The sequence below is a fragment of the Photobacterium rosenbergii genome, assembly GCF_003026455.1.
In the GTDB taxonomy this organism is placed as follows: domain Bacteria; phylum Pseudomonadota; class Gammaproteobacteria; order Enterobacterales; family Vibrionaceae; genus Photobacterium; species Photobacterium rosenbergii.
This window is the reverse complement of the sequence record NZ_PYMB01000001.1, coordinates 402,603-633,288: the sequence shown is the minus strand read 5'-3', so window position 1 is coordinate 633,288 and position 230,686 is coordinate 402,603. Positions and strand designations below refer to the sequence as shown.

At 43.4% G+C, this 230,686-nt stretch carries 220 protein-coding genes, 2 pseudogenes and 1 riboswitch (2 of these 223 only partly in view); of the genes and pseudogenes, 93 read left to right on the top strand and 129 right to left on the bottom strand.

What is annotated here, in order from left to right; genetic code table 11:
* Together C9J01_RS03090 and C9J01_RS03085 are read left to right on the top strand one after the other, a co-directional pair.
* Positions 1 to 76 carry the 3' end of an MATE family efflux transporter gene (locus tag C9J01_RS03090; protein ID WP_237156852.1) on the top strand. The gene continues 1,280 nt to the left of window position 1, outside the view, so only the last 76 of its 1,356 coding nucleotides appear in the window; its start codon lies off the left edge, out of view; it ends in the stop codon at positions 74 to 76.
* A gap of 42 nt (positions 77 to 118) precedes the next feature.
* Positions 119 to 928: an alpha/beta fold hydrolase gene (locus tag C9J01_RS03085; protein ID WP_107296630.1), complete on the top strand. Its 810-nt coding sequence runs from the start codon at positions 119 to 121 to the stop codon at positions 926 to 928.
* Positions 929 to 1,021: 93 nt separating this feature from the next.
* Here C9J01_RS03085 and C9J01_RS03080 read toward each other — a convergent pair whose 3' ends face one another.
* From C9J01_RS03080 to C9J01_RS03070, 3 genes are all read right to left on the bottom strand, one after another.
* Positions 1,022 to 1,522: a hypothetical protein gene (locus C9J01_RS03080; RefSeq protein ID WP_107296629.1), complete on the bottom strand. Its 501-nt coding sequence runs from the start codon at positions 1,520 to 1,522 to the stop codon at positions 1,022 to 1,024.
* Between the two features lie 90 nt (positions 1,523 to 1,612).
* The gene (locus C9J01_RS03075) at positions 1,613 to 2,341 is read right to left on the bottom strand and encodes a nitroreductase family protein (RefSeq protein ID WP_107296628.1); all 729 of its coding nucleotides are present in this window, start codon (positions 2,339 to 2,341) and stop codon (positions 1,613 to 1,615) included.
* Positions 2,342 to 2,418: 77 nt separating this feature from the next.
* Positions 2,419 to 3,267, bottom strand: coding sequence for a lipase family protein (locus C9J01_RS03070; RefSeq protein WP_107296627.1), 849 nt, complete (start codon positions 3,265 to 3,267; stop codon positions 2,419 to 2,421).
* Between the two features lie 267 nt (positions 3,268 to 3,534).
* On the opposite strand from C9J01_RS03070, the gene C9J01_RS03065 reads away from it, so the two are divergent.
* The 5 genes from C9J01_RS03065 (at position 3,535) to C9J01_RS03045 (ending at position 8,058) form a co-directional block, all read left to right on the top strand.
* Positions 3,535 to 4,212 carry a hypothetical protein gene (locus C9J01_RS03065; RefSeq protein WP_237156851.1) on the top strand — a complete coding sequence of 226 codons (678 nt, stop codon included), beginning with the start codon at positions 3,535 to 3,537 and terminating at the stop codon, positions 4,210 to 4,212.
* Positions 4,213 to 4,392: 180 nt separating this feature from the next.
* The gene (locus C9J01_RS03060) at positions 4,393 to 4,878 is read left to right on the top strand and encodes an acyl-CoA thioesterase (RefSeq protein WP_107296625.1); all 486 of its coding nucleotides are present in this window, start codon (positions 4,393 to 4,395) and stop codon (positions 4,876 to 4,878) included.
* Between the two features lie 125 nt (positions 4,879 to 5,003).
* Complete coding sequence (locus C9J01_RS03055; protein WP_107296624.1) at positions 5,004 to 5,648, top strand: SDR family oxidoreductase; 645 nt, start codon at positions 5,004 to 5,006, stop codon at positions 5,646 to 5,648.
* Positions 5,649 to 5,773: 125 nt separating this feature from the next.
* Complete coding sequence (locus C9J01_RS03050; protein WP_201797780.1) at positions 5,774 to 6,925, top strand: acyl-CoA desaturase; 1,152 nt, start codon at positions 5,774 to 5,776, stop codon at positions 6,923 to 6,925.
* A 230-nt stretch (positions 6,926 to 7,155) separates the two neighbouring features.
* Entirely contained in the window at positions 7,156 to 8,058 is a 903-nt protein-coding gene (locus C9J01_RS03045) for a L,D-transpeptidase family protein (RefSeq protein WP_107296622.1), read from the top strand.
* Positions 8,059 to 8,138: 80 nt separating this feature from the next.
* Here C9J01_RS03045 and C9J01_RS03040 read toward each other — a convergent pair whose 3' ends face one another.
* Positions 8,139 to 8,732 carry a hypothetical protein gene (locus C9J01_RS03040; RefSeq protein WP_237156850.1) on the bottom strand — a complete coding sequence of 198 codons (594 nt, stop codon included), beginning with the start codon at positions 8,730 to 8,732 and terminating at the stop codon, positions 8,139 to 8,141.
* A 363-nt stretch (positions 8,733 to 9,095) separates the two neighbouring features.
* Here C9J01_RS03040 and C9J01_RS03035 point away from each other — a divergent pair, with 363 nt between their 5' ends.
* Positions 9,096 to 10,205, top strand: a complete 1,110-nt coding sequence (locus tag C9J01_RS03035; protein ID WP_107296620.1) for a 1-acyl-sn-glycerol-3-phosphate acyltransferase — start codon at positions 9,096 to 9,098, stop codon at positions 10,203 to 10,205.
* Between the two features lie 62 nt (positions 10,206 to 10,267).
* On the opposite strand, the gene C9J01_RS03030 is transcribed toward C9J01_RS03035, so the two are convergent.
* Both C9J01_RS03030 and C9J01_RS03025 read right to left on the bottom strand, forming a co-directional pair.
* Positions 10,268 to 10,825: an OmpA family protein gene (locus tag C9J01_RS03030; protein ID WP_158264482.1), complete on the bottom strand. Its 558-nt coding sequence runs from the start codon at positions 10,823 to 10,825 to the stop codon at positions 10,268 to 10,270.
* Positions 10,826 to 10,914: 89 nt separating this feature from the next.
* Entirely contained in the window at positions 10,915 to 11,841 is a 927-nt protein-coding gene (locus C9J01_RS03025; protein WP_107296618.1) for a LysR family transcriptional regulator, read from the bottom strand.
* Positions 11,842 to 12,244: 403 nt separating this feature from the next.
* Between C9J01_RS03025 and chrA the strand changes: the two genes are divergently transcribed.
* A complete protein-coding gene (chrA, locus tag C9J01_RS03020; protein ID WP_107296617.1) occupies positions 12,245 to 13,390 on the top strand; it encodes a chromate efflux transporter in 1,146 nt (381 codons plus the stop codon).
* Between the two features lie 206 nt (positions 13,391 to 13,596).
* Positions 13,597 to 13,893 carry a hypothetical protein gene (locus tag C9J01_RS03015; RefSeq protein WP_107296616.1) on the top strand — a complete coding sequence of 99 codons (297 nt, stop codon included), beginning with the start codon at positions 13,597 to 13,599 and terminating at the stop codon, positions 13,891 to 13,893.
* Positions 13,894 to 13,926: 33 nt separating this feature from the next.
* Here the strand turns inward: C9J01_RS03015 and C9J01_RS03010 are convergent, their stop codons facing one another.
* Positions 13,927 to 14,463 (bottom strand): YceB family lipoprotein, encoded by a 537-nt coding sequence (locus C9J01_RS03010; RefSeq protein ID WP_107296615.1) that lies wholly within the window; start codon positions 14,461 to 14,463, stop codon positions 13,927 to 13,929.
* Between the two features lie 490 nt (positions 14,464 to 14,953).
* Positions 14,954 to 15,832: an RNA polymerase sigma factor RpoS gene (gene rpoS, locus C9J01_RS03000; RefSeq protein ID WP_107296613.1), complete on the bottom strand. Its 879-nt coding sequence runs from the start codon at positions 15,830 to 15,832 to the stop codon at positions 14,954 to 14,956.
* A 347-nt stretch (positions 15,833 to 16,179) separates the two neighbouring features.
* On the opposite strand from rpoS, the gene C9J01_RS02995 reads away from it, so the two are divergent.
* On the top strand, positions 16,180 to 16,626 hold the full coding sequence (locus tag C9J01_RS02995) for an NUDIX hydrolase (RefSeq protein ID WP_107296612.1): 447 nt from the start codon (positions 16,180 to 16,182) through the stop codon (positions 16,624 to 16,626).
* A gap of 58 nt (positions 16,627 to 16,684) precedes the next feature.
* On the opposite strand, the gene C9J01_RS02990 is transcribed toward C9J01_RS02995, so the two are convergent.
* From C9J01_RS02990 to C9J01_RS02985, 3 genes are all read right to left on the bottom strand, one after another.
* Positions 16,685 to 17,041 carry a TraR/DksA family transcriptional regulator gene (locus C9J01_RS02990; RefSeq protein ID WP_107296611.1) on the bottom strand — a complete coding sequence of 119 codons (357 nt, stop codon included), beginning with the start codon at positions 17,039 to 17,041 and terminating at the stop codon, positions 16,685 to 16,687.
* A gap of 129 nt (positions 17,042 to 17,170) precedes the next feature.
* Positions 17,171 to 17,323: a hypothetical protein gene (locus C9J01_RS29750; protein WP_170114874.1), complete on the bottom strand. Its 153-nt coding sequence runs from the start codon at positions 17,321 to 17,323 to the stop codon at positions 17,171 to 17,173.
* A 131-nt stretch (positions 17,324 to 17,454) separates the two neighbouring features.
* Positions 17,455 to 17,892 carry a hypothetical protein gene (locus C9J01_RS02985; RefSeq protein WP_107296610.1) on the bottom strand — a complete coding sequence of 146 codons (438 nt, stop codon included), beginning with the start codon at positions 17,890 to 17,892 and terminating at the stop codon, positions 17,455 to 17,457.
* A gap of 497 nt (positions 17,893 to 18,389) precedes the next feature.
* On the opposite strand from C9J01_RS02985, the gene C9J01_RS29575 reads away from it, so the two are divergent.
* Positions 18,390 to 18,554 (top strand): hypothetical protein, encoded by a 165-nt coding sequence (locus tag C9J01_RS29575; protein ID WP_158264481.1) that lies wholly within the window; start codon positions 18,390 to 18,392, stop codon positions 18,552 to 18,554.
* Positions 18,555 to 18,781: 227 nt separating this feature from the next.
* Positions 18,782 to 19,738: a trypsin-like peptidase domain-containing protein gene (locus C9J01_RS02980; protein WP_158264480.1), complete on the top strand. Its 957-nt coding sequence runs from the start codon at positions 18,782 to 18,784 to the stop codon at positions 19,736 to 19,738.
* An 83-nt stretch (positions 19,739 to 19,821) separates the two neighbouring features.
* Here C9J01_RS02980 and C9J01_RS02975 read toward each other — a convergent pair.
* Positions 19,822 to 20,625, bottom strand: a pseudogene (locus tag C9J01_RS02975) (ISNCY family transposase); the annotation flags it as partial.
* A gap of 423 nt (positions 20,626 to 21,048) precedes the next feature.
* The gene (gene yciH, locus C9J01_RS02970; protein ID WP_107296608.1) at positions 21,049 to 21,372 is read right to left on the bottom strand and encodes a stress response translation initiation inhibitor YciH; all 324 of its coding nucleotides are present in this window, start codon (positions 21,370 to 21,372) and stop codon (positions 21,049 to 21,051) included.
* Positions 21,373 to 21,489: 117 nt separating this feature from the next.
* Here yciH and C9J01_RS02965 point away from each other — a divergent pair, with 117 nt between their 5' ends.
* Both C9J01_RS02965 and C9J01_RS02960 read left to right on the top strand, forming a co-directional pair.
* Positions 21,490 to 22,095 (top strand): HAD family hydrolase, encoded by a 606-nt coding sequence (locus C9J01_RS02965; protein WP_107296607.1) that lies wholly within the window; start codon positions 21,490 to 21,492, stop codon positions 22,093 to 22,095.
* A gap of 114 nt (positions 22,096 to 22,209) precedes the next feature.
* A complete protein-coding gene (locus C9J01_RS02960; protein ID WP_222939882.1) occupies positions 22,210 to 22,701 on the top strand; it encodes an ATP-dependent zinc protease family protein in 492 nt (163 codons plus the stop codon).
* 45 nt (positions 22,702 to 22,746) lie between these two features.
* Here C9J01_RS02960 and C9J01_RS02955 read toward each other — a convergent pair whose 3' ends face one another.
* Positions 22,747 to 23,136: a DUF3319 domain-containing protein gene (locus C9J01_RS02955; protein WP_237156849.1), complete on the bottom strand. Its 390-nt coding sequence runs from the start codon at positions 23,134 to 23,136 to the stop codon at positions 22,747 to 22,749.
* Positions 23,137 to 23,304: 168 nt separating this feature from the next.
* Here C9J01_RS02955 and C9J01_RS02950 point away from each other — a divergent pair, with 168 nt between their 5' ends.
* A complete protein-coding gene (locus C9J01_RS02950; protein WP_107296605.1) occupies positions 23,305 to 24,276 on the top strand; it encodes a tyrosine-type recombinase/integrase in 972 nt (323 codons plus the stop codon).
* 75 nt (positions 24,277 to 24,351) lie between these two features.
* On the opposite strand, the gene C9J01_RS02945 is transcribed toward C9J01_RS02950, so the two are convergent.
* From C9J01_RS02945 to C9J01_RS02930, 4 genes are all read right to left on the bottom strand, one after another.
* Positions 24,352 to 24,990: a putative adenosine monophosphate-protein transferase Fic gene (locus tag C9J01_RS02945; protein ID WP_107296604.1), complete on the bottom strand. Its 639-nt coding sequence runs from the start codon at positions 24,988 to 24,990 to the stop codon at positions 24,352 to 24,354.
* Positions 24,980 to 25,153: a YhfG family protein gene (locus C9J01_RS02940; RefSeq protein ID WP_107296603.1), complete on the bottom strand. Its 174-nt coding sequence runs from the start codon at positions 25,151 to 25,153 to the stop codon at positions 24,980 to 24,982. The genes C9J01_RS02945 and C9J01_RS02940 overlap by 11 nt, the downstream gene beginning before the upstream one ends.
* A gap of 102 nt (positions 25,154 to 25,255) precedes the next feature.
* Positions 25,256 to 26,248, bottom strand: coding sequence for a D-alanine--D-alanine ligase (locus tag C9J01_RS02935; protein ID WP_107296602.1), 993 nt, complete (start codon positions 26,246 to 26,248; stop codon positions 25,256 to 25,258).
* Between the two features lie 223 nt (positions 26,249 to 26,471).
* Complete coding sequence (locus C9J01_RS02930; RefSeq protein WP_107296601.1) at positions 26,472 to 26,996, bottom strand: SPOR domain-containing protein; 525 nt, start codon at positions 26,994 to 26,996, stop codon at positions 26,472 to 26,474.
* A 154-nt stretch (positions 26,997 to 27,150) separates the two neighbouring features.
* Between C9J01_RS02930 and C9J01_RS02925 the strand changes: the two genes are divergently transcribed.
* Positions 27,151 to 27,660 (top strand): DUF2301 domain-containing membrane protein, encoded by a 510-nt coding sequence (locus C9J01_RS02925; protein ID WP_107296600.1) that lies wholly within the window; start codon positions 27,151 to 27,153, stop codon positions 27,658 to 27,660.
* 189 nt (positions 27,661 to 27,849) lie between these two features.
* Positions 27,850 to 30,552 (top strand): bifunctional acetate--CoA ligase family protein/GNAT family N-acetyltransferase, encoded by a 2,703-nt coding sequence (locus C9J01_RS02920; RefSeq protein ID WP_107296599.1) that lies wholly within the window; start codon positions 27,850 to 27,852, stop codon positions 30,550 to 30,552.
* A gap of 261 nt (positions 30,553 to 30,813) precedes the next feature.
* Here C9J01_RS02920 and C9J01_RS02915 read toward each other — a convergent pair whose 3' ends face one another.
* A complete protein-coding gene (locus C9J01_RS02915; protein ID WP_107296598.1) occupies positions 30,814 to 31,710 on the bottom strand; it encodes a LysR family transcriptional regulator in 897 nt (298 codons plus the stop codon).
* A gap of 179 nt (positions 31,711 to 31,889) precedes the next feature.
* Here C9J01_RS02915 and C9J01_RS02910 point away from each other — a divergent pair, with 179 nt between their 5' ends.
* Both C9J01_RS02910 and C9J01_RS02905 read left to right on the top strand, forming a co-directional pair.
* Entirely contained in the window at positions 31,890 to 32,729 is an 840-nt protein-coding gene (locus C9J01_RS02910) for a DUF4344 domain-containing metallopeptidase (protein ID WP_107296597.1), read from the top strand.
* Between the two features lie 331 nt (positions 32,730 to 33,060).
* Positions 33,061 to 33,417, top strand: coding sequence for a hypothetical protein (locus tag C9J01_RS02905; RefSeq protein WP_107296596.1), 357 nt, complete (start codon positions 33,061 to 33,063; stop codon positions 33,415 to 33,417).
* 112 nt (positions 33,418 to 33,529) lie between these two features.
* Here the strand turns inward: C9J01_RS02905 and C9J01_RS02900 are convergent, their stop codons facing one another.
* Positions 33,530 to 34,759 carry an NRAMP family divalent metal transporter gene (locus tag C9J01_RS02900; RefSeq protein ID WP_107296595.1) on the bottom strand — a complete coding sequence of 410 codons (1,230 nt, stop codon included), beginning with the start codon at positions 34,757 to 34,759 and terminating at the stop codon, positions 33,530 to 33,532.
* Positions 34,760 to 35,265: 506 nt separating this feature from the next.
* Between C9J01_RS02900 and C9J01_RS02895 the strand changes: the two genes are divergently transcribed.
* The 4 genes from C9J01_RS02895 to C9J01_RS02880 all read left to right on the top strand — a co-directional run bounded on the left by C9J01_RS02895 (position 35,266) and on the right by C9J01_RS02880 (position 40,261).
* The gene (locus C9J01_RS02895) at positions 35,266 to 38,511 is read left to right on the top strand and encodes an intermembrane phospholipid transport protein YdbH family protein (protein ID WP_158264479.1); all 3,246 of its coding nucleotides are present in this window, start codon (positions 35,266 to 35,268) and stop codon (positions 38,509 to 38,511) included.
* Positions 38,512 to 38,614: 103 nt separating this feature from the next.
* Entirely contained in the window at positions 38,615 to 38,830 is a 216-nt protein-coding gene (locus C9J01_RS02890; protein WP_107296593.1) for a YnbE family lipoprotein, read from the top strand.
* Between the two features lie 18 nt (positions 38,831 to 38,848).
* On the top strand, positions 38,849 to 39,172 hold the full coding sequence (locus tag C9J01_RS02885; protein ID WP_107296592.1) for a YdbL family probable chaperone protein: 324 nt from the start codon (positions 38,849 to 38,851) through the stop codon (positions 39,170 to 39,172).
* A gap of 138 nt (positions 39,173 to 39,310) precedes the next feature.
* Positions 39,311 to 40,261, top strand: coding sequence for a YeiH family protein (locus C9J01_RS02880; RefSeq protein WP_107296591.1), 951 nt, complete (start codon positions 39,311 to 39,313; stop codon positions 40,259 to 40,261).
* Between the two features lie 74 nt (positions 40,262 to 40,335).
* Here the strand turns inward: C9J01_RS02880 and C9J01_RS02875 are convergent, their stop codons facing one another.
* The 3 genes from C9J01_RS02875 to C9J01_RS02865 form a co-directional block, all read right to left on the bottom strand.
* A complete protein-coding gene (locus tag C9J01_RS02875; RefSeq protein ID WP_107296590.1) occupies positions 40,336 to 40,578 on the bottom strand; it encodes a hypothetical protein in 243 nt (80 codons plus the stop codon).
* A gap of 105 nt (positions 40,579 to 40,683) precedes the next feature.
* Positions 40,684 to 41,985 carry a Y-family DNA polymerase gene (locus C9J01_RS02870; RefSeq protein ID WP_107296589.1) on the bottom strand — a complete coding sequence of 434 codons (1,302 nt, stop codon included), beginning with the start codon at positions 41,983 to 41,985 and terminating at the stop codon, positions 40,684 to 40,686.
* Between the two features lie 3 nt (positions 41,986 to 41,988).
* Positions 41,989 to 42,372 (bottom strand): LexA family protein, encoded by a 384-nt coding sequence (locus tag C9J01_RS02865; protein WP_107296588.1) that lies wholly within the window; start codon positions 42,370 to 42,372, stop codon positions 41,989 to 41,991.
* A gap of 311 nt (positions 42,373 to 42,683) precedes the next feature.
* Between C9J01_RS02865 and C9J01_RS02860 the strand changes: the two genes are divergently transcribed.
* The gene (locus C9J01_RS02860) at positions 42,684 to 43,100 is read left to right on the top strand and encodes an SPOR domain-containing protein (RefSeq protein ID WP_107296587.1); all 417 of its coding nucleotides are present in this window, start codon (positions 42,684 to 42,686) and stop codon (positions 43,098 to 43,100) included.
* 58 nt (positions 43,101 to 43,158) lie between these two features.
* On the opposite strand, the gene C9J01_RS02855 is transcribed toward C9J01_RS02860, so the two are convergent.
* From C9J01_RS02855 to C9J01_RS02845, 3 genes are all read right to left on the bottom strand, one after another.
* A complete protein-coding gene (locus C9J01_RS02855) occupies positions 43,159 to 43,695 on the bottom strand; it encodes a GNAT family N-acetyltransferase (RefSeq protein WP_107296586.1) in 537 nt (178 codons plus the stop codon).
* On the bottom strand, positions 43,696 to 43,965 hold the full coding sequence (locus tag C9J01_RS02850; RefSeq protein ID WP_107296585.1) for a type II toxin-antitoxin system TacA family antitoxin: 270 nt from the start codon (positions 43,963 to 43,965) through the stop codon (positions 43,696 to 43,698). It lies immediately after the preceding gene.
* A 105-nt stretch (positions 43,966 to 44,070) separates the two neighbouring features.
* Complete coding sequence (locus C9J01_RS02845) at positions 44,071 to 45,447, bottom strand: MATE family efflux transporter (protein WP_107296584.1); 1,377 nt, start codon at positions 45,445 to 45,447, stop codon at positions 44,071 to 44,073.
* Between the two features lie 252 nt (positions 45,448 to 45,699).
* On the opposite strand from C9J01_RS02845, the gene C9J01_RS02840 reads away from it, so the two are divergent.
* Positions 45,700 to 46,662 carry a LysR family transcriptional regulator gene (locus C9J01_RS02840; protein ID WP_107296583.1) on the top strand — a complete coding sequence of 321 codons (963 nt, stop codon included), beginning with the start codon at positions 45,700 to 45,702 and terminating at the stop codon, positions 46,660 to 46,662.
* An 18-nt stretch (positions 46,663 to 46,680) separates the two neighbouring features.
* Here C9J01_RS02840 and C9J01_RS02835 read toward each other — a convergent pair whose 3' ends face one another.
* Both C9J01_RS02835 and C9J01_RS02830 read right to left on the bottom strand, forming a co-directional pair.
* On the bottom strand, positions 46,681 to 47,625 hold the full coding sequence (locus C9J01_RS02835) for an electron transfer flavoprotein subunit alpha/FixB family protein (protein WP_419686433.1): 945 nt from the start codon (positions 47,623 to 47,625) through the stop codon (positions 46,681 to 46,683).
* Positions 47,607 to 48,383: an electron transfer flavoprotein subunit beta/FixA family protein gene (locus tag C9J01_RS02830; protein WP_107296581.1), complete on the bottom strand. Its 777-nt coding sequence runs from the start codon at positions 48,381 to 48,383 to the stop codon at positions 47,607 to 47,609. Before C9J01_RS02830 ends, C9J01_RS02835 begins: the two co-directional genes overlap by 19 nt.
* A 155-nt stretch (positions 48,384 to 48,538) precedes the next feature.
* Between C9J01_RS02830 and C9J01_RS02825 the strand changes: the two genes are divergently transcribed.
* Positions 48,539 to 50,170, top strand: a complete 1,632-nt coding sequence (locus C9J01_RS02825; protein WP_107296580.1) for an electron transfer flavoprotein-ubiquinone oxidoreductase — start codon at positions 48,539 to 48,541, stop codon at positions 50,168 to 50,170.
* A 63-nt stretch (positions 50,171 to 50,233) separates the two neighbouring features.
* On the opposite strand, the gene rlmF is transcribed toward C9J01_RS02825, so the two are convergent.
* Positions 50,234 to 51,286: a 23S rRNA (adenine(1618)-N(6))-methyltransferase RlmF gene (gene rlmF, locus C9J01_RS02820; RefSeq protein WP_107296579.1), complete on the bottom strand. Its 1,053-nt coding sequence runs from the start codon at positions 51,284 to 51,286 to the stop codon at positions 50,234 to 50,236.
* A 270-nt stretch (positions 51,287 to 51,556) separates the two neighbouring features.
* Here rlmF and C9J01_RS02815 point away from each other — a divergent pair, with 270 nt between their 5' ends.
* Genes C9J01_RS02815 through pelG form a run of 7 tightly spaced genes read left to right on the top strand, consistent with a single transcriptional unit; the run spans position 51,557 to position 63,592 of the window.
* Complete coding sequence (locus C9J01_RS02815; protein ID WP_107296578.1) at positions 51,557 to 54,289, top strand: endo alpha-1,4 polygalactosaminidase; 2,733 nt, start codon at positions 51,557 to 51,559, stop codon at positions 54,287 to 54,289.
* A 24-nt stretch (positions 54,290 to 54,313) separates the two neighbouring features.
* Entirely contained in the window at positions 54,314 to 57,823 is a 3,510-nt protein-coding gene (locus tag C9J01_RS02810; RefSeq protein ID WP_107296577.1) for a tetratricopeptide repeat protein, read from the top strand.
* 29 nt (positions 57,824 to 57,852) lie between these two features.
* Complete coding sequence (locus tag C9J01_RS02805) at positions 57,853 to 58,377, top strand: hypothetical protein (RefSeq protein WP_237156847.1); 525 nt, start codon at positions 57,853 to 57,855, stop codon at positions 58,375 to 58,377.
* 42 nt (positions 58,378 to 58,419) lie between these two features.
* Positions 58,420 to 59,766 (top strand): PelD GGDEF domain-containing protein, encoded by a 1,347-nt coding sequence (locus tag C9J01_RS02800; RefSeq protein ID WP_107296575.1) that lies wholly within the window; start codon positions 58,420 to 58,422, stop codon positions 59,764 to 59,766.
* Positions 59,729 to 60,697, top strand: a complete 969-nt coding sequence (locus C9J01_RS02795) for a HEAT repeat domain-containing protein (RefSeq protein ID WP_107296574.1) — start codon at positions 59,729 to 59,731, stop codon at positions 60,695 to 60,697. The genes C9J01_RS02800 and C9J01_RS02795 overlap by 38 nt, the downstream gene beginning before the upstream one ends.
* Positions 60,694 to 62,238 carry a GT4 family glycosyltransferase PelF gene (pelF, locus tag C9J01_RS02790; protein ID WP_107296573.1) on the top strand — a complete coding sequence of 515 codons (1,545 nt, stop codon included), beginning with the start codon at positions 60,694 to 60,696 and terminating at the stop codon, positions 62,236 to 62,238. Before C9J01_RS02795 ends, pelF begins: the two co-directional genes overlap by 4 nt.
* Positions 62,219 to 63,592 (top strand): exopolysaccharide Pel transporter PelG, encoded by a 1,374-nt coding sequence (gene pelG, locus C9J01_RS02785; RefSeq protein ID WP_107296572.1) that lies wholly within the window; start codon positions 62,219 to 62,221, stop codon positions 63,590 to 63,592. The genes pelF and pelG overlap by 20 nt, the downstream gene beginning before the upstream one ends.
* 67 nt (positions 63,593 to 63,659) lie before the next feature.
* On the opposite strand, the gene C9J01_RS02780 is transcribed toward pelG, so the two are convergent.
* Both C9J01_RS02780 and C9J01_RS02775 read right to left on the bottom strand, forming a co-directional pair.
* Complete coding sequence (locus tag C9J01_RS02780) at positions 63,660 to 64,433, bottom strand: slipin family protein (RefSeq protein ID WP_107296571.1); 774 nt, start codon at positions 64,431 to 64,433, stop codon at positions 63,660 to 63,662.
* A gap of 42 nt (positions 64,434 to 64,475) precedes the next feature.
* The gene (locus C9J01_RS02775; RefSeq protein WP_107296570.1) at positions 64,476 to 65,876 is read right to left on the bottom strand and encodes an NfeD family protein; all 1,401 of its coding nucleotides are present in this window, start codon (positions 65,874 to 65,876) and stop codon (positions 64,476 to 64,478) included.
* 288 nt (positions 65,877 to 66,164) lie between these two features.
* Here C9J01_RS02775 and C9J01_RS02770 point away from each other — a divergent pair, with 288 nt between their 5' ends.
* Entirely contained in the window at positions 66,165 to 67,259 is a 1,095-nt protein-coding gene (locus C9J01_RS02770) for a transporter substrate-binding domain-containing protein (protein WP_107296569.1), read from the top strand.
* A gap of 72 nt (positions 67,260 to 67,331) precedes the next feature.
* Here C9J01_RS02770 and viaA read toward each other — a convergent pair whose 3' ends face one another.
* Positions 67,332 to 68,780 carry an ATPase RavA stimulator ViaA gene (gene viaA, locus C9J01_RS02765; RefSeq protein WP_107296568.1) on the bottom strand — a complete coding sequence of 483 codons (1,449 nt, stop codon included), beginning with the start codon at positions 68,778 to 68,780 and terminating at the stop codon, positions 67,332 to 67,334.
* 14 nt (positions 68,781 to 68,794) lie between these two features.
* Positions 68,795 to 70,450 carry an ATPase RavA domain-containing protein gene (locus C9J01_RS02760; RefSeq protein ID WP_107296567.1) on the bottom strand — a complete coding sequence of 552 codons (1,656 nt, stop codon included), beginning with the start codon at positions 70,448 to 70,450 and terminating at the stop codon, positions 68,795 to 68,797.
* A gap of 547 nt (positions 70,451 to 70,997) precedes the next feature.
* On the opposite strand from C9J01_RS02760, the gene C9J01_RS02755 reads away from it, so the two are divergent.
* Positions 70,998 to 71,816: a phosphate ABC transporter substrate-binding protein gene (locus C9J01_RS02755; RefSeq protein ID WP_107296566.1), complete on the top strand. Its 819-nt coding sequence runs from the start codon at positions 70,998 to 71,000 to the stop codon at positions 71,814 to 71,816.
* 72 nt (positions 71,817 to 71,888) lie between these two features.
* Here C9J01_RS02755 and C9J01_RS02750 read toward each other — a convergent pair whose 3' ends face one another.
* A complete protein-coding gene (locus C9J01_RS02750) occupies positions 71,889 to 72,740 on the bottom strand; it encodes a sulfurtransferase (RefSeq protein ID WP_107296565.1) in 852 nt (283 codons plus the stop codon).
* Between the two features lie 216 nt (positions 72,741 to 72,956).
* Here C9J01_RS02750 and C9J01_RS02745 point away from each other — a divergent pair, with 216 nt between their 5' ends.
* Positions 72,957 to 73,949: a lipid A deacylase LpxR family protein gene (locus C9J01_RS02745; protein WP_107296564.1), complete on the top strand. Its 993-nt coding sequence runs from the start codon at positions 72,957 to 72,959 to the stop codon at positions 73,947 to 73,949.
* A gap of 84 nt (positions 73,950 to 74,033) precedes the next feature.
* Here the strand turns inward: C9J01_RS02745 and C9J01_RS02740 are convergent, their stop codons facing one another.
* Positions 74,034 to 74,858 (bottom strand): DUF5718 family protein, encoded by an 825-nt coding sequence (locus C9J01_RS02740; protein ID WP_107296563.1) that lies wholly within the window; start codon positions 74,856 to 74,858, stop codon positions 74,034 to 74,036.
* A gap of 326 nt (positions 74,859 to 75,184) precedes the next feature.
* On the opposite strand from C9J01_RS02740, the gene C9J01_RS02735 reads away from it, so the two are divergent.
* Positions 75,185 to 76,306 (top strand): S1 family peptidase, encoded by a 1,122-nt coding sequence (locus C9J01_RS02735; RefSeq protein WP_107296562.1) that lies wholly within the window; start codon positions 75,185 to 75,187, stop codon positions 76,304 to 76,306.
* Between the two features lie 314 nt (positions 76,307 to 76,620).
* On the top strand, positions 76,621 to 77,784 hold the full coding sequence (locus tag C9J01_RS02730; protein ID WP_107296561.1) for a S1 family peptidase: 1,164 nt from the start codon (positions 76,621 to 76,623) through the stop codon (positions 77,782 to 77,784).
* 92 nt (positions 77,785 to 77,876) lie between these two features.
* Here the strand turns inward: C9J01_RS02730 and C9J01_RS02725 are convergent, their stop codons facing one another.
* Entirely contained in the window at positions 77,877 to 81,029 is a 3,153-nt protein-coding gene (locus C9J01_RS02725; RefSeq protein ID WP_107296560.1) for an efflux RND transporter permease subunit, read from the bottom strand.
* A gap of 2 nt (positions 81,030 to 81,031) precedes the next feature.
* A complete protein-coding gene (locus C9J01_RS02720; RefSeq protein ID WP_107296559.1) occupies positions 81,032 to 82,153 on the bottom strand; it encodes an efflux RND transporter periplasmic adaptor subunit in 1,122 nt (373 codons plus the stop codon).
* Positions 82,154 to 82,488: 335 nt separating this feature from the next.
* Here C9J01_RS02720 and C9J01_RS02715 point away from each other — a divergent pair, with 335 nt between their 5' ends.
* Complete coding sequence (locus C9J01_RS02715) at positions 82,489 to 83,442, top strand: precorrin-2 dehydrogenase/sirohydrochlorin ferrochelatase family protein (RefSeq protein WP_107296558.1); 954 nt, start codon at positions 82,489 to 82,491, stop codon at positions 83,440 to 83,442.
* 63 nt (positions 83,443 to 83,505) lie between these two features.
* Here C9J01_RS02715 and C9J01_RS02710 read toward each other — a convergent pair whose 3' ends face one another.
* Positions 83,506 to 83,985 (bottom strand): DUF1097 domain-containing protein, encoded by a 480-nt coding sequence (locus C9J01_RS02710; RefSeq protein ID WP_107296557.1) that lies wholly within the window; start codon positions 83,983 to 83,985, stop codon positions 83,506 to 83,508.
* Between the two features lie 408 nt (positions 83,986 to 84,393).
* Between C9J01_RS02710 and nagZ the strand changes: the two genes are divergently transcribed.
* On the top strand, positions 84,394 to 85,398 hold the full coding sequence (gene nagZ / locus C9J01_RS02705) for a beta-N-acetylhexosaminidase (RefSeq protein ID WP_107296556.1): 1,005 nt from the start codon (positions 84,394 to 84,396) through the stop codon (positions 85,396 to 85,398).
* Positions 85,399 to 86,136: 738 nt separating this feature from the next.
* Here the strand turns inward: nagZ and C9J01_RS02700 are convergent.
* From C9J01_RS02700 to C9J01_RS02690, 3 genes are all read right to left on the bottom strand, one after another.
* Positions 86,137 to 87,051 carry a cation diffusion facilitator family transporter gene (locus C9J01_RS02700; RefSeq protein ID WP_107296555.1) on the bottom strand — a complete coding sequence of 305 codons (915 nt, stop codon included), beginning with the start codon at positions 87,049 to 87,051 and terminating at the stop codon, positions 86,137 to 86,139.
* Between the two features lie 153 nt (positions 87,052 to 87,204).
* On the bottom strand, positions 87,205 to 87,639 hold the full coding sequence (locus C9J01_RS02695; protein ID WP_107296554.1) for a DUF6568 family protein: 435 nt from the start codon (positions 87,637 to 87,639) through the stop codon (positions 87,205 to 87,207).
* 136 nt (positions 87,640 to 87,775) lie between these two features.
* Positions 87,776 to 88,192 (bottom strand): hypothetical protein, encoded by a 417-nt coding sequence (locus tag C9J01_RS02690; RefSeq protein WP_237156846.1) that lies wholly within the window; start codon positions 88,190 to 88,192, stop codon positions 87,776 to 87,778.
* 393 nt (positions 88,193 to 88,585) lie between these two features.
* On the opposite strand from C9J01_RS02690, the gene pdhA reads away from it, so the two are divergent.
* From pdhA to C9J01_RS02675, 3 genes are read left to right on the top strand one after another with little or no spacing between them, the layout of a single operon-like run.
* A complete protein-coding gene (pdhA, locus tag C9J01_RS02685) occupies positions 88,586 to 89,674 on the top strand; it encodes a pyruvate dehydrogenase (acetyl-transferring) E1 component subunit alpha (RefSeq protein WP_107296553.1) in 1,089 nt (362 codons plus the stop codon).
* A complete protein-coding gene (locus tag C9J01_RS02680; RefSeq protein WP_107296552.1) occupies positions 89,667 to 90,650 on the top strand; it encodes an alpha-ketoacid dehydrogenase subunit beta in 984 nt (327 codons plus the stop codon). Before pdhA ends, C9J01_RS02680 begins: the two co-directional genes overlap by 8 nt.
* Positions 90,647 to 91,825, top strand: a complete 1,179-nt coding sequence (locus C9J01_RS02675) for a dihydrolipoamide acetyltransferase family protein (RefSeq protein ID WP_107296551.1) — start codon at positions 90,647 to 90,649, stop codon at positions 91,823 to 91,825. The genes C9J01_RS02680 and C9J01_RS02675 overlap by 4 nt, the downstream gene beginning before the upstream one ends.
* 78 nt (positions 91,826 to 91,903) lie before the next feature.
* On the opposite strand, the gene C9J01_RS02670 is transcribed toward C9J01_RS02675, so the two are convergent.
* On the bottom strand, positions 91,904 to 93,244 hold the full coding sequence (locus C9J01_RS02670; RefSeq protein WP_107296550.1) for a DEAD/DEAH box helicase: 1,341 nt from the start codon (positions 93,242 to 93,244) through the stop codon (positions 91,904 to 91,906).
* Positions 93,245 to 93,748: 504 nt separating this feature from the next.
* Between C9J01_RS02670 and C9J01_RS02665 the strand changes: the two genes are divergently transcribed.
* Positions 93,749 to 94,084 carry a hypothetical protein gene (locus C9J01_RS02665; protein ID WP_107296549.1) on the top strand — a complete coding sequence of 112 codons (336 nt, stop codon included), beginning with the start codon at positions 93,749 to 93,751 and terminating at the stop codon, positions 94,082 to 94,084.
* Between the two features lie 74 nt (positions 94,085 to 94,158).
* Positions 94,159 to 94,758: a DUF2238 domain-containing protein gene (locus tag C9J01_RS02660; RefSeq protein WP_107296548.1), complete on the top strand. Its 600-nt coding sequence runs from the start codon at positions 94,159 to 94,161 to the stop codon at positions 94,756 to 94,758.
* A 57-nt stretch (positions 94,759 to 94,815) separates the two neighbouring features.
* Here the strand turns inward: C9J01_RS02660 and C9J01_RS02655 are convergent, their stop codons facing one another.
* The gene (locus tag C9J01_RS02655) at positions 94,816 to 95,700 is read right to left on the bottom strand and encodes an aspartate/glutamate racemase family protein (protein WP_107296547.1); all 885 of its coding nucleotides are present in this window, start codon (positions 95,698 to 95,700) and stop codon (positions 94,816 to 94,818) included.
* A gap of 164 nt (positions 95,701 to 95,864) precedes the next feature.
* Positions 95,865 to 96,881 (bottom strand): UDP-glucose 4-epimerase GalE, encoded by a 1,017-nt coding sequence (galE, locus tag C9J01_RS02650; protein WP_107296546.1) that lies wholly within the window; start codon positions 96,879 to 96,881, stop codon positions 95,865 to 95,867.
* Between the two features lie 194 nt (positions 96,882 to 97,075).
* On the opposite strand from galE, the gene C9J01_RS02645 reads away from it, so the two are divergent.
* From C9J01_RS02645 to C9J01_RS02630, 4 genes are all read left to right on the top strand, one after another.
* Positions 97,076 to 98,008, top strand: a complete 933-nt coding sequence (locus tag C9J01_RS02645) for an alpha/beta fold hydrolase (protein ID WP_107296545.1) — start codon at positions 97,076 to 97,078, stop codon at positions 98,006 to 98,008.
* A gap of 113 nt (positions 98,009 to 98,121) precedes the next feature.
* On the top strand, positions 98,122 to 99,210 hold the full coding sequence (locus C9J01_RS02640) for a GGDEF domain-containing protein (RefSeq protein ID WP_237156845.1): 1,089 nt from the start codon (positions 98,122 to 98,124) through the stop codon (positions 99,208 to 99,210).
* 44 nt (positions 99,211 to 99,254) lie between these two features.
* Entirely contained in the window at positions 99,255 to 99,782 is a 528-nt protein-coding gene (locus C9J01_RS02635; protein WP_107296544.1) for an NUDIX hydrolase, read from the top strand.
* 132 nt (positions 99,783 to 99,914) lie between these two features.
* Positions 99,915 to 100,022 (top strand): 3-ketoacyl-ACP reductase, encoded by a 108-nt coding sequence (locus C9J01_RS02630; RefSeq protein ID WP_107297397.1) that lies wholly within the window; start codon positions 99,915 to 99,917, stop codon positions 100,020 to 100,022.
* A 24-nt stretch (positions 100,023 to 100,046) separates the two neighbouring features.
* Here C9J01_RS02630 and C9J01_RS02625 read toward each other — a convergent pair whose 3' ends face one another.
* Genes C9J01_RS02625 through C9J01_RS02595 form a run of 7 tightly spaced genes read right to left on the bottom strand, consistent with a single transcriptional unit; the run spans position 100,047 to position 107,689 of the window.
* Positions 100,047 to 100,805: an SDR family oxidoreductase gene (locus C9J01_RS02625; protein ID WP_107296543.1), complete on the bottom strand. Its 759-nt coding sequence runs from the start codon at positions 100,803 to 100,805 to the stop codon at positions 100,047 to 100,049.
* A gap of 41 nt (positions 100,806 to 100,846) precedes the next feature.
* On the bottom strand, positions 100,847 to 101,752 hold the full coding sequence (gene mmsB / locus C9J01_RS02620; RefSeq protein WP_107296542.1) for a 3-hydroxyisobutyrate dehydrogenase: 906 nt from the start codon (positions 101,750 to 101,752) through the stop codon (positions 100,847 to 100,849).
* Between the two features lie 8 nt (positions 101,753 to 101,760).
* Positions 101,761 to 102,930 carry an enoyl-CoA hydratase/isomerase family protein gene (locus C9J01_RS02615; protein WP_107296541.1) on the bottom strand — a complete coding sequence of 390 codons (1,170 nt, stop codon included), beginning with the start codon at positions 102,928 to 102,930 and terminating at the stop codon, positions 101,761 to 101,763.
* A 34-nt stretch (positions 102,931 to 102,964) separates the two neighbouring features.
* Positions 102,965 to 103,759, bottom strand: a complete 795-nt coding sequence (locus tag C9J01_RS02610) for an enoyl-CoA hydratase (RefSeq protein ID WP_107296540.1) — start codon at positions 103,757 to 103,759, stop codon at positions 102,965 to 102,967.
* A 24-nt stretch (positions 103,760 to 103,783) separates the two neighbouring features.
* Complete coding sequence (locus C9J01_RS02605; protein ID WP_107296539.1) at positions 103,784 to 104,944, bottom strand: acyl-CoA dehydrogenase family protein; 1,161 nt, start codon at positions 104,942 to 104,944, stop codon at positions 103,784 to 103,786.
* Positions 104,945 to 104,964: 20 nt separating this feature from the next.
* Positions 104,965 to 106,473, bottom strand: coding sequence for a CoA-acylating methylmalonate-semialdehyde dehydrogenase (locus tag C9J01_RS02600; protein WP_107296538.1), 1,509 nt, complete (start codon positions 106,471 to 106,473; stop codon positions 104,965 to 104,967).
* Positions 106,474 to 106,486: 13 nt separating this feature from the next.
* The gene (locus tag C9J01_RS02595; RefSeq protein WP_107296537.1) at positions 106,487 to 107,689 is read right to left on the bottom strand and encodes a thiolase family protein; all 1,203 of its coding nucleotides are present in this window, start codon (positions 107,687 to 107,689) and stop codon (positions 106,487 to 106,489) included.
* A 149-nt stretch (positions 107,690 to 107,838) separates the two neighbouring features.
* On the opposite strand from C9J01_RS02595, the gene C9J01_RS02590 reads away from it, so the two are divergent.
* Genes C9J01_RS02590 through C9J01_RS02570 form a run of 5 tightly spaced genes read left to right on the top strand, consistent with a single transcriptional unit; the run spans position 107,839 to position 112,827 of the window.
* Positions 107,839 to 108,219: a MerR family transcriptional regulator gene (locus C9J01_RS02590; RefSeq protein WP_107296536.1), complete on the top strand. Its 381-nt coding sequence runs from the start codon at positions 107,839 to 107,841 to the stop codon at positions 108,217 to 108,219.
* Between the two features lie 31 nt (positions 108,220 to 108,250).
* Entirely contained in the window at positions 108,251 to 109,420 is a 1,170-nt protein-coding gene (locus C9J01_RS02585) for an isovaleryl-CoA dehydrogenase (RefSeq protein ID WP_107296535.1), read from the top strand.
* A 9-nt stretch (positions 109,421 to 109,429) separates the two neighbouring features.
* On the top strand, positions 109,430 to 111,034 hold the full coding sequence (locus tag C9J01_RS02580) for a carboxyl transferase domain-containing protein (RefSeq protein WP_107296534.1): 1,605 nt from the start codon (positions 109,430 to 109,432) through the stop codon (positions 111,032 to 111,034).
* Positions 111,035 to 111,071: 37 nt separating this feature from the next.
* Complete coding sequence (locus C9J01_RS02575; RefSeq protein ID WP_419686432.1) at positions 111,072 to 111,905, top strand: enoyl-CoA hydratase-related protein; 834 nt, start codon at positions 111,072 to 111,074, stop codon at positions 111,903 to 111,905.
* Positions 111,898 to 112,827 (top strand): hydroxymethylglutaryl-CoA lyase, encoded by a 930-nt coding sequence (locus C9J01_RS02570; RefSeq protein WP_107296532.1) that lies wholly within the window; start codon positions 111,898 to 111,900, stop codon positions 112,825 to 112,827. The genes C9J01_RS02575 and C9J01_RS02570 overlap by 8 nt, the downstream gene beginning before the upstream one ends.
* A 92-nt stretch (positions 112,828 to 112,919) precedes the next feature.
* Here C9J01_RS02570 and C9J01_RS02565 read toward each other — a convergent pair whose 3' ends face one another.
* On the bottom strand, positions 112,920 to 113,201 hold the full coding sequence (locus C9J01_RS02565) for a hypothetical protein (RefSeq protein WP_107296531.1): 282 nt from the start codon (positions 113,199 to 113,201) through the stop codon (positions 112,920 to 112,922).
* Between the two features lie 316 nt (positions 113,202 to 113,517).
* Between C9J01_RS02565 and C9J01_RS02560 the strand changes: the two genes are divergently transcribed.
* Entirely contained in the window at positions 113,518 to 114,603 is a 1,086-nt protein-coding gene (locus C9J01_RS02560) for a hypothetical protein (RefSeq protein WP_107296530.1), read from the top strand.
* A gap of 102 nt (positions 114,604 to 114,705) precedes the next feature.
* Here C9J01_RS02560 and C9J01_RS02555 read toward each other — a convergent pair whose 3' ends face one another.
* The 9 genes from C9J01_RS02555 to C9J01_RS02515 all read right to left on the bottom strand — a co-directional run bounded on the left by C9J01_RS02555 (position 114,706) and on the right by C9J01_RS02515 (position 121,247).
* Positions 114,706 to 115,590: a metal ABC transporter solute-binding protein, Zn/Mn family gene (locus tag C9J01_RS02555; protein ID WP_107296529.1), complete on the bottom strand. Its 885-nt coding sequence runs from the start codon at positions 115,588 to 115,590 to the stop codon at positions 114,706 to 114,708.
* A gap of 19 nt (positions 115,591 to 115,609) precedes the next feature.
* Positions 115,610 to 116,485: a metal ABC transporter permease gene (locus C9J01_RS02550; RefSeq protein ID WP_107297396.1), complete on the bottom strand. Its 876-nt coding sequence runs from the start codon at positions 116,483 to 116,485 to the stop codon at positions 115,610 to 115,612.
* Positions 116,485 to 117,237: a metal ABC transporter ATP-binding protein gene (locus C9J01_RS02545; RefSeq protein ID WP_107296528.1), complete on the bottom strand. Its 753-nt coding sequence runs from the start codon at positions 117,235 to 117,237 to the stop codon at positions 116,485 to 116,487. Before C9J01_RS02545 ends, C9J01_RS02550 begins: the two co-directional genes overlap by 1 nt.
* The gene (locus C9J01_RS02540; protein ID WP_107296527.1) at positions 117,237 to 118,157 is read right to left on the bottom strand and encodes a metal ABC transporter solute-binding protein, Zn/Mn family; all 921 of its coding nucleotides are present in this window, start codon (positions 118,155 to 118,157) and stop codon (positions 117,237 to 117,239) included. Before C9J01_RS02540 ends, C9J01_RS02545 begins: the two co-directional genes overlap by 1 nt.
* A 30-nt stretch (positions 118,158 to 118,187) precedes the next feature.
* The gene (locus C9J01_RS02535; RefSeq protein WP_107296526.1) at positions 118,188 to 118,790 is read right to left on the bottom strand and encodes a DUF6162 family protein; all 603 of its coding nucleotides are present in this window, start codon (positions 118,788 to 118,790) and stop codon (positions 118,188 to 118,190) included.
* Positions 118,787 to 119,116, bottom strand: coding sequence for a hypothetical protein (locus C9J01_RS02530; RefSeq protein WP_107296525.1), 330 nt, complete (start codon positions 119,114 to 119,116; stop codon positions 118,787 to 118,789). The genes C9J01_RS02535 and C9J01_RS02530 overlap by 4 nt, the downstream gene beginning before the upstream one ends.
* An 89-nt stretch (positions 119,117 to 119,205) precedes the next feature.
* Positions 119,206 to 120,042: a DUF4198 domain-containing protein gene (locus C9J01_RS02525; protein ID WP_107296524.1), complete on the bottom strand. Its 837-nt coding sequence runs from the start codon at positions 120,040 to 120,042 to the stop codon at positions 119,206 to 119,208.
* 29 nt (positions 120,043 to 120,071) lie between these two features.
* Complete coding sequence (locus C9J01_RS02520) at positions 120,072 to 120,593, bottom strand: DUF2271 domain-containing protein (protein WP_107296523.1); 522 nt, start codon at positions 120,591 to 120,593, stop codon at positions 120,072 to 120,074.
* A 24-nt stretch (positions 120,594 to 120,617) separates the two neighbouring features.
* Positions 120,618 to 121,247, bottom strand: coding sequence for a PepSY-associated TM helix domain-containing protein (locus tag C9J01_RS02515; RefSeq protein ID WP_107296522.1), 630 nt, complete (start codon positions 121,245 to 121,247; stop codon positions 120,618 to 120,620).
* Between the two features lie 488 nt (positions 121,248 to 121,735).
* Here C9J01_RS02515 and C9J01_RS02505 point away from each other — a divergent pair, with 488 nt between their 5' ends.
* Entirely contained in the window at positions 121,736 to 123,118 is a 1,383-nt protein-coding gene (locus C9J01_RS02505; RefSeq protein WP_107296520.1) for a hypothetical protein, read from the top strand.
* Between the two features lie 203 nt (positions 123,119 to 123,321).
* On the opposite strand, the pseudogene C9J01_RS02500 reads toward C9J01_RS02505, so the two are convergent.
* Positions 123,322 to 123,585: pseudogene (locus C9J01_RS02500) on the bottom strand (cupin domain-containing protein); the annotation flags it as partial.
* A 65-nt stretch (positions 123,586 to 123,650) separates the two neighbouring features.
* Between C9J01_RS02500 and C9J01_RS02495 the strand changes: the two are divergent.
* A complete protein-coding gene (locus C9J01_RS02495) occupies positions 123,651 to 123,842 on the top strand; it encodes a hypothetical protein (RefSeq protein ID WP_107296519.1) in 192 nt (63 codons plus the stop codon).
* 108 nt (positions 123,843 to 123,950) lie between these two features.
* On the opposite strand, the gene C9J01_RS02490 is transcribed toward C9J01_RS02495, so the two are convergent.
* The 10 genes from C9J01_RS02490 to C9J01_RS02445 form a co-directional block, all read right to left on the bottom strand.
* Positions 123,951 to 125,585: an FGGY-family carbohydrate kinase gene (locus tag C9J01_RS02490; RefSeq protein ID WP_107296518.1), complete on the bottom strand. Its 1,635-nt coding sequence runs from the start codon at positions 125,583 to 125,585 to the stop codon at positions 123,951 to 123,953.
* 13 nt (positions 125,586 to 125,598) lie between these two features.
* Positions 125,599 to 126,558 carry an ABC transporter permease gene (locus C9J01_RS02485; RefSeq protein WP_107296517.1) on the bottom strand — a complete coding sequence of 320 codons (960 nt, stop codon included), beginning with the start codon at positions 126,556 to 126,558 and terminating at the stop codon, positions 125,599 to 125,601.
* Entirely contained in the window at positions 126,558 to 127,556 is a 999-nt protein-coding gene (locus tag C9J01_RS02480; RefSeq protein ID WP_107296516.1) for an ABC transporter permease, read from the bottom strand. Before C9J01_RS02480 ends, C9J01_RS02485 begins: the two co-directional genes overlap by 1 nt.
* A complete protein-coding gene (locus C9J01_RS02475) occupies positions 127,549 to 129,042 on the bottom strand; it encodes a sugar ABC transporter ATP-binding protein (protein ID WP_107296515.1) in 1,494 nt (497 codons plus the stop codon). The genes C9J01_RS02480 and C9J01_RS02475 overlap by 8 nt, the downstream gene beginning before the upstream one ends.
* Before the next feature lie 62 nt (positions 129,043 to 129,104).
* Positions 129,105 to 130,079 carry an autoinducer 2 ABC transporter substrate-binding protein gene (locus C9J01_RS02470; RefSeq protein ID WP_107296514.1) on the bottom strand — a complete coding sequence of 325 codons (975 nt, stop codon included), beginning with the start codon at positions 130,077 to 130,079 and terminating at the stop codon, positions 129,105 to 129,107.
* A 523-nt stretch (positions 130,080 to 130,602) separates the two neighbouring features.
* The gene (locus C9J01_RS02465; RefSeq protein ID WP_107296513.1) at positions 130,603 to 133,674 is read right to left on the bottom strand and encodes an efflux RND transporter permease subunit; all 3,072 of its coding nucleotides are present in this window, start codon (positions 133,672 to 133,674) and stop codon (positions 130,603 to 130,605) included.
* A 5-nt stretch (positions 133,675 to 133,679) separates the two neighbouring features.
* Positions 133,680 to 134,759: an efflux RND transporter periplasmic adaptor subunit gene (locus tag C9J01_RS02460; RefSeq protein WP_107296512.1), complete on the bottom strand. Its 1,080-nt coding sequence runs from the start codon at positions 134,757 to 134,759 to the stop codon at positions 133,680 to 133,682.
* A 2-nt stretch (positions 134,760 to 134,761) separates the two neighbouring features.
* A complete protein-coding gene (locus C9J01_RS02455) occupies positions 134,762 to 135,826 on the bottom strand; it encodes an efflux RND transporter periplasmic adaptor subunit (RefSeq protein WP_107296511.1) in 1,065 nt (354 codons plus the stop codon).
* Between the two features lie 147 nt (positions 135,827 to 135,973).
* Positions 135,974 to 136,987: a DUF2860 family protein gene (locus C9J01_RS02450; protein ID WP_107296510.1), complete on the bottom strand. Its 1,014-nt coding sequence runs from the start codon at positions 136,985 to 136,987 to the stop codon at positions 135,974 to 135,976.
* A gap of 246 nt (positions 136,988 to 137,233) precedes the next feature.
* Positions 137,234 to 137,566: an ArsR/SmtB family transcription factor gene (locus C9J01_RS02445; protein WP_158264478.1), complete on the bottom strand. Its 333-nt coding sequence runs from the start codon at positions 137,564 to 137,566 to the stop codon at positions 137,234 to 137,236.
* Between the two features lie 378 nt (positions 137,567 to 137,944).
* On the opposite strand from C9J01_RS02445, the gene C9J01_RS02440 reads away from it, so the two are divergent.
* Positions 137,945 to 138,676 carry a class I SAM-dependent DNA methyltransferase gene (locus C9J01_RS02440; protein ID WP_107296508.1) on the top strand — a complete coding sequence of 244 codons (732 nt, stop codon included), beginning with the start codon at positions 137,945 to 137,947 and terminating at the stop codon, positions 138,674 to 138,676.
* Between the two features lie 60 nt (positions 138,677 to 138,736).
* On the opposite strand, the gene C9J01_RS02435 is transcribed toward C9J01_RS02440, so the two are convergent.
* The 12 genes from C9J01_RS02435 to C9J01_RS02380 all read right to left on the bottom strand — a co-directional run bounded on the left by C9J01_RS02435 (position 138,737) and on the right by C9J01_RS02380 (position 151,280).
* The gene (locus tag C9J01_RS02435) at positions 138,737 to 139,570 is read right to left on the bottom strand and encodes an alpha/beta hydrolase family protein (RefSeq protein WP_107296507.1); all 834 of its coding nucleotides are present in this window, start codon (positions 139,568 to 139,570) and stop codon (positions 138,737 to 138,739) included.
* Positions 139,571 to 139,684: 114 nt separating this feature from the next.
* Positions 139,685 to 140,758 carry a DUF3626 domain-containing protein gene (locus C9J01_RS02430; protein ID WP_107296506.1) on the bottom strand — a complete coding sequence of 358 codons (1,074 nt, stop codon included), beginning with the start codon at positions 140,756 to 140,758 and terminating at the stop codon, positions 139,685 to 139,687.
* 66 nt (positions 140,759 to 140,824) lie between these two features.
* A complete protein-coding gene (locus C9J01_RS02425; protein WP_107296505.1) occupies positions 140,825 to 141,013 on the bottom strand; it encodes a hypothetical protein in 189 nt (62 codons plus the stop codon).
* A 108-nt stretch (positions 141,014 to 141,121) separates the two neighbouring features.
* Complete coding sequence (locus tag C9J01_RS02420; protein ID WP_107297395.1) at positions 141,122 to 141,652, bottom strand: GNAT family N-acetyltransferase; 531 nt, start codon at positions 141,650 to 141,652, stop codon at positions 141,122 to 141,124.
* A gap of 119 nt (positions 141,653 to 141,771) precedes the next feature.
* On the bottom strand, positions 141,772 to 143,796 hold the full coding sequence (gene fusA / locus C9J01_RS02415) for an elongation factor G (RefSeq protein ID WP_107296504.1): 2,025 nt from the start codon (positions 143,794 to 143,796) through the stop codon (positions 141,772 to 141,774).
* Between the two features lie 343 nt (positions 143,797 to 144,139).
* Complete coding sequence (locus C9J01_RS02410) at positions 144,140 to 145,318, bottom strand: tetratricopeptide repeat protein (RefSeq protein WP_107296503.1); 1,179 nt, start codon at positions 145,316 to 145,318, stop codon at positions 144,140 to 144,142.
* Positions 145,315 to 145,932 (bottom strand): energy transducer TonB, encoded by a 618-nt coding sequence (locus C9J01_RS02405; RefSeq protein ID WP_107296502.1) that lies wholly within the window; start codon positions 145,930 to 145,932, stop codon positions 145,315 to 145,317. Before C9J01_RS02405 ends, C9J01_RS02410 begins: the two co-directional genes overlap by 4 nt.
* Complete coding sequence (locus tag C9J01_RS02400; protein ID WP_107296501.1) at positions 145,932 to 146,336, bottom strand: ExbD/TolR family protein; 405 nt, start codon at positions 146,334 to 146,336, stop codon at positions 145,932 to 145,934. Before C9J01_RS02400 ends, C9J01_RS02405 begins: the two co-directional genes overlap by 1 nt.
* Positions 146,336 to 146,896: a MotA/TolQ/ExbB proton channel family protein gene (locus C9J01_RS02395; protein ID WP_107296500.1), complete on the bottom strand. Its 561-nt coding sequence runs from the start codon at positions 146,894 to 146,896 to the stop codon at positions 146,336 to 146,338. Before C9J01_RS02395 ends, C9J01_RS02400 begins: the two co-directional genes overlap by 1 nt.
* Positions 146,896 to 148,227, bottom strand: coding sequence for a MotA/TolQ/ExbB proton channel family protein (locus tag C9J01_RS02390; RefSeq protein ID WP_107296499.1), 1,332 nt, complete (start codon positions 148,225 to 148,227; stop codon positions 146,896 to 146,898). Before C9J01_RS02390 ends, C9J01_RS02395 begins: the two co-directional genes overlap by 1 nt.
* A 1-nt stretch (position 148,228) precedes the next feature.
* A complete protein-coding gene (locus C9J01_RS02385; RefSeq protein WP_107296498.1) occupies positions 148,229 to 148,990 on the bottom strand; it encodes a DUF3450 domain-containing protein in 762 nt (253 codons plus the stop codon).
* A 196-nt stretch (positions 148,991 to 149,186) separates the two neighbouring features.
* Positions 149,187 to 151,280, bottom strand: a complete 2,094-nt coding sequence (locus tag C9J01_RS02380) for a TonB-dependent siderophore receptor (RefSeq protein ID WP_107296497.1) — start codon at positions 151,278 to 151,280, stop codon at positions 149,187 to 149,189.
* 270 nt (positions 151,281 to 151,550) lie between these two features.
* Between C9J01_RS02380 and C9J01_RS02375 the strand changes: the two genes are divergently transcribed.
* Positions 151,551 to 151,994 carry a hypothetical protein gene (locus C9J01_RS02375; RefSeq protein WP_107296496.1) on the top strand — a complete coding sequence of 148 codons (444 nt, stop codon included), beginning with the start codon at positions 151,551 to 151,553 and terminating at the stop codon, positions 151,992 to 151,994.
* Between the two features lie 35 nt (positions 151,995 to 152,029).
* On the opposite strand, the gene C9J01_RS02370 is transcribed toward C9J01_RS02375, so the two are convergent.
* Positions 152,030 to 153,412, bottom strand: a complete 1,383-nt coding sequence (locus C9J01_RS02370) for a HAMP domain-containing sensor histidine kinase (protein WP_107296495.1) — start codon at positions 153,410 to 153,412, stop codon at positions 152,030 to 152,032.
* A 238-nt stretch (positions 153,413 to 153,650) separates the two neighbouring features.
* Between C9J01_RS02370 and C9J01_RS02365 the strand changes: the two genes are divergently transcribed.
* On the top strand, positions 153,651 to 154,280 hold the full coding sequence (locus C9J01_RS02365; protein ID WP_107296494.1) for a hypothetical protein: 630 nt from the start codon (positions 153,651 to 153,653) through the stop codon (positions 154,278 to 154,280).
* 9 nt (positions 154,281 to 154,289) lie between these two features.
* On the opposite strand, the gene C9J01_RS02360 is transcribed toward C9J01_RS02365, so the two are convergent.
* Complete coding sequence (locus C9J01_RS02360; protein ID WP_107296493.1) at positions 154,290 to 154,808, bottom strand: hypothetical protein; 519 nt, start codon at positions 154,806 to 154,808, stop codon at positions 154,290 to 154,292.
* A 48-nt stretch (positions 154,809 to 154,856) separates the two neighbouring features.
* Positions 154,857 to 155,378, bottom strand: a complete 522-nt coding sequence (locus tag C9J01_RS02355) for a nicotinate-nicotinamide nucleotide adenylyltransferase (protein ID WP_107296492.1) — start codon at positions 155,376 to 155,378, stop codon at positions 154,857 to 154,859.
* A 182-nt stretch (positions 155,379 to 155,560) separates the two neighbouring features.
* Here C9J01_RS02355 and nadE point away from each other — a divergent pair, with 182 nt between their 5' ends.
* Entirely contained in the window at positions 155,561 to 156,397 is an 837-nt protein-coding gene (gene nadE, locus C9J01_RS02350; RefSeq protein WP_107296491.1) for an ammonia-dependent NAD(+) synthetase, read from the top strand.
* 63 nt (positions 156,398 to 156,460) lie between these two features.
* Here nadE and C9J01_RS02345 read toward each other — a convergent pair whose 3' ends face one another.
* From C9J01_RS02345 to C9J01_RS02300, 10 genes are all read right to left on the bottom strand, one after another.
* The gene (locus C9J01_RS02345; RefSeq protein WP_107296490.1) at positions 156,461 to 156,976 is read right to left on the bottom strand and encodes an HD domain-containing protein; all 516 of its coding nucleotides are present in this window, start codon (positions 156,974 to 156,976) and stop codon (positions 156,461 to 156,463) included.
* A 200-nt stretch (positions 156,977 to 157,176) separates the two neighbouring features.
* Positions 157,177 to 157,347: a YoaH family protein gene (locus C9J01_RS02340; RefSeq protein ID WP_107296489.1), complete on the bottom strand. Its 171-nt coding sequence runs from the start codon at positions 157,345 to 157,347 to the stop codon at positions 157,177 to 157,179.
* 73 nt (positions 157,348 to 157,420) lie between these two features.
* Entirely contained in the window at positions 157,421 to 158,626 is a 1,206-nt protein-coding gene (locus C9J01_RS02335; protein ID WP_201797778.1) for an NnrS family protein, read from the bottom strand.
* A gap of 155 nt (positions 158,627 to 158,781) precedes the next feature.
* Positions 158,782 to 159,645, bottom strand: coding sequence for a DUF2861 family protein (locus C9J01_RS02330; RefSeq protein ID WP_107296488.1), 864 nt, complete (start codon positions 159,643 to 159,645; stop codon positions 158,782 to 158,784).
* Position 159,646: 1 nt separating this feature from the next.
* Entirely contained in the window at positions 159,647 to 160,309 is a 663-nt protein-coding gene (locus C9J01_RS02325) for a response regulator transcription factor (RefSeq protein ID WP_107296487.1), read from the bottom strand.
* Positions 160,284 to 161,723 carry a sensor histidine kinase VxrA gene (gene vxrA / locus C9J01_RS02320; protein ID WP_107296486.1) on the bottom strand — a complete coding sequence of 480 codons (1,440 nt, stop codon included), beginning with the start codon at positions 161,721 to 161,723 and terminating at the stop codon, positions 160,284 to 160,286. The genes C9J01_RS02325 and vxrA overlap by 26 nt, the downstream gene beginning before the upstream one ends.
* 257 nt (positions 161,724 to 161,980) lie before the next feature.
* Positions 161,981 to 163,357, bottom strand: a complete 1,377-nt coding sequence (gene pntB, locus C9J01_RS02315; RefSeq protein WP_107296485.1) for a Re/Si-specific NAD(P)(+) transhydrogenase subunit beta — start codon at positions 163,355 to 163,357, stop codon at positions 161,981 to 161,983.
* 11 nt (positions 163,358 to 163,368) lie between these two features.
* Complete coding sequence (pntA, locus tag C9J01_RS02310; RefSeq protein WP_107296484.1) at positions 163,369 to 164,925, bottom strand: Re/Si-specific NAD(P)(+) transhydrogenase subunit alpha; 1,557 nt, start codon at positions 164,923 to 164,925, stop codon at positions 163,369 to 163,371.
* 437 nt (positions 164,926 to 165,362) lie between these two features.
* Positions 165,363 to 165,644 carry an HlyU family transcriptional regulator gene (locus C9J01_RS02305; RefSeq protein ID WP_107296483.1) on the bottom strand — a complete coding sequence of 94 codons (282 nt, stop codon included), beginning with the start codon at positions 165,642 to 165,644 and terminating at the stop codon, positions 165,363 to 165,365.
* Positions 165,645 to 165,957: 313 nt separating this feature from the next.
* Positions 165,958 to 166,149: a hypothetical protein gene (locus C9J01_RS02300; protein ID WP_107296482.1), complete on the bottom strand. Its 192-nt coding sequence runs from the start codon at positions 166,147 to 166,149 to the stop codon at positions 165,958 to 165,960.
* A gap of 121 nt (positions 166,150 to 166,270) precedes the next feature.
* Here C9J01_RS02300 and C9J01_RS02295 point away from each other — a divergent pair, with 121 nt between their 5' ends.
* Together C9J01_RS02295 and ribB are read left to right on the top strand one after the other, a co-directional pair.
* Positions 166,271 to 167,362: a hypothetical protein gene (locus C9J01_RS02295; RefSeq protein WP_336596059.1), complete on the top strand. Its 1,092-nt coding sequence runs from the start codon at positions 166,271 to 166,273 to the stop codon at positions 167,360 to 167,362.
* 93 nt (positions 167,363 to 167,455) lie between these two features.
* Positions 167,456 to 167,627, top strand: a riboswitch (FMN riboswitch).
* A gap of 159 nt (positions 167,628 to 167,786) precedes the next feature.
* Positions 167,787 to 168,464: a 3,4-dihydroxy-2-butanone-4-phosphate synthase gene (gene ribB, locus C9J01_RS02290; protein WP_107296480.1), complete on the top strand. Its 678-nt coding sequence runs from the start codon at positions 167,787 to 167,789 to the stop codon at positions 168,462 to 168,464.
* Positions 168,465 to 168,835: 371 nt separating this feature from the next.
* Here ribB and C9J01_RS02285 read toward each other — a convergent pair whose 3' ends face one another.
* Positions 168,836 to 170,596 (bottom strand): bifunctional metallophosphatase/5'-nucleotidase, encoded by a 1,761-nt coding sequence (locus C9J01_RS02285; RefSeq protein WP_107296479.1) that lies wholly within the window; start codon positions 170,594 to 170,596, stop codon positions 168,836 to 168,838.
* Between the two features lie 275 nt (positions 170,597 to 170,871).
* Here C9J01_RS02285 and C9J01_RS02280 point away from each other — a divergent pair, with 275 nt between their 5' ends.
* Complete coding sequence (locus tag C9J01_RS02280) at positions 170,872 to 171,723, top strand: YeeE/YedE thiosulfate transporter family protein (RefSeq protein WP_237156843.1); 852 nt, start codon at positions 170,872 to 170,874, stop codon at positions 171,721 to 171,723.
* 74 nt (positions 171,724 to 171,797) lie between these two features.
* On the opposite strand, the gene C9J01_RS02275 is transcribed toward C9J01_RS02280, so the two are convergent.
* Positions 171,798 to 172,190: a VOC family protein gene (locus C9J01_RS02275; protein WP_107296478.1), complete on the bottom strand. Its 393-nt coding sequence runs from the start codon at positions 172,188 to 172,190 to the stop codon at positions 171,798 to 171,800.
* 254 nt (positions 172,191 to 172,444) lie between these two features.
* Between C9J01_RS02275 and C9J01_RS02270 the strand changes: the two genes are divergently transcribed.
* Positions 172,445 to 174,130 (top strand): ATP-dependent endonuclease, encoded by a 1,686-nt coding sequence (locus tag C9J01_RS02270; RefSeq protein ID WP_107296477.1) that lies wholly within the window; start codon positions 172,445 to 172,447, stop codon positions 174,128 to 174,130.
* Between the two features lie 439 nt (positions 174,131 to 174,569).
* The gene (locus tag C9J01_RS02265) at positions 174,570 to 175,961 is read left to right on the top strand and encodes a sulfatase-like hydrolase/transferase (protein WP_158264477.1); all 1,392 of its coding nucleotides are present in this window, start codon (positions 174,570 to 174,572) and stop codon (positions 175,959 to 175,961) included.
* A gap of 99 nt (positions 175,962 to 176,060) precedes the next feature.
* Here C9J01_RS02265 and C9J01_RS02260 read toward each other — a convergent pair whose 3' ends face one another.
* From C9J01_RS02260 to C9J01_RS02180, 17 genes are all read right to left on the bottom strand, one after another.
* Positions 176,061 to 176,366 (bottom strand): PI-PLC domain-containing protein, encoded by a 306-nt coding sequence (locus C9J01_RS02260; protein ID WP_107296475.1) that lies wholly within the window; start codon positions 176,364 to 176,366, stop codon positions 176,061 to 176,063.
* Positions 176,367 to 176,789: 423 nt separating this feature from the next.
* Positions 176,790 to 177,179: a GtrA family protein gene (locus C9J01_RS02255; protein ID WP_107296474.1), complete on the bottom strand. Its 390-nt coding sequence runs from the start codon at positions 177,177 to 177,179 to the stop codon at positions 176,790 to 176,792.
* Between the two features lie 52 nt (positions 177,180 to 177,231).
* Positions 177,232 to 178,206 (bottom strand): glycosyltransferase family 2 protein, encoded by a 975-nt coding sequence (locus C9J01_RS02250; protein WP_419686090.1) that lies wholly within the window; start codon positions 178,204 to 178,206, stop codon positions 177,232 to 177,234.
* Complete coding sequence (locus C9J01_RS02245) at positions 178,203 to 180,011, bottom strand: hypothetical protein (RefSeq protein WP_107296473.1); 1,809 nt, start codon at positions 180,009 to 180,011, stop codon at positions 178,203 to 178,205. The genes C9J01_RS02250 and C9J01_RS02245 overlap by 4 nt, the downstream gene beginning before the upstream one ends.
* 190 nt (positions 180,012 to 180,201) lie before the next feature.
* Positions 180,202 to 180,702 (bottom strand): DUF3833 domain-containing protein, encoded by a 501-nt coding sequence (locus tag C9J01_RS02240; RefSeq protein ID WP_107297391.1) that lies wholly within the window; start codon positions 180,700 to 180,702, stop codon positions 180,202 to 180,204.
* A gap of 50 nt (positions 180,703 to 180,752) precedes the next feature.
* Positions 180,753 to 181,274, bottom strand: a complete 522-nt coding sequence (locus C9J01_RS02235; RefSeq protein ID WP_237156842.1) for a chalcone isomerase family protein — start codon at positions 181,272 to 181,274, stop codon at positions 180,753 to 180,755.
* Between the two features lie 36 nt (positions 181,275 to 181,310).
* Entirely contained in the window at positions 181,311 to 181,802 is a 492-nt protein-coding gene (locus tag C9J01_RS02230; RefSeq protein WP_158264476.1) for a DUF2878 family protein, read from the bottom strand.
* 74 nt (positions 181,803 to 181,876) lie between these two features.
* Complete coding sequence (locus C9J01_RS02225; RefSeq protein ID WP_107296471.1) at positions 181,877 to 183,115, bottom strand: SAM-dependent methyltransferase; 1,239 nt, start codon at positions 183,113 to 183,115, stop codon at positions 181,877 to 181,879.
* A gap of 7 nt (positions 183,116 to 183,122) precedes the next feature.
* A complete protein-coding gene (locus tag C9J01_RS02220; protein ID WP_107296470.1) occupies positions 183,123 to 183,971 on the bottom strand; it encodes a DUF1365 domain-containing protein in 849 nt (282 codons plus the stop codon).
* Positions 183,968 to 185,305, bottom strand: coding sequence for an NAD(P)/FAD-dependent oxidoreductase (locus C9J01_RS02215; protein ID WP_107296469.1), 1,338 nt, complete (start codon positions 185,303 to 185,305; stop codon positions 183,968 to 183,970). Before C9J01_RS02215 ends, C9J01_RS02220 begins: the two co-directional genes overlap by 4 nt.
* Positions 185,302 to 186,042, bottom strand: coding sequence for an SDR family NAD(P)-dependent oxidoreductase (locus C9J01_RS02210; RefSeq protein ID WP_107296468.1), 741 nt, complete (start codon positions 186,040 to 186,042; stop codon positions 185,302 to 185,304). The genes C9J01_RS02215 and C9J01_RS02210 overlap by 4 nt, the downstream gene beginning before the upstream one ends.
* Positions 186,043 to 186,044: 2 nt before the next feature.
* Positions 186,045 to 186,476 (bottom strand): nuclear transport factor 2 family protein, encoded by a 432-nt coding sequence (locus tag C9J01_RS02205; RefSeq protein ID WP_107296467.1) that lies wholly within the window; start codon positions 186,474 to 186,476, stop codon positions 186,045 to 186,047.
* Between the two features lie 44 nt (positions 186,477 to 186,520).
* Positions 186,521 to 187,930, bottom strand: coding sequence for a deoxyribodipyrimidine photo-lyase (gene phrB / locus C9J01_RS02200; RefSeq protein WP_201797794.1), 1,410 nt, complete (start codon positions 187,928 to 187,930; stop codon positions 186,521 to 186,523).
* 4 nt (positions 187,931 to 187,934) lie between these two features.
* Positions 187,935 to 188,759 carry a MerR family transcriptional regulator gene (locus C9J01_RS02195; protein WP_107296465.1) on the bottom strand — a complete coding sequence of 275 codons (825 nt, stop codon included), beginning with the start codon at positions 188,757 to 188,759 and terminating at the stop codon, positions 187,935 to 187,937.
* Positions 188,749 to 189,696, bottom strand: a complete 948-nt coding sequence (locus C9J01_RS02190; RefSeq protein ID WP_107296464.1) for a YbgA family protein — start codon at positions 189,694 to 189,696, stop codon at positions 188,749 to 188,751. Before C9J01_RS02190 ends, C9J01_RS02195 begins: the two co-directional genes overlap by 11 nt.
* 140 nt (positions 189,697 to 189,836) lie before the next feature.
* A complete protein-coding gene (gene cutA / locus C9J01_RS02185) occupies positions 189,837 to 190,151 on the bottom strand; it encodes a divalent-cation tolerance protein CutA (RefSeq protein WP_107296463.1) in 315 nt (104 codons plus the stop codon).
* A gap of 91 nt (positions 190,152 to 190,242) precedes the next feature.
* On the bottom strand, positions 190,243 to 192,270 hold the full coding sequence (locus C9J01_RS02180) for an alpha-amylase family glycosyl hydrolase (protein ID WP_107296462.1): 2,028 nt from the start codon (positions 192,268 to 192,270) through the stop codon (positions 190,243 to 190,245).
* 438 nt (positions 192,271 to 192,708) lie between these two features.
* On the opposite strand from C9J01_RS02180, the gene C9J01_RS02175 reads away from it, so the two are divergent.
* Positions 192,709 to 193,059 carry a hypothetical protein gene (locus C9J01_RS02175; RefSeq protein ID WP_107296461.1) on the top strand — a complete coding sequence of 117 codons (351 nt, stop codon included), beginning with the start codon at positions 192,709 to 192,711 and terminating at the stop codon, positions 193,057 to 193,059.
* A gap of 93 nt (positions 193,060 to 193,152) precedes the next feature.
* Here C9J01_RS02175 and C9J01_RS02170 read toward each other — a convergent pair whose 3' ends face one another.
* Positions 193,153 to 194,058 carry an AraC family transcriptional regulator gene (locus tag C9J01_RS02170; protein ID WP_107296460.1) on the bottom strand — a complete coding sequence of 302 codons (906 nt, stop codon included), beginning with the start codon at positions 194,056 to 194,058 and terminating at the stop codon, positions 193,153 to 193,155.
* 101 nt (positions 194,059 to 194,159) lie between these two features.
* On the opposite strand from C9J01_RS02170, the gene C9J01_RS02165 reads away from it, so the two are divergent.
* Positions 194,160 to 195,545 (top strand): MATE family efflux transporter, encoded by a 1,386-nt coding sequence (locus C9J01_RS02165; protein WP_107296459.1) that lies wholly within the window; start codon positions 194,160 to 194,162, stop codon positions 195,543 to 195,545.
* Positions 195,546 to 195,679: 134 nt separating this feature from the next.
* Here the strand turns inward: C9J01_RS02165 and C9J01_RS02160 are convergent, their stop codons facing one another.
* Both C9J01_RS02160 and C9J01_RS02155 read right to left on the bottom strand, forming a co-directional pair.
* Positions 195,680 to 196,846 carry a sodium:proton antiporter gene (locus tag C9J01_RS02160; protein ID WP_107296458.1) on the bottom strand — a complete coding sequence of 389 codons (1,167 nt, stop codon included), beginning with the start codon at positions 196,844 to 196,846 and terminating at the stop codon, positions 195,680 to 195,682.
* A gap of 462 nt (positions 196,847 to 197,308) precedes the next feature.
* Positions 197,309 to 197,758 (bottom strand): AraC family transcriptional regulator, encoded by a 450-nt coding sequence (locus tag C9J01_RS02155; RefSeq protein WP_107296457.1) that lies wholly within the window; start codon positions 197,756 to 197,758, stop codon positions 197,309 to 197,311.
* Between the two features lie 75 nt (positions 197,759 to 197,833).
* Here C9J01_RS02155 and C9J01_RS29570 point away from each other — a divergent pair, with 75 nt between their 5' ends.
* The 3 genes from C9J01_RS29570 (at position 197,834) to C9J01_RS02145 (ending at position 199,237) form a co-directional block, all read left to right on the top strand.
* The gene (locus C9J01_RS29570) at positions 197,834 to 198,010 is read left to right on the top strand and encodes a hypothetical protein (protein WP_158264475.1); all 177 of its coding nucleotides are present in this window, start codon (positions 197,834 to 197,836) and stop codon (positions 198,008 to 198,010) included.
* 135 nt (positions 198,011 to 198,145) lie between these two features.
* On the top strand, positions 198,146 to 198,568 hold the full coding sequence (locus C9J01_RS02150) for a DUF3859 domain-containing protein (protein ID WP_107296456.1): 423 nt from the start codon (positions 198,146 to 198,148) through the stop codon (positions 198,566 to 198,568).
* Positions 198,569 to 198,610: 42 nt separating this feature from the next.
* Positions 198,611 to 199,237, top strand: coding sequence for a 3'-5' exonuclease (locus tag C9J01_RS02145; RefSeq protein ID WP_107296455.1), 627 nt, complete (start codon positions 198,611 to 198,613; stop codon positions 199,235 to 199,237).
* A 108-nt stretch (positions 199,238 to 199,345) separates the two neighbouring features.
* Here C9J01_RS02145 and C9J01_RS02140 read toward each other — a convergent pair whose 3' ends face one another.
* Both C9J01_RS02140 and C9J01_RS02135 read right to left on the bottom strand, forming a co-directional pair.
* The gene (locus C9J01_RS02140; RefSeq protein ID WP_107297389.1) at positions 199,346 to 200,002 is read right to left on the bottom strand and encodes an alpha/beta hydrolase; all 657 of its coding nucleotides are present in this window, start codon (positions 200,000 to 200,002) and stop codon (positions 199,346 to 199,348) included.
* A 135-nt stretch (positions 200,003 to 200,137) separates the two neighbouring features.
* Positions 200,138 to 200,611, bottom strand: coding sequence for an outer membrane lipoprotein (locus C9J01_RS02135; RefSeq protein WP_107296454.1), 474 nt, complete (start codon positions 200,609 to 200,611; stop codon positions 200,138 to 200,140).
* 207 nt (positions 200,612 to 200,818) lie between these two features.
* Between C9J01_RS02135 and C9J01_RS02130 the strand changes: the two genes are divergently transcribed.
* Entirely contained in the window at positions 200,819 to 201,271 is a 453-nt protein-coding gene (locus C9J01_RS02130) for a hypothetical protein (protein WP_107296453.1), read from the top strand.
* 94 nt (positions 201,272 to 201,365) lie between these two features.
* Positions 201,366 to 202,448 carry a rod shape-determining protein RodA gene (gene rodA / locus C9J01_RS02125; protein ID WP_107296452.1) on the top strand — a complete coding sequence of 361 codons (1,083 nt, stop codon included), beginning with the start codon at positions 201,366 to 201,368 and terminating at the stop codon, positions 202,446 to 202,448.
* 147 nt (positions 202,449 to 202,595) lie between these two features.
* On the opposite strand, the gene C9J01_RS02120 is transcribed toward rodA, so the two are convergent.
* Positions 202,596 to 204,218 carry a peptide ABC transporter substrate-binding protein gene (locus C9J01_RS02120; protein WP_107296451.1) on the bottom strand — a complete coding sequence of 541 codons (1,623 nt, stop codon included), beginning with the start codon at positions 204,216 to 204,218 and terminating at the stop codon, positions 202,596 to 202,598.
* A 244-nt stretch (positions 204,219 to 204,462) separates the two neighbouring features.
* The gene (locus C9J01_RS02115; protein WP_237156841.1) at positions 204,463 to 206,088 is read right to left on the bottom strand and encodes a peptide ABC transporter substrate-binding protein; all 1,626 of its coding nucleotides are present in this window, start codon (positions 206,086 to 206,088) and stop codon (positions 204,463 to 204,465) included.
* Between the two features lie 298 nt (positions 206,089 to 206,386).
* Between C9J01_RS02115 and C9J01_RS02110 the strand changes: the two genes are divergently transcribed.
* The 4 genes from C9J01_RS02110 to C9J01_RS02095 all read left to right on the top strand — a co-directional run bounded on the left by C9J01_RS02110 (position 206,387) and on the right by C9J01_RS02095 (position 211,891).
* Positions 206,387 to 207,655: an O-acetylhomoserine aminocarboxypropyltransferase/cysteine synthase family protein gene (locus C9J01_RS02110; protein ID WP_107296450.1), complete on the top strand. Its 1,269-nt coding sequence runs from the start codon at positions 206,387 to 206,389 to the stop codon at positions 207,653 to 207,655.
* 105 nt (positions 207,656 to 207,760) lie between these two features.
* Complete coding sequence (locus C9J01_RS02105; protein WP_201797777.1) at positions 207,761 to 208,885, top strand: endonuclease/exonuclease/phosphatase family protein; 1,125 nt, start codon at positions 207,761 to 207,763, stop codon at positions 208,883 to 208,885.
* A gap of 202 nt (positions 208,886 to 209,087) precedes the next feature.
* Positions 209,088 to 210,998, top strand: a complete 1,911-nt coding sequence (locus C9J01_RS02100) for a bifunctional metallophosphatase/5'-nucleotidase (RefSeq protein ID WP_107296449.1) — start codon at positions 209,088 to 209,090, stop codon at positions 210,996 to 210,998.
* Between the two features lie 251 nt (positions 210,999 to 211,249).
* Positions 211,250 to 211,891, top strand: coding sequence for a DJ-1/PfpI family protein (locus C9J01_RS02095; RefSeq protein ID WP_107296448.1), 642 nt, complete (start codon positions 211,250 to 211,252; stop codon positions 211,889 to 211,891).
* A gap of 7 nt (positions 211,892 to 211,898) precedes the next feature.
* On the opposite strand, the gene C9J01_RS02090 is transcribed toward C9J01_RS02095, so the two are convergent.
* The 4 genes from C9J01_RS02090 to C9J01_RS02075 form a co-directional block, all read right to left on the bottom strand.
* Positions 211,899 to 212,237 (bottom strand): DUF1840 domain-containing protein, encoded by a 339-nt coding sequence (locus C9J01_RS02090; protein WP_107296447.1) that lies wholly within the window; start codon positions 212,235 to 212,237, stop codon positions 211,899 to 211,901.
* Positions 212,237 to 212,809 carry a rhomboid family intramembrane serine protease gene (locus C9J01_RS02085; protein WP_237156840.1) on the bottom strand — a complete coding sequence of 191 codons (573 nt, stop codon included), beginning with the start codon at positions 212,807 to 212,809 and terminating at the stop codon, positions 212,237 to 212,239. The genes C9J01_RS02090 and C9J01_RS02085 overlap by 1 nt, the downstream gene beginning before the upstream one ends.
* 55 nt (positions 212,810 to 212,864) lie before the next feature.
* Positions 212,865 to 213,671, bottom strand: a complete 807-nt coding sequence (locus tag C9J01_RS02080) for a crotonase/enoyl-CoA hydratase family protein (RefSeq protein WP_107296445.1) — start codon at positions 213,669 to 213,671, stop codon at positions 212,865 to 212,867.
* Positions 213,672 to 213,749: 78 nt separating this feature from the next.
* Positions 213,750 to 214,241, bottom strand: a complete 492-nt coding sequence (locus C9J01_RS02075; protein ID WP_107296444.1) for a hypothetical protein — start codon at positions 214,239 to 214,241, stop codon at positions 213,750 to 213,752.
* 467 nt (positions 214,242 to 214,708) lie between these two features.
* Here C9J01_RS02075 and C9J01_RS02065 point away from each other — a divergent pair, with 467 nt between their 5' ends.
* From C9J01_RS02065 to C9J01_RS01995, 15 genes are all read left to right on the top strand, one after another.
* Positions 214,709 to 215,230: a DUF4136 domain-containing protein gene (locus C9J01_RS02065; protein WP_107296442.1), complete on the top strand. Its 522-nt coding sequence runs from the start codon at positions 214,709 to 214,711 to the stop codon at positions 215,228 to 215,230.
* 289 nt (positions 215,231 to 215,519) lie between these two features.
* Entirely contained in the window at positions 215,520 to 215,702 is a 183-nt protein-coding gene (locus C9J01_RS02060; protein ID WP_107296441.1) for a Flp family type IVb pilin, read from the top strand.
* A 56-nt stretch (positions 215,703 to 215,758) separates the two neighbouring features.
* The gene (locus C9J01_RS02055; RefSeq protein WP_107296440.1) at positions 215,759 to 216,265 is read left to right on the top strand and encodes an A24 family peptidase; all 507 of its coding nucleotides are present in this window, start codon (positions 215,759 to 215,761) and stop codon (positions 216,263 to 216,265) included.
* Positions 216,266 to 216,288: 23 nt separating this feature from the next.
* Positions 216,289 to 217,605 carry an AAA family ATPase gene (locus C9J01_RS02050; RefSeq protein ID WP_107296439.1) on the top strand — a complete coding sequence of 439 codons (1,317 nt, stop codon included), beginning with the start codon at positions 216,289 to 216,291 and terminating at the stop codon, positions 217,603 to 217,605.
* Positions 217,598 to 218,374 (top strand): Flp pilus assembly protein CpaB, encoded by a 777-nt coding sequence (gene cpaB / locus C9J01_RS02045; RefSeq protein WP_107296438.1) that lies wholly within the window; start codon positions 217,598 to 217,600, stop codon positions 218,372 to 218,374. Before C9J01_RS02050 ends, cpaB begins: the two co-directional genes overlap by 8 nt.
* A gap of 23 nt (positions 218,375 to 218,397) precedes the next feature.
* A complete protein-coding gene (locus C9J01_RS02040) occupies positions 218,398 to 219,867 on the top strand; it encodes a type II and III secretion system protein family protein (RefSeq protein WP_107296437.1) in 1,470 nt (489 codons plus the stop codon).
* A 10-nt stretch (positions 219,868 to 219,877) separates the two neighbouring features.
* Entirely contained in the window at positions 219,878 to 220,132 is a 255-nt protein-coding gene (locus C9J01_RS02035; RefSeq protein WP_107296436.1) for a hypothetical protein, read from the top strand.
* Between the two features lie 31 nt (positions 220,133 to 220,163).
* On the top strand, positions 220,164 to 221,474 hold the full coding sequence (locus tag C9J01_RS02030) for a pilus assembly protein TadG-related protein (protein ID WP_107296435.1): 1,311 nt from the start codon (positions 220,164 to 220,166) through the stop codon (positions 221,472 to 221,474).
* Complete coding sequence (locus tag C9J01_RS02025) at positions 221,471 to 221,917, top strand: TadE/TadG family type IV pilus assembly protein (RefSeq protein ID WP_107296434.1); 447 nt, start codon at positions 221,471 to 221,473, stop codon at positions 221,915 to 221,917. The genes C9J01_RS02030 and C9J01_RS02025 overlap by 4 nt, the downstream gene beginning before the upstream one ends.
* Positions 221,917 to 222,399: a TadE/TadG family type IV pilus assembly protein gene (locus tag C9J01_RS02020; protein WP_107296433.1), complete on the top strand. Its 483-nt coding sequence runs from the start codon at positions 221,917 to 221,919 to the stop codon at positions 222,397 to 222,399. The genes C9J01_RS02025 and C9J01_RS02020 overlap by 1 nt, the downstream gene beginning before the upstream one ends.
* Before the next feature lie 10 nt (positions 222,400 to 222,409).
* The gene (locus tag C9J01_RS02015) at positions 222,410 to 223,645 is read left to right on the top strand and encodes a CpaE/TadZ family protein (protein WP_107296432.1); all 1,236 of its coding nucleotides are present in this window, start codon (positions 222,410 to 222,412) and stop codon (positions 223,643 to 223,645) included.
* A 2-nt stretch (positions 223,646 to 223,647) separates the two neighbouring features.
* Positions 223,648 to 225,051, top strand: coding sequence for a TadA family conjugal transfer-associated ATPase (locus C9J01_RS02010; protein ID WP_170114872.1), 1,404 nt, complete (start codon positions 223,648 to 223,650; stop codon positions 225,049 to 225,051).
* A complete protein-coding gene (locus C9J01_RS02005) occupies positions 225,048 to 226,022 on the top strand; it encodes a type II secretion system F family protein (protein WP_237156839.1) in 975 nt (324 codons plus the stop codon). Before C9J01_RS02010 ends, C9J01_RS02005 begins: the two co-directional genes overlap by 4 nt.
* A 1-nt stretch (position 226,023) precedes the next feature.
* Positions 226,024 to 226,989 (top strand): type II secretion system F family protein, encoded by a 966-nt coding sequence (locus tag C9J01_RS02000; protein WP_107296430.1) that lies wholly within the window; start codon positions 226,024 to 226,026, stop codon positions 226,987 to 226,989.
* Between the two features lie 24 nt (positions 226,990 to 227,013).
* Positions 227,014 to 228,105: a tetratricopeptide repeat protein gene (locus C9J01_RS01995; protein WP_107296429.1), complete on the top strand. Its 1,092-nt coding sequence runs from the start codon at positions 227,014 to 227,016 to the stop codon at positions 228,103 to 228,105.
* Between the two features lie 50 nt (positions 228,106 to 228,155).
* Here the strand turns inward: C9J01_RS01995 and C9J01_RS01990 are convergent, their stop codons facing one another.
* Both C9J01_RS01990 and aroG read right to left on the bottom strand, forming a co-directional pair.
* Positions 228,156 to 229,565 (bottom strand): O-antigen ligase family protein, encoded by a 1,410-nt coding sequence (locus tag C9J01_RS01990; RefSeq protein WP_107296428.1) that lies wholly within the window; start codon positions 229,563 to 229,565, stop codon positions 228,156 to 228,158.
* Between the two features lie 156 nt (positions 229,566 to 229,721).
* A protein-coding gene (gene aroG / locus C9J01_RS01985; RefSeq protein ID WP_107296427.1) for a 3-deoxy-7-phosphoheptulonate synthase AroG crosses the window boundary here: on the bottom strand, positions 229,722 to 230,686 show its 3' portion. 88 nt of this gene lie beyond the right edge of the window; the window shows 965 of its 1,053 coding nt (coding positions 89-1,053); the start codon falls outside the window, past its right edge; it ends in the stop codon at positions 229,722 to 229,724.

Genomic DNA, 230,686 nt, shown 5'->3' with positions numbered 1-230,686 from the left:
TATCGTGGCCTGGAGTTCATATCAACGGGGTATGCGTGCAGTAGAAACTAAGTTTGCTAACAGCACCCCGTATTAACGTAATAGAATATAACGAAAACAAAAAGTTGGAATGGAACGTATGAAAACTTTTACTATCAATGCGCAAACAATGCAATATCAGGATATCGGTGAAGGCCCGGTACTTGTCTTCGGACACAGTTATTTGTGGGATAGCACCATGTGGGCGCCACAGGTTGAAGTTCTCAGTCAGTCCTATCGCTGTATTGTCCCGGACTTTTGGGGGCACGGCCAGTCATCAGCCGCACCCGAATCAACCCGTACATTAAAAGATTATGCCAATGATGTGTTGGCGCTTCTTGAACATTTGGATATTGATACTTTTTCATTAATTGGATTGTCTTCCGGGGGAATGTGGGCAACCGAGCTTGTGATTAATGCACCAGCACGCGTTAAGAGTTTAGTGTTGATGGATACCTTCGTTGGCTTAGAGCCCGAAGTTGTTCACACCAAGTATTTTGCCAAGATGGCTGAAATGGAAGCGCATTCGGCACTCACCACTGACATCGTTGAGTTTTTTGATGACCGGCAGTTTGCAGGTGTAGACAGTAGCGATCCTATTCGTCACACATTCCGTGAAAACCTGTTGGCATCAACAAAAGAGAAAGCGCATGCGCTGGCTAAGGCTGGTCGTATGATTTTTGGGCGTCGAGACATGTTCGAAGATACAGAGATGTTTGCTTTGCCAACCTTGATTATGGTCGGCGCGAAAGATGCAATGCGCCCAGTTCTAGAATCTCAACTGATGCACGACGGGATCACTGGCAGTGAATTTGTTCTGATCCCCAATGCGGGTCATATTAGTAACCTAGAGCAGCCTGAATTTGTCACTGACAAGCTGCGTGCATTCTTATCCCACCACGCTAACTAATACCATTTAGTTAGGGATAGCGGAAACTAAAGAGCCAGTCATTGAAATGACTGGCTCTTTATTTATTAGGCACAAATTACAGGCAGGAAATCATTAGTCCATTTGCTCGCAATAAAGTGGTTGGTCTGCTGCTTTCGCTGCGAGGGAGTGTTGCATCTCACTAATCAATGCTGATTGGTTCGGTACAGGCAAAGCGGCGACATCACAGATTAAAGTACCGTGCTCGGTATCATGGAACAGCATGCCACATGCTGCAGGCTTACCTTTGAAGAATCCAACAAATAGCTGTGCAGGAGAATCTTCTTCAAACATGATTTGGGTAAGGTATTCAATCAAGGCTTCTTTGTCTGATTCATTTTGCCAGCGGTTGGCAAGGACAAGCGAGTATCGAATAGTGAGGGGATGGCAGTCTACTGGGTAGATGGTCAGTGAGTTTGAGCTTTCAGAATCAAGAGCTTGGTGGGGCTCAAAAGTTAATGATTTCTGGGCGGCTTGATATAAGGCAAGTCCTTTTTCACTGAGGGGGGTTGGGAACTCCGCTTCGGTGATATGGCTTGCCATCCACCGGTTTTTTCGTTCGATGAGTTGTTTCATCTGGACTACTGACCGTTCTTTTTGCTTTGATTGCCAACACCATACCGCAAAAGAAACCTTCTGGGTATGGCTTGCGATTTATTTGCTCAATTAATGACTGATTATAACCTCATCGTTGGCAACACGATGTCTCTCGCTGTAAATACCATCTTCGGCACGCTTTCCACAACTTACGATCATAGTGATTTCAGCGTCCTTATGAAGCCCCAGCAGGGCTTTGGCGCGCTTGGAGTCAAAACCTTCCATTGGGCACGTATCATAGCCTTCGGCTCGCATCGCAGTCATAAATGTCATTGCAGCGAGTGAACTGCTTTTGTGCAGGCAGACACGTACATCCGCTTTGCTAACTTCCCTCACCATCGGCTTGTTAAAACCCAGAATGTTACTGAGGATCTTTCTGCCAAGACCGAAGATCCCGAAGCGATCATTGTTGTAAACGAACGGGATTAACTTTTCATAATATTTCAGTGCACGCTTGGCGGTTGCATCTTCACGGCCTTCGAAAGCGCCTCGAATTGTAGCCGCATTCATTTCTGCCCGGCCTTTCCACTTATGTGGCGTCACAACAAAAGCGACCAGTTCGTTCGCTGTTTTTGCAGCGTTTTGTCCCATGCAATGGCGCGCAAGTTGTTCACGCTTATCTTCGCTAACGACACGGTGAAATTCCCATAATTGCATGTTCGAGCTATTAGGGGAGAGTATGGCCAATTCAAGAGAACGGGTGACAGCTTGGTGATCAAAAGGAGCTGATTGGTCATATTTGCGCACTGAGCGTCGTGAGTGGATGATTTCAGTTAATACAGTAATTGATTCAGACATAGTGGTTAATCAAGTAAAAAGCTTGAGCTCACTATACCTGTTTTGCCAACCTCCCCAAAGTTGATGTCGCTATTTACTTAGTGCTTATCAAAGAAGTCTTTGTTTCGGATGTACTTATTCATGTAATGGTAGGTGATAGGCCTCAGCAACCAACTAACGATAGAGCGGTATAGCCTCGCCATGGTCGGCGTATCTTCATAAATTTTACCGTTGTGAAGCCAAAGGACTTTGCCTACATGCCAGAACATAAAGGGAATAGGCGGTAGAAAAGTCACAATGTCCAAATCACAGCAGATACGGTAGGTGCGTTTAGCAAGTGGGTAATGTTGTTTGAAATTCCAGAAACCTGTCGCGGGCTGGCCAAACGTCACGATCCGTTTAATGGCGGTGGGCTGATGCTGATATAACCGGTGGGCGACTAAAATCGCCATTGCTCCTCCTGATGAGTGGCCGGTGAAGGTGACTCTTTTACCTTGTTGTATTAGGGGAAGTAGCACGGACTCTATCTGCTCATATAACGTAAGCGCTGTTTGCTTGAGGTTTTTCTCGCTAGCCTGCATAAATTCGACGTTCATGGCATCACTTAAGTGAGGGTTAGGCTTGATCGTGTTGGCTTTGCTATGTTGCTCAAGCAAAGAGTAATACCCCCAGTGAACATGGCAATCGTGCTCACCGGAGCGGATCTTTTTGGGAAAGAAAGCCAGATTGATTAACCAATCCCAGATGCTTTGAGAACCTTTAAAGACCACGACAACTTCATTTCTCTCTCCCCACAGAATACGAATAATAGTGCGCCCCCAACGGTCTGTGACTTCATGGCGACCATTTTTATCGAATCCATACAGGGTGTGGTTAAAGGTTGTGGGGTAGGCGAGGTTACAAAGAATGGCATAGCGTTCATATTGGTATCGCTTCAAAGGTTTCATTCAATGCTGTTCCTCACCACACAGATGACTAAAACATATAGCTTAAGTATGTGACATTTCTAATAAGCTAATGGCTTGATAATGATCACTGTGTGAAATAAAAACTGTCATGCAAGCCTTGTAAGATGAATAAATCATTGCATATAGATCAAATTTTATGAAATACCTTGCTTAATATTTGTCCAATGACGTTGCAATTTGATATAAGAATAGGTGGCTGGATTTTCATGCTTTTTTAACTATTTAGTAGATACATGGCAGGAACACATGATGGATTATGATGTTAACTCTCACCCCTTTATGAAATTTAGCGAAGCGGCTCAACCTGAGGCGTTCGTAAAACACTTTCAACAGATGATGTTAGCTGGCAAAGCTTTCGAAACTATGACCGTAGATAGCACTAGGCGACTACTTGAGCAGAGCTATCAGCAAAGCTTCAAATTGATTGAAGAGATGGATAAGCAATTTGCCAGTAAAAACTATCAACAACAATCCTTGTGCTTCCCTTTTGATCTTATGGATCAAATGACAAGGAATATGGCCGACCAATGGAGTGCATTAGCGGGTTTGCCAACGAGCGCGAGTGAAGAATTTGCTCAAGAGTTAGAACTGGCTAAGGCAAAAGAAGCTGAGTTACTTACTCAGGTAACGGCTCAAGAAGGCAAAATTGAAGAACTGGCCAAGTCTTTAGCAAAAAGTGATGATGATGTCACTAAAGCCACCAAAGCTAAACAAACGGCACAGCGTAATGCACGCAAAGCAAAAGCCGATCTAGAATCTGCTACGGAAACCAACAAACAGCTTGAAGAGCAAGTTAATTTGCTTGAGGCTGATAAGGTCGCTGCCCAACAAGATAATCAATCACTGAATAAGCAAAATGCTGAATTGAAGCAACAGCTTGCGAATTTACAAAGTCAATTGGAAGCCGTTAGCCAAAGTTCATAATCATTTCCGTTTACTGATACGTATAAAGCGCCTCTGGGCGCTTTTTTCTTTTTAAATCAACCATACTCAATCCGTGAACTATCTATGTGTTTCTTGTTGTCTTTGTGTTAATACTAGTAACGTTAATACGCATTGATTTGAAGCCTTGATATCGCCTTCAGCAAGGAGAAAGGAGTAGCTATGAGTAAAAGACAGCGGGAAGTCACACTACGTTTTTTGGCGGAGCCAGGAGATGTTAATTTTGGTGGTAAAGTGCATGGTGGTGCCGTAATGAAATGGATCGACCTTGCCGCTTATGCATGCTCGGCGGGTTGGAGCGGTAAGTACTGTATAACGGCTTACGCTGGTGGCATTCGTTTTGTAAAACCTATCCATGTAGGTAATCTAGTGGAAGTTACTGCCAAGGTCATTTATACGGGGCGTTCATCAATGCATATTGCGATAGATGTACAGGCGAGTGATCCAAAGGAGTTGAACAATCAACTCACCACTCATTGCATCGTGATTATGGTTGCTGTGGATGAGCAAGGCCAGCCGACCGATGTTCCAGAGTGGGTACCACAAACTGATGAAGATAAAGTGCTCAGGGAGTCGGCAATCAAGTTGATGAATATGCGTAAGGAAATAGGCGAAGAAATGGAAGCGCATGTGAAGTATATAAAATGATTAAAGACATACCGTAATCGGGTGATGAAATTTGGGGTAGATCAACGAATCGACAGGAAATAAAGACAAAACAGTAATGATAGTTATAATCATTACTGTTTGATTTTATGTGATGGAAGTTTGTAATGAATCCTGTTGTTTTGTTTGGTGCAAGCCGTGGCCTTGGTTTTGAAGTTGCTCGCTATTTTCGAGAGCAGGGCGTAGAAGTCTATTCAATGGTACGTAAACCAGAAAGTGCCGCAGCGCTTGAAGATATGGGTGTTAACGTGATTTTGGGTGATGCACTTGATCAAGAGAGCATTAATAGCCTGTTGGACTCAACACCTGATAATGCAGTAGCTGTATCGACAATGGGGAGCTTTCAGGCTGAGATACCTGTCGACTATTTGGGTCACCGCTTAGTCATCGATGAATTGGAACAACGTAATATCCGTCGGTTTGTCATGGTTACCTCACTGGGGTGTGGTGATTCGTGGGCTTATTTATCTGATAAAGCTAAAGCTGTGTTTGGTAAAGCGGTACGTGAGAAGAGCCTTGCAGAATCTTGGTTATCAACAAGCCAGTTGGATTACACCATACTTCGCCCGGGTGGTTTGCAAGATGGGGAAGTGAGTGAGCAAGGTAAACTGTCACAAAATTGCGAAGTGCATGGTTTGATCACTCGAGCAGAAGTGGCACGTCTTATTTATCAGGTTTTGAACGATGAAAAGACGGTCGGGCAAATTTATGCCTGCGTCGATCCTGAATTCACAAGTCGCTTTAAGCGATAAGCAAAGTCTTCGGACAGTTGAATTTTGAAAGCCATCAGAAATGATGGCTTTTTTTTGTTGCTAAATGTTTAACCAATTGACCTAAAAGTTAATGAAGGCTATTCTAGCTTACAGTTGTACGCTCAATGGATAGGATCAAAAGGATGACCTCTACCAAACCTCCTGTATTGTGGTTAAATGTTGCAATATTCACCGTTACATTCCTCATTGCTATTATAGCAACCCCACTTTATGCATATTTCATCGGCTTTGATGCTGCGCAATGGCTTATGCTGCTTTTTGCTTTCTCGTTTTGTGGTATGTCTATAACTGCGGGCTATCACCGCTTATGGTCGCACAAAACGTATGAAGCCAATGCCGTTGTTAGGTTTATCTTTGCGATTGGTGGTGCGTTTGCGTTGCAAAACAGTATCTTGCATTGGTCTTCTGACCATCGTGTTCACCACCGTTATGTTGATAATAACGACAAAGACCCATATTCCGCCAAGATGGGATTCTTCTATAGCCATATCGGCTGGATGTTAAGAGAGTACCAAGCAAGTCGATACAGTGATTACACCAATTGCCGTGACTTGCAGAAAGATAAAATTGTTATGTGGCAGCACAAGTACTACGTGCCATTGGCTTTAGCCACAAACTTCGGTATCCCTCTAGTGTTTGGCTTGATCCATGGTGATGTCTGGGGGGCGTTATTGCTGGTGGGGGTAGTACGTTTAGTATTAAGTCACCACACAACCTTCTTCATTAACTCTCTGGCCCACGTATGGGGCTCTCAGCCATATACAGAAAAGAACACGGCTCGTGATAATGGGTTACTGGCCTTGCTGACATTCGGTGAGGGGTATCATAACTTCCACCATATCTTTGAGAATGATTACCGCAACGGTATTCGCTGGTGGCAGTTTGATCCAACTAAATGGTTGATCAAATCTTTGTCATGGTTTGGTGCAACGAAGAACCTACGGACAAGCCCTGAGGATCGGATTGAAAAAGCTAGAGCTAAAATGCTTCATAAACGCATCCAAGAGAAATTGATGGGCACTGCAGAAAGCCAAAACACCCAAGTCAAACTGGCACGGCTTGATGAGGAATACGAATTGCTGCTGCAGAAAATTGCCGATTATTATTCCGCTAAAAAACGTCTAATAGAGCTAAAGAAGAAGAAATTACTCAAGCACTACGAGAGTTTTGAGTTTTTACAGCAATACAATGAAATGAAGCGTATGCTCGAAGAACAGCGAAAATCATGGCAACAACTCACGGCACAATATGTGTAAAAATAGTTAGATAGCTTGAAAAAGGCGGGGGATTTCCCCGCCTTTTTTTGACTTAATGATTGGTCACAAGTTAAGCTCTTATAAAATGATTGACGTTTTGTTGACGTAGCGATGCAAGGTCACCAGTAGAATTGTCAAAGATTGTCTCATTTTTGCAAAGGCTGTTATTCATAGAATTAAGCAGAATGAGATTTGCCATAATTAGGGGATGTATAGATGGAGGTACTGGTGTGAGACGCTTGTTGTTAATGGTACTCGCTGGTGTAATGTCGTGCTCTGTTCAAGCAGTTGAATATCAAAAACCTGATGCTGATAGTAAGTTAGTCGGTGTTATGGAGTACTACCAAGTCGTTAGAGGTGACAGCCTGCTGGATATCGCCAATAAATACAATATTGGCCTTTTGCAGTTGATGGCTGCAAATCCAGGGGTCGATCCATTTTTGCCAACACCTGGCTCTTTGTTGACGGTTCCAATGCAACTTGTGCTGCCGAACGCGAAACGACAGGGGATAGTGATAAACCTTGCTGAGCTACGTTTGTACTATTTCCCTAAAGATAGCGACAGAATGTATGTATTCCCGATTGGGATTGGCCGTGTTGGACGTGAAACACCAAAGATGACGACCAGCATTAGTCAGATGATTGAGGATCCGACCTGGACCCCAACAGCGAACATTCGCAAAGAGTACCGTGAGAAACATAATATTGAACTGCCTGCGGTAGTTCCGGCTGGTCCGGAAAACCCAATGGGTGAATATGCGATGCGCCTTTCATATGGCAGCGGTCAGTACTTGATCCACGGTACCAACAAAGACTTTGGTATTGGTATGCGAGTGAGTTCTGGCTGTATACGCATGAACCCTTGGGATGTTGAATGGCTGTTTAACCAAGTAGGCCGAGGCACTCGAGTTCAGATAATCAACCAACCTGTTAAACACACGGTTGAGCCTGATGGCAGTGTGTATGTAGAAGTACATGAACCTTTGTCTAGAAACGAGAACCAGATGGGTGAGTTTAAGACTGTTAAAGCGCCTGAGAGCCTCAAAGCTGAAGTGGCGGGAAGTGATGACGCTTACCAGAACCTTGAGTTAGCGCTTTTGAAGCAATCTGGTGTGCCACAGCGACTAAACTAAGGTTTTGAAAGTCTCCGTGTCCATTCTGTTTTAAATGAAAAGAAAGCCACCTGACGGTGGCTTTCTTATTTGTGGATGGCTTATAGCGCTTCACCGAGAACAGGGATGGCAAGAGAGGAAAGCAATTCTGGAGTGGTGTTCAATGACTCTGCAATTTGCGGTATTTTACGGCCAGAACGAGATAGCTTGAGCGCTTCGCGCATGAGTACACAAGACTCGATCTCTTTTACCGAGAAACCTGTGTACTTAGCGATCTCTTCAATTGCCTTGCTATCCGTTACCTTGTCACCTTTAAGCAGCGAAGTCAGGCACAGTTGGTGATGGCCACTCAAAGAAGGGCTAGTCGATTTACTATTTACTTTAAGCTTTGCCACTTGATCGGCCAAAACACGTAGGAGGTTACCGCTTTCTCCTTCTAGTGATACCTCTTTATCCATTTTGAGCCATTTATTAAGCTCTATTGAAACCGCAGAAATCAGCGGTGTCATTCGAAAGAACCCAGCTTCACGACAGATAGGCGTCGTCAGGCGTTGTGAAAATTCAACTTTGTTATAAGTTGAACCAGGCATGATAGTAACAGCATGAAGACAGTCAAAAGGGATAAAAAAACCGTTGCCGGCTGTCACAGTATACTCGGCCTTGCCTAGACGGATGAAAGCGCATCCTGAAGTCATGATAAGCATGTAGGCAGTATGACTTTTTCTTCTAGACCCGACGTCTAAAAAGGAGTGTTGATGCAGTGAATAATCAATAGCCTGTTTCATAGTAAATCTCTAGCAAATTAGCTGACACATGTTGTTCGCTTTTATTGTAAGCGTCAACTGATCGGTTGATTTTAACAGATAAATGATGGTTTTTTGGCTAGAAATGCTAGCAGACAGGCAGACTTTATAGCATTGAAAGGTTAAAGTGCTTGAAATTGATACACTTTAATCTGGTAAGACCTCCAACCATCAGGTTGTTTGGGGTATGTCATTGGGTAAATCTAATAAATCTGCGTAAAATATCGCAGTTTTTTCAACATATGAAGCATTACAGTGCAGTCTAATAACGATATTTACAAAGAAATTCGCCCTTACAATGACGAAGAAGTCAGCGGGGCTATTACGCGTCTGGTAAACGATAAAGAATTCATAAATGCCATCCTTAACTACCGCTTCCCACAATTATCAGGTGTGTTCGGTTGGTTACTGACGCCTCTGATTAAGCGATTCCTTATAAACAAGTGGTCAAACATTAAATCCGTCGATGATGTTCAGCGCCAAATTGCTAAATATATGCATGCGACAATTGACCACTCATGTGACGGTGTCACTTTCAGTGGATTGGACAAACTAGATCCGAATAAATCCTATCTATTTGTGTCGAACCACAGAGATATTGCGATGGATCCGGCCATGGTGAACTGGTGCCTTTACAACAACGGCTTCGATACAGTTCGCATTGCAATTGGTGACAACCTGCTGAAAAAGCCTTGTGCTACAGAGTTAATGCGACTTAACAAGAGTTTCATTGTTAAGCGTTCAGCAAAAGGGCCTCGTGAGATGATGAAAGCATTAGGCCTACTTTCTAGTTATATTTCTCATTCATTAGAGACTGGAAACTCCATTTGGATTGCGCAGAAAGAAGGAAGAGCCAAAGACGGTAATGACAAAACAGATCCTGCTATTCTGAAAATGTTTTATATGGATGGCCGTAAGCAGAAAATCGACTTTTCTGATTACATGTCGCAGTTAAATATCGTCCCGGTTGCCATCTCATATGAAAACGATCCATGTGATGTAGCCAAAGCGAAAGAACTTTACCAGAAAGAGACTGAAGGCAGTTACGAGAAAGGTGAGTTTGAAGATATTGAAAGCATCATCCAGGGCATCGTTGGCCAGAAGCGACGTATTCACGTTAGCTTTGGTGATGCCATTGGCGCTGGCTTTGAAACTCCGGAATCTTTGGCTGATGAAATCGACCGACAGATCACCACGAACTATCATTTATTCCCAGCTAATTACATTGCCGCTGGTATGACAGATAGTTCTGTGAATGAAACTGAGGTTGCCCGGTTCAATGAAAAGTTCGTTGACTTACCTGAGGGTGTAGTCGCTATCTTGAAGCAGATGTATGCAATACCCGCTCAGAAAAAACTACAGTAAATAACGAAAAGCAGCCAATTGGCTGCTTTTTTAATGGGGTATGAAACGGTCATTAACGCGAGCTAAAATCTCGCATCGTTGGTCGGGCTAAGTGTTCGCACTATCGACTTAGGTGATAACACCTCGACACGCCGGTTTCGCTGCCTGTCGACAGGGCGGTCTCCAGTACTCAATGGCTCTGTACTTCCCGCAGAGACGATTTGAATGCGCTCCTCTTCAACGCCAAAGACAGAAGAGATATAAATCGCTACAGTAAAGGCCCGCTCGTATGAAAGGCCAATATTATCGTCTTCATTAGCAAACTCGTCGCCATGCCCAACCACGATGACATAACTGTCAGGGTGCTGCCTTAACCTAACTGCAATAGGGTCGAGTAAAAGCTGCCCATCTGGTGTTAAGTCGAAACTTTCCATATCGAAATACACAGTAGTGCGAAGTTCCGGCAATTCAGTCAGCAGGATTTGAGCATTAGGCACCACATTATCACTACCACTAGATTGAATCGTTGCCGGAGGAGTGACGTTGTCACTGCCATTGCCACAACCCAAAACAAGGGCCGCGGCCATAAAGGGAATGGCGCGGGTAAGAAATTTAGTGATAGAAGCTGATAGTGTATTCAAACCAACTAAACCTAATTCTAAAGTCATATATGTTAGGTTTAGCTGATTTGAAGCGAATCACAACTGCGAAAATAAGATAGCTAGGTTGATCAACGGGCTACAGGATTGGGGGTGCGATAAGGAGGCACTGACATGCGTTCAGCCATGAAGTCAATGAATGAGCGAACCTTTGGCGCAAGGTATTTCCTGCGAGGATAAACAGCATAAATAGGTAGCTCAACATCCGCTTTCCACTCAGGGAGCAGTTGAACCAATTTGCCTGTCTCAATTTCATCAGTGATCAAGTAAGTTGCTAGATACGCAACTCCTAAGCCTGACATGGCAGCATCAAGCACAGCTGGCGCATTGTCTATACGGTAATTACCACGAGCACGAATTGACTGTCTTACGCCATCCCTGGTGAACTCCCAGTTGATATATTTACGTTCGCGGCTTTGATAAGTAATACAGTTGTGCTGGCGCAAATCACCCGGTACTTTTGGCATTCCATGTTCTTTTATGTATTCAGGAGAAGCCACAACCGCGAAATGGCAATCAGCAAGACGGCGGGCAACCATACCTTCTGGAGGATGCTCGTGAATAGCAACCCAACAATCAAAACCTTCTTCAAGTAGGTTAGGGCGGTGATCGAAAAGGCTCACCTCTAATTCTAAGCCGGGATGCTCTTTTTGGAATTCAGCCAATGCAGAAGTAATGTGGGGATTACCAAAAGACTGGGCGATACCAATGCGTAATACGCCTTTAATCTCGTTTCGATAACCTGCAACAAGCGCTTCAGCCTCGTTGACCGTATCAAGCAATTGTTGGCCATACTCAGCATATTGAAGACCTATCTCGGTTAGGGCGACGGTACGAGTACTGCGCTGTACAAGTTGACAACCAAGTCGTTCTTCCAAAAAGCGGATTTGTTTACTGACTTGTGATTTTGAAATCCCGAGGCGTTCTGCGGCCCTTGTAAAGTTTTGCTCATGGCCGACAGTGGCAAGGATCACCATTTGTTGCAGATTTTCTAGCATAGTTCAGACCAACTTCATGTTAACTCAGGAATTATATCATTGAACATGAATAGGGAGAATCACTGTCCAACTTATATGACGACGCCAGATAAGATGTCGGTGAGCGAGTCATGCATCAATAGCGACTCTCTGAAGATGAGACAATTGATTGAAATTAAAAATATAAAGCCAATAGAATCAATGGAATAGCCATTTAAAACAATAACCTTAAGGCTATTGTTTCTCGGTGTAAACAAAGAGTAGCGAGAGTAAACGATCTACGTTATGTCGTATGAGCAAACCGTTGCGTGTAGATCGTTGAAGTAGAAAAGCTAAATTAACAGAATCAATTGAAGCCATTAAATTGAACGATTTCATTAATTAGTTCTTTGGCTATATTATCTGAGCCTCATTAGGAGGTTTTATGTTCAAAGTAATGTGGCAGTTTTTTCTGCTAGGTCTTTATAGCTTCGGTGGCCCTGCCGCTCATATTGGTTATTTCCAACGAGAGTTCGTTCAAAACAAGAAGTGGTTAACCGATCAAGACTTCACACAGGCTGTTGCTCTATGTCAGTTTTTACCTGGGCCGGCAAGTAGCCAGCTTGGAATGTTTATCGGATTTAAAAGAGCAGGTTACTTAGGTGCACTTGCTGCATTTGTCGGTTTCACATTCCCGTCATTCTTATTACTAACCTTTTTGGCTATTGGTAATCAGCAATATAATGATGTTGCCTTCATCGATACGGTGATTCAGGCTGCTAAATTGTTGGCCGTTGTTGTGGTTGCAGATGCTATGTGGGGGATGGTTAAGAAAAACATTACTAGCAAACTTACTGCAGCTGTTGCGATTACGACTGCGATTAGTGTTTTTGTCACATCAGGGTTGCTTGGGCAGATTGTGCCTATTTTGTTCGCGGCATGCTTGGGCTTTGTTATTTCATCTCAGAAGCAACATAATTCCGAGTTATCGAGTCAGCCGATGATTAAACCTCATCTGGGTATCGTCAGTGTCTTTGCGATCTTGCTATTGGGCTTACCGCTAATAGCTGGAAAATCAGAACTGCTTAACCTTATCAATGTTTTCTATCAAGCGGGTAGTTTTGTATTTGGTGGTGGTCATGTCGTTCTTCCTCTTCTTGAGCCATTGATGGAGGGGATGGTAGAACCTGATACGTTCTTGAGTGCCTATGCGTCTGCGCAGTTAGTGCCAGGGCCAATGTTCACAATGGCAAGTTATTTAGGCGCATCGACTATCTCTGAAAGCCCGTTTATTGGTAGTTTGCTCGCTACAATTGCTGTATTCTTGCCAGGCAGTTTATTACTCTTTGCATTCTTGCCAACTTGGAGTGCTTTGTTCAAACATCAACGTCTTCAAGAGTCAATATTGCTGGTTAATGCATGTGTTGTCGGTTTGTTGGGTAGTGCATTTATCAAACCGGTAATCTCAACTTCAATAAGCTCTGTATTTGATGTTATTGCCGTTATTGTTGGGTTCTATCTTCTTAAGTATCGAAACATTCCTGTATGGGGCTTGATAGCATTGTTTGTTGGTTACCAATACATCATGTAAGCATGAAAACGATTTAAAAACGCACAGCCTTCGGGCTGTGTTCTTTTTAAATCTAACGCACTATAACTATTTATTTGAAACTAAAATATACACACATATCCCAAACAAAAAAAGCTCACTACGATGTTTAAAGCTGATTAAGGTAAAGTTAAGAATGGGCTGATAAAGTAACTGCAAATAACTATTACGCATTGGTCACTAACTACATGAAAAATCAAAGAAAAATAAGGCCAAACCTTACCAATTATGATGTTATAGAAATTCTTGAAAAGGAGTTACGCGAAGCGGAAAAGCGCATTTTCAAGAAAACGATCTTAGCTGTTGGCACTGGTGTTGTTTGTTTAATTTTGTTTATAACAATTTTCGTTCAATCAAATAGTTCGATGATTAGGGATTACGCAGCAGAGGCAATGAGAAAATCATTCGAAGCCGAGCGGGCTGTTCACATCATTGATGAAGCTGCCGGTACAAATTTTCTTGAACAGGCAAAAGATAGGCAGTAGTAGAAGAGCACCAATTTTGGTGCTCTTTTTCATTTAAATCTGTATAACCAGTTCGTGATTCTTAATTAATAATTCAGGGCGGGCCGTTTTGAGCATTGACTGTTTGAAGTCCTCATCATTTAATCGGTACACTGGTCTCGTTAGTAGGTATTGTCCAACCATCTCAATGATTGGAGACAGTAATTGTTTGCTGGGAAGGTTCAGTTCATTGGGTTGAATATCGATGTCTTCAACATTTAAGTCATTAAGAAAAATGGCACCTTCTTCTTTGTCGTAGTATGGAATAGCACTAAAGCTGACTTTAATTTGTAAATTCTGCGTGCTTTGTCCTTGGATTGTTATCTGTGCTTTTGAGTCAGCATCAAGATTGACTCTGTCATCTGCAACACGTCCAATACCTACTTTCACATTTTCGAATTTAATATTGGCATGAGCTAACCCTTTAAAGCCTACAGTTCTTTCAAATCCGCTTCTGTCATCAAGGTAATCCTGAATCTCCCTTTCAGTTACACTGTAACTCGCGCACGAGGAAAGTAACAGCGACAGCAATAGGGTATAAATGATTTTCACAATTAGCGCCTCATACCTTTTTATTATCTATAAAAGCGTATCAGAGGCATGTCGTATCAAATGTGCATAACCGAGATTCAGTAAATGAACACCCTGATCAGAAGCACTTTTTAAACTGCTGCTTGTATAATTTATTCAATTGCTCGTTATACTTAGCGCCTTTCTTTGTTGAGTAGCCAGACCGCATTTTTTTCTGGATTGACTCTATCTTATTAGTGATTTTCTTACACTCTTTGCTTTTCTTCGTCGCTGAAAGGGCAAACCCACTATGGCTTAACACCAATATCAAGATAAGGAATACTGCTTTGTAATTCATACTACCAACACCGTCTGTCGTTGAGTTGGTAACAATATACGGACAGCGGAGTTTGTTAACATGTTTAAGCTTCAATGATTAGAGGTTGGATCGTAGAGAAGTGAAATGATATAGCAGGTGATTACAAAAAATTAAGCCCTCGCTAGAGGAGGGCTTTTAAGCTGTTGAAGTCTATTATGCCGTTTCTGCAAATAGAAGCTCTAGGTCATAGTTTTCACGGCTAAGCGTGTTCTTCAATTTTTTCAATGAACTCACTTGTAACTGGCGAATACGTTCACGTGTCAGGCCAACTTCGTCAGCTACTTGCTGAAGTGTTTGTGCTTCATAACCTAGCAGCCCGAAACGGCGGCAAAGGATTTCACGATCCCGCTCATTTAAGCTTTCTAGCATCGCAATGGCAAGTTTGCTGATGTCTTGTTTATCCAGTTCGTTCTCTGGTTTAACGCCTTCATCATCAGCAATAAATGCAGAGATAGTTTGAGAACCTGAATCATCTGAAATTTGCTGGTCAATTGATACGACAGGGGCATCATATGCCAGTACATTTGATATATCTTCTACAGAACGCTCTAGCTTTGCAGCGATCTCTTCTTGGCTTGGTTCCTGATTCGTCGTTTTCATTAGTTGCTTGTGTGTACGAAGAATCGTGTTGATCTCTTTGGACACATGCACCGGTAGACGGATAGTACGAGCCTGGTTGTGGATAGAACGTTCTATGGTTTGCTTAATCCACCATGTCGCGTAGGTAGAGAAGCGGAAACCACGTTCTGGATCGAACTTCTCGACGGCTGTGATTAAACCGATATTTCCTTCATCGATAAGATCACTTAGTGACATGCCGCTATTGCGGTATTTTTTTGCAATGCTAACAACGAGGCGCAGGTTACTCTCAATCATTGTTGCTTTGGCAAATTTATCACCACGCAGAGTTTTTCTGCTGTAAAGAATTTCTTCTTCTTTCGTAAGTAAAGGTTTGTGCGCGATTTCTTGTAGATACAGATGGATTACATCAGCATCGAAACCATTATTTAGTTCTTGTGATTTGATATCCATATCTTACCCCTAACAATGACAACCCAAAATGTTATATGTTTGTTTTAATTTGTTACATCCACACACTAACATGAACAGTATGCATATGCCATTGAGGAATGGTGTGTTTTTATATAAAAGCAAGAATGTGTTGCATTATGCTATTGACAAAGTCTTTTAATTTACTAAGAAAGCTCTACTTGGTTAAAACTTTCACACAGCATGGTGAGGTTGGAACATATGCTGACTATTGCCTAGTTAATCAGTATGTTGTGCACATATAGCTGACGTTGTTATAGCGTTTAATCATAAAATATATCGTAAATATATCTGATTTATGTCTTTCAAAATGTTTCTCGGAGGTGGATATGGAGCTGAAGACAAACCTTGTGTCCAGTGTCGTTTTTAGCAAAAGAAACGGCGAAATTATGATGTTAATGTTAAAAAGAATCGATGATAACTACTGGTGCAATGTCGCGGGTAAAATCGAACTAGGCGAATGTGCTACAGCCGCAGTGATCCGTGAAATTGCAGAGGAAACACAACTGAAGGTAGACAAGTTGTATAGCGCAGACTATCTACAACAGTTTTACCATGCTCAAACTGATCAAATTTTCATGGCGATTGGCTTCGTGGCGTTTTGTGCTGGTGAACAGCCAGTGATTATTAATCATGAGCATACTGAGTACCGTTGGTGCTCATTAGAAGAGGCATTAATGTTGGCGCCTTTTCCCAATCAACACCAATTTTACAAGCATGTATGGAAACACTTTATTAATACGCCGCCTTCGTCTTGGTTGAGAGTATCGGAATAGAAAGACACTTACGTCGAGCATAGCAGGCTAACACTATTAGCCTTGTGTTTTCGGCTTCCTAGTCATCGGCACAAGTTGATGTCCAAGGGATTATTTTAAGCCGTTCAAATGGGATAGGGTTACCTGACTTATCACTGACGCCGTAAGTACCATGCTCCATATGAGATAGGGCTTTTTCTATTAAAGCCAACGTCTCGGTGTACTGTTCGACAAGCCCCATTGCTCTGTCAGCTTCTTCTCTAATGTTGGCGGCCTCAGCAACATCTGTTACTGAACAGTCTTCCTTTTTGGCGATAACCTGGTTTAGTTTGATGATCTCATCTTTAAAGTGAGCTTTTTTTGAGAGCAACTCTTCGTGGAGTTGTGTCAGTTTTACATCATCAAGCTCAGAGTCGGGGTGGAAGGCAATACCCATATGCTAATCCTGTATTCATTAACTAGGTTTACAATGAATGTAGCGTGTTTAGGTAAGTATAGATTTTTAAAACTGAAACGAAAAAAGGTAGCCGAAGCTACCTTTCAGAAATCATTTGAACAGCATTAATTATGCTTTCTTAAGATCTTGTGCAGGGTAAGTCAAAGTCATGCCATCAACTTTAACATGGATGTAGAAGCCGCCACTGCTGATGCCAGTAACAACCATCTCACCTAGCTCAATACCTTTAGTTGCAACTACACGATCTTCTTCTGCAAACATTATAACACCTTGTTTATTAACAATAAGATTGAATTATCTATGGGCGCTATTAAAGCAGAGATATTAGATTACAACTAATCGACTTTTTGCTCGAAACAATAAGAATAATTCATGTAAGGGTAGGTCAGTGACTAGTAATCGCTGACACAAATCATGAAAGACTCGTAAGCGTCATACATCTTATTTTCTAAAGGCTTAGTCACCGCATGAGGAGAAGAAAAGCTTCTGACTTCCCTCCCAATACTATCAATAATTTTGGCGTCATCAATTGTCACGTGGATCTTGTCGTCCTGAATGTGAGTTTTAAAATTAGCTTTAAAAGGTGTGTATCGATCGCCCAACTGTACTTCTGAAACATACGTTAGTTCCCAGGTCTGGTCTGATGCAGACTCACTCGTGAATAACGATTTAGTGTACGGGTTATAGAATAGCTCGTTGGCACAAATTTTCGTTGCTTCATAGGCAGTATAAGAATCACCAACAATAGTCTTAATAATGGGTGAGATCGGTGAGGCTATAACTTGTAAAGATAGAGAACAGACAACAACAGCAGTGATAAACAGTTTCATTCCTTAGCCTTATTAGAACATATCCTTGCTAGTGATTATCGAATCACATGCAAACTTCAAGAAGTGTTTGTAAGTGCATGAATCATAACATTTAAGCTGCATAGTTTGTAATAGCATGAGTAAATGGGATTTCGTACCGTGACATAAACACATACAGACTTTGTCATTTCTCGTTGAAAGTAACGTTCGACAATAACCTGAATATCAAGGAATCGATCCAGATCTCCGGAAAAACTATAACTGGATATTTGGTAGGATTAAAATATTTAACTAGAATGTAAAAGGTAAAGGCTAGGGGAAACGTTCACCGACTTTCAATACCCTAGTATCAAAAGCCCACTTAATCAGAGTGGCAACCCTTTTCGAGAAAGTCGTATAAGTAACCATATACATAGCTCTGCCTACTTTGGCAGAGCTTTTTTATGGCAGTAGTAAGTTAACAGTGGGTTCAACAACAGTCTCTGATAACCGCTGATGTTTAAAGCGATTTAGTCACCGTGACAATCGGTGTATCTGGTGCTCAACTTAGCGGTACAATTCAGGCCATTGCACCAATGTTTATCGGCTTGTTTGACACAGTTCGCAAGAAAAAAGGTAAGGGGACTTGTGTGGTAGAGCTGCTTAAACTGTTCACCGAACTTGGTGAACTCCACCGACATTGATCATCTGTTATCTATTATTCCGGTCTGTTAAGGCACATGTATCCGTACTGGATGAGCTTTTGAAGATGTTAGCGAAGCATGAGAAGCGTATCCTCAAGGTTGAGTGGCTTAAAGAGAAAACCGATGTAAATTGATAATTACCACATTTTTCCGTTATTAAACATTATATTATCGAGTTAAAATGCATAGAGTTTTATAGTAATACTCATATATACATGTGGATAATAATGAACAATAAATCATTCAAATATGGCATTGTAGCAATGTCGGTAGCTTTGTTGGCAGGATGCCAGACCACGGCAAACAGCGCGGATAACCTTTACAACCAGTATAGAGCGAAACCAAATAATAAAGCATTTGCTATCGGAACAAATAACGTAGCAGGTGCAGCTTGGGGCTCACCAACAACATCTGAAGCGATAGCACTCGCTAAGAAAACTTGTGTTGATTCAGGTGGTAACAACTGTAGCGTAACAGAAGTTAATGGGAGCCCAATTACTTCTCAAACACCAACTGCACCAGCGTCTACCAACTCAACAGTCAACAACTACAATATCATATCTCAAGGCACTGTTTATAAAGCTAATACTAATAAAAAAGGGTCTGGATTTTTTGTAAATAATATCAATATTTTAACTACAAGTGACATGATCGGTAGCTGTGCAAAAATCAACTATGAACGCTCAGGTCAACTCTTTGAAACTAGGCTTGTCAGTGTCGATAAAGCAAATAAAATTGCCATACTTAAGGCACTAACTCCAAATGAATCTTATGCAACAATCAGTCTAAATAAACAAACTATACAAGGTGATCGTGCGTACACATACGGTTACGTTCCATCTTCAAATGGTATGAATGCAAAGACACCAACATACCAAGGAAAAATCACTGACGGCATCATTAGCTCCGTGTCTGGAAGCGATAACGATGTCAGGTTTATGGAAACAACCAATGCGGTTGATCAAGGTAACATTGGTGGACCTGTAATTGCTGAAAATGGTGCAGTTATTGGTTTGGTTAAAGATGGTAAAGAGTCAATTAAGTCTTCGATGTTCAGTATTTTCTTGAACGAATCCAATATTGAATACAAGACGACTTCAGATAAGAAGTCGCTACCACCATCGAAGATTGCCGAGAAGAGTAAGCAATTTTCGGTGCCTTTAGTTTGCCTGAATGAAGCCTAAATTATTAAGCCCGCAATCGCGGGCTTTTTTACGCCTGAACAAAGGCTAGGGAGCCGACGGCGCTACGCCTTGCATTGAGTTTCTCCAGAGCTTTTCGGCAGATGCATCTCCTTGACTAAGCGATCCTGTAACGTTTTGTTCGCGCGCTCAACGCGGCCCTTGGCTTGCGAACTGTTGGCACAGATCAATTCGATATTGAGATCATTCAGTACACGACCAAACTGGGTGAGTCGTTCAGTGTGGGCATCACGCTTGCTGACATGGAAAACCGCATGCCGATCACTATAGAATGCAGTGGGTTTACCGTGCTGTTCAAGGTATTCACGGGTAGCCACCATGTAGTCGAAAGCTGATTCAGTTTCACTGAAGCGCAGGTTCATCAAGCGGCCAGTAGCATCATCGATGTATACCAACAGACAGCATTTGGGGCTGCGACCTTCGAACCAGTCATGGTGGGAGCCGTCAATTTGAACCAGTTCACCCAGGCAATCACGCCGGTGGCGAGGTTGGTAAACTCGCGGCTTACGTTTGGCATGGGGAACCCAAAGACCATCGGCGATCATCCATTGGCGTAGCGTCTCCAATGAAATTGAAATATCGTGACGCTCGGTGAGTTTTTCGTGGGCTAGCGTTGGGCCAAAGTCAGGATATTTTTGATTGATCAGACTCAAACAACGGTAACGGACGTTATCGTTGATTTTATTCGAAGACGGTTTGCCTCGGCGCTGATGAACAAGGCCTGCAGCACCGGACTCACGAAAGCGTGTCACTAAACGTTGTACCTGGCGAACACTGAGGGAAAGGATACGTGCTGCATCGGAACGTCGAATACGGTGTTCACACACATCACGGATAGCACTCAGGCGTAAAATCTCTTTATCATTCATGGTTACCAACATCTTCAGTTCATCTCACACAGACCAGACAAGGTCTGATCAACATAGGAAAAACAGGACATTTTCACTTTGTAGAAAAGAGACACTTTAGCTTTGTGGCTACAATCCGAGTGCGCATTATGTATATTATGTTAAATGAGGTATCTATCTTTTATATGTAGTCTTCAATTAGTACCTATACCATTTGCTTGTGTAACCCACTCTCCACCGTCAGGTTGCAGTTCGCTTTTCAATTACACTGTCACTTCGTGGCAATTTAACAGTAATGCCGATTTACCATAAAGTAGATAATTTGCAGATAAGCAAAATGCCTTTCGCAGGATGCGTTTGCCAGTTTGCTATCGTGGAAATTATCTAATAAAAAGCCCCAAGCAATGCTCAGGGCTAGAATTTTAGTCATCCACTAAGATTAAATTAGCCGCCAGCCAATTTTACTGTGTGGCCTTTTTTCTCAAGTGCAGCTTTGATTACATCTCGCTTATCACCTTGGATCTCGATGTTGCCATCTTTCACTGAACCGCCGCAGCCGCAGACTTTTTTCAGTTCGGCAGCCAACAATTTCAATTGAGCATCTTCCAGGTCTAAACCCGTTACGATGCAAACTCCTTTACCTTTACGGCCTTTTGTCTGGCGTTGAATACGGACAACACCGTCACCTTTAGGTCGTTGAGGTGCTGGTTTGTCTTCTTTGATACGGCCAGTTTCTGTGGAAAATACCAAGCGGCTGTTGTCGTTCATGGGAAAATCTCGTTTAATTTCTTGGATCTGTGAACCAGGTACTATCTTGCGATTTCACATTTGAATATCACCTGAACCAGAATACTATCAATAATAGGTACTGTAACGGAAACAGTTATGATTAAAAACGTTATTTTTGACTTTGGTGCTGTGCTGTTCGAATGGGACCCTGCAAAAATCGTCTCGACGTTTACAGACTCTCAGGACGAACAAGCCCTATTACTTGAACATGTTCTACAACACCCAGATTGGCTATCGCTCGATCGTGGCGAGATGTTGATGGCTGAAGCCATACCTCGTTGTGCCGCTCGCGTTAATCTACCTGAATCAAGGATGGAAGATTTTTTCGAGCACATCCAGAGCAATCTCCACTTAATTAATGAAACCTACGATCTAGTCAACCAAGTGTTGAGCCTTAACTTTTCTGCTTACTTTCTCACAAACATGAGCAGTGCCTTTTTTGAAAAGTTAAATGAGCGTCATGGGCTTTACCAACTGTTTGATGGCGGTTTGGTATCCGGAAAAGAACTCGCTATTAAGCCAGAAGCAGAGTTTTTTGAATTGCTTTGCCAACGGTTTGATATTGACCCGAACGAATCTCTTTTCATTGATGATCAACCCAAAAACCTCGATGCAGCTAAAGCCCTTGGGTTTGAAGTTTTTCACTTTAAATCGCCCCAACAAAGCTGCTCAGACATTCGTAATTTGCTAAAAATTAACTAGAATTTTTGTTATTACGATGAAATTCATTTAACGTTCATCTGAAAAATGGCATATTGCCACTTAATTTGTACCTAAGCGTCAGGAGTTTTCGTGAAAAGACTTTTTATCCCAGCAATGTTGTTATTCTCTGTTATGGGTTCCAATCTTGCCATGGCTGAGTCAAAAAGTGACGATTCGAAATCGATTGTAGGTCAAGTCGAGACTATCAAAGTCTATGATTTAGAGATGGATTACCTAGCACGTATTGATACCGGTGCAGCCACTACATCTATCCATGCCAAAGATATTAAAGTTATTGGTGATGAAAGTGACAGCGATAACATGCGAGACCACCTTGGCCATACCGTTGAGTTCACTTCTATCAATGAAAAAGGTGAGGAAGCGACTTATAAAGGCAAGATCGTCAAAGTCAGCAAGATTAGAAATGCTCAAGGTGTTGAAAGACGTTATGCCGTGAAGATGGATCTTGGCTGGAATGGTGAGCATAAGACTGTTGCAGTTAACCTACGAGACAGGAGTAAACTAGAATACAAACTCCTGATCGGACGTAATTGGCTCGAAGGTGACTATTTAGTCGATGTCGAGAAACTCGATGAAAACGATTAATTGAGTTAGCCAAGTAAAAAGAAACGCCCTACTCTGGGCGTTTTTTTATTGCTGTCTGTTTTGTTGAAGTTTAGCTACAACCAAATCTAAGTGTTTTTTTATGGCTAAAGGAGAGCCTTTTAAGAGCTTGCTACCAAGCATGACATACCAACCATTTGGCTCTCCATTATCATTGATCAGTTTAAAGCCTTTGTACTCTTCGATTTTCTGATCGACACGTTCAGTTTTATTAGCTACAAGGAATTTTTCAGGCGGCATAAATGTTTGCATATCATACCACCAATCAATACTTTTCTTTACCAGAGTTAGCTTACTGATAATTGTATTTCCATTAATGATTGTTTTCCAACCATCAGGTGCTCCGGAGGCATTTTCAATATTGTGGCCTCGATGGAACAGTCTTTTTTTCATTTCTGCCTCGTTCTGTTGAGCCATAATGAGCCTTGGTTTTCATAAGTATTTTTAAATATAAGCATCAAAACTTTGGTTTGTCTGCTGTTCAAGCTCATTAGTGTTACATTTGTGCGATTATATATGAACTTTCGAGATATCTATATTAGAATATGATAGTAAATAAATTATAGTGCACTAGGTAGATAAACTATGGCTAAAGAGATTACTCCAATACAAGATGAGATTGAATGTTTGTTGAGTATAAAACGCTTCAATAAACCATTAGACTCCGTGGAAGTCATGAGAACACTCACACATGACAAGTATGCTTCTAATACACTCATTTCATTTAAAAATGATTGGAATAATTTCTTGGCTTTTTGCCAATCTGAACATATCCCTGCACTTCCGGCTAAAGCTGATACGGTCCACCGTTATATCGAGCAAATGGCAAAGGTCAGAAAGTTAGCCAGTCTAAAACGTTACATGGTCACTATATCTCTCGTACACCGCTGCCATAACCTGAGTGACCCATGTGCAAAATCAGAGATTCGTCTCGCGATGAAAAAGCAGCAATTGGAGAAACACGACGATTACCAAAATGCTGCACCTTTTCGAGATGAGCACCTTCAGCAATTGATTGATACCTTCGAGCTCTCTACAAAGCCTAAAGATATCAGAGATTTGGCAATATGGGCAGTGATGTTTGAAGCCATGCTTAAACGTAGCGAACTTGCTGCCCTTTCTGTTGAAAATCTATACATTCACAGCTCGGGGCTTGTTGATTTAGATGTCAACCAAACAACAATTTCACTCAGTAGCATTGCGTCAAAAGCTCTACAACGTTGGCTAGTTATCGGCATGATTGAGAGTGGTTTTGTGTTCAGGCGTATAGACAGACACAGCAATATCGGCGACAAACCATTAGATCATTCTTCGATTTATCGCGTCTTCCGACGAGCCAGTGACGATCTCGGATTAGGGGAAACTTCCCTATTCTCTGGCCAGTCTCCTCGTGTAGGCGCTGCTAAAGATCTCTCTGATGCAGGATTATCTATTATTGAAATTCAAGAACAAGGCCGTTGGAAAAGCCCAGCGATGCCGGCTCAATACGTTGGTAACACTGATAGGCATGACAAAGAAGTAAACAAATTCATCAAACCTAAGCCCTGGGAAAAATAAGTTAAAGTGCCCAAGGATAAATTAGTATTTAGGTGACAAACATAAAATTATAGTGCATTAAAGTGGGAGTATTTGCTACCTTTTAGGCTCATCCGTCCAATGCTCCTCGTAGCCAACCGTTAAATCGATTGGGGCCGTAATTCTTTCGAACAATGCTTTGAGAGGCTCCATTTTACCAAAGTAACCGGCTTGATTTGCATCTACCCATTCATTGAGCCCAATGCCTTCCCAGCACACTTCGTAACCCGCATTGATAGCCAATATCTCAAAGAATATTCTCTGCACCCGGCCGTTTCCCTCCCTAAAGGGATGAATGACATTGAGTTCGCAATAATAAAAAGCCAATTTATCAATGAACTCATCCAGCGCTAATTGACATAAATAATCTTCTTCGGCCAGCTCATTAAGTAACTTATTTGCTTCGCGCTCAATGTTTTCCCAATGGCAAAAGCGCGTTTCACCTTTTGTGATATCAACCGTTCTAGGTATGCCTGCCCAAGGGTATAAGTCTTGAAACAGCGTTCGGTGAATTTGTTTGAGGTAGTCAAAAGAGAGATTATCAAAGGTGGGTTCAAAGTGGCTCGCGCGTACTCGCGTGAAATCCCGCTCAGCCGCCTCAAGTTCATCCTCATCTCGAATGTTGAGTAAGTTAATGAGGACTGTAGTGTCTGGATAACAATCAGGGTCTCTGTCTACCCCATATCTATCTGGCATAGTGTCCTTTTAATTGTCTAATCTGTTCAATTTCACTCAAACCGCTCTCTGAGTTGGTACACTCTTCTTGTTCTAAGTGGATCCCTTCTAATCGCAAACTCGCACGATAGTTTTTCGCTTGCAGTTGCTTAAAGCGCCTCTGCTTTTCATCATCCGTTAACATGTAAACTCTTTCTGCCTCATCATTGTTATTGTCGTTGGCGTGCTTTAAAAGTATAGCCAGTTTGCTTTAAGAAGAAAAAAGCCGGTCTAACCCGGCTCTTCATTACTTCACATTGTTCTTTATTGCCTGCTCCAAAAAGCCTTTGAAGGTATGGCCATGGTGCTCAAGCATTTTAGGGAACATCGAGATTGGTGTCATACCCGGAAAGGTATTAATCTCATTGAGAAGAATCTCTCCGTCTTCACTTAGGAAAAAGTCGATACGTGACAAGTCTTTAAGTTTCATATGAACAAAGGCTTTGCGAGCGTAATGACGAATTTTCTCGATTTGATCCTCAGTCAAGTTAGTCGCTTCTACTGCTGTAGTAGAGTGGCTATCTGCACTGTATTTCTCTTCGTAGGTGTAAAACTGATCATCCGGGCAAGAGACCTCGCCAGGTTTTGTGATGACCAGTTCACCATTGAACTCATAAGATGAGATTTCAAGTTCGCGTGGTTTGATCGCTTTTTCAATCAGCACTTGCTCTGAGTAACCAAATGCATCATTGACTGCCTTGGCAAGTGCTTCCTTTTCAGTGACACGGTAACAGCCTACAGATGAACCTTGGCTTGCTGCTTTTACGAACACTTTGCCCCACTTATCAAAAGCTTCTTCAGCTTGTTGATGAGCTTGTTCGTTGTTTTCACTTAAGAATACATAAGGGGTGTTTGGAATTCCCAATGCATCAAACCATAGCTTTGTCGTGATTTTGTTGAAGCAGTTCGTGCTCGCTTCAGCACCACAGCCTAAGTAAGGCAATTTCGCCATATCAAGAAATGATTGAAGATCACCTGTTTCACCAGGGAATCCGTGAACACATGGAATCACGTAATCAATTTTCTGCGCTTCATCACCCTGGAGCAGTGTGCGATCAAGGTTAAGATGACATAGTTGTCCCTGATGATTGAACCAACCATCAGACTTCATTTCTATCCGGGTATAAGTAATGTCGTCAATCTGCTTGAGCTGCTGTTCAATGTAATTGGCAGATACTAGAGAGACTTCGTGTTCGGCGCTTCCACCGCCACAGAGTAATAAAACGTGGATTGAGCTCATTATCATCCCTTGTGTAAAATTCTTCCTTAATAGTAATAAAAAAAAGGTGACTATTGCACCTCATATCTGTGGTTATGGGGATTTCTTTCGAATTTTTAACAAAAGCCAGCCCAATAAGCTAAAAATTGCTCAGTAATCATAATTATACTTTATCAAATATACAAAACCCACAACATCACTGAGAAAGTTGTGGGCTCTATGATTATGGGGTAGTTTCTCTAAATCAGTTCAAACGAGTCAATTTAGGCGTTGGTGATGCCTTCACCTCATCGAGGTCTCTAATGAAAGGCCCATATGTTTTGACATCATTAGGCAAAGCATCCAAGGCTGCTCGTGCTTGCTCTCTTGTCTCAAACTGACCGTAAAGCAATGTATACCAAGGTACTCCATTGATAGTCTTCACATTCGTCCAGACTGGTTTGTCTGAAGGCAGTTTATTCATATAAGTGGTAAAACCTTTGTTGTGACTCAATGCCAACACTTGAATTGAATAACCTGATTGAGACAACGCAACATCAGATGATGAACTTTCTTCAGCAGCCTTTTTAATAACCTCGGTAGCAGTTTCTTGGTCAGCGCTGCCTGTTTCAGCGATTGATGTTTCATCTAATTTCGCTAGAGTTTCAGATTCTAACTGTTCCTGAATAAACACTTCTTCTGTCGATGAAGTTATGATCTCAGTCTTTCCTGAATCAGATGCGCACCCTGAAATCGCCGTAACTACGGCCAATACGGCTAGTTTTTTCATTATTTCTCTGCCAGACAAAAATTCTCATCACATTTTGCCGCCGGAAATTCCACCATTCAAGCCTAAGTTTAAGATAGATCAACAACTATCTGCCCTGTATCACAGGAAATACAGGTAAAATATTACTGTATTCTTTTCTTTAATGGAGCTCATCATGGCCGATCCTCATATTCAGAGCGAGTTAGATAGTCTGGATAAACTCACTGTACTCTTATATCGAACTGCTCTTACGGCCGCTGCAGGTATTATGTCGATTGTCGCTTGGGAAATCGAAGTGGGTACCACAGCCCTTGTTATAGCCGCCATTTTGGCAACGACGACCGTTCACATCTATGACAAGCGTTTTCGTTGGCTAATTCTTGGGAGTGCTTTGTTCGCGGTGACTTGGTTACTGTCAGGCCTTTGGACCCCGTTGGCTTTAGGAGCGGCTTTGTTTTCCTTTAGCGCTTTGGCTATAAAAGAATACTTTTGCTTTCAGTTGAAACCCTTGTTGCTCACCCCTATTGCTTTGGCGGGATTCTGGTTTTGTCTGGTATTCAATCAAGCACAAATCAGTTTTGCATTTAGCATGACGGGGGCAATCCTGCTGGCTGTTGCGGCATTTTCCAAATGGCGTATGCCGATGCATTACGATATCGGCGACAAGACCAAGTATCAGATTTAATTTCCTATCGTAGCGACACATCGTGGCAAAGGAATTGCCACGCCTCCCTCCAAAAACCGTCCAGTACAAACTACCAATATAGCTAATGCATTGATATTTGGCATTGATCACAGCTCAAGTACTTTAGCCAGAAACTCGTTGAGGGTTTAGTTACACTCAGTGAAAAGCACTGGCAAAAAGAGTTGTGAAATGGACGGATTAGACAAACTCCTAAAACCCAAGTCAATCGCCGTAATCGGTGCCTCCGATAGCCCTAATCGGGCCGGTAACGTGGTGATCCGCAACCTATTGGCTGGGTCGTTCCACGGCCCAATCATGCCTGTCACACCCAAATATGATGCGGTTGCTGGTGTTCTGGCCTACCCAAGTATAGACAGCCTGCCCCGTGTGCCAGATTTAGCTATTGTTTGTACCAATGCACATCGCAATGTCGAAATCATCCGCCAACTTGGTGAGAAAGGTGTAAAAGTTGCCATTGTGCTTGCAGCAGGCATGGCGAATATCATTACCGATAACCAAACTGAAGAACAACGTATGTTTGATGTTGCTCGACAGTTTAATATGCGTTTGGTTGGGCCCAACAGTATGGGGCTCATATTGCCTTGGATAAACCTCAATGCGTCTTTTTCACCGATTGCAGCCAATAAAGGCAATATCGCATTTATTTCTCAATCGGCCGCTGTATGTACCACCATCCTCGATTGGGCGAAAAATAAAAATGTCGGTTTTTCTACCTTCCTTTCCCTTGGTGATGCCTGCGATATTAACTTTGCAGAGCTTCTTGATAATTTATGTCGAGACAGCAAAACCGAAGCGATTCTGCTCTACATAGATTCAGTGAAAGATGCCCGCAGGTTTATGTCTGCTGCACGTGCGGCTGCACGAAACCGCCGAATCCTCGTCGTAAAAAGTGGTAGAACCCCAGCAGGCAGTGCTGCAGCTTTCTTGCATACAGGATCACCTGCCGGGTTAGATGCCGTTTATGATGCTGCGATACGTCGCTCAGGGATGCTACGGGTGAATAACACCCACGAGTTGTTTGCAGCAGTCGAAACCCTTGCTCATTCCGTTCCTCTCCGTGGTGAACGCTTGGCGATTTTAACCAATGGTGGCGGCCCTGCCATCATGGCCGTCGATGCCCTCGCCGACCGAGGTGGTAAACTGGCACAATTAAGTGACGAAACCACCAGCAAGCTGTCTGCTTTATTACCTTCATGCTGGTCGAAGGCCAACCCGATCGACATTATCGGTGATGCGGATATCAACCGTTATGAGCAAGCCGTTAAAATTCTTTTAGACAGTGATGATTTTGATGCGCTGTTAATCATGCACTCACCTTCAGCTATAGCGGCAGGGAACGAGACGGCAAGACGATTGGTGGAAGTACTAAACTCCCACCCTAGAACGCGGAAATTCAATATATTGACCAACTGGGCTGGTGAAGATGAAGCCATCGCCTCCCGTAAAATTTTTACCGAAGCTGGTTACCCCGCTTACCGAACACCAGAAAGCGCCGTGTCGGCTTTCATGCATTTAGTGGAATATCGCAGAAACCAAAAACAGCTAATGGAAACCCCTGTTTCTTTCGGAGAAACCAAAGCCAACCCTAAGCATGTCCATGATGTCGTCAACCACTTGTTAGCACAAGGGATCACCCAGCTTGAAACCCATGATGTGAGGCCGGTTTTAGAGGCATACGGGTTTACTACACTGCCTACATGGATCGCCAGTGATCCTGCTGAGGCTGCGCATATCGCCAACCAAATTGGTTATCCCGTTGCTGTGAAACTACGCTCGCCAGATATCCCACATAAATCAGAAGTTCATGGCGTCTTACTTTATTTGCGGACGGCCGAAGAAGTCGCCAATGGCGCTCAGGCTATTCTTGATCGGGTCTCATTGGAATATCCTAACGCAAGAATTGATGGCCTGTTAGTGCAGCGAATGGCAAAACGAGCCGGCGCTCAGGAGTTGCGCCTCTCGGTTCATCATGACGCCACTTTTGGCCCTGTTATCTTACTAGGTGAAGATGCTGGCGATTGGGACATTCATAAGAATGCCGCCGTGGGGATCCCGCCGTTAAATATGGCCCTTGCACGCTATATGGTGATAAATGCCATTAAGACCGGTAAAATCACTCAGCGTAATCTTCCAGAAAAAATAGATATTCCCGCGCTTTGCCGTTTGTTGGTGAAAACATCGCAGCTCATTATTGATTGCCCGGAGATCGAGTCATTTGATATTCACCCGCTACTGGCTACCGGTGATGAAATGACGGTTATCGATGCTTCAATGACGCTTCATCATTTTAAAGGCAATAGACAAGAAAGATTGGCCATCCGTCCTTATCCAAAAGAGTTGGAAGAAACTGTCGCATTAAAAAATGGTGAGCGTATTCTGCTACGGCCAATTTTACCGGAAGATGAGCCACAACATGCTGAGTTCATCTCGAAAGTCTCTGTAGAAGATCTTTATAAGCGCTTTTTCTCAGATGTTGGCGAGTTTAATCATGAAGCGTTAGCCAACCTTACTCAGATTGACTACGACCGTGAGATGGCTTTTGTTGCTGTGCAGCAATCAACAAATAGCGATGGTGAGCCAGAAGAGACTATTATTGGGGTTACCCGCGCATTATCGGATCCTGAGAACATCGAAGCCGAGTTCGCCATCCTTGTGCGCTCGGATCTTAAAGGGGTCGGCCTTGGCAGTATATTGATGAATAAGATCATTCGTTATTGCCGAGAGGCCGGATTACATCGGATTACAGGCATGACGATGCCTTCTAACCGTGGAATGATCATGCTTGCCCAAAAAGTTGGGTTCGAGATCGATATTCAGATGGAGGATGGTATCGTTGAGATGTTGTTGCCTCTTCTTCCTTCAGGACGATAACTGTCGCTAACAGATTCTGTGCAAAATCAATAGCGACATCCCAGTCCTGTTCGTCGATAGCAAATTGCAGATCGGCCATGAAGGTCTTGAGATATTCACAATGGTCAAAATCATCTAAAAGTTCTGTTGTTTTAAATTTCATGCATCCTCCTAAGTAGAGGTTGCATGATATTCACTACAGAAATCTCGACTTACCTTTTTACGCCAACCCATGACAAAACGTACAAAAAACAGACAGGGCTATGCCGTTTGCATTGTGACTTATTGGTTAGCCTGCTTTTTCCAAAGTGATGTAATGTGCTGAATACACCAAGATTTTGCTTTACCCATTCGACTTCTATTCCAAGCGATCACTAATTCAAGCTCATGCACTGGATCATCTCCAATAACCACCAACTCACCGCTTTCAATCGCGTCTTTGGCATAACTGTATGACATCGTAGCGATCCCTAGCCCCGCTTTTAAAGCAAGCAACTTGTCATGCATTGACGATACCGTCAGTAAGGGTTGATCATCGAGAATATTGTAGGTAATAGGAGGCAAATTCCTTGCCGTATCTGCAACCGCAATTCCCCTGTATTGCTTTCTAATCATTGGATCTAGCGGGTATTTATGCTTGTGAATTGGGTGATCGGGGTGAGCAACCCAGATTGTATCAATGGTGCCAAGTGTTTGAATCTTAGCTTCCGGTGGAGCTACTGTAGGAGCTGGAGCAATTAGGATATCTGCGCGATCTTGAGCCAACGCTTCCCAACATCCTGCTAATATCTCTTCCTGAAAACGGACACGGGTTTTACTTTGTTGAGCAAGCCCTTCCACCAGCGGGAATAGAGCGTCAACTTTTACCAAGCCGTCATAAGCGATGGTAATATCCAGCTCCCAACCATGTGCCAAAGCGCTGGCATCAGCAATCATCTCGTCAGCCGCTGTTAATAACATCCGCCCTCTTTCTAGTAACAGATGACCAGCCTTGGTAAATACAGCTTTATGACCAGAGCGATCAAAAATCACTAAATCTAAATCTTGCTCGAGTTTTTGAACCTGATAACTCAAAGATGAAGGCGCTCTGCCTAATTCTTCCGATGCCGCGGCAAAACTTCCTCTTCGCTCAATAGCGTCTAACACCATCAAAGCTTCAAAAGACAATAGCTTGTTCACCTTTTCTCCTTGTTTTTATAGTCATCAATAAATAGATATTGATGTTTCACCTTATCTGTCCTTTTAAAGCAAATCTATAATTTATTGCTAATTTTTCATGTAATAGCGTTAAGATCACTCTAACTCCTATGCCGATGAACCATACTCATCAGCAATCGTAAAACAGAAAGGAATCGTACATGGACACCTCAACCAATATTCACACTCAAACTAACCACAATGGTCTTTTTCTTTTCATCGTGTTGCTATTTACAGGCCTTGCCTGCCTTCTTCCCAACCGGGCGCTGAGTGATGAACTTCCTTCCATTCGTTTCACTTTTATCCCAAGTGTGAATACTCTCGACCAACAAACGATTCAAGAAATAAGGCAAACCGATGCCCTCGAGACAGTTCAAGCCTTGTCTGATTCTACAATTAATCTTGTTAAGCCAGTCAATATTGTTTTTGGTACGCAAGATGGTCCCTTATACGATCCTGAATCAAATCAAATTGAGATCCCTTATTATTTTTGGCGTGAAATGATTGACCACTTTTCAGCAGATATCAGTGATGCAGATGAACAATCTGAGTTATCCGAATCTGACAACCAGTATGTGTTTGAGGCAACTGAAGGGGCCCTGTTACATACCTTGCTTCATGAGATTGGACACGCCTATATCGCAATTAACCAAATCCCTATTCTTGGCAAAGAGGAAGATGCTGCAGATAGCTTCGCCAATGTGCTGATGCTCAATTACGTTGAAAATGGTGATAGACAAGCGATACATGCAGCCACTTTATTCGCTATTGAAGATCAGCAAATCGAAAGCTTTGATGACTTAGATTTTATTGATGAACACAGTCTGGATATCCAACGATACTTCTATGGATTATGCCTTATATTTGGAAGTGATCCCGATAAGCATGAGACACTGTTCCAAGATCTTGAAGCGGATGTGAAGACTGAACGTGAAGATATCTGTATTGAGGAATTTGATCGTGTCTCTGCGAGTTGGGAAAGCTATCTCAATAACGGTTAAAATATCAAATCATTCCAAACTAGCTTAGCCTCAGGCGTGTTTCCATAACACGCCTTATTCACGCTACAGAATAACCATTCAAAATGTTTTGTATATCCCCGGTATATTTTCATACCAACTTGATAAGTTAGTCATAAAAATGACTAAAGCCATCCAGTTATCCCAGTGAGTTTTCGCGCAAATTGATCTAAGCCAAGTTTTCTTAACGCCCAATGAATTAGATTTCATATAAACCTTAAAAAACAAACCTTTATTATTAATTATTACCCTCAATAACGGACATTCTCATGCAATGCCTACATAGCATGATGAAACATCAAGGAGTTTTCGGATGGATAAACCCTCGCAGTCGCTAACCCAAAGTCTCTCTTACTTGAAATTGTGCACCTCCCAAGTTATCGCCAGTCAATTATCAGCACCTAAGCCAGGTTCAGCAAAACATCTCAATGACCTCATTTCACTTGAGGCTATCGAACTGGATAACGCAAACGAACAGGTGCTTGAGTTACAGAAGACATTATTTAGGGCTTTGCATGCACTTGAGGCGGGTCAAACTGATAATGTGCATGACGCACTTATCGATGGGATTGCACTGATCAACCATGAGTTGACCGTTCCGAACAAGAAAAATATTAGCCAGCCTAAAACAGAAGATGAAGTGTTGAGTGACCCAGCTTTGGCCGGTTAACAACCTCTTTAGTCGCTAATAAACCTTATTTTTATAACTATAACTCACCAACCAATATGGAATCTGCCGGATACCTACGTCCTGTCTGTATCCGGCTCTTTTTTATTTCAGATTACATCAACCATTTCCACCAAATGAATACTGCTAGGAAACCAAACAGGTATGTGAGGCCAACCCAAGACAAGACTTTCATTTGCTTGGACCACTGAAGTGCCTTTGGTAGGTTTGCCTTAGACACTAGTTGGTAGTTCAACAAGGCAAAGACAGGCGTAGTCATAAATGCCAGCACCATGGCGAAATCGAGCATTGGCATCAAAGCCGAACTGAAGAACAAGATGATCCCCATCGCTGAAATCGCAATAAATACCATCCAACCATTATGGAATGCACGTTGCCCTACAGGCTTAGATTGCAGAAGAGATTGTGCTTCTGCCAGTGAACGGGCATAGCCGTCAATAACGGTAATCGTACTGCCGAAAATACAGAAGAAGGCCACGACAGCAATCAAGTAGCGAGACCATTCACCAATGGTTGACGCATACATGCTTACCAGTTGATGGGAAAAGCCAATACCCGATGCTTTTAGCTCCGTACCATTTCCATGTAGTACCAACGCACCGAGAGAAAGAAACACAATTGCCAGTACAGCCGTCCCGATATAGCCAACATTAAAATCAAATAATGCGGAATCCGTCGTGACCTTTTGTTCTTTGCGTTGGCTCTTAAGCCACAATGAAGTCAGGCATGAAATTTCAATCGGTGCCGGCATCCAACCCATCATCACAACGATGAAGCCAATAGACGCAATAGACCATGCTGAAGGCGCTTCAAAGTCTGCAGGAGCGACGCTGCCCTTGCCTGCCGCAATAACTACTGCAGAGAGAGTCGCTATCACCAAGACGGCCATAATGACCTTAGACAAACTATCAAGAGCCTTATAATGTCCAGCCATCAAAATCACCAGACAGGCCACGACAACAATACCTGATAGCACTGGTAGCGACAGGCTAAATGGTAGGAAGTAACCTAATAAACTGGCACTAAACAAAAGCAAGGCTGCAGTATTCACCACTCCAGAGATTAAGCTAAGCCCTGTAAACACCCAAAGGTAGCCACGGCCCATCCCGTCATAGCCCTGTACCAAGCTATTGCCTGTTCCCATCGTGTATTGGACGCCAGCTCGGAAAAATGGGTATTTCAAGAGGTTTACCAGCAAAATCAATGCGGCGAGCTGCCATCCGTAAATTGCACCAGCCTTGGTCGAGGCAACTAAATGGGAGCCACCAACAGCTGCGGTTGCCATCATTACACCGGGACCCAGCGAGCGGATTAGCTTACCCATTGAGATTGGTCCTGAGGGAGATGGCTGTATTGGAGAGGTTTCTGACATAATCACATCCTGATGATTTTCTTTTATTGTCCCCACTTTGTCTCAGTTTTGTCACAAACAATCAACCTACCCAAAACAACCAATCAGGTAATTCAACCAAACATGAGCAAAAATCCAGTGAATAACATCAAATCAGCACCTGCAAACATGAGTGATGTCAGGTAAAGCAAGGTAAAAAAACAATAAAAAAATCACTGCATTTCAGCGACTTCAAAAAATGGCAAAATTTTATACTAGATGAGTAGATATATTCACATGCAGTAGAATCAACCACTGCTTGTTTGTTCTCGAAGTGCTTGATTTATCCAATATTTATAACAACTTTCTCGCTAACGATTATGCTTAGAATTGTCATATAACATTTATGTTGGTCAGATAAATATAGCCGTATGAATAATGCTGTAGGCAACAAGAACAATCCAGCACCCTCCAAGCCCAGCCGCTACCGGTATGTTCGCTTGTTCACCTATGGTTTGTTCTTTGTTGTCTTCGCCATTGTCATGCTTGCTGTTTTCATTCCCCCATGGCTGGCGTCAAAGGGAATTGAAATCAATGCTATTTCTGGAATCCATGTTGGTAAGCGCATTCAAATTGACGAGCTTTCTATTTCCGTTAAGAAAACAGCAATTACCATTAAGAAGCTATCTTTGGAGCACTTTGCTGATGACAAAAGTGCAATTTCAACCTCATCATGGCGATTACTTTCTCCGCACACTGTCGTGCGTTTGGCGCCTGAAATCCAAAATGCCATAAAACCGCATGGGCTTCAGATCAATGACATTATTTTCAATGATATAACCTTTAATCTTACCGACCTTTCCGCCCCATACGTATTTAGTGCTCACAGTGAAAAGGCTTCTGTCGCTATCGAAAATACAGTTGGTACCCAAGTCCCCCAGCAGGTCAATGATTTACAGCTTGTACTGACAACCGATCCCTTTGTCACCCTTACCGGCATTATTGGCTCTTCGGATTTAGAACTATTTCTGCCACAAGATATTGGCCAGAACATCTACCCAATAGGTTTTACCAATGGGCATTTTTCACTCAGTTGGCAACAGGATAAAACACCACTTGCCGTCCATATAGATAAACTCACCCCTCAATGGCAAATAGATCTAGAAGACTTCGAACAACATGGGAATGATATTGCATTAACGGTCGATCTTAACGAACCAACCAAGAGCATGCGCCTGCTAGCGGAACAACTCCGTTTTGCACAGCCAACCGAACTCCCTGAGTTTCTTGAAAAACCAGATGAAACCCATGAGGGCTTGCATCTCGGGCATGCTATTGCCAATTTAGCGCAACTCCCTCTCAAGCATTTAAAAGTGAGCCACTTTACCTATGGCAACCTTATCATGGATGCCAAACTGGTATTGGATACACCGAGGGTTCGTCAAAACAGGCCCGATAAACAAGCCAAATTACATCTAAAAGGCAAAGCGCTTGGACCAAGTGATCCTTACAATATCGATGTCCTGATCAAACACCGCACACTTGAAGAAGCTGATTTTAAAGGCTCTGTGGTTGGCCCCAAAGGCAATAAAGTAGATTGTAAAGCTGATATCAACTTTATCAGCCCACTGCCTAAACTGTTTCACTGCGAAGCAAAGTTCAAACGGACTCAAGATCTTACCGATCGACTTAAGCTTTACGATATCCCCAGCGCGGAACTTACCAAACCCATTATCATCTCCGCCAAGCAAACTTCACTGGCTTTTAAAGATAACAGTGAAAAACAGCAAGGCGATCCCTTCCATTTCCGCGATGTTGAACACGCAAGTTATGCATTGGAAGTTGTTTTACCCGAAAAGGTAAACGTTGAACTCAATCGCTTCACCTTCCAACATCAAGTAATTAGCCAAAACAAGCAGATAAAGCCTGCGATAACCTTGCTTCAGCTCAACACAGATGGCGCATTGACGTTCGACGCTGAATATCGAAATGGCAATATTGCGCTAGGGCTCGACAAGAGCAGCGAGCAGTTACACTTTTACAACGATAAATTTGGCTATGACTTGGCTGTCGATTTTACTCAGTTACAATGTCAAATTCCTTTCTTGAACGATGACCAGTCATTACAGTGTCACGCAAAGAGCTTGATTAGCGCTGTTATCCCCCAGCTATTTCCAAGTCCAACTATCAATATTCAAGACACGCAAGTTCGCTCTGTACTCTCCGGAAAATGGACTGATAACAAAATTGAAATGCAATTACTCGATAGCCAACTCAATATTGGTAGTATGAGTATTCAACACCAAGGAGAATGGATAGAAGCTGACGCTGACAACCTCAACATTACAGCAAACTCAGTCAATCTCAGACAAGCATTTCAGTATGACAAAACGACGAGGCTTTCCATTTTCACCGACAATAAAAATGCTATTGTCGTCAATGCCGATAACCTTTCAGCGCTAAAGCTAATCACGCCTGATGGCACAACTGAGTCTGAAATTGCAGCAATAAGGCGTAATAAAAATACTAGCCAATTACCTGTACAACGCTATAGCGGCCAACTTTCCTCTGTCATTAACAACCTTGATATACAGCTAGATTTCTCTGCAGATGACAAGTCGGCTTATGCTGTTTCCTCAGGGTATCAGGTTCATCTATCGCTAAATCAAAATAACCAGCGCCTACCTGGTGTCATCACTGAAGGTAAACTCAAAGTAACGCCAAACAAAGCCCAATTCAAAGGCAATATCTTAAATAAGCGCAATACCAAATTGTTTGTCTATACCATTGATTATTTGGTAAAGCAGCAACAGACCAATATTGAGTTACACCGTAATGATATTCCTTTCTCCAGTAAGCAATCTCTAAAGAAATACTATCTCCCCAAATTGCCAGTTGATCATGATATTTATGCGGGTTCACTGGGCTTTGATGCAAAAATGACAATAAAAGACAACCAGTGGAAAGGCCAGATTGGCTTATATACCCACAATTTGAGCGGCTATATCCATGATATCCACTATGCCGATCTCAATGTGTCGCTTACTGTCGACATTTCCAATCATGGCATTCGCTCACGTCAACCTATCAGCCTGCATGTCAGTTACTTACATGCAGGCATTTTGTTAGAAAACCTTTACGCCCTACTTGAGTTTGATAGCCAAAAGCCGTTCTACAAACTCCATAGGGCCAAAGCTTACCTTCTTGGTGGTGATATTAGCTTACACAATGTTGTCAGCAATTCATTAGCAGACATACCAATAAGCCCTCTTCGGGTTCATGGGCTGAAGCTAGAGAAGTTGATAGAAGCAATAGAAGCAAAAGATATTGAGATGACAGGCATCGTAGATGGAGTTCTGCCATTAGGGGTTGAGCAAAGCGCCCCTGTGATTAAAGAGGGAAAGCTTCATGCTCGATACCCTGGCGGGCTCCTAAAATACAAAGAAGGATCAGCCATCGATCAGAATGTAGAAGCCGCGGGTGAGAATAGCTTGTTAGTTGTGAGCAAAATTCTCAAAAATTATAACTACCACTCGCTCAAGGTTAATCTAGACTATTCTAAAGAAGGACAACTGAGTGCCAGATCACAGTTTAAGGGCCGTAACCCAGATGTTTTATCCGGGCGTCCGATTAATCTGAACCTCAGCATAGAAGAAAACATTCCAGCATTACTAAAAACGTTGAACATGATAAATGCATCAAAGCTGGAAAATATGTTCTTAAAGCAGATTGGTGTGGATAAGTAGCATTTTTGCGCTTGAATTTTAAAAATCAAATGGCTGGACGCATCTGTCACCCTGCCTTTTAAAGTAGGCAATCAGGTATGAAGTCCACAAAAGGTTGTAACCAATGGATATCCAACTTAAGCTGTTTTATATACCATTTTTTATCGCCATGATTTCGGTACTATCACTGACTACACTATCTGGCTGCACACCAACGGTACAAGTTACCGCTTCTGAAAAGCCGATAGAAGTGAATTTAAACGTCAAAATAGAACACGAAATTCGTATTAAAGTTGATAAGGAAATCGATGAGCTATTTAATGATGATGATGTCTTTTGAGTTGGCAGGGAGTATGCCATGACGCGATTAGTGCCCTTCTTCCTATCTTTCTTTTTTGCTTTTAGTGCATTTGCTCTCGATCTTCAGCAAGCAAAAGACCAAGGCCTTGTTGGTGAAGCCAATACGGGTCTCATTGCCCCTGTCACCGCTCGTCCGTCTCAACAAGTCAGAAGCCTCATTTCTGAAGTCAACAACCGCCGAACTAACACTTTCAAGAAAATAGCGGTCTCCCATGGTTTAACCGTCAAAGAAGTTGGGCATATTGCCCACAAAAAAGCTATCGAGCGAACCTCTCCGGGGAATTACTATCAGGACTCATCCGGCAAATGGATTAAAAAATAAATGTAGTTGTCGACGAGCCGTTCAAGAACACCGAACTAAACGTTAAGTAAAACTTAACCCCGGCATAAAAATATTATAATTATCCTTATCCCTCTTTGCGCATATACTCCTGCAACGATTTACTCACAGTTGAAACCAATGTCTGCTGTTCACTCTTTTTTCAATAAACTTTCTAAGACCGATGGTATCTTCATTGCAGTCGCGCTGCTGTGCCTGCTTCCCGTAGTCAGTTCTCCCATTGCACTTGTTCTGGGCTTCACCTTGGCGACATTCGGCTTGGTGCCATCCCAGTTCAATTTGGCCGCGCTGACGAAAAAGCTCCTTTCTTATTCCATCATTGGCCTTGGATTTGGCATCCAACTCGATCAAGCGATCGAAGCCAGTAAGCAGGGACTAGGCCTAATTGTTGCCTCTATTTTCTGTACGTTACTGCTTGGTTATGTCCTGACTAAGCTATTGCGTATCGAACAAAAGACCGGCCATCTAATCGCTTCAGGTACGGCTATTTGTGGCGGGAGTGCAATTGCTGCAGTTGCTCCTGCAATCAATGCAAAAGATGATCAAACATCGCTGGCATTAGCGACGGTATTTGTGCTTAACGCCATCGCCTTGTTTATCTTCCCGGTAATAGGCCACTATTTGGAAATGAGTCAGCATGCATTCGGTACCTGGGCTGCGATAGCAATCCATGACACGTCATCAGTCGTCGGTGCAGCGGGTGCCTATGGTGATGAGGCCTTGAAGACAGCAACAACATTAAAACTGGCACGCGCCCTATGGATTATTCCAATCGCTTTCCTTAGTGCCCTGATGTTCAAAGGCAACAGTAAAAAAATTGGTGTGCCATTTTTCATCTTGTTTTACTGCTTAGCTATTGGTGTCGCCTACCTACTACCTGATTTCCAGCCGCTATATTCCGCTATTTTCTCAATGTCCAAGCGTGTACTCGTAGTCTGTTTGTTCTTGATCGGTTCAGGTATCACTATCCAAAAACTCAGAGCGGCAGGAATCCAACCTCTACTGCTCGGGGTCTTGCTATGGGTATGTATCGGTGGTGGGTCTTTGGCTTACATCCAACTTAGTAGCTAACAGTCTGTCCATTACTTAATGCCAAAACAGCGAACTCATTAACTCTGGGTTCGCTGTTTTTTTATCTGATAATGTTACGGTGTAATGTCTATCCTGTCGGAGACACTGTTTATCTGCTTCGCTTCTTCACGAAACTCTTTACTATCTTGCTGCTCAATACTGGCTTTTCTTTTGGCTTGATGTTTTGCCTTTAGCCGATTGATCCCTATGGTTAAAATAATAACAAAAGCAAGCAGGTCTAAAAGTGCGCTGGTGAGCCCTGAGGTAAACGATGAGGTGATCAGAATGCTACTGACTATCCCTACCCAAACAATCATTCTCAACCTCTTATCATTAATGATTCTATGGAGGTAATTATTAACTAATTGTCTAAAATCAGAAATTCGCTTTCACTCTATAACATTCAGATTCGTTATATGTCATCAGCACTTGGCAACTTGTAGCTCGTCTAATCTTGTTGTCCATCGATTGGAACGAAAGGCTTGCCTCATATGCCAGTTTGTAGAACCGATCACTGAGGCGGGCTTAACCCCATTCTTGAATCGGGCATTCATCTGATCGGTGATAGCCATCAGATCTCTGCGCTTCATTTCATCCAATGCACTAGTATCAAACATATCGAATTGGAACTGATCATTGTTTGAATCGGTTAATCCATCCAGAATCACGCCGATTTTCTGGTATGCATAACCAGGGCGATAAATTGATTGCAATTGCTCTAGTGCAATATCAAGAAACTTATAACTATCCTGACTCGGGCACATCAACTCCCGAGCACTACTGATATTATGTTGTGGCAAGTCTTTATATCGGTTGGTACGAAGAAAAACCCCCACTACATTGGCTTGGCTATTCTGTCGCCGCAACTTTTCCCCCGCTCGCTGGCAATGAAAGGCAAGGGCTGATTTCAAATCATTCAAGTCACTGATGTCGGTTCCAAAGCTGCGGCTAGATAAGATTTGCTTTCGCTTCTCATCAATATCACCAGGGTCGATACAGGAAACCCCCTGCAGTTCTAACGCTGTCCGGGCTAGCCCTACATTCCACAATCGGCGCATATCAGCCGGATTTTGCTCAGAGAGTTGCAATGCTGTATTGATCCCACTCGTTTGAAGACGGGTTGCCGTCTTGGCGCCAACTCCCCATATATCCTGAACCATGCACCTTTCTAACAACCAATTACGTCGCTGCTCGGTATCAATTTGAATGACACCTCTAACCCTTTGCTCATACTGCTTAGCCGCCTGATTGCCTAACTTGGCCAATGTCGGGCTAGAACCAATACCGACCCTGACAGGCAAACCAAGGTGCGAATAAATGGTGTCACGAATCTCTTTACCATACTGGGTTAAGCCATCAAGTTTGAAACCATCCAACCTAACAAAGGCCTCATCGATGGAGTACTGCTCTACGTGCGGAGAAAAACGATGCAGCTCTTCAATGAACCGACGGCTCATATCTGCATATAAGGTGTAATTTGAACTTCTGACCTCTACACCCATTTTTCTAGCTTCACGCTCAATCTTAAACCAAGGCGCACCCCGTTTAATGCCTAATGCTTTGGCTTCTGCTGACAAAGCGACACAACATCCATCATTGTTAGACAGAACCACTAATGGTTTATTGACTAGCTTAGGGTCAAACAGTTGCTCACAGGCACAGTAAAAGCTTTTCGCATCCACCAATGCCCATACCTGATCTCGGTATCCATCAAGTGCAGCCATCGCTTAACCCAACAAGTTATGCACGTTACGAGTGACAACACCAAAGATCTCAGAATCCTCTGGCATAGGGAAAGGCTTAAATTGCGGGTTTTCAGCAACCAACCACCATGCTTCATCATGGCGCATTAATCGCTTACAGGTAAATTCATCATAAACTCGGGCGATGACAATCCTTCCCGGAACAACAGGCTCTGCCCGGTCCACCACCAACAAGTCACCATCATAAATCCCCGCTCCCATCATTGACTCACCCGATGCCCTAAGGAAAAATGTCGCATTAGGGTTACGAATCATGTAACTCTCTAAATCGAGCTCTTCCTGATGACCATCGGCGGGTGATGGGAAACCACACTTCACACCTTCGATAAAGTAAGGAAATACCTTCATCTCCAACGCTCTTAATTAAACTGTATGTATGTACAGTATAATGATAAATAGCTAGAATAGTCACACCTTAGTTTCAACTTTTGGCATAAGTGAAGTTTGTACAAGCAAGTCAGACACTTTATATACAATTTCAACCACCTAGCATTATTACGCTGAAGGTTTTGACGCTATCGGTGGTAATTGAAGCAACAATTGCTGCCATCTTCGACAAACACACTTTTTTCAACGAGTAATTTCAAACATCCACTCATCAATGTTGATAAGATTGTCGCTTATAAAAATAAAATGCAGGGATTTACCAAGGAGTTTTAATGCAAAAAATTTTTGCAATGTTAGCCGTGCTGCTATTGGCTGGCTGTTCAACAACTGAAAATACACATACACACACTGACAGCCAATGTATTGGCCAGATGACCACCGAAGAAGCCTATGGCCACCTTAACCCAGACCGTTTTACTATTCAGGTTCTGGCTTTAACCGAAGAGCGACAGGGTGATGTTCGCAACTATATTAACCATATCCAAGGCCAACAACCGATTTGGGTTAACTGGAAGAAGAGCCAAAGTGGACGCTGGTACGCCGTGATTTACGGAGATTTCGCGACTAAAGATGAAGCAAAAGCAGTCATTGACCGCCTACCTGAAGCCGTTCGCCAGCAAGGCCCATTCATTAGAAGCTTCGCCGAAGTAAAAAATGACCAGCAAACCGATGTATTCCGTTTGCGTTGATCAAAAAAGCCGGAACTTTGATTCCGGCTTTTTACTGCTATCCATTTAATCCTAACCATCAGCGGCCTTCAAACAACTGACCGACCGTTTTCATTGGAATAAACATCCTCACCCGGCCATTGTGTTCGCACAGCACTTCAAAACCATATTTGGTATAGAAAGACTCCGCTTCAGGGCTCAAACAGTCAACGACTATTGCATAAGCCCTCATATGGGCGTTGACTTGCCATAGGTACTTCAAGGCCTTAACTAAACTGACTTTCCCTAAGCCGTTTCCGTGATATTCATGATGGACAGCCAATTGAGCTAACAAGAATACCGGAATGGGATATTTGGGCAGTTTTTTTGCCATCGCCGCAGGCAAAGTATCACGACAGATAGAGCTTGGGGCAATGCTGTAGAAAGCGCAGATCGGCAGTTTTTGATTAGGAAGAGGAAGTAAGGCAGGTAAAACCATGGTCCGGCTTATACCTGCCTGCATATGCTTTGCCGCCTGAGTCTGAATGAAGTTGTTGAGTTCCGGTTCCCCGCAATCAAACGATGCCCGATCATGCTGTTTTTTATCTAGCTCGATAAACTCTTTGGTCCAACTCACTTATTTAAAGCCCTTCTCTTGCGCAAAATCTACTGCGTCGAGTAACGCTTTATTCGGAGCTTTGGCCTTATCGCAAGCATCAACAAACCGATCAAACACATCACCGTCTACGGTGATACTTTCATGCTGAGCAATCACTTGAGTGGCATCTTCGTCCATAAGACGAACCACATACTCAGTCAAACTCTTTAGCCCAAGCAGCGCTGAGGCTTTTTCGGCTTTGGCTTTAATTTCTTCATCTAAACGCAAGTCAAGTCGCGCTGTTGCCATAATAACCTCCATTAGTACGGAAAGGTTCCGTACATGAAGAGTATATCCTTTGACCGTTAATACAGCAAATCGTACGGAAGGATTCCGTACGATTTTCGCATACTGCTATGATGAAATTATTGCTGTGCTGTGGACTTCATCGCTTTGTGAATAGTCCCCTTCAAGTTTTCGTAGTTCACGTAGCAAAATATATAACAGCATTAGACCGGTAGCAGCCAAACCTGCGGCTAGTCCACCCCAGACGCCTTCTAAACCAAATAGGTTCATCAACACCCATGCGGATGGCAGGCCAATAAGCCAATAGCCAATACCGGTTGTTACCGTCGGTGCTTTAACCACTTTCATGCCGCGAAGAATGCTAATCGCAGCCAACTGCCAGGCATCAACCACAAAACAAGCCGCAACCATAATCATCACGCTTGGCAAAGCTGCAACTAGCTCTTCTGCCAGCGCATCCCCTTCAACATTGAAAACGAAGGTGAGGAACTCTGGTTTTGCTATCAGAAATGCACCAAATAATGCACTGGTAACGGTTACCAGCAACAAGGCTTGCTTGGCATAACGCTTAACCATAGCCGGTTCTTGCTGGCCGACATGCTGACTGACCAAGATTGAGACTGCCTGCGACAAACCAAAGGCCACATTCCAAGACAGGTTCAAGCATTGCATCGCTATCTGATGAATAGCCAGTGACACCGCGCCCAACGTACCGGCTAATAAAGCAACCGTTGAGAACAACGCATGCTCCATTAAGGTTGCGATCATGATAGGCACGCCAATGGCCAATAAAGGGACAAGAATACCCAAGCGGTACTCATGCCAATTGGTAAACGGGTTGTAGTTGCGGTATTTGTTGCAAGAGAATACCCAGTAGCCGTAGCCCAACATAACAATGAACGCTGCCAAAGCTGTGCCGTAGCCAAGACCGGCTAACCCCATCTCTAGCTTGAAAGCCATCAAGTAGCTCAAAGGAACATTTAAAATCACAGTAACGATAGACATCACCATTACCGAGCGGGTATCGCCGAATGCGCTGACCAAACTACGCAGTACCAACAACACTAGAGTTGGCAACATCGCCCACTTAAGTGCATCCAAATATTCAACGGCCAACACAACCGTTTCTGGATCTTGGTTCGCCTTAAGCAACAAACCATCCATCCAAAAGAAGATTGGCAACAAAGTTACCGTCAGAATAACTGACAACAATAGCCCACTTTTTAGAGAGATACTTACCTCGGCATCCCCCTGCTGGGTATTTTTCATTCTTTTGCCATAAGCAATTGCAATTAAGTTAGCCACACAACCTACGGTACTGCCAGCTACAGTAAAGACAATGGAATACACTGCCGCACCAAGACCACCACCCGCTATAGCTAGGATACTCAGCTGAGCCATCATCCAGACATCGGTAAAAACCAACATTTGAGCAACCAGCTGAGAAATTATGAGTGGCACTGCCAGGCTGATTAATTTTTTCATTTTTCACCACGAAACACTAAAGCATTGCTAAATAGACAGGGATCTCAGCGATGATAAAAAGGCGGCCTACTCATAAGAACACAAATGCGAAAAAGTAAGCTAAAAGTGCGATACAGCCATCAAACTGCTGAGATACTACTAATGTAAATTTTCCCAATTTGTGTTTCAAACGACATTTATAGTACCTTAGCATTCATAAAACTCATGCAAGAGACAACTTGAAAGCTGTTTCCTTCACTCTCGAGGCTAACGATGAAAAAAAGACACAATTTGTTGCCATCTTCTTTGAATGGACTAAGGGTGTTTGAAGCATCCGCTCGGCATCTTAGTTTCACACTGGCTGCAGAAGAGCTGAACGTCACACAAAGTGCAGTAAGCCGACAAATCAGGCAGTTAGAAGAGCAACTTGGGTTACCCCTTTTCATTCGCCATCACCGTGCATTGGAGCTTTCATCCCAAGGAAAAGAAATCGCTTTGTTGCTCACCCGCCAATACAGCGAGCTAAACCAAACCATTCGCCAATTGAAAGCCAAAGAAACAGATACTTTACGGGTACAGGTTGCTATGAGCTTTGCTGTGCGGTGGTTAATTCCGCGTTTGCATTCCTTTAAGTCACTTAACCCTGACGTCAATATTGTCTTATCTTCAAGCATGGGGCACAGCAACGAACTGTTGCAGTTGGAAGAAGATGACTGTGATATAGCGATATATAACGTGCCGGAAATCAGCAAAAGCGCCAATATGCCCACTTTTTTCAGAAAAGAGTATCTCGCCCCTGTCTATTCCGAGCTATTGACCAAAACCGACGAGCCAATCTCTGTCGATGAATTGATTGCCAATTACCCGCGCTTGCACCCGACGTCTGACCAATGTGATTGGAGTGAATGGCTCAGCCGAAATGACCGAACAGAGCAAATCAATAAAGATGGATTAACCTTCAATACACTGGATATGGCATTGACATCTTGCTTTGCCGGTCAAGGGGTGACCATCACCGACTTGATGCTGGTTGTCCATGAGCTTCAGCAAGGGTATTTAAAACTGCCTACCGAGGCGACTATTGTTACCAACAGTACCTGGCAGTATTACTATCAAACGGTCACCAAGGGTGACAACGTCACTCGCTTTATTGATTGGATGGTGCAAGAAGAGAAAAAAGATTGGGCCGCGCTAACCCATATGGCTGAGTTGCACGGCTGGAAAATCATTGATTAATTCAACTAGGTAATATGTTTATACAGAGTCGATAAGTTCTGGCAGTATCTCGAACAAATCACCGACTAGGCCATAATCAGCTATTTCAAATATGGGGGCATCTGCATCGCTATTAATAGCGACAATGACTTTGGCATCTTTCATCCCGGCAAGGTGCTGGATCGCACCAGATATCCCCACGGCAATATACAGCTCTGGAGCCACTATCTTACCGGTTTGACCGACTTGATAATCATTGGAGATAAACCCTGCATCGACGGCTGCCCTTGATGCACCAACAGCACCACCGAGTTTATCGGCGAGCTTTTCAATCAACGCAAAGTTGTCTTTACTCCCGAGCGCCCTACCGCCTGATACCACAACCCGAGCAGCGGTTAAATCAGGCCTTTCACTTTCAGAAGCCTGACGCTCTACAAACTCACTCAATGTATTGGCGATTGAGGCATCGAGTAGCTTTTGTTCAGCCTGAGTATCTGCCATTTGAGCAGCCTCAAACGCCGACCCACGGGTAGTCATTAAGATTTTGCTGTCTTTAGAGCGTACCCGCGCTAATGCATTACCTGCATATATCGGCCTAACAACAGTGTCAGCATTCTCAATCGTAACGACATCAGACAGCATTCCGACATCAAGCAAAGCCGCAACTCGCGGCAGCAAGTTTTTACCGAATGTAGTGGCAGGTGCAATAATATGGCTATGATCCGCTGCGATCTCGGTGATCAGCGTGGCACTATTTTCGGCCAATTGATGCTGGTAGACGGAGTTATCCGCCACCAAGACTTGATTGATACCTTCGACATGTGACACTTCTTCAACTACCGCTTGGCACTGATAACCGATTACTAATACATCTATAGGCAGCTTTAATGAAGATGCTGCGCCAACAGCTTTGTGCGTCTCTCCTGAAAGGCGATGATTGTCATGCTCTGCAATTACAAGTACCGTCATCCGATCACCTTTGATGTATTTTTGAGTTTATCAACCAACTCGGAGACGGAGCTCACTTTCACTCCACCAGAACGCTGAGCGGGTGCCATTACCTCAATAATCTCCTGATGGTTTTCGATAGCCACACCCAACTCATCTGGAGTTAGGATATCCAGTGGCTTTTTCTTGGCTTTCATTATATTTGGCAGAGAGGCATATCTCGGTTCATTGAGTCGAAGGTCTGTACTCAAAACCGCAGGTATAGTGAGCTGTAGAGTTTCCAACCCACCATCAACTTCGCGGGTGACTTTAAGTTCTCGCTGACCGCCATCTGTTACACCGTCACCCGCAATATCGATATCTGATGCAAAGGTACCTTGTGAGTAACCAAGCAAGGCGGAAAGCATTTGAGCGACTTGGTTGTTATCAGTATCAATGGATTGCTTACCTAAAATAAGCAATTCTGGTTGGTCTCTTTTTGCTATGGCTGCAAGTAGCTTCGCTACCGACAAAGGTTCAGTGACAGCGTCACACTCAATATGAATCGCTCTATCAGCCCCTAGTGCTAGGGCCGTTCTCAACTGCTCTTGGCAAGTTGCATCTCCTGCAGAGATGACGACAACTTCATCAGCATGGCCGGCCTCACGAAGACGTATCGCTTGTTCTACGGCGATTTCACAGAAAGGATTCATCGACATTTTGACGTTCGCGGTTTCAACGCCAGAGCCGTCATTTTTTACCCTTACCTTTACGTAAGGATCAATGACTCGTTTTATCGCAACATACACTTTCACAGGCACTTCCTTATCAAACCAAGGCTTTTAAACCTCGTAATTGATTTATTCTTTGAGCCTAGTTGAGTTTACGTTTACGTCAACTGGACTATATTTTAACCAAGCGCAGTTCAGTAAGGGATTGAAGCATGAGTTCAGAGCAACAAAGAGAAAGCATGTCGTTTGATGTTGTGATTGTTGGTGCTGGCCCTGCCGGACTGTCAGCTGCCTGCAGGCTGATGCAACTGGCTAATGAAAGCGAAGCGCCCTTATCAGTGTGTGTAGTCGAAAAAGGTGCTGAAGTCGGCAGTCATATCCTGTCGGGGGCTTTGTTTGAGCATAAAGCACTTGATGAACTCTTTCCTGACTGGGAACGGATGGAAGCCCCCCTCCACACAGCTGTGTCTGATGATAAATTTTGCTATCTTACAAATGAATTCAACCACATTACAGTTGCTGAACCTCTAGTTCCCGAAACGCTTCAGAACATTGGCAATTTTGTAATAAGCCTCGGTAACCTCTGCAGGTGGTTGTCAAAGCAAGCTGAAGCACTTGGTGTTGAAATCTTCCCCGGTTTTCCCGCCAAAGAAATTCTGTATAACAGCCAAGGTATGGTCGCAGGTGTTATCACCAAAGACATGGGATTGGATAAGCAAGGGGATCAAAAAGCCACTTTTGAACCCGGTATTGAGCTTCATGCCAAATACACCATTTTTGCTGAAGGCTCGCGCGGTCACTTGGGCAAGCAACTGATTGAGCAGTTTCATCTCGACCACGGTAAGCAGCCCCAGCATTATGCCCTTGGCCTTAAAGAACTATGGGAAATCCCCCCTGAACACCACAAACCCGGCCATGTTATCCATGGGGTTGGGTGGCCACTTAGCCAAACGGGTACTAATGGCGGCAGCTTTTTGTATCATCTGGAAAATAATCAGGTTGCCGTTGGTCTAATCGTTGATCTTAACTATCACAACCCATATCTAAGTCCGTTTGATGAGTTCCAGCAACTCAAACATCACCCCTTATTCAGTCAGCACTTAGCAGGTGGTCAGCGTATTGCCTATGGCGCAAGGGCGATTACCAAAGGCGGGTTTTCATCATTACCAAGACAGCAGTTTCCTGGTGGCGTTTTGGTGGGTTGCGATGCGGGCACATTGAACATGGCCAAAATCAAAGGTAGCCATACCGGCATGAAGTCGGGCATGATAGCGGCTGAAGCTGTCTTTCATGAATTAGAGCAAGGCTTTCATCAAACCACGCCAGGCTATGACAAATTCTTCAATAATTCTTGGCTTTATAAAGAATTACACGAATCGCGTAATTTCGGCGCCGAGATCCACCGTTTCGGCACCCTAATCGGTGGGGCACTTGCCTCTATCGAACAAAAATGGTTTAGCAAGTCCTTCAAGTGGTCACTCAAAGACGATAAACCCGACCATGAGTGCCTAGAACCCATTAGCGACCACCAGCCTATTGAGTATCCAAAACCTGATGGCCAATTGAGCTTTGATAAACCCTCATCTGTTTTTCTCTCTGGTACCCAGCATGAAGAAAATCAGCCCTGTCATTTGCTCCTAACTGATAGTTCAATACCTATCAATTTACACTTAGAGCGCTTTGATGAACCAAGCCAAAGGTATTGTCCAGCAGGCGTTTATGAGGTGATAGAAAAAGAAGGGAAAGCGGCATTTCAAATCAATGCCGCCAACTGCGTCCATTGCAAAACCTGTGATATTAAAGACCCGTCACAGAATATCACTTGGATAACACCAGAAGGTGGAGGCGGACCAAACTACCCAAACATGTAATGAACTACAGCGCTCACATTTACGTTGCAGCGGGTCTGGAGCGCTGTCTATAACTAGATAAAGTTACTTAACCCAGCGAGTCTTTCGCCACAACTCTTGTTGTTCATTAGACAGGAATGTCCAAGCAACAAATCGCGTCAACTTCTGGCCCTGCGCCATATCAATGGTTTTAACATCGACTGCCCCAGCCTTTTTCAGCTGTTTGTATATAGCTGGAAGATTATCTTTTTTCGATACCAAGGTCGTAAACCAGAAGCATTGAGTGGCCTTTTCACTGCTTTGGGTAATCATCCGCTTAATGAAAGCTGCTTCACCGCCTGGGCACCAGAGCTCTGCTTTTTGCCCACCAAAGTTTAACACCGTTTTTTTAGCACCCATGGTGTGAGACAGCACTTCCTGCTTGGAACCTTTGTTGCGAGTATTCTTTAGTCCGGCTTTGTTATGCCCACCTTTCTTTTCCGAATTCGCTTTTAGGTTCTTCACCTTACGCGCGCTACCTGCCATTGCTTCTTCTAACGAGGTATGGAATGGCGGGTTACATAACGTGAAATCAAACAGATCATTATCGTTGATCATTCCTGTGAAAATATGATCTGGATTTTTCTGCAAGCGGCATTGAATCCCGCCTTTCAAAGAAGGATTCGAATCAACAATGAACTTGGCCGATTTGATAGAGATAGGATCAATGTCGGCAGCGACAAGTTGCCAGCCATAGACACGGTGACCAATAATTGGGTAAACGCAATTAGCACCAGTGCCTATATCAAGCCCCTTGATTGTCTTACCTTTTGGAATTTTACCGCCATTTGAGTCAGCTAATAAATCAGCAATATAATGCAAGTAATCAGCCCTACCAGGGATTGGCGGACAAAGGAAACCGGCCGGAATATCCCAATAGGATACCGAGTAGAAGTGGCTAAGCAACGCGCGGTTGAGCATTTTCACGGCAGCCGGATCACTGAAGTTAACCGACAAATCACCGTATGGATTCTTCTCAACAAATGGCGACAATTCCGGACAACTTTGGATCAGTTTGTCAAAATCATAACGCGCTCGATGAGGGTTTCGTGGATGTAGCCCCTTGCTCGGCGCTTTTTGCTTATGTTTTTGTGCCATATTGCTTTCTTTTATCAACGGTTACTCGGCATAGAGCCTAAAAAGGAGTGGTATCCTACTTTAAACTCACTTCGCTTGGAACCACAGATATACCCATCTTGTTTGAATTTTAAACGAATAGGCAGAAACGTATAACGGTATGAGACTTGATTCTTAGAAGTTTTGTGAAAAGCACAGTGAAAACTGTACATTTTCATATTCTTAACTTTACTATTACATATAAAGTATTAAAAATGCTGTTGGGACTAAGCGGCTGAGGAAGAGGTTTACATGGATGTCATCAAGAGGACATGGTGGGTAATATTCATTTTTTTCCTACCTTTAAATTCAGTACAAGCTAGTCAATCCATTGCGTTTTACTACAACAGCATAGACTCGGTCAGAGAACTTGTTAACTATGACCGTGTCGTTGTCACACCCACCCTAATATCCGACAAGCAAATCGACACACTGCACAAAGCAGATACTTTAGTATTCGCCTACCTCAGTATTGGCGAGTATGACGGCAAAATACTACCAGAGAAGCTACAAGGTTTATCCCCACTTATTAACCCTAACTGGGCTAGCCATGTGATGGATCTATCAACAGATGCATGGCAACAATACCTAATTGAACAAGCAACCGCACTGTCAGAGCGTGGTTTTAATGGCATTTTTCTCGATACACTCGACAGCTATACCTTATTTGCCAAATCACCGGATGAAGCCAATAAACAACAGGTAGCTCTGAGTCAGATCCTTGAGCAATTGAATGCCCTACCCAAAAAACCGTTATTGATTTTTAACCGCGGCTTTGAAGTCATGAATCAATTGACCTTCAAGCCTTACGCTTTAGCCGCCGAGTCAATGTACAACAGTTATGATCCAGTAACGGATAGTTATCAGTTTGTACCCCAATCTGACCGCGAATGGCTTAACGGCAAACTCAATGAAGTGAAACAAGCCGGAGTCGAGGCTATTGTCATCGACTATCTTCCAGCCAGTGACCGCGCAGCCCAAAAACGTGCAGCACAACGCCTTCTCGACGAAGGTTATACCCCTTACATCAGTGATGGATTACTCTATGAATTCGGTGTAAGTACGATAGAACCGATAGCAAAACGCGTACTCGGTTTTTACGACGGCCAATTTGGCCGCATGGTGACATCACAGTGTCACCGAATGATGGCTATGCCCATTGAATATTATGGTTATGTCCCTGAGTGCCTTGATATTCGCACTACAAATTTCAACAAGCTTGATATCAGCCGATATGCAGGCGTCTTTTTTTGGTTAGAAGAGGTTAGTTATCAGCAAGTCCCAGGTCTGCAAACCTGGCTTGATAGCCTAATTGGCAAGCGGCCTATTTTATTTCTCAATGCACTGCCTACCAATCAATCGCTGTTGACGAAACTCGGTATTGCCAACAAGGGGGAAATCTCAGGCAATATCACGCAACAGCAAGGCCAAAACTGGACAAGGCAGTATTACCCTGCCTCATTTAGCCAATTTGAACAACACACTATGTGGCAACCCACACAAATTGGCGTCAGTAGTGAAATTTCTTTCGGTAATGAGAATGGTCAATCAACCACTTCTTTGTTCAAGGCCCCTTGGGGAGGCGCAGCTTTATCTCCCTTCCCTGTTATGAGCCTCGCTAACGGTAGTGAAACATGGATCATTGATCCCTTCCGGTTGATCAATGAAATCTTTCCTTTACCTCCTATTCCAGCAGCTGATGCTACAACAGAGTCTGGGTTACGTATTTTGACTAGTCACGTCGATGGTGATGGGTTCCCTTCTAAAGCATGGTTCCCGGGAAAGCCCTATACTGCCGAAGTGCTTAATGACTATGTTTTCAAAAAATACGATATCCCACAAACGATCTCTGTAATTGAAGGTGAAGTCGGCAAACGCGGTCTATATCCGGAACAAAGTAACAAAATGGAGGCCATTGCACGCGACATTTTCAGGTTACCGAATGTCGAGATTGCCTCCCATACCTTTAGCCACCCTTTTTTCTGGGATTTTTCCACCAATATCCAAAACAAACAGTACGGCGATAACCTTCCGATCCCTAATTACACAGTGGATTACTACAACGAGATTTTAGGGTCGATAAACTATATCAACAAAGAGTTAGCGCCTAAAGGTAAAAAGGCTGAGCTAATTTTATGGTCTGGCCGAGCAGATCCAACTGAAGAGATCCTAGCTATTGCTGAACAAGCCAATGTGCTTAATGTAAACGGTGGAAATACCTACGTAGTTCGTGGCAACAATAACTTTACTCAAGTTTCTCCCTCCATCGTCTGGTACCCAAGTGCGGTACAGGTTTATGCGCCGGTCCTGAATGAAAATCTCTATACCAATCTATGGACTGAGCATCATGATGGCTACAGTCGCGCAGTTGAGACATTTGAGATATTAGGCTCTCCCCGCCGCTTAAAAAGTATAAGCATCTACTACCATATGTATTCAGGAGCCTATCCAGCCTCACTTAATGGCCTGAAGAAAGTCTATGACTGGGCCTTAAGCCAAGATGCAACGCCACTTTACTTGAGTGAGTATGCCAAAAGAGCCAGTGCACTCTACGAAACAGGCGTTGCACGAACACTTGATGGGCAATGGCAGATCACCAGCACAGGTATTGCGAGTGTTCGTTTGCCTGAATCATTGGGCTACCCAAATGGAGATCAATTTGCCGGTTGGAATACAGGCCCAGATGGCAAATTTATGATCCTTAAGCAACCCAAAACCCGTTTTAGTACAACAAATACGCAAGACAATGACCTACAACTCAAAAGCACTAACGGCAAATTGGTAACGTGGGATGTCACAAACAATACTATTGACTGGTCTGTATTGTCTCACACGCCGCTAAAGATAGTCGTGAGGGGGGCTAAAAGTTGTCAAAGCCTTAGTGGGGTTAAATTAACGACTAAAAACCGTGGAAAAGGAAATATCGAGCTATCAAGTTCACAAAAAGGCTTACTAAAAGGCACTCTGAAGTGCCAAATGCTTTAGGGAAAAAGGAAAAATCTATAAGCGATGGCAAAAGATAACAAGAAGAAGCCGAGAATAAGACTGATCAACAAGTTCACTCTTGTTGTGCTAACTGCAACCTCATTATGGGCGTTGTGGTTAGTTGCGCCATCTAAGTCCATGCTTATCCAGCTTATCGCCCGTTCGTCTTCTCCTGAAGTATCTCTGGCATTTCTAGAACAACTCTATAATGAAGACCCTAAAAACCGCGCCATAATCAAACAAATTGTTGATAATTATGCCGCCACAGGTCAACTGACAGATGCCACCATTCTGCTTGAAAATATCCTCACAACAACAGAAGGCAAAGATGACTGGGGGGCGATTGGCCGTTACCTTAGCCTACTACTAGAGCAAACTTATCAAGACAACCCTGAGCTGAAACAACAAGCTAATGATGATCTGTTAGCGCTGTTAGAAAAAATTGACTACGTACCTGAGGCAGAGTTGGCAAGAAAATTTGCTGATACAGCTATTTCCCTGTCGATGCCAGGCAAAGGGTTCAGTTATCTCTACCCCCACCAGCAAAGTGGTGAGACTTCATACGACGAGTTGGTTTCACTTGCTTTACAAAGCGAGGACTATGACAACTCGCTAAAAGTAAGGCTTGATGCCTTCCGTGAGTTTGAAGATCTTACTCATGCGCAAAAGTTATTCGACCTTATGCTGATTAGTGGCCAGTCGCAACTCAGCCGTGATTTCCTTATCAGCTACAAAGGCGAACTCTATAACAACCCAGATTTTCTTAAGGCTGGAATTGAACACTCCAAACAAATCGGTAATCTTGATGTCGTCTTATCGCTTTCGCGCCAGTTGCTGACTATCACACCAACGCCTGAGCTATATGAACAAACTGCGCAAGCCGCAATCGCATTGGGTGAACTAGAACAAGCAGAAGAACTATTGTTAACAGCGATCCAGTTATCACCCAGCCCTTACAATTATGTCTTGCTTCATCAGATATATCGCTGGCAAGGGAAAATTTCTAAAGCTCAATCTGTTAGTTTAAAACTGGTTACATTGAGCCCAAGTGCAAACAATATTCGCTTAGGTATTGATGAGTCTCGGGCGCTAGGTGATATCCTCAGCGAAGGGCGTTTGTTTAAACAACTCGCTTCTCATAATCTCATCCACCCTAAAGAATATAGCGCTTGGCTGAACGCTGTTGAAAAAGGTGAAGGAACCTCCTCCGCTTACAAAAGCTTGCTGTCCTTGCTTGCTAAGCGACCTTATGACGCAGATTTACTCAGCCACACTACCCGCTTGTACAGTTATCGAAGTGACCATCAATCAGTTATCCGCTATGGCAATCAGCTTCAACAAAGACGCTCTCTCACCTTTTCTGAAGCGGAGAGAATAGCTAACGCCCATATCATGTTGAACCAACCTAAGCTGGCATTAAATACGCTGGTCAACCCAACTGACTGGCAACAAGCTGATGATGATTATCTTGAAGCTGTCTCCTCACTTGCATGGGAGACCAACAACCGTACTATCTCTATTGCCTCACAAACAGAAATAGCTGCGCGAAACAGCACAAACATTGATACGTACCGTTTTATCAATGTTATGTCACCATTGGATGACGATAAAATCGATCAACTACTTTCTCTCTATGACAAAAACCAAAGCCCAGAGTTGCTCCTTGCTGCGCTAAGGCACGCTGTTGATAGAAAAGATAAGACTCTACTGACCGAACTTATTCAACTTGCTAAGCAAAACCCTAATCTCAATCAGAATGTGGAGTTTCTCACCTATCAAGCAGTCTTGGCAGAATGGCAGGATGATCCACAACAAGCTAAACAACTGTATTTGGCAGTTTTACAGCTAGACCCTGTCAATGTATCAGCTGTCGGTAATTTGATATGGTTTGCTCTCAACGAAGGGGATACAGATACCCTTGAGCGTATTTATCTGCAATATAAGCCCGCTTTGAGTAGTGAACGTGATCTCTGGTTAGCCTTTGCCAGTGCGAGCCAACAACTTGGGTTAAACCACGATGCTGATGCATGGTATCGGCAAATACTGCTCAAGGACTCCTCTTTGGAGCCTTCTGTATTACTGAACTATGCGCTGTTGCTTGAACAACAGGGTAATGGTGAAAAGTCTTACCAATTACGCCGTTACTTACTAGAACAGAAAACTGCTGAACTGCTGTCTTTACCTGATGGCGATATAAGCTACCGCTCTCTTGTGAAGATGTTTATCGGTGAACGCGTTGCATCACAACTTATAGAAGAAAACGCCTTATCTAACCCAACTGACTCCAACGTTGGTGAGTTATTCGGTAACTATCTGGCCTATAGCCATGGCGAGAAAATTCTCTTCTGGCAACAACGAACAGCATTGGGCAAATATAAAATCCCTGAATGGCAGCAACTTTCACTAGCACTGCAGAAAAAGGATCGCGTTGCGGTTGAAGAGATATTGTCACGCTCAGTAAACTTGCCTAAAGCCGATGAAAACGTCGCCTTGCAGTTTATCGGTAAACACCAAGAGGCCTGGCAACAAGGCCAAGCCAATGTTGGCAAGATGGCAGATAAAACTGCTGAAAACCAATTACGTCGAATACATGTGCTGCAGCATCCTTCGAAGACTCACAGTATTCGGGCACAACATACCCAAATCACACACTGGGATGTCGACCGTTCGAGCTTAGATTATTACTCACCACATTATCATGGCAACTGGCGCCTGGGCATTGACCACCAACGTGCGGGTTCACCGGATCAATTAGCCAATACCGACATTGATAATGAGTTCCGTTTGCGCGGTCGGTATCAGCACCAAATGAGCGAAAGTTACTGGGCCTTGGGTGTTGACCTTGCTGATGGCATCGGTGATCAACGACTCGGCTTAAATGGTGAGTACCAATTCGCTGTCGATGATTATTTGCGCCTTGGGTTCCGGTTTGGCCTCAATAGCCACATCGAAGCCAGTCAATTGCTAAATATTGCAGGCCAAGACAACCTGCTTGGCTTTAACCTTGCGTACCAACCAACGGCCAGGGAGTCTATCGCCTTCCAATTTAACCTACACGACCTATCAACGCGTTTTGATGATGATATTGGCCAAGGATGGGACTTAAACTTACGTGTTGCAGAGCAGTTTTTCTTTGCCGACCCGGCATGGCAGGTATATGCCGATGTCACCATGCAGAACGTGAATCTCAGTGATGATCCATTAACCGGTATCAATCGCTGGCACAATGAAAGTACACCACTCACTAGCGGTGATTTTATCGAAGACAAATACCAGCGTATTGGACTCGGCCAACGCGTTTGGCATGGCGAGCCTGGTCAACCCGGAGCAACAGTACCTTCCCCTAGATATTGGTTCGACAGTTCACTGGGTTACAATTTCTCAAGCTCTCAGGTTGATGTCACGTTAAGTGCAGGCTTAGGCTGGCGTATATTCGGCAATGATGAACTTTACTTAACCACTGACTGGCAAAGCCAAGACAGAAATGGCGATGAGTCGTTAAAAATATCACTAGGCTATTACTACGGCTTCTAGCCATATCGAATTTAACAAGGATGATCATGATGAAAAAGATACTAACCCTTGCCAGCCTCTTAACATTGAGTGCTTGTAGCAGTTACCAAGTAACAGACAGCAATCAGTTTCCGGCTGATAGCAGCTGGGCCATAATGCCCATGTCCAATCACTCAAGTACCCCACTAGCGGCTGAGAAAGCAGAGCAAATTTTAAGTAGCCAACTCTTTGCGAAAAGCATTGTGGCAGTAAAATATCCTCCTTCGGCTGTCAGTGACTTGCAAAGTATCCTCGATGATTCAGCCAAGCAAAAACAGGCGCAGGCCTGGCTTGCCACACAACCTGTTGACTATGTGATCACAGGCTCAGTTGAGGAATGGCACTATAAAAGTGGACTTGATGGTGAGCCTGCGGTTGGCATTACGCTAGAAGTGAAATCAGCTAAGAGTGGCAAAACATACTGGCAAGCATCAGGTAGCCGTGGAGGATGGGGACGCGAAAGTGTCAGTGGTACAGGTCACATTGTGATCGAAGAATTACTCAGCGGTCTAAATGTTGCATCAAAAGATAACTAGTCTTTAACTGGTTATTTTGATTACAAATAATGGTTGTTTTTTATGGATAAGAAAACCAACAACAAAGCTATTCTCGGTTTTTCAAGAAGCAGCTATGTGTGGATAGAAACCCTCGTCATAGCGCTTCTCTCCATTTACGTATGGGTAGAGTCAGATTCGTTAGCCCAAACGTCCACCGAGCAAAACTTTTTCTGGCCGCTCTTTGGCCCACTACTCATTGCCTTGCGTTACGGCTTTGCGAAGGGGCTTATTTGTGCCTTGTTCACCACAGCTGGACTTGCAACCATTATGAATGCGTCGGGTATGTTGGATTATTACCCACTATCGCTAGCTATCGGTACAATCATGGTCGCGATGATCGCCGGTGAGTTTCATGATTACTGGCATAACATTAATCAGAAACACATCCTTGATCATCAGTACATGGCCCAAAAGCTTGATAGCTTCACTCAGAATTACCACTTACTCAAAGTATCCCATGACCAGTTGGAGCAACGTACTGCCGGACAAACCGTCAGTTTACGTTCCAGTATCAGTGCGTTACATAAAATAGCAGCCAAACACGCTGAACATCGATTGGAGTACCTAGGCCAGCCCTACCTTCACCTCATGGCTGACATCGGAGGGCTTGAAGTCGCTGGAATTTATAAAGTCACCGATGACAAAATTGATACAAAAGCGGCTGCCACAGTTGGCGATCACCATCGATTAATCGAAAACGATGCCATGTTACAAGATATGTTAGCCACCAAAAAGCTACTCTCTCCTGCCAAACTGGAAGCGAACCAGGTGCACCAGTCTCGTTATCAGATTTGTATCCCTCTACTGGATACAAAAGGTACACTTCAAGCCGCGATCATTGCTGAAAATGCAAAATTCTTCATGCTTACCCCTGCCAACGTAGCGCTACTTTCACTTGTCGCCAACTACGCTGCAGATCTGCTCAGTGATGAAATCATTACGCCTATTTTGCAGCCACACCAAAATGATTTATTTATGAATTACCTCAAGCGTGCCAGTTACAACAAACGTCACTATGGTGCGGACAGTTCGGTTGTAGTCTGTTTTGACAGTGCCGGCAAACACCATCAAGAGCTCGATAACACAATTAGTTATCGCCGGGGGGCCGATGTATATTGGTCATGCCGAACGAAGAAAGGCAATGCTGCTCTTGCTGTGTTACTCCCCCTCACTACTGCTTATGAGGCACAGCAATACATTGTTAGGTTACGAGAATTACTTAAGGATCAACTCGGCGAGGATATTAACGACATCGATATTATTGGCCCGCTTTCAATGTCAACGGATAGACCCGAAATTAGAAAGTTAATGAATGAGCTTGGAGCATACGATGAAGACATGGTTATTTCTTCAGACCATAGCCTTTGAGAGCTCTGGCCTATACATCATCATTACACAACCAATGACATCAGCAATGTGGCTAGCGTTTGTGACCACCCATGCATTGGCCTGCTTGAGTTTCGCTGGACTATGTTGGTTAGTTTTACCGAAAAAATACAAAACGCCAGTGACTGGCTCGTTTACTTTTTTGTTTATCTTCAATTTACTATTACCCGTCGCAGGGATGATTGGCACCAGTTTCTCTTTACTCATTGCCCTCTACTTGCCAAGACAAAAGTCCAATATCACATGGCAAGAATGTGAGAAAAGCGATCTACCCCAAAGTCCGGGGGAAATTCTTGGCACCCAATTTGGTTCTGGGGCTCTGCGAGAAATATTGCTACATAACCAAGACCCTGAACGACGACAATTAGCCGTCAATGCTATCAGGCACTTGCCTCGTCAACATGCCGTACCCCTGCTACAACTGGCATTGAAAGATTTAACTGACGATGTTCGGTTACTTGCATATGCGTCTTTGGAAAATATCGAAACTCAAATCAATGAGTCAATTTCGCTGTCAAAAAAGCAATTTGAGTATAAACCTTCAGCGGCAAAGGCCTTTGATATTGCCCAGCAATACTGGGAGCTTTGCTATCTAGGCATTGCTGAGGGTATTTTACGGAGCCACTATTTAGAGCAAGCAGAAAACTACCTCAATCAATCAATCAGTATCAAAATAACCGCATCAGCCAATTTACTCCTCGGGAGAGTCATGCTGCAACAAAAACGCCCAACTGATGCCCTTCCAGCTCTCAAAGCTGCGCTAGATGGTGGGTTGCTTTTAAAACAGGTGGCACCTTACTTAGCAGAGGCTGCCTACATCGCCGGCGATTATGAAACAGCAAAACAATACATTAGCTATTTCCCCGAGCAGAAAGGAAATAAACTTAGCCAGATTAAGGAGTACTGGGGATGACATGGCTCAAGCGGAGAACCAAGGCTGATAATGATGAAGTCGATATTTGCCTTCTACTAGAGGGCACGTACCCATATGTGCGAGGAGGTGTATCAAGTTGGGTACACCAGATTATCTGTGGATTGCCTGAATACCGCTTCCATTTGATTTTCCTAGGTGGACACCCTGACTTTTATGACCAGCCCGCATATGAGTTCCCTGATAACGTTGTTGGCTTTGAGGTGCATTATTTATTATCCAACAAAGGCCATGTAAAACCTTCAGCCCGCTCAGGGAAAAGTAAGCTATTTAATGTCTGGAACCGTTTTCTCGCCTATTTTGAAAAGAAGGGAGAACCTATTCCCGGAGATCTACTATCTGAAGTTTCAGAGTTTCTCGATACCAATGGCAAACTGACACTCCCTGACTTCCTTTATAGTCGAGCATCATGGGAAGTGCTGACAGAAAGATATTTGGAATATGCACCAAGGCAATCCTTTGTCGATTATTTTTGGACATACCGAAATATATACCAACCGCTTTTTGTCTTATCGAAAGTGTCGCAAAACCTGCCTAAGGCCAAATTGTTTCACAGTGTTTCTACTGGCTATGCGGGTTTTTTAGGAGCAATGAGCCGAGAGAAAACCCAAACTCCATTTATACTGACCGAGCATGGTATTTATACCAAAGAGCGAAAAATCGATTTGTCGCAGGCCACATGGATAAAAGACAATCACAGCGTCATAGACATTTCTATGCATAAAGGAGTAGATACCACTCGTAAAACCTGGATTCAGTTTTTCGAACAGTTAGGCTTATCCGCCTACCATCAAGCCGACCATATCGTGGCACTGTTTGAAGGCAACAGACAACGACAACATCTCGATGGAGCGCCAACGGATAAAACTCGCGTGATTGTAAATGGCATTAATACCCAGCGTTTTGAAGATGCATATCAACGGCGCCCTGATAGCCCTCCTATGGTTGTCGGTTTAGTGGGTCGCGTGGTACCCATTAAAGATATCAAAACCTTTATCCGTACTATACGTGGCGCAATAGAAACCCTTCCCACACTCGAAGGTTGGATCATCGGGCCAACTGAAGAAGATAAAGATTATGTCAGAGAGTGTGAATTATTGATTGAAAGCTTAGGGCTCAAAGATAACGTCAAAATGCTTGGCAGCAAGAATGTCGCTGAGATTATGCCTGAGCTCGGTGTCATGATGCTAACTTCCATCAGTGAAGCGCAACCATTAGTGTTACTTGAAGCCATGGCCGCAGGAATACCCTGCATTGCCACTGAAGTTGGAGCATGTCGAGAAATTATCGATGGCGCAGTCGGGGAAGATGCGGAAATAGGCTCTGCGGGCGAAATTATTCCCATCGCTAGCCCGGCAGAAGGTGCACAAGCCATTATTAAGGTACTCAGCGATAAAGACAAATGGCTAGAAGCTGGTGATAACGGCCGCATCAGGGTCAAACGTTATTATGACGAACCTATGATGTATGGGGCTTACCGTAGTTTATACAAGGAGGCAATCAGTGGCCGGCATCGGATTTGAATTAAGGAAAATTCTAAAGAAAAACTCGCTGCTATCTATGCTTGAAGCCTATGGGTTAGCAGGCTTGATAAGCTCAGGGCCCTGGGTGCTCTCAATTCTCGCCTTGCTGACAATCGGTATCATCAGTGTGGGGGTCGTATTCCCAACCTATGTCATCGTCCAGTTTCTGGTCATAGTCACCTATATGATGGCAGGGTCGCTTATCATCAGTGGACTATTCCAACTACTGCTGACCCGCTTTATCTCTGACTTGCTATTTGCCGAACAAGATCATCGAATCGTCCCTAACTTACTTGGCTCTATGTTGGTCACAAGCATAATCGCAGGTCTTCTCGGAGGTACTATCCTTGCTATCTGCAATACCATCACGCCAGCAGAGAAAATCACAATATTCACTTCTTTTATTTTGCTGTCTAATCAATGGTTAATCATCATCTTCCTTAGTGGTATGAAAGAATACTACCGGATCTTTTTCACCATGATGTTCTGCTATGGCCTGATGGTCATTATGAGCATCTTTTTACCGCCTTTCGGTTTGCTTGGATTATTATTGATTTTCTGTTTCTGTCAGGCCATTTTAACTTTTGCTTTTCTGTACCACGTTATCCGAGATTTTCCTGCTAACCAACTCGTGTCTTTTGAGTTTTTAAACTTCAAGAAAACCTTCATCTCCCTAATTTTATGTGGTTTTCTTTATAACCTTGGGGTTTGGCTCGATAAGTTTGTTTTCTGGTTTCGTGATGAAACCTCACATCAGGTCATTGATGTTTTCAGGGCATCTTATATTTATGATTTACCCATTTTTATCGCATACTTGGCCATTGTACCGGGTATGGCCGTGTTCATGCTGAGAATGGAAACAGACTTTGCTGATGCCTGCCTCAAGTTCTATGAGGCCGTCCGTGAGGGCGCAACACTGGATTCTATTTATCTACTGAAAGATAAAATGGTACTTGCTTGCCAACAAAGTATCTATGAGATATTTAAAGTTCAGGGCCTAACATTGGGGCTTTTGATCTTATGGGCAGAAGATATTCTCAATTTTTTGAGCATTGACCTTGCCTACTTACATTTGCTCTATGTCGATTTGGTTGGCGTCAGCCTACAAGTATTGGTCATGGCTATCCTTAACGTTATGTATTATCTCGACAAGCGCTACTCAGCCCTTTTCTTAACGTTATTGATGGCTGCCGGAAACCTTGTTTTGGCCTATATCAGTATCGACTTAGGCCCAACATTTTACGGCTACGGTTTTGCCGTCACTATGTTGGTTACTACCATCATTGGTCTTATCATGCTTGATAGTCAATTTGAAGATCTTGAATACCAAACATTCATGTTGCAGCGCTCATAACCTCAATCACCCTCACCATTTATTCAATGGTGAGGGTTTTTCGGCTCAAAAACCTACAAGATTTTAGTTACTTTTCATCTTTGGTCTTCACAGATGCCATCACATCGGTAAATTTCTCGACTAAATCGATCGGCATAGGGAACACAATGGTCGTTGTTCTATCGTTGGAAATCTCTGTGAGGGTCTGCATATAACGTAACTGTACGGCATTTGGCGACTGATTTAGCACTTCTGCCGCTTCTCGCAACTTAGCTGAAGCTTCAAGCTCACCTGTAGCATGAATCACTTTGGCCCGACGTGAACGCTCAGCCTCTGCTTGACGGGCAAGTGCGCGAACCATACTGTCATCCAAATCGACATGCTTGATCTCTACGTTGGCGACTTTGATCCCCCAATTGTCAGTATGCTGATCCAAGATCCCTTGTAGATCTCGGTTCAATTCCTCACGGGCTGATAACAATTCATCCAGTTCATGTTGACCTAGTACCGAACGCAACGTTGTTTGAGATAACTGACTGGTGGCTTCAAGGTAGTTTTCTACATTGTTGATTGCCATTTTCGGGTCAACAACCCGGAAGTAAACCACCGCGTTAACTTTGACCGAGACGTTATCTCGAGTGATCAAATCTTGAGTTGGCACATCCAATACAATCGTCCGCAAATCAACACGCACCATTTGCTGGATTATTGGGATAATGATGATCAGGCCAGGCCCTTTTACTTGGTAAAATCGACCGAGTAGAAAGACAACCGCACGCTCGTACTCTCGTAGCACTTTGAACATGCTGACAATAAGCACGAATACCAGAACTATTATCGTTGCTAATGAGTATGTGATCATATGATTGATCCTTATAAAAAGGTTATTCCAAGCACATTTGATTTATTTCGTTCGCTGGTTAACTTCCAAACAGAGGCCATTAATCTCCACTACCGTGACCTTGTCACCCTTACTCAGAGGAACGTCACAGTTGGCTTGCCAAATTTCCCCTTCCACTAGCACTCGTCCACTACCAGGAAAACCACTTACTACAACGGCTTCTTGTCCTAACAAGGCTTCCATACCCGTCGTCACCGGTTTCCGCCGCGCTTTGAGTAACAAGCTAAGAATGACAAAAGTAAATACGGCCGAAACGACGGTCAGGCCCACGATTAGCGGTATGGCAATTTGATAACCCGGTATTTCAGTATCCATCAACATCACCGAGCCTAGTGCGAATGCGACTATCCCACCTAAACCAAGTATTCCGAAGCTTGGGCTGAATGCCTCTGCAACCATCAACGCTATCCCGAGCAGCAACAGTCCCAGACCCGCATAGCTCACAGGTAACATCTGTAGGGAGTACATAGCCAATAATAGGCATATACCCCCCAATACACCGGGCAGGCCAACACCTGGGTTGTAGAACTCCAATAGCAGGCCATAAATGCCAATTAGCATCAGAATATAGGCCACATTAGGGTTGGTTATCACAGACAACAACTTAAACCGCCAATCTTGCTCCCTCTCGATATAAGCGACGTCTGAAAGCTCTATTTTTGCTTCGAGTCCATTGATAACTACAGTTCGCCCATTGGACTGGCTGATAAGACCATCTAAGTCAGAAGCGAGAAAATCAATCACGTTAAGCTCTAGGGCTTTTTCTGCATCAATACTTGCAGCCTCGGTAACGGCAGTTTCTGCCCACTCTTCATTTCGACCATGAAGCTTAGCCAGACCACGTATATACGCACGCGCATCATTGATGACTTTTTTCTCCATCGCCGTTTTAGCCGTTACTTTATTGTCGTCGGAATCATCACTAGCCGAATCATCGCTTTCATCACTGGCGTCTTTAGGCTCTTGCTCTTTTCTAGGAGCAAAGGGGTTCTGGCCACCAGAATCATCATCACTTCCCCCTGGAGCCGATATAGATACTGGTGTTGCAGCCCCTAAATTAGTCCCTGGCGCCATCGCTGCAACATGGCTGGCGAGAAGAATATATGTACCGGCGCTAGCGGCTCTTGCTCCTGCAGGACCGACCCAGGTTGCAACAGGTAATGGTGATGTCGTTATTGCACGTATAATGTCACGCATGGAGGTATCCAATCCTCCGGGAGTATCGACTTTGAGTACGATAAAGCTTGCTTGTTCCTTGTGCGCTTGTTCGATTTCTCGTGACACATAGTCACTGGTTGCTGGCCCTATCCCGCCGGATATTTCAATCACCCAAACATTTTGTGCCAGTACAGGCTGACTGAAAAACCAGATGCTGAGTGCAGCTAAAACAGCCAACACTTTCATACACCCTCCTTGCCATGACTGACCAAACTTAAGGATTCTTATAGTTCCAGCCAACCATTGCTGTCCATTAAGGTATTAACCAATTTGTTAATAAGCATAGTTCATTGACTTCATTGACTAACCAACTTTGCTGAAGTGATAGCTAAAAATGGAAAGCATTATTGACAGTAGACAAAAACTCTCAGGCAGCTTGCTAGTTGTCTTGAATGACAGGCTTGTGAAAATTTCATGATGTTTATACTTAACTGAAGAACAATGACAATGTCCTCAGCCAAGTGAGATCACCCTATGCGAGCAGTGCGTCACTCTATGTTGTGTATATGGCTATTTTTAAGTTCTCTCATATCATTTTCACTCCCCTCTATTGCAGCCAGCAATTCCACGGTTAACGTGGGCACATATCACTGTCCCCCCTTTGTTATCGAGAGTGAATCCCAGCCTCCAGAAGGGTTGAGTATTTATCTTTGGCAGCAGATTGCGCTCGAGCTCGGCGTTGACTACAACTACAGCCACCATGAGCTGGGTGAACTACTAGAGCAAGTCAGTGACAATACACTTAACATAGGCGTGTCTTGTATTTCTATTACACCTGAACGTGAAAAAGTGCTCGATTTCTCCCACTCTTTTTATGAGACCCATCTCGCCATCGCGGTCAAACAGCAGGGCTACCTGTCTTCAATTAAAAATATTTTCACCAATACCAAACTATGGTTTGTGCTAGGGATTGCGTTCATTGCCGCAGGCTTTGTCGGTGGTATTTATTACCTTCTAGAACACAGAGTAAATGACAAACTATATTCTATGCGTTCAAAATTCGCCCAGATGGTTGAAGGGTTTATTCTGGGGCTTCTTTTTATAACAAAAGGCCCTTTCAATTATTATGAATTTAAGACCCTAACAGGGAGAGTGCTGACAGTCCTATTGGCTGTATTCACAACGTTTTTTATTGCAAGTATTACTGCCATTCTTGCCAGTACATTTACCTTAGGCTTGATCAGTAGCGATATCAAAGGCCCTAATGATCTGGCTAATCTATCGGTGGGTGCGAAAGCTAAGTCTACTTCCTCTCTATTCTTAACTAGCCATAGCATTGTTCACCGTAGTTATGAATCAACTAATGACTTACTAGAGGCGTTGAATAATAACGAAGTCGAGGCAATCGTTGCTGATGATGCTGTTTTAAAATACCTCATCAAAAAAGCGAAAGAAGAAGGAAGATATAAAGGCCTATCGGTATTACCGTATCAATTTGAAAAACAAAATTACGGTCTGGTCATCGAGAATAACAGCCCTCACAGGGAAAAATTAAACCGAGCACTACTAAAGATCCGTAATAGCCCAGAATGGCGCCAGACCCTCAACAAATACTTTGCCGACAAATAAAAAAAGGGCGCTCATATGAGCGCCAAAAGCCAAGACAACTAAGAGAGTGTAGTTAATTCTGTCTACAGTGGATTATTTCCACTTAAAAAGCCGGCCAAATTTCGATGGGTGATATGACCAACAGTGATCAAATATCGTCATCAGTTCTGGGTTGCCATATTTTGACAAATTAACTGCGTGAAAACGGTTTTTACTTTCTTTAAGCTTCGCAATGCGCTTCATCATTTCATCAGGCTGTGATGGCGCAATAAAATCAGACAACACGATCAAGTCTGCATTTTTATACTTCTCGCTCAGCATCAGTTGTATAGACTGATCAAGCACCGGGCCTAAATCTGTTCCGCCATGGAATGAATAAGAGAGAAAGTTTAACACCTCACTCAAACCATCTTGCTTAGTGAGTTCATAGGTAATTTGCTGGGTCGAGAACATAATGACATAGCAATCCCTGTCTTCAGCAAGGGCAATTTGCATCAAACCGTAAGCTAACGCCTTTGCGCATTGCTCTGGAAAGCCATTCATCGATCCTGATGCATCGATACATACAATAAACGGCCCTTTCTCCTGTTCAACTTGCTTTGTTTGGCGTTTATAGGCTTTTACCCGGCGCAATTTACGCTGTGCGCCTTGTACCTTGTAGTTAAGCAGGCGCTTATCGACTAAGTGCTTATAAAAGACAACTTCCAATTCGGGATAAGCTAAAAACATGGCTTCATTGGGCAGCAGTTTCGATAAGTCGTCACTTTCGTGGATACCCACTATATCATCCGTAACGTTATCGCTTTGTTCCTCGACCATTTTCAGGTCTTCAGACCTTACCCGCTCCTTGTTAGGATCATCGACTTCATTTGCCATCCGGCCAAGCTTTTCAGCAATTTCTTTCAAGCCACTATTTTTTTTCAAGAAATGCGCCATGCTTTTCAGCGTGCTGACGTCAGTTTTAGTCAGCTTAGCCTTAGCCATATCCCACAGGCGCCCTGCCTTGGTTGGATCGCCAGATCCGGTGACCTCTTCCATGTGCTGCATCGTTTCAATACGCTGGTATAAATCAGCAAGCAACTTTTCTTTGTGCTGCTCAAGCTCAATTTGTTGAGCTTCTGTCAGTGCCAACGTCAGATACTTATGCCATTGGCTACAAAAGTAACTTTGAAACATCGGGTTGTGCTTTTGGTGCTCCCGCTCAAGCAGGGTTTTAGCTTTGAAGTAAAAGGCTGAATGACCTTCTAATTGCTTCACCACCTCATCAATGTGATTCAAAAAATCCTCTGATTCCCACTGGCAAGCCTGTTGGTAAAGCTCTATTTCCTGATGAAAGCGCTCTTCAACGCTAACATTGGTCATTCGTTTTTGAACTTGCCCTCGCCATTTCATTATCTGCTTTTTCATCGCAGACTTAATCCCAGGGTTAGATTCTGCCGCAACAATGATCTGTTGCTGCAACATTAATTCTTGTACAGCATTGTCGATGATGCCGGACTCAGATAGCATCAACGCCAAATTTATACCTTCAGAAACCGGCATAAACTACTCTCCCGCTAAGCAAAATACTCAGTCAGATGACTGATACGGAATACATTTTTATCAACCGTTATTTTCAGGTCATGCACTGAATCCGTTGCTTGCGATAAACTCTGCTCAATCCGCTCGGGTAATTGAGGGTCGATAAAGTTATGTGGTAGTGCGCCATGGAAGCTACTGCGGGACACTTTTAGGTTATGCTCAGCATCTAGCACTTTCACTGATGCTCTTTCCGCCATTGCTACCCAATGGGCTTGTTGCTCCTGAGTAATACCATTTTCACCTGCAATACCCACCAATACAGCTCGATTAGCAATATCTTTGATAACCAAACGTTGCTGGGCATCCACTTCAAACTGAAGTCGGCATAGGTGGGCATTCTTATTTACAAATCCATAAATATCACATTGACCGGTTTTGATCTTTTTCTCAAAATCATCACCGTCTACATAAACCCAGCGGCTATCACCATTTTCCTGCTCAGAGACCGATGGGTTTTGTTGTAACATAACAAGCTTAATCATGCGTGAGTTGTGATTGACGGTATAACGTCTCGCGCCACTCAAATCACATTTGAACCATTCTTTACGCATCATTGATTCGCGGCTTAAATTGACCGCTAATTCACTCGCGACTTCTGCATTCACTTCATCGATGATTGTTTGCGCGTCAGTAGCACTGATCTGCGCAGATTCCTGATTGAATGCTTTTTCAATAGCAAAATCGCTCACAATATCTCGGATCACATTGCGTGACTCTGGGCTGTGCCACATACAGTCTTGTAACAGCAACAAATCAAGAGGATTAATCGCATCACGGCCATTGTAGAATGCACTCGCTTTCAGAAGCCTGACCGATTTTTTCCAACGGCGGTCAGAGATATAGAGTTCACTTTCATGCTCATCAATATGCTCTACACCTTCAGCACGTTGCTCTATCATGGTTTTAAGTTGATAGATTTTCTCGAAAATATCTTCAGATAGTTTGATATCTTCAATGTGAGTCTGCCAATCATCGTATTCTTCATCAGTGATCGCCAAGCCGGGCTCAAGCTCTTGGATACTAGGTCCTTCGCCCATCAGCATGGCTTTAAAATTTTGTTTTTCCTGAATACGGTTAACAAACACCCTTACCAACATCCTGTCGTACAAGGCTTCTAAACCGCTATCTTCTTCAGGCAATTCATTGGATGCCGTCACTAGCAGTCGCATTGGCACAGGCAGCACATCTTGACCGTTTTTGAAGGTACGTTCATTGACCACGGTAAGTAAGGTATTAAGAATTGCCGGCCCCGCTTTCCAAATCTCATCAAGGAAAACAACTTGTGCGGTTGGCAGGTAGCCATCAACTAAACGGACATACTTACCGTTGTCTTTTAATTCCTGAATAGAAAGTGGCCCAAATACCTCTTCAGGAGTAGAGAAACGCGTCATTAAATAATCAAAAAACTGGCTATTATCGAAAGCTTGAATTAAACGTTTAGCAATCAAACTTTTCGCAATACCTGGAGGGCCAAGCAGAAACACACTCTCACCAGCAAGCGCCGCAAGAAGACATAACTTAATTGTTTCTTCTCGCTCATATACGCCATTAGATAACGCTTTAATTAATTTCTGAATCCTTTCAGAAACTAGCGCTTTATTTGGCTGCGCTCTTCTCGCCATTGTCAGCATATTTCCGACCTCTTAAGTTGTCATATCCCTGTACTTTCGTACTTATTATGAGGATAGACACAAACCATCAAATGTTACAATATTGTAAACTGAAATATTTTGTTACAGTCTTTATATATCAAAGAGTTTAACCCGCAACCAGAGCTCAATCTTTGTTTTCATAAATGGGACAGGCTTAACATAATGAGGCGCAGTTATGAGGCAAAAACATGACAAAGCGCATAGAAATGCAATTAGTATGTATTTTAACCAGTTTTATCTACAAATTTGATCGCTATTACACAGCAGCATGAGTATTTATTTTTTCAGCAGCCAAATTGAAATTGGTTAATTTTCCATCAAGTAGAGTTCCCCTACTATTAGAAATAAAACTGGTGCAATGACTACGGAAAGTTGAAACGTTCATCAAGAAAAACATGAGAAACGAGAGACTTACGCATAATAATGTCTTTTAGTCAGGCTATTAACATGCATATTTTTCACATTAGTGTCATAAAGCCGTAATAAGATGAGCGCCAACCTTTTCTGGTGTTGTTTGGAGAATAAAATGCTTACCAGAACCACTCTTTGCGCCCTACTTGCCAGTCTTGCTGTCTCGGTTCATGCGAACGAGACTGTTACAGTTACCGGTTCAACGTCTGCTAGTCATATCGTTGAGGTGCTAGCAGAAACCTATTCCAGTGAAAACAAAGATACCCATATCGAAGTTCAAGGTATTGGTTCATCAGCAGGTATCACTGCTGTGAAACAAAATGTCGCAGACCTAGGTATGAGCTCTCGTTACTTGAAAGCTGAGGAAATTAACCCAGACATTATCACTGTGACGATTGCCCATGACGGTATTGCGCTTGTCGTCCACAAAGATAACCCGGTAGCTAACCTGACTAAAGAGCAAGTTGAAAAAATCTACCACGGCGATATTACCAACTGGAAGGAAGTCGGTGGCCCTGACTTGAAAATCGCAGTGGTTAGCCGTGAGAATGCTTCAGGATCGCGCTTTTCCTTTGAAGACTTCATGGGACTTACTCAGCAAATCAAAGGCCAAACCGTTTCAGACATCAACCCTCAGGTACTCGTAGTTAACACTAATGGTACGGTAAAGAGTTTGGTATCACGCAATAAACATGCTCTAGGTTATGTCTCACTGGGCTCAGTTGATGATTCTATCAAAGCACTCGATTTTGAAGGCGTATCACCAACTCTAGAAAATCTGGAGTCAGGAAAATATCAGATTTCTCGACCTTTCTTGATGCTTTATAAAGAGAAGAAAATCAAAGATAGTGCGAAAGCCTTTGTTGATTATGTCACCTCGACGTCTGGTCAAGGTTTGATTGAACAACGTGGTTACGTATCAGTGCTGAATTAATTTTTCAGCGCGCCAGAGCTTATAATAAAGCTCTAAGATCGGGCACAGCTCATTTGAACTGTGCCCTTTGTTTTATTGGACTACAGGGTATTTAAAGGTAGAGCCCCACTCTGTCCACGAGCCATCATATACCGTCAATTGCTTTCTTCCTGCTAGTTCAGCCGCTAACGCTAAAATACAAGCGGTTACCCCAGAGCCACAGCTAAAAATTAACTGCTGATCAGCATCACTAACTGCATCGAAGCGTTGCTGTAATTGTTCTTTAGGTAGAAAACACCCGTCTTTAAGTAACTGACCAAATGGCAAACTCTTGGCACTTGGCATATGACCGCTTCGTACACCCTGCCGCGGCTCTGGCTGAGTGCCATAAAATCGAGCTGCCGCTCGTGCATCAAGCACCTGAACATCCGATTTGTTGAGCACTTGCACCAGTGCATCGCCTTCAATAACCCATTGCGGTTGGTAATCTGACTTGAATTTTCCTTGCTCATACGGCTTCGGCTCGCCACTTTCTATTGTGTTGCCTGCAAGTTCCCAGGCTGGCAAACCGCCATCTAGAACAGCAACTTGCTCGTGCCCCATAGCTCGGAACATCCACCACACTCTTGGCGCAGAAAAGATACCTTGGCTATCGTACACTACAACCGTCGAGTCCGTTGAGATGCCTAGTGCTTCCACTTCTCGAGCAAAATGTTCAGCCTCAGGTAGCATGTGAGGAAAAGAAGCCTCTGGATGAGCAACTTTTTTGTCGAAATCAAAATAACGTGCGCTAGGTATTCGCTTTTGATGCCACTCATTTTCTCCATTTCTCTCTGAGCCAGGTAGGAACCAAGTCGCATCAAGAACAACCAACTGTGGATTCGACAGGTTTTGTACTAACCATGGGACAGAAACAAGTGGCGATGAAATTTTGAGCACTGACATTATTAATCCTTAACTAGTTACTTATTCACAAAGATTTACGCTTCTTGTTTAAAATCACTAGCGATAAATCTCTTCCTTTCGATATTATGAGTTTATTATTGGGTGAGCGTATATAAAGCGCCTACTGATAAACGACGTTTTATACAACAACTAAATAACAACGTTGTTCGCATCCACTTTGTAGAGTCATCCTGCTGTTGTACCAAAGGATTATCAATGAAACAAATTACTCCTGTTTTTTTCGCTTGCCTTTCTGCACTCGCTCCCAATGCATGGGCATACAACTCAGGCAGCTTTTCCTTTTCCATGGACAATGATGGAATTGTTGGTACCGACCAAAATTACACTAATGGTGTTTTCCTCGAATACAATTCTCCCTACATGTCGGATCTAACAGAATCAGCCCCAACACCTATTCGACAGCTTAGTCGTTACTTACCGCTTGAAGAAGGAGTAAAGCAAGGCTGGAGCTTCACTCTGGGTCAACAAATGTGGACACCAGAAGATATTGAATCAGTTGAACCACCTGAAAATGAACGTCCATATGCTGGCTTGTTATTTTTAGAAACCAGTGCTTATCAATACACCCCTACTTTTGTCGATAAGTTTAGCCTGATGCTGGGTGTTGTTGGGCCCAATTCATTTGCCGAACAAGGGCAAAAATTCATTCATGACATTGTTGGTTCCGATGAACCAATGGGCTGGGATTACCAAATTGAAAATTCGCTAGTTTTTAACTTGGGCTATCAAGGCCATCGTCTACTTACCCGTAAGCAGGCTTATTGGCTTGATGATTATGATTTAAGTGGTGTTGGCAGAATAAACGTAGGTAATTATCAAAGTGAATTAGCAGTGGGTGGTGTAGCCCGTTGGGGTAAAGATTTGGCAGGCAACTTTGGTACTACCGGCTTTTCTCCAGGTAATTTCGTTGATATCGGCGTGCTATCCTCCAGTTCATCAGGGTACTTTCTGTTCACAGGCATTGAAGGCCGATACCGTTTCAATGATATAACCATCGAAGGTGACCGCCCGAGTGAAGTCCCTGATACCAAAGTTGAGCATTGGCAAGCAACAGCTGTCATTGGTGGGATCTATTATCAACCTAAATGGGGTGTTAGCCTAAGCTTTGCAACGAATACTGCAGAATTTAAAGAAGCCAAGCATCGTTCAAACTCCAACGGTTCATTAGAGCTATTCTGGCGACTCTAAACACACTCTCACTTTAACCTTTTGGGTTACCCTGTCACCGGGTGAGCAAAAAGCACTGTTTTCACAGTGCTTTTTCATTTCAAATTACGCGACAGATTGAACTAAGGCAGAGATACCCTGCTCTTCAAATGTCTGCTTTTCAGCCATCGTTGTTATCTCTTCAGGGCTATAAACCGTCCCGTCGTAAACAACGACCATACTGATATCACCCGACTTCAAGAATGTGGTCTCACCAAATTCTGTGTAACGTGTCGCACCAATACTGATAACAGCCTTTGACGGATACTCTGCACCTTCAAGGAAACCAGCAATGTTTTCTGTCGGGCCAACATCTTGCTGGTTATTCATTCGGTCAACAATCCAATCCAGCAACTTTTCATGGAAATAGCTATAACCCACCACTGGACTATCTTCACCATAACGGGAAGTCGTCTCGCCACGTTTGTGGAAACTCGCGATACGGAAATTATCCAGTTTGCCACCCTCACTGAGGTTATCTACCGTGATCACTTGAGATGAAATCCCTTTGGTATTCGGCCCCCAGTTTTTCTTCTCACTGATCTTCTTCGCATTCGGTTTGCGGATTGAGCAGTCATTATAGGCAGCGAAGCCTTGTGGCTTGATCGCAACAACTTTGTTGTCCTGATATTCGATATCACAAATCAGTGCGACTTCAGGTTCAATTTGCAGATTATCAGCATCATTAGGAGGAATAATCGCATCAGAAGACAATGGATAGGTTGATAAAAAACCTGCTTTATCTGATGGGACATAAAACGGGAAAATGGCTTTAGGCTGTACCGCCTCTTTCACTTCAACCGCTAAAAAATCTTTATCTTCACCGGCTTGTTCTAGGTGACCAGCAAAGTTACCTGCTACCCCAAAACCAATAACGTGCTTGTAAGTCATAAACTGCAACTCTTTGTTATTACTCAATATCAGACAGCAGTATAACGTGCTACACCAACAATCACGAACAGTAGATGACAAGGGTTTGCATTAGATCAAAATTCTCCTTTTTTAGCCTTAATTAATTGACCAGAGACATGAATGCAATGACCAATATCACACGAAGCAATTTTTTGATTGGAATAATAAAAGAAAGTCATTAACATACCCTTTATAAAAACAATGTACATTAATGTACAGGAAGTATGTTGAGTAATAATTCACCACGAATCATCACTTGATGGTAAATCATTGACTACGCATAAAAAGAACAATAAAAGGATCTTATGAAGAATCAAATCACCCCAGTTGCGCTAGCTCTGGCAGTTGCATTCACAGCACCCACTTTTGCCGAAGAACCACAGATCAGCACCAAAATACTTAATGGTGAAGAAGCGAGTAAACTCTCTTCTGATCTATTAATTCCGTGGCAGGCAGCCTTGTTAAGTAAACCGGACATATTCGGTAAATCCAACTCTTCATGTGGAGCGGTTGTCATTAGTGAATATTGGGCTGTTACTGCAGCACATTGTATCTTAGATGAAAATGGCTTAGAGCATTATTGGCTTGGAGATTCATTAGTTGCAGGCACAACGGCAATTGATAACAGGAATTCTAATGCCGATAGCATCGATGAAATGTATAAGTTTGAAATTGAGAAATTCATCACTCATGAACATTACTCAACAGACTCTTCTTTTAAATTCAAAGCCGATAACGACATTGCATTAATTAAAGTCAAAGAGTCACTTTATAGTGTTGCTAAACCTATCAAGATCGCAACGCCGGACGAGCAAAGTGACGCAAAAACGCAATTCGACCAAACATGGAACCCAGCAGGTTATTCCAAGGCAAACCTAATTGCTTCTGGCTGGGGGTATACTGAGCCTGACTTTGAACAGCCAGATGAGTTACGAGTCGTAAAACTTGGTGGAATTCCTATGGAGCACTGTCAGGCAGATTTCTACGACTTTTCTGATGAGTCACACTTTGTTTGTGCCGACAGCAATAGCCCAGCCATCAAAAAAGACGTGTGTGGCGGTGACTCTGGCGGACCACTTATTTGGCAAGATCCTTTAAAAATCAATGAAAGCGATTTTGGTCTGCGAGTTATTGGCGTCACAAGTAATGGTCCAAGCTGCAAAGAAAAAGAAGCAGGTAACCCTAATGCCCAGTTAAACGGGCTTTATACCGAGCTTGCCTCATATTACGAATGGATTGAATCGAGAACAGGCTTAGACCTCGCTTCACAAACCACCCCAACCTTCATCGTTGACCCATTTGTAAAAGTAAGCGACCCACAAAATAAAACAGGCTCTAGCTCTGGCGGGTCAGGCGGTGGTAGCTTACCCGTGTCCGGGTTATTAGGTTTATTCGTGCTTGGTTTGTGTAGAAGAACCAAAAAATAGTTCTGACAATAACCAGTATTTTCATAAAATCAGAATTGCATAAGGCCCCACTTCCAGTAGTAGTGGGGCCTTATTTTATTTGGCATTATAACCACCCAATAGAATTTAAATTCAACAATACTTCATAATTTCACTTCAAGGCAGAACAAAACTTATCATGCAAAGCAATTTTTTGATTGGAGCCATCAGAGAAATCGATTAGTATCATCGCCATTAAAAACACTGTTTAATTATTTTGATAAATAACCGAAATATAAAACAGGTGGTTATATTTCTGATTCACCATAAGTAGAAAACAACGATTCTAGGATTTTATGAACAAAACATTAGCCCCAATTGCATTGTTACTGGCAAGTACAGCTAGCTTTTCTTCGCTTGCAGACACTGCGCAAGTGCAGACACGAGTTTTGAATGGTCAAGATGCCACGACCCTATCCGAAAACTTAATCGCTCCTTGGCAAGCTTCGATGCTTGCAGAATCTGATAGCAGTGATTATTCGGCAGCAATGTCAGCTTGTGGTGCTGTTATCATCAGTGAATTCTGGGCAGTAACAGCAGCTCACTGCGTAGTTAAACATGATCTTACTCCTGTTGCTTTTATTGGTAACACCTTGATTGCTGGTACCAATATAATAAAAAACACAACTCAGGACGCAAAGAATATTGACCCTAGATTCAAGTTCACCATTGTAGAAAAGATCTATCATAAGGGCTACGTAGGTGCTGAAGAGCCAATCTTTAAAGCAGACAATGATATCGCCTTGCTTAGGGTTAATCGTTCATTCCTAGAAAACGGATTAGCTAAACCGATTAAAATAGCGACTCCTGAAGAACAAACCGCCATTAACCAGGAATTCCAAAACACATGGAATACAGGTGCTTATTCAAAAGCTAACCTCATTGCCTCTGGTTGGGGTAGCTCAGAACCTGAATACAAGACACCTAACAACCTGAGGATTGTAAAGCTTGGTGGTATTCCTATTAGCCAGTGCAATACCGGTTATCAGTTCGATCCGCAACAATCCCATTTTGTTTGCGCTGATAGTAACAGCCCTGCGATAAAAAAAGACGTATGTGGTGGTGACTCAGGTGGGCCATTGGTATGGCAGAACCCTAATAATTTGAGTGACTCAGACTTAGGTCTTCGAGTGATTGGTGTCACCAGTAATGGACCAACCTGTAAATTAAAGCAAGAAGGCCTAGCTGGAGCACAACAAAACGGTTTATACACAGAGTTATCTAGCTATTACAAGTGGATAGAAGCTAATACTGATTTAAATTTAAGTGAAGTCCAAACTTCAACTTTCACTGTGGATCCATTTAAGGTAGTTAAAGAAGACAAACCTGACAGTAAAGGTAACGAAGGCACCAGCACCCAAAGCGGTTCTAACAAAGGCGGGTCAGGCGGCGGTAGCCTACCGCTATCTGGCCTAGTCAGCTTGGCTGCCCTTGCCTTGCTTCGCCGCAACTATAAATAATCAATGAAGTAATTAGAGCTTCATTGGCACATAAAAAAAGCTCCCATCTGGGAGCTTTTTCTTTACCTGATACTTAGCATTACGCTACAGCGTTACTCATCATCAAGCGGAATCAACTTAGTTGAACCACCATGGAATTTCTCACGGCGACGCTGTACCAGTGCGAAGAAGCCAGGGATTAAGAAGGTACCTGCCAACAACACACATAGCAGTCCACCGGTTAGGGAAATACCCAACGAGTTCTGGCTGATGTGACCTGCACCATTAGCAAAGATCAGAGGTAGAATACCGAGGATAAACGACCAAGACGTCATGTTTACCGCACGGAAACGAAGCTTACCACCACGTACTGCAGCTTGCTCGATATCCAACTCTTTCTCTTCACGCTCAATCTTAGCGAACTCAACAATCAGGATGGCGTTCTTAGCTGCAAGTGCAATCAAGAGAACCAAACCGATCTGCGCATACAAGTTCAACGGCGTGCCGGTCAATGCTAGCGCCAAGAATGAACCCAAGGTCGCCACCGGTACTACCAAGATGATTGCCAGAGGAATACTCCAACTCTCGTACTGGGCCACCATGAACAGGTAAATAAACACAAGTGCTAGTGCGAAAGCATAGATTGCTTGGTTACCCGCTTTAACTTCCTGGTAAGCCATACCGGTCCATTCGTACTGGTAGCCCTGAGGAAGAACTTCTGCTGCTACACGCTCCATGGCTGCGATTGCGTCACCACTTGAGTAACCCGGCGCTGGACTACCCTGAATAACCGCAGAACGGTACATGTTGTAACGCCATGCAACGTCTGGTTCAAATACCTGCTCAACCGTCGTAATGGTACTTAGCGGGATCATCTCACCAGATGCTGAACGTACGTGGAAGCGCTGCAAAGCATCTAGACCATCACGGTAGTCACTGTCAGCCTGAACGGTTACACGGAAGTTCTTACCGTATAGAGTAAAGTCATTCACATACATTGAGCCAAGGTTACCCTGTAGCGTCTGGAAGATTTCCGTTAGTGGAATACCCAGTTGCTTGGCTTTAACACGGTCAACATCAATGTAGTAGTGAGGTACGTTTGCACGGAATGTACTAAAGGTAAATTGGATCTCAGGTTGCTGGTTAGCCGCCTGAATCATTTCACCCATGACATTTGCAAGATCTGTTCGGCTTCGGCCCAAGGTATCTTCAAGCACAAACTCGAAACCATCAGCCGCACCCATACCCGGAACCGCTGGAGCACCCATTGCAAAGACAATCGCTTCAGGAAGCTCCATTGCCGCACGACCATTTACACGGTTCGAAATAGCAAAAGATGAGTGATCCCCTTCCATTGCATTTCGCTCATCCCACTCTTTCAACTTAATGAACAGGGAAGCACCGTTTGAGGCAGCGGCACCTGTCATGAATGCATAACCGTTTGCAACGGTAATACCTTCAATACCCGGTTCGTCGGCAAGGATCTCCTGAAGTTTTTCAGTTGTTTCTTCAGTACGAGATAGAGAAGCCGAGTCAGGTAGCTGAACGTTTACCAGCAAGATACCCTTATCTTCCGTCGGTACAAACGCCGTAGACGTTGTTTTCGACAGGAAGGTTACCGCACCTACAGCAAGTACGAAGAAGGTCACAAGCAAAGCAACTTTACGTACCATGAAGCCAGCAATAGCGCCGTACTTCATCGTTACCTTATCAAGACCACGGTTAAAGACTTCAAACCAACGAGCTGTGTTGTCACCACCTTGCTTCAGCACCAAAGAACAGAGTGCCGGAGAAAGTGTCAATGCGTTGATAGAAGAAATGATTACCGAGATACAAATCGTTAGTGCGAATTGGCGATACATGATGCCGGTGATGCCTGGCAGCATGGCTACAGGTACGAATACCGCTAGAAGTACCAATGTTGAGGTCACAATCGGACCTGTTACTTCCTTCATCGCAATAAGCGTAGCTTTCGCAGGCGTCAGGCTTGGGTCGCGTTTCATATTGGTATCGACCTGTTCGATAACCAGAATCGCATCATCCACCACGATGCCGATGGCCAGTATCAAACCGAACAAGGTAACGGTGTTAATGGTAAACCCAGCAGCCAGCATAATCGCGAAAGTACCAATAAGCGATACTGGAATCGCAACAACCGGGATCAAGGTCGAGCGTACGCTACCTAGGAACATGTAGGTTACAGCGATTACCAGCAAGATTGCCTGGATCAAGGTAACCACAACACCTTTGATAGATTCGGCAACGAAAAGGGTTGTATCGTAACTGGTCTCGTACTCCATGCCCTCAGGGAAGTCGACACTCAAACGCTCAAGTAAGTCCATGACCGCTTGGCCACTTTCCAGTGCGTTGGCATCAGACTGAAGGTTTAGTGCAACGATAGAAGCATCCTGGCCACGGAACATACCGTTACCGCTGTAGAACTTCTTACCTAGTTCAACACGCGCGACATCCTTAAGGTAAACCATAGAACCGTCGTTGTTAGCACGCAGAACCACGTTCTCGAATTCTTCAACAGTCTCTAGTCGACCTTTAGTTACCAGGTTGAACTGCACTTCCTGAGGATTGTTGTAAGGTGCGGCACCGACCTGACCAGCAGCTACCTGAACGTTCTGCTCAGCGAGTGCAGCATTAACATCAGACGTCGTTAGGTTAAGGTTGGCCATTTTCTCAGGGTTTAGCCAAACACGCATTGCGTATTCGCCACCACCGATAACATTAACCTCACTGATACCCGTAACACGCGCCAACTGATCTTTAACATTCAAGTTAATGTAGTTGATCAGGAACTGGTCATCATACCTACCATCAGGCGAGTAGAAGTTAAGTACCATCAACAAGTCAGGCGAACGTTTCTTAACCGTCACACCAACCATACGTACTTCAGCAGGCAGCTTGGACTCGATTTGAGAAACACGGTTCTGAACGTTAACCTGTGCCATATCGGGGTCTGTACCGATATCAAAAGTCACGTTCAAGTTATATGAACCATCGTTGGCACTCTTAGAAGACATGTAAATCATGTTTTCTACACCATTGACCGATGCTTCAATTGGGTCGGCTATCGCCTCTTCAACGGTTTCAGCACTTGCACCAGAGTAGAAGGCTGTTACACCAACGGATGGCGGACTGATTTTGGGATATTCAGCCACAGGCAGGTTAAGTACGGCTATCGCACCCGCCAGTGTTAGAATAATCGAAATGACCAGCGCGAACTTGGGACGCTGGATAAAAAAGCGACTCAGCATGATTACTCTTGCGCCCCTGTTTCTTCAACTCTTACTGTCACACCGTTACGGACACGCTGAAGACCTTTGGTCATTACAACGTCATCATCGTTGATACCTTCCGCGATGATGATACCGTGCTCGGTCTGAGGACCAAGAACAACATTGCGGCGCTCAGCCACATTACCTTCAGCTAGAACCATGACAAAATCGCCTTCTAGGTCACTCTGAACAGCACGGCGTGGGATCACGATACGTTTGACAGGCTCTTTCTCACGTAGGAATACTTGAACATGCTGACCTGGAAGCAGAGACTGCTCTGGGTTGGCAAAGCTAGCGCGCATTGCAATAGTACCGGTCTGAAGATCGATACGGTTACCAATAAAGTCAACCTTACCCAATTCGCTATATTCTTTGCCATTAGTTAGCGTCAATACAACTTCAACATCGCCCTGCCCTTCGCCTGCACCGTCTAAGCTGTCGATGCCAAGATTCAGACGTTCACGTTCACTCACGTTAAAAGAGGCTTGCATTGGGTCAAGGCTAACCAAAGTGGTCAATACACCTGAGCTTGGCGAAACAAGATCACCAATACTGGCCTTGCTATCACTGATACGGCCTGTAAATGGAGCGGTGATCTTAGTAAATGACAAATCAACTTCTGCAGACTTCAACTGCGCATTGGCTGATTTAACCTGCGCTTCAGCACTTAGCTTTTCTGCGGTTAGGCGGTCAAATTCAGATTGGCTAATACTGCCCCGAGGCAAAAGGTTCTGACCACGTTTCCAGTCTAGATTCGCGCGCTCCAATGTTGCTTCAGCTTGGGCAATAGCAGCCACAGCACTTGCTACACGAGCCTCATAGGCGGCAGGTTCAATTTCAAATAGCACTTGCCCTTTTTCAACTGTTTCACCCTCATTAAACGAACGTGATTTAAGGTAGCCTGAAACTTGAGCTGTGATGGCCACATCTTCTAAAGCTTCAGTCCTACCAACAAATTGCTTGCCCTGTTGGTAATCGATCACAGTAACAGGCTGAACTGCAACTAGCGGAACCATTCCCCCTGCTGGACCAGACGACTTATCGCCACAACCAACAAGCAGACTAGCGCTTATCAGTGTCGCTAACATAAGTTTTTTATTCATATTGCCGACCATCTTAAATTTATGTAAAAACTACGCTTAAAATTTGTTATATTCAGTTACTCAGGCTATCGCTAAATGGCTAATCATTCTAGTGAAATCAGAGTAAGTTGAGATTATTTAAGGTTTCAAAAAAAACTAACATTATAGTTCGCATAAACTAGCATTATGCCTTTAATCCAAGCTGAACAGTTATGTGTATTGAAACATTTTCACCAAGCAAGTGTTTCAAATTATTTCAAACCTTATAATTTTGTGTTTTCATAGTAGCTAGAAAAAGATATCACTACAAGTCAGTGACTTAGAGATAGCATATATACCTAGAAAGAATATCTAATATGGACTATTTCCCGATTTTCCTCTCTGTTAATCAGAGAAAAGTAACAGTTATAGGCGGAGGCGAAGTTGCTTGCCGAAAAGTAGACTTACTTCGTAAAGCTGACGCATCCATTACTGTTGTTTCACCCAAGCTTCACAACCATCTAGCCGCATTAGTAAACAATGGTCATATTGATTGGAAAAATAAGTCCTACGAAAAAGGTGATCTAGAAGGTGCATATCAAGTTTGGGCTACAACAGATATTCCTGCTCTGAATCATCAAGTCCATAAGGATGCAACAGACCTAGGCATCTGGATAAATGTAGTCGATGATAAAGAGTATTGTGACTTCATTACCCCTTCCATGATCGATAGAAGCCCAATTCAAGTTGCGGTATCGAGTGGAGGCGCCTCTCCCGTTCTTGTTCGTTACCTTCGAGAAAAACTAGAAACACAACTGCCGCACAACCTTTCACTTCTTGCAGGTTATGCTGGCGAGCAAAGAGAGCGTATAAAAGAGACCTATTCGACCGTTGACGAGCGACGTAAGTTCTGGGAACTGTTTTTCCGTCACCCAGCAGTAGAACAAGCCAAAACAAAGGAAGAGCTTGAGTGTGTCTTTGTAGAACTACTTCAGTCCAAACATGCCCCTCAGGCAGCTTTGTATTTGATAGAAACAGGCACAGACACTGAAATGCTGACATTGAAAGCATTACGCTTAATGCAGCAAGCCGAGTTTGTTCTCTACCCCGGTAAAGTGGGTTCGTTGGAAGGCGCTGATGATGCTTTTGTTGATTTGTGCCGACGAGATGCCGATCGAGAGCCGTATAGTGAAGAGTCATTAAAGACCCAAGTGCAACAATTACTTGATGAAGGACTGAGGGTGTGTGTTCTCGCCCCCAAGCCAGAGGCCGCAAACTCATTGCAACCACTTATCAAAGCGTTCAACGGTCTTTACGTCCCTAGCTTGTAATCTTGCGACATTCACATGCGAAAAAAGCCGCTGATGCGGCTTTTTTCAAAATTAGTCTGGCGTTTATTCTGCTGTCGCAAGGCTTCCCTCTGGTTTAGCCAACTTCTGCTGCAACCACAAACCTGATGCTTTCATTGTATAACCAAAGACAATACCCAGTACTAGCGAAGGCACGACCAACTGCCAATCTCCGGCAGCCGCAAATGTTGCACAAGAACCGATAAAGGTACCAGGGATAAAGCTCAGCCAAGCTTGTTTTGCCTGAACACACATAAAGAAAGCGACAACAGCAGTAATGACATAGCCGATGATCTCAATCCCAACGGAGGTTGAGAGATGGATAATGACCATAGCCCAAAACACACCACTCATAGTGGTCGCTAGACTCAGCAACAGTCCCTTAGGCCCATCTTTTGGAGATGCAAAATATGCCGTACAGCCTAGAAAACCTGCCCAACTAAGCAAACCAAGTGATACTGCAACCCATCCCCATATCCCTGAGAGAATTCCAGTTGTAATAGCAATAGCGACCAAGGTAGACATCATTCATTTCCTTAATTGGACTGTTAAGGAAACAGTTTAAGGAACAAATGAAAGCATTAAAGTGGCATCGATCACACTTTTAATGCAACAAAAACAAATTGCATTAAAAGCAAATACTTCCCACCACTAATTTTAATTAAAATTCAATAGTTTATTTAAATCACAATAAAACCTCAGCTTCCGATGAAATCCATTACAAAACTCAATGTTTCCTATGAGAAACAAAATAAACACTTCAGGTCACACTTTTTTGTGGGAAAAAGAAGGTTTGATTTCAGCTAATAGGGCCAGCTTTGCTAATAGTGAGCTAAATCTCTCTATAATTAAGCGTGTTTAGTATGGTAATCCCTGAATATAGGGCATAATTATCTGGTTGTAATTATTAGATAAATTCCGTAAGGAGAATTCATGGGCCCTCTGATGCTTGATGTAGCTGGCTATGAGCTAGATGCAGAAGATCGCGAGATCATCCAACACCCTACCGTCGGTGGTATTATTTTTTTCGCTCGTAACTATCATGATCGTGAACAACTTCGCGCATTGACAAAAGATATCCGAAATACAGCAAAGCGCCCTCTCCTTATTGCTGTCGATCAAGAAGGTGGCCGTGTTCAACGCTTCCGTGAAGAGTTTACATTACTTCCACCAGCTAAAGCCTTTGCTCAAAGTAATGAAGGTAAATCTTTAGCTTATGATGGTGGCTGGCTAATGGCGGCGGAACTATTAGCTATGGATATCGACCTCAGCCTCGCTCCAGTATTAGACCTTGGCTTTGACTGCAAAGCGATTGGAGATAGAGCATTTTCAGATGATCCTCAGCAGGTTATCCAATACGCTTCTGAGTTTATCAAAGGCATGAAACTGGCCGGTATGGCTGCTACGGGTAAACACTTCCCTGGCCATGGCGGTGTTATCGCAGACTCCCATCATGAAACGCCTGTCGATTCACGCGATAACATCAAACAACATGATATGACGGTATTCCAGTCACTGATCGACGCTAAACTTCTTGATGCCATGATGCCAGCGCATGTTATTTTTGATCATTATGATGGTTCCCCGGCAAGTGGTTCGAATTACTGGCTTAAACAAGTGCTTCGTGAAGATATGGGATTCAAAGGTGTCGTCTTTTCCGATGACTTGAATATGAAAGGTGCGGATGTTCTCGGCAGCTATAGCGAAAGGGCTCTAGCAGCCCAGCAGGCTGGGTGCGATATGGTCATGCTCTGTAACAACCGTGAAGGTGCCGTTGAAGCGTTGGATGGCTTACCTCAAACACAAGTTCCTTTACTTGAATCACTCTGTAAAAAACCAACAGGTGAGTACCGGGACTTGATTAAGACATCAAAATGGCAAGAAACAGAGAAGCGTATCACTCGCTTGCGTAATGAATGGTTAGATAAGCAAGCTTAACCGCTTGTTTATTAGATACAAAAATCGCCCTATATATTCAAACCTCTCTAAGGTGCAGAATAATATATGGGCGATTTTGTATTTCTACGCTATTTCAAAAAATAGCGAGCCATACTGGTAACATCTGAAAACCAGCAGATTACTCTATAAAAAATAGGAATTACAAAGAGTCTCGAGAGTAATCAACTTCCTTGGTACATTTCTTCTTTTCTCTGCAAATAATGTAGAAACCACCAATGATGAAAGCAATAACCAGTAATGTTTCCATAATCACATAAACCTATGATTTATCAAAATGTATGAATACGTTTAGCATCTAAATGCGGCCTGTAAGTCTAAAGATTACCACTAAATCTAGAAGCAATTTTTAGACTGGGGACAAGATACCCCAACAGAGCAAAAAATGCACTAAAAAGTTTGCATATTATTCGTGCTAGTTGCATGTAAACCAAGAAATAACTTCACAATACCAGCCCGACTAATCCTTTAATAACAGAAACTTAAGCAAGTAATTTGTTCAATCAATGTACACTACACTTGCCAGGCTTCACTTTATTGATTAATTAATGAATATTTTGCGTTGAAAAGCCCCAAATAACCAGAGTATTTTTGGCTATAAATTTTCTACCTTCAGATTAGATATAGTTATAAGTATGAGGATAATTGGAAATATTAATTTATGGAGAAAAAAAAGGGCAATTAATGCCCTTTTCTAGATAGATATTCTGAATCTGGCTATTAGAGCCACCTCGCCTGCCCAGTAAAGCTGACGGATAACCAAGTATCCCCTAGCTCATCGGACAAAGCCTCCCAAAGAATAAGCCGGATCTGATCCTGACGTTTCGTCGTCCAGTAAGTGTCGTCCTTTACGAGGATATTGACTTCAAGATCGTACTGCCGCCCCGTCTTGGCAAAATGATGGGTATAGTCGTCAAAATGATATTGTTTGGACAGCTTGGCAATGACACGATCAACATTCTCCTGCACATCATCCTGAGGAGCCACCAGCAATACCTCTCTGAGGTTACGTCGTAATACCTTGATAGGTAGAACAATCGCTGCGAGGGATAAGGCAGAGACCAATATTGGGTCGACATAACGGTTCCACTGGGAATACCCGTAATGATCCAAAATCATCACCGCAATGAAACCGACAAGAATTGACGCACTTAAAATGCCATCGATAAGCCACTCTTGTGAATCTACCTTTACCAACTCAGATTGCTCTGCTTTAGCAATATAAGTTTCAGTAAAATAGATGGAGAAACAACAGATTGTCGAGAGCACTGCATATAAGATTGCATGCTCCAGCACAACCTCATGGCCGCCGTTGACAATGGTTTGCACACCACTAAAAAAGGCAAACACACATGTGAGTAAGATGAGCAAGCCATTGACGACGTTGATTAACGGTTCAATGTGCGCATATCCGAACTGGAAGTATTGATCGTCTGGTTTGGATACAAGGTAAGCTGTGTACAAACTTAACCCTGTCATTCCCATACTGAGTAAGGAGAACATGCCGTCTAGCAAAATGGCGTTGGATCCGACATATAACCCATAGCCAATACCTAGCGAGGACAGAACAACAGTGCCTGCTAGGGATAATTTCAGCGCTAAACGCTCCTTACTAATTTTACGGCTAGTAGCCATAATTTCCTCCTTTTTCATTTACCTGATAAGTTGAATTATTTAAGCGGTATTCAGATGAAAAACCACTTGTTTCATTTGCCTTGTTTCATTTACATAGATAGCTGGATGAACCGCTTCCTACACTATACCTTTAGCACAGTTACGCTTTTGTGATCAAATTGATAGTGAATCTGTTAACCACTTCATTAGCTCATTTTTACGTAAAGCCGTGTTCAGGACCGCCTGCTGGCGCCCCTTTTTAAAAGAGATAGTCGTAGGGACACCACGCAATCGATATTTTATAGGTAACGCTTTGTTTTTATTTATATTTACAAAAACGACCCGAAGCTTACCTTGCTTCTCTTTCGCTATTTTTGTCACGATAGGTTTGAACGCTTTACATGGCGTACAGTTATCTCCCCAAAACACCGCAATGACGGGTACAGGCGAAATAATGATTTTGTCTAAAGACTTAGCGTCCGCTTCTACCGGTTGCCCGTCTAAAACAGGCTTAGAACAGTGCTCACATTTAACGGTATTAGATAGCGATTGAGTAACCATCGATGTGGATTTTTTACAGTGGGGGCACTGGATAGAAAAGGAAGCCATTTCATTTTGCTCTAGGGTAGAAATGGCGGATATTAGCAGAGATTATTTGCGGTGGCACTCAAAATCAAAGTGTGAGTTGTGTCACTATCATTAGGCGCTTTAATGCAGACGCAAAGGCAGTGACCACTAATGAAACTCAAGGGTTTTGTTGGAGCTCCAACCGCTCTATATCACTAAAAAAGTTGATTATCTTTGCCCTGCTTACACTATATTCAAAGCCGGTTCCATCACAAAATTCGCTATTTGTCTGCAATGATGGCGTCTTAATTTGGATAAATTCACAAGTGGCATGCTGCTCACAGGCAAGATTGCGCTCAGTTTGGAGTTGGTCCCAATACGTCACAAAGTGCTTTAAGGCAAAATCAAGCTGCTCATAGTTTTCATCACTCAATGTTGCACGCAAGCCACCTAGTTCTTCTTGCCTATCAGTCATGAAGGTTTTGAATGCGTCATTGAGTGCACTTTCTTCGTTCTCATAGCACTCATCTTGAATGTACTGAGTTTTCTGCTGAGCTATTTCACTCACATTTGCCTGTGATGAACATGCAGACATCACTATCACCGCAGCCAAACTGCTATACCATTTCATACTGTAATCCCCGCAAGAAACAGCTCAACAATTCAATACATCACAATACTGTGTTTTGAGATGTACTCTTTATAACAGTCTTAAGTATGTGCGATGGCCTGAGTCTTGCGCGGTTAACTCATCAAGGTCTTAACACTAAAACACCAGTCTCGAAATCTCCTTACTGACAAATCAATCAAGTGTACCGATAAGTTTACTCCCCCAACAAAAACGACCCTCAGCGAATGTTAACAATTTGATTACACTTAGTACTATTGAACGTCGCCCACCACACTAATGAAATTATTCACTGTTCAAAAGGCACGTTCTTATATTTGCTGTCCGCCTCATTTGAGGCAGCACCAGAAGGAGCTAACGATGAATGTTCTGGCTATGCCGATGCATCGTTTCATCGATCATCGCGGTAAGTTGGTTAATCCGCTCCCTGAATGGGCTGATCTTACAACCCTGAAAGGCTTCTATTGTGACATGGTATTAACTCGCACTTATGATAATAAAGCTGTTGCTCTACAACGTACGGGCAAACTGGGGACATACCCTTCTCACCTCGGGTCCGAAGCAATTGGCATTGCTGTAGGACGTGCGCTAAAAAAATCTGATGTCTTTATCCCTTACTACCGAGATCTACCGGCCTTGTGGGCACGCGGTATTGGAATGGAAAAAAACCTCCAATACTGGGGCGGTGATGAACGCGGTAGTGATTTTTCTCCTGACGATGCCCACTGTCGAGACCTGCCATTCTGCGTTCCTATTGCGACACAATGTACTCATGCGGTAGGTGTGGCTGCTGCCTTAAAAATTCAAGGTAACCACCAAGTCGCTCTGGTTACATGTGGTGATGGTGCGACATCCAAGGGGGACTTCCTCGAGTCACTGAACTGTGCTGGGGCATGGAACATTCCATTGGTATTCGTCATTAATAACAACCAATGGGCAATCTCTGTCCCCCGATCAATCCAATGCGGCGCAGAGTTACTTTCCGACAAAGCTAAAGGTGCCGGAATCGAGGGTATTACGGTCGATGGCAACGATATCGTCGCCATGTTCGATATCGTGGCAAAATCATTGGATCACGCCAGAAAAGGCAAAGGCGCAACCTTGATAGAAGCCGTTAGCTATCGTCTTAGCGATCATACAACGGCAGACGATGCTACGCGTTACCGCAGTGAAGATGAACTCAAACAAGCATGGGAATACGAACCCATAATACGTTTGAAAACATTCCTTATCGAACAAGGGGCTTGGTCTGAACAAGATGATCTCAACTGGTTGGCCCATTGCAAAGATGTTATAGAAAAAGTTGTTGAGAAGTACCTCGACATGACACCGCAGGCCCCTGAGTCTGCTTTTGATTTCTTATATGAAGAACTCAGTGAAGATTTACTGAGCCAACGCGATGCCATCATCAACAAGGCAATGCGCATGCAAGGGGGTAACCATGGCTGAAATCACCCTCCTCGATGCCGTAAATATGGCACTGCACTATGAAATGGCTCACGACGATCGTGTTGTTGTCTTGGGTGAAGATGTTGGCGACAACGGCGGTGTATTTAGGGCAACCGTTGGTTTGAAGGAGAAATATGGCTGTAAGCGTGTGATTGACTCACCACTCGCTGAAGCCCTGATTGGGGGTGTCACCGTTGGTATGGCAACTCAGGGATTACGCCCTGTTGCAGAGTTTCAATTCCAAGGCTTTGTTTTCCCGGCTATGGAGCACCTTGTCTGCCATGCTGCAAGGATCAGGAACCGTACCCGTGGTCGCTTGACTTGCCCAGCCGTTTTCCGCGCACCATTTGGCGGTGGTATCCACGCACCGGAACACCACTCAGAAAGTGTTGAAGCACTTTTTGCCCATGTACCAGGTCTTACTGTGGTAATCCCTTCTTCGCCGCAACGTGCTTATGGTTTGTTATTGGCTGCGATAAGAAGCAATGACCCCATCATGTTTTTTGAGCCCAAGCGAATTTATCGTACGGTGAAATCCAACGTTGTTGATAATGGCGAGGCCTTGCCGCTCAATACTTGCTTCACATTACGAAAAGGCCGAGATCTCACTTTGGTCACTTGGGGGGCGAGTGTCGTTGAGTCACTACAAGCCGCTCAAACACTGTCTGATATGGGTATCGAAGCTGAAGTCATTGATTTGGCAACTATCAAGCCGATTGATATGGCAACAATTATTAAATCTCTAGAAAAAACAGGACGGCTTCTGGTGGTTCATGAAGCCTGCAAGACTTGCGGTGTAGGCGCAGAGATCATTACAAGAGTATCTGAACAGGCCATGTGCTTATTAAAAGCACCACCTAAGCGCGTTACCGGTACCGATACCATCATGCCTTATTACCGTAACGAAGATTATTTTATGATTCAGGAAGATGACATTGTTGATGCAGCGAAATCGCTGGTGGAGGGGTGGAAATGAAATCATTTAACTTACCCGACTTAGGCGAAGGGTTAGCTGAATCCGAAATTGTGCAATGGCATATCAATATCGGGGATTATGTCGAAGTAGATCAGGTCGTGCTCACAGTCGAAACAGCCAAAGCGACGGTTGAGGTCCCTGCCCCATATAGCGGCACCATTGTTAATCGCTATGGGGAGGCCGGCGATGTCATCGGCATTGGTAGTTTGCTTTTGGAGATTGAAGAATCCACCGCCCCTGTTGCAAAGACAAATGTCGCTGCTACGACAGAATCACAGACAAAAGAAGCACAACAGCAAAAATCTGATGCTGCCACCGTCGTGGGTACCGTGGCACAAGAAAGCCACGATATCAACGTTGATGAGTTTTGGGTAGGTAATACCCATCAAGAGAGTACAGAACACCCACTTAGCGCAATGCCCTCTGCAAGGCTGCTTGCCCAAAAGCTAGGCGTTGACCTCAATGCTATTAAAGGTAGCGGTCCTGATGGCGTCATCCTTGATAGCGATGTTTATAATGCCTGTGACAAGCAGCTACCCGGTACGGAAGTTCTCAAAGGGGCTCGCCGTACTATGGTCGGTGCAATGGCGGAGTCTCACCACAATATAGCCGCCGTCACCATCACAGAAGAAGCAAGCCTCGCGCAGTGGCTACCAGAGCAAGATATTACCTGTCGGTTAGTCCAAGCAATTGTTGATGCTTGCCAAAAAGAGCCGGCCCTTAATGCATGGTTTGATGCAGAGACCATGACCCGTTGTTTACATCACACTGTCAATATCGGTATCGCAGTCGATAGTAAGCATGGCCTCTATGTACCGGTTCTGCGTCATGCTGATGAATTTAGCAGCAAAGGTATAAGGCAATGGGTGGATAAAACCGTAGCAGGTATTCGCGAGCGGAAAATTGGCCGTGAGCAACTTCAACACGCCACCATTACCCTATCTAATTTTGGTGCGATTGCAGGCATATATGCCACACCTGTCGTTACTCCACCTCAAGTTGCCATTATCGGGGCAGGTAGAATTATTGAAAAGTTAGTTCTCGACAACGGTAATGTTAAAGCCGTCAAAGTCCTCCCCCTTTCTATGACCTTTGACCACCGAGCATGTACGGGGGGTGAAGCGGCGAGGTTTGTAAAAGCGTTGGTAAACCACCTTCAACAGCCCTCTGTTTAACCGCGTTTAACTTTCTATAGGTAAAAAAATGCCAGTCAAAGACTGGCATTTTTATCGATCAAGAATGTTTATCTCGAATTAATCTTCAGCCGATGGACTAGCAGGCTTTTTCTTTTTAGGGATAAAGACGTTATCACCCACTGCCATGTTGTCGTAGAAGCGTTTGTCCATTTTCTTCTTAGCCTGTGGCTTAGCCTGAGTCTTCTTAGCCACCGGTTTCGCAGATGTCGGTTTCTTCTTAGTAAATTTCTTCTTCGGCGCAGGCTTCAATCCTTTGAACTTACCCTCTAGACCTTCGATAGTCGAGAAACTGATAGACTGCTGCAAGAAAGCTTCAACGTTCTTAAAGCTCTTCCAGTCTTTAGGACCAACAAGAGAAATCGCATCACCTTTGTTACCGGCACGACCTGTACGACCGATACGGTGAACATATTCCTCAGCGTGTTTAGGCATATCGAAGTTGATCACGTGTGATACTTTTTCGATATCCAGACCACGAGAGGCTACATCGGTTGTCACCAAGATCTTATGACAATCACGTTCGAACTGGCTCATGATGGCATTACGTTGGGTCTGGTTCATATCACCACTCAACGCAACCGCCTTCAGCTTACGCTCATTCAACTCATTGGTTAGACGATCGGTATCTGCACGGGTCGCCGTAAAGATAATCACCTGGTTGTAGTTTTCGGTTTCTAGCACCTTATCCAGCAAAGCTTGTTTGTGGTCTAGGTGATCACAAAGGAAGAAGCGCTGAGTGATATCAGTGTGCTCTTCTGCCGAGTGACCAATTGAAATACGTTTTGGCGCATTAAGCATATCGCTTGCAATGCTCACTACATCGGTGTGGTCCAAGGTTGCAGAGAACATCATAGTCTGGCGACGACGGTGGTTAGCTGCTTCGTGAATACGGCGCAGCTGAGCTTCAAAACCAAGATCAAGCATACGGTCAGCTTCATCAAGGATAAGCATTTCCAGACCGTCCAGATAAGTACTGCGGTGCTCAAGATGGTCAGCCAAACGGCCCGGTGTTGCAATCACAAACATTGGATCTTTGCGCAGTGCTTTCACTTGGTCATTGAAGTTCTCACCGCCAACGATGAGCGCTCCGTCATATGGCGTACCTGCGTTCAGCGTTCGCAACTGAGCGAATACCTGCTTGGCCAATTCTCGGGTTGGAGTCAAGACCAAAACTCGAGGATCACGACGAGTAAATGGTTTGCTACGATACATACGCTGCATAGCTGGCAACAAGAATGCCAGTGTCTTACCAGAACCTGTCTTCGACGAGGCTAAGATGTCTTTGCCCAAGATACCGACAGGTATTGCTGCTTTTTGAATTTCAGTTGGTTTATCGAACGCCAAATGATGAAGTTTTTTAATCAGGCGCTGGTCTAATCCAAGATCGTTAAATTGCAAAGTGATGCTCCGGTAATTGCCCAACTATGAGCAAGAATAATACAGTTCAAGCCTGTGTGACAGTCATCACACAGCTCTAAATTTGGTTAGCTGGGCATTGTACCACATTTCAAATTGCTAGCACCAAATTGATAGAGATTTATCGTCATTTCATAAAGATAACCAAGCACGACAGCCTTACCTCAGACCTTAAGCGACCAAATAGTCGAACTTGTCGCAAAATGACCTGTCACTCTAGGACCAGCACAGGTAAAAAGTACATGAGCGCAGTCATGGAGTTAATTGCGCCTTATTGTTTACCCATTTTGTCTAACCAAGAACTCTTCTATGGGTATTGGCCTAAAGCTGGTTACCCCCATGCGAGATACCTGCTTCTCGCATGGGGCTTTTTCACAATCGATATGACTTGTCGCAAAATGACCTGCATTCGGACTGACTTTTCATTTAGTTTGAACAACCATATATCCCAATCCAAACTTGTATCCCCTTCTCGACATGAAACCTATGAAGACTGAAACACCTTGGAAAAAATTCCGTTTGGAAAAAGTGCTTGAACCTGCCGAAAAAAAGAAACGAAGCCCAGGCAGAAAACAGCAGTCGTTTACACAACGTCGCCTAATGGCTGCCAAATCAAGATTTGGTGAATTGGCGCATAAGCACCGTTTTTTAATCATCGAAACAGGGAAGCCAGAGATTGAACTCAAATCGCCACCGAAAAGCCGAGGGATTGCTGAAATTACTTTATATTATGAAGATTGCGTAGCAAGACTCGAAACCTCGGTTGCAGCCCTTCAGCGATTTAAAGAAAGAGCGTCTTTGGATTCGAGTTATACAAACTAGTCATCGATTCAGTTTTCCGTATTTTTATTGTGCTAACCTTCAGGAAAGAAAAATACATGTAGGATATTGAATTAATGACACAAATTCGAAGCCATGCCATACCTATCACCACTTTCGTGATTGTCACCCTGATCATCATTTGGTCTGGCTTGGAACCTGTTTTCCCGGATGTCTGGCTGGCCGAAATCATTCCTGTCGTCTTGATCCTAGCCCCATTGCTGATCACCTATCGCTTTTTCCAATTTTCGAATACGGCTTATATCCTGATTGCCATTTGGATGTCACTGCACACCATCGGCGCCCATTACACCTTTGCCAATGTTCCTTTTGATTGGTTTAACGAACTGATTGGGTCACAGCGTAATAATTTTGACCGCGTTGCGCACTTCTCGATAGGGCTTTATGCATTTCCAATTGCTGAGTTCATGGTCCGCAAAGGTCATTGCAAACCACTGGTGGCGACTATTTTTGCCCTAGCTACAATCATGGCTATTGCCGCTGGCTACGAAATTATTGAATGGTGGTATGCAGCACTTGCTGGCGGAGATGCTGGTATAGAATTCCTTGGTAGCCAAGGAGATATCTGGGACGCACAAAAAGACATGCTTATGGACACCCTTGGCGCAATAACCAGTTTGATATTATTTTGGATAATTAAGCCCTACCAGAAATAAGGGCGATTTAACCCCCTGCATCAAGCCGGGGGTTAACCAAACAATTAGCGCATGAGTTTACTCAATGTTCACACGAGCCTTATATGCGATATATGCTGCGATATCTTCCCTACTCTTAATATCTTTTACATCTCTAATCTGTGTATCAGAAGCTAACCCATTCTCTATCAAGCTTTCAGCCTCTTTGTAGGCGTCAACAACGCTTTTCGCCACAACTTCCATAGGGTCAATAAAATACACGGTAGGGAAATTATCCTGCAATTGGCTCCTTACTAGCGGCAACTCAGTACAACCAAGAATAATGGTATCAACACCTTTAAGTTGTAAAGAACGGATAGCGTGGCTTAACAATTCTGCATTACTGTCAAAAACGCCTGACTTAATACCCGCTTTTTCTCTTATTTCTTGACCGCAATCCGTTCTTTGGCCAGTTTTTTTCCCGTAAATGGCACTGTGGACGTAGTTCTCTTGCTCTTCAGGTTCAAGTTTAAAAAAGTGGATACCATCAAGGTCTAAGTAGCTATCGTAAATGCCAGAATTGTAGGTGCCCGTAGTACAAAGTACCCCAACGACAGCATCAGGGTTTTTCTCTTTTATTGCCTCTGTCGTTGCTTTTAGCATATCAACCAAGTAAACACTGGTTTGTTTCTGGACAGCTTCTCGGAAATAATGCGCGGTATTACACGTCATGACGGCATAATTAACATTATTCTTTTCTAAGATCTTTGCTGACTTGACCATTTCAGGAACAGGATCCCTTCCGCCTTCATTTATGGCTTCGGAACGATCTGGAATATCAGGATTTTTTACGACTAACATGCCCATATGATCCTGATCTTTCAACGCTCCTTGGCGAATCTCTTCTTTTGCTACAATATCCTGAAATAGTGCATCCGCTTCAGGCCCCATATTGCCCATTACACCAAAAATAATTTCCTTCATCTTCATCCTCAATTTATTGCAAGTGTATTGTCTTGCCGTGAGAATATGATGAGTTCATTCATATGATGAATCGTATAAGATGGATGCCATCCTCATTTGCTAATAACATAAAAAAACTGCCATCATAGCGATGGCAGTTTAGAAGTTACACAATATGATTGGCTTTATAAGTCAGGATAACCTGTTGGGTTAGCTGACTGCCAACGCCAAGTATCTGCAGTCATATCTTCAATAGTACGTGTCGCTTCCCAGTGTAATTCAGCTTTCGCTTTAGCAGGGTCTGCCCAACACTCTGCAATATCACCTGGGCGACGTGGTGCAATTTTGTATGCAACGTCAACACCCGCAGCAGTAGAGAAGGCTTTAACCATCTGCAATACGCTGAAGCCATTACCTGTGCCTAGGTTGTAGATATGCAGGCCTGCTTCTTTACCTTTGTGGTTCAAAGCGGCTAAGTGGCCATCAGCCAAATCAAGTACGTGGATGTAGTCACGGACACCGGTACCGTCAACCGTAGGATAATCGTCACCAAAAACAGAAAGGAATTCGCGGCGACCAACAGCAACCTGCGAGATAAATGGCATCAGGTTGTTCGGAATACCTTGCGGGTCTTCACCCATTTCACCACTTTGGTGAGAGCCAACCGGGTTGAAGTAACGCAATAATGTGATACTCATTTCAGGGTGGGCTTTTTGAATGTCAGTCAAACACTCTTCAACCATCAACTTACTACGGCCATACGGGTTGGTCGCACTTGTCGGGAAGTCTTCTGTAATTGGCACAGTTGCCGGATCACCATAAACCGTTGCTGATGAGCTGAAGATCAAGCTGTTCACGCCAGCGGCACGCATTGCTTCAACGAGTACCAATGTTCCGTGAACATTGTTGTCGTAGTATTCCAGTGGTTTTTCTACCGACTCACCCACCGCTTTAAGGCCAGCGAAGTGAATAACCGATTCTACTTCACACTCTGCTAGCACTTTGTCTAGGAAAGCACGATCACGAATATCGCCTTGATAAAATGCTGGGGTAACACCCGTTAGCTTTTCAATTCGAGCCAGTACTGATTGCTTACTGTTGTATAGGTTATCGACAATAATTGGTGTCATACCTGCTTCAATCATCTGAACACAAGTGTGGCTGCCAATGTAACCCATACCACCGGTGACGAGAACTCGCATGCTTTTCTCCCTTTGAGTGAGGATTTACTCAAACAATCTTAGTTAAACTGGGCATAAAGTATCATAACCATATGGAAAATAAAGCAACGATCACATTACATGTTTAAATTGCGAGCAATAATCTGTCCAGTATTAACAAATATAAAACGGTGTATAATAACTTCGTTCAAATTTCTGGGAATGGAGAAGTTCTCGTGTATGCTCAAGTAAATCGCCAACTCATTAAGATTCTTACCCTATTTCTTGCTGTTGTAATACTCAATGGTTGTGAATTGGTGCAGTGGAAAGAAAAACATGACCACGACCAGCTTTATGCCCAAGATTACCAGGAGCATATCCTTAACCTAAAAGAAGGCGGCCAACTAAAGTACTGGATTGGCGGTTCAGGTGAGCCTTTACTGTTAATTCATGGTTTTGGCGGTAACGCTGTCGCAACGTGGAAAGAGGAGATGCTAGAGCTCAGCAAGCACTATCAAGTTATTGCCCCTGACCTTGCGTGGTTTGGTGAGTCTTACAGCATGGGCACCCCCAATCTCACAACGCAAACTGACACCATGTGGCAACTGCTTGATGCACTCGATATAGAAGGAGTGAATGTGGCAGGTATTTCTTATGGCGGCTTCATTACCTACAACATGATGATGCAAACCGACCGTGTCAAAAAAGGGGTGATTATTGCTAGCCCAGGCCCATTATTTAGCGATGAGGATCTCGAAGCACTCTGCCTGAGGGCCGGTGTAGATAAACCAGAGCAGCTATTCGTGCCAACCAATAGCGATGAAGTTAGACGACTGTTTGATAATGTTTTCTATGAGCCCAAAAACATGCCTGATTTCGTTGCCAATCAAATATACAGCAGTTATTTTTCTCCTTACAAAAACGAAAAAGAGCAACTAATACAATCTCTTGTTTACGACAGAGCACGTATTTCAGGAGCGAACACCAATGAGTTCCCACCAACAATGCTAATTTGGGGAGATAGCGATAAAATATTCCCGTTGAAAAACGGCATCGCTTTAAGTAAACACCTAAACTCTGCCATTGTTGTGCTACCTGAAACGGCTCATGGCGTCACTAACGAACAACCAGAAACCGTCAGTAAACTATTGAAAGTATTCATTAGTTAAATAGCAAAAGCTATGATTATCACAGATCAATTAATTACATTTTTTACGTAAGAAAATTAGACAAGGTTCTCACCTTCCATTAAGCTAATCCAGTCTTTGCGCATGGTTGCGTATTGACTGGATTTTCGCTTTACCAAGGGATGACCTTTGCCATGACTATGGTTTTCAAGAGCCACCAATTACAATCTGATAATCACGCCTATATCGAACTTAGCAAGGAAACGCTAAAAAGGCAGTTGTCTATCCTCTTTCCCGTCGCCGGTATCATTTTTCTAATCATTTCCTTTTCTTATTTCGTTGCGACAAATTCCCTATGGCTTACAAGCCAAGCCCTGTTAGGTGCCTTACTGTGTCATTTCCTTGCCACACTCAACAAACGCATTGAAAGCCCACGTTTATTGATTTGGGTGTTTATCATCTATACCACCACAAATTGCATTTATGGTTTTTATACTGATGGTCATAACCTCCTGAACAATACCATTGCGCTTACCATCCCTTTGTTGTGCTTCTTTACCCTAAGACACCAGTATGCTTGTTGGTATAGCTTACTTTTTGGCATGTACTACGTTGTAATGAGCGCTGATGAGTACATTCAAAAGCACCTACAAATTAATGAAGCACTACAAAATATCAGTGCATACGCCATGGTTCTTGTTATGGCTTACTTACTGGCTCAACACCGCAACGAAGCGATAAATAAGGTGAAAGTGACGGCGAAGAAAGACTTTCTCACTGGCTTGTTGAATCGTAAAGGCCTTGAGGAGCAATATCTTTTTCAAGCATATCGTTGTAACCGTTATCTAAAGGACCTTTCGCTGATCCTGGTTGATATTGATGGGCTTAAAGACATTAATGATAGGTATGGGTTGGATACCGGCGATCAAATCTTGATAATGGTATCTCAATTTTTAAAACAACAATTGAGGCCTGCGGATAGTTTGGCACGTATGGGAAATGGTGAGTTTTGCCTACTCTTACCTGATACCTCACAGACAGAAGCTGAAACCATTGCCTTGAAACTCATACAAGAGATTAAACAATGGCAGCTAGAATTGGAAAATGGAAAGCAAATATCAGTAACTGTCAGCATTGGCCTAACGTTAGTTGAGTACCAAAATTTCAGCCTCGACTACATAAAAGCTGACAGTGCCCTATTGAGAGCGAAAAACTGGGGCAAAGATCAAATTGCGATCAGCTGATAAAGCCCTTACGCTAGAAACACATACAAAACGGGTAGTAAATGATGACAACACAAACCCTTTGCCAATGGAAATGTTTCTCTGTTGAACAGTCTCAGCACACTTTACCTGATGGACGGGAAATTGAATTTACCACTGTTAAGCACCCCGGAGCGGTGATTATCGTCCCTATTGATGAATCTGGAAACTTAATCATGCTGAAGCAGTATCGTCCAGCTATCAAAGATTGGATACTGGAGTTTCCTGCCGGCACGTTGGAGAGTAATGAAGATATTTTGGGCTGTGCTCAACGTGAGCTGGCTGAAGAAACTCAACTGAGTGCCCGCCATTGGCATAACCTTGGCGAGCTTTTCCCTGTTCCCGGTTTCTGTGACGAAGTACAGTATTTATTCTTAGCTTCACTGCTAAAACCTTGCCAAGCGCAATGTGATGAAGATGAAGTTATTGAAGTGGTCAAAATGACACCTACTGAATTTCTCAGCAAAGTCGCAGAAAATGAGATAAAAGATGCCAAAACATTAGCCGCTTTCCTCAAGATGCAAGCCATGGGTCTTTTGCCAACTTCCGATTAAGTTGGCACTCTAAAGCCTGTTGCCACCACTTAGTGAATTGTAATTAAACATTACTAATTAGAGTGTGCTATCGCAATTTACTGCTAGCTGTGGCATCTTGCTGCCAACGACACTTTTATGATGATTTCAGCCATGGATAAACTCTTTTCACTACTCAATAAGTTCGCTTCAATTGTTGCAATGCTTATGTTCGTTATTGGCGGCGGCATGGCTTTGTTCGTGTTCTTTTATGGCCCTTAAGCACCAAGCAGCTATGTAAGGCCACTACATCCGCATACCACCATCAATTTCTAGAACACGCCCAGTGAAATAATCGTTTTCAAAGATGTATTTTACGGCGTGGGCTATCTCACTCGCCTCCCCCATCCGACCAACCGGTATCATAGACTTGAGCCTTTCTATGGCTTCAGGTTTTAACTGTGTAGCCATTGCTGTTTCTACGACCCCGGGCGCGATAGCTGCAGCTCTAATCCCATACCGAGCGAGCTCTTTTGCCCAGCAGACCGCCATGGTAGCAACCGCCGCTTTGGAAGCTGCATAGTTGGTTTGCCCTATGTTCCCTGCCCTTGCGACACTGGAAATATTAACGATTGCACCAGAGTTACCCGCTTTGACCATATTGGCAGCGGCCTCCCTACCACACAAAAATGTCCCAGTAACATTCACATCCATAACAGTCGAAAACTGTTCTAGAGACATTTTTTCGATGATGTCATCCTTGGCTTTGACCAGTAACCCATCCCTAAGCACGCCTGCATTGTTGACTAGACCATTAAGCTGACCAAAATCCTCCATGATATTTTCAAATACCGCAACAACTTGCTGTTCATGGGTCACATCCGCTAGGTAGGTTAACGTCTTGGCACTGAGCATCTGGCACTGCTGTTTAGTATCATGCAGCCCTTCCTCATTCATATCAATCAAAGCAAGTTCAGCTCCGGCCTGAGCTAAGCTAATCGCCATCATTTGCCCCAGGCCCTGCCCAGCACCTGTAATAGCAATAACACTGTTCTTCAAATCCATATTATCCCCCAACAATATTTCTAATCGCTGCAGAGCTATTATTATTTCGATTGCTTGCGATAAAACTCAAACAAACTAGAGAAGTCTTTCAATTCATTGCCTTCCGCGTTATGGAATGCATATAGATTGCGGGCTAACGTCCCCATCGGGATGGGTGATTGACTGCTGGTAGCGGCTTCCAAGCCCAAACCCAAATCTTTGAGCATTAATTTAGCCATAAAGCCTGGTTGATACTGATTCGAAGCGGGGGCTTTTTCCATGATACCCGGGCATGGGTTGTAAAGCTCAAGGGCCCAGTTACGTCCAGAGCTTTGAAGCATTATTTCAGATAACACTTTGGGATCTAACCCATTATCCATGCCTAAGCTCAATGCTTCGCAAGTACCAGACATCAAGATCCCTAACATCAAGTTGTTACAGATCTTTGCCATTTGGCCATCACCCGCTTTACCGGCATGGAAGATGTTCTTACCGACGTATTGCAGTACCGCTTGAGCCTGCTTAAAGCCATCTTCAGTACCACCAACGATAAAGGTCAGTGTACCTGCTTGCGCGCCAGCGACACCGCCAGAGACAGGTGCATCAACAAACTCGAACCCTTTTGTATGGGCTTCTTGAGCCACTAGCCGGGCAGATGCGGGATCGATAGTTGATGAATCTATCAGAAAGGTACCCTCATCAACCATTCGAAGTAAGCCTATTCCACCGTCATGATCACCGAGGTAAACTGCTCTGACATGCTCACCAGCAGGCAGCATAGTCATCACCGTATCTGCCCCTTTGACACACTCTTCCATGGAGTTGGCAACTGCCGCCCCTTCTGATCTCAATGATTCAGCCGCCGCTGTATTGATATCGAACACTGATACCTGACAACCGGCCTTGAGCAAATTCAGCACCATTGGGTGGCCCATATTGCCAAGGCCAATAAAAGCAATATTCATGATTAAGCTCCTTAGGGTGAATCAGCAAGCCCCAGACGATATAGCGGGTGTTCATTATCCGCCCATAGTGGGGTGAACAGCGTATCAATCACAGTGGAGTCAACGCTGTCTATATCAGGGAATAACCAATTGGGTTGGTTCGTCTTTTCAATGAGCCGTGATTTAACACCCTCATAGAATTCCCCCAACTCTCCACAACGAACGGATAATGTCAGTTCGAGCCTGAAACAATCGGCTAACGATTCGTAGTGAAATTGATTAAGCTGGCGATAACAGATATGAGCGGTTATGGGGCTACCTTCTTTTAAGGTCTGTTTTGCCCTTCTCAGCCACTTTCCTTCTTCTTCATCAACAGGTTCAGCCATGGCTTGAATTTGGTTATAGATTTCCGGCAAAGAACCGTATTGGCAAGCAGCTTGTATTGCGGGTAAAAACGGTATTAGTTTATTATTCGGATGCGTATACATCGCCTCCTTACCGAACCGTTCAAGCAATTGCGTCACACCTTGATGGGGCTCCACATCGTCCCAGTTCATTTTTTGCAGGCTTTCGAAAAATGCTGCTTTCTGCTCAGGCAGTAAGATATGCTCAGCCAAGGATAAAGCAAGCGCATCGGTGGCATTGACCGTTGCCCCGGTTAACCCCAGAAATAAGCCAACACCTTGTGGCAGATGGTTGAGAAACCAAGTGCCACCAACATCAGGGTATAAACCAATACTTATTTCTGGCATTGCCAGTTTTGTCGTCGGAGTGGTAATCCTGTGGCTAGCACCGATATATAATCCAATGCCGCCCCCCATCACGATACCCTGCCCCCACACAATTACCGGCTTACCGTATGTATGAATGAGATAATCCGTTTGATACTCAATGGTGAAGTAATCGGTCAAATAGCCGATAGCATGGAATTTACTGTCTGGGTGTTCTGAAGACTTCGCTTCATGCATAACATGGTACATTGCCCTGACATCACCACCAGCACAGAAGGCTTTCTCTCCCGCACCATAGATAACGACACCGACAATATTATGATCATCCTGCCAATGCCGCAGGGCTTCATTAAGCTCGACCAACATGTCATAACTAAGTGCATTTAACGACGCTGGATTATCTAATTCAGCGACACCAAACTTGAGCCCACCACCGCAATCAAGTTCGCTGATATTCACCGTACCTGACATCATATTCCCCTTACATTATTCAAGCCGCTTATCGTTAACGGTTCTTCCACTCAGGCTTTCGCTTTTGTAAAAAGGCTTGCACCCCTTCAGTTTGATCTTCAGTGTCAAATAACTTCATAAACAGCTCACGCTCTTTCACTAAGCCATGAGTCAAAGGTGAGTGGCGGCAGTTTTGAATTAGCGCTTTGCATGCAGCAACAGACGATGGAGATTGGTTTGCTACATCACTTGCCATTTGTATCGCACAGTCGAGCGCCTGACCCGATGCTACAACTTGTTCAACAAGTCCAATCTCTACAGCCTGTGACGCTGTCACTCGCTCACCGCAAAGAATAATCCGTTTTGCCCAACCTTCCCCAACCAACCAAGTTAGGTTTTGTGTCCCGCCTGCGCAAGGAAGCAAGCCTACCTTTGCCTCGGGTAATGCCAAACTGGCATGCGCCTCGGCAATACGGATATCACAAGCCAAAGCGACTTCTAAGCCACCTCCCATGGCGTAACCGTTAATGGCTGCAATTGATACCCCACGAAATTGGCTAAGGGTCTCAAAAGCCTCTCCGAAAGCTTGCGCCATCCCTAAGGCAACCGCTTTATCGCCATCAGCAAATAAGTTTAAATCCGCACCTGCCGAAAAAAACTTCTCACCTTGCCCGGTAATTACCAATGCATATACTGTCTTGTCGTCATTGAGTTTAAGCACAGTATCCCTGAGAAGATTGAGACTCTCTTGAGTCCAGGTATTAGCTGGCGGGTTATTCATGGTTAGCACAGCGGTGTGTCCACGTATTTCAACGTCTATGGCATTACCTGAATTAACATTATCTGACATGAGGTATACCCTCTTGTTGAGCAGTTAAAGAAGTCGACAACCTTCGCTGAGTACCCGACGGGCAATGATAAGCCGCATTATTTCATTGGTCCCTTCAAGGATTTGATGGACCCTAACATCACGGAAGTAGCGCTCTAGCGGATATTCCTTGATGTAGCCATAGCCACCATATAGCTGCAAAGCTTGGTCACAAATTTTAAACCCGATGTCTGTTGCAAACCGCTTGGCCATTGCACAGTACGCTGTCGCCTCTGGCGCTTTTTGATCCAATTGATAAGCTGCATATCGGACCAACTGCCTAGCTGCTACTAACTCGGTTGCCATATCTGCCAGTTTGAACTGTACGGACTGAAAATCACCCAGTTTTTGGCCAAACTGCTTTCGTTCTCCAACATACTGGATGGCTTGTTCTAACGCCTGTTGGGCAGTGCCTATTGAACACGTCGCAATATTGATCCGGCCGCCATCCAGCCCTTTCATCGCAAACTTAAAGCCATCCCCTTCATTACCAAGTAAATGGCTAGCGGGTATTCGAACATCGTCAAATGTTACGGCTCTGGTCGGTTGGCTATTCCAACCCATCTTGGGCTCCTTACGCCCAAAACTGATCCCTTTAGCATCAGCAGGAACAACAAATGCAGAAACACCTGATGCGCCCTTTTGGTTTGTATCAGTCCTTGCCATTACAACCAGTACATCGGTATCACCTGCGCCGGAGATAAATGCCTTCGATCCTTTGAGCACATACTCTCCACCTTGCTTGGTTGCTGTCGTTGTCAACGAAGCCGCATCGGATCCTGCATTAGCTTCCGTTAAGCAGTATGAACCCAGACTTTCACCTGTAACCAATTGTGGGCAATACTCTTGCTTGACATCGTCCGTGGCAAAACTGGCTATCATCCATGACACCATATTGTGGATAGTCATGTAGGCAGTGGTTGATGTGCACCCCATCGCCAATTGCTCAAAGATGATGGATGCATCCAACCGTGGAAGCCCTAATCCACCATGTTCTTCCGGAACATACAGGCTTAAAAAACCCATTTCTCCAGCATCTTTCAGAATGTCTTTAGGGAAAATTTGCTTTTCATCCCACAAGGCTGCATTTGGGGCTAACTTATCTTGCGAAAACTGGCTCGCAGCATCAGCAAAGGCGCGTTGGTCTTCTGTCAAAGAGAAATCCATATCAGCTCCTTATTAAAAGCTTAGCGAAGGTGTATGGTCATATTTGGCCCGTCCGGAATATCTTCATCAAACCATCGGGCTGTGACTGTTTTTGTTTCGGTATAAAACCTTACCGCTTGTTTGCCATAAGCGTGCAAATCACCATAAAAACTGCCTCGCCATCCTGTAAATGAAAAGAAAGGAAGTGGCACAGGAATAGGCACGTTGATTCCGACTTGACCCACTTGGATACGATGTTGGAATTTCCTCGCTGCCGCCCCACAGGCTGTAAATATAGAGGTGCCGTTACCATAAGGGTTGTTGTTAATCAGGTTAATGGCCTCATCAAGGGTTGCCACTGAGATGCAAACCAGAACAGGCCCGAAAATCTCCTGCTGATAAATCGCCATCTCCGTCGACACACCACTAAACAAGGTTGGCCCTAACCAGTTACCGTCTGGGTATCCTTCAACCTGACAGTGAGAACCATCAACTTCACAGATGGCGCCTTGCTGCTTGCCTTGCTCTATAAGATTGATCACACGCGCTTTAGCCGCTGGGCTGATCAACGGACCATACGCCGCCTGATTGTCATTGGATGGGCCGGGCTTCACTTTTCGCATCGCGGCTTTAAGATCTGGGATAACATCAATGGCATTGCCCACCAGCACAGCGACAGATATTGCCATACAGCGCTGTCCTGCAGCCCCTACCGAAGAGCCAACGAGGTGGTTAACTACCTGTTCCATATTGGCATCCGGCATGACCACCATATGGTTTTTCGCGCCAGCAAAAGCTTGAACCCGTTTGAGATGATGCGTCCCAGTTTGATAGATATGCTTCGCCACAGGCACTGAGCCAACAAACGAAATAGTGCGAATATCTGGATGTGCTAGCAGATAATCAACTTGTTCTTTGCTGCCATGAACGATTTGCAGTACCCCTTTAGGCGCACCTGCTTGCTCAAACAATTCTGCGAGTCGTATTGCTGTTAATGGGACCTGCTCGGAGGGTTTTAGAACAAAGGTGTTACCCGCTGCAATCGCCATCGGAAACATCCATAACGGGATCATGGCAGGAAAATTAAACGGGGTTATGCCGCAGCACACCCCAAGGGGTTGAATCAGTGAATAGCTATCTATGTCACTAGCCACATTTTCAACCGTTTCTCCCATCATTAAGCTAGCAATATTGGCCGCTTGTTCAACCACCTCAATACCCCGCCAGACATCCCCCTTGGCATCAGCAAAATTTTTCCCGGTTTCACTGGAGAGAAGCGTCGCTAACTCATCATGGTGAACTTTCAATAGCTGTTGATATGACAACATTAAACGGGCACGTTCAGGAACGGGCACTTCCTTCCATTGCTCGAAGGTTTCACCTGCACTAGCAATCGCAGACTCTAGTTCAGACTCAGTAGAACACGGGACATTGGCGATAACGTCATTTGTCGCAGGGTCCGTCACCTCAATCCATTGGCTGGAAGACGAATTGATGAATTCTCCGTTGATATACAGCGGAACAGGAGAAATTAGATTTGCATCGCTCATATCTGCTCCTCACTTATTGAGTATTTCCAACCTCAATCGCTATGGCCGTCGCCTCTCCGCCACCAATACAGCAGGAAGCAACCCCTCGTACCGGTCGCCCAATGCTTTTGTGCAAACGGTTCAAGCGGTGGATTAAAGTCACGATAATTCTTGCCCCGCTCGCACCAATAGGATGCCCTAATGCACATGCTCCGCCATCAGGGTTAACACGCTCTGGGTCAATGCCTAATTCTTTGGTAGCGATTTGAGTCACAACCGCAAAGGCTTCATTTAATTCCCAGCTATCTACCTGTTCTGGCGACCATGCTAATTTATCCAGTAACTGACGGATGGCGTACACAGGTGCGATTGTAAATTCAGATGGCGTTCGAGCATGGCTGGCATGGGCCGTAATAACAGCTAAAGGATTATGCCCTTGTTGCCTTGCAAGGTCGCCATCCATCAGGATAAGTGCAGCAGCACCATCGGAAATAGAGCTGGAGTTACCCGCAGTGACAGTCCCTCCTTCAGCAAAGGCAGGGCGTAATACTGGTAACTTGGTCAGGTTAATTTCGTTCGGATGTTCGTCACGGCTAACGACAACATCCCCCCTCGGGTTCTCTACCTTTACAGGGATGATTTCACTTTCAAACCATCCTTGCTCTTGGGCAATCAAAGCTCTCTCAACAGATTTCACCGCCCATTTGTCCATACTCTGGCGGGTGTAATGACGCTCATCGGCAATTTTCTGGGCGTAGACCCCCATCAAATCCCCTTCATAGGCATCTTGCAAACCATCGAGGAACATATGGTCATGCAAGGTACTGTGGCCCAAACGTAAACCTGAGCGGATTTTGCTTTGTAGGTATGGGGCATTACTCATACTCTCCATACCACCCGCTACAACGGTTTGATTGGTCCCAACCAAAATTGCATCATGGGCCAACATCACGCTTTTCATTCCAGAGCCACACACCTTGTTGATGGTGGTACAGCCGATATTTTCGGGGATACCCGCTTTTATCGCTGCTTGTCTTGCTGGCGCCTGACCACAACCGGCGAGCAACACATGACCCATTAATACTTCATCAATCATTTCTGCCGAAAGACCGGAATGCTGTAACGCGCCTTTAATGGCGACACTACCCAGCTCGGAAGCACTTAGTGACGATAGCTCTCCTTGAAAACTACCAATCGGTGTACGGTTTGCGGCGATGACCCACACTTCCTTACTCATAACAAAGCCCTCTTGGTGTGCTTTATCTCTGCAGGCGATTTCTTGACGTTTACGTAAGCATAGCACTAACATTTACGTAAACGTTAAGAAACAAATCTAATACACATTGCAGCTGTGAAGCCATTACCTAACATTGGGGGCAAAGCAAGGTGGAAACGTTCAAAATAAGCGAGTTAGCCAGAGAATTTGACATCACCACCAGAAGCATCCGTTTCTATGAAGATGTGGGATTACTTCAACCCCAACGACAAGGCAGTACACGGGTTTACCAACGCCGAGACAAAATACGGCTCAAGCTCATTTTGCGCGGCAAAAGATTGGGGTTTTCCTTAGCAGAAATAAGGGAGCTGTTTGATTTATACGATACTAATCAAAGCTCATCACAGCTCAACAAAATGCTTATTATCATTGATACCAAACAAGCTGCCCTCCAACGACAACTCGAAGATATCAATGTCGTGATGACCGAATTGCAAATTGCCAAAGACAGATGCCACCAAGCATTGAAGTCCCAATCCACAGGCAAGTAATACGAGCCAAGACTCAATAACTGGAGCGCTTATGAAAGATAGCTTCACCCCTTTAAATTATGGCCTAGGTGAGACCATTGACATGCTCCGTGAGCAAGTTAATGGCTTTGCAGAACACGCTATCCTCCCTCTTGCCACAGATATAGATAAAGACAATCAGTTTCCCAATCACCTCTGGCCGTTAATGGGTGAAATGGGTTTGCTGGGTGTTACCGTGAGTGAGGAATATGGCGGTGCTGATATGGGTTACCTTGCCCATGTTATTGCGATGGAAGAAATCAGCCGCGCCTCAGCTTCTGTCGGGCTTAGCTATGGCGCCCACTCCAACCTTTGCGTCAATCAGATATTCCGTCATGGTACCGGCGAGCAAAAAGCCAAGTACCTGCCAAAACTAATCAGTGGTGAGCATATCGGCGCACTTGCAATGAGCGAACCTAATGCAGGCTCTGATGTGGTAAGTATGCAGCTTCGGGCTGAGTACAAAGATGATCATTTCGTTCTCAATGGTAGCAAAATGTGGATCACCAATGGTCCCGATGCTGATACGGTTGTTGTCTATGCCAAAACCGAACCTGATAAAGGTTCACACGGTATTTCGGCCTTTATCATAGAGAAACAACTCCCCGGGTTTAGCCATGCCCAAAAGCTCGACAAACTCGGTATGCGGGGCTCTAACACCTGTGAGTTAGTTTTCAATGACTGCATTGTCCCGGAAGAAAACTTACTCGGCGAAATCAACAAAGGCGTGCAAGTCCTAATGAGTGGGTTGGATTACGAGCGAGTCGTGCTCGCTGCCGGTCCGCTTGGGATTATGCGGGCCTGTATGGACCTTGTTCTCCCTTATGTACACGACAGAAAGCAGTTTGGCCGTTCGATCGGTGAGTTCCAGTTAGTCCAAGCCAAAGTCGCTGACATGTATACCCGCACCAATGCTGCTCGCGCCTATGTCTATACCGTTGCTAAAGCTTGTGATCGCGGTGAAGCGACCCGCAAAGATGCTGCCGGTGTCATTTTATATGCGGCTGAGTTGGCCACCCAACTTGCGTTAGACACCATCCAACTACTTGGCGGGAACGGCTACATCAATGAGTTTCCAGCAGGCCGCCTGCTGCGTGATGCCAAGCTCTACGAAATTGGGGCCGGCACCTCAGAGATACGCAGAATGCTGATAGGACGTGAGCTTTTTGAGGAATCCAAATAAGGAAAGGAAATGGCAATAATTAAGTCGACAGTCAATCGAGATGATACTTTTTTCGCTAACAACTACAAAAACATGGCCGAAGTTGTCGATAAACTGAAGACAAACATTGAAGCCATAAAACTTGGCGGGGGTGCCAACGCACACAAAAAACAACAAGAAAAAGGTAAACAGCCCGTAAGGTCTCGGATTAAATCACTGCTGGATGCCGACAGTGAATTTCTGGAAGTCGGTCAATTTGCAGCGTGGGATGTCTATTCTGAACCTATTCCCTGTGCGGGCGTTGTCGCTGGCATTGGACGCATTGAAGGTATTGAATGCATGGTGGTCGCCAATGATCCTTCGGTAAAAGGAGGAACTTACTACCCACTGACAGTGAAGAAACACCTCCGAGCCCAAGAGATAGCCGAACGTTGCCACCTACCTTGCATCTACCTTGTCGACTCAGGCGGGGCTAACCTTCCCCACCAAGCCGATGTCTTCCCCGACCGTGATCATTTTGGCCGTATCTTCTATAACCAAGCCAGAATGTCCGCGAAAGGCATTCCACAAATAGCGGTAGTGATGGGCTCCTGTACTGCAGGCGGGGCTTATGTCCCTGCAATGGCCGATGTCTCTATCATCATCAAAGAACAAGGCACTATTTTCCTTGCCGGCCCGCCACTGGTCAAAGCGGCCACGGGGGAAGTCGTTACCGCCGAGGAGCTCGGTGGGGCTTATGTACACTGCAAGACATCAGGTGTTGCAGACTACTTTGCCAATGATGAACAACATGCACTAGAACTGGCAAGACAAGCCATTGAAAGCTGTGCCCTTTCATCATTTTCTGTATTAGATCAGACGGCACCCGCTCCCCGTTATCCCGCAGACGAAATGTTCGGGATCGTCGGCACTGATTTACGCACGCCATTTAACATCAGAGAGGTTATCGCCCGAGTTGTCGATGACTCAGCTTTCGATGAATTCAAGGCCCTGTATGGAACAACTTTGGTCTGTGGGTTTGCCAGCATCTACGGTCAGAAAGTCGGGATCGTAGCCAATAACGGTATCCTATTTTCAGAGTCCGCCCAGAAAGGTGCACATTTCATCGAGTTATGCTGCAAGCGAAAGGTCCCACTGTTATTTTTGCAAAACATCACCGGATTTATGGTTGGCAAGAAATGTGAATCCGAAGGCATTGCTAAGCACGGCGCTAAAATGGTCATGGCGGTCGCATGTGCTGATGTCCCGAAATTCACCGTCATTATCGGTGGCTCCTATGGTGCTGGAAACTACGGAATGTGTGGGCGGGCGTATAGCCCGACTATGATGTGGATGTGGCCAAATGCGCGAATATCGGTAATGGGCGGTGAACAAGCGGCAGGCGTATTAGCGCAAGTTAACCGGGATAACAAACAACGACAAGGTGAGCATTGGACTCGCAAAGAAGAGGAAGCATTCAAGCAGCCTATTCGCGAGCTCTATGAGCAGCAAGGCTCTCCCTATTATGCCAGTGCCAGACTTTGGGATGATGGCATTATTGACCCGAGAGATACACGTCATGTTGTCGGTATGGCACTGCATGCAAGCCAAAGAGCACCGATAGGTGAAAGTACTTTTGGTATCTTCAGAATGTAGGGCTATAAATGAAGTGCGAGGCAAGTTTATGAATCAAATTATCAGTAATAGCTCAAGCACTAGTCCCAACACCCAACAGCAGGATTTACTGTTTCATCTTGATGAAAACGGTATCGCCACTATTACCTTAAATCGGCCTGAAAAGAAAAATGCCTTCGACAGCCATATCATTGAGCATTTGTTAACGCTTCTCAACCAGTTAAAACAAGACAAAGATGCCAGAGCACTTGTATTACGAGCCAATGGGACACACTTTAGTGCAGGGGCTGATCTCAACTGGATGCAGTCTCTTGCCGAATTCAGCATGGAAGAAAACATCAAAGATGCAGAAAACCTTGCCGAGCTATTACACCAATTAGATACATTATCCATACCCACCATTGCCTTAGTACAGGGGGCTGCGTTTGGCGGAGCTCTTGGATTGATATGTTGTTGTGATATCGCTATTGCCAGCAAAGAGACAACGTTTTGTCTTAGTGAAGTAAAACTTGGCTTAGTACCCGCGACAATTGGTCCTTATGTGTGTCGTGCAATGGGCCAGCGGCATGCAAGACGTTACATGCTAACAGCAGAGCTCATTAATGCTTATCAAGCAAAAGAGCTAAATATTGTCCATAAACTCGTTTTGACACCTCAGGCATTAAACCCATGCCTAGAGGAACTCCTTAAACAAATTTCTCGCAATAGTCCCAACGCCGTCAGGGAAGCTAAGGCGCTTTGTCACCTTTGTGAATCTACTTTCTTGGATGATTCTATGAGACAACAGACTTCTAAGATTATTGCTGAACTGAGGGTCTCGCCTGAAGGGCAAGAAGGATTATCGGCTTTTTTGCAAAAGCGTAAGCCTAACTGGATATCCCCTCATGATTAAACGGCCCGATTGTTCAAGCGACTTTCCAGATAGAGTCACTCTCTTTGAAGTGGGTGCTCGTGATGGTCTGCAAAACGAGTCCTCCTTACCGACACAGACCAAAGTGGACTTCATCAACTTACTTTCCCTATCAGGGCTCAAACACATAGAAGCGGGTTCGTTTGTCTCAGCCAAGCGAGTACCGCAAATGGCAGATTCTCTGAATGTCATGCGAGCCATAGAACGACAGGATAATATTACCTACTCGGCACTCACCCCCAATATTCAGGGGTTTGAAATGGCTCTTAGTGCTCAGGCCGATGAGGTTGCTATTTTTGGTTCAGCATCAGAAGGATTTAGCCAGCACAATATTAATTGTTCGATTGCAGAAAGTCTCAAACGTTTTGAGCCCGTTATGGCTTTAGCGCAACTCCACAATATACCCGTGAGAGGCTACTTATCCTGCGTTATAGACTGCCCTTATGATGGATCGACAGATACAACTCAGGTTTTGGAGGTTGCAAGGACACTAATTGATATGGGCTGCTATGAAGTGTCATTGGGCGATACTATCGGCACAGGCACCCCACTAAAAGTAGCCAAGCTTATAGAGACAATTCAGAACCATATCCCCAGCAACCAGATAGCGGTCCACTTTCATAATACTTGGGGCCAAGCCCTACCTAATATCTATCAAGCCCTGTCGATGGGAATTCGTACTATCGATGCCAGCGTTGCAGGCTTGGGGGGATGTCCTTACGCACCAGGGGCAAGTGGCAATGTGGCGACTGAAGATGTTGTCTATCTTTGCCAACAACTCGGGATCGAAACTGGCTTAGAACTAGAAAAAATAGCATTAGCGGGCTGGATGATTAGCGATGCACTGAACATTAGCCCTCGCTCAAATGTCTCACAGGCTTTACGAGCGAAAAGGCTGCAGTAATAAAGAAAAAAAGTGGTAACTACCCGTGAAAAGATAATTACCACTAACTCACCATAAGCAACATTCCTACCCTTTAGAGCCAACTCACTTTGCTAATAAGTTTCAGAGCGAAGAAATCGTTGTTCTGCTTCGAGTTCGTTAACCGCTCGCCAGAGCTTTTGCTCCCGCTCCTGTAACTTGTCATGCAACACGCTGCCAGGTTTAACCCTCAACGTTTCACTAGGGCCAATGTACTGATCTGCTTCATTGTTAAATAGCTGCCTGAACTCTTCCATTGTGGGTAAGCGGTTATTGTCCTCCTCAAATGATTCAAAGATATCAACAACTTTATGTGACACATCCCTTTTGATCCCTTCAACATCGACACTATCCATCAGCTTCTCCAAATTATTAGCCAGAGGTGTTGATCAATCTAGACACCTAAAGTGTAGCTGAAGATGTTTAATTTATTCATCAATAGGAAAATCATGTGTAACAAAATATTCTCTATACTAAACTTATGTTTTATATAAATTTCAGCTCAATCGAACAGCCTACATATATAACCTACAGGTTATTTTGTTTTTATTTTTTAGAATTAGATCTCATTTTAATAAATCAACACTCAAAGTATGTAATCAATTACTCTGCAGTCTATACTTAACAATATAAATAAGTTCATATTCGTCATGTAGTTATGGGAGAAATGGGATGTGGCAGTATTCAAATCTCTTTGATTACATGCGCAAGCCCCTATCCTTTATGGCTATCTCTTGCGTCATTTTACTCACTCCGTGTTATCTCCTTGCTGGTGAAGTAAAAGAAGAGGCCTATGATATTCATTACGACAGAATACATTCTGACCTTAATGATGAAGAAACCTTTGTGGATTGGGTAGACGACACACAGGATTTTATCTCTGACTCAGTGCACGACTACAGCTCATCCATCGATCACTTTATCTCAAAAGACGATGATGAACTGCCTATGCTCAATAACAGCTATCTTAAAATCAAACTCAAAGGCCGTTATACCCACAGGGAGTATTTTGACCCTGACGCCAGTGTAAAGCTCAAGATAGATCTTCCCCATACTGAGAAAAACTGGAAGATTATTCTCGATACAGACCCCTCAGACTTTGACCGACTAGAAGATAAGCAGCGTGGTATCAGTAACCGTTCAGATGACGGCTTGTCTGGCGCTTTAGGTGGGTTTCGCCTGCAGGGGCAACAATTGGGTAAATGGAAAACTAACCTTGACCTAGGTTTAAAAATTAAGCTTCCTCTCGACCCATTTGCACGTGCCGATTTAAGGCGTGTCGATAAGCTCAGCCATACTTGGACTAGCCGTATCAAACAGGAAATATTTTATTTCGAATCCAGAGGTCCAGGTGCGCTGACCGAACTAGACTTCTATTTTTCATTACCTGAAGATCCAACAACCATTTTAAAGTTGGGCTCAAGCGCTCAATATTTAGATGATGACGACAACTGGGAATTCGTCCAGCAAGCAGAGATTTTCGATAGGATTAACAGTGATAATTTGTTGAGGTATTCAATTGGTATCAGTGCGGACTCAACACCAAATTACTCCATAACAAACTCGTGGTTAGAAGTTGCTTGGACCCATCGTCTGTATAGCAATTGGTTATATATGACGGTTACCCCTGAACTCGATTTCCAGCATGAGTTTCAGTACAAAGCTAACCCCGGCATCATGGTTGAATTAGAATTGTTTTTCACTGCCAACCGAGGAATAGATAGGCTAATGAGGTCTATTCCTTTACCGACGAATTAGATTAATGGCTATTGGCTATTGGCTATTGGCTATTGGCTATTGGCTATTGGCTATTGGCTATTTAAGTAGGCCCGAAACAAAAATTTCGGGCCGTTAATATCGTTATATTTTTATTTCCCACCGAGATAATGGGTCAGAAGAATCAATGCCATTTTTGCCCCACCTGTCGATAGGATCGATGATCATTACTCTATTCGGATTAGGTAATTGTTCTTGCAGAGATTTACTCAGTTTTCGCGTCGTTAGAATCCAAACATTAGGTTCGGCCTTCAATGTCGCAAACAAGTCTTGTTTATCTTGCTGACTCCAATCTAATTCAGGCTTGGTATAACGCCCCACAACAAACAGTTGGTTTCCTGCAGCAAAATCTTCCAACTCTTGTGACATCAGAATCACAGAGTCTACTTCGGCTTCAAACAAGCTAGTCTGTTGCCTATTAGTCAATGCACGGATGGCAACCATTAATTGCTGCTGATTCTCGGCAATCTTGGTAGCATGCTCGGGCCATAGTTGCTGCAAGTCCTGGCTGACAATCGCAACCATACGAGTCAGGTTGGAAGGGTTTAGCCATGTAAACGGTGATATCATACCGTTATCTAACCGAAGTGCAGCGACACCCTGGGCTCTTGGTGAAATGGACTGAGAGGCATCAATCTCAATAATCCTGATGTTTCCTTTCCGTGCATGCACATACAAAGGATCCTGAGGCCACACCGCACCAATAGTCACCACCGCAGTGGCCTCTGCCGCTAGTTGAGCCGTACTTTCTGCCCCTTTACTGGTAAACCAGTTGGGTAAACGCATCATTCCATAACGCTTTGGCGGCAGATATTGAGTGGATAACCCCGTTCGCTTGGTCAATTCGGACGAAACCATATATGTCACAGGCGTCGCGGTCAGGATATCTTTTGCTTCTACAATGGTCGCTGTCAACATAACAGAACAAACGCCAAGCACACGAATGACTTTCATCGCCTTTTTATTCATTTCAAATTCCATATCTATACTAGCTTTTACGTACAATTCGATAGCTTGTCGCTACAAGGAAGAAGAAGGCCGAGACAATAATAATCGCAGCGCCTGATGGAACAGGCACCTCTAGCTCCATCGGTAAAATCGTCCCAACCAAGCAACTCACTGTTGCCAGTAAGGCTGAAACCAGGACAAAGTCCCCCATGTTCTTCGTCATCAGGCGGGCAGTCGCCCCGGGGATCAGTAACAGCGCACCAACAAGTACGGCGCCGATAATCTTCACGGACGCGATCGTTACCAAGGTGATCATCATGACAAACAGGTAATCATAAAAGTGCGTTGCATGACCACGCACCCTTGCTATATCAGGACTAATGCAAGTAAGTAGGATTCGGTTGAAGGTCGGTATGAGGACCAAGATGATCAACAAACAGCTCAATGCCAGAATCAAAATATCTTGATCTGTGACCGTTAAGATCGAACCAAACAGTACATTTTCAAGCATGTGGATGTTAATTTTTCGCGCGACATACATCAGCATTGCAGCGCCTACCGCAAGCGCCAATGCCAAAAAAACGCCTACCAAGGTATCATAAGGTACGTTGGTACGGTTCCGGACAAAATGCAGCAGCAGTGCAAACACCATACAGAAGCAGAACAAACCAATGATCGGGTTTTCAGGCGGTTCACCTAATAGTACGCCCAACGCAATACCCGTAAGAGCTGCATGGCCTACAGCTTCTGAAAAGAAAGCCAAACGCTTGGCAATAACTAACGTTCCCAAACCACCAAGCAAAGGGCCTACTAGCAACGCTGCAACAACGGCATTAACCAAAAACGCATACGAAAAGCTCTCGCTCAGCCATCCGGCTTCAACCCCGGCAAGTGCCAATTGGCGTATTGAATCCATCATGCTGCTTTACCTTGTTTCTTCATCACATCAACATTCGAACAGGAATAGTGATTAAAAAGCCTTTCTACTTTTTCAGGAGTCAAAACCTCCTGCACAGAACCGCTATCCACAAGCTGGCGGTTCACCACGTGAACCCTAGCTTGTAGGCGTCTAACCGCAGAAACATCGTGGTGTACAGCTAGCAGGGTTTTACCTTCTGTGACAAGTTCCATAATAAGGGACTCAAGGTAGCGCACCCCCTGCTCGTCCATGCCGGTAGTTGGTTCGTCCAACACCAGTAGATCAGGGTTATCCAGTAAGGCCTGTGCAAACAGGACACGCTGTTGTTCACCGCCTGACAACTGCCCCATTCTGCGCTCGGCACGTTCGACCATACCGACGCGCTCAAGTTGTTCGAGGGCAAAGCTTCGCTGCTTGGATAGATTCCGCCAACGAGACCAAAACAGCGGCGTGCGGCTTTGGTTAAGTAAGATAAAGTCCATCACAGTTAACGGTAGGCTCGACTCGAATACGGCTTTTTGAGGAACATAGCCAACTTTCCCTTTGCGACCAGACCAGTGAATATCGATATTGCCGGTAAACGGTGTCAGCCCCAATATCGAACGCAATAAAGACGTTTTGCCACCACCATTAGGCCCCATCACAACATGACACTGGCCGGCTTCAAACTGATGATTGATTTCATGGAGAATTTGGTTATCGCCATACTGCAGGTTGACGTTTTTCAGCGAAATACTCGGGCCGACCATTAACTTACCTTCCTTTTGGCGACAAACTGCATGGCTTCGATTAAGGTGTCGAGGTTTTCTTTCATTTCCTTTTCGACCTTGCCAGCTTCGTAAGGACCATGCGTCATGTGTGAAAAACGGTAAAGCTGAACACTGGTGGCTTCCTCAATGGTGTCGACATAGCGGTTAGGCATGTTCAGTTCATAAAACAACACATCGATACCTGATTGCCGGATCTTCGTAATAGTCTCCTGTAACTGGCTAGCACTTGGCTCGACACCGTGCGCAGGCTCGATGACTGCTGCAACGTCTACGCCGAACTCCTGCAGCAAATAACCATAAGCATTGTGGGTTGTGGCAACAACCATACCGCTGGTGTCCAGATCACCAAGCTCGACCATGGCCTCATGTTTTAACTTACGGAAAGCAAGAGAGTACTTTCTGGCATTGCTGCGATAGAAACGGGCATTCTCCGGATCTAATTTCGATAGCTCATTGGCAATGGTGTAGACCTTCTGGATAGTGGTAGAAAGCCCGACGAAGGTATGGGGGTTGACCGCGCCATCACCCACTGACTGACCCATAGCTGGCAGCAGAGGGACATCTTTGTTGGCCTCAATAACGACCAAATCATCACGGTTTGCCGCGGCAATGACCTTCAGAGCGAAATCGTCATGGCCAATACCATTGACCACAATTATATCCATCTGATTTAGTCGACGGAGATCATTGGGTTGCGGCTGGTAGTTGTGAGGATTAAACCCTGCATCAACAAGTGGAACGATGTTGGCTTTGTCACCAACAACAGCTTTAACGTAGCTATAGTAAGGTTGCAGCGTGATACCGATATTGAGCTTTTCAGCCGCATAAACTTGTGTTGAGAGCGCGAGCATCAGTGCACTGCATAGAAGCCCTTTAAAGATTAGGTTTGTAGTTTTCATTTATTTTCCAAATAGTCAGTGGATTGCTATTTAGTGTGAGTGGCGATGTTTACTGTCTGGGAAAGAGACTTGAGACCAGCCAAATTCAGCCAATGCCGAAGAGGTAAACGAAGAAGGTGTTTCAATAGCTTTTTCAACTGACGTTGATTTGAACCAGATAATAGGTTCAATCTCAGTACTGATTAGGACAATGGCAGTATTTTCTTGATTCGGGCCTAGCTCCTGCGGCACACCCAAGTAAACGCCTTCTGCCACCATTTCCCACAGGTGACGCCCTTTGTGCTGCCAGCTTTTATCTTTGATAAATGGGGCAAGCCAGAAAGACTCAAGCTCATCGACCAAAGGCCAGTGCGAATTAGAAATGACTTGTTCAGAAACCAGTGCACTGTCGAGGTTATCCTGAAATACATTACGGATTTCTTCATGTGCCAAGCGAAGTTCCGCAATCATAGCCAATTGTGAAGACGGTATTTCGTTAATTGAAACTTGGTAACTCTCAAGCTTGTCTTCTACCTTCCCCGCTTGGTGATAAGGCAAGGCAAAAAAGGCTATCACCAGGATAACTGCAATCGCCAGCGCGACCCATTTACCTTCCGTACCACCATCATCTGCTTTTACCGATTCAGTGATCATTTCTCTTCAATCTCGACAACATCAACTTCGACAGGGCTTTCATGTCCGGCGTCGAAAACCAAATAAAAATCATCTGCAGGCATTTCGAACTCAGCGATAGAGCGTTTATCAGTGATTGAGCGGGCAATTAAATTGTCATCGTAATCGAACATCTCTACCGCATAGTCCACAGCTTCACTACCATCACTGTATCCGGATTGGCAAACCACCTTCTTTGCTTCCAGCCAACAACTCATCAGGGGAAAATGTGCAAATACTCTGCTTGCGTTCAATACGCCGGCCACAAATACCGAACCTACCAATAGGTTTTTAGTAAATTGATTCATTACTATCTCATCTCGAAATGAATGGCCCGCCACGGAATACAGGCCATTTGCAATGCTTTATTGAAGTGTGTTCAGGCCAAAAGCCGGTTTTATTGCAGTACAGCCTCAAATGTCAGGTGGACATTGACACTGGCGCGATCGGCAAGAGCGTTGTTTTCAAGTTCGCCTTTGTAGTTTGCTTTTAGCAACCAACGGCCTGCATGTTCAGGTACGAAACTCACCATCCCTTGTTCATCACTTACCACATCGATTTGTTCTTGGTGGTTACGGTAAAGTGTCCCTTCTCGGGTAATTTCTGCCGTCACGCCCTGCTGCGGTTCGCCGTTGAAGAAAAACTGGAAGGTGACTTCCTCACCTTCAACGATGTCGGCAGGATGGGTAACTGGGACAAGTTCAAGGTATTTACCTTCAAGTTCAAATGCTTTTTCTGAAGGCTTTCCGACTGTGACATATGTTTCTGCACGTGTGTAGCTCAACTGAGTGACCACATCACGCGATTTCTTTGGTAGTACTTGATCGCGTTCAGCTTTGTGCGCCTTAACCCACTTCACGGTATCACGGCGACCAGCCTTGTACTGGGTGTAGTAAGACGGAACATTATTGACGCGGACCTTGTGGGTGCCCTCTTCTTCGAAGTAAAAATCAAAGATAGAACGACGTTTCCCCTTAGTGACATAAGACGGGTATTGAATTCGACCATCAGGCATGACGATCTGTCCTGTTTCACTGCCTGCTGGCTTGTCGAACACAAACGTGCCATGTGACGCGGTCACGTCAAAAGTAAGCCAATCGCCACCCTCTTTAGATACGGTAAAATGGGATGGTAGAATCCAACGCGGGTGGGCATTTGCAGTCGCACTGACTGCCATTCCAGCTAGCAAAACGCAAGCAACCGTCGCTGCCTTAAATTGTGAACGTTTAATCATTTTATAATTCTCGAATTGTATTAAATCTTTTATTTCACTGAATACTGAATGCGGATATCACCGGTTTCTTCAGTCGGCTTAAGGTGCTGTGTAAAGTCGACTTCAGCCAGTGTCATTTTCTCTCGCAGATAATTACGACCACCGTGCTCACGAACGACTTCGACATAGAAGGTATATTCACCCTGCTCTACTCGTTTTCCGCTATCATCTAATCCATCCCAAACAAAACGGTACTCTCCGGCAGGTCGAGTCGCCGATGTAACAGCATCAACCAACTCACGGTCATATCGACCAACTTTACGCCACCAACTGCGCAAATCTTTCAGCCATTCGTCTTTACCAACCCACAACTGGACTGTTCTTACTGGTTTGCGGTTACTGTCTTCAATCCAAACAGCAACATATGGCCGGGCGTACATAGCGGTATCAATCTTTGGTAATTGAAACTCCACATCCATTGTTGCCGTTTCCGGAATAGGTTTGGCGATAGCCGTAAATGCAATCGGGAAAGCCAAAGTCAAACTGGCTAGCGATTTTGCAAAAGCATTCATGGGTGTTCCTTGTTAAATTGCCGGTTAAGGCACAGCGAAAATAAAAATAAATAACGTTGTCAGCGAGCCAAGAGCCATCCATTTCATTGAGGTATTCAATGTTTTCTTTTTCGGCAGCAGCAGGCATACACCGGTAAGCACAAAAAAGACCATCAACAAAGCGGTAATATCAATAAACCACTTCCAGACCTCACCACTGTTTCTTCCTTTGTGCAGGTCATTCAATACAGCGACTATGCCGTAATGGTTTTTTTCGATTTCGGCTTGCTGATTGAGCAAATCAATGAACACTGTTGCGTTGTAGCCAGGGCCTTTGTAGTCGAGGGCTATCTCACCCTCGAGCAACTCGCCATCTTCAACCTCTGTAAAGACTTCCATCGCTGAAGGCATTCCTGAAATAGCAGCATTGGCATCAAGAAACTCAAGCAAAGCCTGTTCATCCGGAACAAAAGCCCTGCTGCCACTGTTCATCAAAGAATTCGGCAGTGCCAAGCTCAACGAATCCACCGTCGGCTGGCTTTTTACAAACAGTTCAGGGCGATTGAGCGTTATCCCTGTTACCGAGAAAAACAGCACAACAAGCAGCAGCGCCATAGACACATAGATATGCAGGCGTCGGGCCCAGAGTTGAACCGCTTTACTTTTCAATAGCATGGTCAATTAAACGTATAGTGACTATCTTATGCTGCATAACATAATTGATAATCGTTTTCATTGGCATGAAATTTACATTGTTTACGAATGTAAAGGGTTGGCAGTACGGGGGATTTGGGATCAAAAGAGCAATAAAAGCCTGAAAAAATTCATCACTACTATCAGTTGCTTTACCAAATTAGCATTTTATGGATTTTTTGAGGTATCGCAAAAACTCATACCTAACGTTCAAGTTTACTCATCCAACTACATCAAAAGACTATTAAGTAAGGAAGATATTGTATTTTGGCTAATGGGAGCCTATTACCAGATAAGTTCAGCAAATCCTAAATGATATTTCTGTTCAAGTTATAAAATAACGATCTTTTTTGTAGTTTATGTATTAGAAGACTAGTGAAACCATGAAACGCAGACTTGAAAGGGTATTAGGTACGGGTTAGTATCCCGCTAATTCGTATTAAGTACTTTTATAAAGTGGGGGGAATCTAATGAAGAAATTAATCCTTGCAGCAACAATTACATCACTAGTTGGCTGTGGTTCTGATAGCTCTTCAGAGCCAATCCAAGAGCCTACAAATCCAAAAATACCAGTTTCACCTATCAATCCCTCAGAACCGATTCCTGAAGATGTGATAGTCGATCCGATTGATGTAGTACTACCACCACCTCCTCCGCTGGAATATATCAACCCAATTGATCCTGGCTTCGGTTTAGATCCGGTTCGGAACGGTGAGCGCCTAGCTAATTACATCAAGAACAACAATGGTGATGTAATAGTAATCCCTGATCCTATAGCAATTGATCCTCAAGACCCTGGATTTGGTGTAGATCCTATTCAAGATTGGATAGACCCAGTAACCCCTCCTAGTATTGGTCCGATTGACAAATACCCTGAACCAGAGGATCGTTGGATTAACCCTCAAGACCCAGATAATGGTGAACTTCCACCTATTGAAGATGTAATCGTAGCCCCTATTAGCGGTGAGCCTCTTGTTCCTTGTGAAGATTACGAATGTAAATTTATTGACCCGATTGATGTCGGTGAGCCAGAAGACCGTTGGATTGATCCTATTGAAGTCGGTCGCCCTATTGACGAATGCTATCTGGATGATAGCTGTAATGTTTTGATAGAACCGATTGAAGTTCTACCACCATATCAGCAAGAAGAGTACTGGGCAATGCAGTATGAGGATCACTCTATACAACATAGCATGTACCAGTTCTGTCTCACTGGAACCCATATAGATGGGTGGGTAAATTGTATTAGTGATCGCGGTAATGGCGATCATACCTTTGATCTAGAGTATGTAACTGAGGGCTATATAAATGCTAATTACAAAATAGTTAATGGTGAACGTATAGCCACTGATAAGAGTGTTAGTATCCGAGAACTAAATCATCAGGTGTTTGAAGATGACGATGGAAACTATCGAGGTGACCAAACACGAGGTGTAGAACTTACAACTCACTTCGCCGTATCAACTTCAGGGGACTATTGGAGTTTGAGCCAGTATGCAAATGTACGTGACGATATGGCACAAGGAAGTGACTGGACTAGCTTTGAATCTAACTGGTCGTTCAGAATGTATCACTACGCAGGTGAGCATTATCCTAACATCCATATCGACCGACGTAAGAGCTTCAATCGAAATACCGTGTACCTATCAGTTGATGTATCGTTTAATTGTAAGCCAAGCGAAGATCATAAAATGATGTTGTGCAGTGGTTGGACTAATGATGAAAATTTCAACATCATGCCTCACTTCGAGTTTCCTATTAGTGAAATCACAAACTGGCTAACATATGACTACACAATGGTAACAACTGATTTCGCCACATATATCGCTAACAAATATATCCTGAATAAATAAACGATCCATATAATATTTGACGCGGAATGTGTATAGCGTTGTACTCATTCCGTATCTTTTATCTATACATGTAATTAAAAATAAAGACGACAATTAGCGATTATCGGCACTTGTTTTTGTAACCAATCAGCTAACCATGACGAATACACACTTTATGTGTATGCTTCATAGCAACAGTCCATATGGGTTGTTTTGAGTAAGTGAAAAACAGCCAACTTATCACTGATCAAATGTGGTGGGAGCTGATCGAGATCCGCAACGATAAACCGTGCTGCCTCATCAGCATTAAAGCCATGTAAGACGCTTTTGGGGATAACGACACACTCGCCTACAGTCACTCTACCGACAAAGCCGTTCATATCGATATGGATATTACCTTGGATTGGCAGTACCAATTGATGGTAACCGGCATGAACATGAGAGTTAAAGCGCTTGGTGTAGGTGCGGATGGATAGGCTATTTTTCATATAAACAGAAAGTGAGTAAAAACAATATCTATACTTATACTAAATCATTTCTAAAGGACATTAGTATGAGTGAAGTTTACCAACAAAAGTACATTGTTGAAGATATTCAAGATATGAGGCATGGGGCTGTTGCTGAGTTGATTGAAGTGCCAAACGATATAACCGATCAAATGGGTTTAGGTGAAAGTAACAAACTTTTCGTTGATCTCACAGAAGTTGGCGCAGTTGAACTCGGCAATAAGCACTTTTTGGAGTGAGTTGGTTATCAGTGACGAGCAAAAAGATATGCCGCACAAAGCTAGATTCACCTTGGTACAAACAAAACGGCCTCAAGTTGAGGCCGTTAAATTTCATTTACTTTTAATTTAGAATTCAGACATCAGATGCTTATATTTCACATCATCTTCGTACATCTGATGGAACACCTGGTATTTCATATCATAGAAGCGCTTGATTCTGTCGGTTTGCGGCGTCACGGTTTTTCCGATACGGCTCATGGCATTCATTGCGCTTGGAATATCGGTATGGAAACCGGCAGCTACCGAACCCAGCATTGCAGAGCCCAATAGCACGGCTTCACTTTCTTCAGGCAGTAGCATGACACAACCCGTTGCATTGGCATGCTCTTGGAGGAAAATCGTGTTCTTTGTTCCCCCACCGCAGGCCATGATAGTGTCAATCTCATAACCAGACTGGTTCATAACTTCAATGATATGCCGAGTACCCAATGCAATGGCTTGGATAGTTGCTAAATAGGCCAACGCAGTATCATCGATTGTCTTCGACATTTTCAAGCCCGTGATCGTTCCAGTCAGGTTGGGGTTAGCACGGGGTGACCTGTTGCCGTGAAAGTATGGCAATACGTGGATATCTTTGGTCAGGAAAGCAATTTCTTCCTTGCTACCAGCTAACTTCAGCAGGTGATCATTCAACAGTTGATAGACTGTTATGCCTTCTTGGACCGCCTGTGCTTTTAACTGATCGTATAGCGGATCAGAACTTATGATATGATCTATTAAGGCACCTGTTGCCGACTGGCCGCCTTCGTTAAGCCAATACCCCGGGATCATCGCACCGTAGTAAGCGCCCCATACCCCATCAATGAATCGAGCTGTTTTGGAAGCCGCCATATGACATGAGGATGTGCCGCCAATCAAAGCCAATCGCTTGTTAAAGTCGGCACTTTCACCCGTCATACCTGCCGCACCTAGCACACCAATGCCACCCGCATGGGCATCAATGATCGATGTACCTACAGGTGTGCCCCTAACCAAGCCCAGATCATCTGCAGCGTGAGGAGTCAGTCCTTGCCCGACAGGTTCTCCCATTGGCTTAATTGTGTTACCTATTGTCTTCGCACCATCCACAAGCAAGTCATCTAAGCCAATTTGCTCAAAGTATTGCTTATCCCACTTACCTTCATGACCAAGGTATGTCCATTTACACACAGTGGAACACAGAGAGCGACTATCATCGAAAGTCGATTTCCAAGTTAGAAAGTCTGGTAAATCAAAGAAGTAACCCGCCTGAGACCAGGTGTTGGGCATGTTTTCTTTTAGCCAAAGTAATTTAGGCGTTTCCATTTCCGGTGAAATACGATTACCAACGTAAGCTAACACAGGATGCTTGGTCGCATTGATACGCTCAGCTTGTGCAATGGCCCTATGATCCATCCACATAATAATGTTTTGTTCACTGCGCCCTGTCGGACTCACTGTCAGCGGTTGGCCTTTTTTATCCAGTACAACCAACGAACAGGTCGCATCAAAACCAATGCCTTTGACTTGAATAGGATCGATATTGGCTTGAGATACCGCATCCTTCACTGCCATACAGACACTTTGCCAAATGTCTTCAGATGACTGCTCGACAAAATCTGCACGAGGTTTAAACATCTGTGTATCACGTTTTGCTTCACCGACTTTTCGACCAGAGGCATCGAAAACACCAGCCCGTGCGCTGCCACTACCAACATCAACGCCAATAAAATAAATACTCATCTTGCTCTCTCCGCTAAGCTTTTCGTTTTTGTAGGGCAATGAATAGAATAAGAATGCCGCCCCAAAGAGCCATGGTTAGATAGCTACTGACACCCAATAGGTTCAAACCGCTTTCCAACGTCTGCAATACAATTAATGCCAAAGCAATACCGATGATCCGGCCAAAGCCACCGTCAGGATTAATTCCACCGAGCACTGAAGCCAAAATTGCGATTAGCAAATATGATTCGCCATAACCCGCTTTGGCCGAGTTGAATTTTGCCATCATGATCAAAGCGGCAACCCAGCACAATATCGATGAGATGGCATAGACATATAACACTGCCTTTTGTGTGTTAATGCCAGAGAACCGTGTTGCTTTCTCATTCGAGCCCATCAAGTAGATGGTGCGCCCCAAACTGGTGTGTTCAAGCAATACCCACATACCAATGGCAAACGCTACAAATAATATCAGCGGCATTGGGATGCCAATAAAAGAACCATTACCCAGCACCAACAAGGCTTGAGGGAAGCCTGAAATTACACTCCCTCCGGAGATTAAGACATTCAGGCCATTGATTAATGTCATCATTCCGAGGGTTGCCAAGATTGGTGAAACACCGACGTAGGCAATTAGAGCACCGTTCACCAGTCCAATCACAATGGCTGTAATCAGGCCGGCCAACAATGCCAGCAGAACTACCATGCCATTTTCAGGAGCCATGGTAATAACACTCGCCATCACTAAACTGCAGGCATTCGTTGTCGCAATAATCGATAAGTTAATCCCCCCGGTTAGCATGCAGACAGCCATAGCAAGGGCGAGCATTCCCAGCAAAGGCATTTGTGAGGACATCGACTGTAAATTCGCGAAGGAGAAAAACGTATCGCCGCTTGTTAGCGCCATCAACGCAATGATCCCCAAGAGGATAACTAACAAATAGCGTATATTTCTATCTGTCGGAAGCTTTAGCGCGTTCAGAACCTGATCCATTACGCCTCCTGCAATGTTTGTTTCTTTTCATTCAGTGCCGTCATACTGATACTGAATACAATGATGAGGCCGGTAACAACCGTATGCCAATAAGAGGGAACCCCGAGCAGGGTCAAACCATTTTTCATAATGGCCAGCAAAGCGACACCTAGTGCAACCCCCATTAATGTCCCTTTACCGCCGGTCATACTAGTGCCACCTAACACCACGGCTGCTAAAACGGTGAGTTCGAAACCCATCAACGAGTTTGGAGCAACCGACTGGGTGATTTGGGTTTGGACCACGGCTGCTATACCTGCCAGTGCTCCCATATACCCGTACACAAACAAGTGGATAGCAAACAAGTTGATACCAATGCGACTTGCTGCGTCTGCATTGCCTCCCATCGCATAGATCTGACGGCCGAGGCGCGTCTTAGACATCAAAAATGAAGTGAATAAAATAACAGCTAATAGCGTGATAATAGGAAGTGAAAGACCATAATCGTAGCCATCACTGCCGACAAAGGTAAACAGCTCTACTCCGTCCATGAACCATTCTGGGAAACCATACAGCCATGCCCCATCTGTAAAGTAAATAAGCAAGCCAAAGAACAGGTTCAAGGTAGAAATAGTAATTATGATTGCGGGCACTTTTAGCTTGTACACCAGTATGGCGTTAACAATCCCAAGTGCGACACCAACGACTGCTGCAATCAAAAATGCGATGAAAAAATTCCCTCCTACCGATAGTACATAGGTTGCCATCACATATTGGGAAATCGCGGCTGTAGCAGGGAATGAAATATCAATGCCACCAGCAATTAAAACAACAAATAGCCCGCATGCCATAATGCCCAAAATCGCTGAACTGACAGACATGTCAAAAATATTACCCAGCGTAAAAAAGTCCTCTGAAGCAAGACTCAACCCGATAACCATCAGGCCGATCAACAAAGCAAGGTAGAATTCATGCCGCTGGGATAAAGCCCTCCAGTGAAAACGCATTTGATCAGGCATTGACGGCCTCCATAATTTCTTGCTCGGTAGTGGATACTGGGTGAAAGTCATGGGTGAATTGCCCTTCTTTCATCACAATGACACGATGGCTGTTGTAGAACACCTCGGGGATCTCGTCACTAACCATGATGATTGCCATCCCTTTTGCTGCAAGGTCTTTGGCAATTTGGTAAATACTCTCTTTATTAGCTACATCGACACCCACCGTTGGGGAATCAAGAATTAACACATCCGGCTCAGCGGCAATCCATTTTGCGATCGAGATACGCTGTGCGTTCCCCCCAGAGAGACTCGTTACTGGCAACATGGGATCGGCAACTTTAATTGAGAGTGAAGAGATAAGCTTGCGAACGAGTTCTTTTGCCTTGGTGTGGTCGAGAAAGCCATTGCTGCGCTTTAGTCGAGGTAAAACAGCCGCTGTCGTATTATCCTGAATAGTTTGCTCCATCACTAACCCGGTACTCATCCTGTCTTCAGAGACATAACCGATACCATGAGCAATGGCATCACGGTTGGAGCGAAACGATACTGGCTTGCCGTTCAACTTTATTTCGCCAGTATCTGGCTTTGTCATACCAAATAGTGCCAAACATAATTCTGTTCGACCGGAACCCAACAAACCTGTAATAGATACAATTTCTCCGGCTCGGACTTGAAGGTCGATATCTTTAAATTGCCCTTTCTTGGTTAAGCCAGAAACCTCTAGCTTCACCTCTCCCTGTTGTTGATATTCTTCGAGGGGTGAGAATTCAAAACGTTGGCCAGTCATCAAAAAAGCCAACTCATCACTGTCTATCTCTTCTGCAGGATATGTCCCAATCGTTTTGCCGTCTCGAATAACCGTAATACGGTCAGAAATTTCCATAACTTCATCAAGCTTGTGACTGACAAAAACAACTGTCACACCTTTTGATTTAAGATCAGCAACTACGGCAATAAGGTTATTCACTTCAGTGCGTGTCAGCGAAGCCGTTGGTTCATCCATAATCACCAATTTGGCATCAGAAGCCATCGCTCGACAAATTGCCACTAATTGGCATTCAGCGATAGAAAGTTGCTCGACACGTCTGCCCAAAGGGAGTTTAACCCCAACCTTTTCCATCGCTGACTTGGCAATCGCATTGATTCGAGATTGCTTCACCAACCCTTTCGTCCATGCCATATGGTCTTGAACTGCAATATTTTCAGCAACAGTGAGATTAGGAAATAACGATAAGTCCTGGTATATCACCTGAATACCGTGCTCTATCGATTGTTGTGGGGTTAGGCGTGAATAACTTTTTCCGTTAATAATAATTTCGGCGCCCTTTTCAGGATCATGTACACCTGAAATCACTTTGAATAAGGTACTTTTGCCACAACCGTTTTTTCCTGCAAGGCAGTGGACTTCACCTTCATTAAAAGTCAGGTTAATGCCATCAAGGGCCTTAACGGAACCAAAGTGCTTGGATACCCGTTTTAAGGTAATAAATGCTTCGTTTGACATGATGGATTTCCAGCTAGAGGGCAGCATTGCACTGCCCTATATAAGATTTTTCGATAAAGAAATTAGAAACCTAATTCACGTGCATTAGATTTATCCACTTCAAGGATCTTATTAAACTTAATGACACGGTTTTCTTTATCGATTTCTGCAACACCTAGATTATTTACAGTTACTCCATCAGCCACTTTCTGGCCATCTAGCATTTGTTTTGCAACGGCCACCATTGCATAGCCAGCATCGGCAGGGTTCCAAAGGAAACCTTTATCGATTTCACCTCGGAGCAAATAAGGAGCTGCTTGGCTCGGCATCATGATGCCTACTGTACTCATTTTATTTTTGGCACGTTTCTTCTTAATAGCTTCACCAGCACCGATTGCACCCAGTGAACCGTAGGATACAATGCCCGTCATATCAGGGTGTGCCTTCATTAGGTCGTTGGTTGCCGCATATGATGCATCAATACTTTCAGCAACCGGCATTCGATTGGTCACTTCATACATCTCTGGGTATGCCTGCTTTTGATAATCAATTGCCAAGTTTGCCCAGTTGTTGTGAAGTGGTACGGTTAGAGAACCAACATAAACCGCGTAACCGCCCTTCTCACCCATATTTTTCGCAAGCTCATCCATCGTTGCTTTTGCATAAGCTTTATTATCGATAGTTTCAATATCCCAGTCAGCACTGTGGCCATCTGGTGATTCGTGAGTCAGGACAATGATCCCTCTTTCGCGAGCTTTCTTAAAGACAGGTTCCAAAACGGTGACGTCATTAGGGACAACGGTAATTGCATCAACCCCTTTAGCGATCAAGTCTTCAATAATCTTGACCTGTTGTGCTGGATCAGGTGTTGATGGACCAAGCTGGCGAGCATTAACACCAAAATCATCGGCTGCTTGCTCAATACCTTTATTCATTTGGTTAAACCAAGGGATACCAGAAACTTTCACGACGTTCACAATTTCATAGTCTTTCGCCTGAACACCTGCAGTTGCTAACGCGAGTGTAAGAGCCGCGACATTGAATAAGACCTTTTTCATCGTTATCAATCCTTTATTATGCGTATAGGGTATTGGGGATTCGATGAGACAAATATGAAGGATCACTGAGGAACAAACTGAAAGGGGCACCTATTTTGTGATACAGGCACATTAGTGTAACCATAGGGAAATTATGCTGATACAAATTTGTTAAAAGGGAGGGCTTACGTAATTTAAACCAAAGATCCTTCGCGTAGCAGCAAACAAGATATAACTAAAAATTAACAACACAAAAACAAATGCCATTTAATACAAACAAATCAAACTTTATCAGTAACCACATACTGATTAATTCAAACACAATCATTCAATAAGTTGATAATTGCCAAATTTAGTTAGTGTTATTACAGCAACATTCATCAATTTTGTGAACTCAACCCAACAAGATTTCTTGTGAACTCAGTAGGTTCAAATGATAGCCTCCTATGCTGTTGTTTATTTACAACAATATCAATTCAATATGATTAATACAGAGATTCGGCCTTTTATTAGCAGGGGCTAATAAAAGGCCGAATATTAAACGCTAAAATGTTTTATAGCTACGGTAAGGTATTCTAAAGAAGATAATATAAATCACAGGCACTATAAGCAGAGTCAAAATGGTAGCAACACCAAGGCCAAACATGATAACTGCAGCCATAGATTCGAAGAAGGCATCGGTTACCAAAGGCAACATACCAAGTATCGTCGTAATTGCAGCCATACACACAGGACGGACACGGCTCACCGTTGACTCAAATACAGCCTGGAAAGGCTCTTTACCCTCTGCAATATCGATGTTTATTTGATCCAACAAAACAATGCCATTTTTCAGCAACATGCCAGACAGGCTCAACATCGCAAGAAGCGCCATAAAGCCAAAAGGCGTCCCCATCACAAGCAATCCCAGCGTTATACCAATCATTGCCAGTGGCACACTGCACCAAATGACTAATGGCTTACGTATCGAGTTAAATAACACGACGGTAATTAAAAACATCACAGCAAAGCCCATTGGTAGCGATGCGAATAAAGCATTACCTGCATCAGTTGATGACTCGTGCTCACCTCCCCAAGATAATTCATAACCCGGTGGTAGCTCTATCGCTTCTACCTGAGGACGGATCTTTTCAAACAACTCAGATGGCAAGATATCGTATTCAAAGTCGGCATCCGCGAACACGGTCAATGTCCTCTTTCTATCTCGACGTTGAATGATAGGATCTTCAAACTTCACATCAAAACCACTCACAGCCTGTTGTAATGGCACATACGTAGCAAGTGCAGGACTCCAAATTCGTAAACTATCGAGAGAATTAATATCAACACGCTCTTCGTCTGGAAGACGTGAGATAATTGGTAATAAATGCGTTCCTTCACGATATAAGCCCACTTTCATCCCTGCAAAAGCTTGGTTCAAGGTATTCTCAACATCTGTTTTGGTTATACCTAATCGACGAGCCTGTAACTCGTTAAATTGCGGCTCTATAAACTTCGATCTTTCCCGCCAGTCATGGCGGACGTTGACAGTTCCGGGAGTATTGTTAAGGATGGACATTACCTCAACAGCAATCTCACGTAATTTATCCGGATCTGCTCCTTGAATCCTTGCTTCGATTTTCGCATCCGTTGAAGGCCCGTTTTCTAACCTTTTGAACTTAAATTGTGCCTGTGGAAACTCAGCCTCAATTTGGCGACGGTAGGTTTTCATAACAGGCTCAAGCGTATTAAACTCAGAGGTCCGAATTGCTAATTGCGCATATGCCGCATAACTTTTCTGAGGTTCGTAAGTCAGCATGAATCGCTGAAAGCCCTTACCAACAGAAGAGGATACAAACTCAACATCTTCTAATTTTGTTGCGATATCTTCCATATCTTCAATGGTTGATTGCGTCGCTCGTATATCTGTCCCCTCAGGTAACCACACATCGACCAAAAATATCGGTGTCGTAGAAGACGGGAAAAAAGACTGCTTCACATAGCTAAAACCAACAATTGAAATAGCAAAAGCGATTACCACACACAATATCGCTCCCCATCGAAAACGCATGCATAGATCAAGCAAAGCCTTATAGCCTGTAAAGAATGCACCCTTGTAGGGATCTGCTTGTTCAACATCACCACTCTTATGGGCTTTATCATCAAAAAATAACTTAGCAAAAAAAGGCGTCAGCGTAATCGCCGTTACCCATGAAAGAATTAACGAAAACAGTAATACCCAGAAAAGAGAACCTGCATATTCACCGGTTGAGTCCGGTGAAAGGCCAATCGGTGCAAAAGCCGTTACAGCAATAATTGTTGCGCCTAACAGTGGCCACATTGTCTGACCAACAATGTTTTTAGCCGACTCCAACGTTGTTTGCCCTTTCTGCCTGCCGATCAGGATCCCTTCGACAACGACAATTGCATTATCCACCAACATACCCAAGGCAATAATAAGTGCACCTAAAGATATTCGCTGTAATTCTATCCCTGCCTGCTTCATCAAAATAAACGTTCCTAAGCAGGTCAGAAACAAGATTATTCCAATAAGCACACCACTTTTCACACCCATGAAGATCAGCAGAACAATAATAACAATCACGACTGCAGCGAGAAGGTTCATAACAAAATCTTGAACCGACTTATCGACTTCCAAAGGTTGGTTATACATAACCTCCATTTTCATACCTGCAGGACGAGCGTAATCTATGTCTGCAAGTTTGGCATTCAGGGCTTTGCCAACTTCAACAACATTTACCCCATCAGCAAAGGCAAGGCCGAGGTTTATTGCTTGGCTTTGATTGAAAGAAACAAGATGGTTAGGAATATCCTGATATCCACGATGGATAGTCGCCACATCTTTCAAGAAAATTTGCTTATCCTTCGACGCTCCTGGAATAATCAGATCACCCAATTTTTCAACAGAATCAAAAGTCCCTGTTGGTCGCATTTTTAAGTTTTCATTATCAATGCGGATATTACCTGAATCCACAACCATGTTTTGTGAATCTAGTAAGCTAGTAACCAATGAAGGATCGAGCTGGAAAGCGGCAAGTTTATTCAATGACACTTCGATAAAGACTTGCTCATCTTGCTGCCCAGCCAGTGTCACTTTCCCCACTCCAGGGACCAATTCCAGTTCACGCTTAACATAGTCAACATAATCCAAAAGCTCTTGGTAGCTATAACCATCGCCCGTTGCCATCAGCATGACACCGTATACATCACCGAAATCATCATTTACTAGAGGCGTCTGAACCCCCGGCGGGAGTTGGTAGACCATATCGCCCACTTTCCGTCTTAGCTCATCCCATATTTGGGGTAATACTTCTGGACCGTTAGTATCTTTAATACTGACAGTTATTTGAGACATCCCCGATGTGCTTACGGAGACTATTTCATCCACGTATGGAAGCGCTTGGATTGCTTTTTCAATCGGGTAAGTCACTTCTTCTTCAACTTCTGTTGCCGTCGCTCCCGGATAGAGCGTTACCACAACAGCATCTTTAATTGTAAAGGGCGGATCCTCAAGTTGCCCCAGACCAAGAAAAGACATGACACCGCCAACAAGCAAAATTAAGGTAAACATCCAACTGATTATGGTATTTTTTACAAAGTAACTTGCGATGTTCATAATCTCTATCCATTCACCCTTACAACTTTCTGGCCTTCAGTTAAACGTGAGGCACCCTCTGAAATAATCATTTCACCGTCATTCAGGCCGGCTTTTATTTTCATCATGCCATCAACAGGCTTACCTAAAAGAACTTCTCGTCGTGAAACAGTTTGACTCTCATCTTGATATACCCAGACACTGGCCGTTTTTTTATCTAATAAATTTCCCTCTTGCATTTGAATTGCACTCAAAGGGACTAGGTATTCACTTTGATACGGTTGATTTAACCCTGCGAGTTCTACAGAAACCTTAGCCGGCATACCTTCTAACACGATATGTTCAGGATCGGCATTAACAATCAACGTAGCAATATAGCTCTGACTAATTGGATCTTTATTCATCCCTAACTCAAGCACTTTGGCTTCAAATACAGTGTCAGGATAACCATCGAAAACTACATTAAATATTTGCTCACCTTGCATAGCCTGATCCCGACTTGAAGACGCAACAATGCTATCCGGTACCTGCACATCCACCTCAACGTGATTTGGTTTGTGCATACTTAAAATTGAAGTACCAGGTAGAATATTTTCAAAATCATCGAGGTACACATCACCAATAACGCCATCAAAAGGTGCCCGTAATTCTGTGTATTTCAGATGTAACTCAGCCATTTTAAGCTCAGCATTTGCCACTAGGTATTCCGCTTTCAATTTGTCATATTCAGCTTGAGACATCATGTTTTTATCCAACATCTTCTTAGCGCGCTGATATTGCTTTAATGATTTAGCGTTCCTAGCCCGACGATCATTAACACTTATTTCATAATCTGTTTTATCAAGAACAGCTAAAAGCTCACCTGTTTTTACCTGCTGGCCATTGATAACCTTAATAGAGGCGATCTTCCCGTCAACTCGAAAAGAAAGTTCAGTCAATTCGTGTGCTTTTGCTATGCCAGTAAATACATGTACATCGCTGGTATTTTGCTTAGGAAGTTCGTATACAACGGCTCTCGTGGCTGTATTCTTAATTTCAACTTCTTCAGTACAGGCCATCAAACTCATACACGATAATAATACTAATGTTAAATATTTCTTTTTCATATTTACAGGCCCCGCTCTTTAATCCACTGTACTGCCGTTTGTCCATCCCTAAGCTCAGACACACCAACTTCAACAACCCAATCACCGTCACTCAAACCGTCAACCAGTTGATTATCTTCTATTTTGATTGCGACTTTTGTTAATTTATTGACTTCTGGTTCCCAACGAAAAATATAAGTTTGACCATTTTCGTTTATCAATGCAGATACCGGTATTTTGGACTTTCGGTAATTTTTACTCTTTGAGATAGATAATTTGACCTTAGCAGTCATACCAGGGAGTAAATTAATTTCATCGGGTTTTGTTATAGATGCAACCACGGTATAACTTGCGGTTGCTTGATCAGCAACTGTATTTATCTCTTTAATACTTGCATCATAGAAACGTTCACTTCCCTCAAATTGAACATTAACCTTAGTATTTGGTGTAACACTTCCTGATTTTTGGCTAATCAAAGAAATAAATTGCTCCGGAAGTTGAAAGCTGATATCAAACATGGATTCTGCTTGAATACCAACAACTACTTCTTTTTCTCTTGCAAATTCATAGGCTTCACTATACTTCGTTATAACCACACCATCAAAAGGTGATACTAAACGAGTATAGTTTCTATTATTTTGTGCCTTCTCTAATGCTGACTTTGATGTTTGCAATTCACTTTTTGCCGTATCATAATCAGATTTTGAAACAAACCCCTTCTTAACCAGAAGTTTTGCTCTATTATATACCACCAAAGCTAATTCATAATTTGCTTTTGCAAGATTAACTTCTTGATCGTATATAGAAGACTCTATAGTTGCTAAAAGCGTTCCTCTTTTTACTCTATCTCCTGAATTAACGTACATCTTGTTAATTTGCCCACCGACACGGAAAGAAAGTAATGATTGCTCAGAAGCTTTAATCGTTGCAGGTAAAGTAATATTTTTATCTTTATTTTCTATATTTATCTGAAACAGTTTGACAGGTGTTGGGTAGTTAACATTGTTAATTTCATTTTCTGATTTACATGCAGTTAGAAAAACAACAATAGTACTTATCAACACATACCTTAAGTAATGTATTTTCATAATTTAGCTTTATGATAATTGAAGACATTAGTAATTATCTAATAATAACCTATCTATCAGTTTAATTTGGAAAATATAAACCTGAGATTAACTTTTCAATTAAAAGGTTTTTAGATGAAATTGAACATAAAATATTAATAGATTGATTTACCAAAATCGGTATAACATCCCAGCATTGACCATCAATACTTGTGAGTCATAGAAAGAAATATCGTTGTTATCTTCAAACCATGCCACACCAGCATTAGCTGTCCAGTTTTTTAAGCCAAACGGTTTGCTATAGAGAGCATTGACACTGACACCGTGCAATTTACTATCAGCTTTTTCGCCAAAAACAGGATTTGCTTCATCCGCTTTTTGCTTTGATGCGTAAACGTTTGTGACAAAACGCCAATCATCCTTAGTGTATATATAGTTTGCACCAACAGAATATCCTTCCCAGGCCATTGCCTTACCCTGAGTATCATGCTTTGTGTATGAAACTTCAGGTGTCACAATATGCCTTCTATCTTCAGAGCTAAACTGGTATCTTGCCTCGACTTTATGATTATCACCATTTCGATTTAGCGCCGTTCTTTCTGCATCTGATAAATTAAGTGATTGGCCATTTTGCTCATTGTCGATTTCGATCTCTCTATATGAGTACCGTAACTCTAAACCAGTACCATAGATTTTATCCCAAATCAGTCGATAGCCATTTGCCGTCCTACCAGTTTCTTCACGTGCTCCGCCAGTTTTAAATGGATCTGACCAGACTTCTGTTTCAGCTGCGGTATAGAGCACACTGGCTCCCATCACACCTGCCTTACCAAGGTTTTGACGTACGCCAGCAAACGTTGAAAGATCAAATCGAATATAATCTTCCAACCGGTTACCAATAAAGATCTGAGTGCCTGACTCAGCAAAAGTATAAGAAATTTCACCAGCTGCAATCATCATGGCACTACTCTCACTTTTGGCAGAGCCATAAGAGTTAATAGATTTTTCGCTTAAATCGATAAAGCCAGCACTGGCTAATTCATTTGATTTTACAGAGACGCCACCAGCGCCGAGATTAACATACCCACTGAACCCACTTTCTTTGGGGATCGGATCAATCGCATTTGCGGCTAGAGGAGTAAAAAAGAAAGAGCTTAACGTTATATAGTGTGCCAAACGCATAATCTGGTCCTAACTGTTTGTATTTGTTAACTGGTTTAATAACTCCTTTTACATCATCAATTGGCAAAGCCATTTGCCAAAGCCTCGATTTAAAGAGGTTTTGTATTAAAAAAAATTAAATGCACAGGTGCGCACGCATGCACCCAATAGGTAGAAGATTATTAGAAGATAAACTTCTTTAGACATCATTTGATTTTAAATTGGTCTATCAATGGGCATATTTTCACTACCCATGGATATTATTCATTAAGATGAACTGTCTTTTTTTGTCTCAATAGCGCGAATATTTGCAGCAATAAATTCTAAACGGCTGGCAAGATCTTCAGCTCTAAAAGTATATAAAGTATGTCTTCCAACCTTTTCACTGCTGACAACCCCTACTTCGTGCATCGCTTTGAGGTGCCGGGATACTACGGAACGATCTTGCGACACATGTTTAGCAATGGTACTAACATCTGAGGTACCTAAGCTAATCATTATCTGAGCAAGTTGGATCCGAGCCGGTTCTGAAAACACCTTGAATAACTGAGATTCCATGCTGTTTTCGAACAACCGTTCTTTGCTTTGTAAATCTGTCATTATCTTCTTCATGTGGTGAACTTTAATGTATGCGTGCACATACATGCAAGCATTTTTATGTGAATTTCATCACTCTTTTCGTTAATCATCGCATTATCAATAATATAGAATCTAAAATTATTTCCACATCATTTCTGCCACTAATATCAAACAAAGTATTCGCATACTTGCATAACGACATATTCAATAATTACTAAAATAATGCATGACTTCTGAAGGCTTACCATGAAAAATACAAATCGAAACGTGCAATATTTTTTGTTTTCCTATCCCGCTGACTAGCTTTATCCTGCGCAACCTTTTGTTTGCAGGTTTACACTAGTGACTACACCGTCCTCCAATGCGTTATACACCGACCTATCTGGCTATTATGACTTGATGTGTGCTGATATCGACTATGAGGCACAAAGTACCTACGTACGTCGACTGCACCATTTATTCGGCAATGGGGGAATGCACCACCTTGATTTGGCGTGTGGGACAGGCCCTCATATCAGGCACTTGATAGATAATGGTTACCAGAGCCTAGGGTTAGACCTCAACCAGCCTATGCTGGATCAGGCTAAAATTCGCTGTCCTGAAGCAAGCTTTATACAGCAGGATATGACTCGCTTTGCCGTTGAGAGCCAAGTCGATTTGATCACCTGTTTTCTCTACTCTATCCACTATTCGGGTGACATAGAGAAGCTAAAGGCGTGTATTGCAAGTGCTCACGCTGCGCTGCGAGATGGCGGAATGTTCTGCTTTAACGTGGTAGAAAAGGACATGATCGATAACAGTTCATTTGTAAGCCATCGTGCTGAACATAACAGTGACAGCTTTACCTTTGCTTCTGGGTGGCACTACCCAGGAAGCGGTGAACAGCAAAAGCTCAAATTGAGTATCGAAAAGCAAAGCAATGGCGAGATCCTAAAGTGGAAAGATGAACACCCTATGGTTGCGGTAAGCTTTGAACAAATGCGCCATCTGCTTGAGCCGTTTTTCGAGGTATATATGTTCGAGCATGACTACGAAAAAATTGTTCCGCTGAAGAGTACATCAGGCAATGCCTTCTTTGCTTGTATAAAGCGTGAGATTTCAGTTGCTAACGGGCAAGAACTGGCAGCCTAACTTTTTCTAAGCGCTGGGGCCGCAGTGATAAGTTATCTTCCTGCGGCTCTCCTTTCCCCATTACTGAGTGACTTCAATTAAGTAATTGTCGACAACATATGACCATAGGTGGCCATAATTGTAGAAAACCTCATGTCCTGAAACACCTGCACCAAGCTGGTAGAATTTAAAATCAACATCCCCACCGGCCTCTTTGTATGCAGTAACAAAGCTTTCAATAGTGGCGTCAGCGTAATAAGGGTCATTGTGAGCATAAATGAACAATGTCGGTATTTTCAATTTGTCAGCGACATCTTCGAATATCGCTATATTTTGTGATTGCGTACCATTGCTACAAGTATCTCCTACCCAACCACCGGAATAGTTTATCACGCCCGTGAATGCGTCAGGGTGCTGCGAAGCATAAACAAGTGAAAGGATCCCACCTCTAGAATTTCCAGAAAGTACTATCTTTTCTTTATCTACCCACGATTGCTGGATTAGGTAGTTATACGTTGCATCCAGAGACTCTAAGGCGTAATCCACCCCTTTGCTAATCCCAGCAGGATCGCATGTATACAGCTCTTTATAACTGCCTTCCGACTTACCACGCCCTCTTCGCATCGGAATGATTAACGCAATATTTTTATTGACCAAATACTGCCCAAAGCCCCAAGGATTAATGGTGTAGTCCTTGGGAATGACATAAGGGCCTGTTGAACCATGGTTAAATATGACGGTTGGGAAAGGCCCTTCACCCTCAGGTTTATAAACGGTCGCTTCTAGGTTGATGCTAACCTTACCGAACAATCCCTTATCGGTGAGTGGGATATTGACACTTTCACCATAGTCATTGGCAAACGATGATGTTGAGGCTAAAAGCATGATAAGGCCATAAAAAAGACGATTGCTCATCACAGACTCCAAACGGATTAAGTGTTTTTATAATAAACACAACAACATCCATACGGTTTGTGACCAATCGTCCACTTTCCCGCCACTAGCAAGTTTTCTTATCGCATTGATAAATCACCCGAACTTAACCAAAACATGCCATAACAGTTTTAGTTGCTGAAGTTCGTCTTGAACATCAGCAGGCGATAAGCCAGCATGATTATCGACAACACGCTGGGCTGCCTGACCGATAGCAAAAGCTGTCACATCGCCGTCAATGGCAACTTGCTTTGCGAGGTGAACCATATCGGGTCCACGAAAGTCATCGGGAACACATTCAACCGGTAATCGATATGCTGGTCGCCACGCTATTTGAATATCATGTGTTTGGGCTAACTTTACTAGCGCATCACCGATATCTGTACCCCTGAACGACGCATCGGCAACCAAACTTTCGACATCCTTGCAAAGGCTAATGTCGCCGTGGATTTGCGCTTCAATATAATGGTCGAGATTTCTTGCTTTTGGTTTAGCTAGTCGAGAAGCTAAATCACCGCATTGATCAGCTAGGTCTCCATGCAGACATCTTTCTACCAACTGCTTGGGACGAATAGGATTGATACCGAACACCGCATCCCTCTCAAAACACTCTAACAAGGTTTCAGCGAGAATGGGCTTGAAAGTATCTAGAGTTCCCCTAGTTTGCGGTGTTTGGTAGGAGTCACCAAAGCAAAATGTCGCACGCTGACTAACTTCAGCTTTAAAAACGAAATAACATGAACCGAATCTTGGGCATGGACCATCCATATGCCTCGCAATATCAAGCGCGCCATACTTTGGGCGCAGGCTCAACGGTGCGTTGCTAAATACATCACCAAATAGATGGTTTTCCCACTTAGCACGCTCCCCTTCCTGCAATGGGTCAAGCTTGCCATTCGATACCAAGGATTCGAACTGGTTTAAGTAACGACCGGAGTGCTGCATTGATTCAACAACTGTCAGTCCGTTTGCTGTAACCCTATCGGGGTGAAAGTGCGCTGCAATTTGCGCTTGCTGTTGAACACTTGAAATTAACTGCGTCACCGACTGCTGGTCTATATTGGACATATCAAGGATATGAGCAAAGGATTCAAGTGCAGTAGTCTGTAAGTTATTGGCGTATTCGCTTACGAAAAGAACGGCTTTGTGCGACGCAGTATTATGGTTCATCTAAACTCCATGATAGATATTCAGGCTAATCAATAATCTATCATGGAAACGGCATACGGCAAGGGGCTATTGTGGAAGATCAATTTGAATGAGGCCGCCATCATTAACCTCGAAATGTAATGACATTGTACCCTGCTGCTGACTTTGCTTAATCACTTTTACTTCCCGCTCAGGAAAGCGACTCATAACAGCGGTTTTAAGCTCTGACAATAGCTTCTGTCTATCCTCAGCTGATAGGTTTACTCCAAGAGACATCCAACCTCCAAACAAAATAGTTCTGTTTGAAATAAGCGACCTAACGGAAAAAAAACTTAAATACCCGCCAGATTATTGCTTGTGGATTAATCCCGCTACCTTTGCATGTTATGCCGTTGTTTTACTATATACAGCCGTATGGCCTAGTTCACCGGAGGGCAAACGCCTTTCGTTTTTTTTGAGGCACTCAAACTCAAAACCACAACGCTCGGCAACTGCACGACTTGGGTAATTCTGCTCCGCAGCCGTAATTTCAATACGATTGGCATGCAATTTTGCAAATGCATACTCACAAAGGTGAGTCACTGCTTCCGTCATATATCCGTTGCCATAGGCAGAAGTTCGCAACCAATAGCCTATTTCAAAAAACGGCACTGTTTTGTCTCTGACCAAAAGCCCGACGGCTCCAACAAACCTGCCACTTTCCTTTTCGATTATGGAGTAGCGCAACTCCCCTTCAAAGGCTTCAAAGTTGGCTATTGCCTGCAGCGTATTTTCGATGGATTCTTCTTGGGTCAAAGCGTATGGCACCCAGGGTAAGTACACAGCAAGCTCATCCCTACTCTCGACTATAGCTTCGAGCATCATGTCAGCCCTATCCAACGAAGGCGGCAATAGTTTTAGCCTCTCTGTTTCCATCATCAATAGCCTCTTTTTACTAATGTCCTAGTGAACTTATCAAACCATTTTCGACCGCTCAATAATTAGGCCCCTGTTTTAAGGGGCCTTTTCTGTATTCCATCAATTATAAGGTAGGGTTAACATGCTTCTGCAGCAGCGCTACACACCTTTTTCTGCACGGTATTTGGTGCCGGTTCATAATGGCTGAGAGCCATACTGAAAGTACCTTCACCACCGGTCATTGCCCTTAATCTCTGGGAGTAATCGAGCAACTCGTTTTGCGGGATCCGCGCTTTTAGTGAAGTGAAATTGTTCTCTTCAGATTGGGTACCTAAAATGACACCGCGGTTAGCAGCCAAATCACCACTAATATCACCGACAGAGTCCGTAGGGATTTGAAGGTCTAGTTCAACGATAGGTTCAAGTACGATGGGATTTGCATTGTTTACTGCGTCGAGGAAAGCTTTTTTGCCAGCAATTACAAATGCGATTTCCTTTGAATCAACAGAATGATATTTACCGTCGTACACGGTGACTTCTACATCATGGATTGGGTTACCGGATATGGCGCCTTCCTCAACCGCCTGTCGGATCCCTTTTTCTACTGCCGGGATCAAGGACGTCGGAATAGCACCGCCCACCACTTTATTGATAAATTTAAAACCTTCTCCCCGTTCCAATGGCCTAACTTTTAGTTGAACCTCACCAAACTGGCCCGCACCACCACTTTGCTTTTTATGGCGGTAATGCCCTTCTGCCTGCTGGGTGATCGTCTCGAAATACTCGATACTCGGTTGCTCAGTATTGACCTTGAGCTTATAGACCGATTCCATTTTCTCCAGCGCAATTTTCAAATGAAATTCACCCTGACCACCTAACACCGTTTCATTGGTACGGGTGCGATGCTCAAGGCGCAGAGACGGGTCTTCAGAAACGATTTTATTCAGCACTTCCGAGAGCTTCTGCTCATCGCCACGTTTGGTGGTTTGAAGTGCAAGGCTATACATGGGAGCGGCGAATTCGATGGTTTTCATCGACACATCGTCTTCGTCATGGGAATCATGAACGACAGAATCAAAGCTAAGGTCATCAACCTTCGCCAATACACAAAAATCACCCGCCCTTGCACTGGCTATCTCTAATCGTTTCTTACCCTGCAATTGGTATAAGTGTCCGACTTTAAACGCTTTGCTGTTTTCGCCGATAAAGAGCTGGGAACCAGCATTAATCTCGCCTTGGAATACACGTAAATAAGCAAGTTTTCCAAGATATGGATCGACACTGACCTTGTAGACATGGGCAACCGAATGATCCAACTGCTCGCAATCAACCCGGATTTGTTGACCATTCTTCTCCAGCATCGGCGGATTTCCTTCTGCCGGCATTGGCATAATTTCGGCAAGGGTCTGAAGTAATAGTGAGATGCCCTGACCGGTTTCCGCTGAAACAAAGCAAACAGGAATAACGTGACCGGTTCGCAAGGCTTCTTCAAAAGGATCATGGAGTTGTTCAGGCGTTAAAGAAGATCCTTGCTCCAGATAAAGCTCCATAAGGTCTTCGTCAACCTCAATAACCTGATCAATAAGCTGCTCGTGGGCAGCTTCTACACTATCGAATAATGTTGGTGCGTCATATTTTGGAGAGAAGTAACAATCAACAATCGATTGACCGTCTTGAGACGGTAAATTGATAGGCAGGCATTCTTGACCAAAATGCGCCTGAATTTCCTGCAGTAGCTGAGGGGTTTTATCCGGGTTGAGATCAACTTTGTTAATGATGATCATCTGGCACTTCTGCTGCGACTTGGCAAAGTTAAATAACTTTTCGGACACTTGGTTCAGCGGGGTATTGGCATCAAAGACGAGAGCAGAGGTTTCGACAGCAGGATAGATACTTAATGAACGGCCAAGCAGTTCCGGTAAGCCAGGGGTATCAATGACGTTTAGCCGGTGTTTTTGCCAACAAAGAGCGGCAGGTGTAGCTTCGATACTATGTTGGTAATGGATGGATTGGTCATCGAAGTCAGTGACAGTGTCACCCTCTTTGACATTCCCGAGATGGGTGGTGCATTCCGACTCAAACAGAAGACGCTCAACCAAGGTCGTTTTACCTACCCCGCTTTGACCGACTATCGCGATATTACGGATTTCATTCATAGACATAACAGCCTCCGAAGTTCAGAAAGACAAACGCTATTTTCCAGCATGTAGGCGGTCTCCCGCCTTGTCGTCTTCCAGGTCAATTTTCGGATGGGTACGTCCATAAGCACAGGCCCAAATCGCCGCAAGAGTAATAGTAAGAATAACCAAACTTTGAAATTTAATTGTCTCGAATAGCTTGCGCCTATCCGCTTTAAATTAATGTGAGTTATTTCATATGGATAAAGATTGTCGTATTTTTGTTATTAAAAAAGGCCACATTTGTGACATTCAACGTAAGTGTTGATATCACAACTGTGGCCTTATACTAAGCCAGCATGTCGTTGTTGAGGATTAACGCTCTAACCTAGCTTGCCATCTCTCTTTTTTGGGACAAGTACTTAATCCAGCTTTTTGATGCTGTGGTTGACTCAATGTTATCTGCTTGCTTAGCAAAGATGATCGCTTTCTCGAGGTTGTCTAGCTTGTAATATGCCCTCACCTTGGCAAGTGCAACATCTGCCTCGTGATCTTTGTCTTTGACTTTATCAAGCTCGGCAATTGCCTCGTTGTAATAGCCCTGCTGCAAGAGCAACTGTGCCAAAGGCCAACGGTGTTTGTTATTCAACGCAGCCGCTTTTCGCCAAACCGATATCGATTTATCCCATTCTTTGGCGATTTGCCAATATTGGGCCTGCATGACAACAAGTTCGACATCGGAATCTGCACCCTCAAGTTCTGAATACAAGAGTGCAGCCCGCTCAGGGATACCACGCTGGGCATAAAGCTGGGCCAATGTCTTCAAATCTTGCTGAGATAACTCCACCCCTTGCCTGCGCGCCAATGCCAAAGTATCAAGCGCAGATTTTGACTGGCCCAAACGAAGCTGGATACCCGCTGATTGCTGCCACCAAACAAGTTTGTTCGGCTCAAGGATAATCAGGCTTTCCAAAGTGGGTAATGCCGCTTTCCATTGTTTTAGCTGAAGCTGGGCACCGAGTTTGATGGTCAACGGCTGAACATCCATCTTACCCGCATACTTTGAGTAAGAGTTAATAGCCGACAGCGTTTGTTGCCACTCGGAAACCTGATAATGAGACTGGGCGATACGCAACCATAACTCATCGGCTTTTTGATTTTCTGGAATGTTCTTACTCAAGGCATAGTAATGCGGTAAAGCCTGCTTGAACTTTTCACTCGATAGCAAAATGTCAGCTAGCATACGCTGGGTTACCCAAGCCTGCTCGTCTTGTAATAAGCCAGAGTTGACGGCATCAGTCAGATTAGCAATTGCCTTGGTCGTGTTATCTTGTTGCCAATAGAACACACCCAACATACGTTGAACATAAGCTTTATCGTAGTCACGAGAAGGATCTAATCCTTCAAGCAACGCAATCGCTTCACCCAACTTCTCATCTTGCTGGAGATTGTGAGCACGCTGAACCCGCCCTGCGGTATATTGCGATAGTTCCGCAGACACAGCCGGTTCAGCGACCAGGCCAAGAGGCAAGGACAAGGCAACAAGTAATGTCAGTTTCTTGATCATTTCTGTATTTTAAACTCCAGTCTTACCGTTTGACCAACCTGGGCAATAGACTTGCCATCGACAACTTTAGGCTGGTACTTCCATTTTCTCAGCGCCTGAATAGCTTCACGTTCAAACAAACGGCGAGGCTTTGCATCTAGAACACTTATGTCTGTTGGGCGCCCCTGTGGGTCAATGGTAAATGACATTACAACGTAACCTTCGGCCCCCTGCTTCATCGCCCTTGAAGGGTATTTTGGCTCAACACGGTACAAAGGCATTGCCTGCTGGTTAGCACCAAAATCAGAAAACGTCGGAGCGTTGATTGCTAAGCCCGAGACCGATGCATCAAGGTTCAAGCTTGGCATTGATGGCGAAATTGTATTGGTCACCGTCTGGCTTGCTGCCTTCGGAACAGCCTGCGGTGGCGGTTCCGGTGTTTCAGGTTTCTCTGGCGCAGCACGCTGACGACGCTGTGCTTCTCGCTCTTGCTCTACCATTACCATATCAAAAGCCAACAATTGCTTTTCGGCTTCAGGACGCTGGTTGCCGTTATCGACCATCCATGCCATGAAGGTGAACAACCCCAAGGCCATTACAAAAGCAGCTGGGATTGCAATAAGTACACGCAGCATTAGCGCTTCTCCGCAGCCAACGCTATCTTCTGCACACCAGCCCCTTTCGCGGCATCCATAACTCTAACAACCGTTCCGTTGTAGGCATGCTCATCGGCTTGGATCACCAGCGATGCTTCAGGCTGCTCAAGTAGCAAGTGTTCAAGAGTGGCCTGGACACGTTCAACATCAACAACACGCTTATCGATGTAGACATCGTTGGCAGATGTGATGGCAATAAAAATACCGGCATCTTTCTGGCTGACGACATTACTGGCCTGAGGGCGATTGACTTCAACACCGGACTCTCGAACAAATGAGCTGGTAACAATAAAGAAAATCAACATGATAAATACGATATCCAGCATAGATGTCAGATCTACCTGGGCATCTTCACGGGCTGAAGAAGGACGACTCAGTCTCATTACTGACTCCTCAATAATTTTTCTAACTTAATTTCACGCTTGTGGCAGGATTTGGATAAACGAGAATGCACAAACATGCCTGACAGTGCTGCAACCATACCAGCCATTGTCGGCAGTGTTGCCAGGGAGATCCCTGATGCCATCAACCGAGGTTGGCTGCTTCCTTGAGTTGCCATCACATCAAACACCGAAATCATACCAGTTACCGTGCCTAGCAGGCCCAGCATCGGGCAAATGGCTACCAGTACCTTGATAAGGTTCAGGTTTTGGTTAAGGGCAATATGTGCCTGGCTCAACCAACCATCACGCATAGATCGTGCGTACCATGATGAGTGGTCGTCTCTTGACTGCCACTTCTCTATCCATTGCTGCCGTTGTTTCGGGTAGGTAATGAGCAGGTACAAAACCCGCTCAATCACCAAGATCCAGCAAAACATCACAACCGCTGCTAACCACCAGAGCACCTGACCACCTTGGTTCATGAATGTCTCTAGTGAATATTGCCAAGCATCAAAGAATGAAGCTTGCACTAGCGGAACTTCATACAGATTGCTTTCCATTAGGCGGTCGTTCCTGCTTTTTCAGCCTGCTCTGCTACCAAGCTAATACCTTGTTTTTCAAGGATGCTACGGATAGTTTCAGCCTGAGTGGTCAACATGTTGTGCGCAAGTAGAAGCGGCATCGCAGCGACCAGACCAAGTACCGTTGTCACCAATGCCATAGAAATACCACCAGCCATCACCGTTGGGTCACCATTACCAAACTGGGTGATCACCTGGAAGGTTTCAATCATGCCGGTAACAGTACCCAGGAGGCCCAGCATCGGAGCAAGTGCAGCCAGTAGTTTCAGCATAGATAGGCCCTTCTCCAAACCTTGTTGCTCATCAACAATGGTTTCGAGTAGACGTAGTTCAAGTGCTTCAACACTACGTGTCTGCTCTTTGTTGTAAACGTTAAGCACACGGCCCAATGGGTTGTTGCCTGGGTTTTCAGGAGTCTTAAGCTGCTTTTTGATCTGCTGGCGAATTGCGAATAGCTTAGCGCCACGGAACAAGCCGATAGCCAGACCAATAGCAAGAAGACCTAGGATAATTTTACCTACTACACCGCCGTGTTCGATACGGTCTCTTAGCTCAGGAGCATTGGCAAGTTGTTCAAGCATGATGCCACGAGACGGGTCGACAACCATTGACTGCATACCACTTTGCTCAAGTTGCGACAGTTGATTGCTTACCGGACCGTTCTGCGGCTGTTTAAGATATGGCTTGGCCGATTCGCGCTTGCCGTCCCATGCCAGGTAGCCTTGTTCGCCAATTAGGCCAAGGCTGCCCAAACGGTATGCGTCAACGTTAGCCATTTTGCCCTGTCCGTCGATGAAAGGCACTGATACTGCTCGTAATTCTCGGCTGGCATTGATTTGCTCTTCTAGCCCTTTCCACAAACCCGTCAGTTCTTCTAGTGAAGGAAGCGTTCTCGCTTCAACAATGCTGTCGATTACTTTGCGGTATTCATTACGGTCAACGCCCGTTACCGAGAAGCCCATTTCCGAATCAAGATCTTTTGCGGCCTGACGAACAACACCGAACAACTCACCCAAGCTGCCCGTTTCTAAGCGAAGCTGCTCTTCAAGTTTGGCTAGTTCGTTTTCATTTTTGCTGAACGTCGTGCTTAGCTGGTCCGTTTCAGTTTGAAGTTGCTTACGCTGCTTAAGCAAAGCATCACGCTGCGACTTAAACTCTTGCTCGGTCATCTTGAAACCCTGCTCTCGTTCAGCATTGTGCTGCTGCTGAACTTTGGCTTCTTGGCGGGTGTCTTGTACTAACGAGGCATTGGCAGAAGCCAGAGGTACAGAGAATAGGCACAATGCTGCCACTAACGCTTTGATTTTCATGTTACTTAGTCTCCACGTTAACTGATACTGGCAGTGTAATTAGGCTAGGCGCGGCTTGTTTGGAAGCAATAGCAAAGGCTTTATTGATATCTGATGCAAAAGAATGATCGAGCGATTGCCATACCGACTCTTTATCGTTCCATGACCAGTAATTGGTTCCGTCAAGACTACGAGCAACAAGAGAAACGCGACCAAGATAAAGCATATCCGCTTCGATTGTACCGTCACCAAGTGCAACCTGCCCCTGGTAGATACCCATCTTGGTGCCGTAATCTAGCTCAATTTGGTATGCCTCCAGAATACGACGGTATTTTTCAGCGTCACTGATATCAGCCTGTACCATCATTTTTTCTAGCTTTTCGATACGTACCAGACGCTGCTCTTTACGAATAGGCTTGTCTGATTCAACATTGGTTTTTAGGCCATTGAGCATGCTGTACATCAGCGGCACGACACCCTGTCGGGTATCTTTAATGCCTTCGATCTGCTGGTTTAGACTCGTCATTTCCTGGTTTTGGCTATTAACCAAGTTGGCAAGATGGTCACGGTAAACCTGTAGGTTTTGAACTTCTTCCTGAAGTTGCTCAATTTCAGCTTTCATTGACAACGTGGCTTCCGCACTGCGGTCAATTTTCTTCTGGCTAGTTGCCGATGCGGCATTCATTGAACTTTCCAGGTTTCGGGCTTCACCCAATGTGCTGGCTTGCACGCCAGATGTAAGGCTAAGTACCAAAAGCGCGAGGCTTGTTTTCTTGATATTCATTTTAAAATCAATGCACTAATAAACGTTAAAAATCTTCAATCTATGAAGGCTATACCAAAAACAAATAAACTCACCGAGTGCGAATCGATGAGTGGGAATCAATATACACCAAATGAAAATCGATATCATTTGGATTTACATTAATTAATAAAACAGCAAAGGGGGAAGCACAGTGCCCTCCCCCTTTATTAATCAATTAGTAACGTACTTGTAACGTGGCCATGTAGTTACGGCCTTCTCCAAGCGTTACATTCGTGTTGTCGCCACCCATCATATAATCTGTATCAAAGACATTTTCCACATTGAAGCGCGCAATGAAATCTAGATTCTGATCATAATGGATAGTATGGGAGATACCCATATCTACACGTGTATAAGCATCTTTCTTGAACTTGTTGGCACTGTCACCATAACGCTCACCAACATAAGTTAAACCTAGGTTAACATTGGTATTGTTCTCAAACGCGTATCGAGACCAAACTGTTGCACCAAATTCAGGTACGTCTGCCGGACGGTTTCCAGCGTATTTAGCGTGACTTTTGTATTCAGCGTCTAGATACATTGCATTACCGTGCAAAGAGAAGCGGTCAGTCAGATAGCCCTGCATCGCAAATTCTGCACCACGGTGTACTTGCTCTCCACCTTGTGTCTTGGTGTAGGTACCGTCATCGTGTTTAACGTCAAGAGATACATCTTCAAGTGCTATATCAAATACCGCACCTGTTACAAATAAGCGCTCGTCAAACAGTTCCCACTTAGTGCCCAATTCGTATTGCTTACCTGTACGTGGCTTCAGATGCTCACCATCGTTGCGATACTCTTTACTTTTACTACTTGCCACTTCACCTTGTGGTTCAAAACTCTCTGAGTAAGAAAGATAGATAGAACCGTTGCTCTGAGGGTGGTAAATAACAGCCACTTTAGGTGTCAGTGCATCTTCAACAAGATCCTTGCCTTTGGTTTCTTCACGGTCGTAACGAATCCCAGCCAATGCTTGCCATTGATCGTTAAACGTTACCATATCCTGAATATAGAAACCGTACGAGTCACGCTCAGTTGGTGTTTTCGGCCCCGCATTTTCATAGCTCAAGCCGTCAGGTTTATCGAGTGGTTTACCAACTTGTGCGGTAAGCCCATCTATCGAGTCAGTTTTACCTAAGTAGTAATAACCTAGCCAGTTAGAGCCGACAAGTAACTGATGGTCAACACCCAATGCCGTAAATTCACCAACAAAGTCCAAAAACGCGGTATCATACTGCCAGTCATCTAGACGGTCATAGCCTTTATATTTATATGTACCAGCTTCTGAATCATAGGTTTCTGGTTTGGAGAAGCTTTCAGTATCATGGCGCAAGAAGTTCTGGTGGTTGTAGCTCGCAGACATGCGCCATACATCTGTTAACTGCGCGTTGATATCAATACCATAGTTTTCAACGTTGTTTTCGATCTCTGACCACTGAGCATCCCAGATGTGCTCGTTACCAAGAACTACCTTGCCATCTTTTACGTACGCACCGGAATCAACACTGCCCTTATCGCGTGTTTTGTCATAGTGAACAGAAACCATAACGTTGTCATTCACATCGTAATCGACAAACAACCCGCCGACGAAACGTTCAGTTGAGGGGGTGCTACCGTCAGTATAGGTACGCCAGTTGTCATAGGTTTGCTGTGAAACAATGGCACGGGCACGCAATGTTTGTTCTTCGTTTAGCGCACCGCTAACATCAACAACTGTACGAGATTCGTTATCAGAACCAATATCCTGGCTAACGTTTACCTGTGTTTCGTAAGTTGGTTTCTTAGAAACCATGTTGATCAAGCCACCTGGTGCTGACTTGCCGTACAACAGACCTGAAGGGCCTTTCAGTACTTCTACACGTTCAAGTAATTCAATAGGCTGGCGGTAATGGGACCAATGCTGCTTGCCATCACGCAAGAAACCACTGCCGCTTTGAACTTCGAAACCACGAAGGGAGTACGTCACACGATTACGGGTTTTGTCGCCAACCGACACACTTGAATCATTCTGTAAGACTTGATCCAGTGAACTGGCACGCTGTTCATCAATCAACTGCTCATCAATGACAGACACCTGCCCTGCTGTTTCAAGTTGGCTTGCTTCAATACGCATCGCTGTCGTGTTGGTATCTGCTTTGTAGCCATAATCACGACCTGTAACAACCATGTGTTCATCAACATCAGTTGTTGCAGTATGCTCTTGAGCGTAAACAGCAGGTGCCGCTAGGATGGCACCAATAAGTAAAGTCAATTGACTTTTGTTAAACATATTCCGTTACTCCAAATCGTTTGAGATACAGCGCCATGTTATTGATTTATTGATAGGCGGCTTGTTTGTACCCACATGCATTTTTGTGCTGAGCAGGAATATAAGTGATAAGTATTACCATTTGCAGTTAATTTACATTCTTTGCATTCGTAAAGAAGTGTCAATGAGCGTCAAGTTACCGTTTTTATAAGATCGCCATACGGGAAAAGTGTCATTTTTACATCGGAGAGGTATAATGCAGCGTTTTTAAAATTTATCGGTACATTTGAAGTGACAGAAGTAAACCTAGACAACGTTCGTCAGCAGCTGACAGCCCTTAACCTCAAAGCAGATAAAATGCGTTTTGTTACCGTATCTGCAATGGATGAGGAAACTCTTGAGTCTTGTACGACAACCGAGGGCGAATGTTTCTATAACAGCTATATGAATGTCATCTACGGAAAAGGCGATCGCTACGTGCTGGGCTACCGTTGTGACGAAGAGGTTGTAGACCATGCGATTATTCGCAAAGGTGATAAATACTATGACCCGACCTTGCAAGCTGAAGACGGTGACTTCAAAGAATACCAGTATGCTGTGATGACCGAGTTCACGGTATTCGACATGATGAAGCATGCCAAAAGCAATAAAGATTTCCCGCCTGACGTAGATTACATTTTCAGCAAAGCAGGCAAATTCAAAAACGTCATCGATGTAGAACGTTTGAAGAAATAACAATCAGCCCGATGCCAAGCATCGGGCTTTTCTTTTTACATTGCACTGGGCAATTGCACTTTCACCCGAAACCCCTCATCAAGATTTTCGGCTTTAACTGTACCATTCATGATCGTGACGGCCTCTTTGACAATCGCCAACCCTAGACCGTATCCGCCCGCTTGTTTTACCCGAGAAGACTCTATCCTGGTAAATGGGTCAAAAATAGTGGCTATATTCTGAACTGAAATACCTTTACCGTTATCTTCCACCCACATCTCAACCCCTTCTTCTCCCAAAGACCTCACCGAGACGCTTATTTTTGCTTGTTCGCCAGCATACTTGATAGCGTTGCCAATTAAATTATTCAATATTCGAAGGACCAAGCTGTTATCCGCTACAGCTAAAACTTCACTCTGGCTGCTGTGGTACGCTAATGTCTGCCCATTCGACAATGCATCTTTCATTTTATCGACCTGAAGTACACACAAACTAGAAAGATCGATAGGGTGCAGCTTAAGCTGATAGCTGGCATTTTCCAGGCGGCTATATTCTAGAATCTCACTAACAAGATCATTCATTTCAGTCGATTCTCGCTCTAGCCGAGCCAGCAAACCTTGCTGCTCTTCAGGCAACTTTCTTCTCAGTAAATGTAGCGCAAGGTCGTGACGTGCTAAAGGTGTCTTCAGTTCATGTGACACATCACGGATCAGACTCTTTTGCTTTTCAGATAAAGCATCAATCCGCCGGGTCATATGATCAAAGCTATTAGCCAAAGCCGCAAACTCTGTCACCGTCTCACCAACTTCATGGCTCACCCTTACCGAGAAATCCCCCTCAGCTAGTCGCTGGCTTGCAACCTGAAGTTTATTCAAAGGCTGTTGTAAGTGCCTAGCGAGTATCATAGACAGAACCCCTAATATCAGTCCCGCAATGACGACTTTGATGACTGTAAAATAGTAAGTAAAAAATCGCGCCGGATGGTGATGATGCGGAAATTGAATATAAATGGTATGGCCAGTCTGTAGTGGAATGGCAATGATTGGCTGATTAACCTCGTTATCAAAAACCGTATCTATATCTCGAGCATATTGAAGCTTAAATTCAAAATGCGGGTGCATGTCTCTGCCACTAATTGCCTGTTGGTTTTCATCTAACACAAACAAATAGTATTTCTGCCCCCTTTCCCAATCAGCTAACTCATCCATATCCCCTTCTCGGATATTGACTTCTGCTTGATAAGCCATTTCTATCATTTCGGCCTTTATCTTCTCAGGGACATGTAGCATCACTCTAACCATTGCCGCCTCAGCAAGGTTCTGCAACAGTAAGATAATGAACAAGCTAATCGCGAACGACGAAAATAGCTTGAACGCAAGCCCCTCTCGATCACCGAGGCAAAAAGCAGACTTTATTTTGTGAATAGCAATAAGACTCATTAGAATTTTCAAGCAGTATTTTTGGTCGGTACCTTAAGGCAAGAAGCATTCTCATGCAACCATTGTAAAATTGCTCCTCTTTGGGGCGAAACTGATCGTTGACTGGTTAATTTCACGGATCAAATTAACAAATTTTGTTTACATAACTGTCTTATTCATTATGTATCATGTTTAATAGTACATAACGTTAGCTAACGTGCTCCATATGAACAGCTTCACCATTGCAAGGACGCAACAAATGAAACGCTTCTTCACTCTTACACTTTGCTTTGTGATTTGGGGATGTAGTTCCGGTATCTATATTGACGTGCCAGAATCTATCGCTAATGAAACAAGCGAAACCGGTTATCTTGCAGGCAGCTTAGGAGTCACTACGGTATGGCCCTCAACGGGTGAAGGTATCATCACTACCCTCTCTATTCGCCCAGTCGGCAAGTCGGAAGAAATCACGCTAACCAATACTCAAGCAAAGTCTGATTTTGAAAACGACCATGATAAAGGCCAACTGTTCGTGGCAGAACTTCCTATCGGGCGATATGAAATCAACCAAGTACAATTTAAAGGAAGTAACGGTCGTAAAACTGTCCGTTCAACATCAAATCAAGATCTCGCGATTTATTTTGACATCACCAAAGATGAAGTCACTTATATTGGACAATTTATTACGTCTAGCCTGGTCGCAAATAGTCAATTATGGAATACACCCTACCCAAGTGGATTTGGTGTGATTCATCATAGCTACGCGACAACGAGAGATCATGGAATCATGTCAGAGCGTTTTCCGGATCTGAAAGCACTTTCATTTCATGAAGGTAAATTGCAAGGCTTTGATACGAGCAAATTAGCATCAAAAGTCATTGAGTATTAAGTGAAGAAATTACTGAAAGGGGATTTCTACTTGAATGAAGACATCTTCCAAGTCACGGTCTTCATGCCAACGATAATCAAAACGTAAACGAGGAGACTTACCGTTTTCTCCCCCTATGCCAAAGCTCATTTGTAGGCCGTACTTCTTTATCAGCTCTTTAACCTCTTCAACATCTAATATGTCATCTTCGGCAAACTTTTCCGGCATCCAAACACCCAATCCATAAAAACTGGATGAGGTATTAGAAGATACAAACGGAGAATCAAATTGGCGTGCCCAGTTATCCCAAAAGCTTTCTTGCTGCTTCTCAGTCGCTTTCCATTGAAACTGGGGGTCTGATAATGAAGAAGAGTCGTAACTTCCTGTCAACATTACTGGTTCGGCAAAATTCATGCAGTTAGACTGATTGCCGGTTAAGCTTTCAGCTTGTAACTCAGTCTCTTGATTACCAAGGGGCGCAATACAAGATGAAGAATTAAAATATAATGCCGTCAACAACAATCCAGAAGTTACGCTTAATACAACCATGATGAAAACTAATTTAAACCCACTACTCTGACTAAACGACAATTTTTCCTATTCGTCGTACCACTTATTTTCATGCAGCATTCTAGCAACATTTTTCGTAGTTAAATGTGATATTGTGTGACCATTGATGATTTGCTCACGAATTTGGGTACTGCGGACCTTGACGGTTTCTGGGCAGGCCAGTACCTGCCAGCGTTGCATTATTTCATCAGCTTTAAAGAATTTACCAAAGTTTAGGAAGTTGTCGGGGCCAACGACGAAAGTGAGGTTTGCTTCGGGATATTTTTGTTCAAACGCCTCCAGCACAGCAAACGTCGTGATAGCTTCATCCCCTACAGCAATCTCTTTTTCAAGTTGCGACAGTTCAAGGTTGTACTGGGAAACATCTTCAATAAAGGCTTCAACCAGTTTGCAGCGGGCATCATAGTCCAACATCTGCTTTCCCCAAGCATGGCTATAACTTGGTAGTAAAAACACTTTGTCAAAATGCGCTAGTCGCTCAATCACAGACTTGTGTCCAAGACTTGGTGGGTTAAAAGCACTGCCGAAGATGGCAATTGATGCTGTCATGACTGGAATGTCCTTTTTTTATGCCGTTTTACTGTTTATTTTACTTATTTAACGTAAGAGGATTGATCCTTACATAGAGTTATCGCATATTTTGCAAAAGGTTTAATGCAATTCATCTATTTTTTGCATTAAATGACGCTATATGGTTACAAATTGGGCAAGCCCCTGAGGATTGATTCATTATGGAACAGCTAATTCGCGATGAAATGCGCGTATTACCAGAAATTGATGTGGACTTTGAAATTGAACGCCGCATTGCGTTTATTCAAAAGAAACTCAAACAGTCAGGATGCAAATCACTGGTTTTAGGTATCAGTGGTGGTGTTGATTCAACCACGCTTGGCCGCCTTTCACAGTTGGCTGTTGAAGGCCTAAACGCTTCTGAGAACACCGACGATTACCAGTTTATCGCTGTTCGCTTGCCTTATGGCGAGCAAAAAGACGAAGATGAAGCACAGCTTGCCCTATCTTTCATCAAACCTACTCACTCTGTAAGCGTTAACATTAAAGACGGTGTAGACGGTACTCACGCCAGTACGCTATCGGCACTTGAGGGCACTGGCCTTATTCCAGAAAGCGAAGGTGCGATAGATTTTGTTAAAGGTAATGTAAAAGCGCGTACCCGAATGATTGCTCAGTATGAAATCGCTGGATTAGTGGGCGGTTTGGTTTTGGGGACTGATCATTCGGCTGAGAACATTACAGGTTTTTACACTAAGTTCGGCGATGGAGCCTGCGATCTTGCTCCACTATTTGGCTTGAACAAACGTCAAGTTCGCCAAGTAGCAGCCAAATTAGGTGCTCCAGAGTTGCTAGTACGTAAAGTACCAACAGCCGATTTGGAAGAACTCGCCCCTCAAAAGGCTGACGAAGACGCCCTTAACGTTAGCTACGATCAAATTGATGACTTCCTTGAAGGTAAGCCTGTCGACCAAGCTGTATCTGACCGCTTAGTTGGGATCTATAAGGCCACGCAGCATAAACGCCAGCCGATTCCAACCATTTACGACGAAGATTAATTCATCCGGCAGTTCCGTCGCTTAACGCCACTCAATGAAAAGGGCTCACTATGAGCCCTTTCCTTATGATGCTTCTGAGTAACGAAGCAAGTTGTCTAGTTCCCACCAAATGGCTTCACATAACCCTTTACGATAAACAGACTGCTTAAATGCTTGGTGTTCTTCTTGATAAAGTTGATAGTAATGATGATTGCTATATAAGCTCGCCCGCACATTTGCTAACCGATCACACGCTTTAATTATTAATGCGATTCTTGCGGCTTCCTCCACGGTATCTAAAATAGCCAATCTTTGATTGATTTGGTGCTTCCTATCTTGCCGACTCTCTAATTTATCATCTGTCATATAACCAACAGCATCAGCAACCAAGAAACCGAAATCAGCCGCTAGTTCATCAATCGTGGTTTCAGTATCTTCAAGTACGTCATGCAGTTGAGCCACTATCATGGCATCAGTGCCAAAAGGGCTCGCTAAACGAGAAACTGCATCGAGATGGATATAATATGGAACGTCACCGTACATTTGTCCTGTGTGCTTGGCTCGGGCCAATGTACGAGCCTTGAGGTAACGGTTATTCATCCTTCCCTCCTTCATCTAAATCTGACACGACCACACCCAAACAAAATTAGGCCATATTGAAATTTAGGATGTGATTCACTCTTTCAAAGAATGATTTTACTCATTCCCACATAAACTACTGGGATTTATTGCACGATTTGATGAAAAAACGGGCGCCAATTGGCGCCCGTTTCATAGATTCGTATCAGGGGTAAGACAATTTATTCCTGCTCGTCTTCCGACTCTGCTTTTTTTGCTTCAGCTTCACGAATAGCATTAGCCACTATCATAATCGCTTCACCACTGCTGATCCCTTGTGCCATCAGTTCATGAATTTTTTCTGCCGCTTCTTGTTGCTGCGCGTGAGTCAGTGTCGGAGTGTTGTTAAACATAAATCATCATACCCGAAATAATTGAGCGCATAGTTTATTGACTTGCGCTCAAGATGTCACCTGATATTTAACGTTAACCTGGGCGTCCATCTAAACGAGGTTTAGACAAAATCGGATAATACACGGCTGTAAAAATTGCGAACGAAAAGGCCCATAACCCAGCCGATACTACATATGCCTGAATTGTGATGGCAGGATAAATAGCAATCAACAACGTACGAGATAATGTCGCCAATACCAGCGCAGCAAAAGCCACCACCATCAGCGGTTTAATTTGTAGTGGTCGTCCTGTATGGCCTAATGACACACGGGCAATCATTGCTAAGATCATACAGCCAATTCCACCCACAGTTAACGTGTGTAAAGCGAGACTATATCCTACACTGCCCGACCAGAAATGAAGCCCTAGTAGTAACATACCTATCACCATGGCCAAATATGCAAAATGCAGAAGCCATAGTAGCGGAACTTTTACCGTGGATAGGTTGCGCCAACGCATGAATCGGATTAGATTCATCAAACCTGTCACAATAAGCAACGCTGGTAGTGTAAATGCTGAAGTGTTTTCAGGTACGGGTAAGAGAACATTCAGTAGCAGCAACCAACTTGGCACTAACGCCCCGTACTCCAACCACTTGATTCGTGTAATTTGCTCCGTTTGCGTACCCCGCCAAGTAAAGAACGGAATCACACGGCCCCCGACAACCAGTACAATCACACTTATCACCGTAACGGCGGCGAAAGACACTGTACGCAAAGGAATATCGACTAATCCTAAAGCTATAAGGTGAAATAGAGCGTTTAACACTGTCATCAATACAATTAACGGTGCAAAAAACAAGTTATTCCATTGACGGCGAATGATAATCGGATGGGCAAGGAAACCAGCAGCCAGCGGCATCCAAGTTAAATCAATCAGCATCCAAACTGCGTTTGGTGTACTTAAAAACATCGCTAATCTAGCGATTAACCAAAAAGCAAAGATTACAGCAAGTTTCCAGCCCCTAACTCCTGGATTACCCGTCCAGTTTTGAACAGCCGTTAATAGAAAGCCAATTATGATAGCCCCTGTAAACCCAAACAGCATTTCATGGCTATGCCACCATACCGGATTACTATACATGTAGCTCGCTAGAGAAACATTCCCTGCCCAGAACAGCCCCCAAAGAAGCATAGAAACAACAGACAGTATGCTGGCTGCTAGGAAAAATGGTCGGAAGGCTAAACGAAATAAAGGCAGGATCTTCTGCTCTTTTTCGCTATCAAGAATTTGCATCATGGTTTCATCACCCACTTTAAAGATGCATCAATAATACACCTTAAAAGTTGCAATGAAAATACATGTTTAAATTTAAAATCACTCTAGGAGAAATAGCATTTATTAATCAGGCATTTAAAGTCAAACGCATTAAGAAAGTTGATGAGGCTTCGACTTTACATCTCAGAATGCTCTACCGGTCTCGTAATACTTTGAATATCACGGACGGCAATTTCCCCCTGCCATCGACTATGAATGATTCCGACACTTAGCCAATAACGTCCATCTGGTAAATCAACATCAGGTAACGTCGTCGGTAGTTTGCCATCCACATTTTCCGTCCACAACGGAGTCCAAGAGGTGTCATTAAGATCGTAAATGTTCATTGATAGAACAGGCGATGGGCAAACCTTATCCGGCAAACCGTTTCGCTCTATCCGCCAATTTTGACTATCAACCCAACCAATTCGCTGCTTATTTTGAGGTCGGGTTAAGATCACCCAGGTTTTGTAGCTCTCTTCACCATCAGCACTGATAATCATTTGGTAGAGACCTTCACTGCTCGCTTTTTCTAACCGCTTGGTTTCAAGCGAAAAGTAACCACCCTTATTCGTTTTTGGGGTAGCCGATAGGACGGATTGCTCCGGCCAACGAATAAAATCAATGTTAGTAATACGCTGTTCTGAAGTACCCGTAATTGCAAGGCGAGGCAAAACTTGGTTCTGGTTTTGAACCATTTCACGTTGGATCACTAAGGTGGTAAGCCATGGAGGCAACGCTGTGGTATCAAGACTTCGCCCACAATCCTCAGTAATTGCGAGCTGAATCAGATCGTTAAGATTGTTTTGCTGTTCAATGTTAGGGGCTTGCTGCCAAGCTTGTACCATGGCACCGAAACTCTCGTTGGTTTTACCTTCGAGCAATTTTTGATGGGCCATAGTAAACACATCTTGTGATACAAACCAGTTAGCAAGTGCATTCGGCGCCCACAGCGCCGAATGCAAAACTAATAGAGAACAGGCAACCGAGAAGTGTGACATCTTATGCCGATTTCATTCGATAGCCCACACCACGGAGGGTCTCAATTTCAATACCTGGCAGCTTCTGTCGCAACTGAAGAATATGGGTATCAACTGTACGTGTTGTCGGGTAATGGTTATAGCCCCATACCTGATCGAGCAACTCATCACGGGTAAACACGCGCCCTGCGTTCTTCGCTAAAAAGACTAAAAGCTCGAACTCTGTACGCGTTAAAGTGACAGCGTCACCACCCTGAATGACCTCACGGCTATCCAGATCAATCGTAATATCGCCGACAGAAACCGTATTACTTGGAACAGCCTCAGGCGCACCAGAGCGAAGGTGAAGACGAATACGAGCAAGTAACTCTTCTTCAGCAAAAGGCTTGGTAAGATAGTCTTTAGCACCAGAATCTAAGCCAATGACTTTATCTGACACTGATACCATCGCAGTCAGCAAAATCACAGGTACATGTTTAATCTTCAACCAGTCACCCAAGTAACTTAGAGAGTCCCCCTCAGGTAACTGACGGTCAAGTACAACGAGATCAGCTTGAGCCCAGTGCTCAGCTACATTTGACGCGCAATCAGCATACAGGCAGTGGTAACCTGCCCCTTTCAAGCTCTCGAGTAAACCATCAGCAAGGTTGCGGTCATCTTCAACCAGAAGCAGAGTTTGATTCACACGGTATCTCCAATATAAAAGTGGTCGGAGGGCCAACTAACTTCATTCGCCCCCCCATTCTTCGGATCATCGATTCAACGATTGTAAGTCCAAGCCCTAGTCCGCGTTCGCTGACGAATGGCTTTCTTAATCTTGCCCAGTCTTTTGCACCGAGCTGACCGTTATCTGAAACGCTTACAATAAGTTTTCCGTTAGAATACGATGATGTTAATTTTACAGGCTTAACGCCATACTTATGGGCATTAGACAACAAATTGTCGATACAAGTGCCCAACCAATAAATATTTACATCTACAGGGCGATCCTCAGCAAGCTCCAGTGTTACCTCATACGGCTCACTCAGGTACTCAACCCACTCATTAAACGAATCAACATGTTGTACACTCAACTCTTGTTGATTCGCTTGTAAGTAATCTTTACTTGCTTCAGCAAGCTGTCTCAAGCGCCTTGAGTCTTCAGTCAAGCGCCTAAACTCATCATATAGGGTTTCCGGCAGCGCATCAAAATGTCTGCGAAAACCTTCCACGGTCATTGCCAAGCTGGCGATAGGCGTACGCAGTTCGTGAGTCAGAATCTGGAGTACCAGCATTCTCTCTTGCATCGCCCGGCGACGAATACGCCAACGATAAAAACCCCAACCGAATAGTAGGCTGACATTAACAACCAGCAACCCGACTAAAAGATAGAAGGTAAGATGCGATTTATCTTCTTCTTCCCAGCAAATGTTGCCGCTTTTCAAGATACAAAAGCTCGTCGTATCTAGCCGAGTGAAGTTCACATCAAACTGGCTCAGAACAGGCGACCACCTCGGCTGATCATAGATATTGTATTCATTGCCATTGCGTATCCAAAGCTCACCGTTCGAAATGAAGGCTTCTGCCCCAGCAATATAGACTTGTATTTCATCGCGACTCATCCGTTGCAAACGCCCAAGTGCAGTATTCGTCGGGGCTAGGTCTCGCTCTTGGATATGAAGAAAGTCACCTAATTTCTCTTTAAGATCAGGATGCTTCTCCAAATACCTTGAGGCATAACTCCCCCCACCTGGATGAATGTACCCCGCCCTAGCAAACCAACCGATAGGTAGCACAGTGTTATTACAAATAGCGCGAGTGAACACCAATGGCTGAGTGAGCAACGGGGTAACCGGCCAAGGCCCTTTACAGCTCAACGAACTGTTATAAAGGCGCTGAAGCGATTTCAGGGGATAAGTCGATGACTGTGGCAACAGAGATGAGGGTATCAGCAGTTGCGTTGGAAACTGACCTTGTAGTTGTCTGAAATCATACGTCGCTACTGCCTCGCTTGCTAACAGTTCAGCCCGAACGCCATTGAGACGCTCAGGTAAGTTTTTTGCCGAGGCAGTATGGGTGCCAGCAAGCAGCAATGAGATCAGTAAGACGATTTTTTTCATAAAGTGAAGTCTATCACCCCGCTTTGGGGATATGTCAGGGCTTTGTCATTAGCCTGATGGATAAATGTGCATTCAAAACATGCTTATCAGCTTCGATAAACAAACGGCAATGAGATATAGAAACTTAATCCTATCGATAATTTATTATAACTAACAATCAATTATAAATAATTTACATCGTTTATTTTAATTGATCACTACATACTGAACAAAAGAAAGGGAGCACTTGGCTCCCTTTCAGTTACTACACTCTGAAGTTAGATGTGCTCAAGAATCTTATTACAAGACTCTTTCGCATCACCAAACAACATCTGCGAGTTTTCTTTGAAGAACAATGGGTTCTGAACACCAGCGTAACCTGTGTTCATTGAACGCTTAAAGACGATTACGTGCTTGGAGTTCCACACTTCCAACACAGGCATACCTGCAATCGGGCTGTTTGGATCTTCCATCGCTGCTGGGTTCACCGTATCGTTAGCACCGATCACCAACACGACATCGGTTTCACTGAAGTCGTCGTTGATTTCATCCATTTCAAGTACGATGTCATAAGGGACTTTCGCTTCAGCCAATAGAACATTCATGTGGCCCGGAAGACGACCCGCGACAGGGTGAATACCAAAACGTACATCAACGCCTTTGTTACGAAGCTTTTCTGTGATCTCATGAACTGGGTACTGGGCTTGAGCAACCGCCATACCGTATCCAGGAGTGATAACCACTGAGCGTGCATCTTTTAGCATTTCAGCCACTTCTTCTGCCGATGCTTCCTGATGTTCACCATGGTCTTCATCAGCTGCAGCGGAAGAACCATCTGTGCCGAATCCACCAGCAATAACACTGATGAAAGAGCGGTTCATCGCCTTACACATGATGTATGACAGGATTGCACCAGAAGAACCCACTAGCGCACCGGTAACGATAAGAAGGTCGTTTGCCAACATGAAGCCTGCTGCCGCAGCTGCCCAGCCTGAGTATGAGTTCAGCATGGAAACAACAACTGGCATATCCGCACCACCAATAGATGCAACCAAGTGGTAACCGAAAGCAAATGCAATCAAAGCAACGACGATCAAAGCTAGAGTTGAACCTTCTGCTTTAACAAAGGCAACCATCAACAAGAAAGAAACCACCACCGCAGCCAAGTTCAACTTATGGCGATGAGGAAGCATTAGCGGTTTAGATGAAATACTCCCGCGAAGCTTACCAAAGGCAACTACCGAGCCGGTAAAGGTCACCGCACCGATGAACACGCCAAGGAAAATTTCCACCAAGTGGATATTCAACATCACCCCACTAAGATCACCATGGTCAAAGTAGGTGTTGAAACCAACCAATACAGCTGCCATACCCACAAAGCTGTGAAGAATAGCAACTAGCTCTGGCATCTCGGTCATTTCCACGCGTCTTGCGTAGTAAATACCAATCGCACCACCAATAATCATTGCGATAATAACCCACACAGTTCCCTGTGATTCTGGGCCGAAAATTGTCGCGATCAAGGCGATTGCCATACCGGCAATACCGTAGTAGTTGCCCGAACGTGCCGTTTCCTGCTTAGAAAGGCCCGCCAGAGACATGATAAATAATACCGCAGCAACAATATAAGCTGCTTGTACGATTCCTGCAGACATTTGTTACTCCTTTATTTATCTTTGCGGAACATTTCAAGCATGCGCTTGGTTACCGTGAAGCCACCGAATATATTGATACTGGCTATCAAAACAGCAATAAACGCGAGGAAGGTGACCAAGCCACTTCCCTGTCCTATCTGCAGTAATGCACCAACGATAATGATGCCCGAAATTGCATTGGTAACCGACATAAGCGGTGTATGAAGCGCATGTGTAACGTTCCACACCACGTAGTAACCCACCACGCAGGCCAAAACAAATACCGTAAAGTGAGACAGGAATTCAGCTGGTGCGTAGTTAGCTACCCAACCAAAGGCAGCAATACCTGCAGCCATAAAACCATATTTTTTGGCCGGAGAGGTTGGCTTTTCTTCCTTGACTACAGGCGCTTCTACAGGCTTTGGTTCAGGCGCTGGTGCAGCAGAAACCTTAATCGGTGGCGCAGGCCAAGTAACTTCACCTTCTTTGATTACCGTTAAACCGCGCAGAACTTCGTCATCAAAATCAATGTCGATAGTGCCGTCTTTTTCTTTACATAGCAGTTTGAACAAGTTGACCAAGTTTGTGCCGTAAAGCTGAGAGGACTGTGTCGGCAGGCGACCAACCATATCGGTATAGCCAATAACTTTGACGCCATTGGCGGTGGGAATTACTTTACCCGCCTCGGCATATTCACAATTACCGCCATTAGCCGCAGCCAAATCGACGATCACGCTACCCGGCTTCATCGAATCAACCATTTCTTTGGTGATCAATTTGGGTGCTGGGCGGCCAGGAATCAAAGCAGTTGTAATGATGATATCAACTTCTTTTGCTTGTTCGGCATATAGCTTTTCAGCGGCTTTATTGAAGTCATCAGACATTTCTTTGGCGTAGCCGTCGCCTGTGGATGTGTCTTCTTTGAAGTCGACTTCAAGGAATTCGGCACCCATAGATTCGACCTGCTCTTTAACTTCAGGGCGAACATCAAAAGAGCGAACGATTGCCCCCAAGCTACCTGCGGCACCGATAGCCGCAAGGCCAGCAACACCTGCCCCAGCGACAAGTACTTTAGCCGGCGGAACTTTACCTGCAGCGGTAATTTGCCCGGTAAAGAACCGGCCAAATTCATGGGCAGCTTCAACAACTGCACGGTAACCCGCAATGTTTGCCATCGAGCTCAATGCATCCAATGCCTGTGCTCGTGAAATACGAGGAACCGAATCCATCGCCATCACATTGATGTTTTTGCCAGATAGTTTTTCCAGCAAATCTGCATTCTGTGCAGGCCAAATGAAACTGACTAAGCTTGCCCCTTCTTTGATCAGGTCAAACTCGTCAACACCCGTCTGAGCATTAACTTGTGGTGCATTTACCTTCAGAATAATATCTGAAGCCCACACATCCTCTAAACCAACAACAGTGGCGCCAGCTGCTTCATAGGCGGCATCATCAAAACTTGCATGAATACCCGCACTCTGTTCAACAGCAACACTGAACCCCATTTTAATAAACTGCTCAACCGTCTTGGGCGTTGCAGCTACTCGCGTTTCATTGGCGAGTATTTCCTTAGGCACACCGATTTGCATTATTAATCCCTAAATTACGGCAAATAAGTAACAATTTTTTATCCAACCACGAACATAATATCAAGCAGTTTGTAGCCGAAACACAAAATAAAATTACACAAGCCTCGTTATGATTAACAAATGTTACCTTCTAACAGTAAGAAAATAACGTTTACAACACCTGGACAGAGGTCAAACCACAAATAAAATTAATAATGCACGCACTTAAAAATGCATAAATCACTAATATTACTTGGTTTAACTTTATAAATGCCCATCTTCAGTATCCTGAATAGTGTCTTTGTCGTTTAAAACACCAAGGAGATGAGGTTGCCCTGAAAGGAAATACAATCATCATTCCTTGATGAGTGTTGCACTACATACATTTACTGCAGCTCTCTCTACCTTTATGGATTGCCTGCTAGCGGTAGAGATAACTAGCAGGCCAAAAAGAAAAATCAGCCGAACATCTTATCGCCAGTCTGATCAATAAACATCTTTGCCTTATTAATCATGAATGACTCAGCATCTGCTTTGGAAGACAAGAGATCAGAACGAACGAATACATGCGTTTTCACTTCATCTCCAAACTGTTTGCAAATACGTCCAGCGATACGAAATTGCCCACCCTCTGCCTTGGGCTCCGGATAGATCAAATATCCTTCATATTCAATAGGCTCTACATCTGCAACTTTCGTTTCTTGCTTACCTAGGCCAAATAGTTTTGATAAGAAACCCACTTCAATTATCTCCAAAAATCGTTCTGATACAGTGACATCTTGCCATAATCTAATAATAAAAAATGAAAGCAAGATTAAATTCTTGGAAATCTGTTGCTAAAGCGTAGAAATCTCTAGCTATGGATAGGACTCTCCCCTTAACGAAACAATATTTTGCACATCATTCAGATAAGCAATATTTATCTTGTGAGTAGTTCGCAATCATGTACAAAGCGGTTTGATCTTACCAAGCAACATAATAAAGGGTGAGAACCGTCCAGATACAAAAAAGCGCCGGAATTCCAGCGCTTTAGTGTTCAAAAATCTCAGATCCTTAGCGGTACATACCGATATCTTTCTGAAGATGTACCGGTAAATCTGAAACATTGTACTGCTTAGCGGTAGTGCTACGACCAAAAACAATATCTAATGCGTGTGCAATCAATCCTTTGAAATTTACCGCATAGGCTTTTTTGTCCATTGCGGTTGGGGTTGCGATGGTGTCAAAATTCATTGCCTGTGCCATGATTGCCTCTCGTTTGTATTTTTATCAACTGCAGATATTTTAGGCTGATCAGATCACAACCAAAAATGACAATATTTCGACAAGAAGATTAGTTTTTCTAATGTGTTAATCATGCGTTAATATGATTTTTACCACCACGAAAGATCATGCATGGCTTTTGAATAAATCTACATATTTGGGCTGGTTTATGCCTAACTATCAATTTCCTTGCATATCACACGAAATTCCCGTAACAATACGTCAACAAAAATATTTTCGGAATTGTGTGATGTTATCGTTTCTTGCCAAACATTCGTCTCTTTTACTAATCGTTGCGACCTTGCTCGGTTTTCTATGGCCTGAAGCATCACACGCTGTATTCCCTTCCCTTCCCTATGTTCTGTTCTTCTTGATGCTGTTTACCCTCGTTGGGATTGAGCAATCTTCACTATTAAAAGTGTTGCGACAAAAACAATGCTGGGTTTACTCGTTTCTGCATAGTATCGGTATGACAGTGATTGCCGCTACGCTGGCGATTGTCTTTGATGCATCAGAGTCTCTATTAATCGCTATCGTTGCTGTTACCGCTACCGGATCCCTTTTTGCAACCCCAGCCATAGTCCGTTCTGTAGGATTAGATGCTTTATCGGCCATGGCCATGACCATTGCAACTACGTTGATGATGCCGTTGGTGCTTTATATTAATTTGCTGATTTTTCAGAGTGACGGGTTTACCTTAGACATGGCTAACTATAGCCTTCGCCTGTTAATCTTCATTGTTTGTCCTATGGCCTTTTCAGCCCTTGTCTATCGCTTAGTACCGAGGCAAACCTTAACAAGGGTACATGGCAAACTTTCTCAATTAACAATTATTCTTGTCTTTGCATTTCCTTTTGGTTTGATCGGCCCTTATAGAGATATTTTTGATGCCAGCCCTACCCTGGCTGGTCAATATTTAGCCATTGCGATTAGCCTGTGCTTTCTTTTTTTCATCGTCTGCGCTGCGCTTTATTTTCGGCAGGGAAGAAACATTGCTTTGCTGACTGCTATTACTTCAGCAAACCGAAATGTTTTACTCACTTTTACAGTGGCCGGTAGTTACTTAGGGCCAGATTTTCTGATTCTACTTGGTGCTCTTCAAATACCCACCTATGCGTTACCTTTATTCATTAGATGGATAAACAACCACATTACAACTCGCGATTATTCACCTCAAACCAATCACCTGGAATAACATGCACAGATGTTTTAACTGCCTGATGTCAAAAATATCAACTAAAGAAGTCTATTCTTCTTGCGTGAGATTTTTCTTTTCCTTATAGTTCAGAAGAATTCTCAGGGCGGGGCGAAATTCCCCACCGGCGGTAATCCTCGAATAGGAAAGCCCGCGAGCGCTTATTTCTTGTTGTTTCAAGGTATAAGGTCAGCAGATCTGGTGAAAAAGGCATAGCCTTTCAGTCCAGAGCCGACGGTTAGAGTCCGGATGAAAGAGGATCTCAGTACAGTACTTGTCTATCAAACGGACAAGGATTTTTTATGCAGTACAATCACTTACCAGTGATGCTGTATACTATTTCTTGCCAGTTACTTGAGTGACTGTGCTTGCTGAATTTCCATGCCCTGATTCTGGTAAATGTTTATTTTAGGAGTTAATTACCATGAATCAGTCTCTACTTACCCCTTATGGCTCAGCTTTTGAACGTGTTGAAGCCGGTCTTGAAGCCATCCGTCAAGGTCGCGGTGTTTTGGTTGTTGATGATGAAGACCGTGAAAACGAAGGCGATATCATTTTTGCTGCAGAAACACTAACCAGCGAGCAAATGGCGTTGATGATCCGCGAGTGCTCGGGCATTGTTTGCCTATGTTTGACTGAAGAACGTGTCGAACAACTTGAGCTGCCAATGATGGTTGTAAACAACACCAGTGCCAACCAAACAGGCTTTACGGTTACTATTGAAGCTGCCAAAGGTGTAACGACCGGTGTATCGGCAGCAGACCGCGTTACGACAATTAAAGCTGCAATCGCTGATAATGCCGTACCTGCCGACCTTAGCCGTCCCGGGCATGTGTTCCCACTAAAAGCCAACTCAGAAGGTGTTTTAGGTCGTCGAGGCCACACTGAAGCGACGATTGATCTTATGCGCTTATCAGGGTTGAAACCTTACGGTGTGCTATGCGAACTCACGAATCCTGATGGAACAATGGCTCGTCTTCCTGAGGTCATTGAGTTTGGTAAGATCCACAACATGCCTGTGCTTACTATCGAAGACTTAGCAGCATACAGATTGGCTAAAGAAGTGGCTAATTCGGAATCAGTCGAAACGGTATCAGCTTAATCTTAAGTTCAAAGTAAACTTATAGACATATCGAAATATTGCCGAGTAAGTGAATTACTCGGCAACTAAATTCGATAAAAGATAGTAATTATGCTGCTGGCATAAAATACATAAGTAATGCCCAAGCTGATACCCAACCCATCACAAGCGCTATATCGCTCCAATCTTTATTCATCCTTGACTCCAGATTCTGACTTCAGATGTGATCTACACCCCGTCTTTACGACAGTGAGGTTTTCAATTAATTCACATAACTAGTAAATAAAACTATCTATTGTGATATATCGACAAGAAAACTGGATGCTTTAAATAAAAAAACCGGTGAGTCAAAACTACCGGTTTCTATATCTATCGTTGGCAAAACAATTTAGTTAGGCTACATCTTCTTGCTCACAATGACAAGGGATGTAGTTAATCATTACTTCTTCAAATGCGCCGAATGTCCCCCGGTGTCTTGCATACTCTTCAAAGGCATCAGCCATAGTGATATTTAAAGGTATCGGGTCCACGTTGTTATTAACCAGTGCATCGTACCCTTCCTTACCTGTTGCGGTATACCCAGAGGATACAGAAAGGTAAACAGAATCATCCTGGATATCTTCCCAGTTTCCATTCTTGTATAGCTTTAATAACTCGATGCGCTGCCCTTGGGAGGCGCAGCAACGGTAGGTATATTTCAGACGAGAGGTATATGGGAAACTTCCGTTCCCCGTCCCTTCTACACCGTTATCAATAGCGTTATTAATTGCACCCTCAAGTGCTGAACGTAATTGCTTTCCACTTACCTCATACACCATCAAGCCAATTGCAAATGGCAGTAGCCTACCGGAAATATCTGCTGCAGTAATAGGACCTGCATGCAAAGATGCCCTTACACCACCCGCATTATGGATACCGAAATCTACAGCATGACCCCGTTGCCTTGATGACCAAACGAAACTATCGACAACCAAGGGGGCTATTTGGCTCGGCCCTTTTTGGTCAGGTACGCGAATATGGCGGAGTGATTCCGTCAAATCAGCCACTTTCTGCGTTTGCAGTTCTCTTACCGCAGGGCGATAGTCTTGGTTAAGTAAGTTTTCAATATGTGGGTCTTTAACACAAAAGCGCACGTTTGCTTGAGCGAGAAGGTAATTCTTCACCAGCTCATGAGTAGAATCATCAAGGTGCTCGCTACGGCTAGCATCGACAGTGAACTGCCTGCCTAGCAGTAGTTGATTCTTACCTCCAACTTTCTCTACCGTGCCATCAGCACTAAAGTCGATCTCTAACTGCCCCAACGAAAGGGCATTACAACCTGCTTGTACGACACAGGTCCCATTAACTTGCACGGCATATTCATCGGAAGCGCTAAAGCCAATATTACTGAAATCACCTTGCATTGTATGGGAATGGCCACCGATAATTGCACCAATTCCATCAACCTGACTGGCAAGCTCTAAATCTCTCTCATAACCCAGATGACTCAATAGTATAATTTTATTGATACCAGCCTGGCGAATTGCTGTAACAGTCTGTCTGGCAACCAATGTTACATTTAAGAACTGCGTATCTGGATCAGGATTGGCAATGCCCGCCATATTTTCAATCGCAAGACCAAAAATGGCGACAGGCTCGCCGTCTACATCTTTAACAAGGTACTTAGCACACTCATTTTCATTGTCATATGCCAGCACATTGGACTTGGGAGCCAGTGGGTTTAGCTTGGTTAGATGCTCCTGAGATAAATCCCAGTTTCCTGCCAGCAAAGGGAAATTAACTAAATCCATAAAATCAGCGACGACCTGATTCCCCATATCGAGCTCATGGTTACCCAATGCCATTGCATCGATACCAATCGCATTAAGAAGGGTCGCATTAGCCTTACCTTTGTATAACGAAAAGAATAACGTCCCTTGGAAACAATCTCCGGCATGAACAAATAGGAATTCGCGCTGTTGTAAATGGGCCTGCTTTTTTACCTCTCTCACCGCAGACGATACCCGTGCGAAACCACCACAACTCGCATAGACCGGCATGGGCAACTCTGACGTGCTCAATGGTATCTGGAGTGCGATTGTTGATGGCTCAAAGTGTGAGTGAGTATCATTGATATGGGCAATGGTTAACTTTGCCGAGCGATGTTGTGTCATAAAGCGTTATAGGCCTCCACATATTCAGAGCAGATATCTTATACCAAAAACCGTTCAATCTCAGATTTTTATACGCAATTTCTTCTTTGTTGCAACGCAAACACAGAGGCACTTCACGTATATCATCGATCATCTCCCGTAAGTAAGCTGATTATAATTACTTTATGATAAATCGATGACAGGTTGGTTTGATGTTGCAATCGGCAATCGTAATCTTTCTCGCAGCACTTGTTGGTTGGCTAGCACAACGTACTGGGTTATGTATGGTAAGAGGCGTGAGTGAACTGCTTGAACGTCGTCCGTCCTTTTTGTTGGCAATACTTTGCTGTGGGTTTTGGTATTGGCTTATCGTCCCTTTTACTAGCCGAGAGTGGTTACCTTTCTTAGCCAACCGATTCGATGGCACCATACATTTTATCCTCGGCGGTTTGCTTTTCGGGGTAGGTGCCGCTTTAAATAAAGGCTGTTCGATATCAACCATTTCAAAGCTTGCCAGTGGACATTTCTATATGTTCGCTACCGTCGTTGGCTGGATTATTGGCTGGCTACTTTTGCCTACGCTAACCCCACCCGTGAGTTACCAGCCTCTTGAGAACATCGACACGCCTTCCCTACCCGCTCTTCTGGTTATAGCGATAGGGTTGCTGTTTACAATATTGAAGACTTCAGCAACTCTAAGAAAGTTACTGTTTGGTGTCATTTTCTTTGGCATTACTGCTAGCACTTTAACACTGATGGAGCCTCAGTGGTCACCGAGTCAATTGCTCAAAGATATTTCCTACACTATTTATCATAGTGAATCTCAAAATTGGCCCGAGCTTGAGAGGTACTTGATTCTGTTAGGTTTAGTGGTCGGGATGGCATTTGGAGCCAAAAGTAGATTACCGATTAAGGCTTTTGAAGTTCGAGCTAAGCAAATAGCTTCTCATCTATTTGCTGGAGTCATAATGGGGCTAGGTGCTTCTCTCGCATTAGGCGGCAATGACTCGCAACTGCTGATTGCCTTACCAGCATTTTCACCTGCTGGAGTGGTGGCTATCATTTCCATAATACTTGGTATTGCAGCAGGGTTAGTCACTCGTAATGTGTATAAAAGACGAAAGAATAAGAAAAACCGTAGCACTTAAGCTTTATAGCCATACCTATATAGGCATGGCTATATCCATTAACTCGGAGTCAACCTGCGCTACAGCAGCATGAGTTACTGGTATCGACCGTGGCGCTGCAAAAATTCGATCTTGTAACCGTCAGGATCTTGAACAAAAAAGAACTTCGCAAACAATTGGCCATCACGGAAGAACTCTTTGATTTCAGCGGGCTCGTAGCCTAACTCTGTCATTTTTTGGTGCTCATCTTCAAGCTTATCAACCGCAACAGCAATATGGCCATAACCACTGCCATGGGTGTAGCTTTCGGTACCTTCATTCCACGTCAGCTCGAGTTCCATATCATTTTCTTCATTGCGAAGATAAACCAAGCTAAACCCTTCAAAATCAAGGCGCTCAGCAACATCAAGATCCAATGCTTCTTTGTAAAACTTCAACGACTTAGTCAAATCACCGACACGGATCATTGAGTGAATAATTTTAGCCATCTGACATCTCCATGATAATCAATATGTTAGTGGTTATTTTGGTTGCTGACTATAGCAATTAGGCTCCCTAACAACAAGCAGTTTCCCTTTTCTATCAATCAGTTATTTTTTCAATATTGTGACAAATACATCTTCCGTCCAGCGCCTCATAAGTTAGGCTTAAAGTATGAGCCGACTATGCTTCAGTGCTACAACGCCAAGCATTATTCCTTCACATTGTCTCTGCTTCTTTGTTTCTTCATGTTGAGGTGGCTATGCAGCTAAAACGTATTGAGATTTCAGGCTTCCGTGGCATCAAGCGGTTATCCCTTTCATTCGATGAATTGACCGTACTGATTGGTGAAAATGCCTGGGGTAAATCTTCACTGTTGGATGCCCTCGATATAGCGCTGTCACCCAATGCAACCTTCCATACCTTTCATTTTGATGATTTTCATGTCGACTACAGCGCTGGCCATTCCAAGATGAGTCATCTCAATATCATTTTGCACTGGCAAGAAGATTACCCTGGTGAGCACAAAGCCCGGCGATATAAAGCATTTTCACCGGTATGGGTTAACAGCCAAGAGCATTGCAAAGCACTATATTACCAAATTACGAGTAGCGTATCGGGAGATAAAATATCGACTAAAAGACGGTTTCTCGATAAGCAAGGCGAGCCTATAGATTGTGAAGACAACGACAAACTCGCGAAACAACTCATGGTGCTCCACCCTATTGTCAGGATACGTGATGCAAGACGCTTACGTGAGTATCATCCACTCTCATCTTCAAGTACGACTAATGGAAATGGGCAACATAATGGGAATGGCGTAGAACGCCGAAATGATGACAATACACGTATTCAACGGCGGCTAGATAATACGTGTAGACGCCTTATGACAAAGCCTGGGCATGTTAGCCAAGCAGAGATCAAAAGCAGCATTAATGCTTTGAGGACGTTAGTTGATCATTATTTTGCCTTCACCCCCCATTACAGGAATCAACACTTTGACCGCGCCCATTTCCCAGAGCGGGCACAGTATGCCATTAATCCACTTGAACAGCTCACCGAACCCGAGACAACCAAACAAAGTCGGCTTGTTCTTATGGGTTTGCTTAACGCGTTTATTCGAGCAAGAGGCCCCGTTGAACTAAAACGTATCTCACGCCCAATTTTGATCTTGGAAGATCCTGAAGGTCGATTACACCCGACGATACTCCACCAAGCATGGACATTTATTAGTAAAATGCCGATGCAAAAAGTACTCACTACAAACAGCCCTGATCTTTGTTCAGTTGTCCCGCTTGAGAGCGTCAAAAAGCTGATTCGGAAACCCAATAAAACCAAAGTCTATTCCATCATCGATCATAAGCTCAGCCGTGATGAAGAGCGACGGGTAACTTTCCATCTTCGCGTCCACCGCCCAAGTGCCCTATTTGCTCGAGCTTGGTTATTAGTTGAGGGGGAAACAGAGGTTTGGCTATTTAACGAATTAGCTAGAATCTGCGGCTACAACCTGGCCGCTGAAGGCGTACAAATCATTGAGTTCGCACAAAGTGGCTTAAAGCCGTTGATTAAAGTTGCAAGGCATTTCGGTATTGAATGGCACATGATTGCAGATGGAGATATGGCCGGGAAAAAGTATGCTGATACGGTGAGAAATATTTTAGGCAATGAAGCTGAGCGCCACCGCCTAACAATATTGCCAAAGAGAGATATCGAACACTTCCTCTTCTTTAATGGGTTCGAACCTCTGTTCAGGGACTTAGCCAATATCCCAGTTGAATCACCGGTAACCCCTAAAAAGATTATCCAAAGAGCACTGAAAAAACATGCCAAGCCGGACGTTGCCCTTGCGATGATCAATTTCATTGAACAAGAAAATGTCGATAACATCCCTATTTTATTGCGCTGGATCCTCAAACGCATAGTGGCTATGTCTAGGGGGCAAAGTTGAATATGATTATAAAAATAATAAGTTAATCGACTAAATCAAACACTACTCATACGAAACTTAGATTACGGTAATGAACATAGAGTTCAAAACTAATTTCTAGAAAAACATAAAACTTAATGCTAGAATTTATTATGTTAGATATAACCAAGGAGAAGGTATGTTTATCATTTTTATATTACTAGCCCCATATCTATTAAAAATATTTATCATAGGGGGTGCATTTTATATAGATGATAGTAATAGTTATATTAAAATACTATTCAATGACAGCAAAGTTATTCTCTTGTGCTTCTTCCTATACTCCCTTGCAAACATCAGTAATATAAAATTTTTTTACACTCTACGCTTGTTTTCTTTTTTCATCTTTATTTTATATCTGATAGACACATTTTTAATATTATTGTTTTCAACCCGACTTTATTATAATGACATTTTAAACATGTTTAATGATGCATTTTTGCTGTTTGATACTTCAGATATATATTTCGTGCTTACTTTACTATTTACGGTATTGCTATTTTCAGTTTTTATTCAACGAAAACCCATAGATAAAAAAAGTCATAAGCTTTTGTCATACTGTTTTATAACTTTAGCAGTTTCGGTATCTTTGAATTTTTTTCCAATCAAACAAAGTACTGCTCGCGAGATTTTTTTTCAAGATTACTTTTCCGTAAACATCAATACGACTAAAGATAAAGAATATTCTGATAAGTTTATATCTAGCTTCACTTACTCCCCTATAGAACAATGCAGCACAATACAAGAAAAAAAGCCTGATTCTATATACATCTTCTTAGTTGAATCCTGGTCAAACTACCACAGTGCATTCTTTGGAAATGAAAATAACTGGACGCCAAATTTAGACTTTACAGCTAAAAAAAACATTTCAATGACAAATTTTCATGCTAATGGTTTTACTACTGAAGCTGGTTTGTATTCAATTTTAACTGGAAATTTTCCAGTTCTTTACAAAAAAAAAATGAAACTAGATGGCGCTGTAGGATTAACAAACTTTAGTAACACTAAGACCCTACCAAAAGAATTATCTAAATATGGCTATCACAGTTACTTTGTTACTTCAGGGAATCTGAACTTTTTAGATAAAGGAAAATGGTTGAGAGAAATTGGCTTTTCAACAATTATAGGTTCTGATGATTTTCCGAAAGGTAGTCAAAGGTATCTTTTTAACTCTGTTTCTGATGAAGAACTTTTCAATAAAGTTTCAACATTATCAACTGATAGTACTAAATCCGACTCTAAACTTATTGTTGTTGAGAACGTTTCAACACATGCTCCATTTTATTCACCTGATAAAAATGGTAATATTGTCCAATCTGAAGAATCAGCCTTCTTATATACAGATAAATTGTTAGCTAATTTAATATCCACTATAGCCACACCAAACAACTTAGTAATCGTTTTAAGTGATCATAGAGCAATGACACCAGTCACCAGTACAGAAAAACAATCTTCGGGACTATTGGCAGTCTCAAAGGTTCCAGCATTTATGATATGGGATGATATAAATATTCAAATCGATGAGGAATTCCAACAAACTGACTTGATGAACTCAATAGTTGGCCTTGTAAGTGATCAACAATGCTTTAGTGACGTTTTAGGCTCTGTATTCCCTGTAGAGAACGCAATTAGTCCTAAATGTATCTTACACTCCAGAGGTGATAATCGAAATATAATTACAGCAAAATGCAATCAGAATTTTGAAGCATTTAACATTTTGCTTGATGGAGATAATACGAGATCAATTAATAAAAAAGTTGATTCAAAGTTGGCTTTAGATATCATAAACCATTCAAGAATAATTCAAAATTAAGGCGAAATGAAGTCAGTATAAACTTCTGTCACATCATATTTTGTTTGCAACTCTATGAGTTCTTCCCTATTATTAGCTGTATGAACAAAACTAGTAATGTCATAATGATTTAACTTTTGAGCTTAATCCGTTTATTGCTCTATGCTTTGGCATAGTTACACCAACCTTCCCATCAAAGCGACTAAGCCAGTAAAGAACATTTCTATTACTGCCATTAAACTTGTACAACGTCAAAATAATGGATTCAAAGCCAATTTCTTTTACCTCTGAAAACTCGTTTGGATTGTAAATTTGTGGTATTACTCTTTTGTTAGAGTCTGGAATAATACTATGAATTTTCTTCAAGGCATCTAGATTACTTCCTTTTACATCAGTTATTAGTATTGCAGAGGGATTATTCATCATCCAGATTGATAGACCATGTAACGTACAGTTCTTATACTTTCTGAAAGTTCAACGGATTTAACAAACTGCTCTAAAGATAATCTGTCAGAAGGAATGTATCCGAAATTTGAATAAAATGAATCATTCCAATCATGTAAGCAAACTATCTCATTATCAAATGTAAATACGAAATCAATCTCAAAATAAGTAAATCCTTTTTTTTATATTATTATCAAGAGCTTGATATGAATTAGTATAAATATCATTATTAACACCACCTTCTGCTTGAGTTACTCTCCCTGGTGTTAATTTTGAAACTTTAATATCTACAGGTGGTATATACACTAATGATATCGTATAGAAATAATGAAAAAGAGCCCCATATTATTATTCTAAAAACAAAATTAAAAATAAACTTACGCTCAGCCACAAACTTACACCCTTTCATTTAAACACCCATTTACCTAGCATAAAATAGTTTATCGCTGCAATAATTAGTGCCGATAAAAATGTTGATAAATGTTTATTTACTTGGACATGCTCAACCAAAATAAAGATTATAAATGCGTTAAAAAAAACACCAAAAATGGATAAAACAAAAAACCTAAAGAAATAGTGGCTTTTATATCCACCACATCTAAATGTGAATGTTTTTTGAACAAAAAATGAAAAAATAACACCTACTATATAACCAAATATTGATGCTTGTATTAATGGCATCAAGTTATTATAGATGCAAAAATTAACTAGAAACAGATTGATTCCAGTTGAACTTCCTCCAACTAAAAGAAATCTAAATAAACTATTATCTAATCTATCCAGAATAACATTCATTAATACTAACCTCAGAAATCATTACCTCACATAATGATCATTATTCATCTAATTATTTTAGAACATTTTCTTGATAAAGAATTTCAAAGTCTTCTAATTTACCACCTTTAATCTTTTCATACGACAAATAGTTAATCATTTTTGATTCAAGCCTTCCTCTACTCACATTATCTAGAATTAAACCTGTAAAAAAACACAGAACTGATATGATACCCAATCCACTAGCTAATACAGCAGTGGGTAACCTCTCGACCAAACCGGTTTGAAAAAACTCAATCACGACAGGAATACCACTAAATAAAGATATTGATACAAAACACATTGATAAAACAGAAAAAAACAGAAGTGGCTTTACATCCCTCAATAAAAAGAAAATGAAATTCATAATTTTAAAACCATCACTAAAAGTTTTTAGCTTGCTTTTTGTTCCCTCAGGTCTACTTTTGTACATTGTGGCAACTTCTTTGATTGGCATTCTATGATGCAAAGCGTGTACTGTTAATTCAGTCTCAATTTCAAATCCATCACTAAGAACTGGGACTGTTTTAACAAACCGCTTGCTCATTACTCGATAGCCAGAAAATACATCGTTGAGTTTAGAGTTGAAAAACATACTTATCAGGCTTGTAAAAACCTTATTCCCTATGATATGCCCTCTTGGGTATGCATCTTTTGCAACAGAACGAGTACCAATGACCATATCTAAGTTTTCATTGACCAAACATTCAATCAATTTAATTACAGCATTTGCATCATAAGTATCATCTCCGTCCGCAAGAACATAGATATCGGCTTCAATGTCTGCAAACATCCTCTTAACCACTTCACCTTTACCTTGGCGACTCTCTGTATAAACTTTAGCTCCCGCTTTTTTAGCCTCATTAATAGTATTGTCCGTCGAATTGTTGTCATAAACATAAACAATTGAGTATGGTAAGACTTTATGGAATGCCTTAATTGTTTTGCCAACAGCGCCCTCTTCGTTATAGCATGGAAGTAAGACAGCAATGTTCATCCGTTCTATCATAATACGTCCCTATTTACCTTGTAGAGTTTTACTCCACTTGAAGACTCTTCGATTAATGAGAGCCATTGTGGAATATGTTTTTCATTCAATCGATGGATAAATGAACCATTTTCTGACTTCGATAAGAGGATATTTGTACCAGCGTCGCTTCCTATCATAATGTACTCAAATTCATATTTTCTAACTGCCTTCCTTACATAATCAGAGTTTGTAGAAGAAAATATCTCCACCATCAGAGTATTGCCATCAATATTTCTATGATAAGGTGCTGCAATAATTTTATTATTGGTTAATGCTAATATTGGCGCTCCATATTCTGTGGGCGCTAATATTATACTATTATCAATATCATTACCTTTCAGGATATCTATTTGAGAAGGGTTGCTTACATCATTTTTATGTTCATTGTCTTCAGCAATATTTTCGTAAGTAAAACTATTGATATAATTTGGAATTGTTTTCGTTATTAATATAGGTGTGATCGGCATGCAAACTAACATAATTAGTAGTCTCTGAGTTTGATTTTTATTACCCATCATCAAAACATCACACAGAACCGCTTGAAGTGGAATAGCAAACAACAAGACAGAAAAAATAGTCCTTACTTGCCAAAATAAAGGTAAATTTAACAATACCATAAATACAACATAAAGAAAAAATATGTCTTTTCTCTTGTAGATCGATATAATAGAAATTATTGAAGGGATTATAAAGATTAGGAAATTATGCTTATCAAACAAACCACCTTCTCTTACTATATTCAATATTGATCTTGCCTCAATAACGTGGTCAAGCCAAAACGTTTGTAATTTATCTGGATAGTTAAAAAACAACCCGGAGTACAGTAATGGAATAATTGTTAACAATGGAATCACTGAAATAATTGCTATTAATGTATATATTACAGCAGTATTTATCCTTCTTACTCTTTCACTTTTAAAACATAAAATTGACAGGCTACAAAAAGTAAAACCAGAAAATAGCAATACTATACACATATATGATATAGCATCGAATCTCGCAACAAATATTTCAGATATTGGTCGATTAAGTATAATAAACAACAGTGTAAAAATACAAGAGCTAATACAAACCTTATTACAATATAATAAATAATGCTTTGAAGTAGCATATCCACATATTGTCATTAAAAACAATAATATTGCTATTATTGGCAAGTTTTCCATTCCTACCCAAAGAGATAAACCAATTAATAATCCGTGTAACCAACAAAGGAGCTTACTTTTAGCCTGATACTTATTAAGTGGAAGAAATGCAATAATCCACGCCAATAGAGCCAATTGGATATTATGATGATCAATGGAGCCTGGGTTAAACTTAGTTATGAGTGGTGATAACACAACCATACAAAGTGCAAGTTTTGCAGCGTCAGGACCAGATAATCGATATGTAAAGAAGCTTACGGCTGTACAAAGGGAGACTAAATATATAAATGGAACAACTATCATTGCCAATATTTCAGCAGTTTGCTGTCCCACCAACGACTTTAACACCAATGTCACCGCTGCAAGTGGGATGTCAGGTAATCTTGACCAGTGGATTATTTGACCATGCTCAGGATTAAAGTTGTCAATCGGTTGCAAGTACCAGTTTCCCTCTTGTATCCAAGAAGTGAACTGATAATACCTCATGTAATCATCATTATCGCCAAACTGCAGATTTCTTAGCTCTTCCCAACTATGTATGGTTAAGGCTAAAAAAACAAAGCTTGCTAGAATCAGAGCTAACAATGCTAGCTGTTTGATATACCTAAAATCTATCCGTGATTCTTCTCGCACATCCATTATTCATTTCTTATTATTCCATCCCTATATTCAGTATGGTACACAAATGATAGATGTGTAATTGGCTACGTTACTCGACTTCAAAAGATTTTATATATCCTGAAAGTGGAATTTTTTAGTTTTTACGGCCACAAATAGAGTTCCGTGATACCATGCCTAGTTGATTACTCTGAATATGAGTTTTGAACAATCATTGCTTTTCAAAAAACAAAGTTACCGTTCCTACTGTAAAACCCCACTTAGTCATCTTTGCGGTGTTAAAAAGTCGCTTTTCATCTTGTAGATGCATCCAGTCATTGAATTTTATGTCGTATGCTGTTTCATCTACGGGTATGCGTAGTACGTATTGCCAATGAAGTGTGTTACCTAATGCGATACCTGTTGCTTCTCCCACAACATCATCAGCTTGGCCAGTGTAAGTACCGTCTTCGTTTTGGCTGATAACCCATACTCTGCGCTGTTTTTCTCCGTCATCGAATCGAAAGTCTTCTTCAAGCGTTAAGACGTCCTCATTTACCGTTCCTATAATATCAACAGTAAACCGTCTAGTTTGCTTTCCACTTCTGTCTTGCAACATCCCCCATGCCTTTATGTTGCCTTCAAAATAGCTAAACAAATTAAAAACCGGTTTAGTATTCTGATAATCATTGATTGTTGCACTACACCCGAACAGACCCAACAAGGACATCATCAACCATCCAATCAGCCAAAAGCGGTTACCTGTTTTCTTATCAAGTGGCATTAGCGTTTACCTATCAATTGACTGCGAATTTCTGGGTATGCAGTATTTGGCGACAACCAAATCTGTAGGAAGGATTGAGACATCTCGAAGTCTTGAAGCACCCCAATTTGGCGGTTGTCCTGAAAAAAAGCGCCTTGATTATCATCCAAAACGAAAATCAGTCGGTCACCTTTTCTCACATCAGGCCAGATTTCTTCAAGACGATTTGTCCATTGGGTCCGCTTGCTGGAGCTAATGCCAAGATGGCGCCATTGATCATTTGTAGCTTCTATCAAATCTTCACTGTCGATATTTCTGTGATAGCGTATCACTAGCGCAAGGTTGTCGCCCTCCGCCTGATACTTACCATCTGGAGAACGTAATTCCGAGTCATATATTACCCATGGGCCCCACGTTAACCGGGCATCACCAACAGACGGCCAAGTTTGCCAAGGTGTTGATGCGCTCGCACCAGCAGATAAACAAATCATGAAAATTGCGAAGAAACTAAAACGGTTAAAGATTAATTGAAGGTATTTCATATCTCCCCCTCGGGTCACCGGCACAGGAAATTGGATCTATAAATAATTGGGTATGCCGCGTTTCATCATCACAGCGAGAGTCAGTGAGAAGAGAAGCCAAAGAACAAATAGAATGAGAAACGTTGTTTCTACGCCCTGAGGCCAATTAACAGCCTGTAATCGATACCCAGCGAAGTAACTCATCGACCCGCCAAGGCCCCCCAACAGCCCAATAATAATTGCGGGGTACCGGGTAATAGTGGTTCTCATGAACCATACAAAGGTGCCAAAACCCAACCACAACATAATTAGCCAAGATGGAAGAGTGCTGCTGCCAAAAGAGAAGATGTTGTATACGCTCAGGAAGTAATCCATAAATACACCAACAGCAGCAATGACTACAGCAGATTTAATACCGCCTGGAAACTTCAACCAGCATGCAACAACAAGTAGCACAAGTACCCACACGTAAGCCTGTTGCCCTAATACCGCGATAAGCCAATACGTATTGAATAGTAAGCCTGCTAACAGAAGTTTTTTTCCAGACATTTTCATCTTCCCGTCTATTCCAGTTCGATGCCTTAAACAACAAATTTCTGTCCGAGTTAGGAAGAATAAGTGGTTTAGGTACGCCACCCGCTTCGGCTGGCGACTAACTGGACAGTACTTATACTTCGTTCCAAAAAACCACCTTCGCAGTAACAAAGGTAATAACGCCACATCCTTATGAATCGCTCGTCAAATCCGCTCTGCAGATATTGCTCGATGTTGCCGTTAAAGCCATCATGCCAATCAGCCAGCGTCTTTGCGTAATCCATCCCCATATCTTTAAGGTCGCGTATAACAAAGTCTGTATGCTGGGTAAGGTGCTGAGAAAGTACTGTCACAGAGGGTAAGAATCCGCCTGGGAATATGTACTTCTGAATAAAATCGACACCTTTGCTATAGCTTTCGTACCTCTGGTCAGCGATCGTGATGGCCTGTATGGCCAATAACCCGTCTCGTTTAAGCAATGACTGACATTTTTTGATGTAAGTCGTCAGGTACTCTTTCCCGACCGCCTCAATCATTTCAACAGAAACGATTTTGTCGTATTGCCCTTTCAAGTCTCGGTAGTCATCGAGTAGAAGGGTGACTTTATCGCTGAGTCCTTCTTCTTCAATGCGCTTTTTTGCCCATTGATGCTGAGCATCAGAAATAGTAGTCGTTGTAACCCGACACCCATAATGCTTGGCTGCGTGTACCGCTAGAGCTCCCCACCCTGTACCAATTTCCAACAAATGGTCATGTGGTTTTAAGTCCAGTTGCTTACACAGCCGATCCATTTTATTGAATTGGGCCTGTGAAAGGCTGGTCTCATCACTGTCGTATATCGCCGCCGAATAAAGCATATTCTCGTCTAAAAAGGTACGGTAAAAGTCATTACCAAGATCATAATGGGCAAGGATATTTTTCTTAGATGAAAGCTTGCTGTTACGACGGGTGTAATGCAGCCATTTGTTCTTGAGAGTCGTGATCCAGCCGACTTTTGACTCCATTCTATCGAGGGTTGGCAGGTTACGGGCTAAAACACGAACAACCTGTGTGAGATCCGGAGAATCCCACCAGCCATCCATATAGGCTTCACCCGCAGCAATACTGCCTCCATCCAGAATGCGTTTATAAAACCCTTGATGTTTAACGATCAATTGCGCTTGCAGCTCCCCATCGCGATCACCAAAGAAGTAGGTTTCACCTTGATTTTCTGAGACCATCAAACCGCAACCACTTAGTTGCTCTAAAAACCGAAAAATGATTTTCCTCGCAACGCGATCTGTTCCTGAAAGGGCCGCTGCCCCTTGGCTTACTTCGCTATTTAACATGATACCTCTACTCCTTATTATTCGATGGTGGAGGAAAATGCTTATTCTCATTTACCGTCGCTGGTGAATGGGCACTATTTGGGTGTGAGTAAAATGGCACTTTTTTAAGCCAAAGCCTCAACGCCTGCCAATAAATACCAAACACAACTTTAACTGTTTGGATTGGCGTTTTGGCAATGTGCTGCCAGAGACTAAAGCTTGTCATTGGATGACGCTTCAAGGCCATTGTGGCATCCAGCACTTTGATATCAGATTGCTGTTCATGGATATCCAAATGTAGAAAAACATTGGAAGCTGGCTGTTTTAATTTCCAATAGTAATGCTGCTCCATTGGATTAAACGGCGAAACATGAAACGATTTCTTCTCATGCCATTGCTTTTTATCCCAATATTCAACAGCAGGTAACGCGTAGTAATGTTTTTCATTCCATGGCGTATTACTCACTTCTGCGAGAACCCACTGCCACTTGCCCTGCTCATCAAATACGTAGTACATATTCAATGGGCTAAAATACATCCCCGCGTAACGCAACTGGCAAAGTAAAAACACCTCACCTTTAACCGTCTCGTGAGTTAACTGCTCGAGCTTGTCCAAAACCGCTATCTTTAGCGCCTTACCTTGCTCTTGAATGCTTGCATCTGTGACATCGCCAAGTTGTTTGCAACCACGTAAGTAATCCGAAATCTTAAACCTAGCAAAATGATACCAACGGTTACCGAACCCGAATACGCGCTTTTCTAGCTGGCCTAACTCATCGAGGTTGATGAGCGGCATGAACATCGGGTATTGGAACTGGTGCGAAACTGGTGTGTACCTACGATGCCTAACTACACCTGAATACAAGCCGCTGTTCATGAAGCCCCCCTACTCCCTGCTTCAATAGCAGCCAATTCAGGAGAGTCCTGTTGGGGCATTTCTTGCCCTGTTTGAGTCAGTTTATTTATACCCTGCACAACGTCCAAAGCACTGCGTACCCCGTCTTCATGAAACCCGTTGTACCAATACGCCCCGCAATACCATGTATTGTCGATACCATTTACCTGTTCTCGGCATTGTTGGGCTTCAAAACTCTCTGTGGTGAAAACCGGGTGGGCGTAGACAAACTTACGCAGTATTCGCTCGGGTGCGATGTGATCAGTCTGGTTAAGCGTGACACAAAAAGTTTCTGGTGCATCAATACCTTGCAAAATATTCATGTTATAAGTCAAGGTTGTTTGCTTGTCTTCCCACTGACCGTCATCATTCTCACCCAGAAAATAATTCCATGCCGCCCATGCCGCTTTGCGTTGGGGCAACAAATACTTATCGGTATGCAGCACTACATCATTCTTTTGATACCCCAAAGCGCCCAGTATTTTTTCTTCAGCCTTGGTAGCATCTGACAACATATTCAATGCCTGATCACTGTGGCTGGCAAAAATAACGTGGTCGTAAATTTCGCTTACACCGTTAGCCGTTACTGCTATTTTTCCATGGGTACGCTTTACACTCGTGACTGGGGATGACAGGCGAATTCGGTCTTCAAAAGGTACCACTAGCCGTTTCACATACTCACGTGAGCCGCCGGGTATAACATACCATTGCGGCCTGTTTGTCACCTCAAGCAACCCGTGATTGCGGAAGAAACGAATGAAGAACTCAAGCGGAAACTGTCTCATGTCTGATAACGTCGATGACCATATCGCCGCTCCCATTGGCAAAATATAATTCTCGCAAAAATAGGCATTGAAGCGGTGTGTGGCGAGAAATTCTCCCAACGTTTGGTTCTTTCCGACCTCAGAGGCGAGATCGACATCACGTGCCAATCGGTTGAAACGCAAAATATCGTAGATAAAACGATAGAAAAAAGGATTCAGTAGATTTCGTTTTTGCGCGAACATGGAGGCAAGGCCGTGACCATTATATTCAAGGCCATTGATTACATTGTGGACACTGAAGCTCATCTCGGTGGGTTGGCCGACAATGCCGAGTTCCGCCAAGAGCCTTTCGAAATTGGGATAAGTTCGGTCGTTGAATACAATAAAACCAGAATCAATGGCATATTTCCCGCTCTCTACTTCAACATCTACCGTCGCGGTATGGCCACCGATGTAATCATTCTCTTCATAGAGCGTAATGTCATGGTGTTTATTAAGATAATGCGCGCAAGTTAGACCAGAGATCCCACTGCCTATAATTGCTATTTTCATGCGGTTTTTCCTGTCATACGTTTCACGGTAGCCAATTGCAGCCGTAGAGGTAGCAAGGCAATAAACTTCAAGAACAAACTAAATTTCAGCGGGAAATGTATTTCCTTTTTCTTCGCCTCTATCCCATTTCGTATTTTTTCCGAGGCAAACTCTGGCGACATCAACATCGGCATCGCAAAGTCATTTTTGTCCGTCAGTGGCGTTTTTACAAAGCCTGGGCTAACTAAACTGACCGTCACCCCTTTGTTTTCCAAATCAATAGCCAAAGTATTGGCAATATATGCGATGGCAGCTTTTGAAGAACCATATGCCTCTGCCCTAGGCAACGGAAGATAAGATGCCGTTGACCCGATAATAACCAGGTGTGTATTTTCATTAAATGATGACTGCAATGCTTCAATACAATTAAGCAAGCCAAAAATATTCACCTCATAAACACGGCGGAATAAAGCAACATCAACGTGACCGTGCTCGATATATTCGCAGGTGCCTGCATTCAATATAATCAAATCAGGGATTTCATCTAGCGCCGACAGCATTTGTTGTACATCCTGGTTGTCGGTAACATCGAAATTGACCGTTGTGATATTGCCGTTTTCTTCCGAGAGTGCCAGTAAACGCTCTTTGTTCTGTCCACAACCAAGTACCGACCAGCCATTTTTCGCGTAATCTATGGCAAGTTGCTTACCTATTCCCGAACTCGCACCTGTGATAAGGACTTTCTTTGACTTCGCCATGATTAAAGCCTCGCTTTAATTTTGCGCACAATAGGACCAAGCAGCGGGATCCCTTCATAAAGCATTTGGCCCATGTCGAAATAATCTCTGTGGTGTATTACTTTCCCTTGAGCAAATACTAATCTTGAGCAACCGTGAACTAATCGACTTTTACCTGATTGCAATTTTGGATGCTGGAATGTCATTACCCATTGCACATAAGCAATATCTTCATGGCAGACTTGTTCGATAACATTAAAGCTGCAGTAATCGACTGCATCAAACAGACGAGAAAAATAATCAGAGAGTTCTTCCCAGCCTTCCATTCGGTGGGCAGGATCCTCAAATACAATATCGTCATGATAGATATTTTTTAATTCAGACAAGTCTTGTTTATCGAGATTTTGATATACATCGACGAACTTGTCTGCCAACGCTACATTGTGCTCATCCATATGATCTCCCGCATATTCACGGCTACTTTATGACAAAGGCGCGATTACCCTTCCTTGGCTGTCTTGAATGTACTGATTGCCAGCAATCTTGCCTGCTTATGATCGACTATCGGCTTGGGATAATTGAGACTATCGCTGCCGGGCCACAAATGTGGCTGATGGATAAATTTATCCGGAACGTCTTTTAATTCATACAACCAAGTACGGATAAATTCCCCTTTTGGATCAAAGCGTTCACCCTGTGTTGTCGGATTAAATACCCGAAAATAGGGCTGTGCATCAGTCCCTGTCGAAGCCGCCCACTGCCAGCCGCCATTGTTAGACGCAAAATCACCGTCAACCAGTTGTGACATGAACCATTGCTCACCGGCCTGCCAATGAATGAGGAGATCTTTGGTAAGAAAACTCGCCGTGATCATTCTTAACCGGTTGTGCATCCACCCTGTTTGTTTGAGTTGACGCATAGCGGCATCCACGATTGGAAATCCGGTCATTCCTTGCTGCCATGCGGCCAATTGCTCACTCGATGATTGCCAATGAACTTTCTTAGTCCATTGCTGGAATGGTTGGTCACGGCATAGACTTGGGTACGCAACAAGCAAATGGCGATAAAACTCCCGCCAGATAATCTCGTTTAACCAACTGAAAGCACCACTTTCTGGTTCATCTAGGCACATCGGGCTGACGGCTACCAATACTGCTATACACTGACGGGGCGACAACATGCCTAAAGCCAGGTAAGGAGATAGGCAACTGGTGCCATCTATTGCTGGTATGTCACGTTGTTGATGGTAATCCTCCACTTTTTCGTAGCAGAATGTCACCAACCTTTGACGAATCGTCTCCTCATCGACTGGCCAAGCCATGCTGTCAACGGCCGGATAGGTCAAAGCAATTTCACCGTCGTCATTAAACGCTGATGGCATTTTCACCGGCTTTGGAATCGGCAACGGAGCCGGAGACAAAGAATGAAAGTGTTTAAGCCACTCTTTTCTAAATGGAGTAAATACTTTGAAAGCCTCACCTTTTTGCGTCAGCACTTTACCGGGGGGAATGACGCAGCAATCGTCGAACAGACTAAATTTAATTTTTGCTTCTGCCAGTTGATGACCTGTGATGTCATCGCGCTGCAATTCATTCCATTCATATTGTTTGTTGCAGAAAACATGGGATACGCCTTGCTCTTGCGCGAACTCCACCAACAACTTGGCGGTTTGGTCATAATCAGCAATCTCTTTGAAAACCAGAGGAATGCCGATATCCGCCAACTGTTGTTTCAAAATGGGTAGCCGACGCCTGATCAAATCAACCTGAATCGGAGCAATATGGTGTTCATGCCATTGCATCGGGGTAGAGACATACAGCGCAATGAGCTGGTCACAATGCTTCGCTGCTTCGTACAAGGCTGTGTTGTCAACAACACGCAAGTCTGAGCGAAACCAAACTAGACCAATTTGTTTATGCTGACTCATGCTGCCACTCCAATAATTCAGGATGAATAGTGTTGATACTGCCGATTGTCACCAATTCACAACCAGTACTAGCCATTAAATGCTCTAGCTGGCCAGGTATATCCAGAGGCAATTTATTATCACCATCAATAAACAACTTCTTATCCACCCATGAATTAAGTAAAGGTGCTAAAGATGCAAGCTTTCCTTTTAACCGAGGCAACATCATGACACTGTAACCTAGCTCAGATAACTCAACGGCTTTGAGCCAGAAGCGTGAATTTGGTTCCTCATCAAAGCTAACCAGAAGGCACGGCTTCTTATTGCGCTTTCGAGAAGCAGCTATCAACGACAGGCACCTTTCCTGAAAAACACTTCTCCATACGACCATCTGCATATCCAGCAAAGGATTGTCTGGTTGCGAAATTTCATTAATCACCGCAGCGATAATTTTGCTTTCCAGAACCTTGGCCGGATACTCTTTCATTAGCTGGATAAGCTGTTTATCCAAAGCAAAAGAATCTAACTTTGCCAATGAGGACAGAACATTGCCAATCGCTTTCTGGCTCTCGTTTTGATTATCTTCATCAACCAGTGGGGAGAGTTTACCCAGCATGGGTTTTACTTTGCCAATGGCAACACCCTTATCAAGCCATTCGACAATTTCTTTAATCTTGTTAATGTCTTGCTCGGTGTATAGGCGATGCCCCTTATCGGTCCTCATCGGATTCAACAACCCGTAACGCCTTTGCCAAGCCCTTAATGTCACTGAATTCACCCCGGTAATTTCAGAGACTTCTTTAATTGCATAATATTTGGTATCAGAGTCCATAGCGTAATTTCAAATCTTCCGGATATGGGTCAAGGAAAGTTTGTAGCTGCAAATACGGATCAGGATATTCACGCAGGTAATGCTTGATTAATGCTAATGGCACAAGGATAGGTTGATTACCCTCTTTGTAGCTCATAATCAGTTCCGACAATTCTAGCTTTTGTTCTTTGGTTAACGAACGCTTAAAATAACCCTGTAGATGCATCAAGACGTTTGTTTTATTTTTTCTAGAAGCACGCTCTTTTATCGCTTCCATAAACTTGAGACGATACTCTAAATAGAATTCGTTAATATCCCACTCACTGATGTGGGCTACCATGCCACCTAACGCTTTATAAGCTGTTGGGTTGTGCGCCATCAATACCAGTTTATATCGCGAGTGGAATTTAACGATTGCATTAGCAGAAAGTTGGTCTCGCACCGAACGGTAAAAATCATTCAGGGCAAAAATACGGAAAACAAAGTTTTCACGCAGCACGGGATCATTGAGTCTACCGTCTTCTTCTACTGGTAACCAAGGCATTTTGGCCATCAGTTCCCGAGTGTAGATACCTACCGAACCACCGGGTACTGTGTTGTTGTTTGGGATATGGAGTTTGACACGTTCCATGCCACACGTTGGCGACTTGGCACAGACCACATACCCGCAAAGATTGTCGAATTGAGAGACTTTCTTGTGAGCGAACTCCACCATTTTATCCGTGTGATCAATATCTTGGTGCTTGCTCTCGACTAATCGAATTTCGTTAGAAGGTAGTTGCAATAAGCGGATTACAGGACGAGGAACCGGCATGCCGATACCCATTTCAGGGCAAACTGGCTTGAAGGTAAAATATTTGGTTAGCTCGTCAACGATGAAACGGTTTTGTTTGTGGCCGCCATCGAATCTCACTTTCTCGCCTAAAACGCAGGCACTGATTCCGACTGGTATTTGCATGACTATCCCTACCTTGTACAAATTAATCTCTTGTACAAGGAAGAGTAGTAGATTGGATCATTTATACAAATATTTTTTTTGTACAAATGCAATTGATCACATAATTACCCTTTCACATAATGGCTCTTGATTGGAAGTGATTATTTGCACTCGCTCGCTATCCATTGCAGGTAGTCGCTGTATCCAGCAGTGATCGGAAGCTGAATGATTTCCGGTGTATCGTAATCGTGATTGGCAAGTATATCTGCCTCTACTTGTTCATAGAGATCGGTGGTGGTTTTTATCATGACCAACTTTTCATGATCATGGTTAACCGCGCCTTCCCAGTGATAGTAGCTTTCAATAGCTTGCACCTGAACACAAGCAGCCAAGCGCTTTTCGATTAAAGAGTGGATAATTGCCTTTCCAACAGCATCATCGGAAAAAGTTGTCATTACCACGCATTTATCACTCATCGTATCTATCCCAATTATCAACGTTAAGTTCAAAAACCATATCAAAAAGGGGGAGCAAACTGCTCCCCCCTGTTTCAATTTCTTTCTAATATTACGGACACTTAGAGACCATCAGTTGTTCAGGCTCGCCGCTGTCAGAGAATTTAAGGCTCCACACGTACTTGCCTGCCTCAGGTAAGGTGACAGCAGTATCTTTACCATAACCGCCGCGTTTGAGCGTCGCAACTTTACCCGGTGTTAGCTCAAGGCCGTCAGCGGTAAATTGCGGCGACCAATCTTTACTGGCATATTGCATTCTAAATGCACCGGCCTTCTCATCGACAATCGCTTGGTAGGTATTATCCCCTACATAACTGTAAGCACGTCCTGGCTTGTGCTTCCAGCCTGCGTCGACAAAATCACCCACCACATACAATGTCTTCCCGACAGGGCCAGTACCATCGACTACAGGGTTATCGCATTGAGCCATAAAGCCTTCTCCCATTAGCGAGGTTGAGGTGGCTGCTACAACTTTGGTCAATCCGTTTGCTGACGGCTTGGCAATTTGCAAGAACTTGGCTTCAAACGGCGACAAATTAATTTGATACTCACCACCAACGGCCTCGTAGGTTTTTCCTGACAGTAGATCAACCAATTGACCTTCAGAGGCAATGTCCTCGGCGCGAATAGAAATAATTTCCGCCTTTGTTGTCGTGCTGACCATATACAGCAGTGCTTCTTCATCACTCTGCTTATGGTCTACATAAACAATATCATTGGCAATTATGTTGGTACGCTCGCCACGGCTCAAGGCAGGATGAGATGCTCGCAACGACATCAATTGAGATACGTAGTGCTTCAAATCACGCTGGTTAGTATTTAGGGAGGCTGTTACTCCCTCAATATTTGCGCTGGTACGGGCGACATGATCATCACATAGACCTTGTACAGCACAATCTAGCTCAACTTTCTTCGCATAACCTTCAAGCTCATCACCAATTTCTTCACCATAATACAAGGTGATCGGCCCTGAATAGGCTGCCTGGAAAGACAGTGCTGCTTTGTGCCTTGCCCAATACTCAGGCTGTTCAGGTGAGGCAATATCACCGCGTTGCAGTAAGTCACCAAAGCGGACTAGATCGTGGTTGCCCAGCATCAAATTCGGTTTTGCGTGTGTTGGGTATAGGCTATGAAGGTTCATCCCTTCATCAAGCCATTTACCACCTTTGCCACCAATACTGTTTTCGTTTACCGCAAAGGTTTCTACAACGCGGTAACGAACTGGGAAATCAAATGCGGAGCAAAGGGCCGGGTCGCCCTCTTTGCCATATCCTGTTTCATTGATGTAATTCTCATTGTTCCAGATCTCGGCAACCATATAGCCTAACGGATTGACGGTTTCACCTTCAGAGTTGGTATATGTCACTGACTTGGAAGCTTCGTCCACGCTTGCTCGTATTGCCGCCCATGCATCAGTAGGAACCTGATAGGCCTGATCGAGTCGCCAACCATCAATCTTTAACTCTTTGATCCAGTATGTTGCTACTTCCTGATAAAACTCTAGGCTTTCCGGATAGCTGACCGGATTATTTTCGCCGACAGGCAGGCGTCCTTCAGGTGATGGCACGACATTGTCTTTGTGGTGGCCGAAAACACCATCGAAGAAGACGTAAAACCCTTTTTCATGGGCTTTTTCAACCAACTCTTTGGCTTGTTCCATCGTGCCAAAACGCGGATCGATAGCAAAGTAATTACTGGTGAAATAGCCAGTTGCATCAAGCCTATCCGCCCAGTGGTCCTGCCCTTCAATAGGCACTGAGTCGAAAATCGGCGTCAACCAAATCGCATTCATACCCAGTGACTCGATGTAATCCAAAGAATCAATGATGCCTTGCAAATCACCTTTGTGATGACTGGTACCATAGCCAGTACCATGGCCTATGCTGTTATCACCATTAACGAAACTTTCAACCATGATCTGATAGATACGCAAATCGTCTGATTGCGTCATCATTGAGGTATCGCACATGTAGGCATTTGAGTTAGTGCCTGCAACTTCAGCAACATTGTCTGCACTGTTACAGCCAGCCAGTGATGCTGCAATCGCAACAGCAAGCAAAGATCGTAGGTTCCTTTTCACATCGAGTCTCCAAGTTTTTAGTTATGATTCCTATTATTCAGATAATTGGAATCCCTATACCCTCCCCCTTGCTTTATCAGGTAGGCGTAGAGAGGGGGCGTAGACAATGGGGCAGACATTTTTATTTAAATCCTTCGTATTCAGAGGATGATGTTTATAGAAGCGCCGCTACAAAATGAGAGGGGAAGCATTTTTTTGTTACTCACTAGCAACTAATCAACTCGCATACTGTTAAAGACTCGACATTTTCATGTCTGTGAATGTATGACTTTAAATGTTCGTGAATGAGTGCTCAAAATTTGAAATTGCCTGCGGATGAAGCCAATGTCGCTCAAAATACAACCACCTATGAAGTGCCTAACCATAATTCTGTTTTTCCATTGAATTACACTGTTAAAATACACCACAACAACATTGCTTATTGATAGGTACCAAACCATGCAACATGACCAATTCGAAACTCTAGTTAAAGCACTTTGTGAATTGGACTCTGTACCTCAGGTTCTTGACGCGCTAAAAGCGAATGAGGATACAGAAATCGCAGAAGCCGCAGCTTCACTGACAGGCCAGTTCAAGATGGCTGAGATTGAAGGTGAGCAGCGCATTTACCATGTATCATTTGAAGAAAATGATCAGGGCGAACAAGAAGAGTACGCCGAGTGGATCATGAATGTCGGTGATGATGTGATCAAGTTCGTAGCTTGGTTCTTCTTCGATATGTTCGACGTGAAGGCAAAAGATGTCTATCAAGCTGCAGGCCGCACTTACCAGCAGCCAAAACGAAAATAAGTTTTTTGCGCTAAATAGCCTTATCGGTCCTTACTAGAAATGCCCCGATAAGGCCTCTTACCTCAGCGACATCTAATGTCCTACAGAACATACTCATTCGTTGCCAAATAAACGTTTACGGTATTCCCTTGGTGAACAACCATGATATTGACGAAAGCGATGGGTAAAGTTAAACGGATCTTGGTAACCCAAACGCTGGGCAACCATACCAATAGTCCACTCCTGGTAATAGAGTAAATCCACCGCCTTCTCCATCCTTAGTTGAATGAGACGCTGCTGAGTCGAACAGTTGTAGAGTTGCTTAGTGATCCGGTTCAGTTGCTCTGTACTTAGGAAACATTGCTTCGCTATTCCTTTCACGGTCCAGTTAAGATGAAGCTGTGACTCAATATCATTGAACACACTTTGAACCCGCAAGACTGAATTGGAAGGGGCCAGGTTAGCACTACCTAACATCAAACGAGATAACTCACTGGCGAACAACTTCCTGTAACTTGCTCGCCCCCCCACCTCACTATGTAACAGGTTCATTACCGACCAAACTTGCTCGCAGATTTGGGTATGTTCGACACGCTGGCCATTGGCCACCAGAGGTAGCCACTTATCAGTAGGCTTCAACAGCACCCATGCCATTTTCCAGCCTTTCTTCTTATCTGCCAATTCAAAGCGGAACGGCTGCCCTGCCGGCAAAATAGTCAGGGTATTTGGCATCAAATGGTACTGGCGCTCTGCAAGGGTCAGTAACCCTGCCCCCTCCTGCGTTAGCAACAGCGTATGGTTGGTGGTTGACACCCGCTCTATCTCATATCCCTCGGCCAATTCAGCTAAACCCGCCATAAAGAAGCCGTTATCTGTCAGCTCGGGAAGATCCGATTGAGTCAGAAACCGCTCTTTACAAGCTTGGGCAAGGTAAACCTCTTCATTCCAGTCTGTTTTTGGCTGCTCCATAGCAAAGCCCACAGTGACAGATTCACACAGGTTTTCTGTACTTTCTAACATGTCACTCCATTTTTGTGTTCGTTATAGTTGCCGTCCATTACCAAGCAGTTCTATCTCTACAAACCGACCTACCTTTTATTGGTATGATCCGGAGACTGACGATGACAACAATCAAAAAAAATCAAACAGCATTACCGCCAGACCTCTTTGCTCGAATTGCAAAACTGGCTTTCCCCGTTGCCATTCAAAGTGCCCTTGTGGCGATCCTCGCCTTGGCCGATGTATTGATGGTGAGCGATTTTGGCCAGTCAGCTACCGCAGCTGTCGGTATCGCTTCAAAATGGCACTTTGTTGCCATTATGATCATGGCAGGCCTAGCGTCTGCCAACGGCATACTAGTTTCCCAGTATTGGGGAAAAAAAGACAGTATTCATGCCAAAACGGTAACTATTCAGGCAATGAAACTGGGAGCCACTATTATGGTTCCGGTTACCTTTGTCATCACTGTATTTGCACCGCAAATCATGCGGCTCCAGACCAATGATCTGGAAGTGATCATGCAGGGCAGCCAGTACCTATGGTACAGCTTTCCGGTATTGATCCTTACCCACATCATCATTACGCTTGAATCAAGTTTACGTGCAAGTGACGATGCCCTGCTACCGTTGATTTTTGGTGCCATCACCATCGCATTGAACATCGCCTTGAACTTCCTATTGATCAAAGGCGGATTGGGTATTCCAGCAATGGGAGTTGCCGGTGCAGCGCTAGCAACCACCATTGCTCGATTTGCACAGGTTTTAATGATGTGTGCGGTATTGGCCTACCGCAAGCATTGGTTGATTGTTAGCCAGTCCATTCGCAACCACCAAACATTGTGGATGACGTACCGCAAACTGGCTATCCCTCAATCTCTGAACGCGCTGCTTTGGGCATTGGGAACACTGACCTACCAGATCATTTTCGGGCATATGGGCACCACCGAACTGGCAGTTTTCAGCATGATTGGCCCTTTTGAGTCACTGCTTTACTCTGTGTTTATGGGTATTTCCGTGGCTTGCTCGGTGCTGATAGGACAATCTTTAGGCAGAGATGAATTTGAGAAAGCCCAGGCAATGACGGTTTTCTTCCTGAAGTTCGTACTGTTTGTAGGGCTAGGAATGGGATTGTTCCTTTACCTTAACCATATGTTCGTCCTATCGTGGTTAAACCTTAATCAGGATGACTTACTCCCGTTGGCGCAGCCTGCGATGTTTGTGATTAGCATCGGCATCACTTTAAGAATGCTCAATATGATCATCATCAATGGTATTTTACGTACCGGCGGTGAAAACTTGTTCTGCCTCCGTATGGATTTCATCGCAATGTGGATGATAGGAATTCCATTTACCGCTTATGGTGCTTTTATTGGCGAATGGTCTTTCGGTTGGGTTTATCTGGCGCTGCTGGCGGAAGAAATTGTCAAGCTGTCGCTGTGTTTCAACCGATACCTAAAACGTCGCTGGCTAAATAACCTAACCGTGCAACCACAACCGGCGAATGCCTAATATCCCCCAATAAAAAGCTGGCTACGTTTATTCAACGTAGCCAGCCCAAATGAAAACTAAGCCGTTTTTATTATGCTGCTGCTCTACCCACTACGAGTGAAAACAGGAAAATTGATATTACGGCTGCTAGCAATTTAAGCTCGCGTTTTTTCATGTGCGCCTCCTTTTACTGGGCTCAAAATTAAACTACGTACCATCATGATGAAAAAGCCAGTCAGCACTAAGTTCAGGGCTAACGACAGCATGCTAATCGTCACAATAGGTCCACCAAATCCATATCCGATACTGATCATCAATACGCCAGCACCAACCTCACCTCGCGGCCACATGCCAATAGAAAGCGCCAAACGCTCTTTGACTGTCGCCTCGTTGCGGTAACAAAATAACGGGAACATCTTGCCAACATTCGACACGATGGAAATCATAATGACGTGGAAGACAATCTCACTCATCTCCATCGCCGGCATTGCGTTGGTGACACTTGAATTGTCCGCAACAGTCACCGCACCAAAAATCTGTGGGAGGCTCAAGCCTACCAGCACCATAAAAATACTGGCTACGGCAGTAGATACTTTTGCGTCTTCCGCTGACTCATGCTGGGATTTCATCATACAGCCCAGTACAAAAGCTGGCAGCAAGACCTCAAAATGGATATCTGTTGAGATGTAGAAAAGCTCACACAAGCCAGCAATCAAAACAGAGTACCCAACGATAGAGCTCGCTGAAGATGGAATATTCCATTTGTGCAAGAATTTGTAACCGATAACCAACAGCGCTAGCATTAACAGCAAGGTCAAGCCCAACGCCGGACGCCAACCAACCACGAGCACTGTCAGTGGGATCATTAACAACACAGTATCTAGGTCGTCAAAAATAGCCAGCACCCTAGCCTTTTTGAACATCCATGTCGCGCCTAAACCTGCAGCAGCCAACATTGCAAAGAGTACACCCGCTGAAGTCGGAGCCGCAAAGCGGCCTATTACCAGCGTCTCTTTCCAGGCATCGGCATTGAACCAGAGTTCACTCGGCATCAACACAAAAATAAAATACAGAACAACAGCAATCCAGGGGAAAGTTGCTGTCGTCATAGCTACGACATAATCCCAGCCATATTGTTTTAAGTTGTTTTTATCTATATCGAATTCGCGCCCTACATTGATCATGATATAGGCGAGCGCCGACATCGTCACAACCATGAGTACTGGCTGCATGGAACTGTAGCCTTCGAAATACTGGGGGAGTAATTGTGATAAGAACAAACCAACCAAAAGTAAAGTTGAATAGAGTACGACCTTTTTCACATTGACACCTTATTAAGAGTAACCTTCATTCTACAAACGTCTATTTTTGTTTTTTTCTTGAGTATGAATATATTGATTAAACTTATTGCAGTGTTTTATTTAAGGTTTGCAAAAGTATGATTGTGTAATGAAAACAAAAGATATATTAAATAACTAGCGAAAGAGTTAGAAAATATTTCCAACACTTACAAAATGAAATGTATTTGAGAGAGATATTGAGTTCAGAGGTGAGGGAAAATAATTACAGCGTTTTTTATGAGGCACATATTTAGTACGTATGAATAATACCCTTAACTCGGGTTTTTCTTCAAGTCTTTTCTGTCTAACCGATAAAAGAAAACCTTTTGCTACACAACCAAGCATAAGGTTACATTTAAAAACAAATTACAAATACTTTTACTCTTTTAAATCAGTGTTTTGCGCCCTGCGGCACATTAATCGCCAAAAATGGTTAAGCAACCATTAACCTTTAATCGCCAGATAAAAACCGACATCTGCAACATGTGTTTCAATATCATAACTATGATACAACTCGAAACATGGCCGTTGTTCTAGTTCAAGCCCAGCCTGTTTTACCCTTGTTTTTAATGCTTTCCAATGTTCAGCATAATCCGTTTTATGCCTCACTATTTCCCTTTGGGTGCAGTATTTGCCTTCTGGCAAAATTTGTATTCCCACCTCTCCTGACGGCAAAGTTCCTGCAGGCACGGTTAAACAGATATCTGTCCGACATTTTGCCGTTTCTGTCTTGTCAGGGTCGTCATGATAAATAAATAAGCACTGCCCGCCCTGCAAACCGTTTTCACCGGCCCAGCGATAAACCTGGTCGACGGCAGGTTCATAGTTCTCGCCATACGGGCCTGTAACCCTAATGAATGCCAGGTAAGTTTGAGCAATCTTTTCGCTTTTCATGTCATTACCTACACGACGAACTAGTATTAGTAGTGTCTATTCAAAAACAACGTATACCGTTTATAAGGTTAGCCTATGTTTGAGTGGCTCAAGAACATCTTTAACCCTGCCCAACCAGAGCAGGACAATATCGTTGACCAGCACTCCCCTGACGAAGAAGATGACAGACTAGACCGTTATGCCAAAGGAAGCCCAGGGGAAGACAATCCCTATGACGGCGCCCATGACGGAGATGGTGATAGCGGAGATTGAATAATGGATTTATTCGACCAACAAAGAGGCTATCCAACTAGCCTCTTTTTCATTTGCTAACAAATGAACATGAAACCTTGCCAACATACCTTTATAATGCCTCTTTGTTTCTTTTGTAGCGCTGCTCTGTAAGTCATGGCCAAATCTAAACCTGTCGTCAGCATTGAGACCTATGGTATCCATACCACCTGGGATGCCGAGTCCAAACACCTCCCGAAAATCAAAACGTTTACCACCGATGTGCCAGCAGAAATAGACATCGAGTTCGGCTTTACTGTCAATATTAAGAAAGCCCGTGGCGAGAAGATCCGCTATTGTATTTACCATCCCGGTATCACCGACGAAGATGGTGACGAGTTAGAGCCGTTCGACGGAGAACTACATGTTAGGACCAACGATTGGGATTTCTATCTTGGTGACACGATTTGGGAGCCTATTTCCAATAAAATTGGCAAATGGCGAATGACGATAGAACTCGGTGGTAAGATCGTGGCGGAAAAGACGTTCAATCTATACGCCAGAGACGAAGCTGACTTTTGGAAAAAGCGCGGCTACTAATTTATAGAAAAACGACATAAACAATAATTTGCTAGGTTACTAATGTATACACAACATCCTGCTGACACGGTTATCGTTCTCGACTTTGAGACGACCGGTCTTTCACCAAACATGGGCGACCGTGCAATAGAAATTGGTGCTGTCAAAATTCAGAATGGCATCGTTATCGATCAATTCCAGCAATTGATGAACCCAGGCTTTCGAGTCAGTAGCTTTATCGAGGGATACACAGGTATCACCAACAAAATGCTAGAATCTGCCCCTAGTTGCCATGCGGTGATGGATGAGTTTGCTGATTTTATCCAAGGTTATAACCTTATCGCCCATAACGCTTCTTTTGACCAACGCTTTCTAGATGCCGAACTAGGTATGCTAAATCGCCAATACAGCGGTGATTTTGTCTGTTCTATGCTGTTATCACGCCGACTATACCAAGAGGTATCAAATCACAAACTCGGCACTCTGGTTAACGAGCTGAATATCCCTAATGATGGTACGTTTCACCGTGCTTTGGCCGATGCAGAAATGACCGCAAGATTATGGCTGGAGTTAGTCAAAGAAGTGAAGAACAAGACTAACTTACAATCAGTCTCGTTCGATGTTATGCGCAAGCTAAGCAAAACTAGCAAAGCATCAGTACCTGCGTTATTCAAAAAGCTAGCCGCTTAGTCCCCTTTCAGACTATTACCCGAATAGATGAAAAAGTACCCGAACAGATGAAACAGACCAGATGTTCCATGCCCAGCCCCATAAGTTGAGCATGGAACATCTAGTTTGTTAGTTCAGCAATTTAGCTTGCAGCAATTGAGATATATCGTTGATTTGTGGATAGCACACCTGGTGCTCCATTGGATATTCACGCCAGTTAGGTGTAAAGCCTAACCCCTCAAGGGCGCTTAGCGCCTCTTTACCCATCGATGGCAATACGACTGGATCATAACTTCCATGCATCAGTTCTATATCCAACTGCTTGTTAGCATTGCTGACTTCTATTTCTGGTGCCGTCGGGAAATAAGTCGATAATGCAAGCAACCCTGCCAATGGCTTTGGGTAAGTCAGCGCAACCTGATAGGCCACAGCCCCACCCTGGGAAAAGCCGGCCAACAAAACCTTTTCACTTGGTATCCCACTGGCTATTTCATGATCCACCAGCATGGAAACCGATTTGGCTGAATCGAGTAACTGCTCGGTATTGAGCTTTCTACCAGCCCCCATCTCAAAGATGTCATACCATGCTGGCATTACCATACCTCCATTAATGGTGACCGAGATAGATGGTGAATGTGGGAAAATAAAGCGGATGGCCGCGTCTTCTGGCAGCTTCAACTCCGGTAAGATTGCTTCGAAGTCGTGACCATTAGCGCCAAGCCCGTGAAGCCAGATAACCGATGCTGTGGGAGTAACTTGAGGTTCGACAACCACGGAAGATAACATGCGGGTCATTGAGATTAAATCCTGTAATCAACTGAGACTATGACTCCAATATAATGTATTCATGTAAAACAAAGCCACTCTAACTGTCGGGATCAAGGCTTAAATCCCATAGGTTAGAGCAGCCAGTTATGGACATTACTCAGGCACTACCCGAGCTGTTCGGCCATCGACATTGACCCTGACCCGTTGACCCACTGTAAACATCATATTTGGATTGGCTTCTTGAACAATCGCGATGGTTTCACCTGTGTCATCCATCTTGATAGTCAAGTTGACACCATTACGACGAGTCACTCCTTCTGCAGCTTTACTACCGGCGTAGCCACCGAGTACACCACCACCGATAGCGGCGATATCTGAACCAGAGCCGCCACCTATTTTAGAACCGAGAATACCACCCACAGCGGCACCTGCTATCGCACCAACCGCTTGGCCTTCGCCTTCAATGGTGACGGGTTCTGTCTTCATCACAACACCATAACGCACCTGCTGAATAGTACGGGTATCTGCGACCCCATAAGAATCACCATAAGGATTACTCGAACACCCTGCCAGTCCCATCCCTATCAAACCAAACAGCAACACTACCGGATAAAACAACTTCTTCATGCCGACACCTTCTCTCACAGTGGATCCTGATTTAATTATAGCGGTAGCTTTTCAAGGCTCTAGCAAGGAGATGTGTATAAAGATCCCGCAACCGAATGTAAGGGAGTGCTACTAGCTCAAAAATAAATTGCATTTTTTTACTAACACTATAACTTGTTTACACTCCTCGACAATAAAGCCCTCAACCCTGTGGCTTAGATACAAGCAATGAAAACGTCCCTTTCACTTCCCAAGTTCATCACGCTGTTTTTTGGGTTATCGCTCGTATCACTTTCAACCTATATCAGCTTTCTTTTCCAGCCTGGCTTTGAACACAGCCGTTTCCATTTGGCACTGGTCGTAGAATCTTCGGAACAGAGGTTAGGTGATGAAGAGGAATGGTATTTTTCGACACTGCACAAGCATGAGCCAATTGGTTGGATTACGATCAGCTCTCCACCCACTTCGCAAAGGCACCTCGAATTACCACAGCGTTCGCTGCCACTTGAATCTTGGTCACATTCCTCTGCAAGACGGCTTTTAGTTACGCACTGGGTGTTAGTCGCTATGGCAATTATTGCCATTCCTATTAGTGCCTACAAACTAGTGAAAACTAAACACCGGCTAGGAGGGTGGAAAGAAGCCAACCTCCAGTTCCGTAGTATTGTTCAACACCACTAATGTATTGAATCTACCCGTTATATTTTGCCCTAAGGGCTAACGTGCGTAATGGATGCCATTACGCAGATTGCTATTGCTTACGATTCAATAAATTATGCTTAACTACAGACCCAGAATTGATTACCCCTTGTTGATTGCTATCAGCCTGCTGATGTTACTTGGCTCCCTCACCGTATGGAGTGCCAGCGGATTTAGTGAGCCTATGCTCGAAAGGCACCTTGTTCGTGCCGTAGTGGCTCTGTGCTGCCTGGTAGTAATGTCGGCTATTCCACCAATCAAGTACCAACATGCCGCCCCCTACCTTTATGGTTTGGCAATTGTGTTACTGCTGGGTGTTATCGTGATGGGCGATAGCACCAATGGTTCTCAGCGTTGGCTTGCCATCGGCCCTATACGCTTCCAACCTTCAGAACTCGTTAAAGTTGCCATTCCTATGATGGTAGCTTGGCTTTTGGTCGTTGATGCTGGTCGGCCTGATCTGAAAAAAATTGGTCTCTGTTTGCTGGTAACCGGGATACCGGCAGGCCTTATATTTATTCAGCCCGACCTTGATGGAGCCATCTTTACCATTATCTATGCGCTATTTGTGCTGTATTTTGCCGGTATGAGCTGGAAAATCATTGGTTCATTCCTCGGCGGTATTGCCACGGCAGCCCCACTATTGTGGTTCTTCGTGATGGAGGCATATCAGAAAAAGCGAGTCACCCAATTTCTTGATCCAGAATCAGATCCGCTTGGTGCCGGTTATCAGATCATCCAATCTCTGATTGCCATCGGCTCAGGAGGGATCAAAGGCAAAGGGTGGACTAATGCAACGCAAGGGCATCTGGGTTTCATCCCGGAAAGTCATACTGACTTTATTTTCTCGACCTATGCCGAAGAATGGGGCTTTATTGGTAGCCTGATTCTACTCGGTTTGTACCTGTTCATTACCGGACGTGTGATTTGGCTAGCCTGCCAGTGTGAATCGCCGTTCAACCGGTTGGTCAGCGGCGCGTTATCATTAAGCTTCTTTCTCTATGCATTTATCAACATGGGGATGGTAAGTGGCGTATTGCCAGTAATGGGAAGCCCGCTACCCTTCTTCAGCTACGGCGGTACCGCAATGATCACCCAAGGGGTTTGCTTTGGTATCATCATGTCGTTGTGTTTGTATAAGCCTTACAAAAGTAAATAACTTTTAGAGTCAACATCTAACTGTGAGACCAGTAGGCTCAAGTTTCAAAAACGCATAAATACATCCATGTAGCTCCGACCCGCCATCCCTGGCGGGTAGGTTTTGAAACTTAACCCTACTGCTCTCTAAATTAATCGGTTCTTAGACCTACTTACTTACAAAAAACATATCCTTGGCGTAAATATTCCCCTTCGGATTGTTGACTGGGAAGCCTTTCAAATCCGCTTTGACCAAACGGGTGTGGTTATAGTGATAAAGCGGGATCACTGGTGCGGCATCGTTCAAGATAGCTTCCGCCTGATGGTACAGGTCATAGCGCTCGCTTTGCTCCGAAGCCGATGCCGCCTTGGCAAGCAGGTCATCAAACTTGCTATCACAAAATCCCGTCTCGTTACTGACATGACCACATTGGAAACTGCCCAATACCGATGAAGGCTCGGCGAAATCCCCGAAGGCATAAGAGCGGGCGACAGTAAAATCACCGGCTGTTTTAGCCGATAAGTACGCGTTCCACTCCATGTTGTTCAGCTGGACATTAACACCCAGTGGCTTCCACATCGATGCAATAGCCAAAGCAATTTTCTTGTGATTCTCACTGGTGTTATACGTCAACTTGATTGTCAGCGGCTTGCTTGGACCATAGCCAGCCTCAGCCAATATAGCTTTAGCTTCTTTAAGGCGCTCTTTACTTACTGTGCTCTTGAATGAAGGTACCGCACCTTCATAGCCAGCAATAATATCCGGTACGACAGAATATGCAGCAGGTTCACCTTGCCCGGTCACTTTATCGACCAGTATTTCACGATCGATAACCATACTCAGCGCCCTGCGCACATCAGCATTGTCGAAAGGTGCAACGCGGGTATTGAATGCGTAGACGTACGAGCCCAGTAGCCGAAGTGCTTGAATTTGCTCAGGGCTTTCTTTGATAAGCTTTTGGTAATACTCCAGCTGCACCCTATTGGTCATGTGGATTTCACCAGCTTGATACCGGGTTAGCTCAGCATTCTGCGACGAAAGCGCAAGGTAGGTCACCGCATTAATCACGGTGCTGTCATTATCACGGTATTGCTCGTTTCGAACGACATCCACTTTTTCATTCGGTACCCATTGTTTGAGCTTGTAGGCACCATTGGAAACAAAGTGCTCGGCACGGGTCCATTTGTCGCCATATTTTTCAACTGTTGACTGCGGCACCGGGAAAAACGTTTTGATACTCATCATACTGATGAAATACGGCGTCGGGCGGGTCAGTGATACCACAAGGGTTTTCTGGTCAGGAGCCTTCACTCCCAGTTCAGAAGAAGGCTTGTCGCCAGCGACAATTTCATCCGCATTGACGATATTCGCTGTCTGGAAGTTAAAACCTGTGCTGTTACCGGTTTTGCTATCTATCGCGCGCTGCCAAGCGTAGACAAAATCATTCGCCGTTAGTGGCGATCCGTCCGACCATTTCAGGCCATCTCGCAAAACGAAGGTTACGGTTTTACCGTCTTCAGATACTGACCAAGATTGTGCCTGTCCGGGGATAGTTTCGCCTGCTAGATTCTCGATCACCAAGCCCTCGAAAAGATCATTGACGATCACATCACCTGGGCTGCCAGAGCCAACAAAGCCGGGATCGACAGTATCAGGTTCAGCACCATTGGCCCGAACCAAATGCTGGCTATTTGCCAGTTCAACGCCTGCAGGGACATCAGCGGCAATCAAATTAAATGAAGGGAGAGCAAGTGCAGCACTGATAGCTGCGGAGAGAACGTACTTCTTCACTACAAAGTCCTTTTTCGAATATTACGTGTTACTTCCTGTTGTCAGAATGACCTATAAATAGAACGCTATATTGTTCTACAAATCAATAAGCAATCCCACGTAAATCATAACTTGGAGTTTTTATTTTAGTAAATAAGTAATTATGGATAACAACACTGAAAACTCAGCTCAGAACAGCATAGCTATCTGCATTACCACAAAAATCAGAAATGATGTGCGGCACGAAACCGCGCATATGTCATCGCTAGGATTTCTCGACGAAGAACAGGTCCTTCGCGTAAATATTCCCCTTCGGGTTGCTATCTGGGAAGCCTTTAAGCTCGGGTTTAACCAAACGTGTATGGCTGTAATGATAAAGAGGAATCACAGGTGAAGCCTCATTAAGAAGTACTTCTGCCTGATGGTACAACTGATATCGTTCGGCTTGGCTGCTAGCCTCACCTGCCCTTTTCAATAAATCATCAAAACGGCTATCGCAGTATCCTGTTTCATTGTTACTGTGGCCGCATTGGAATCGTGCCAACATTGCGTAAGGTTCGGCAAAATCCGCAAAGGCATATGAGCGAGCAACACTATAATCACCGGTTGTTTTGGCAGCAAGGTAAGCATTCCACTCCATATTCTCAAGCTCAACCTTTACGCCTAGTGGCTTCCACATTGCCGCGATAACCAAGGCTATTTTCTTATGGCTCTCACTGGTGTTGTAAATCAACCGGACGGTTAAGGGCTTATCTGGCCCATAGTCGGCACTTGCCAGCAATGCCTTCGCCTGCTCTATTTTCTGCTTGCTATCGACACCTTTGAACTGTGCAACAGCTCCTTCATACTCAGCAATCAGATCCGGGACGACACCATAAGCAGAGGGCTCTCCCTGACCAATAATTCTCTCGACCAACAATTCACGATCAATCACCATACTCAGCGCCCTTCTAACGTCTGGGTTATCAAAAGGAGCGACTTCAGTATTAAATGAATAAATGTAAGAACCCAAGGTCCGCAAGCCCTGAATCTGCTCAGGACTTTCCTTCATCAATTTCTGGTAATACTCAAGCTGGACATTGTTGGTCATATGAATTTCGCCAGCCTGATAGCGGATATATTCAGCATTGGGTGAGGCCAGTGCAAGGTAGGTAACCTTTTCAATGACAGTATTGTCGTTATCCCAGTATTGTTGGTTTCGAATAACATCCACTTTTTCATTAGGTACCCATTGCTGGAGAGTATAAGCACCATTGGAAACAAAATGCTCCGGGCGGGTCCAGCTATCACCATATTTTTCCACTGTGGCTTTCGGCACTGGGAAAAACGTCTTGATACTCATCATGCTGATAAAATAGGAAGTCGGTTTATTAAGACGCACTTCGAATGTTAGTGGATCCAATGCCTTAACACCCAGTTCATTAACAGGCACATTACCGGCAATAATTTCTGCAGCGTTGACTACGTTCGCTGTCTCAAGGTTAAAGCCCGTAACATTGCCTGTTGCTGGATTGACTGCCCGCTGCCAGGCATAAACAAAGTCTTCAGCAGTCAAGGCAGTACCGTCGGACCAGTTCAATCCTTCTTTGAGAAAGAAAGTAATGGTCTTTCCATCTTCGGATACTTTCCACGCCCTTGCCTGCCCTGGTATCTCACGGCCTTCACTGTCTTCAATCACTAAACCTTCGAACAGATCATTGATAATCACATCCCCCGGGGTATTCGATTGCACAAATCCAGGGTCAACCGTGGCTGGCTCGGCGCCATTTGCCCGAACCATGTGTTGCTGCTCGGCTAATTGTGTACCAGATGGGATTAATGCTGCATGAAGAGCAGGAGATGATGTAAGGAAAGCTGTGCTGATCACAGCAGAGATAAGTTGCTTTTTCAAAATCAAACCTATGACGTTATTGTATTTATCATTAACTCAACAGAGTGCATAACAATTAACTTCACACCACCACCATTGCAACACAAATGATTGGCGATCATCTATTTTTGCGATGCATTTGACTTTTTGGGCAAAAATAAACAAAACAATGAACCACCGCATAGTTAATTTTATTAATTGAAGGATGGAATACTTTTCGCCGTTTTTTGCTCCTCTAATGCATGGCTTCACTGTATAGTAAATGTACGTTTGCCATACTTTTGGCTGCTCTGCCATTAATCAAGGAAGAAAAAACGATATGAAAGACGAAACGCTCTCGATACATTGCGGCTATGAGACTTGCCCGACGACCAAATCTGTAGCGACTCCTATTTACCAGACTGTGGCGTACGAATTTGACGATGCCCAGCACGGTGCCGATCTATTCAACCTGGAAGTACCGGGCAACATCTATACCCGTATCATGAACCCGACCAATGATGTGCTTGAAAAACGCATGGCCGCACTCGAAGGCGGTATTGCTGGACTTGCTGTCAGCGCAGGGAGTGCCGCTATCAACTATGCTGTCCAGACCCTTGCCGAAGCGGGCGATAATATTATTTCTACCCCGCAGCTTTATGGTGGAACCTACACCCTGTTTGCCCATATGCTGCCAAAACAAGGGATAGAAGTTCGTTTCGCCCCAGATGACAAACCCGAGAGCCTTGCTGCACTTATCGACGAGAAGACCAAAGCGGTTTACTGCGAAAGTATCGGTAACCCTGCTGGCAATATTATCGATTTGGAAAAAATAGCTGAGCTTGCCCACCAGCAAGGCGTACCCGTTATTGTCGACAACACTGTTGCGACGCCTGCACTGTGCAAACCCATCGAGTTTGGCGTAGATATCGTGGTCCATTCCCTAACCAAGTATGTAGGCGGCCATGGCACTACCTTGGGCGGTATGATTATCGACTCAGGAAAATTCCCTTGGGCTAAATTCAAAGACCGCTTCCCGGTACTCAATCAGCCAGAAGCTTCTTACCACGGCGTGGTCTATACCGAAGCCTTCGGTGAAGCGGCATTTATAGGCCGCGCTCGTACTGTTCCCCTTCGCAATACCGGCTCGGCGCTTTCGCCGATGAACGCCTTTATGCTATTGCAAGGACTGGAAACTCTCCCCCTACGCATGGAACGCCACACTGAAAATGCGCTTAAAGTTGCTGAGTACCTAAAGCAACACGAGAAAGTAAGCTGGGTGAGTTATGCCGGTCTATCTGACTCGCCATATTACCCACTGGCTGAGAAGTACATGAAAGGTAAACCATCGGCAATCCTCTCCTTTGGTTTGAAAGATGGCTACGATGCTGGTGTTCGATTCTACGATGCGCTGAGAATCTTCAAGCGCTTGGTTAATATTGGTGATGCGAAATCACTAGCTTGTCACCCGGCTTCGACTACTCACCGCCAACTTAGTGAGAGTGAACAGGCCCAAGCAGGTGTCAGTCCGGAAATGATCCGCCTGTCTGTCGGTATCGAGCACATCGACGATATTATCGAAGATTTGGAACAAGCATTGAACGCATAGCGTTCAACTACTCAGTTGAATCAGGGCTAAACAACAATTTTCGTTTTGTTTTTGTATGTTTAGCCCTATCCTAATAACAGGATCATTGAGTATTTGGATAGCAGTTTGCCCAATTCAGCCAATAGCTCTCACACACCAGAGAACATAAAGGTAGCAACCTTCAATTTATGTAATTACCTCGCGCCACCTGACGCTTTTTATGACTTTGAAAATATCTATTCTCAGCAGCAATGGGATAAAAAGCAGGCTTGGATCCGCAATTACCTCGAGCAACAACAACCTGATGTTATTGGTTTTCAAGAAGTCTTTTCTGCCCAATCTTTGAAGCAACTTACCGAGGCAGCAGGCTACCCGTATTTTGCCGTAATCGATGAACCAAACGTCGTTGACGACTTTATCTATGACAGCCCAGTAGTCGCCATAGCATCACGTTTCCCCATCACGGATTTCGCTGCAGTCACATCAAATGCTGACCTGAATGCCCCGCTCGGAATAAATAATCATTTCCGGTTTAGCCGTAAACCGCTCAGGGCGACGGTCCAACTTCCTCAGGTTGGCACTTGTGATTTCTATGTCGTTCATTTTAAGTCCAAAAGATCGGTAACCGATGAGGGTTTTAGCCCAATCGAAACCGATACGACGTCTTTAGAAGTAAAAGCAGCCAATAGTTTACGTGCTGAAATCCTTGGCCAATGGGCTTCGACCCAGCAAAGAAGCGCTGAAGCCGCTCAGCTTATCAACGCAATTTGGTCACGCAAAATAGATTCAGGTCATCCTGTCATTCTGATGGGGGATTTCAATGACGAGCTAGAAACCAGTGTGTTGCATCACTTGCTTGCAGATGGTGGCCGTGTGAAAAGCGATTTATTGACAAGTACCATTGCTCAACGCTTCCGTTTGCAGCAAAGCTGGTCATTGTTCCAGCAGAGTCTTTGCCATCGAAATATCAATAAACCAGAAGCTACTGTTTTGCTTGATGGCTCCGACCAAGACAAGGTTCAAATACCTACCAAACACCCTGCCCCGTATACCTTTTACTATGGCACCAAAGGGATGGTGCTTGACTATATCCTGCTAAGTGGTGAATTTGACCCGAGCTTCAACGAAAGCCTGGCAGAGGTTTACGATTACCACCTTTACGATAGGCACCTAACCAACCCTTCCTACGACATAGACAGCCACAGTACTGACCATGCCGTCGTCATGATTTCACTTCGCGTTCGTCAGTAATTCATCGGTCATAAGCACGACAATTCTACTGCTGGTTCAATCCCCGTCACTTTGTTCAATGGCGCAGCGGAATGTAAGACACTCCTCACAATGGCATGCAAACAAATACAATCAACAAGCAATAAAGTGATCAATACTGCAAAAACGAAAGCGATAAACCTTTAGTATTACGCCACTTTATTCATAAAAATCATAAGTTAACATGAAAAAAAATTTTTTAGCCTCGACCATTCTTCTCGCCCTTAGCGGTCACGCCTTTGCTGCTGATGGCGATATTGTAGACGTTACAATCTTAGGGACTTCAGACATTCACGGACACTTCATGGCATGGGACTATGCCAGTGACAAGGCCAACACCCGAGGAAGCCTTAGCCAAATTGCTACCAAAGTGAAGGAAGTCCGCGGTCAATCTGACAATGTTATTTTGGTCGATGCCGGCGATACCATTCAAGGGAACTTCGTCGAAACATTCAAGGACGAACCGGTTGACCCAATGATGCTGGGGTTCAATGAAATGGACTACGATGTCTGGGTATTGGGTAACCATGAGTTCGACTTTGGCCTTAAAGTCCTCAACCGCTCTCTCACCCAGTTCAAAGGTACTTCACTGGCCGGCAACATCAAGCGAGCCGATGGCAACATCTTCTTGCCCGCCCATACTATTATCGAGCGACAAGGCATCAAAATTGGTGTGATCGGTATGGATACGCCAATGACTCAGGTGTTCGCCGAAGGGACTAACCGACTCGAAGGCATGACATTCACCAACCCTTCTTTGGAAGTGAAGAAAGTCATCAAACAAATTGACGATCAGGTTGATGCTATCGTGCTTGTTGCCCATATGGGCCTGGATAACGAAAACAACATCGAAGCGACCGGTGTCACCGATATCGCCAACGACAACCCAGAGCTCGATGCCATTGTTGCAGGCCATATGCACACCCGCATCGACAAAGCGGTTGTCAATGGTGTGATTATCACCGAGCCAGATAAATATGGCCGTGCCCTTTCACGAATCGACCTGCAGTTCGAAGAGAAAAATGGCCAATACACCTTGGTCAACAAAGATAGCTTCACCTACAAAATTAACGGCATCGACTCTGATGAGAAAATGGACGAGCTGTACTCGCCTTACCACAAAAGGTTGCGTGAGCAAGCCAACCGGGTAATTGCTGATCTTACAGGCGTTGATCTTGTTCCACAGAATGAGATCAGAGGGATCCCGCAGGTACATATCCAAGACACGGGTATCAGTACCCTATTCCAAGAAGCCAGCATGTACTATGCACCAAAGGCCAACGTCATCGCCCTACAGATCGATAACGACAAAGCCGAGTTGAACGTTGGTCAGATCAAAGTCAAAGACATCGCCTACAACTACCAGTATGCCGGTGGTGAGATCACTGTTTATGAAATGACAGGCAAAGAGCTTAAGACTTACATGGAATGGTCAGCTGGTTACTTTAACAGCGTAACACCAGGCGATGTAACTTATAGCTTCAACCCAGAACGCCGTGCGTCGAAATACTCAACCAACGACTTCTTTGCTGGTGTAACTTACACCATCGACCTTACCAAGCCACAGGGCCAACGCATTACTGATCTTCAATTTGCTGATGGCACTCAGGTTACAGACACCACCCCTATTCGCCTGGGTATGAACAGTTATCGTATGGGGCACCTGACCAAAGCAGGCGGTGTATTGGAAGGCCAGTCTTTCCCTGTACTTTTCGATACTGAAGCTGAATATGGCGAAGAAGAAGGTACCATTCGTAACCTAGCTATTCGTTACCTGACTGAAGTCAAACATGGCAAATACGAAGGCAAACCTATGAAACGTTGGAAGTTGTCAGGGCTAGAAGGCTATGAAAAGCAACGGGAAATCATCAAAAGCCTGATCAATGAAGGTAAGATTTCCGTTCCGACGAGTGAAGATGGTCGCTATACCAACGTCGCATCGATTAATGTCAAAGATCTAATGTTCAATTCACCGAAAGAAGCGAAGGCATTCATCACAGACCAGCAGAAATTGCTACAAGGTGATGTCTCTGAGCATATGACTACAGAGATTAAACGTAACATCGTGATTGCCCAAGCTTTAAATGATGTTTGACAGCATCATCGATGCACAGATAAGACATAATTTTCATGCATAGCATAAGCCCCTCTCTCGAGGGGCTTATTTGTAAGCAAAATCATGTTGCTGCTCAAAAGTTGCCTAGTTTCCTTTACTTGTATATATAATTTATAGGTGGTTGCCTTTAATGAAATTTGGGCAGCAAAAGCTTGGCGCAATCTTGCGATCCCATTTGGTCAATCGCGAAGCTAAGCTTTCATTAATCAACAAATATAACGCATAACTTTATGTCCGAACATCAGCAACCTGCCGTTCCATCAAGCTATACAATTGCAATCCTTTTATTTGAAGGGTTCGACTTACTTCAGGTTTCGTCAGCCATTTCACTTTTTCATGCCCTGCCTGAAAAGTTCGAAATTCTGTTGGTGTCCGAGGGCGGTGAAGTTGTACCTAGTCAACAAGGTATCACCTTGAATACTGATTTGAGTTATCAAACATTAATGGCCTATGACATTCTATTTGTCCCTGGCGGATACGGTGTCGAAGCAGCAGCCCAAAATAGTAACCTTATCAATTGGCTAGCAAAACAAAATCGCCACGAGACGCTTATCTGTTCGTCATGCTTAGGGGCCGTTTTGTTGGCTCAGGCAGGATTATTGGAAGAGCGTTTAGCAACAACCAATAAGCAGCATTATCATTGGGCTACGAAATTTGGTCAGAACGTAAATTGGAACCCAGTAGCTAGATGGACCAAAGACAGACGCATTTTTACCTCATCAGGTAACACCGCTTGTTTGGACATGATCCTCACCGTCATAGCCGAGTTCATTAATGAAGAGGCCGCAAGAAAACTAGCGATAAAAATGGAATACCTCTGGATCCACGATCCTGATGATGATCCTTTCGCCCCGCTTCATATTGTCGAGTAAAACACCCTTAACAACCCTCCTCCCACATAACATGGCAATCAGCCTGTTTGGCTGCCTGAAGCATTTCAATCAGCGGAGTGGCCCGGGTATGGAGACTGACAACAGGTTCCATATCCAAATCGGCGACATCGTCAACGTCTACCGCATCTTGATCTTCTGCCTGCATCTCTAATTGGCGCAGCTTCTCTATTTGCGCTGTCAGCCTTACAAGCGCATCATCGATATCCTGTGGGTCAATAGCGCCAGGAATATTTTCACAATGCCCCATAAACTTGAGAAGTTGTTTCGCAACATCGCCGAACATGACGACATTGGCATGTCGCTTACATTTGAATGTGACTAGCATTACTCACTCCTTCTCTTATCTCTACGGGCATAGAAATAACCGGCAACTCCACCAGATATGGCCCCGAAAAAATGGCTTTCGTAACTGATCCACTCCTGGGTTGGCAAAAAGCCCCAGATCATCGAACCATAGAAAAACATAACCAAAACGGCAATCGCTATAGACTTCACACTGCGGTACATAATGGCGTAAACCAATAGATAAGCCCAAAGGCCATAAATGATACCGCTAAGACCTATATGATAATGCATACGACCGAATAACCAGACGCCTAACCCACTGCCTAGCCAGCTCATCATAAAAACGGCGATAAGCCGAGCTAAACCCGTTCGGGACAATAAAAAAGCCAAAACAGAAAAGGACAGGATGTTACTGATCAGGTGGCCCCAAGAGCCATGTAGGAATGGGTAGGCAATAATACCGATAAAGCCAGAGAAGTGACGTGGTAACAGGCCAAAGTCAGAAAGATAGCCGACAGTAAATACATTGACGACATGAACGACTGTAATCAGCACTACAATTGTCGCAATGAACTTTAGGGAGTCTTTATCTTTCTGATCCAGCTTCATCATCAGCAACCATTAAAATACATAACCTTATGTACAATCATCACCCATAATCGACTTTCTACCAAAATGACTGCCTAGGTTTGTAATCTATATCAACTTTCTTACGTTGTCGCTTACCAGCAATGTAAAAATTCTTACCAAGTATCAAGCGTATTTGATTCATCGTCTCAGTGGCTAGCAAGCGACGATCTGAGCTATGCCAGCATCGGTTCATTGTTAATTTGATCGCGGCAATAGCATCTGGAGAGCCTTTGCTTATCGATTGGCACAAAGCCTGTGCCCGGCACATTGGATCTTCTGCCACTTCGCTAACCAAGTTCAATGCATTTGCTTCTTCAGCCTGCAAAATCTCACCCGTCATTGTCAGCCTCATTGCAGTATCTCTCGGTACCACCTCTCGCAGCGACATCAAGCCCGCCATATCAGGCATCAACCCCCAGCGGATTTCCATAATAGACATTTCGGCATCTGGCGATACGATACGAAAATCAGCCCCAAGCACAATTTGCATTCCCCCGCCCCAGCACTTTCCTTCAATCACAGCGATTACTGGGCAAGGAATTTTCCGCCAGTTGCGTGAAACACGCTGTGCCATATTAGCGTTGCCAGGCAACCATTTTGCCAGCAGCGAAAGTGCATTAGAGCGTGATGTGACAACACTTTTGACGTCGAGGCCACTACTGAAGTTTCCTCCTGCACCCCGAACAATGACAGCTCGAACATCTTTGCGTTTGCGTAAATCACTACTGACCTTGTCTAATTCTCTGAACAAAGGCATATCCAGCGCATTACATTTATCCGGCCTGTTCAGTGTGACTGTCACTACGCCATCATCTTCTTCTACAAGCAACCTGGTCCATGACATAAGTGTCTTCTCCCTTCTGGTCTGTCCAGTTACACCATGAACATTAACACAAATTCAACAAAGCACCGCATCGGTTATTCATCTTTGTGGCGGTTCAAATCCTTTTTTTTCTGCATATAGCCGCCACTCAGAGGAAGTTGAAGAAGATATAGGCTCGATGGTTTCAACGTTAGCAGCCACATCACCACCAGTGCAGGTTGTGCCTGTCGCCTCAATAGTGGCTCTGAACAAGGGGTAAGAATGGCTGCCAGAGATACACCAATCAGTATCCATCTCCCCGCCCTTGCTATCACAGACATCAGCAATAAAACTCTGGAATTCCTCTATCGACCCTTTTCCTTGATCCAAACACCAGAGACGATTGTAATGAATATAACCATCGCGGGGGTGATAAACCTTGCCAGGGAACAACGAAGTAAAGTCCCAGCCGCCGCCCCGTGTTGCATTCACATACTGTGCTGACAAGCTGGCAATATCTTTGCTTTCATCAATAACGGGTTTCGAGTAATGCTGGCTAGTACAGGCACTCACCACAACACAGCTGAATAATGCCAAACCTATTTTACCCATATTTACACCTTAATCATGGCGACAGCACTGACAGCATTGCTTACGAGGTGTTTAGTGTCAGTGGGTTACGCTTTTATAAAACTCCATTAAGCATAGTGAGGATTTGCCTTGTCCTCTAATCACATTTAATGAAAGCCCAAGCACTGTCTCCACAATGAGCAAAAGCACTTCGCTAAGCTATGCTTAAATATGTACAAGCCAAAAATGTGATGTGAGTCAGATATGTACTTAGAACCCCATTCAAGACTGTTAATCGCTGATACCACAGAGGTATTGGACGCTTTTCTAGACAATGGATTGCATAAAGAATATGAGATTTATTGTCAATTTCCGCATAGCTTACACATTCAAGAGAAGCTAAAAAATGTGTCTCCTATTTCTGTCGAATTCAATGACGGATTTATTGTCAGTCAAGACAGGTTTTGAGGTTACAGACGCTCCTGTATCTAAAAGTTATAGGCAACTGCATGACTAAGCTGTTAATAATATTATTTTTTATATTAATTAATATCGGTTGTACTAAAGACGTAGTGACTGATTTTAATAGTGCAGTGAACTATAGCAGTTACAAAACTTACGAGTTTGCTACTTTCTCTACTACACAGGCTACTACCCTCGATGGGAAAAGGATTGAAGATGCTATTGCCACGCAGTTATACACAAAAGGGCTAAACGGTGTAAATGATAATGCTGACTTGTTAGTTAGACACTCAATAGTAGAGCAAAGTGATTTTCAAACCTACGGCACATCTTTTGGATTTGGATATAGACATAGAAGCGTTGGCGTTGCATATTCCACTCCAACCCAAATTAGAGAATACCGATACGGTAAAATAATCGTAGAGCTTATCGATACCGAAACAAATAGTGTCGTATGGCGTTCCACCTCCCAACGCAGACTTACTGAAACAATGACCCCCTCTTCCCGCAAAACATTCATTGACACCCAAATCAATGAAATGTTTAAAGAATACCCACCGCAAAAATAACCTCCCCGCCTTGTAATTAGAACTATTAAAAGCTGATAGACAACACCTGCCCAAAATACAAGGCAAAATGACAAAAAAATATTGTTAGCTCAAAAATGAGACACAAGTCAGATTTAAAACAAACATAGAATACCAATAAAAACAACATCTTAAAATTAAAGAGCACTTAGTTAAAAAAAACACCACAAAAAAGTTCAAATATATTTTGATTTTCTGAACCCGCTTACTAAATTTACATTGTCGGAAGACAAAATTTTGACAATCACTTTTGTATCAAGGGAGTAACACCATGAAGTCATTGAAGCAGTTCCTAGTTGATTTTTATCATGATGAAGAAGGATTGACGACAGTTGAATATGCAGTAGCCGGTGCTCTTGTAGCTGCTGCAGTGGTAGGGGCATTTAGTGGTCTTGGTAACGAGGTTGGCAATACCATCAATGGTCTAAAAGAAAACGTCAAGGGTAATACCTAATAATAGAGGTAATAGATAATCAGAAAAATTATGAGTTGAACTTATTAGGTACTCCTATGAATCTCCCAATTATTATATTAGTATTTTACGCTGCTCTATATGATATACGCTACAAAAAAATATCTAACAGCATCGTTCTGTCTATTATCATTATTGGGTTAATTCAAATGTTATCTGGTTATTTTTACCACGACCCTATTATTAGCCTAGAGCCAACGCAAGCATTTTTCGGTTTTGCGTTTGGCTTAATCATTAGTGTATTACTTTATTCAATAGGGTTATTTGGTGCGGGAGATGCCAAATTGCTGGCATCTCTTGGCATTATATTCGGCCCACATAACTTTATACTACTCTTATCAACGTCAATTGCATTCGCTGGACTACTATGTGTTTTCAGGCTGAAATGTTATGGAGAATTGCTTCCAATGATTGAGCGGTGGTATCAATCCTTTCAAATCGGGGTTTATCAAAAGCCAGAGACTAACACTATTGCATCTGGTGCTATCCCTATGGGGGGTGCCATATTGTTAGCAACAGTTTTTTGTGAATTTTACATATTCTAAGCAAAGACTTTGGGGGAGATATCATGTCAATGCTGCAGACCACAGAATGCAACCCAATTGATGAGTTGACACGCAAACCCAAGTCAATTGAACAAACAGGGGTTCCCATTAGACAAATTGAAACCCTTGTATTAAAACATTTATCACAAACTACAGATGCCGATGTCATAACCCTTTCTAAGCAAGTCGGTCTACCAGGTAATATAATCGACCAAATTCTACAGAAACAAAAAAGCGAAGCTTTGGTTGAGGTTCGTTCGGACGGACGATTCAATTCGAGCATCCGATACGGGCTCACAATAAAAGGAAGAAACTTAGCCCACCATGAAATTCAGCGTGATGGCTACCTTGGCCCTGCCCCTATTGCAATCGAACATTACAACCAACTAGTTCTTAACCAAACAACCAAAGACATAAAAGTCACTCCTGAAATTTTACGTGAGGGATTAAATGATCTAATTCTACCTGAAAACATTGTGGGAACTGTTGGGCCCGCTCTAAACTCTGGCCGAGCGATATTCATTTACGGCCTGCCTGGAACAGGTAAAACCTACGTTTCAAGACGTCTAGTCCGACTTTTTGATACCCCAGTGTTCATACCACATGCAGTTAGCATTGGAAGTCAGATCATTCAGGTTTTTGATCCAATAATCCATAACCCAGTAAATAATCAGCAAGATAATTTGTTACTCAACAGCGGATACGACAACCGTTTGGTTTTATGCCAAAGGCCAGAAGTGGTCGTTGGTGGTGAGCTTACAGCTGATATGTTGGAGGTGACAAAGGATGCAACGCATAAAGTCAATCGTGCTCCACTTCAAATGAAAGCAAACAATGGTATTTTATTAATTGATGATTTGGGCCGACAAAAAGTCTCTGTTGATGCAATTTTGAACCGTTGGATCATTCCTCTAGAAGAGAAAATCGATTATTTATCATTAAGTTCAGGTGATCATTTTGAAATCCCTTTCGAGCAGGTATTAGTATTCTCTTCAAATATTCACCCGGCTAAATTAGCTGATGACGCATTCCTAAGACGAATTGGTTATAAAATTAATTTCGGTCCTATATCTGAAGAAAACTACAGTTCTCTTTGGCATGAGCAGTGTGAAAAACATGGGTTAAAATCGCACTCCGATACCCTAAACTATGTCTTCTACAGGCTACATGATCCATGTAATGTACCGCTCCTTCCATGTTACCCCCGTGATCTGGTTGCAATGTGTAGCAACCAAATTAGCTTTTATCAGCAGCAACCCATTATTACCCCTGAGTTAATCCAAACTGTTTGGGACTGCTATTTTGTCAATGATGAACAAGAGGTACGCTCCCATGAGTAAAGGTAAAGTCATACTGATGCTCTCAACATCACTAACGATGGGTTTCGGAGCTTTATTCTTGGCCAATGACTGGCTAGAGAGTAAACAAGAGTCTTTAGCCCCAGTTCAAGTAGAAGTAGAGCCAGAGAGAATTGAAATAATCAAAGAGGAACCCAGGGTTGCTCGTGTCGTCGCTCAACAAAACATTCCTCTCGGTACCCCCATCGAAGAAAAACACTTGAGATTAGAATACTATCCAGAAGATCTTGTTGTTAACACTGGCTACGAACACACTTCTCAAGTCTTAGGTAAACTTGCTCGAAATGAAATATTCTCTGGTGATATTTTACGCTCCGAGCGTTTAGTCTCTCCAGGGGAGGGAACAACATTGGCAGCTCTTATCTCTCCTAAAATGCGCGCCGTGACCATTCGAGTAAACGATGTAATTGGCGTGGCTGGTTTCTTGTTACCCGGTGATTTTGTAGATGTTATCTACGCTCAAGGTAAGACATCGAGAGCTCAAACTGTACTAAAAAAAGTGAAGATACTGGCTGTTGACCAAACAGCAAGAACCGATGAATCAAAGCCTATCATTGTTCGTGCGGTTACCTTGGAACTTACCCCTAAACAAGTTGAATCACTAGTTACAGCGAAATCAAAGGGTGAGCTTCAACTATCACTTCGCAATCCTAATGACCCAGAAGAGAAGCCGCGAGTATATCGAAGAACCACTGATAGTGTCACCATTATCAAAGGCACTAATACCAGTCGCGTAAATGTTCGCATATAAATGAATGGACAGGGACAATATGTATGGAATGCAGTAATAGAAAATACAATAAAACTATCACCTTTATAGCTGGGCTATTCATTGCTTTACTCTGGGCTAGTAACTGCTATGCGACGAGAACTCAATCTATAGCTGTGCCTATGAATAAGTCGCGATTGGTTGAAATACCAGGAAGTGCAAAGAAAATTTCTATAGGCAATCCCAATGTGGCAGACATATTAATTTTAAGGTCAAATAAAATCTATGTCTTAGGCAAAGAACTAGGTACAACAAATGTTATTGTTTGGGATTCAAGAGGTCGGTTGATAACAGTACTTGATGTTGAAGTCACCCACGACTTAAATGCACTTAAAGCCAAGCTCTACGAGTTTATGCCTCAGGAGAAAATCTCCGTCTACACAAGCCAAGACAAACTTGTGCTAAGCGGAGATGTATCAAGTGCCCAAAAAATTTCGATGGCGGAAGAAATTGCCAACACATTCACAGGCAGCGACCACGGTATCATAAATCTTATGAATGTAGGTGGATCCCATCAAATCATGTTAGAAGTGACTGTTGCAGAAGTTCAGCGCTCTTTAATCAGAGAGTTTGATTCTAACTTTGTCTTTGCTCGTAATAACAGTAACTGGACTTGGGGTACTGTAAATGGAGGAGCAAGTATCCCTGCCGTCCCTCCTGTAAACGATGCAGGAGACATTATTACAGAGATTATTACGAACCCGCTAAACATCGAAGATAATGGTTTGTTTGCAAGCTACCTTAGTGATAGCACACTATTTAGTGCCGCCTTTAGTATCGCCAAAACAAATGGTTTGGCAAAAATCTTAGCTGAGCCTACTCTGACTGCACTCAGCGGTGAAAATGCCGAGTTCCTATCTGGTGGTGAGTTCCCTATTCCAGTACCAAATGATGACAATATTACTATCGAGTTTAAGGAATTTGGTGTAGGGCTTCAGTTTGTTCCTACTGTCTCCTCAGCCGATAGCATTAACCTTGCCTTGAACATTGAGGTAAGCGAAATCACCAATAATAATGCTGTTACTCTATCCCCGAGTGGCACAGGCTCTCAATTTTTTGTCCCTGCCCTCACTAAACGAAGCGCTAAAACAACTGTCGAGTTGGGTAATGGCCAAACTATTGGTATAGCGGGACTGTTGAATGAAACAGTATCTGATGTTGTCGATAAACTTCCAGGCTTGGGTGATTTACCAGTGCTTGGTCAACTTTTCAGAAGCCAGTCCTTCCGCAAAGGGGAAACTGAACTGGTCATTTTAGTCACACCACGGCTAGCCAAGCCTGTTCGCAAGCAAGATCTAACCCTGCCAACCGACAGCTTTGTAGAACCTAACGATTGGGAATTTTATCTGCTTGGTCGAATGAGTGAACTGAAAGCCACGAAAGACCAAACTAGTTATACACCTGCAACTCAAACATCATCAGTCACACTATCACCAAGTGCCGGCTCTGAAGGTCAATTTGGTCATAGTTTATAAGGATAAAGTTATGAATAAAGTCATTATTATTTTTTGCGCTAGCTTATCCTGCCCTACTGTCGTGGCCGAAGATGTAAAGTTAGGACAAAGCCTGAACCAGATGGTTCGCTTACAAACTGTCGATCCACTTGCAGAAAGTAAAGTCCCATTAGGTTCTCCGACTTTCAGCGGTAAAAAAGCCAGTAAATCTTTTAAAACAGAGAGCAGTGGCTCTGAGCAAAAAGCCTTAAAAAACAAAGACATTATTTCGGGTGTTGGAAACTGATAGCTCAAGTTATTCAGTGGGGTAAAGCATTATGAATATTTATCAAAAAAGAAAGTCTCCCCAAAAACAAAAAGGCGTTATCGTTGTCTTTTCAACTCTGGCTATGGCTGTCTTAATAGGAGCAGGAGCCTTGGCTTTAGATGTTGGGAACTTAATATTATCTAAAGGCAAATTACAAAATCTTGCTGATTCTGCGGCTCTAACAGCAGCTAAAACTATTGATCTTGGTGGCGATCAGGCTTCTGCAATCACAGCAGGGACCAATGCTATAAACAATAATTTATCTTATGATGGGTTTAAAGCCATTTCATTAGATTCTGCCACTATAACTTTTGAATTCTCTGAAAGCCTACCATTTGATTCAAGCACAGCGACTACAAGTTCAACATATGTAAGAGTACGAATAGAAAACGTCGATATTCCGGACTTTCTTGTTTCAATTATGAACATCGACCTTAATACCCGAGCTTCGGCTGTTGCTGGGCCAAGTTCTAGTATGGGCAGTTCATGTAATATTGTGCCACTAAGTATTTGCGCTGGTCCTGACCACAGTGACACAAATATTAGTGGCTATGACATGAGTACTCATCATGTATTAAAAGCGTCTTCGAGCACCCCATCCGACATTGGAGCAGGTAACTTTATGCCTGTCTCATTAGGTGATAATGGCGCTGATGCATATGGAGATGCGCTTGCAGGTAGTTACGATAGTTGTTTGTCAACAAGCGATACTATCACTACGGAACCAGGTAATATGGTTGGTAAGACATTAGCTCTTGATACAAGGTTTGAATTTTCTGAAGCAGACAAAGATCTTGAACCTAACGGTTACAAGAAAACAGAGTTCCTTCCGGATATGTACTCTGACTTTTCAAGAGACAATGCTGTTTATGTTATGGAAAACACCAATGAAGGAGCTAGTTATATCACAGGCCCTGTACATGATGATGTCATGACATATAGTGAATATAAAACTAACTACGATGGTTATGAAAACTATGAAGCCTGTTTAGAGTCATCAGCTTGTCAAAAGAAAGGCTATTACAGAAGAGTTCTCACTGTACCAATTCTTGACTGTGACGAAATCATAACTAAAGCCAATGGCCGAGCTGAAGTAAAAATGCTGGGCTTTGGTTGTTTTTTCCTCACTCAACCGGTAAGCGTTACTTCTGAACAAAGTGGAGATAATAGCAAGAATGGTGGTGCTGGTAATGGTTCTTGGATAGTTGGTGAATTTATTTCTAACTGCAGAAATAATAGTGGTAACCCAAGTTATGAACCAAACGAAACAGGTCCCTATCGTATTGTTCTCTTTGACGACCCAGACAGCGGAGATTCATGATGTTTACTTATCGCCGAGAAAAAGGGTTAGCAATTGTAGAATTTACAATTCTCCTACCAATATTTCTATTTTTACTTTTTACGATCCTTGAACTAGGTCGAGCATTCTACACGTATACAGAATTAGAAAAATCGGCAAGAAGTAGTGCAAGATATTTGACCAGTGAAGCATCAGGCACAAGCGGAACATACACATTATCTGAAACAAATATTGATAGTGCAAAAAAAATTGCCATGTATGGTTCTGTTTATGGTAGCGGCACACCACTAATTTCAAATTTAACATCAAGTCATATAGATATATCTTTAACAGGTGATGATGTAAAAGTCGAAATAAATTATCCATACCAACCATTTTTAAGCGTCATACCTGGTTTTTTAACAGGCAATGATGTTGATATGAATTTTACCCTTACATCCAGTTATTCCATGAGGGTATTGTAATGTTAAGACAATCATTTAAACAAAAAGGGTCAACACTTGTTGAATTTACAATAATAGCGTCTTTTTTCTTTGTTTTAATTTTCTCTATCATAGAATTTGGCAGGTTATTATTTACATGGCATGTGCTGAACGAAACAACTAGAAGAGCAGCTAGATTGTCCGTTGTTTGTCAAGTCTCTACTTCTGAACAGGTTGACACGAAAATACTCGCTATCATTAATGACGTTCCTCTACCAAATTTCACGTCAAGTAATCTTACAGTAGAATATTTAGATAGTACAGGGACCATAATTTCTGGTGATCTTACTGATGAAGCAAACTTTAATGAAATTAAGTATGTTGAGTCAAAAATCAATAATTATCAAATTGCTTTATTGATACCACTTGCAACATTTGACATAACTTTTACTGCACCAGAGTTTAAGACAATTTTACCGAGAGAAAGCCTCGGCGTAACCAGAACCGGATTCTCTGATTGCTGAGGAGGCGAAAATGAATACGACACATATTACAACAGAAAAAGATTTAACACTATACAATGAAAAAAAACCACTAGCCACGTCAATTAACATATGGACAATTAGTGATGATGATCTTTTTATCGACCCACTAAGTTATTACTCTGAACAGTGGTCTAACGCACATTTCACGTTTTTGAACTTTGAAGACTACTGTAACAAACTTAAGAATCAATCAAATTATGTCAAGCCAGATTTAGTCATTATTGATGCTAAAAGTGACTGGGTTAACATATCTAACAATTTAAAAAAGAAAATATCAAAATCTCTTCCTATATTACTTATCACTGATGATACAAACACAGAGATACTTAGAAATGCTTTAAAGCTAGAAATTAAAGACGTATTATCTATACCTTTTGATGAATCTGAACTCGACAACCTTATTATCAAGTGTTCTGAATTAAAATCTATCAATCGTAAACAAGCAAAAACCAGTATATTCATCAATGCTAAAGGGGGTATGGGTGCTTCAATTATCGCTACATCAATTTCACACATACTAGCTTTAGATGGTGAATTAACTGTCCTTATTGATCCTGATGCACAATTTGGCTCATCATCTGGTTTGCTATCTTTAATTCCAAAATACATCCTAAGCGATGCATTACAACAAGTTAACACTCTTGATGAAATTGCTATTTCTGGGATTCTTACTAAACACGACTCTGGTCTAAGGTTTATTCCCAACCGTTCTGATCACCTTTATGACTCAATTAATGATATAAACGAACAGGCATTTGGTGATTTTTTAGCAAAACTTAAAGGAAGTCATGAGCATATAATTATAGATCTTTCAAGAGGTTTGGAAAAACAAACTTTGCCTGCAGTTGCAGATGCTGACAACGTATTTATTGTTATTCAGCAAAATATACCTGCTATAAAAGAGGCTTCAATATTAATCAAACAATTAAAACATTTGTTTGGATTTAATCAAGAAAAAATAAAGGTTATTGTTAATCGATATTCTAAAAATATTGATATAAATCCAGATGAGATAAAAAAATCACTCCATATAAGTGATATAATACTAGTTCCAAATGATTATATTTCTGTTAGTTCCTCGACAAACTTAGGTGAACTGTTAGCAACACACTTTGAAAAGAAACCAATTGTTAAAACTTTAAAGGAAATAACTTCAATTATAACTAACAAATATACTGTAGAAGAGAATGGATTCAAGAAAGTGTTCTCTTTCTTTAGGAGGTAATTATGTTTTTGAATAGGAAGAGAAACTCCTTGGTTCAAAAGACAGAAACTAAACAGATGCCTGACTCAGTTATCCTGGATAGTGATGTCAAAGTACCTGAACCAGTTAAACCTCAAGAAGTTGTGGTTAATCCACAAGAGCAGAATATAAAAAACTCGATTATTGATGAATTATATAACACGATTGATCTTTCTCTTCTCGAAAGCTTACCTGAAGAGGACGCTTATAAACAAATTTCTGAAATGTCAGCCCTCTTCCTGCTAGAAAAAGATGTTCCGCTAAACGCTGAGGGAAGAAAACGTGTTATTGAAGAAATTGGAGATGAAATTCTTGGTTTAGGGCCGCTTGAACCACTCCTTAAAGATAAGAGCATCTCTGATATACTTGTAAATTCTAGTAGTCAAATATACGTTGAAAGAAAAGGCAAGTTAGAGCCAGCTAGTTCCACTTTTAGAGACAACCAACATTTGCTGAATGTCATAGATAGAATTGTCTCGCAGGTGGGTAGACGTGTTGATGAAAGTTCTCCGATGGTCGATGCCCGCCTAAAAGATGGCTCTAGGGTAAATGCTATCATTCCCCCACTTGCTATCGATGGGCCTTCACTGTCTATTCGTAAGTTTGCTGTCGAGAAGCTTCAAATAGAACAACTACTTGATTATGGTTCTCTTAATCAAGAAATGGCGCATTTCTTAAAAGCAATAGTAAAAGGCCGTCTCAATATTCTAATTTCAGGTGGTACGGGTTCAGGTAAGACAACAACGCTCAATATATGCTCTTCATTCATTCCCCAAAACGAACGCATTGTTACCATTGAGGATTCTGCAGAACTACAACTTCAACAACCACATGTCGTCAGGTTAGAAACTCGCCCACCAAATATTGAAGGAAGAGGCGCAATTACACAGCGAGAATTAGTCATAAATTCGTTACGTATGAGACCAGATCGTATTGTTGTTGGTGAGGTACGTGGTGGTGAAGCAGTTGATATGCTTGCAGCAATGAATACAGGTCACGATGGTTCGATGACAACCATACACGCTAACACACCCCGCGATGCTCTAGGCCGAATAGAAAATATGTTTGCCATGGCAGGTTGGAACATGCCGATAAAGAATGTCCGTTCACAAATTGCTTCTGCTCTCAATATCGTTGTTCAATTACGTCGTATGGAAGATGGTAAAAGGCGTATAACAAGTATTGTAGAAGTAAACGCAATGGAAGGTGATGTGATTACGCTTACTGAGCTTTTTTTCTTTCAGCGTAAAGGGATCGATGAAAACGGTAATGTTTTAGGCGCTTACAAAGCGACAGGAAACGTTCCTTCATTCATGGATGATTTTAAGCATATGGGAATTGACTTACCATATACTTATTTCACTACTGAAGACAATGGAGGTTTATGATGGACCAAAACCTACAACTTTACTTGATTATACTATTTGTGGCAGTAGTAGTCATTTCTCAGACCATACTTATATCTGCGACAGGTACTCGTGCAAACCGCAATAGACTTCTTAAGAAGCAACTTGAAGTCATTGCCGAATCAGGTAAGGTCCAACAACAATCATTACTAAGAAAAAGTTATCTAGATAAACTATCTCCTACTGAACGATGGTTAGAAAACAATTCTGTAGGTGAGTATCTCAGCGATAAATTATCGAGAGCTGGTCTAGAGTGGAAAGCATACAAAGTCGTATTCTGGTTATTGATATCGATTATTACCTCTATGATATTTATCTTGTTTATGACACTTAGTATCAAGGCAATGTTTTTAACACCAATCATTGTTATTGGTGCTTTTTATATTTTTATTCAACAGAAAACTGAAAAAAGACTTCAACTATTTGAAGAGCAGTTTGTAGAAGCTTTAGACGTAATGAAAAGAGCTTTATTAGTTGGTTACCCGTTTACCGAGGTTATGAAAAGTGTAAGTGAGGAAATGCCCCCTCCTATTTCAGTTGAATTTGGCAAGACCTTTGTTGAACTGAATTATGGTGTTGACCTGAAGGTAGCTCTAGCAAACCTAGCACAAAGAAATCCATCCGTAAGCGTTTTGGCTTTTAATAGTGCAGTTACAATACAGAAAGAAACTGGTGGTAATTTAGCAGAAACACTTGATAAAATTTCTAATGTTATCCGAAGTCGATTTCGATTAATGAGAAAGGTTAAAACCCTCTCTGCTGAAGGAAGAATGTCTGCTTGGGTGCTAATGATGGTTCCTTTTGTTTTGTTTTTGATGCTTTACTTAAGTAACCCTCATTATATTAGTCCTCTATTAGAATCTGAACGTGGTCAGTCATTGTTATCTGTAACTGCATTTTTAATGACCGCTGGCCTTTTATGGATTAGAAAGCTTTTGCGTATAGAGGTTTAACATGGATTACATAATCAGTGTTATAAACACATATATTGGTGATGAAGATTATTCTAAATTTGTTTTTCTAGGATTAGCATTTTTAAGTGCCATTGCTTTTACTGTTAGTATAATAATACTATTAGGAAACTCATCTACACCTTTAAAAAAGAAATTACACACAATTTCCATACCAAATAAAACTAACACGAATAAAGAAAGCAGTAAATCTTTTGATAAAACATTAGAATCAATTGATAAATATGTCACTCCAAAGTCTAAATCAGAGCAGGAAAGTGTTAAACAGCTATTAATGCATGCTGGTTTTGAGAATAAATCAGCAATAACATCTTTCTACGCCATTAAAATTATCCTTGCAGTTTTAGCTTTATTAGGTTCTGTTTTCATAACTCGCCTTCTGCCTGAGTTAACTACCAATAAAATAATATTTTATGTAATCCTATCTGTTTTTATTGCTACTTTCTTACCAAACTTTGTACTAAGGAGGTTAGCCGAGAAAAGGATAAAAAATCTAAAAAATAGCTTTCCAGATGCACTAGATTTGCTTGTAGTATCAACAGAAGCTGGTCTTGGCTTCCAAGCCGCCCTTAACCGTGTTTCAAAAGAAATCGACTCTGTTTCGCCAGCTCTTAGCCAAGAGCTACAGATAGTGTGTCAAAAAGCCAGAGTAGGAATTCCAATCCCCTCTGCTCTCAATCAATTCGTTGAGAGGACGGGGTTAACTGAGTTACAGGGTTTAATTAGTATTATTACACAATCAGTAAAACTCGGATCAAGTATGGGTGACACCCTTCGTGACTACGCAGATGAGTTTCGTGATAGGCGAATGCAAAGAGCAGAAGAAGAAGCTGCAAAAATTGGTACAAAAATGATTTTCCCATTAGTTACTTGTATATGGCCTGGTTTTTTTGTAGTTGCAGTAGGACCTGCTATCGTAAAAGTATTAGATATGTTTGCAAGTCGATGACTTGATTACAAAGGGAGTTTGTTCATGATACAAAAAAATTTAGCACTTCTCACAAGTATTAAACTTGCAATATTACCTGTTCTTTTAGTGGGTTGTTCGAATAATGGCAATATAGACAACAGCACAAACGTTGATTTTAATCATGAACTTTATGATGGTAAATCGACATTAGGCTTATCTGCAGATTTTCCCCCTGAAAACGCACAAGAAGCAATACTCAGAGGTGACAAAGCGTATCTCGCCAATGATCCTGATTTAGCACTTTATGAATATATTAGGGCTCTCAGTTTTCCATCTCAGGAGAATGCTGACAAGGCATTTTATAAAATTGGTTATATTCACCAGCAAAGAGGAAAGTATGATTTAGCCAAACTTTCTTACTCGCGTGCTGCAATGATAGAACCTAACAATATTCAATATGCATCATCTGTTGGTACCGTTGAACTTAAGCTTGGTGAACCGGAGAATGCAAGATCTCAGTTCATTCGTGCAGTTAAAATGGATCAAGAAAGGCAAGGAAAGTCCGATTGGGATCCAGATAAAGACCTATTCTCACAGCGCTTATTGATTGATGATAACTCGCCTATTAACGCCTATATTGGCCTTGGTATCATTGCTGATTTAGATGCAAAACATAAGTCCGCACAACAAATTTACTTAACTGCGCTAATGCAAGATAGTCGCTCTGAAAAAACATTGACTAATCTTGGATATTCATATTACTTGGACGGTAATCTTAAACAAGCTGAAATAATTAACAGAAGAACCACAACACTTTATCCTAATAATAAACGTGCTTGGTCTAACCTAGGGTTAACTTATATAAAATCAAGACGTTATGAAGATGCATTAGATGCCCTATCTCGTGTAATGCCAAAAGAAAGAGCACTAAATGATATTGGTTATTTCGCGATGCTTGAAGGTGACTACGAGAACTCTATCAGTTACTTAGAGAGAGCAATTAATACTAGTCCTGTTTTTTATGCCAAAGCACAAGAAAACCTAAAAAGAGCAGAAAAATTACAAATTTCATCACCTCCTGTGAAAGTCTCCAGTAATAACAAAACTAACCAATCACAAGCTACTGTCTACTCAATTAACACTACCCGTTATTAAATTTCTTATTAATTCAATTTAGAGTCACCATGATATGGTGACTCTTTTTATCACAAACTATCTATATTACAGTTATAACCAAGCCAAAATTCTGTATATGTACGCTGCTTTTCAAATAATTCATTATTCAATATCCCTGAACGATAAAAGTCTACTCTTTCTACTCCTCTATATAATAATGAAAAGATAATCATAATACTTATCACTTTGAACAATGTAGAAATTGCTTTTTGGCTATATTCTTTTGGGGGTTGCACGCTGATGCTGCAACAACGCCAGTATATCGCTATAGACAAAACTGCAAACAATTGACTCAGTGGCATAACTAACACCCCGGACACAAAGCTATATGCAAATCCTGCTAATAATGCCAAGCCAGTAATTCTTAAATTTCTTCTCTTTGTAACAATAACTGCGAATAACACTGTAGAGAGTAAAAAACAGTATGCGATCAAAGTAACAATACCCCAATCAATAAATATTTGTAATAACGAATTATGAGGATGCCCGTATCTAGGAGAAAAATTATACTCTGAAGTACATATAAAGTACCCTCCACCTTGTCCCCAAACGTTTATTAATGAGATTGAGTCTTTCCACAGTTGAAATCTACCTGGGGAGTCTGTTCTAATTGAGCCAAAATCTAATAAGCCATCTGAAAATACATAGCTTGGTAAAGGCGCTAAAAAAGCCAACTTCACAATTATACCTGCTATTAAGTATTTTAAGGCTTCTCGAATTATCAAATACCGCCAAGATTTGTCTAAAATTATCCAGAGCAATATAGTTGCACATATAGCAATGCTTATCCCTCTTGCATCTGTTGCGATAATTGTTGCTACATTCACTACTAGTGAAATAGATACAAGTATATTTGTTTTGTTTCTTTTTTTATTTAAAACTGCAAGATACAACAATGGAATTATTAACCAAACTTGTACTTGATTCAAAAATCTAGGATTGGAGAAACTTAATATAGTATGAATGTTTACTTTTAAATCTAAAAATACCAATATCCAGAATGCAATAGCGACTGAAAGAAAGAGCAAAACAGAAATGATCGCATATAAATGGTATAATCCCGTTTTCTTCTTTTTTAATACTTGATACATTAGACATAAAAGAAAAAAAAGACCTAGATAATAAAGATTATAATTAAGTGTGTATAAATAATTTTCACTATTAATACTAGATATTAAAACCCCTGATAGTAATAATAACAAAACTCCCTTTACCCATAGAGATAGACTTTGTATATCATTTATGGCAGATGTTCTTACTTTACTATTCAAAAGAATAAATAAACTACTAAGCAATATTAGAGTTATAACATAAAATCTCTTCGAATCATATAAAAGGAAAATATCACTCTTTGAGAAATTAAAATTCAGGCTAAAGTATATTACCCCAACAAAAACAAAGAATAACAATATGTTATCAAGTGTTGATTTTTGCAACATCTTAAATCCCTTTTACTAATATCCTTTATGTAAGTATAAACATTTTCTCCTCAATAACCGTATTTATTCGTTTAATTATGCATAAAATCATTAAGATACAAAAAAGCCAGCTGTTGTCAGCTGGCTTTTTCTAAACAAGAAAAGTTACTCTGTCACTTACTTCGCGCGGCGCTTCTTCACGTCTTCCGCTAGTTGGCGTAGTACTTTCTCAGTGTCACCAAAACCAATACAGGCATCTGTGATGCTCTGGCCGTAAGTAGGCTCCTGCCCTTCTACGATGTCCTGGCGGCCTTCTACAAGGTGGCTTTCGATCATTACACCGAAGATAGCTTTGTTACCCTCTGCGATCTGGCTACCTACATCTTCTGAAACCAGCATCTGACGTTGGAACTGCTTAAGGCTGTTTGCGTGGCTGAAGTCGATCATCACCTTCTGGCGAAGACCCGCTTTTTCAAGCTGATCAGTAATCGAACCTACATGCTCTTTACTGTAGTTTGGCTCTTTACCACCACGCAGGATGATGTGGCAATCTTCGTTACCGGCTGTTGATACAATCGCAGAGTGGCCGTACTTGGTCACAGATAGGAAGTGGTGCGGCGCACTCGCTGAACCAATCGCATCCGTTGCAATTTTGATATTGCCATCAGTACCGTTCTTGAAGCCTACAGGACAAGATAGGCCTGAAGCCAGCTCACGGTGCACTTGTGATTCAGTAGTACGTGCGCCAATCGCACCCCAGCTGATCAAATCACCCATGTACTGTGGTGTGATCATATCTAGGAACTCACCAGCTGTCGGTACGCCCATATCAGTTAGGTCAAGCAGGAGCTTACGGCCCATACGTAGACCATCGTTTAGTTTGAAGCTGTTATCCATGTATGGGTCATTGATAAGACCCTTCCAGCCAACAGTGGTACGTGGTTTTTCAAAGTAAACACGCATAACGACTTCTAGCTCGCCTTTTAGCTCTTCACGCAGCGCTTTTAGCTTCTCGCCGTACTCTAAAGCAGCTTTGGTATCGTGAATGGAGCATGGGCCAACAATCACCAGCAGGCGATCATCTTCATCGTTTAGAATTTTGTGAATTGACTGACGAGCTTGATATACCGTTTCAGACGCAT

What these genes read in the sequence shown, in the direction of transcription:
- C9J01_RS02860 (WP_107296587.1), top strand. Translation starts at nt 42,684, where the DNA reads ATGCAAAAAATTTTTGCAATGTTAGCCGTGCTGCTATTGGCTGGCTGT.
- C9J01_RS02090 (WP_107296447.1), bottom strand. Translation starts at nt 212,237, where the DNA reads ATGCTAGTCACATTCAAATGTAAGCGACATGCCAATGTCGTCATGTTC.
- rlmF (WP_107296579.1), bottom strand. Translation starts at nt 51,286, where the DNA reads ATGGCACAAAAACATAAGCAAAAAGCGCCGAGCAAGGGGCTACATCCA.
- C9J01_RS02945 (WP_107296604.1), bottom strand. Translation starts at nt 24,990, where the DNA reads ATGCCAGATAGATATGGGGTAGACAGAGACCCTGATTGTTATCCAGAC.
- C9J01_RS03040 (WP_237156850.1), bottom strand. Translation starts at nt 8,732, where the DNA reads ATGACTTCAGGATGCGCTTTCATCCGTCTAGGCAAGGCCGAGTATACT.
- C9J01_RS02205 (WP_107296467.1), bottom strand. Translation starts at nt 186,476, where the DNA reads ATGGATGAGCACAATGTAGCGTTGGCAGACAAGTTCGTCGATGTATAT.
- C9J01_RS02865 (WP_107296588.1), bottom strand. Translation starts at nt 42,372, where the DNA reads ATGAAGGTATTTCCTTACTTTATCGAAGGTGTGAAGTGTGGTTTCCCA.
- C9J01_RS02555 (WP_107296529.1), bottom strand. Translation starts at nt 115,590, where the DNA reads ATGAATAAAAAGGCGATGAAAGTCATTCGTGTGCTTGGCGTTTGTTCT.
- vxrA (WP_107296486.1), bottom strand. Translation starts at nt 161,723, where the DNA reads ATGAAAAAAATCGTCTTACTGATCTCATTGCTGCTTGCTGGCACCCAT.
- ribB (WP_107296480.1), top strand. Translation starts at nt 167,787, where the DNA reads ATGAATCAGTCTCTACTTACCCCTTATGGCTCAGCTTTTGAACGTGTT.
- C9J01_RS02145 (WP_107296455.1), top strand. Translation starts at nt 198,611, where the DNA reads ATGTATACACAACATCCTGCTGACACGGTTATCGTTCTCGACTTTGAG.
- C9J01_RS02545 (WP_107296528.1), bottom strand. Translation starts at nt 117,237, where the DNA reads ATGGTCGGCCCGAGTATTTCGCTGAAAAACGTCAACCTGCAGTATGGC.
- C9J01_RS02880 (WP_107296591.1), top strand. Translation starts at nt 39,311, where the DNA reads ATGTCTGCTGTTCACTCTTTTTTCAATAAACTTTCTAAGACCGATGGT.
- C9J01_RS02250 (WP_419686090.1), bottom strand. Translation starts at nt 178,206, where the DNA reads ATGATAGAACGGATGAACATTGCTGTCTTACTTCCATGCTATAACGAA.
- C9J01_RS02095 (WP_107296448.1), top strand. Translation starts at nt 211,250, where the DNA reads ATGTCCGAACATCAGCAACCTGCCGTTCCATCAAGCTATACAATTGCA.
- C9J01_RS02155 (WP_107296457.1), bottom strand. Translation starts at nt 197,758, where the DNA reads ATGAAAAGCGAAAAGATTGCTCAAACTTACCTGGCATTCATTAGGGTT.
- C9J01_RS02920 (WP_107296599.1), top strand. Translation starts at nt 27,850, where the DNA reads ATGGACGGATTAGACAAACTCCTAAAACCCAAGTCAATCGCCGTAATC.
- C9J01_RS02900 (WP_107296595.1), bottom strand. Translation starts at nt 34,759, where the DNA reads ATGGGTAAGCTAATCCGCTCGCTGGGTCCCGGTGTAATGATGGCAACC.
- C9J01_RS02345 (WP_107296490.1), bottom strand. Translation starts at nt 156,976, where the DNA reads ATGAATAACCGTTACCTCAAGGCTCGTACATTGGCCCGAGCCAAGCAC.
- C9J01_RS02745 (WP_107296564.1), top strand. Translation starts at nt 72,957, where the DNA reads ATGAAACAAATTACTCCTGTTTTTTTCGCTTGCCTTTCTGCACTCGCT.
- C9J01_RS02660 (WP_107296548.1), top strand. Translation starts at nt 94,159, where the DNA reads ATGACACAAATTCGAAGCCATGCCATACCTATCACCACTTTCGTGATT.
- C9J01_RS02960 (WP_222939882.1), top strand. Translation starts at nt 22,210, where the DNA reads ATGTTGTTATTCTCTGTTATGGGTTCCAATCTTGCCATGGCTGAGTCA.
- C9J01_RS02365 (WP_107296494.1), top strand. Translation starts at nt 153,651, where the DNA reads ATGAAACGCTTCTTCACTCTTACACTTTGCTTTGTGATTTGGGGATGT.
- C9J01_RS02060 (WP_107296441.1), top strand. Translation starts at nt 215,520, where the DNA reads ATGAAGTCATTGAAGCAGTTCCTAGTTGATTTTTATCATGATGAAGAA.
- C9J01_RS02495 (WP_107296519.1), top strand. Translation starts at nt 123,651, where the DNA reads ATGAGTGAAGTTTACCAACAAAAGTACATTGTTGAAGATATTCAAGAT.
- C9J01_RS02710 (WP_107296557.1), bottom strand. Translation starts at nt 83,985, where the DNA reads ATGTCTACCTTGGTCGCTATTGCTATTACAACTGGAATTCTCTCAGGG.
- chrA (WP_107296617.1), top strand. Translation starts at nt 12,245, where the DNA reads ATGTTCAAAGTAATGTGGCAGTTTTTTCTGCTAGGTCTTTATAGCTTC.
- C9J01_RS02275 (WP_107296478.1), bottom strand. Translation starts at nt 172,190, where the DNA reads ATGGCTAAAATTATTCACTCAATGATCCGTGTCGGTGATTTGACTAAG.
- C9J01_RS02740 (WP_107296563.1), bottom strand. Translation starts at nt 74,858, where the DNA reads ATGACTTACAAGCACGTTATTGGTTTTGGGGTAGCAGGTAACTTTGCT.
- C9J01_RS02270 (WP_107296477.1), top strand. Translation starts at nt 172,445, where the DNA reads ATGCAGCTAAAACGTATTGAGATTTCAGGCTTCCGTGGCATCAAGCGG.
- C9J01_RS02570 (WP_107296532.1), top strand. Translation starts at nt 111,898, where the DNA reads ATGATTAAACGGCCCGATTGTTCAAGCGACTTTCCAGATAGAGTCACT.
- C9J01_RS02410 (WP_107296503.1), bottom strand. Translation starts at nt 145,318, where the DNA reads ATGATCAAGAAACTGACATTACTTGTTGCCTTGTCCTTGCCTCTTGGC.
- pelF (WP_107296573.1), top strand. Translation starts at nt 60,694, where the DNA reads ATGACATGGCTCAAGCGGAGAACCAAGGCTGATAATGATGAAGTCGAT.
- C9J01_RS02775 (WP_107296570.1), bottom strand. Translation starts at nt 65,876, where the DNA reads ATGAAAGTGTTGGCTGTTTTAGCTGCACTCAGCATCTGGTTTTTCAGT.
- C9J01_RS02065 (WP_107296442.1), top strand. Translation starts at nt 214,709, where the DNA reads ATGACTAAGCTGTTAATAATATTATTTTTTATATTAATTAATATCGGT.
- C9J01_RS03065 (WP_237156851.1), top strand. Translation starts at nt 3,535, where the DNA reads ATGATGGATTATGATGTTAACTCTCACCCCTTTATGAAATTTAGCGAA.
- C9J01_RS02550 (WP_107297396.1), bottom strand. Translation starts at nt 116,485, where the DNA reads ATGGATTCAATACGCCAATTGGCACTTGCCGGGGTTGAAGCCGGATGG.
- C9J01_RS02330 (WP_107296488.1), bottom strand. Translation starts at nt 159,645, where the DNA reads ATGTCACACTTCTCGGTTGCCTGTTCTCTATTAGTTTTGCATTCGGCG.
- viaA (WP_107296568.1), bottom strand. Translation starts at nt 68,780, where the DNA reads ATGCCGGTTTCTGAAGGTATAAATTTGGCGTTGATGCTATCTGAGTCC.
- C9J01_RS02665 (WP_107296549.1), top strand. Translation starts at nt 93,749, where the DNA reads ATGAAGACTGAAACACCTTGGAAAAAATTCCGTTTGGAAAAAGTGCTT.
- C9J01_RS02430 (WP_107296506.1), bottom strand. Translation starts at nt 140,758, where the DNA reads ATGAACCATAATACTGCGTCGCACAAAGCCGTTCTTTTCGTAAGCGAA.
- C9J01_RS02040 (WP_107296437.1), top strand. Translation starts at nt 218,398, where the DNA reads ATGGAATGCAGTAATAGAAAATACAATAAAACTATCACCTTTATAGCT.
- C9J01_RS02420 (WP_107297395.1), bottom strand. Translation starts at nt 141,652, where the DNA reads ATGGAAACAGAGAGGCTAAAACTATTGCCGCCTTCGTTGGATAGGGCT.
- C9J01_RS02680 (WP_107296552.1), top strand. Translation starts at nt 89,667, where the DNA reads ATGGCTGAAATCACCCTCCTCGATGCCGTAAATATGGCACTGCACTAT.
- C9J01_RS02655 (WP_107296547.1), bottom strand. Translation starts at nt 95,700, where the DNA reads ATGAAGGAAATTATTTTTGGTGTAATGGGCAATATGGGGCCTGAAGCG.
- C9J01_RS02565 (WP_107296531.1), bottom strand. Translation starts at nt 113,201, where the DNA reads ATGGATAGTGTCGATGTTGAAGGGATCAAAAGGGATGTGTCACATAAA.
- C9J01_RS02515 (WP_107296522.1), bottom strand. Translation starts at nt 121,247, where the DNA reads ATGCTATTGAAAAGTAAAGCGGTTCAACTCTGGGCCCGACGCCTGCAT.
- C9J01_RS29570 (WP_158264475.1), top strand. Translation starts at nt 197,834, where the DNA reads ATGTTTGAGTGGCTCAAGAACATCTTTAACCCTGCCCAACCAGAGCAG.
- C9J01_RS02780 (WP_107296571.1), bottom strand. Translation starts at nt 64,433, where the DNA reads ATGATCACATACTCATTAGCAACGATAATAGTTCTGGTATTCGTGCTT.
- C9J01_RS02890 (WP_107296593.1), top strand. Translation starts at nt 38,615, where the DNA reads ATGGATATCCAACTTAAGCTGTTTTATATACCATTTTTTATCGCCATG.
- C9J01_RS02595 (WP_107296537.1), bottom strand. Translation starts at nt 107,689, where the DNA reads ATGAGTAAGGAAGTGTGGGTCATCGCCGCAAACCGTACACCGATTGGT.
- C9J01_RS02355 (WP_107296492.1), bottom strand. Translation starts at nt 155,378, where the DNA reads ATGACAGCATCAATTGCCATCTTCGGCAGTGCTTTTAACCCACCAAGT.
- C9J01_RS02110 (WP_107296450.1), top strand. Translation starts at nt 206,387, where the DNA reads ATGAAAGACGAAACGCTCTCGATACATTGCGGCTATGAGACTTGCCCG.
- galE (WP_107296546.1), bottom strand. Translation starts at nt 96,881, where the DNA reads ATGCGAGTTCTCGTCACCGGTGGTATGGGTTACATTGGCAGCCACACT.
- C9J01_RS02940 (WP_107296603.1), bottom strand. Translation starts at nt 25,153, where the DNA reads ATGTTAACGGATGATGAAAAGCAGAGGCGCTTTAAGCAACTGCAAGCG.
- C9J01_RS03075 (WP_107296628.1), bottom strand. Translation starts at nt 2,341, where the DNA reads ATGTCTGAATCAATTACTGTATTAACTGAAATCATCCACTCACGACGC.
- C9J01_RS03055 (WP_107296624.1), top strand. Translation starts at nt 5,004, where the DNA reads ATGAATCCTGTTGTTTTGTTTGGTGCAAGCCGTGGCCTTGGTTTTGAA.
- C9J01_RS02520 (WP_107296523.1), bottom strand. Translation starts at nt 120,593, where the DNA reads ATGAATGCTTTTGCAAAATCGCTAGCCAGTTTGACTTTGGCTTTCCCG.
- C9J01_RS03070 (WP_107296627.1), bottom strand. Translation starts at nt 3,267, where the DNA reads ATGAAACCTTTGAAGCGATACCAATATGAACGCTATGCCATTCTTTGT.
- C9J01_RS02225 (WP_107296471.1), bottom strand. Translation starts at nt 183,115, where the DNA reads ATGTTAAATAGCGAAGTAAGCCAAGGGGCAGCGGCCCTTTCAGGAACA.
- C9J01_RS02265 (WP_158264477.1), top strand. Translation starts at nt 174,570, where the DNA reads ATGTTTAATGATGCATTTTTGCTGTTTGATACTTCAGATATATATTTC.
- C9J01_RS02955 (WP_237156849.1), bottom strand. Translation starts at nt 23,136, where the DNA reads ATGGCTCAACAGAACGAGGCAGAAATGAAAAAAAGACTGTTCCATCGA.
- C9J01_RS02450 (WP_107296510.1), bottom strand. Translation starts at nt 136,987, where the DNA reads ATGCGTTTGGCACACTATATAACGTTAAGCTCTTTCTTTTTTACTCCT.
- C9J01_RS02490 (WP_107296518.1), bottom strand. Translation starts at nt 125,585, where the DNA reads ATGAGTATTTATTTTATTGGCGTTGATGTTGGTAGTGGCAGCGCACGG.
- C9J01_RS01995 (WP_107296429.1), top strand. Translation starts at nt 227,014, where the DNA reads ATGATACAAAAAAATTTAGCACTTCTCACAAGTATTAAACTTGCAATA.
- C9J01_RS02380 (WP_107296497.1), bottom strand. Translation starts at nt 151,280, where the DNA reads ATGTTTAACAAAAGTCAATTGACTTTACTTATTGGTGCCATCCTAGCG.
- C9J01_RS02135 (WP_107296454.1), bottom strand. Translation starts at nt 200,611, where the DNA reads ATGAAGAAGTTGTTTTATCCGGTAGTGTTGCTGTTTGGTTTGATAGGG.
- C9J01_RS02055 (WP_107296440.1), top strand. Translation starts at nt 215,759, where the DNA reads ATGAATCTCCCAATTATTATATTAGTATTTTACGCTGCTCTATATGAT.
- C9J01_RS02230 (WP_158264476.1), bottom strand. Translation starts at nt 181,802, where the DNA reads ATGTCTGGAAAAAAACTTCTGTTAGCAGGCTTACTATTCAATACGTAT.
- nadE (WP_107296491.1), top strand. Translation starts at nt 155,561, where the DNA reads ATGGAACAGCTAATTCGCGATGAAATGCGCGTATTACCAGAAATTGAT.
- C9J01_RS02395 (WP_107296500.1), bottom strand. Translation starts at nt 146,896, where the DNA reads ATGGAAAGCAATCTGTATGAAGTTCCGCTAGTGCAAGCTTCATTCTTT.
- C9J01_RS02695 (WP_107296554.1), bottom strand. Translation starts at nt 87,639, where the DNA reads ATGGCTTCCTTTTCTATCCAGTGCCCCCACTGTAAAAAATCCACATCG.
- yciH (WP_107296608.1), bottom strand. Translation starts at nt 21,372, where the DNA reads ATGAACGACAACAGCCGCTTGGTATTTTCCACAGAAACTGGCCGTATC.
- C9J01_RS02905 (WP_107296596.1), top strand. Translation starts at nt 33,061, where the DNA reads ATGGATAAACCCTCGCAGTCGCTAACCCAAAGTCTCTCTTACTTGAAA.
- C9J01_RS02285 (WP_107296479.1), bottom strand. Translation starts at nt 170,596, where the DNA reads ATGACACAACATCGCTCGGCAAAGTTAACCATTGCCCATATCAATGAT.
- C9J01_RS02425 (WP_107296505.1), bottom strand. Translation starts at nt 141,013, where the DNA reads ATGTCTCTTGGAGTAAACCTATCAGCTGAGGATAGACAGAAGCTATTG.
- C9J01_RS02360 (WP_107296493.1), bottom strand. Translation starts at nt 154,808, where the DNA reads ATGGTTGTATTAAGCGTAACTTCTGGATTGTTGTTGACGGCATTATAT.
- C9J01_RS02930 (WP_107296601.1), bottom strand. Translation starts at nt 26,996, where the DNA reads ATGAAAAAACTAGCCGTATTGGCCGTAGTTACGGCGATTTCAGGGTGC.
- C9J01_RS02210 (WP_107296468.1), bottom strand. Translation starts at nt 186,042, where the DNA reads ATGGCGAAGTCAAAGAAAGTCCTTATCACAGGTGCGAGTTCGGGAATA.
- C9J01_RS02585 (WP_107296535.1), top strand. Translation starts at nt 108,251, where the DNA reads ATGAAAGATAGCTTCACCCCTTTAAATTATGGCCTAGGTGAGACCATT.
- C9J01_RS02385 (WP_107296498.1), bottom strand. Translation starts at nt 148,990, where the DNA reads ATGAATATCAAGAAAACAAGCCTCGCGCTTTTGGTACTTAGCCTTACA.
- C9J01_RS02935 (WP_107296602.1), bottom strand. Translation starts at nt 26,248, where the DNA reads ATGAGCTCAATCCACGTTTTATTACTCTGTGGCGGTGGAAGCGCCGAA.
- C9J01_RS02965 (WP_107296607.1), top strand. Translation starts at nt 21,490, where the DNA reads ATGATTAAAAACGTTATTTTTGACTTTGGTGCTGTGCTGTTCGAATGG.
- C9J01_RS02475 (WP_107296515.1), bottom strand. Translation starts at nt 129,042, where the DNA reads ATGTCAAACGAAGCATTTATTACCTTAAAACGGGTATCCAAGCACTTT.
- C9J01_RS02730 (WP_107296561.1), top strand. Translation starts at nt 76,621, where the DNA reads ATGAACAAAACATTAGCCCCAATTGCATTGTTACTGGCAAGTACAGCT.
- C9J01_RS29750 (WP_170114874.1), bottom strand. Translation starts at nt 17,323, where the DNA reads ATGTTTGCAGAAGAAGATCGTGTAGTTGCAACTAAAGGTATTGAGCTA.
- cpaB (WP_107296438.1), top strand. Translation starts at nt 217,598, where the DNA reads ATGAGTAAAGGTAAAGTCATACTGATGCTCTCAACATCACTAACGATG.
- C9J01_RS02295 (WP_336596059.1), top strand. Translation starts at nt 166,271, where the DNA reads ATGATTTTTACCACCACGAAAGATCATGCATGGCTTTTGAATAAATCT.
- C9J01_RS02980 (WP_158264480.1), top strand. Translation starts at nt 18,782, where the DNA reads ATGAACAATAAATCATTCAAATATGGCATTGTAGCAATGTCGGTAGCT.
- C9J01_RS02390 (WP_107296499.1), bottom strand. Translation starts at nt 148,227, where the DNA reads ATGAAAATCAAAGCGTTAGTGGCAGCATTGTGCCTATTCTCTGTACCT.
- C9J01_RS02455 (WP_107296511.1), bottom strand. Translation starts at nt 135,826, where the DNA reads ATGAAAATACATTACTTAAGGTATGTGTTGATAAGTACTATTGTTGTT.
- C9J01_RS02035 (WP_107296436.1), top strand. Translation starts at nt 219,878, where the DNA reads ATGAATAAAGTCATTATTATTTTTTGCGCTAGCTTATCCTGCCCTACT.
- C9J01_RS02540 (WP_107296527.1), bottom strand. Translation starts at nt 118,157, where the DNA reads ATGAAAACTACAAACCTAATCTTTAAAGGGCTTCTATGCAGTGCACTG.
- C9J01_RS02130 (WP_107296453.1), top strand. Translation starts at nt 200,819, where the DNA reads ATGAAAACGTCCCTTTCACTTCCCAAGTTCATCACGCTGTTTTTTGGG.
- C9J01_RS02580 (WP_107296534.1), top strand. Translation starts at nt 109,430, where the DNA reads ATGGCAATAATTAAGTCGACAGTCAATCGAGATGATACTTTTTTCGCT.
- C9J01_RS02795 (WP_107296574.1), top strand. Translation starts at nt 59,729, where the DNA reads ATGAAGACATGGTTATTTCTTCAGACCATAGCCTTTGAGAGCTCTGGC.
- C9J01_RS02630 (WP_107297397.1), top strand. Translation starts at nt 99,915, where the DNA reads ATGGATAAACTCTTTTCACTACTCAATAAGTTCGCTTCAATTGTTGCA.
- C9J01_RS02605 (WP_107296539.1), bottom strand. Translation starts at nt 104,944, where the DNA reads ATGGATTTCTCTTTGACAGAAGACCAACGCGCCTTTGCTGATGCTGCG.
- C9J01_RS02635 (WP_107296544.1), top strand. Translation starts at nt 99,255, where the DNA reads ATGACAACACAAACCCTTTGCCAATGGAAATGTTTCTCTGTTGAACAG.
- C9J01_RS02675 (WP_107296551.1), top strand. Translation starts at nt 90,647, where the DNA reads ATGAAATCATTTAACTTACCCGACTTAGGCGAAGGGTTAGCTGAATCC.
- C9J01_RS02480 (WP_107296516.1), bottom strand. Translation starts at nt 127,556, where the DNA reads ATGCCTGATCAAATGCGTTTTCACTGGAGGGCTTTATCCCAGCGGCAT.
- C9J01_RS02800 (WP_107296575.1), top strand. Translation starts at nt 58,420, where the DNA reads ATGGATAAGAAAACCAACAACAAAGCTATTCTCGGTTTTTCAAGAAGC.
- C9J01_RS02245 (WP_107296473.1), bottom strand. Translation starts at nt 180,011, where the DNA reads ATGGATGTGCGAGAAGAATCACGGATAGATTTTAGGTATATCAAACAG.
- C9J01_RS02750 (WP_107296565.1), bottom strand. Translation starts at nt 72,740, where the DNA reads ATGTCAGTGCTCAAAATTTCATCGCCACTTGTTTCTGTCCCATGGTTA.
- C9J01_RS02215 (WP_107296469.1), bottom strand. Translation starts at nt 185,305, where the DNA reads ATGAAAATAGCAATTATAGGCAGTGGGATCTCTGGTCTAACTTGCGCG.
- C9J01_RS02075 (WP_107296444.1), bottom strand. Translation starts at nt 214,241, where the DNA reads ATGGGTAAAATAGGTTTGGCATTATTCAGCTGTGTTGTGGTGAGTGCC.
- C9J01_RS03080 (WP_107296629.1), bottom strand. Translation starts at nt 1,522, where the DNA reads ATGAAACAACTCATCGAACGAAAAAACCGGTGGATGGCAAGCCATATC.
- C9J01_RS02335 (WP_201797778.1), bottom strand. Translation starts at nt 158,626, where the DNA reads ATGATGCAAATTCTTGATAGCGAAAAAGAGCAGAAGATCCTGCCTTTA.
- fusA (WP_107296504.1), bottom strand. Translation starts at nt 143,796, where the DNA reads ATGTCTATGAATGAAATCCGTAATATCGCGATAGTCGGTCAAAGCGGG.
- C9J01_RS02100 (WP_107296449.1), top strand. Translation starts at nt 209,088, where the DNA reads ATGAAAAAAAATTTTTTAGCCTCGACCATTCTTCTCGCCCTTAGCGGT.
- C9J01_RS02990 (WP_107296611.1), bottom strand. Translation starts at nt 17,041, where the DNA reads ATGGGTATTGCCTTCCACCCCGACTCTGAGCTTGATGATGTAAAACTG.
- C9J01_RS02465 (WP_107296513.1), bottom strand. Translation starts at nt 133,674, where the DNA reads ATGAACATCGCAAGTTACTTTGTAAAAAATACCATAATCAGTTGGATG.
- C9J01_RS02875 (WP_107296590.1), bottom strand. Translation starts at nt 40,578, where the DNA reads ATGATTGTTTGGGTAGGGATAGTCAGTAGCATTCTGATCACCTCATCG.
- C9J01_RS02025 (WP_107296434.1), top strand. Translation starts at nt 221,471, where the DNA reads ATGATGTTTACTTATCGCCGAGAAAAAGGGTTAGCAATTGTAGAATTT.
- C9J01_RS02175 (WP_107296461.1), top strand. Translation starts at nt 192,709, where the DNA reads ATGCAACATGACCAATTCGAAACTCTAGTTAAAGCACTTTGTGAATTG.
- C9J01_RS02485 (WP_107296517.1), bottom strand. Translation starts at nt 126,558, where the DNA reads ATGGATCAGGTTCTGAACGCGCTAAAGCTTCCGACAGATAGAAATATA.
- C9J01_RS02165 (WP_107296459.1), top strand. Translation starts at nt 194,160, where the DNA reads ATGACAACAATCAAAAAAAATCAAACAGCATTACCGCCAGACCTCTTT.
- C9J01_RS02085 (WP_237156840.1), bottom strand. Translation starts at nt 212,809, where the DNA reads ATGATGAAGCTGGATCAGAAAGATAAAGACTCCCTAAAGTTCATTGCG.
- C9J01_RS02755 (WP_107296566.1), top strand. Translation starts at nt 70,998, where the DNA reads ATGCTTACCAGAACCACTCTTTGCGCCCTACTTGCCAGTCTTGCTGTC.
- C9J01_RS02400 (WP_107296501.1), bottom strand. Translation starts at nt 146,336, where the DNA reads ATGAGACTGAGTCGTCCTTCTTCAGCCCGTGAAGATGCCCAGGTAGAT.
- rodA (WP_107296452.1), top strand. Translation starts at nt 201,366, where the DNA reads ATGCTTAACTACAGACCCAGAATTGATTACCCCTTGTTGATTGCTATC.
- C9J01_RS02000 (WP_107296430.1), top strand. Translation starts at nt 226,024, where the DNA reads ATGGATTACATAATCAGTGTTATAAACACATATATTGGTGATGAAGAT.
- C9J01_RS03060 (WP_107296625.1), top strand. Translation starts at nt 4,393, where the DNA reads ATGAGTAAAAGACAGCGGGAAGTCACACTACGTTTTTTGGCGGAGCCA.
- pntA (WP_107296484.1), bottom strand. Translation starts at nt 164,925, where the DNA reads ATGCAAATCGGTGTGCCTAAGGAAATACTCGCCAATGAAACGCGAGTA.
- C9J01_RS02925 (WP_107296600.1), top strand. Translation starts at nt 27,151, where the DNA reads ATGGCCGATCCTCATATTCAGAGCGAGTTAGATAGTCTGGATAAACTC.
- C9J01_RS03085 (WP_107296630.1), top strand. Translation starts at nt 119, where the DNA reads ATGAAAACTTTTACTATCAATGCGCAAACAATGCAATATCAGGATATC.
- C9J01_RS02885 (WP_107296592.1), top strand. Translation starts at nt 38,849, where the DNA reads ATGACGCGATTAGTGCCCTTCTTCCTATCTTTCTTTTTTGCTTTTAGT.
- C9J01_RS02600 (WP_107296538.1), bottom strand. Translation starts at nt 106,473, where the DNA reads ATGAGCGATGCAAATCTAATTTCTCCTGTTCCGCTGTATATCAACGGA.
- C9J01_RS02995 (WP_107296612.1), top strand. Translation starts at nt 16,180, where the DNA reads ATGGAGCTGAAGACAAACCTTGTGTCCAGTGTCGTTTTTAGCAAAAGA.
- C9J01_RS02845 (WP_107296584.1), bottom strand. Translation starts at nt 45,447, where the DNA reads ATGAAAAAATTAATCAGCCTGGCAGTGCCACTCATAATTTCTCAGCTG.
- C9J01_RS02470 (WP_107296514.1), bottom strand. Translation starts at nt 130,079, where the DNA reads ATGAAAAAGGTCTTATTCAATGTCGCGGCTCTTACACTCGCGTTAGCA.
- C9J01_RS02460 (WP_107296512.1), bottom strand. Translation starts at nt 134,759, where the DNA reads ATGAAAAAGAAATATTTAACATTAGTATTATTATCGTGTATGAGTTTG.
- C9J01_RS02300 (WP_107296482.1), bottom strand. Translation starts at nt 166,149, where the DNA reads ATGGCACAGGCAATGAATTTTGACACCATCGCAACCCCAACCGCAATG.
- C9J01_RS02010 (WP_170114872.1), top strand. Translation starts at nt 223,648, where the DNA reads ATGTTTTTGAATAGGAAGAGAAACTCCTTGGTTCAAAAGACAGAAACT.
- C9J01_RS02255 (WP_107296474.1), bottom strand. Translation starts at nt 177,179, where the DNA reads ATGAATGTTATTCTGGATAGATTAGATAATAGTTTATTTAGATTTCTT.
- C9J01_RS02435 (WP_107296507.1), bottom strand. Translation starts at nt 139,570, where the DNA reads ATGAGCAATCGTCTTTTTTATGGCCTTATCATGCTTTTAGCCTCAACA.
- C9J01_RS02530 (WP_107296525.1), bottom strand. Translation starts at nt 119,116, where the DNA reads ATGAATCAATTTACTAAAAACCTATTGGTAGGTTCGGTATTTGTGGCC.
- C9J01_RS02615 (WP_107296541.1), bottom strand. Translation starts at nt 102,930, where the DNA reads ATGTCAGGTACGGTGAATATCAGCGAACTTGATTGCGGTGGTGGGCTC.
- cutA (WP_107296463.1), bottom strand. Translation starts at nt 190,151, where the DNA reads ATGAGTGATAAATGCGTGGTAATGACAACTTTTTCCGATGATGCTGTT.
- C9J01_RS02910 (WP_107296597.1), top strand. Translation starts at nt 31,890, where the DNA reads ATGGACACCTCAACCAATATTCACACTCAAACTAACCACAATGGTCTT.
- C9J01_RS02235 (WP_237156842.1), bottom strand. Translation starts at nt 181,274, where the DNA reads ATGAAATACCTTCAATTAATCTTTAACCGTTTTAGTTTCTTCGCAATT.
- C9J01_RS02805 (WP_237156847.1), top strand. Translation starts at nt 57,853, where the DNA reads ATGAAAAAGATACTAACCCTTGCCAGCCTCTTAACATTGAGTGCTTGT.
- C9J01_RS02340 (WP_107296489.1), bottom strand. Translation starts at nt 157,347, where the DNA reads ATGTTTAACAACACTCCGACACTGACTCACGCGCAGCAACAAGAAGCG.
- C9J01_RS02870 (WP_107296589.1), bottom strand. Translation starts at nt 41,985, where the DNA reads ATGGCTGCACTTGATGGATACCGAGATCAGGTATGGGCATTGGTGGAT.
- C9J01_RS02020 (WP_107296433.1), top strand. Translation starts at nt 221,917, where the DNA reads ATGTTAAGACAATCATTTAAACAAAAAGGGTCAACACTTGTTGAATTT.
- C9J01_RS02260 (WP_107296475.1), bottom strand. Translation starts at nt 176,366, where the DNA reads ATGATGAATAATCCCTCTGCAATACTAATAACTGATGTAAAAGGAAGT.
- C9J01_RS03015 (WP_107296616.1), top strand. Translation starts at nt 13,597, where the DNA reads ATGAAAAATCAAAGAAAAATAAGGCCAAACCTTACCAATTATGATGTT.
- C9J01_RS02015 (WP_107296432.1), top strand. Translation starts at nt 222,410, where the DNA reads ATGAATACGACACATATTACAACAGAAAAAGATTTAACACTATACAAT.
- C9J01_RS01990 (WP_107296428.1), bottom strand. Translation starts at nt 229,565, where the DNA reads ATGTTGCAAAAATCAACACTTGATAACATATTGTTATTCTTTGTTTTT.
- rpoS (WP_107296613.1), bottom strand. Translation starts at nt 15,832, where the DNA reads ATGGATATCAAATCACAAGAACTAAATAATGGTTTCGATGCTGATGTA.
- C9J01_RS02720 (WP_107296559.1), bottom strand. Translation starts at nt 82,153, where the DNA reads ATGAATAAAAAACTTATGTTAGCGACACTGATAAGCGCTAGTCTGCTT.
- C9J01_RS02240 (WP_107297391.1), bottom strand. Translation starts at nt 180,702, where the DNA reads ATGATGTCCTTGTTGGGTCTGTTCGGGTGTAGTGCAACAATCAATGAT.
- C9J01_RS02525 (WP_107296524.1), bottom strand. Translation starts at nt 120,042, where the DNA reads ATGATTAAACGTTCACAATTTAAGGCAGCGACGGTTGCTTGCGTTTTG.
- C9J01_RS02610 (WP_107296540.1), bottom strand. Translation starts at nt 103,759, where the DNA reads ATGTCAGATAATGTTAATTCAGGTAATGCCATAGACGTTGAAATACGT.
- C9J01_RS02735 (WP_107296562.1), top strand. Translation starts at nt 75,185, where the DNA reads ATGAAGAATCAAATCACCCCAGTTGCGCTAGCTCTGGCAGTTGCATTC.
- C9J01_RS03025 (WP_107296618.1), bottom strand. Translation starts at nt 11,841, where the DNA reads ATGCTAGAAAATCTGCAACAAATGGTGATCCTTGCCACTGTCGGCCAT.
- C9J01_RS02535 (WP_107296526.1), bottom strand. Translation starts at nt 118,790, where the DNA reads ATGATCACTGAATCGGTAAAAGCAGATGATGGTGGTACGGAAGGTAAA.
- C9J01_RS02770 (WP_107296569.1), top strand. Translation starts at nt 66,165, where the DNA reads ATGCGAGCAGTGCGTCACTCTATGTTGTGTATATGGCTATTTTTAAGT.
- C9J01_RS02950 (WP_107296605.1), top strand. Translation starts at nt 23,305, where the DNA reads ATGGCTAAAGAGATTACTCCAATACAAGATGAGATTGAATGTTTGTTG.
- C9J01_RS02985 (WP_107296610.1), bottom strand. Translation starts at nt 17,892, where the DNA reads ATGAAACTGTTTATCACTGCTGTTGTTGTCTGTTCTCTATCTTTACAA.
- C9J01_RS02825 (WP_107296580.1), top strand. Translation starts at nt 48,539, where the DNA reads ATGTCGTTTGATGTTGTGATTGTTGGTGCTGGCCCTGCCGGACTGTCA.
- C9J01_RS02850 (WP_107296585.1), bottom strand. Translation starts at nt 43,965, where the DNA reads ATGGCAACAGCGCGACTTGACTTGCGTTTAGATGAAGAAATTAAAGCC.
- C9J01_RS02690 (WP_237156846.1), bottom strand. Translation starts at nt 88,192, where the DNA reads ATGTCTGCATGTTCATCACAGGCAAATGTGAGTGAAATAGCTCAGCAG.
- C9J01_RS02445 (WP_158264478.1), bottom strand. Translation starts at nt 137,566, where the DNA reads ATGACAGATTTACAAAGCAAAGAACGGTTGTTCGAAAACAGCATGGAA.
- C9J01_RS02505 (WP_107296520.1), top strand. Translation starts at nt 121,736, where the DNA reads ATGAAGAAATTAATCCTTGCAGCAACAATTACATCACTAGTTGGCTGT.
- C9J01_RS02760 (WP_107296567.1), bottom strand. Translation starts at nt 70,450, where the DNA reads ATGCTGACAATGGCGAGAAGAGCGCAGCCAAATAAAGCGCTAGTTTCT.
- C9J01_RS02080 (WP_107296445.1), bottom strand. Translation starts at nt 213,671, where the DNA reads ATGTCATGGACCAGGTTGCTTGTAGAAGAAGATGATGGCGTAGTGACA.
- C9J01_RS03050 (WP_201797780.1), top strand. Translation starts at nt 5,774, where the DNA reads ATGGATAGGATCAAAAGGATGACCTCTACCAAACCTCCTGTATTGTGG.
- C9J01_RS02190 (WP_107296464.1), bottom strand. Translation starts at nt 189,696, where the DNA reads ATGCAAATACCAGTCGGAATCAGTGCCTGCGTTTTAGGCGAGAAAGTG.
- nagZ (WP_107296556.1), top strand. Translation starts at nt 84,394, where the DNA reads ATGGGCCCTCTGATGCTTGATGTAGCTGGCTATGAGCTAGATGCAGAA.
- C9J01_RS02050 (WP_107296439.1), top strand. Translation starts at nt 216,289, where the DNA reads ATGTCAATGCTGCAGACCACAGAATGCAACCCAATTGATGAGTTGACA.
- C9J01_RS02405 (WP_107296502.1), bottom strand. Translation starts at nt 145,932, where the DNA reads ATGCTGCGTGTACTTATTGCAATCCCAGCTGCTTTTGTAATGGCCTTG.
- pdhA (WP_107296553.1), top strand. Translation starts at nt 88,586, where the DNA reads ATGAATGTTCTGGCTATGCCGATGCATCGTTTCATCGATCATCGCGGT.
- C9J01_RS02810 (WP_107296577.1), top strand. Translation starts at nt 54,314, where the DNA reads ATGGCAAAAGATAACAAGAAGAAGCCGAGAATAAGACTGATCAACAAG.
- pntB (WP_107296485.1), bottom strand. Translation starts at nt 163,357, where the DNA reads ATGTCTGCAGGAATCGTACAAGCAGCTTATATTGTTGCTGCGGTATTA.
- C9J01_RS02725 (WP_107296560.1), bottom strand. Translation starts at nt 81,029, where the DNA reads ATGCTGAGTCGCTTTTTTATCCAGCGTCCCAAGTTCGCGCTGGTCATT.
- C9J01_RS02700 (WP_107296555.1), bottom strand. Translation starts at nt 87,051, where the DNA reads ATGGCTACTAGCCGTAAAATTAGTAAGGAGCGTTTAGCGCTGAAATTA.
- C9J01_RS02840 (WP_107296583.1), top strand. Translation starts at nt 45,700, where the DNA reads ATGAAAAAAAGACACAATTTGTTGCCATCTTCTTTGAATGGACTAAGG.
- C9J01_RS02150 (WP_107296456.1), top strand. Translation starts at nt 198,146, where the DNA reads ATGGCCAAATCTAAACCTGTCGTCAGCATTGAGACCTATGGTATCCAT.
- C9J01_RS02195 (WP_107296465.1), bottom strand. Translation starts at nt 188,759, where the DNA reads ATGGACTCTGATACCAAATATTATGCAATTAAAGAAGTCTCTGAAATT.
- C9J01_RS02715 (WP_107296558.1), top strand. Translation starts at nt 82,489, where the DNA reads ATGGACTATTTCCCGATTTTCCTCTCTGTTAATCAGAGAAAAGTAACA.
- C9J01_RS02220 (WP_107296470.1), bottom strand. Translation starts at nt 183,971, where the DNA reads ATGAACAGCGGCTTGTATTCAGGTGTAGTTAGGCATCGTAGGTACACA.
- C9J01_RS02560 (WP_107296530.1), top strand. Translation starts at nt 113,518, where the DNA reads ATGTGGCAGTATTCAAATCTCTTTGATTACATGCGCAAGCCCCTATCC.
- C9J01_RS02625 (WP_107296543.1), bottom strand. Translation starts at nt 100,805, where the DNA reads ATGGATTTGAAGAACAGTGTTATTGCTATTACAGGTGCTGGGCAGGGC.
- C9J01_RS02440 (WP_107296508.1), top strand. Translation starts at nt 137,945, where the DNA reads ATGTGTGCTGATATCGACTATGAGGCACAAAGTACCTACGTACGTCGA.
- C9J01_RS02030 (WP_107296435.1), top strand. Translation starts at nt 220,164, where the DNA reads ATGAATATTTATCAAAAAAGAAAGTCTCCCCAAAAACAAAAAGGCGTT.
- C9J01_RS02815 (WP_107296578.1), top strand. Translation starts at nt 51,557, where the DNA reads ATGGATGTCATCAAGAGGACATGGTGGGTAATATTCATTTTTTTCCTA.
- C9J01_RS02170 (WP_107296460.1), bottom strand. Translation starts at nt 194,058, where the DNA reads ATGTTAGAAAGTACAGAAAACCTGTGTGAATCTGTCACTGTGGGCTTT.
- C9J01_RS02140 (WP_107297389.1), bottom strand. Translation starts at nt 200,002, where the DNA reads ATGTTATCTTCCGTGGTTGTCGAACCTCAAGTTACTCCCACAGCATCG.
- C9J01_RS02370 (WP_107296495.1), bottom strand. Translation starts at nt 153,412, where the DNA reads ATGAGTCTTATTGCTATTCACAAAATAAAGTCTGCTTTTTGCCTCGGT.
- C9J01_RS02005 (WP_237156839.1), top strand. Translation starts at nt 225,048, where the DNA reads ATGATGGACCAAAACCTACAACTTTACTTGATTATACTATTTGTGGCA.